Origin of the sequence: Sphingobium sp. TB-6 (assembly GCF_012927365.1) — a bacterium.
In the GTDB taxonomy this organism is placed as follows: domain Bacteria; phylum Pseudomonadota; class Alphaproteobacteria; order Sphingomonadales; family Sphingomonadaceae; genus Sphingobium.
On the sequence record NZ_JABBGL010000007.1, the window covers coordinates 1 to 226,354 of the forward strand.

Below are 226,354 nucleotides of genomic sequence, written 5' to 3' on the forward strand. Positions count from 1 at the left end.
CCGGCGGAAAACCACCAAAACTCGCCATCACTGCCGTCATGAGAAAGCTCATCGTCACCGCAAATGCCCTGCTCAAGGCAGATCGCATCTGGCGCAAATCACTCGCTTGACCATCACGGATACTCTATGGTCGCAGCAGGGTCAGCATGACCCGCAGGCCGGGGCCATTCTCCGCCAGCGTCACGCCGCCATGGTGCAGCCGCGCCACCGCTTCCACGAGCGACAGGCCCAACCCCGATCCGGGCTTGCCCCGCGCCGGGTCGAGCCGGCCGAAGCGTTTGAGCGCGGCGGCATGGCTTTCCGCCGGGATGCCGGGGCCGTTATCGGCCACGCAAATCAGCAAATGACCGTCCTCCAGCGCGGCGCTCAGGTCGATGCGGTCGCCGCCCTCCGCATAATGAAGCGCATTTTCGATGAGATTGGCGAGCGACTGGCTCACCAGTTCGCGATGGAGCGGAAAGACCAGCGATTCAGGCGCGGAAACGGTCAGCGCAAAGCCGCTATCCTCCACCAGCGGGCCATAGATTTCGCCCACGTCGCGCAGCAATTCCCCGACATGGGTGTCGCGCCGCTGATCGCCGCCAAAGCCCGCCTCGGTCCGGCTGATCAGCAGCGCCGTGGTCAGCATGGAGCGCAGCGTCTGCGCCTCATGATGCACCTTTTCCAACGCATCGAGCGCGATGTCGTCGCGCGTCTGGGCGCTGGCCTGTTCGACGACGGAGATCAGGCGCGTCACCGGCGACTTGAGGTCATGGGCCAACCCGTCGGTCATCATCCGGAGCTGCGTGACCAGCGTGTCGATCCGCTCCAGCATGGCGTTGATCGATGCCCCAAGCCGGTCGAAGGCGTCGCCGCTACCGTCTGTCGGCACCCGCCGGTCGAGCGCGCCCACCGCGACATCATTGGCGGTCTGCGCGATGTCGGACACTTGCCGCGCCAATATGCGGCCCAGCATGATGGCGATGCCCAGCGCCAGCACCAGGCTCATGATGAAGGCGACGCTCAGCGCCTCCTCATAGATGCGCGCCAGTTGCAGGCTGTTGGAAATGACCATGCCGGTCAGCAATTGCCCGCCGCCCTTCAGCTTCACGGGGATGACGCCGATCGGCTCCGGCTCGTCGCGGCCGATGCGGTAGAGCGATATGATCCGCCAGCGTCCGTCGGCGGACAGGCTGGCGGGCCAGGCGCCCAGATTGCCGCTGACCGGGCGCCCCGCCGCATCGGTCTGCAGCAGCACGGCGCGTTCCCCCTCCACACCGCGGAAGCGGCGCGCGATTTCGCTGCGCAGGGCCGCCGCGCCGCCGCTTCGATGGAGGGCGAGCAGGTCGTCGCGGGTATCCTCCACCGCCTGCTGGTCGGCGGCGACGACGGTGCGCTGGCTCGCCTGCTGGACGAACAGCAGCACGCCGCCCGTCACCAGGAACTGGCAGAGGAAGGCCAGGCCCACGAACCGCCCGATGGTCGAGCGGGCAAAGGCGAACCAGCGGCGGGAGGGGAGGTTTTTAGCGATTGCTCCTTGGGCTCCTAGCCATGACGTAACACTAATGGCAAACGATCCGCCCTAATTCTCCGGCCCCAGCCGATACCCCATGCCGCGCACCGTATGCAGCAGCGGCCTGGAACCACCGGCCTCGCCGCCTTCGTCCAGCTTGCGGCGCAGGCGGCTGACATGCACGTCGATGACGTTCGTACCCGGATCGAAATGATAATCCCACACCCCTTCCAGCAGCATGGTGCGCGTCACCACCTGATCGGGATGGCGCAGGAAGAATTCCAGCAGGCGGAACTCGCGCGGTTGCAGGTCGATGGTGCGCGATCCCCGCTTCACCCGGCGGGAGAGCAGGTCCATCTCCAGATCCTCATGGCGCAAATTGGTGACGACCGCGCTGCCGCTGCCACCCCGGCGCAGCAGCAACTGCACGCGGGCCAGTAACTCGGCAAAGGCGAAGGGTTTCACCAGATAATCGTCGGCGCCGTTGGTCAACCCTTCCACCCGGTCCTCCGGCGTGCCAAGCGCGGACAGGATGATGACCGGCGTCTCGATCCCCGCGGCGCGCAGCGCCTTCAGCATCGCCATGCCGTCCATCGCCGGCATCATCCGGTCGAGGATGATCGCGCCATAGCTGCCGTCGCTCGCCAGGAACAGGCCGTCGCGGCCATTGTCCGCCTGGTCGACGGTGAAGCCCGCCTCGCTCATGCCCTTGGCGACATAGGCGGCGGTGGCGGCGTCATCCTCCACCACCAATATCTTGTGGCTCATCGTCCCCCTTCCGGCCGGTCCAGCATCACCACGCGCATGTGATCCGCATGTTTCAGCCCCAACGCTATCCGTGGCTGGGGATGGTGTAACAGATAGGCGCTGGCCTGATCCAGCGAACTGATCGGCGTGCCGTTCAGGCTGACCACGCCGTCCCCGACGCTGATGCCCAGCCGTGCCGCCTGGCCATCGGTTTCCATGCTGGTGACGATGACGCCGGGATGACCGTCCGTCAGGGTCACGCCGGGCAGGGCGCGGGCCTTGGCCGCGGCCGCTTCGAAATGGCCGTCCGTGGCGCGGCGCAGGTGCAGGAAGAAGGCGCCGCTCATCAGCAGCGCGCACAGGGCAAGCCCGGCCAGCAGCAATCCGGTGGCGTTCCTGTCGATCGAGCGCTTTGCCATCCGCCTCACTCCCCCGTCTCGCAAGGGCCGGGGAAGGATGTCGGGAGTCCATCCTTCCCCGGATGTGCTGACGTCAGGACGATTTCGGCGCGGGCCTGGCCTTCATGGCGTGATGGGCGGCATGGGTCATGTGATGCGGCCGGTGATGCGCTGCCATCTTGCGATGATGGGAGATTTTGCGATGGGACGGGCGCATGGCGGCGTGGTGCATCATGTCGTGCGATGAGCCCATGCATTCGTCCGTCACGCTTTTCGAGCAGGGCGGATAGGATTTGGGCGCGCTGGGGGCAGGCTGTGCCATGGCGCCCGTGCCCAGGCCCAGCCCCAGGGCGACGAGAGGGAAGATCAGATATTTCATGGATCGTCTCCTTCACTTTCCGGCGGCATGACATCTGCCTTTCTGCCGCCGGATGAAGGATGATGCTCATGGGGAGCCAAGTCATGTTAAGCTTTGTTCATGCCCCGGACGGAACGGGCGCGACGGCGACCCGCCCGGTCCGCTCCAGCTTACCCCAGCCCACGACCCAGCCGCCAATGGCCGAGGCGATGGCCCGCACCACCACCCAATACATGATCTGGCGATAGACGAAGCGCTGCGCGACCAGCAGATGCGGCGGATAACCCACGTCGCGATTGTCGAGCGCATAGGCGACCCAGCCGCAGAGCACGTCGATGCTGGTGAAGGCCAGCCAGTAAAGCCCCATGGTCCACACGTCGTTGCTGGTCTGCGCCCAGCCATGCTGATGCACCCGGACGATGGTGCCGATGATCGAGGTGACGAGCGCCAGATCGATGAGGGGAGAGATGGCGGCGAACAATATCTGGAACAGCCAGGCTTGCGGCAAACCGACCAGAGCAAGCCCCGTGGGCCGCCGATCGCGCAGGATGCGGCGATGCTTCCACAGGCATTGCAGCGTGCCGAACGCCCAGCGATAGCGTTGCTTGGCGAGCGTCCTGAAGCTTTCGGGCGCTTCGGTCCAGGCGACGGCTTCGGGATCGTAGGTGACGCGCCAGCCTGCGCGCTGGATCGCGATGGTCAGATCCTGATCCTCCGCCAGCGTATTTTCGGGATAGCCGCCCACCGCGTCCAGCGCCGCCCGCCGCCACGCGCCGACCGCGCCCGGCACGACCGTCATGGCGTCGAATCCGGCCAGGGCGCGGCGCTCCAGATTCTGCGCGGTGATATATTCGACCGCCTGCCAGCGGGTGACGAGGTTGACCCGATTGCCGACCCGCGCATCGCCCGCGACAGCGCCGATGGCCGGATCAGCGAACCAGCGGGCAAGGCGGGTTATGGTCCACGGCTCGAACTGGGTATCGGCGTCGAGGGCGATGACGATCTCGCCCGTGGCCTCGCGCAAGGCCCGGTTGAGCGCCGCCGCCTTGCCGCCATTGGGGAGCGTCAGCAGCGTCACGCGGGGATCGCCGGCAAAGGCCTGCGCGACGATGGCGCTGGTCGCATCCTTCGATCCATCGTCCGCGACGATCAGTTGCAGCGCCGGATAGTCGCTGGCCAGCACGCGGCGGACCGAGGTTTCGATGACCCGCGCCTCATTATAGGCGGGGATGATGACCGAAACGGTCGGCTGATATTCCGGCGGCACAGGCCGTCCCCGCCGCGCCTGGAACCAGGCGAGCAGCGTCATCAGCACCGCCCGCGCCAGCCCCAGCGAGATCGCGACATAGAAAATCCAGCCAAGCAGCGCGGAAAGCGCCGCCAGAACCACGAACACGGCGACATCCACGCGCACCGCCAGCAGGTCGCTGGCCTTGACCAGCGGCATGGCGGCCTGCGCGGGAAGCCCGGCAAGCTGCGACACCGGCACGAAGCGATAACCCTCCGCCCTCAACTGCGCGATGATCCGGGGCAGCGCCTCCACCGTCTGCGACCGTTCGCCGCCGCCATCGTGCAGCAGGATGACATTTTCCGATCGGTCGGCGCTGTTCGAATGCACCTGATCGATCACCTGCCGCACGATCGCGTCGGTCCCGGGGCGCTGCCAGTCATTGGGATCGACGTGCAGGCCGACCACCGTATAACCCAGCTTCTGCGCCGCCAGCGCCGGTTCCAGTTCGTCCGCCGTGGTCGGCTCCGCATCCCCGAAATAGGGGGCGCGGAACAGCCGCATGCTGTGCCCGGTATAGGCCTGCACCAGCCGCTGCGTGGCGTTGAGCTGCAACCGGGTCGGCTCCTCGGACCAGGTGGCGAGGTTGGGGTGGTCGTAGGTGTGGTTGCCGATCTCATCCCCGTCCGCGACGATCCGTTGCAGCAGCCCCGGATGTTCCAGCGCATTTTCCCCGATCACGAAGAAGGTCGCGGGCGTATGCATCTGCTCCAGCACTTTCAGGATTTTCGGCGTCCAGTCCGCATCCGGCCCGTCGTCGAAGGTCAGCGCCAGCATCTTCGGATGCTGCGCGCCGGTGCGCTGTACCTGATAGGGCGTTGGCAGCGCATCATAGTTTTCATGCTCGATCGCCCCCTGCGGCCCGAAGGCGACGGCGCGATGGCCCTCCGTCGGCGTGGCGGTGATCCGCAATATCTCGCCCGCCCCCTCGACATCGGTGCTGAGCATACTCGTTACGATACTCAGGTTCGGGCGGCCGCCATTGCGCCAGGCGGTCAGGTCCGCCCAGATGCCGGGGTCTTCGCTGCCCAGCCGCCACAAGGCGACGCTCTGGATGCCGAGGCGCTTCAGCACCAGCAGTTCGTTCCAGCTCGCGGCGGCGTCCAGCATCCAGATCTGGTGGCGCTGCCCCGCCTCGTCATAGGCGAAGCCCGCATTGCCGCTGGCCGCGTCGTAAAGCGGGCGCGCATCGCTGTCATGCGCGGCGAGCCAGGCTTCGTCCAGCGATAGCGCATCGGCGGTGCTGCGGCCTTCGGCGCCATGCCAGTCATAGGCATAGCTGCCGAGCGCGACGATGATGTGATTGGCGCCGATCTCGTGCAAGGCGATCTCCGCCTGCCGCGCGAACCAGCCCTGCGCGGCGATCGGACCGGGCTCGCCGCCCTGCCAATGCTGGTCGTAATCCATCAGGATCACCCGGTCGGCCACGGCGGCGAAGCGGGCGAGCGGCCAGCCTTCCTCGCCGGCGGGCACGGTCAGCGCGATTTTCGTGCCATGGGGCATGGCGGCGCGCAGCATGTGGAGGAAGCGCAGATAGCCGGGCATGGCGCTGCCCGGCAGCGATTCGAAGTCCATGACCATGCCGGCCTCATGGCGGCGCGCGACATAAGCGCCGAGCTGCCGGGCGAGCGCCTGCGCGGCGGCGGGATCGCGCAGCAGTTGCGCCGCGCCCGCGCCGTCCCAGCTTTCCTTGCCGATATTCTGCACCATCGGCAGCACCTTGGGCGGACGGGGCATGGCGGCGATCATGCGGTCGAACGCCGGATCGGTCGCGACATGGATCGGCTTGCCGGGGCCGGGCACGGCGATCAGCGCGGGCACCACCCAGTCGAGCTGTCCGACATGGCGGCGCAGCGACGCAATGCTGCTTTCTTCGCCGGGAACGTAGAAGCCGACATTCAGCGGCCGGGCCTGGACCTGATGCTTGCCCCAATGCGGCAGCCATTTGGCGATGTCCCGGCGCAGGGTGGAGATGCCCGACAGGCGCGCCGCATGGGGCTGAGGAAGCGGCAGGGCGAGATCGCGCTCCGACGGCACGGCGACCAGCGTGGTGGCAAAGGCGATGGCGGCGAGCAGGATCGAAAGCAATCCGCCCGCCAGCAGGCGCCGCGCCCAAAGCCCCCTGCGGCCGGTGGGATCGAAGAAGATCGGTCTGCTCATGGTTCGCGCTGTCGCCCTGTTTTAGGGGTCCGCCTTTACGCGCCAGGCCTTGCCGGGCCGATGAGCCGTTCATGAAATATTGGTCATGATCGGGAGTGGGGGAGGATTTTATGTCCGCCCAATCAAGCTTTTCTACCCCCTCGATCAGCAAAGCTTGAAAGACAAATCTCTACCTGCAAACTAGATAAGAAGCCGTCTCGATTCGGCAGGGGAGAGGACAGATGGAATGGCGCTCGGCAATCGGTCGGCATTGGGGTCGCTGGAGCGACGCCATGAAGCGTGAATTGCTGCGGGAGCCGGACCGCGTCCTGATCGATCGCGGGCCTGACGCCGTCGCGCTCATGCAGGACAACGCCAGCGATAGGGCGGAGATTTTGGAACCGTCGCTCGATCTGCGGTGAAAATGCTCTAACGGGCTTGTCCTTCCCGACTCCGCTTCCGATATCGCGGCCATCGTCCGGACGGCTTTCGCGCCGCTCCATCCATGGATTTCAGGGAGATATTATGTCAGCCACCGCCCGCGCCGTGACCCGCGCCGTCGAACCGCTTTTCCTTGACCGCTGGTCGCCGCGCGCCTTCGATTCCTCCGTGATCCCGCAGGAGGATCTGGACACCATCTTCGACGCCACCCGTTGGGCGCCCTCCGCCTTCAACTATCAGCCCTGGCGCCTGCTCTACGCCACCCGCGACAGCGCCGACTGGAACCGCTTTCTGGGCGTGCTGCTGCCCTTCAACCAGAGCTGGGTGCAGAATGCCTCGGCGCTGGTCTACATCCTGTCCGACACGCTGATCGCCGCGCCGGGTTCGGAAGAGGCCAAGCCCTCGCACAGCCACAGCTTCGACGCGGGCGCGGCCTGGGCGCTGCTGGCGTTGCAGGCGACGCGGCTCGGCTATCACAGCCACGCCATGACCGGCGTCGATTTCGACAAGGCGCGGGTGGAACTGGGCGTGCCCGACCGTTTCCGCATCGAAGCCGCCGTCGCGATCGGCCGCATCGCGGACAAGGCGATCCTGCCCGAAGCGCTCCAGTCACGCGAAGCGCCGAGCGGCCGCAAGGATATCGCGGAGTTCGTCACGGCGGGCAATTTCCCGGCGTAAGGCGGGATAGAGTCGCTTAAATCTTATTTGCACACCGTGCTCCTGCGAAGGCAGGAGCCCAGTTCCAACGTCTGATCTGGGTTCCCGCCTCCGCAGGAACGCGGTGCTGCATGAAGCCCCCCCCCTCAAATCCGCGCCAGCGCCTCCGCCGTCGCGTCCATCGTCCCCGGCTCCTGATCGCCGGTCAGGGCGTAGGACATGTCGCCGCGCCGCCAATAGGCCACCGATTGCCTGCCCTCCCGCACCGCATCGGGATGTTCGGGCGCGGCGGTTTTTTCATGCACGGCGAAGATCGTCATCCTGTGCCCCGCATCGGTGCGCACCGCCATCAGCAGCGCGGGAGCCTTGTCGGTCGGGAATAGCTGGACGTCGGTGACATGCCAGTCGTCGGGCAGTTGCGGCATGGCGATGCGGGTGTTGAGCGCGACTTCCCGCGCATCGAAGCGGGGCGCTTCGATCTGCGAATTCATGTCGGCGCGCAGCATCGCGATCCGGTGCGAGGCGACCGCATAGCTGACATAGGCAGGCGGGCGTTCGAAGCCCACCATCCACACGGCAAAGGCCGCCGCCAGCCCCGATGTCGCCAGGCCCATCGGCATCATCCGGCGCCAGCGGCTTTTCGGCGGGTGCGCCAATCGTTCGGCCATTTCCGCCAGACCGGCAGGCACCGGCCGGCCGTCCTGCGTCAGCATGCAAAGCCCGCTGCGGACGCTGAGGTCGCCCATGACCCGGGCGGCAAGGTCGGGCTGATGCGAGAGATGGGTTTCGACGACGAAGCGCCGCTCCACATCCAGCTCGCCGTCGACATAGGCGTCAATCTCCTGATCGGTAATTTTCAGATCGGTTGGGCGATCAGTCATCGCTTCCTCCTATCAGCCGGAGGCCAGCTCCACCCGGCTGCCCCTGTTCCCTTTCTCTCAATGCCGCGCGCGCCCGCGCCAGCCGCGACATCACCGTGCCCACCGGCACGCCCAGGGTTTCCGCCGCCTGCTGGTAGCTGAAACCCTCTATCGCCGTCAGGTGCAGCACGGCGCGATGATGTTCGGACAAGGCGGCAAACTGCCGCGCAATCTGGACCAGCCGGGCATGTTCCTCCTGCCCCGGCTCCAGCCGGTCGACCAGCGTTTCGGCAAAGCGGCTGTTGCGCCGCGCCTCCGCCGCCTCGCGCCGCTTGGCGGAGAAGAAGACATTATGGACGATCGCGAGCAGCCAGCGGCGGCGGTTGCGGTCGGGCTGGAACGTCTCCTGCCGCTCGATGGCGCGGACGAGGGCGTCCTGCACCACATCGTCGGCCTCCTGATCGTCGCGGGTCAGCGACCGGGCATAGCGCCGCATCGCGGCCAGATCGTCCCTGATGTCTGAACCGTCGTCCATCATCCTGCTGTCATGCCGCCCAGGCCGCCGGGGTGGCAAGCGGCATGTGCAACGCCTCGGCATAGCTGCGCGCCACATCCTCCAGCACATCGTCCCAGGTGAAGCGCGCCGCCGCCTCGGCCGCCGCAGTGCCCAGCGCGGCGCGGCGATGCGGCTGGCGGACCAAACCGGCAACCGCCGCCGCATAGGCTCCGACATCCTTGGGCGGCACCAGCAGGCCGGTGCGCCCTTCGGTTATCAGGGCCGACGCGCTGGGCACATTGGCGGAGACGATGGCGAGGCCCGATGCCATCGCCTCCAGATTGACGTTGCCGAAGGCTTCCGTGACCGAGGGGTTGATGAGGATGTCGGCGCTGGCGACGGCGCGGCCCAAAGCCTCGCCCGACAAATGGCCCATGAAGGTGGCGTTGGGCAGCCGTTCGGCCAGCCAGCCCCGCGCCGGTCCCTCCCCGACGATCAAGGGCCGGACGGCCAGCCCCTGCGCCCGGACGGCGTCGATGGTTTCGGCAAAGATGCGCAGACCCTTTTCCAGCACCAGCCGGCCGAAGAACAGCGGCACCATATCCTCCGCATCATAGCCGAGGCTGGACCGCAAAGCCTGATCGCGCAGCGCCGGGCGGAAACAGGTGGGGTCGATGCCGCGCCCCCACAGGGCGACGCGCCCGGTTCCGAGCCGGGCCTCCATGTCCCGCGCGATCGGCCAGGTGGGACAGAGAATCCGGTCGCAATCGCCATAGAAGCGGTCGAGATAGCGCTCCACCGGCCCGCGCAGGAAGGACAGGCGGTAATAGTCGAGATAGGTTTCGAAGCGGGTGTGCAGGCTGGCGACCACCGGAATGCCTTGTGCGCGGGCATGTTTCTGCGCCTGCCGCCCCAGCAGGTCGGGGGCCGAGAGATGGACGATGTCGGGCGCGAACGCCTCAAAATCCTGCCGGGTGGCGGGAGGGAAACCCAGCGCGACGCGATATTCGGGACGGCCGGGAATGCTGATCGATCGGACGGAGCGCACATCGCCCACCGACTCGAACGCCTTGCGCGGCGCGGTGGGCGAATAGATGCGCACCTGCGCCCGCACGCGATGCAGCAGATAGGCGACCAGCCGGTTGAGCGCCTGATTGGCGCCATCGCGCACGCAATCATAATTGCCGGAAAACAGCGCGACACGCAGCGGACGGCCCAGCGCGCCCGTCAGCGCGAGGCGGGATTCGGGAAGGCGCATATGGTCGGCGCGAAGGTCGGCGGCGTTGTTCATGCCCGGTATACGCGGGGCGGGGGCGGTCTATTCCCTCCGGATGCGGGGCGTTTACAGGAAAATGACCGACGCTAGGCCGTAAACTCATGAATGTCGCGTTCGAGGCGCCAAAATGGCGAACATATCGGGCCGAAATGCGCGCCGCGAAGGTTGGACACCTTTGCAAGCGCATTTTGGTTCGAGATGGAAGCCATTTTGGCGTCCTGCAGATTTGACCAAAAAGGCCCATCCCGGCGTCGAGAGGGCTTGAAATATCGACATATTCCTGCGCCCTCTCTCCTTGTGCTGGGCCTTTTTGCCTCAAACCTCGAGCGCGACATTAATGAGTTTACGGCCTAGATTGAAGATGTGACTCGGCTCCGACCTCGCTTCATTCTGGCGCTCGCATTCCTGGCGGCGCTGCTCGCGGGCGCTGCCGCCTATTGCCGCTATCTCGGCTATCCGAACGGACGGGTCTTCACCGTCGTTCCGGCTACGACACCAGGGGAGGGCGGCACCGTAGCGGTCTTCTTCTCCGGCGATATGGGGTTCAATGCGGGCATGGGGCCAGTGATCGCCGGTCATATGGCGCAGGGCGGTCTGCCGGTGCTGGGCTTCAATTCTCTGACCGCCTTCGCCCGCCGCCAATCGCCGGAGGAAAGCGGCAAGCTGGTGGAGCAGGCGGCCCGCCGCGCCCTGGCCCTGCCCGGCGCGCGCAGGCTGGTGCTGGCCGGGCAATCCTTCGGCGCGAACATGCTGCTCGCCGGGCTGGAACGCCTGCCGCCTTCGCTGCGCGCCCGGATAGCCATGGTCGCGCTGATCGTGCCCGCCGACACCATGCTGTTCCGCGCAACGCCGGGCGGGGTGTTCGACTTTGGCGACGACGGCCCGGCCGCGCCCGCCGCCCATGCGCTCGACTGGGCGCCGGTGATCTGCATCCACGGTCTGGCGGAGAGCGGCAGCCTCTGCCCCGGCTGGCGCCAGTCCAATGTCCGCATCATCGGCTTGCCCGGCGGCCATTTCCTGCGCGACGACAGCGCGCTGGTGGCGGCAACCCTGCTCCGCGCCCTGCCAACCGCCCCGAACATTGCCAAAAGTTCAGACAGAGCAGAGCCTCCCGCAATCTGAAAGGGTCCAGAAGCGGTGATCGTTCCGGGGAAGGATGGGTCATATGGCGATGGGGAGGCTTTGGGCAGCGCTGGCGCTTCTGGCTACGGCCGCAAATGTGCCGGTCCCTCAGCCCGAAGGCCGACAACCCCAAGGATTGTGGCTCGGCCCGCATAATAATGTCGCCGTGCGCACCGGACCCTGCGGCGACCGGCTGTGCGGCTGGATCGTCTGGGCCGACCGCGAAGCGCAGGCCGATGCGCGCGACGGCGGCACAGCCCGGCTGGTCGGCACCGAATTGCTGGAAGACTATCGCGCCGAGGGCAAGGGACAATGGCGCGGCACCGTCTTCGTCCCCGATCTGGGCCGCCGCTTCAGTTCGCAGATCAGCCAGCTTTCGCCGGGCCAGTTGCGGGTCAAGGGCTGCATATTGGGCGGTCTGATCTGCAAGTCGCAGCTCTGGACCCGGATCGAGCGGTTGCCGGGGCAGTCATGATCGATTTTCGCCACGCCCGTCTCTGGTTGATACCCGGCCTGCTGGCGGGGGCGGGCTTGCTGCTGTCGACCGTCAACGTAATGAACCCGGCGCGGGCGGCGGCCGATCCTGTGCCCGGCGCGACGGGACCGATCGCGGAAAGCCGCTACAGCCTTCCGCCCATGGGGCTAATCGCAGTCTACCGGCCCGCGGGCGTGCCGAACGGAGTGGTGCTGGCGCTCTCAGGCAGCAATGGCTGGGACGATGACAGCGCCGACACCGCCCGCGCCCTGGCGGCGCGGGGCGCGCTGGTGGCGGGCATCTCCACCCCCTCCTTTCTGACGGCGTTGCAGGCTTCGCACCGCTGCATCAATCCCAATTACGGCATCATCGCCCTGGCTCGCGACCTGCAACACCGGCTGGCGCTGCCCATGTACAGCAAGCCGATCCTGATCGGCCGGGGCGAAGGGGCGGCGCTCGCCTATGCGACGCTCGCCGCCGGACCCAATGGCGCGTACAAGGCGGTGTTCTCGCAGGACTTCACGCCGCTTCTGGACGGTGGCCGGTCCTGGTGCCGGTCGGGCAGCCTGAAGGTCGCCGCCATCGCTCGTCCCCATCATGGCTTCGCCTTCGCCCCCAGCCGCCGACTCCCTTCGCCCTGGATCGCGCTGGCCGAAGCCCCGCGCCCCGCATTGCAGCGCTTCGTCGCCCGCACCGGCAGCGGCAGGCTGGTAACCGTCGCGAGGGGAGAGGGGGAGGTCGCGCTGCTCTCCCAGATTCGGCCTTTCCTCGCCGCGCCACCCGCCGATGCCGCGCTGCCCACCGGATTGCCGCTGAACATCGTCACCGACGCCGCCGCGCCGCGCACCGACATGATGGCGGTCATCTATTCGGGCGACGGCGGCTGGGTCGGGCTGGACAAGGATGTGGCGGGCCAGCTCGCCCAAGCGGGCATCCCCGTCGTCGGCGTGGACAGCCTGTCCTATTTCTGGAGCGAGCGCACGCCCCACGGCGCCGCCCGCGATCTCAGCGCCATCATCCGGGGCTATTCCCGCCATTGGCGGCGGCCCCGCGTCCTGCTGGTCGGCTACAGCTTCGGCGCGGATGTGCTGCCCTATATCGTCGGCGGCCTGCCCGCGCCCCAGCGCGCTCAGGTGCGGCGTCTCTCGCTGCTGGGCCTCAGCCCCAGCGCCGATTTCCAGTTTCACATGAGTAGCTGGCTGAACATGGATTCGAACCGCCAATATCCGACCATTCCCGCCATAGCGCGGCTGCGCGGCCTGCCCATGCTCTGCGTGCGCGGAACGCTGGAAAATGACAGCGCCTGCCCCTCCATCCCCCAAGGATTGGCGCAGATGGTGGTCGTGCCCGGCGGCCATCATTTCGACCGCAACGCCCCGCTGCTGGTGACTCATATGCTCAAGGGGCTGACGATATGATCCTGGTCGAACGGATCAAGGCCTGGAAAGCGCCGCTGACGGTCGCCGTCACGCTGGCAGTGGCGGCGCTGGGGCTGGTGACGCTGCACGGCCTGCTGGCGGAGGTGCGGCTGAAGGATATTCGCCATGCCGTGCACCTGATCGCGGGCTGGCGGCTGGCCGGGGCGCTGGCGCTGACGGCGGCGAGCTATGTCGCGCTCACCTTCTACGACTATGTCGCGCTGCGGATCGTCGGGCGGCCCTTGCCGTGGCGGACGGCGGCACTCGCCTCCTTCTGCAGTTACACGCTCAGCCATAATCTGGGCCTGTCGCTGCTGACCGGCGGGTCGGCGCGCTACCGCATCTACACCGCTGCTGGCCTTGAGGGCGGCGACATTGCGCGCATCATCGCCTCGGCGGGCCTGTCCTTCTGGGGCGGGGTGTTTGTGCTGGCGGGCGCACTGATGCTGGTCCATCCGGCGGATATCGGCATCATGGGATGGACGATCGGCATGCCGTTGCAAAGGCTGGCGGGCGGGGCGATCCTGATCCTGACGATGGCGGCGCTGTTCGTCCTTGGCCCCGGCCGCGCACCGCGCCTGTTCGGCTGGAGGCTGGCGTTGCCGACCAGGACGCAGGCGGCCGCCCAGATCGGCGTCGCCAGCATCGACCTCGCCGCCGCCAGCGCCGCGCTGTTCATCCTGGTGCCGGGCATCGCACCGGCGCTCTATCCCACGCTGTTCCTGGCCTATGCGCTGGCGATCATCGTCACTTTGGTCAGCCATGTGCCCGGAGGCCTCGGCATATTCGAGGCGGTGATCCTCGCCGCCCTGCCCGATGTGGACAGGCCCAGCCTGCTGGCGGCGCTGATCGCCTATCGCCTGATCTATTATCTGATCCCCTTGCTGCTGGGCGTCATCGCCATCGCCCTGCATGAAGGCAATAGCTGGCGCCATCCCGTCAGCCGGGTGCTGGATGGGGCACAGGCGGCTGCATCCGGCATGGCGCCGGTCATGCTGTCGCTGCTGGTGGCGGTGGGCGGCGTGATCCTGCTGATTTCCGGCGCCTTGCCCGCGATCCAGCACCGCATGCACATCGTCACCGACTGGCTGCCGCTGACCTTCGTAGAGGCGTCCCACTTCGCCGCGAGCATCATCGGCACGCTGCTGATCCTGCTGGCATCGGGCCTCTATCGCAGGCTCGACGCCGCCTTCTGGATGACCCGAGCGCTGCTGCTGGCGGGCGCGCTCTTCTCGCTGATCAAGGGACTGGACTATGAGGAAGCGAGCGCGCTGCTCCTCATCGCCGCGCTGCTGCAATGGACGCGGGGCGCCTTCTACCGCCGCACCAGCTTCACTGCCGAAGCGCTGACCCCCGCCTGGATCGCGACGCTGGCGGTGGCGGTCGGCCTGTCGATCTGGATCGGCTTTTTCGCCTATAAGCATGTCGATTATCAGAACGACATATGGTGGCATTTCGGCCCGCACGCCAACGCCGCCCGCTTCCTGCGCGCAGGCCTCGCGAGCGCGGTGCTGGCGGTCGGCGCCGCCTTCTGGCGCATGTTCCGCCCCGCGACCGCGCCCCTGCATGTCGACCGCCCCTCCACCGCCTTCAGCGCGGACGCTTTGGCGCTGGCTGAGCGGACCGACGCCTTCCTTGCGACCACCGGCGACAAGCTGTTCCTGACCTCCGACACTGGCCGGGCCTTCGTCATGTATCAGGTGCAGGGGCATAGCTGGATCGTCATGGGCGACCCTGTCGGAGACCGGACGGAATGGCCCGACCTGCTCTGGCAATTGCGCGAGATGGCGGATGCCGAACAGGGCCGCCTGCTGCTCTATCAACTGAGCCTCGACGCCCTGCCGCTGGCGATCGACCTGGGTTTCGCCATCGTCAAATATGGCGAGGAGGCCCGCGTCGACCTGCATCATTTCACGCTGGAGGGGCCGGACGCCAAGCCGCTGCGCTATGCCGAACGCCGCGCCATGCGCGAAGGCGCGATCTTTGAGATCGTGCCCGCGCCCGCCGTCCCGCCGTTGCTGGAGGAACTGGAGGCGATTTCCGACGAATGGCTCACCGCCAAGGGCCATGGCGAAAAGGCGTTCAGCGTCGGCCGCTTCGACCCGGCCTATATCGCGGCCTGCGATTGCGCCCTCGTCCGGCAGGATGGGCGCATCGTCGCCTTCGCCAATATCTGGGCGACCGCCAATCGCCGCGAGTTATCGGTCGACCTGATGCGCCATGCGACGCAAATGCCCTATGGCGCGATGGACTTCCTGTTCATCCGCCTGATGCAATGGGCGCGCAGCCAAGGCTATGACTGGTTCACCCTGGGCCTGGCCCCGCTTTCGGGCATAGAGGCGCGGCGTCTCTCGCCCTTCTGGGCCAAGGCGGGCGCCTTCTTCTTCCGCCATGGCGAGAGCTTCTACGGCTTTGAGGGGCTGCGCGCCTATAAGGACAAATATGCCCCCCGCTGGGAGCCGCGCTTCATCGCCGGGCCGCGCGGCATCTCCCTGTCCCGCGGGATGATCGACCTGCAAAAGCTGGTCGGCGGCGGACCGGGAAGCGCGGCGACACGGACAAGGCGGCGCAGGCCGGTTGCATCGCCTGCGGTGGGATTGAACGATGGGAACGACGCGTTGTCGGAGCCTCTGGCGTCGATGGGCGTGGGTTGAGATTTTCGGTGGAGCGAGCCGGAATTGAGCGACGCTAAAAGGGTGGATTGGCGACAGTCCGGTTCTGGGAGCCGAGTGCGAATTCCTGCCGAGATATGTCCAGCATCACGTCCTATGGCGTATCAGTCGCAGTTTTCATGATCTTAGGAAAGCTAAACCCCACGTAATCGATGATTCCTTGTTCTCGAACGGAAAGGGCAATTTGCATTTGCTTTTTACCATCGCGGGCGGCTTTTGCATCATTCAAAGAAAATTCACAGACTAAAATGAATTTATCAGGTTCAAGTTTAGTGATAAACTGGCATGATATTAAACGAATATCTCTGAATTCTGAATAGATAATCCGTGAACTATCCTTAATGCCTTTCAATCCTGATTGACTGGAAAAATCATTTTTACCATTTTTATAATTGATGGTTGATCTTTCATCGATATATTTTTCGATGCTTCCCCAGTTTTGCATCGTGAAATCATGGCTAAATCTCTTAGCGACGTCACAGTTGAGGACATCCATTCGATCACAGAACGAAGTCGATAAAAAGACCGGAGGCTTGGGTTGGGCGCGAACACACTCTACGGGAAGAACTGAAGCGGCCCCATATATCAACAGCCCTAGGTTGGCCCCGATTATTGCTTTGCCTCTATAAGCCATTCGAATAATCCTAAATCTCCAAACCGACATCTGCTTTCGGGGAATATGACTGTCAATCTGGATGGCCATTTCTGGTCGCCAGCAGCCATGCCCAAACCCCACCCCAAAAACGGTGAGGCCCGGTCCTGCTAGCGCAGGCCGAGCCTCATTCCCTCTCCAAACTGATGAACGGGATCAGCCGTCGTAATCGCCGCCGATATTCTGGTTGCGCGGCGGCGCGGCGGCGGTCAGGCGCAGAGCCTCCGCCGACTGGGCGATCGAACCGATTTCGTCCGGCGTATCGTCGTCGTCGATCTGCACCTTCTGCAGCGAAGCGACGAGCGAATCATGCAGATCGACCGGCAGGACGGTTTCCTCCGCGATCTCGCGCAGGGCGACGACGGGGTTTTTGTCGCGGTCGCGGTCCAGAGTCAGCTCTGCGCCGCCCGAAATCTCGCGGGCGCGCTGCGCGGCAAGCAGGACGAGGTCAAAACGGTTGGTAACCTTGTCGACGCAATCTTCGACGGTAACGCGGGCCAAACGGGCGCTCCTGAACCAAGAGAAATCGTGAAAGGCGCGCCTAACAGCGCCCGCATCAAGAGTCAATGAAAAGCCCATAAAGTCGTGGCCAGCCGCCCCAAATGCGGGCATGAACGGAGCATGGCAAGCATCGGGCAGGCAGAGCCGCGGCGTGGCGAGGAGCAGATCGGCCTGTCGCTGCACGCCAACCGCCTGCGCGTGATCGAGGCGGGACCGGCGCTGCGGCAGGCGCTGGTCGACCTGATCGACGGCGCGCATGAGAGCCTCAAGCTCTATTATTACATCTTCGCCGCGGACGGCAGCGGGCAGTTGATCCTCGACCGGCTGGTCGCGGCGCGGGCGCGGGGAGTGGCGGTCACGCTGATGATCGATGCCTTCGGATCGGGGGCCACGCCGCTCGCCTTTTTCGATCCGCTGGCGGCGGCGGGCGGGCATTTCGGCCGCTTCGGCGCGCGCCGCTCGATGCGCTATCTGATCCGCAATCATCAGAAACTGGCGATTGCCGACGACCGACGGCTGCTGATGGGCGGCTTCAATGTCGAGGACGGCTATTTCGGGATTCCGGCGGAGGATTGCTGGCACGACATCGGGCTGCTGGTGGAAGGGCCGCAGGTGCAGGCGATGGCGAGCTGGTATGGCCAGCTCTGGCGCTGGGTTTCGACGCGCAAGCAGCGTTTCCGCACGCTGCGCCGCATGGTGCGCAACTGGCACAGCCCCCTCCACAGCGTTGCGGGCGAGCCGATGCGCTGGGTGATCGGCGGCCCGACCCGGCGGCTCAGCCCCTGGGCGCAACTGGTGAAGCATGATCTGGAGCGGGCGCGGCGGCTCGACATGGTGGCGGCCTATTTTTCCCCGGGCCGGGGGATGCTGAAACGCCTCGCTTATGCGGCGCGGTGGAAGGGGTCGCGCCTGGTCCTGCCCTCCCGGTCCGACAATGGCGCCACCGTCGCGGCGGCGCGGCTGCTCTACGGCCCCCTGCTCAAGCGCGGGGTGGAGATATGGGAATATCAGCCCTGCAAGCTGCATATGAAGCTGATCGTGGTGGACGACGCGGTCTATATCGGCTCGGCCAATTTCGACATGCGCAGCCTGTTCCTCAACCTGGAGATCATGCTGCGGGTGGAGGATGCGGGCTTTGCTGAAGCGATGCGCGCCTTCATCGACCGGCGCGTCGAGCAAAGCCGGCAGATCACGCTGGCGACACACCGCGCCCAGCGCAGCCTGCCGACCCTGATCAAACAGTGGATCAGCTATTTCCTGGTCGGCGTGCTGGATTACACCGTGACCCGCCGCCTCAACTTCCGCAATCCGGACGCCGATTAGGGCGGGGGGAGTAAGCCGGTGGCGGAGCGGGAGTCCGCCTAACTAGCGTCCAGCCGCATCCGGATGCCTCCACAATAACGGCTAAAATAGGCGGATTTAGTGAAGGTCTGCCACTCCCCTTGTCCGAATGCGTCCCGTTGCGTTCCCATAAAACCACGCTATTATCGGGGAGCATTTTTGGGAACGCGATGCCGAGGCGCCATTAGGGCGATCTAAGGGCAGGTTCGGTTCCCTGACAGGGAGCCATAATGCCCAAGAAGCTCAGCAACGTGCTCACGCCCTTGGCGGTGAAGAATGCAAAGCCGGGTCGCCATGCCGATGGTGGCGGGCTGCATTTGCTGGTGAAGGAAAGCGGTGCCCGGTCATGGGTCTATCGCTTCATGCTCAACGGCAAGTCGCGCGACATTGGGCTTGGCGCGGCTGGACCGGACGGCATTTCCCTTGCCGATGCCCGCGATGCCCGCGACGCGCTGCGCCTCAAGGTCAAGGCGGGAACTGATCCCCTTGAGGAGCGCCAGCGGGAGGCCGCTGAGGCCCTTGCGGCGGCTCAGGCGGCGCAGGTCGCCGGAGTGACGTTCAAGGCCGTTGCGGAAACTTACATCGGCGCGAATGAGGGTAGCTGGCGCAATGACAAGCACCGGCAGCAATGGAAGAACACGCTGGCCACTTACGTCTATCCCGTGATCGGAGAATTGCCCGTTGCCGAGGTCGGGACTGCGCACGTCCTGCAAATCCTTGAGCCGATCTGGAAAGCCAAGGCCGAGACTGCCAGCCGCGTGCGGGGACGCATGGAAACGATCCTCGATGCCGCCAAGGCGCGGGGATACCGGGAGGGCGAAAATCCTGCCCGGTGGCGCGGCCATATAGCGCAAATCCTGCCTGCCCGGTCCCGGCTCACACGCGGCCACCACAAGGCCATGCCCTATGAAGCGATCCCGGTATTCGTCGCCGCGCTGCACAAGCGGGAGGCCATCGCGGCGCTGGCGCTGGAATTTACGATCTTGACCGCTGCCCGCACCGGGGAGGTGATCGGCGCGAAGTGGGATGAGGTCGATTTGGAGAGGGCAATCTGGACGATCCCTGCCAGCCGCATGAAGGCTGGCAAGGAACATCGCGTGCCCCTGTCGCCGCGCGCGGTGGAGATTTTGAAGTCCACGCAAGGGCTGCGCAAGGAATGGCTGTTCCCGGCAACCAAGGGTGGAAAAATATCCGGTATGGCGATGACCATGCTGCTTCGCCGGATGAAAGTTGACGTGACCGTGCACGGCTTCCGTTCGGGCTTCCGCGACTGGTCCGCCGAATGCACCGGCTATGCCCATGAGGTCGCGGAAATGGCCTTGGCGCACACTATCGAGAACAAGGTGGAGCGGGCCTATCGGCGCGGCGACCTGTTCGACAAGCGGCGGCGGCTCATGGACGATTGGGCCACCTATTGCGCCACGATCCCGGCGGCTGGAGTCAACGTCACGCCCATTCGCAAGGCTGAGGCCGGATAGAGTTTCACCGGGCATTCGGCCCGATGGAAACGGGCCAGCCGGGGAAGGTAGTAGCTCCCCCGCTGGCCCTAACCACAACCCGACTGCAAGGAGTCGAGAATATGGCTAGCAACCCCATAGGCCGAGAGGCCCAGCCCGTCACCCTGCCGGGCACGATACCGCCCATGCCAGCCGTGGCGCGCATCCTGTCACGGTATGATCGCGGTAAGCTGGCGGCATTTGTCACGGTGGCAATTGACTTGCTCGACGTGCTGGACGGCGATCCAGACCGGGAGGGCGAATGCAGCGAGGATGAAGTTTCGCGCTGCACTGACTTGGGCCGTCCGGTGCCCAGCGATGAGCCAGGATGCGACATTGCCGACGCCGGCGAGAATGCTTGGATTGAGTGGCACACAATGCGCGGGAGCCAGAAGCGCGGCCCGAATATCACACAAGCGCATGAGGATGCCGAGGACGACGATCCAGCCGGGCAATATGATGAGGATTGCTGGACAGGTCCGGCGATGCCCGACCGTGGCGCTGGCTGTCCGATCAGCGATCCCGGCGAATATGAGGATGGTTTCTGAGTGCGGCTGGCAAGCGGCCACCTGAAGCCATAGATTGCAGGCGGGGATAGGACGGCCATCCGATAAGCGCGCTTCCCACGCGCTTCCCCGCCTATCTTATGGGAACCGCTAGGGAGGCGGCATGGGCGAAAGGCCACATTTTCGAAAGCCGACCGAGGCTGAACATGCCGAAGCCGCGCGGCAAGCCCGGCAAGATCGGTATGCGCGCCAGCGTTCGGCTGGTGGACGGATCGCGGCGTTGGACAAGCTGCACGCTCAATTGGTCGATGATGCCCAGCTTTACGAAAGCGACGAGTTGCAGGACCAACGCGATGCGGTCGCACACGCATTGCTTGCGGTCGCGGACTTTTTGAAGGCTCAGGGCTTCGCCAACGCGACACTTGCGCCCTTGATGCGGCCCGTTGCCGCATTGGCGGAACGTGAGAACAATTCACTCGATCTCATGTTTGCTCAGCGGGCACGGGGCGGGAGGCCCAAGGCCACACTTGCCGACCACGAGCGCACCGGGATTCTCGCTGCACTGGCTGAGGGCTGGCTTCGCACTCATCCCGGCGATGATATGACGCAATCCGACAAACTCTCGGCGGCTGCGCGCAAGATGAAAGGCCGATGGTTTGGAACTGTCACACGGGCACAACTTGAAACTGCGCGAGAGCTAGTCAGCCAAGAGGCGAAAGATCATCCGGCCGCAAGCCACGCAACTATGGTCTATGGATGGTTTGTCAGAACGGCGGAAATGTTTGGCGCTGACAACGCATTCCCGATCATGGTCCGATTTTTCAATGATCAAAAAATGCCGTTCGGCGCGGGTGAAGGTGGAATCTTGAAAACCCCCCGTGTTTCTCCGACCGAGGATAGCTGACCCCCGTCCCATGAAGTCCGGCGCATACCCGCGCGGGCCAAATGGGACCGAAACCATGCAGTCCATCAAGCACGATCCCCCGAAGATCGGTTACAGCATTCGGGAAGCCTGCCGGGCGTCCAGCCTAGGTAGGACCACGCTCTACAATCACATTTCCGCTGGTCGCCTTCGCGCTGTTCGCGTCGGTGGCAGGACGATCATTCCAGCCGAGGCGCTGCACGCGCTCATCGCGGGGGAGGCTTGAGCCATGCCCCGGAAAAGCAAAACCCCGGCTGGCACCGGGGCTTCGCGCGATAGCTTTGCAGGCCTGTCGCTCCCTCTCTCTACCCCTCTCGCCATTCAGGCGCAATTCCTGATCGCAGCGCACCACGTCAGGCCCGAACTGGCCGCGATGGTCGCCGCGCTCGCATTCGGGGGAGGTGCCTATCATGGCTGATACCTTCCCCAGCTTCCCCGCTGCCGCACGCGCCTTGCTGGCCGTCGAATCCCTGTCCGAAAAAGAAGGGCAATTCTGCGGCGGCCTTGCCTTTCGCACTGCCCCGCTCAGCGACAAGCAGGCCAACTGGCTGCGCATCCTGCTTTCCCGGCATGGCCTTCCCGCACTGACTGAGGGAGGCGAGCATGTCTGATCGCTATCCCGACATTCCCGGCGCGAAAGGCCCGGACGGCACCAGCCAGGACGCTGCCGAGGCCATCGCGCCTTGCGTTTCCTACCTTCGCCGCGTCGCCATGCGGGCGCTGGACGGGCTGGGCGAGGCAACGGTGCTCGAAGCTGTCGCCTTTGCCGAGGTCGCCCGCGAAAGCCTGCAACCGCGTTTCTCGGAACTGCGAGCCATGGGCCTTGTCGAGCCGACCGGAGCGCGTCGCCGCAATCCGTCCGGCAAGGGCGCGGCAGTGCTTCGCCTGACCGAAAAAGGGAGGGCCGCACTGTGACCGATCCCGTTTCGGAATTTCTCGATGCCATGGGGGCGGCTGGCATCCGCCCCGTGGAGCCGATTGCCGACAAGCTCGCTTCCGGTGATCCCGTCCGCTTCCGCGCCGATGGCGACAAGCCCGGACGGCGCAACGGCTGGGCATGGCTGCACCTCGATGGCGTGCCCGCTGGCGTGTTCCGACATTACCGGCTGGGCGTGCGGACGGTATGGCGTGCGGGGAGCGATCCCCGTTCGCTGTCCCCAGCCGAACGGCGCGCGATCATGGCTCAGGCCCGTGAAAGCGAGGCCCGGCGCAAGGCGGAAACGCTGGCCAAGCAGGAAGCGGCGGCTGGCGTAGCCCGCGATCTGTGGCGCGCCGCTGGCAGAGCCGATCCCGCGCATGGGTATCTGGCGCGCAAGCGCCTGCCCGCTTTTGGCATCCGGCAGCATGGTGACGCCCTGCTTGTCCCGATGGTCGATGCCGGTTTCCGCCTGTGGAACGTCCAGCGGGTCTATCCCAATGGCCGAAAGCTGTTCCTGTCCGGCGGGCGCACCGAAGGCCTGTTCTGGTCGCACGGCGCGTTCGTGCAGGATGGCAGGCCATCGGCTGGGCCGCTGGTGATCGGGGAAGGCTTCGCCACCATGGCAGCGGTCCACCATGCGACCGGCCACGGCGTTGTCGCGGCCATGTCGGCGCGCAACCTCGAAACGGTCGCCTGCACCATGCGCAAGCTGTTCCCCAGCCGGACGCTGATCGTCGCGGCGGACGATGACCGTCACCTGTCGGAGAACATTGGCCTGCAAGCCGCTCAGAGGGCAGCAGAGTCCATCGGGGCGCTTTTGGCCACTCCGCTGCCTCTTGGGCCGGAAACGCGCTCAGAGGACTCAGGAACCGATTTTGCGGACATTCCGCCAGCCAAGGTCGCGGCCCGTATCGCTCAGGCGGGGAGTGCTGGCCATGCGTAACGCCACCGCTCCCATGGACTTTGCCGATATGGAACCGGATGACGTGGCCAGCCGCATTGCCGGTGCCACGCATACCGGCACGGCCATCCGCGCCACGCCTTACCGCTGGCCTGATCCCCGTTCGCTGCCGACGCGGCAATGGCTGCTTGGCCATTGGCTGCTGAGGGGCGAGGTTACGGCGATCATTGCGCCCGGCGGCACCGGCAAGAGCACGATTGGCACCGCGCTGGCGCTGTCGCTCGCATCCGGCCAACCGCTGCTTGGCAAGCCGCTCCCGCGCGGCCCGCAATCGGCATGGATCTACAACCTTGAGGATTCGCAGGACGAGCTGGACCGGCAAGTCTCCGCTGCCTGCTTGTTTCACGGCATAGTGCCGGACGACTGCCGAAACCGGCTTTGTGTCGATAGCGGGCTGGTCCAGCCGCTCTGCACCGCAACCGAGGATCGGGACGGCTTCGCCATTGCCGAGGGCGTGTTTGCTCAGGTCGCGGCGACGGTGCGGGACCGGGCAATCTCGGTCGTGATCGTGGACCCGTTCGTGTCCAGTCATACCGTGCGGGAAAGCTCGAATGAGGCAATCGACGCCATCGCCAAGCGGTGGAAGCGGCTGGCTCAGGAAACTGGCTGCGCGGTCGTGCTGGTGCACCATACCAAGAAGCTGGGCGGGCGCGAGGTAACGGCAGAGGATGGACGCGGCGCGGTCGCCTTGCGCGATGCTGCCCGCGTGGTGCTGCCGCTCAATGCCATGAGCCAGGCCGAGGCCGAGGAACTTGGCATTACCGATCCCGCGTTGCGCCGCTCGCTGGTGCGCGTCGATACCGGCAAAGCCAATCGCGCTCCCCCCGACGCGGCAACTTGGATCAAACTGGAAAGCCAGTGCCTCGATAACGGCGATGGCAGCGAACCTGCCGATTATGTCGGCGTCGCCTGCCTTTGGGAAAAGCCGGACGTGTTCCACGGACTGAGCACGTGGCACCTCTACCAAGTGCAATTGCGCGTCGCGGCTGGCCAATGGCGGGACAGTGCGCAGGCCAAGGATTGGGTCGGCCATGCCGTTGCTCAGGTCGCCGGGCTTTCCGTCGACAAGGACAAGGCCCGTATCAAGGCGATCCTCAAGACGTGGAAGCGTAACGGCGCGCTCAAGGTGGAAAACCTGCCCGACAAGAACGGCGATGAACGTCCTTTCGTCGTGGTCGGTGATCCCGTGGACCCGTCTCAGGTGAGTTACCCGCACTCTGAAAAGTGCGGTGCGGAAAGTGCGGAAAGTGCGGCTGGCGACCCGTGCTGAACCCGTCCGCACCTTCCGCACTTCCCTTATAGGGAGTGCAGGTGGTGCGGGTGCGGGTGAGTGGAGGTTTCAGGCCTAAATCAAAGGTGCGGATATGACGGCGAAGAATATCAAGACCAAACCGGCGCGGCGGACCAAGGCGCCCGGATCGAAGGCCCCCGCCAAGGGTAAGACGATTGAGATTGCAGTGCCGGAATCGGGCACGGCGGCGGAAGTCAAAAAGTCGATCGGGCAGTCGATTCCCGGCTGGGATGACTTGAGCGACGCGGAACAATCCGAGGTGGTGGAACTGACGCGGGCGCACCTCAAACAGCGCCAGCCGGTCAAGGTCACTCTTAACCCGAAGCCAGATGGCGGGAAGTCCATCGGCATAGCAGGGAAGTGCGAAACCCAAGGGCTGCTCAAGCTGCAAAAGACCTTCGCGGCGGTTTCCATGGACCCGGTGAACGCCCGCGCCAATGAACTGCTGAAATATCTTGGATCGGTCGGCGCTGACAATTCGGACCGATACAACGCGGCGTTGTCGTTCATCGAAAGCATGGAGCCGCGCGATCAGGCTGAGGCACTGTTGCTGGTGCAAATGTATGTCACGCATGACGCGGCGATCCGGGCGCTCAGCCAGCTAGGATCGGCGGAATGGGTGCCGACTGCGCAGATGTATGGCAACCTCGCCACAAAGCTGCTGCGCACCTCTCAGGGGCAAATGGAAACGCTGGCCCGGATGCGGCGCGGCGGGGAACAGGTTGTGCGCCATGTTCATGTCGATAATCGCGGCGGGCAGGCCGTCATTGCCGAGAACGTCCACACCGGGGGGAAGGGAAATGGAAAAATTGACGATCAATCCCATGCAACCGGAGCGGCTGGCATCGGCCCCGCGCTGCTTGGCGCGGACCCGTTCGGGAACGGAGTGCCAATCCCCAGCCGTGAAAGGGCGGAAGCGGTGCCGTATGCACGGGGGCACGAATCCGGGTGCGCCTGAGGGCAATAGCAACGCCCGGAAGCATGGCGGGCGCTCAGCCAGGGCGATGGCAGCGGCTCGATACCTGAGGGAGATTGCGCGGCTGGTGCGGGACGAAATAGGCTGAAGCTTGCCTGTCGGCTCTGATAGCATTGCGAACGATGCGCCTTTGAGTAAGTTGGCACAATGCAACCCGCATCGCTTTCAGCGTTCGCTCGCTTTTCGGAATGGCTTGGCGGCCACATGGTGGCAAGCGGTGCAATCGCAACAACTATCGCAATCATTTCAGTCCCATTGGGGTTTGCACATAGTGTGGCAATGTACGCCGGTGCTGGACTGATGTTCATAATCGCACAAATATTCATCATTCGATGGATGTTCGGCACGGGAATGCGATCGATTAAAGAACTGGGATTCGGATCGAACCGCCAAGCTATAAAATATGGGATACTTATGAGAGGCGTAGATAAGCGCCTTTCGAGCGTCGCGGTCTATGGCCTGATTGCTTCGCTGGTCATCGGCTGGGCTGGGCGAGGCGAGGTGGTATCAGGCGCTATGTTGCTCGCTTTCGCAACATTTGGCGCAGCCACACAAGCAATGCGGTTGAACCGTTTCTGGCCAGCAGATGCGCAATCGCCAGACGGCTGTCTGACTGGCAAGGCACCGTCACTTGGCGATCCCCGAAACCGCTAGCGAGGAGCGATTTAAGATGCGCTGGCTGGATGAGCAACGCGGGCTTTACCATGCACTGGGACCAGCCCGATACTGGACGATTATGGTGGGAACAGTCGTGTTCTGCATCGGCTTTGGCACGCTTGTCTGGTGGCTCTCTGAGAAGATTGGTTGGCCAGATGCCTATGGCTTTCAATGCCGAGGCAAGGGGTGCCTGTTCATCGAACTGTGGCATAGCCCCTCCCTGCTCCAAAACCCCAATGGCTACGCGCTGGCCCTATTCGTCGCGCTTTGGTTCATTCCAGCAACCACGGGGATTGCAGTGACGATTATTCTGGCACGCCGAACATTGATCCGGCGGCGCAACCGCATACGCCCGATGGAATAGGGCCAACCTCAACTTTGACTTGCCCGAAAGGCCCTGCTTTCCAGCAATTCGGTCACTTGGCCGTCGCCCGTCATTTTTGACTGAGAAGCTGCCACCTCTCGAAACCCGCACAAACCAGCCATTTTCTGCCGCGATTTGTCGCGTTCGGTGTGTAGTCGTTTCCAGCTTCCATGGCGGGCACCGGCATGGCCGGCCGAATGGCATTGCGGACGTTTGCCGCGCCCCTGTTGAGAAATGTTGAGGTGTGCGCCGATTGAGCGAATCCAGCCGCTGGCGTTCGCCTCAAGCGCAGCGCCTATCGGGGAGCGGTTATGGGAACCGACGCGCGATCTTGAAAAAATATCAATAAAATCAAGGGATGTTGGCGGAGCGGGAGGGATTCGAACCCTCGATACGCTTTTGACGTATACTCACTTTCCAGGCGAGCGCCTTCGACCACTCGGCCACCGCTCCGCATTGCACTGGAGGCGGCTCCCTATCGTGCGTCGGCGCGCTAGGCAAGGGGATGCTTTACTTTCCTTTCTCTCCCATGCTTGATTGCGCCATGCCGATCCGTTTCCTCGCTTTCCTGACCGCGCTTTTCCTGCCTGTTCCGGCCCTTGCCGCTCTTCCGGCGACCCCCTCCGCCATCGTCGCGCAGGCGCCTGCCACCGCATGGCGGACCATCGCGCCCGACACGCTGCTGATCATGACGCTGGAAGGGGGCAGGCGCGTGGTGATTCAACTCGCCCCGGATTTCGCGCCCGCCCATGCCGCCAATATCCGCGCGCTCGCCCGCGCCGGCTGGTGGGACGGCGAAAGCGTCTATCGCGTGCAGGACAATTATGTCGCCCAATGGGGCGATGTGACCGAGAAGAAAGCCCTTCCCGCCGGCATCGTCACGGACATCAAGCCGGATTATGTCCGCCCGCTCGCCGCACTCAAAACCGCCCCGGTGCCTTTGCCCTATCCGGACGCCTATGCCCCGCGCACGGGCTTTATCGACGGCTGGCCAGTGGCGATGGACAAGGCGTCGGCCTGGCTGCCCCATTGCTACGGCATGGTGGGCGTGGCGCGGAACCTGTCGCCCGATGCGGGGACGGGGGCTGAACTCTATGCCGTGATCGGCCAAGCCCCGCGCCAGCTCGACCGCAATATCGCCGTCGTCGGCCGGGTGATCCAGGGGATGAGCCTGCTCGCCAGCCTGCCGCGCGGATCGGGCGATCTGGGCTTCTACGCCGCGGGGGAAAAGCGCCTTCCCATCGTCTCCGTCCGTCTTGCCAGCGATCTGCCAGCCGCGCAGCAGCCGCATTATCAGGTCATGGACGTGACGTCGCAGAGCTTTGCCGACTACATCCGGCTGCGGGCGAACCGGAAGGATGATTTCTACGATCGTCCGGCGGGCGGGGTCGATCTCTGCAACGCGCCGGTGCCGGTGCGGCAGGCGCCCTGAGGCTCCGGTCGGTCAAAACGGGCAAATTGCCGGAACGATGCCTATCTAAAGGACATTACAGCTTCGCCGGCAAGGATGGAGAGGATGGTCATGATCGTAGGCACCGTCAGGGAGATCAAGAATCACGAATATCGCGTCGGCCTGACGCCGGAGAGCGTGCATGAACTGACCGCCCACGGCCATCGCGTGCTGGTGGAAAGCGGCGCGGGGGAGGGGATCGGCGCGCATGACCGCCTCTATGCCCGCGCCGGGGCGGAGATTGTGGACGATCCGGTCAGCATCTTCGCGGCGGCCGAGATGATCGTGAAGGTCAAGGAACCCCAGCCGGAGGAGCGCGCCCTGCTGCGCCCCGGCCAGATTCTCTACACCTATCTGCATCTGGCGCCCGATCCGGATCAGACGCGGGAGCTGATGGCGTCGGGCGCGATCGGCATCGCCTATGAAACGGTGACGGACGCCCATGGCGGCCTGCCGCTGCTCAAGCCCATGAGCCAGGTCGCCGGACGCATGGCGATCCAGGCCGGGGCGACCGCGCTGGAAAAGGCGCATGGCGGGCGGGGCGTGCTGCTGGGCGGGGTGCCGGGCGTCCTTCCGGCGAAGGTCGCGGTGATCGGCGGCGGCGTGGTCGGCTTCAACGCGGCGCAGATGGCGGCGGGCCTGGGCGCGGACGTCACCATTCTCGACCGTAGTCCGGAAGTGCTGGAGCGGCTGGGCATCCATTTCGAGGCGCGGGCGAAGACGCGCTTTTCCAACCGGGCCAATCTGGCGGAATGCGTCGAGGAGGCCGATCTGGTGATCGGCGCGGTGCTGATCCCCGGCGCCGCCGCGCCCAAGCTGGTGTCGGCGGATATGCTCAAGACCATGAAAAAGGGAGCGGTGCTAGTCGACGTCGCGATCGACCAGGGCGGCTGTTTCGAAACCAGCCATCCCACCACCCATGACGACCCCACCTATATCGTCGATGGCATCGTCCATTATTGCGTCGCCAACATGCCGGGCGCGGTGGCGCGGACCAGCACCTATGCGCTCAACAATGTGACCTTGCCCCACGCGTTGAAGATCGCGGACCTGGGGTGGAAGGAAGCGCTGCGGGCGGACCGGCATCTGCTGGACGGGCTGAATGTGTGGAACGGCCAGATCACCTACCAGGCCGTGGCGCAGGAGCTGGACCTGCCTTACACGCCGGCGGAAGAGGCTATTGGATAGAGGGCCGTGGCGGCAGGTTTGGTCAGTTCCAGCCATTGAGAGGCACGTGTTCCTGCGAAGGCAGGAACCCAGTTCCTACGGTGCGACGATCCACGAACGGCGGGACTGGGCTCCTGCCTTCGCAGGAGCACGGTGCACTTCAAGGAAAGCGACGCAAAAGCGGACCTTCCGCTTCCCACCCATCTCCGTTTCCTCCCCCCACTCTCCACAATATTGCTCCTCCCTTTGCGGGTTCCCCGGCTTCGTTCGTTTTGCGTGGATGTGGGGGCTGTTGATCGTCCCTGCCACGCACGTTCCGCCGAAGAGAGGCATGGGTTTCCAACATGGTCGATTGCACAGCTTCCGCCGCCTTGATCCATAGAGGCATCTTCCCCAACAGTGCCGCCTGCGCCATAGCGTCGGGGGAGCAGCGCTGATGCAGGGTGACATGATGACTTGGCTAGTACCCCTGGTCGCGATGCTGGGCGCGGGCCTGTTCGCCGGTTTCGCGGCGGGGATTTTCGGGATTGGCGGCGGCTTCGTGGTGGTGCCGGCGCTCTTCGTGGTGCTGCCGCTGCTGGGCGGCACGCATGATGCCATCGCCCATGTCGCCATCGGCACATCGGCGGCGACGATCATCGTGACGTCGATCCGCTCGCTGCTCGCCCATGCCAAGCGCGGCGCGGTGGAGTTCGAGGTGCTCAAGACATGGGCGCCGTGGATCATCCTGGGCGACGGCGCCGGTGTGCTGCTGGCCGGTCATGTGGACGGGCACATCCTGACCATGATCTTCGCGGTCGGCGTGTTCCTTATGTCGCTCAATTTCCTGCTGCCCAAGGTCGGCGGCAAGGTGATCAGCGACACCATGCCTTCTGGCATCGCGCGGGTCGGCATAGCCGGGGGCTTGGGCACCTTTTCCGCGCTGCTCGGCATTGGCGGCGGCACCATCGCCATCATGGTGATGACGCTATGCGGCCGCTCAATCCACCGCGCCATCGCCACCGCATCGGGCATCGGCACGCTGATCGCCATTCCCAGCGCCATCGGCTTCGCGCTGATCGGCCTCAAGGAAAGCGGCTTGCCCTGGGGATCGCTGGGCTATGTCAACATTCCCGCGACGCTGGCCATCGCCTCCATGTCGATCCTCACCGCGCCGCTGGGCGTGGCGGCGGCGCACAGCCTGCCCGCCGCACCGCTCAAGAAATTCTTCGGCGTCTATCTGGTCGTCATCGCCTTCGTCATGTTCCGCAACGCCATCAAGATGTGACTTCCTCCGACCGCCCGTGGCCCCTGCACAGGCCACGGGCGGATTTTATTCAAACTATTGATATTATTTGATTTAATGTCATTTTATGCGCTCCCCCGGTCGACGCTGGAGCGCATTTCATCCATTCTGCACATCCGTTCATGCACAAAATCCTCCTTTTCGGACGTTGACCCAGCAGAGTTCGCATCAGGAAGAGGAGAAGAGACATGAACCGCTCGATTGTCGCCAGCGCCCTTGCCATCCTCGCCATGGCGCCGGTTTCCGCGATGGCCGCGCCCTATGGCGCGATGAGCTATGAAGAAAGGCTCGCCGCCGCCGAGGACGACATGACCTTGCCCGCGCCGATTGCGGGTGTGCAGAATAAATATTGGTTCAACTATCGCACCGACCTGGCCGAAGCCCGCAAGGAGCTGGCCCACGACCTGCGCCACGCCACCGATGCGGAGGATGAGCGGGACGCCTGGGACGAATATCGCATCGAACTGGCCGATGCGCGCCATGATTATGTGAAGGAAATGCGCGAGAAAGGCTATCGCCCCGGCCAGGTGCGGGTCTATGGCTCCGGCCGCTAGCCGGACATGTCCCGCTTGCTAAGCCGCGTGCGGCTTGACATTTAGGGGTGGATGCGGGGCGAAAGCTATTCTTCCATCCGGCAAGCGCTTGCGCAGAACCCCGCGCAGGCGCTTGCGCTGTGCCTCGACCGGCTTGGGCAGGCCGCCGGGGATGCCGAAGCCCATCGCCTCGCCGCCCGCGCCCTGCGCGCCCTGAAGCGGGATGGGGAGGCGGAACGGCATGAATCCGCCGCGATCGACGCCGCCGCCACCGACCCGGCGCTCCAGCAGGCCGCCGTCGCCCTGCTCGACAACCGCCTGCATCTGGCCGAACCGATCCTGCGCGGGCGGCTCAAGGACAATCCCTTCGATGTCGCGGCGATCCGCATGCTGGCCGAACTGGCGGGCCGGATCGGGCGCAATGCCGATGCGGAAAAGCTGCTGCGCCGGGCGCTGGAACTGGCGCCCGCTTTCACCGCCGCCCGCGCCAATCTGGCGACCGCGCTGCACCGCCAGAACAAGACTGGGCAGGCGCTGGAGGAATTGGATCGGTTGCAGGACCAGTCCAACCCCGCCCACGCCAATCTGCGCGCCGCGGTACTGGGCCGGCTGGGCGATTTTGACGAAGCCATCGCGCTCTACGAGCAGATATTGGCTCAGGTGGCGGGCCAGCCGAAAATCTGGATGAGCTACGGCCATGCGCTCAAGACGGTGGGCCGCACGGCGGACAGCATCGCCGCCTACCGCCGCGCCACCGCGCTGCGCCCGGCTTTTGGCGAGGCGTGGTGGAGCATCGCCAATCTGAAGACGGCGGCCTTCGACGCCACCGACATCGCCGCCATGTCCAACGCGCTCAACGACGCGCATGCCAGCGCGGAGGACCGCTTCCACCTCCATTTCGCGCTGGGCAAGGCGTTAAGCGACCAGGGCGAGGCCGGCGCCGCCTTCACTCATTATGCCGAAGCGAACCGCCTGCGCCGCATCGCCCAACCCTATGAGGCGGCGCGCACCACCCGCGCAGTCGATGCGGCGGTCAGCCTGTTCACCCCGGATTTCTTCGCCACGCGGCAGGGCAGGGGCTGCGCCGCGCCCGACCCGATCTTCATCGTCGGTCTGCCCCGCGCCGGCTCCACGCTGATCGAGCAAATTCTCTCCAGCCACAGCCAGGTCGAAGGGACGATGGAACTGCCCGACCTGCCCGCGCTGGTCGCGGAACTGCGGCAGGAGGGCGATTGGCCCGCCATGCTGCGCGACCTCGACCCCGCCCGCCTCCGCGCCTTGGGGGATGCCTATATCGAGCGCACCCGCATCCAGCGGCGCGAAGGGCGGCCCTATTTCATCGACAAGCTGCCCAATAACTGGCTGCATGTCGGCCTTATCCACCTGATCCTGCCCCATGCGCGGATCATCGATGCGCGCCGCCACCCGCTTGATTGCGGCTATTCCAATTTCCGCCAGCATTTCGCGCGGGGGCAGGCGTTCAGCTACGACCTTGGCGACATCGGCCATTATTATGCCGACTATGTCCGGCTGATGGCGCATGTCGACGCCGTGCTGCCGGGGCGCGTCCACCGCGTCGTCCACGAACGGCTGCTCGACGATCCGGAAACGGAGGTGCGCGCCCTGCTCGCCGCGCTAGGTCTGCCGTTCGAGGAAGCCTGCCTGCACTTCCACCAGAACCGCCGCGCCGTGCGCACCGCCAGCAGCGAACAGGTCCGCCGCCCGATCAACCGCGATGGAGAGGGTCAATGGCGCGCCGTCGAAGCGCAGCTCCGGCCCCTGATCGCTGCCCTTGGCCCTGTGCTGGACAGCTATCCCGACGCGCCCTGACCGTGGCTTTCGGGTAACAATCGCCTGAAAAAGCGCATGATTGTCGGGACGCAACGATTTTCCATTGCGCGCTTCCGGCAGTTGATGACAATTTCCCGCAGAAACTCGTGCACCTGAGGGGAGGTAGCCGATGTCAGGTCGCTTACGCTTGATGGAGTTTTCGTCCGCATTGCTGGTGACCAGCGCGCTGGTCTTTCCGGCTCTCGCGCAGGAACCGGCGCAACAGGCCGCGCCGCCCGCCTACAGCGACGTGATCGTCGTCACCGCCCAGCGCCGCGAGGAACGGTTGCAGGATGTGCCGATCAGCATCAACGCGCTCGGCCAGGCCAAGCTGGAACAGGCCAATGCCAAGGCGCTGGACGATTATGCCAAGCTGCTGCCCAGCGTCTCCATCCAGTCCTTCGGCCCCAGCCAGGCGCAGGTCTTCTTCCGCGGCGTAGCCACCGGATCGGGCGGCCCGCCTCTGCATATCGGCCCGCTGCCGACCAGCAGCACCTATGTCGACGAAATCCCGGTCACGACCATCGGCGGCATGGTCGACGTCCATCTCTATGACGTCGCGCGGATCGAGGCGCTGGCCGGGCCGCAGGGCACGCTGTTCGGCGCCAGTTCGCTGTCGGGCACGCTGCGCATCATCACCAACCGTCCGGAACTGGGCAAGACGACCGGCAGCATCGACCTGCAAGTCAACAAGTTCAGCAAGGGCGATTTCGGCGGATCGGCGGAAGGCTATATCAACCTGCCGATCAGCGACAATGCCGCGCTGCGCGTCGTCGGCTTCTATGACCGGGCCGGCGGCTATATCGACAATATCCCCGGCACGCGCACCTTCACGCTGGACGATAACGACCCCAGCACCAACCTCACCGTCAACAACAACGCGCTGGTCGAAAACGACTATAACGACGTCGAAACCTGGGGCGGCCGCGCCGCGCTGCGCGTCGACCTGGACGACAATTGGACGGTCACGCCGCAATTTCTCTATCAGAGCCAGATCGCCCATGGCGGCTTCTTCTACGATCCGACCAAGGGCTATCTGAACGTCACCGACTATCTGCCCAGCCGCAACAAGGACCGCTGGTGGCAGGCTGCGTTGACCATCCAGGGCAAGCTCAGCGACTGGGACATCACCTATTCGGGCGGCTATTTCGAGCGCAAGGTCGATAATATAGCCGATTATTCCTATTATTCGGTCGCTTACGACAGCTACACCTATGTCGACGATAACGGCGTGACGCAGCCGGGCTTCACCACCTTTTTCCCGGACGCCAACGGCCATCCCATCGACCCGACGCAAACCGCGCACCAGTTCGACAAATATACCAAGCACACGCAGGAATTGCGCGTGAACTCGCCCACCGACAAGCCGTTCCGGCTGGCCGCGGGCATGTTCCTGCAAGTCCAGACCGACAAGATCGGGGCCGACTATCAGACGGTCGGCATCGGTTCGATCCCGACGCCGATCTGGCTCACTCCCTTCGGCACCAGCGACACCGTGTTCCTCACCCGCGTCAAGCGCAAGGACCGCGACTATGCGATGTTCACGCAGGGCGAATATGACATTGTGCCCAATGTCACGCTGATCGCGGGCGTTCGCGGCTATGTGGCCCACAACACCATCTACGGCTTTTCCGGCACCAACAGCGCCAGCAATCTCGATCCGGCCAATTGTTTCCCCACCAGCCTACCCGACGTCCCCTGCGCCAATGTGCACAAGAAGCAGGTGGAATCGGGCGTCATCTGGCGCGGCGGCATCAAATGGCAGGTGTCGAGCGACATCATGCTCTACGGCACCGTTTCGCGCGGCTACCGGCCGGGCGGCAACAACCGGCGGCCAGGGGTCAATCCGTTCAAATCGGACAAGCTCGACAATTTCGAACTGGGCTGGAAAAGCCGTTTCGGGCGCTTCACCTTCAACGGCGCCGCCTTCTACCAGAAATGGCGCGACCTCCAGTTCGGGCTGGTGCCGGTGGGTCAGAATGGCGTCACCAACACCTATAATGCCGGCAACGCGCGCATCTATGGCGTGGAGGGCGACCTGTCGGCCCGCTTCGGCGGCCTCAGCCTGTCGGCCAGCGCCACCTATGTCGACGCGCAGCTCACCAGCGATTTCTGCGAAGTCGATCCGGTGACGAAGAATATCGTCTGCAACCCCGGCGTCCCGCCCGCCGCGGCCAAGGGCACGCGCTTGCCGATTATGCCGCGCTTCAAGGGTTCGGCCACGGCGCGCTATGAATGGCCGCTCGGCGCGATGACGGCCTTCGTGCAGGGATCGGTGTCGCATCAGGGCGGCACGCGCACCTTCCTGACCGACGCGGACTATGCGGCGGTCGGGCCGACCAAACCCTTCACCACCGCCGATTTCTCGATCGGCACCCATTGGGATAGCTGGCGGATAGAGGCGTTCATCCAGAACGCCTTCAACAGCCATGGCGCGCTGGGCAAGAACACCATCTGCGCCACGGAAATCTGCGGCGCCTATGCCCGGACCTACCCGACCAAGCCGCAATTTTTCGGGCTGAAAGTGGGCTATGATTTCGAGTAGCAAATAGGTTCCGGTGCTCCTGCCTTCGCAGGAGCACGTGGTGCGAGCCTCTAAACCCGCTCCTCCTCCGGCATGACGTCCACCATCACCTGGACATTCTGCCCGGAGCCGCCCACGAACAGCCCATCCATCGGCGCGACGTCGGCATAGTCCCGCCCCATGGCGACGAACAAATGCCCGTCCCCGGTTATCACCCCATTGGTCGGATCGAAGCCGATCCACCCCCGCGTCGGCCCGCACCACAGCATCACCCAGGCGTGCATCGCGTCCGCGCCGACCAGCCGCGCCATGCCCGGCGGCGGATCGGTGCGCAAATAACCGCTCACATAGGCGGCAGGCAGCCCGAACCAGCGCAGCGCCGCCACCATCACATGGGCAAAGTCCTGACACACCCCATGGCGCGCCGCAAAGGCCTCCGCCACTGGCGTCGCCGCATCGGTCGCCCCGCTCACATAGGCGAACGCGCCCTTGATCCGCTGCGCCAGTTCCAGCGCCGCCCCCACAATCGGCCGCCCGGGCGCAAGCAAATCCCCCGCCCAAGCCCCGATCTCCGCCGCCAATGGCACACGCGGCGAGGCGTAGAGATAATGCGCCGGCCCCGCCGGCCCCATGTCCCGCGCCGCCAAAGCCGCCTCCGCCACCGCGCCGACGGTTGGATCATCCTCTTGCGGTTCGATGGGCGGGCCGCCCTGCACCCCGGCACGGAAGCTGCTTTCGATGCTGATCCGGCGCAACGGACTGTCGATCTCCAGCCGGGCGACATTCACCGGCCACGCCCCCGGTCGCGATTCGATGGAAGCGGGCGCGGGATCGACCGCCAGATGATAATCCGACGTCCACTGCCCCGGCCATGGCGCGGGCCGAAGCCGCAGGTTGAAGCGCGCCAACTGCACCGGCGCATCATAATGCACGATGGTCTGATGCCGGATGTGGTAGATCATGACAGCAGGCTGACGCCCTCATTCTTTTCCTTGCGCCGTTGCAGGAAATAGCGCTGCCCGATGGCATCCGAAAGACCGAGCAGCCGGCTCTCCGTGTCGGCCAGATCGGCCATGCCCAATGCATCCCCGGTCAGCGGCACCAACCGCGCCGCCAGCATCGCCGCCAGCCGCTGCGGTTCCTCCGGCATGCCGTCGCCATGCAGCGCGGGCAGCGCCGCGACATGCTCCGCCAACCTCTGCACCTGATAGACGATCGAGCGCGGATTTTGCGGTTCCAGCGCCACCAGATCGCGCACCGGCGCCAGCGCAGGCCCGGCGAGATAGCGGTTGCGATAGCTGATCTGGCTGTCGTTCAAATCCAGCAGCACGGTCAGATCATCCGCCGACGCCCAGTCGGCCCCGAACAGCATGGCCAGGCGGCAGCCGTTGATCGCCCGCTCCATCCGCCGCCCCATGTCGTGGAAACGCCACCCTTCGGTCCGCCCCATATTCTCCGCCGCCAACCCGGAAAGCGCCGAAATCCGCTCGATCATGCGGGAAGAGGCTTCCAGCAAAGTCTCCGTCACCCCGCCGTCGAAATCGGGCAGGGGCAGGCGCACCAGCCGCCAATAATCCACTGCCAGCCGGTCGCGCAGCCCTTCGCCAATCCCCGCCACCGCCGCCAGCAACGCCCGCACGCTGCCCGGCTGCACGCCGTCGCCCAACGCCTGCGCGCAAAGCGGCCCGACCGCCCCCGCCGCGTCGGGAATGGCCCCCCAAAGGGCAAGCTGCCCCATCAGCCGATCCATGGTGGGCGATCCGACGGCCGGTCCCAGATCGGCCTCGATCGACCCGCCGACGATCGACCGGATCACCCGCGCCGTCATCTCCGTGCGCTCGATATAGCGCCCTAGCCAATAGAGATTGTCCGCCGCCTTGGCGGGCAGCATCCCGCCCACGCGCCGGATCGCGGGCGCTGCGGCCACCGCCGACAGCCCGTCCTGCGGCACCGGCTTGCCGTCCAGCACGCACATGTCCGCTGACAGGTCGCCCTCGCCCATCAGCGCGGCGCGAATGTCGCCATGCGCCGCCAGCCGGGTGAAGGCGCCCGGCATGATCCGCCATTGCCCCAGCTCGTCCCGCGCCACGAACACGCGCAGGGTAAAGGGCAGGGGGGTCAGCTTTCCGTCCACGATCGCAGGCGTGGTCGACAGCCGCACCACCTCCTGTCCCACATAGTCCATCGGCCGCCGCGCCATGGCGTCGAGCAAGGCCGCCCGCTGCGCCGCATCCATGGCCGATCCGGGCAGGAAGCGCGTGCCCGTCAGCCCGGCCACATCGCGGTCGAAGGCCGATCCCACCACCAGCTCGTCCATCGCGTCCGCGACATGCGCCCGCTCCGCGCTCTGCCCGCACCACCAGGTCGCGATATTGGGCAGGATGAGGTCCGCCCCCAGCACCTCCCGCGCCAGCCCCGGCAGGAAGGCCGCCATGGCCCGCGATTCGATCACGCCCACGCCCGGCCAGTTGGCCAGCATCAGCCCGCCCTTCACGCAGGCGTCGAACAGGTCCGGCACGCCGATGCGCGATTCCGCGTCGAACGCCAGCGGATCGATGAAGCGGCTGTCCATCCAGCGCCACAGCCCATCGACCCGCTTCAATCCCTGGATCGTGCGCACGAACAATTGCCCGTCGGACACGATCAGATCCTCGCCCTCGACCAGCAACAGGCCCAGATAGCGCGCCAGATGCGCCTGCTCGGCATAGCTCTGGTTGAACCGTCCCGGCGACAGCAGGCCGATGCGCGGATCGCTCCGCTCGCAATCGGCCGCCAGCCCGCGCCGCAAATCGCTTAGAAAAGGCGCCAGCCGCCGCACATTGAGCGCGCCCAGCAAATCCCCGGTCGCCCGCGACAAGGCCAGCCGGTTCTCCAGCGCATAGCCCACGCCCACCGGCGTGCGCACCCGGTCCGCCAGCACGCGCCATTCGCCATCCGGCCCCCGCGCCAGATCGGCGGCGTAGAAATGGATGAAATGGCCATGGGGCGGCGGCGCGCCGGTCATCACCCGCCAATGATGCGGGCTGCCGGTGATGACGCTGGCGGGCAGCTTGCCGTCCCGGACCAGCGATTGCGTGCTGTATATGTCGCTGATGACGCGCTCCAGCAACTGCGCCCGCTGGACCAGGCCTTGCTCGATATGTGTCCATTCCTGCGCGCCGATCAGCAGCGGAACGGGGCTGAGCGGCCAGGGCCGTTCCTGCTGATCCCCGGTCAGGCGGAAGGCAAGCCCCAGATCGACCGCCTGCCGCTCGACATTGCCCGCCAGCACCGCCGGATCGCCCTGCGCCTGAACCGACAGCCGCTCCAGCATGGCCCGCCAATGGCCCGCCATCTCCTTGCTGGCTCCGGCGAACAGATCGCCCTTCGGCGCTCCCGCCAGATAGGTCTCGGCCCAGCCCGCCGCGTCTACAGGAAGGGCGTCCGCCATGCTCATGGATGCCGGAAACGCAGGTCCAGCGTCATCGGAAACTCGCTCGGAGCCTCGGCGGGCGGCATGTCGACCGGGCCGGGCGTATGGCCATGATCCTGGAACCGCGCCTTGCGCCGCGCCTCGGCCTCATAGGCGTTGATCGGCAGCGTGTCGTAATGGCGCCCGCCCGGATGCGCGACATGATAGACGCAGCCGCCCAGCGACCGCCCGCTCCAGCTATCCAGCACGTCGAAGGTCAGTGGCGCATTGACCGGCAGGGCCGGGTGCAGACAGGCCGCCGGCGCCCAGGCCTTATAACGCACGCCGCCCACCGCTTCGCCCGGCACGGCGGTCGGCGTCATCGGCACGCGCCGCCCGTTGCAGGCGACGACATGCCGCCCGGCGATCAGGCCCGTCGCCCGCACCTGCAACCGCTCGGTCGAGCTGTCGACATAGCGTACCGTGCCGCCGATCGCGCCCGTCTCGCCCAGCACGTTCCACGGCTCCAGCGCGTGGGCGATCTCCAGCCCGACGCCGCCCGCATCGACTGCGCCATGGATCGGGAAGCGGAACTGCTTCTGCGCCTCGAACCAGTTGGCATCGAAGTCGTACCCCGCCCCGCGCAGGTCGCCCAAAACCTCTAGAAAATCCGCCCAGACGAAATGCGGCAGCATGAAGCGGTCGTGCAGCGCCGTCCCCCAGCGCACCAGATTGCCCTGCTGCGGCTGGCGCCAGAACCACGCCGTCAGCGCCCGCAACAGCAATTGCTGCGCCAGACTCATCTTCGGCTCCGGCGGCATTTCAAAGCCGCGAAACTCCAACAAGCCCAGCCGCCCGGTCGGCCCATCGGGCGAGAACATCTTGTCGATGCAGATTTCGGTGCGGTGGGTATTGCCCGTCACATCGACCAGCAGATTGCGGAACAGCCGGTCGACGAGCCAGGGCGGCGGCGCATCACCCTCGCCCGGAGCAGGCACCTGCGCCAGCGCAATCTCCAGCTCATAAAGCCCGTCATGCCGCGCCTCATCGATGCGCGGCGCCTGACTGGTCGGCCCGATGCACAGCCCCGAAAACAGATAGGAGAGGGAAGGATGCCGCTGCCAGTACAGCACAAAGCTTTTCAGCAGATCGGGCCGCCGGATGAAGGGCGAGTCGATGAGGCTCGGCCCGCCCAGCACGATATGATTGCCGCCCCCGGTGCCCACGGATCGCCCGTCGACCATGAACTTGTCGGCGGTCAGATCGCAGGTCCGCGCCAGCGCATAGAGCCGCTCGGTGATCGCCACCGTCTCGTCCCAACTCGCGGCGGGCTGCACATTCACCTCGATCACGCCCGGATCGGGCGTGGCCTTGAGCACCTGCAATCGCGGGTCGGGCGGCGGCGCATAGCCCTCGATCCGCACCGGAATCCGCATCGCTTCCGTCGCGCCCTCGATTTCCGCCACCAGTTCCAGATAATCCTCCAGCGCCTCCACCGGCGGCAGGAAGATCGACAGGAAATGCCCGCGCGGCTCCACCGTCACGGCGGTGCGCACCGCCCCTTCGATATGGAACTGCTCGACCCGCTCCTGCGCGACAGTCCCGCCCGGCGCATCCGGCACCCGCTGCACCGGCTGGGCATGAACCTCATCCAGCGTGGCGCGGAAATCCGGCAAAGGTCCACGCGGCTCGCTCGGATCGCGGGGATGGATATAGGGAAAGGCCGCCTCCGGCACATGCGGCAGCGACCCCAGCGGCAAGCGATAGCCCAGCGCCGAATCCCCCGGCACCGCGAACAGCCTGCCACGCCGCAACTGCCATATCTCGCTCTGCCAACGCGGCGTCGGCACTTGGCTCTGCCAACGCTGCACCGGCAGCACGAAACCCACCGGCTGGTCCAGCCCCCGCTCGAACGCCCGCACCATTCTTGCGCGGGCTTCGGGATCGGAAATCTTGGGATCGTCGGGCGATGTGTTGACCGGCAGGTCCGCTTCCTTGACCGCCCAGACCGCCGGGTCTTCATAGACCGGCTGGATATGCTCGGACGTAAAGCCCATCGCGCCCGCCATATGCGCGATAAAGGCCTCGGCATCCTCTGCCGTCACCGCCCGCGCATCCTCAGCCGCCACCTCATCGGCGATCAGCCCGGCATCCCGCCAGATCGGCACCCCATCCTGCCGCCAATATACCGCATAGGCCCATCGCGGCAGGCTCTCGCCCGGATACCATTTGCCCTGCCCATGATGCAGCAGCCCGCCCGGCGCGAACGTCTCCCGCAGCCCCCGGATCAGCCGGTCGGCATAGCCCGCCTTGGTCGGCCCGACGGCATCGCCATTCCACTCGCCTTCGTCGCCGCCATTTTCCGCCACAAAAGTCGGCTCGCCCCCGGTGGTGAGGCGAACATCCTGCGCAGCCAAGTCGGCATCGACCTTCGCCCCCAGCGCCATCACCGCATCCCAGCGCGCATCGGTAAAGGGCTTGGTGATCCGCACCGCTTCGGCAATGCGGCTGACCCCCATGGAAAAGTGGAAATCCACCTCCGCCGGTTCGGCCATGCCGCTGATCGGCGCGGCGGATCGATAATGCGGCGTCGCGCAGAGCGGAATATGCCCTTCGCCCGCGAACATGCCCGACGTCGCATCCAGCGCCACCCAACCCGCGCCCGGCACATAGGCCTCCGCCCAGGCATGCAGGTCGACCACGTCCTGCGAAACCCCCTTCGGCCCCTCCAAAGGCTCGACATCCGCCACCAACTGGATCGAATAGCCCGACACGAAGCGCGCCGCAAAGCCCAGCCGCCGCAGCAATTGCACCAGCAGCCAGGCTGAATCCCGGCATGATCCGGTGCCGATCTCCAGCGTCTCCTCCGGCCCCTGCACGCCGGTTTCCATGCGGATCACATAGCCGACCCGTTGCTGAAGCTGCCGGTTCACCTCGACCAGAAAATCGATCGTCCGCCCCTCGAAACCCTGATGGCTCTCCACCAGCGCCTCGAACAGCGGCCCCTGATCCTCCAGCTCGAAATAGGCAGCAAGGTCGGTTTTCAGCTGTTCGTCATAGGCGAAGGGATACTCCTCCGCATAAGGTTCCACGAAGAAATCGAAGGGATTGATGATGTCGAGATCGGCCAGCAGGTCGACCTCGACCGAAAAATGGTCGACCGGATCGGGAAAGACGATCCGCGCCAGCCAATTGCCATGCGGGTCCTGCTGCCAGTTCAGGAAATGTCCGGAAGGCTCGATCTTCAACGCATAGTTGGGGATTTTCGTCCGGCTGTGCGGCGCGGGCCGCAATCGGATCACCTGCGGCCCAAGCCTGATCGGGCGGCTGTAGCGATAGGACGTCAGGTGGTGGAGCGCGGCCTTCAGCATGGAAGCGATGAAACGCCACCCCCTGCTGCAATGCAATATACAATCGTTTTGCGCCCAAAGATTCTGTCAGGGCAACAAATCCACCCGCTCCGCATCCGGCATCACCGCATCCAGCAGCAGCGAGCGATGGCACGCCGCCGCATCCCGCTCGAAACAGAGCACAGCCACCGGCTGCTCCTGCGCCATTTCAATCAGTTGCGCCGCCTGCACCATCGCCTCAGGCAGCGCCAATTGCCCTTCATAAATCTCCGCCAGCCGCTTGTGATCGCCCTTGCGCGCCGCCTCGCGCCCGGCGGCGGGCGTGCCCAGCGCCTTCAACCCCACATAGTCGATCCCCGCCTCCCGCAGCCCGGCGGCCAGGATATTCTTGGAAAAACCCGGCCGCCGCGACAAAGGCACCGCCCGCACATCGGCCAACAGGGTAACACCCGCCGTCTGCAACGCCGCGATCACCTCGTCCTGCGTCGCGCCCTCATAGCCGATGGTGAAGATTCGCATGCTCGGCAAGATACCGTGTTCCTGCGCGGGCAGGAACTGACTTAGTCTCCGTCCCCCTCAGCCCGCTCCATCATCTCCATGAAGTCCCGTGCCGCGTCCCGGTCGGCCGGGTCCGCGAACGCCTCGTCCAGATCGGGCGCATCGCCCAGCAGGAACATCAGCGACCAGAGCGCAAAGCGCCGCCGCCCATCAGTCTCCAGCCCGAAATCCACCCGCATATGCTCGATCCCGGCCGCCAGCGCGTCGGGCGTCAGCGCGTCCACGTCCCGCACCCCGAAATAGCGGTGCAACTGATCGTCGAAATTCATGGCACCGGCACCGTTTCAGGCAGACCCCAGTCGATCGACCCGCGCCCTTTCTCGTCCAGAAAGGCGTTGGCCTTCGAAAAATGCCCGCAGCCCAGAAAGCCGTTATGCGCTGAAAGGGGGGAGGGGTGCGCCGCCTTCAGCACCAGATGCCGCGTCCCGTCGACAAACTCCGCCTTGCGCTGCGCATAGGCGCCCCACAGCAGGAAGACCACCGGCTCGACCTTCTGGTTGACCAGCCGGATGATGGCGTCGGTAAACTGTTCCCAGCCGCGTTTCTGGTGGGATGCGGCCTTGCCCATCTCCACCGTCAGCACGCTGTTCAGCAGCAGCACGCCCTGACCCGCCCAATGCTCCAGAAAGCCGTGGCGCGGCGGGCGCAAACCCAGATCGCTCTGCAATTCCTTGTAGATATTGACCAGCGACGGCGGAGTCCGAACCCCCGGCTTCACCGAAAAGCACAGCCCATGCGCCTGCCCCTCGCCATGATAGGGGTCTTGCCCCAGCACCACCACCTTCACCTTGTCGAGCGGCGTCAGGTCCAGCGCCCGGAAATATTCGCTGCCCTTGGGAAAGACGCGCTTTCCCTGCGCCTTCTCCTCTTCCAGAAAGCGCTTCAGCCCCTGCATATAGGGGCTTGCGAATTCCCCGCGCAGCGGCGCGCGCCAGCTCTCGTCCAGCTTGATAGTGTCGCTCATGGCCCGGCGTGATGAACCGGGGCGTGAACCGATGTCAACGATCCTTCTTTCCCGCCCTTGCGCTGGACCGGCGAATCGGGAAAATAAGCAGGATGCTGCGCCTTCGTACCAAGCTGATCGCCTTCCTCGGGCTTTTCCTCGCCCCCTTGCCCACCGCCGACGCCTTCGGGCCGACGGCGAACCCGGTCGAACATAACGCGCAATCGCGTCTGATGGCCGAATTCGCCCGCTTCTCGACGCTGACCGACGGCACGGTCGGCATCGCCGTGCGCGACCTCGGCACCGGGGAGACGCTGGCTTATAATGGCGACACGCTGTTCCCGATGGCCAGCACCTACAAGGTGGCGGTCGCGGCCAAGATTCTCTCGCTGCTTGACGCGGGCAGCCTCAGCCTCGACGAACCGCTGCTTCGCCTCGGCCGTCCGCTGCCGGTGCGCACGCTGCTGGAAATGAGCCTGACCTTGAGCGACAATGAGGCGACCGACGCCCTCGTCGCCCGCGCAGGCGGTCCGCAGGCGGTGAACGATTGGGTCCATGCCGCCGGGATCAAGGGGCTGCGCGTCGACAGCAACACCCGCGACCTGCTTGCCCGCGCCAAGGTGGCCGGCGTGAGCTTCGGGGATGAAGCCGCCATGGAGTCGGGCCTTTCCGCCGCCCAGCGCGACGCGCGCGACATGCCCAATATCGGCTTCACCGCCGACCCCCGCGACACCGCCACGCCGCGCGCGATGGACGACCTGCTCGCCGCGATCCGCCTCGGCAAATTACTCAAACCCCAGACGACCGCGCTGATGCTGTCGATCATGGAACGCTGCAAGACCGGCAAGGCCCGGCTGCGCGCCATGCTGCCCCCCGGCACGCGCATCGCGCACAAGACCGGGACGCTGAACGGCCTTGGCAATGATACGGGCATCATCACCCTGCCGGACGGGCGGATATTCGTCATTTCGGTCTTTGTGATGAAGGACTATAAGGGGCATGAGATGCGCGACCGCATCATGGCCGAAGCGGCGCGGGCCGCTTATGATTATTTCCTGTTCGCCCCCGATCGGCACACGGCCTGACGCATCGATCTTAACTTCGATCACCTTTCCCGTTAGCCTGAAAGGCGATGGAGGAGGGGGAGTGCGATGGACGGCAAGGCTGCGTTCAGGGACTTCTGGCCCTATTATCTCCAGGAACATGCCCATGCGGGCACGCGGGCGATGCACTATGCGGGCACCAGCCTGGTCGTGCTGCTGCTCGCCGCGCTGCCCATCGCGGGAAGCTGGTGGATGGTTCCCGCGCTGCCGCTGGCGGGCTATGGCTTCGCCTGGGCAGGCCACAGCCTGATCGAACATAACCGCCCCGCGACCTTCCGCTATCCCCTCTGGTCGCTCCGCGCCGATTTCGTGATGTGGTTCCGTTTCATGACCGGCCGCATGGGCCGCGATCTCAAACGCGCGGGCGTCCGCCCCGACGGTTCGGTCGATCCCGCCCTGCGCCGCCAATTATAGTCCCTTGATCCTCGCCACGGCTCTGCCAAAAGGGCCGCAATGGCCCTCACCGCCCAATTCACCCGCCTCCCCGATCCCGCGATCCTCGCCGCCCGCTGGCAAGCGCTGGAGTCCCGCGCAACCCCCAGCTTCTTCCTCGGCTGGACGTGGACCGGCGCCTGGCTGGAAAGCTACGGCGTCCGCCCCGAACTCCTCGCCCTCACCGACCCGCAGGGACAGGACATCGCGCTCGCCTTGTTCGGCCACGCCATGCAGCCCCGCCTGCTCGGCCCCACCGCCACATTGTCGCTCAACCAGTCGGGCGATGCCGCCGCCGATCGCCCCTTCATCGAATATAACGGCCTGCTGATCGCGAAGGGCAGGGAAGGGGAGGCGACCGAAGCCGCCCTTCAAGCCCTCCAAAAACGCAAGGACTGGCGCACCCTCCGCTTCAGCGGCATCGCGCCCGGTTCGCCGCTTCTCGAAATCCCCGCCCGTCGCAAGACCCGCCTCGACCGCTCCCCCGTCTATCAGGTCGACCTCGAAGCCGTCCGCGCCTCCGATTATCTCGCGCTGCTCAGCGCCAACAGCCGCAGCCAGATTCGCCGCGCTATCAAGGATCATGACGGCGCGCTCCCCACCATCACCAAGGCCAGCGCCGCCGAGATCGAGCCATGGCTGGCGGAGATGCAGGCTCTCAACACCGGGCGCCACGCCGACAATGCCTGGGACGACCCGGCCTTTCGCCGCTTCGCCGCGACGCTCGCCACCCGCAGCGATAAGGTCGAACTGCTCCGCTTCACCGATAGGGAGGGAGTCGTGGGCCTGCTCCTCAACTTCCTCCACGACGGCACGGCGATGAACTACCAGTCCGCCTTCGCCGCCCCGCGCACCGCGAAGGACAAGCCCGGCCTGCTCTGCCACGCCGCCGCCGTCGGCCATTATGCAGCGCGCAACCTGAAACTCTACTCCCTGCTCGCCGGCAAGGATCGCTACAAGCAAAGCCTCGCCACCCGCGAGGAAGCACTGGAATGGTGGCAGATCGACCGCTTCAGCCCCCGCCTCGAGGCCGAAGCCATCCTCCGCAAAATCCTTAAGCGCCCAGCTTCCGCATGATCCGATAGGCGATCCGCCGCACCCCCTGCGCCTCCGGCCTCGCGCCGATCCGCGCCGTCGGCAACCTCCGCCGCCGCAATAGCGCGTTCAGGCTATGCAACTCGCCCTCGGCCACGCTCCGCTCCGACCGCCAGGTGACGGACAGGCTGACCGAGACGGACGGCCCGTTCTCCACGAAATGCGGCGCCTTCACCGGCACATGAAGGGCATCCCCAGGCAACAGAGTCACCGCCATGCCCCGGTCGCGAAACCCCTCCCGCCAGTCCAGATTGCGATGCCCGCCCGCATGGAAGGCCTCGCTCTGCACCGCCGGCACCAATTCCTCGTCGCCCGCCGGAAAGACCGTCATGGTCTTCTCCCCCCTGATCTGGAGCAGGATATTATGCTCCGGATCCATGTGGAACGGCGTCACGCTCCCCGGCGAGGACAGGAAGATAAAGGCTTCCCGGTGCAGCATCGGCCCGGTCTCCCGCTCCACCAGCACCGCCAGCTCGCCCAGCGCCCGGTCCAGCAAAGCGCCATAATCCGCATCCCGCTCGACATTCTTCAGCACCGCCCAACTGCCGTTGGTCTCGATCGTCCGGATCGTCTCGCCCAGGCTCAGCCCGTTGGAAGGCGTATCCTCCGCCCGCACGCCCAGCGGCAATTTGCCCAGATTATACTCCACGCAAGCGGCAGGCATCCGCTCCGCCAGCCCGGCCAAAGCCTCCAGCGTCAGCAGCTCATGCCCCACCAGCCCATGGCTCAATTGCGCCGCCCGATCAGGATAGGCCGCCGCAAAATCCGCCCGCGCCCCTTCCGAAAACACCGCGTTCATAGCTGCCCTCTCAATCCTGACCTTTCAGGCGCCGCCCCAGCGCCTCGACGCCATTGGCCAGCGCAAAGGCCGCACTTCGGCCCGCGCCGCGCAAGGCAATGCGATATTGGGTAATCGTCCGCCGCTCGGCCCACAGGCTGTCGATCATCGGATGATCCGCCGCCGCGCAGCTATCCATCCAGCCGATGCCGGGATCGCCCAGCACCGCATGCAGATTGGCGATCTCGATCAGCACCCCCGGCGAAAAGCGGCCCAAAGCCTCGTCGAATGCGATCTTGAAGGAAAAGGCGCCTTCGCCATGCCGGAAATTGACCAGCATCGCGATCGCCCGCCCATCCAGGTCCATGCGCAGAAAATGCAGCCGTCCGCTCTCGAACGCCGCCGCGCAGGCTGCGCGGAAGAAAGCCGCATCATCGACCTTGCAGGCCAATGCCGACCCTTCCGACCCCTTCCAGCCCGAAGCCTCCAGCGCCAGAAATTCGCCGCACCACGCCGCGAGTTCCGCCCCATCGGCCAGCAACCGGCTCTCGACCGTGCCCATATCCGCCAGCCGCTTCTGCAAGCGCCGCAATTCCTTGCGCTTCTTGGCGCGCACATTGGCTTCCCAATAGGCATCCGCGTCCATATCCGACCGCAACATCGCCCGGTCGTAGCGATGCACCTCGCGCCGCCCCCGCCGCTGCTCGACGCACAACGCCTCCAGCGCCGCCGCATTGGCGCCCGCCGCATCCAGCCCGCGCAGGTGCAGGAAGCCCGGCGCCCATGGCGCGTCGTCCAACTGCCCCAACAGGCTGCGCCAGGCCGCGATTTCCTCGCCCCGCCGAATCAGCGGCGCGCCGAAGAAAATATGGTCGTGCATCCAGTTGGTGACGCAGCTTACCGGCAATCGCCCATGCCGCGGCGCGACCACCACCGGCATCAGCCCGATCAGATCGCTGCCCCGCTGCGCTTCCAGCACCCGCACGATCCTGTCGCCCGCCAGATGATCCAGCGCCGCGCACAGCATTTCGGGCATGTAGAAGGCATTGGCCTCCGCCGCCTCGTCCGCCAGCGCGGCCCATCGCGCGCGCTGCACCGGGGCATAGGCGCGCGCATTCGCCAATGCGGGATGGGAAGCCATGTCCATGGCCCCGGCCTTAGCCGCCAATGATTAGGGAAAGGCTAATCCGGGTGGATCATGGCCATTTCCGGACATTTTCGAAGTTCGTCATCCCCGCGAAGGCGGGGATCCATCTCCTGACCTAACCGCTTGATGCAACGCTGGGAGATGGATTCCCGCCTTCGCGGGAATGACAAAACAGGAAGCGTCCGCCTTCCACCTTCCACCCATGACCGGCCCCAATATTCCCATCCCCAACCCCAACAATTTTAGGGACTGATACGCCCCTTATGGGGAAAGCCCTTTACATCCCCCACCGGAAAGTCTGTGAAGAACCGAGCCAAGCAAAGACAGGAACAACGCGGCATGACAATCCTCGTGACCGGCGCCGCCGGCTTCATCGGCATGGCCGTGGCGGACCGGCTGCTGGCGCAAGGGCGCGCCGTCTTCGGCATCGACAATATGAACGACTATTACCCCGTCTCGCTGAAGCGCGACCGGATCGCCGCCCTGCATGATCGCCATGGCGGCCTGTTCACCTTTGCCGAACTGGACTTTGCCGACATGGACGCGCTCCAGGCGGCGCTGCACGACCATCCCATCGACGCGATCATCCATCTCGGCGCCCAGGCGGGCGTGCGCTATTCGCTGATCAACCCGCACGCCTATGTCCGCTCCAACCTGGCGGGCCACGTCAACATGCTGGAAGTGGCGCGGGAACGGCGGGTGCGGCATCTGGTCTATGCCTCCTCCTCCTCCGTCTATGGCGGCAACGACACGCTGCCCTTCCGGGTCGAGGACCGCGCCGACCATCCCGTCTCGCTCTATGCCGCGACCAAGCGCGCCGACGAGCTGATGAGCGAGACCTACGCCCATCTCTTCCGCATTCCGATGACGGGCCTGCGCTTCTTCACCGTCTACGGCCCCTGGGGCCGCCCCGACATGGCGATGTGGATCTTCACCTCGAAAATCCTCGCGGGCGAGCCGATCCCGGTGTTCAACCATGGCCGGATGCAGCGCGACTTCACCTATATCGACGATATCGTCAGCGGCGTGATCGGCTGCCTGGACCATGCGCCGGAGGATGACGGCGCGCCCAAGGCGGGCGGCAGCCGCTCGCCCCACCGGCTCTACAATATCGGCAACAACCGCCCCGAAGAGCTGATGCACCTCATCGCCGTTCTGGAGGATGCCTGCGGCCGGAAGGCGGAAATCGACTTCCAGCCGATGCAGCCGGGCGATGTCCCCGCGACCTTCGCGGACATCAGCGCCATCGCGCAGGATATCGGCTTCGCGCCGGCCACCGGCATCGAAACCGGCGTGCCGCGTTTCGTCGACTGGTATCGCGCCTATCACGAATGAAGGTGGCGCGCCGCAAAAAGCAGCGCAAAACAGCCCCGGCGGCAAAAGGTTCCGCCATCGGCCGAACTTATTGAGCGATTGATCGCTTTTTGGTCCATTGTGGCGTTAATGGCGCGTAAATCTTCATTCGCACTTGCGAAATAGATTGCCAATTCTAAGGGAAGACGCCTATCCACATCAGCCGGGTGCCGGTTGGTTCCAACCGGTCGGGTCGCGGAACGAGGTAAGGGCGGAACACCGTGGGGCGGTGGTTCGTCGCCGCTATCGTAAGCTGGGAACCAGGCGTCAGTCTGGAAAAACCGGCGTCGATGGTGGAAAAAAGGGCTTACGCGTGTCGACAGTAACGAAGATCGTGCCATTCGGCTCAGGCGGGCGGATCGCGGAAACCGCGCGACGCACCTTGTCCATCGCGGCGGAGGGGCTGAACGCCCTTGAGGCGCAATTCACCGATCGGGAATTTTCGGCCAATTTCCTGCGGCTGATCGGCGTCATCATGAATGTCCGGGGCCGCGTGATCGTCACCGGCATGGGCAAGAGCGGCATCGTCGCGCGCAAGATGACGGCGACGCTGACCTCCACCGGCACGCCCGCCATCTTCCTGCACCCCGCCGACGCCGGTCATGGCGATCTGGGCATGGTGACGCCGGACGACGTGGTGCTGATGCTGTCCCATTCGGGCGAGTCCAACGAACTTGGCCCTATCATCCAATATTGCAAGCGCTTCGCCATCCCCCTGCTGGGCATGACCGCGCGGTCGCACAGCACGGTCGCGGCGGCATCGGACATCTGCATCCTGATGCCCAATGTGAAGGAAGCCTGCCCCAATTCGCTGGCGCCGACGACCTCCACCACGATCCAGATGGCCTTTGGCGACGCGCTGGCCATCGCGCTGATGGAAATGCGCGGTTTTTCGGCGGACGATTTCCACAAATTCCACCCCAATGGCCGGCTGGGCGCGCAACTCGTCAAGGTGCGCGAACTCATGGCCTCGGGCGGCGACGTGCCCCGCGTGGAGGAAGACGCCTCGCTGCTGGACGCGACCATCGAAATGACCCGCGCCCGTCTGGGCGGCACGGCTGTCGTCAACGGCAGGGGCGAACTGATCGGCGCCTTCACCGATGGCGACCTGCGCCGCACCGTCACCGGCACCCGCCATATGAACGAGCCGGTCGGCCGTCACATGACGGTGGAACCCGTTTCGGTCAGCCCGGAAGAACTGGCCTCCGAAGCCCTGCGGCTGATGCACGACCATAATATCACCCTCCTTTTCGTTTGCGAAAAGGATCGGCTGGTCGGCGCTGTCCATATGCACGACCTGCTCCACGCAGGCGTCGCCTGAGAGGCGCTCGTCACTCGCCCCAAGAGCAACCGTGCTCCTGCGAAGGCACTGGCGCGAGACAAGTGGCTTGCGACAGCCCGGTCCCGCCGCCTGACTGCTTTTCTTCACATGCCATTTCGCACAGCCCCTCAACGCCGCTCCACCTGAGATGACCTCTCCCACGCTCGTCGTCATTCCCGCGCGCGCAGGCTCCTCCCGCCTACCGCGCAAGCCCCTGCGCCTGATCGCAGGCCGCACGCTGCTGCACCGGACCATCGCCATGGCCCGCGCCGCAACCGCCGGTCTCCCTCACGCGAAACTGCTGGTCGCCACGGATGACGAGGAAATAGCCGCCCACGCCCGCGCCGCAGGCTGCGATGCCGCCATGACCGACAGCGCCATCGCCACCGGCTCCGGCCGCGCCCTCGCCGCTGCCCGCCAATGCGAGAACCAACCTCGCTTCATCGTCAACCTCCAGGGCGACAGCCCCTTTCAGCCCGAAGGCACGGTCCGGGCCGTCATCGCCGCGCTGGAATCCGGCGCCGATGTCGCCACTCCGGTCATCGCCCTCGACTGGCCCGCGCTCGACGCCCTGCGCGACCACAAGACGCGCTCGCCCTTCAGCGGCACCACCTGCGCCCGTGCCCCCGACGGCCGCGCCCTCTGGTTCTCCAAAACCATCATCCCGGCGATCCGGGACGAGCATGTCCTTCGGCAAAGCCGGGATCGGTCCCCGGTCTGGCGCCATGTCGGCCTCTACGGCTATACGCTCGACGCGCTGACCCGCTTCGAATCCACCCCGCCGACGACGCTCGAAAATCTCGAAGGCCTGGAACAACTCCGCCTGCTGGAACTCGGCATCCCCATCACCACCGTTCCGGTCAGCCCGCCCAGCTTCGACAGCTCCGGCATCGACACCGAAGCCGATATCGCCCGCGTCGAAGCCCTGATCGCCACCCACGGCGACCCGACGCCGCCACTAGTCCCGTAACATGCGCCGCATCTTCATCATCCGCCACGGCAACACTTTCGAAAGCAGCGCCGATGCCCGCCGCATCGGCGCAGGCACCGACATTCCGCTGGTCGAAAGCGGCCGCGCCCAGGCCGATCGCCTCGGCGCCTGGTTCGCGACGCAAAATCTCCTGATCCGCCGCCTCCACAGCAGCCCGCTCCTCCGCGCCCGGCAAACCGCCACCCGCATCGCCGCCGCCACCGGCCACCCCGTCGACGGCCCGCTGCCCTGGCTCAACGAAATCGATCATGGCCCCGACGAAGGCCGTCCCGAAGCGCAAGTCCTCGCCCGCCTCGGCGCGCAAGCTCTCACCGCCTGGGACGAGCAAGGCATCGCGCCCAAAGATTGGATCGTGGATGCCGAATCCCGCATCGCCGCCTGGAAAGACTGGTTCGCGCAAGCAGGGGAGGGCGCCGACCTCCTCGTCACCAGCAACGGCGCCGCCCGCTTTGCGCTCCTCGCGCTAGGCCTGCCGCTGGCGAACCTCAAACTCCGCACCGGCGCTTTCGGTGAACTGGCGATCGACGAAACGGGCCGCGCCCAGCTCATCCGCTGGGACGAACGCCCGCTCAATTCTTCCGCTGCGGCACCGTAAACGTCCCCGACACGCGCCCGCCGGAGCTGCCCGTCACACCCGAACCGCCACCCCCGGCAGCCCGCCCATCCACGGTAGAGCGCCCGCTGTTGAGGTCGATCACCAGCCGCCCGCCGGTCAGCCGGTTCGCCCCCTGCGTCAGCGACACATTGCCCAACATGGTGATCAGCCGGCTGTTGAGGTCGTAGATGGCGACATTGCCCTTCGCCGTCTCATTCCCCTTGGTCACGACGACATTGCCCGAAGCATCGATCCGGTCGATCTCAACCCCGTTGGTCCCGCCGCCCGGCTGGTTCCGGTAGGCCACCGTCATCCGCGCCGCATTCAGCGTCATGCCCGCCTGCGTCACCTCGACATGGCCGGACACGACGACGCGGTCGGCGCGGTCCTGCACCTCGATCCGGTCGGCGGTGAAGTTCACCGGCGCATTGCTGTCATGATTCTTCAGCACCTGCGCATCCGCCCCGACATACATCAGTCCGGCCGCACCCAGAACGCTCAAGGACACCAAAAGAAGGGGCTTTTTCATCACTTTCGCCCTTTGAGGCCATTTTGTTCGATACGCAAGCTCGCTCGCCCGTTCAGCGTCACCGTCCGCGCGCCCAGATCCGCTTCCAGATGGTCGCCGCTGAACGTGCCGATCGGTATCCGCCCGTCCACGCGCCCGGCGCTCTGCATCCGCCGCGTCTTGAGGTCGACGCCCACATCCCGCGTCGTCATCCTGTATCCGCCCTCAGACTCGAACTGCACCGGCCCGTCGATCGCGACCCGCTCCGTATCCATGTCGTACCGGCCCTTCTGCGCCCGCAACAAGGCCTGCCCATCGGACAGCAATATCCGCGCCGACATATCGTTCAGATCCACGATCGGCTCTCGCGAACTCTTCTGCACCGCAGAGCCTGCCCGCAGCGAAAAGGGCTGCCCCTTGCTGTCCTCCCCGCGATAGAGCGCCTCGGTCACGCGCATCCGCTCCTTCGCCACCTCGACCTTGTTCTTGTCGAGCACGAAGCTGACCTTGTCCCCGCCGGTAAAGGGCGCCGTCGCCAGCAACGCCGCCAGCACGCCCACCGCCGCCGGCAGCCAGTTCTTGAGCAGCCCGACCAGCCGGTCATGGCTCCCCCCCGGCCTAGCCCAATGGCGGCGCAGATTGCGTTGCTGATCGGCCTGAATCGACATGGAAACCCTTACATATGCGCGAAGATATCGATCTCCGGCCATCCTTCCAGGTCCAGCGCGGCCCGATGCGGCAGGAAATCGAAACAGGCCTGCGCCAGCTCCATCCGCCCTTCGCGCACCAGCCGCTTGTCCAGCTCCGCCTTCAACGCATGCAGATAGCGCACGTCGGACGCCGCATATTCCTTCTGCGCGTCGGACAGCACCGGCCCGCCCCAGTCGCTCGACTGCTGCACCTTGGACAGCTCCTGCCCCAGCAATTCGCGCACCAGTTCTTTCAGGCCATGGCGGTCGGTATAGGTCCGCACCAGCCGCGAGGCGATCTTGGTGCAATATACGGGCGCGGCCACCACGCCCAGATAATGTTTGAGCGCCGCAATATCGAACCGCCCGAAATGATAGAGCTTCAGCCGCTCCGGATCGGCCAGCACCGCGCGCAGATGGGGCGCGGCATAATCGCTGCCGGGGTTGAAGCGCACCAGATGCTCGTCCCCCTTGCCGTCGCTGATCTGCACCACGCACAGGCGGTCGCGGGGCGTGATCAGCCCCATGGTTTCGGTATCGACGGCGATCGGGCCGGGGGCAAGGACGCCCTCGGGCAGATCCTCTTCATGGAAATGGACGGTCATGATTCCCCTCTATGGCTAAAGCCGCCATATCGCAATCACCGCCTGCATGGGGGAACGAAAGGCGCCCAATCGGTCCCAAAATCGCCATTTCCGGCCCTTTGCCTGCCTCAAAAATCATTCGCGCTCCCCTGAAAAGTTGATATAGTGAGTCCCAAACCGCGTGCTAGCGGTGGATTCTGCATGTCATTCGCCCGACATGTTTGTCCGGTTTAGTCTGGGGCGAAGCGAAAGTGACCAACAGGGCATGAGTTTTGATAGAGGTCGCCGCGGCGGGCGCGGCAAGGACAAGCGCGACGGTTTCGGCGACGAAGGTTTCTATGAGGGTGGCCGCGGCGGCTTCGGCGGTGATCGCGGTGGCTTTGGCGGTGGCGGTTTCGGCGGTGATCGTTTTGGCGGCGGCGGCGGCGGTGGTGGCTTCGGCGGTGACCGCGGCGGCTTCGGCGGCGGCGGTGGTGGCCGCGGCGGCTTTGGCGGCGGTGGTGGCGGCTTCGGCGGTGGCGGCGGCGGTGGCCGCGGCATGCCTGCCCAGGTCGTCGGTGAAGGCACCGGCGTGGTCAAGTTCTTCAACGGCCAGAAGGGTTTCGGCTTCATCGTCCGTGACGATGGCGCGGAAGACGTATTCGTCCACATTAGCGCTGTCGAGCAGGCGGGCCTGACCGGCCTGGCCGAAGGTCAGCAGCTCGGCTTCACGCTGGTCGATCGCGGCGGCAAGGTGTCGGCAACCGACCTCAAGATCGAGGGCGAACCGCTCCCCGTCACCGATCGCGCGCCTCGCGAACCCCGCGCAGGCGGCTTCGGTGATCGTCCGGGCGGCGGCGATCGCGGCCCGCAGCGCCAGCTCACGGGTGAGCGCGCCAGCGGCACGGTCAAGTTCTTCAACGCCATGAAGGGCTTCGGCTTCATCCAGCGCGACGACGGCCAGCCCGACGCGTTCGTGCACATCAGCGCCGTAGAACGCGCCGGCATGAGCGCCTTGAATGAAGGTGATCGTCTCGATTTCGAACTCGAAGTCGACCGTCGCGGCAAGTACGCGGCCGTGAACCTTCAGTCGAAGGCCGACTGATAAACATCTGACCGCTTTCGCGGAGAGGATAGAAGGGGTCGCCTGCCCGGCGGCCCCTTTTTTCGTACTGGAACAAGATTTGTAAGCCGTATGTTTCACTTGGCGTTCCTGCGCCAAGAAGTTGTCCCGGTAGCTGTACGGCTTCCCGTTCTATTGGGGCCATCTGAGGGCTTAAATTACCCTTCTAAAGCGGCTGCCAAGGGTGGTTAGCGGAAAGTCAGCTTACCGATCAGCAAAGTCGATTTGGACGCTAGCGGGGATTAGCAGATATGGGTGTGTCCGTGGGCGAGGTTTTCAGCCATTGGTCGGCTGGGAGCCGAAATCGGACCGTCTGCTCAATCGTGGTAGAACTGACCGAGAATTTTCCTTTCTCTCGTAATATTTCACAGGTCTTTTCCTGCAATTGCTTGGGAGCATCGCTCTCAAGCACTTCGCAGTTCGAGGCATGGGAGTCTGCATCGATCGTTAATTTTACCCGTATGAAACCACTGTTCATTGGCGGCTCACTCTCGCCAGCAATGATCCGTGCCGAATTCGGTTCGGCACTATCCTTTTTGAGAAGGAAGTCACCGCCTACAGTCCGCAATCGATAGTCACCGTTCGCATTCTTAGGTAGGCTAATCTGGCTGACAGGACTTCCCATGGCATAAAGCCTGAGTTGCGCGGTGTCATTCTTCCAATTGAGAAACCGATACTCAAGGATCGGCTTGATAGGCAGTTCCACGGCTTGACGCTTAAAAATGGGGGTGTTCACATAATCAAACGTGCCGGTCATCGGCGAGAAGTGGTCCCATAGATAAGGGTTCATTCTCGTAGGGGCTATGGCTGCGCGTTTCGGACTATTGCGCAACAGACATATGTTCTCTCGTTTCCCGCCAACGACGCGCGGTAGAAAGCACCACATGTCCATTGGTGGCGTTTGACCGAAACCTATGTAGCCGCCCGACACGACAAATGAGCCAGCATAATAGCCTGGCGAACCTGCTGGTGCCTGAACCCCTCCCACCGTGAAACTGAAACCCTTTACATCCTCGGTAACGATGGCCGTATATCGATAGGCGTAAGGGATGGTCAGCAGAGTATCATCCGGGCCAATAGCACCGTTCGCAACAATCGGCTTTCCCTTCGCCTCAATAACATCAGAAAACTGGACGCCAGGAATTCCCACATTACGCTCGACCTCCGTTAGAGGGGGAGGCGAACCCGGAGGGGCAGGCTCCTGTTTTGTTGCAGCGATACTTGATGAAAAGTGGATTGTGACAGTTACGGCAATTGCCACAACAAATGAACGTGCCTCGATCATTCTACGCTTCCCCCATGTGGAGCCTGTTATAGCGCCAAATTCAAATAAGCTAATGTAATTTCTGGCAAAGGTGTTTTGATTTGCTCGGTCGACGGGGAATGTCCGCTTTTGAGAACGCTGATCGAAATCTCAAGCGACTTACATTGGTCGCTAGCAGCCAAAGCCTCCTCGTCATGCCGGGCTTGACCCGGCATCCCGCTTTCTTTTCCACGCGTCGTAGATGAGGAAGCGAGACCCCGGCTCAAGGCCGGGGTGACGTTGGTATGAACGCCTGCCTTTGGTCGGAACCTGCCATTTTGGAGTCAGCTATTCCCTCAAACCCGCCGAAACGGAAACGGCGCCACCGTCCGCTCATAGCCATGTAAATCCAGCGCCCGCGTCACCGGGGGCAGGGCTCGGTCGGGGCAGTTGCGCCGCTCGCACAGATGGCAGGTCGGCCCCACCTGCGTCGCCGCGCCTTTCTCCACATCGATCCCGTCGGCATGCACGATCCTTGGCCCATGCTTCGCCTCGCAACCGAGCGCGATCGCGGACCGCCCCCGCGCGCCGCCCTCCATTGGCAGACCGATGGTCAGACTGACGAAGCGCCGCCCATCCATCGTCTCGATCAGTTGCGGGCGCACCGCGTCCGGCTCCTGGCTTTCATGCGCGTCCCAGCGCGGGCAGGTGCCGCCCAGCCGCGCAAAAGGCCAGGCCTCGCCATCGAAGCGCTTGGAGACTTGTCCCGCCCGGTCCACCTTCGCCATGAAGAAGGGCACGCCCCGCGCGCCCGTCCGCCCCAGGCTGGTCAGGCGATGCGCCAGTTGCTCCATCGACACGCCGAAGCGCGCCCGCAACAGCGGCAGGTCGTGCCGGCTCTGCTCGGCCGCCTTGGCGAAGCGGTCATAGGGCATGATCAGCGCCGCCGCGGCATAGTTGGTCAGCGCGATCCCGGCGAGGCGGCGGCTGTCCTCGTCCGGCGGCCCCGCCCGCGTCACCTGGCTGCCGATCGCGTCCGCCAGTTCCTGCGCGCAAAGCTGATAGGCGACCGCGAACAGCCGCCCCGAAGAGGCCAGCCGCTCGCTCAGCAACAGCCGCCGCCGGTGCATGTCATAATGGCGCAGCGTCCCGGCAAGCACATCCTCCCGCACGATCTGCACCGCCATGCCATGGCGTTCCTTCAGCCGCGCCCTGATGCCCGCCTGCATGGCCGAGGGATCGTCCCCCAACTCCTCCGCCAGCGATTCCGCCGCGGCGTCCAGTTCGGCAAAATGATTGCCCGCCCGCGATATCGTCTCGCGCAGCCAGTCCAGCGGCGCATGCAGCGGCGCCGCGCTTCCCGGACCCGCCGCGACCTGCTCGGGCAGGCGGCGCAAGTCGCTCAAGGCGCGGTAGAACCGACCGATCGCCTCGCTGACCCCCGGATAATTTTCCGCGACCTCCAACACCTCGTCGCGGGCGATCCCGATGTCGCGCACCAGCGCATCGGACAGGATTTCCCCCAGTGCGCTGGCCGCGCCTTCCTGCGTGCTGGCGACGAAATCGCGGATATCGATGTCATAGACATTGGCCAGCCGCAGCAGCATCTGCGCGGTCAGCGGCCGCTGGTTGCGCTCCAGATGGTTCAGGTAACTGGGCGAAACCCCCAATTCCTCCGCCATCCGCGTCTGGTTCAGCCCCAGCTCCCGCCGCAACACGCGCAGCTTGGGGCCAAGATAGAGTTTCCGGTCGTCAGCCATATTGTCACTATGTCAAATAATGACAGTATGAACAAGTCACCTCATGACACCGCGCCACTAATCGCCCTTACCTTGTGGGGTCATTCATGGTTTCTGATGTCATCCCAACGGAAAGGAACCCCAGATGGAAACGACCGAAACACGCGAACCCACCCGTTCCCGCGCAGTTTTCTCGCAGGAAGATTTCGGCCTGATCCGCACCGCCATCGCCCATTATCTGCGCGAGGTTCAGGACAAGCCGGAATCCGTCAAATACGCCAATCTCTACCACCGCCTCGGCCGGGTGAGCTGATCGTTCCCAAAGGTTCAGGAGAGGAAGGGTGCGGTCGTCAATCGACCGCACCCTCTTCGTATCAGAACAGCCGGGTCAAGCCATAGAAAGCCGCCCCAATGACGGCGGCGGCGGGCAGGGTCACGACCCAGGCGACGATGATGCTCGACGCCACATTCCACCGCACCGCCGACAACCGCCGCGAAGCCCCCACGCCGACGATGGCGCCGGTGATCGTATGGGTGGTCGACACCGGCACGCCCAGATGCGTCGCCAGGAACAGCGTCATCGCCCCACCGGTCTCCGCGCAGAAACCCTGCGCCGGGGTCAGCCGTGTGATCTTCGACCCCATGGTGTGGACGATCTTCCACCCGCCCAACAGCGTGCCCATGCCCATCGCCGCCTGACAGCTCAGCACCACCCAGAAGGGCACGTGGAAATCGCCGGTCAGCATGCCCTGCGAATAGAGCAGCACGGCGATGATCCCCATGGTCTTCTGCGCGTCATTGCCGCCATGGCCGAGCGAATAGAGCGAAGCCGACACGAGCTGCAACTTGCGGAACACCCGGTCCGCGCCCTGCGGCGTGAAGCGGCGGAAGATCCAACTGATGATCAGCACCAGCAGCAATGCCAGCACCAGCCCGATGGCGGGCGACAGCACGATCGCCGCGCTGGTCTTGAACACCCCGCTCCACACCACGGCGGAGAGTCCCGCCTTGGCCGTCCCCGCGCCCAGCAACCCGCCGATCAGCGCATGGCTGCTGGAGGAAGGTATGCCCAGCCCCCAGGTGATCAGGTTCCACGCAATCGCCCCCATCAGCGCGCCGAAAATCACCTGCGGATCGATGATGCTGGCGTCGACAATGCCCTTGCCCACCGTCTCCGCCACATGCAGGCCGAAGAACAGGAAGGCGATGAAGTTGAAGAATGCCGCCCAGGCGACCGCATATTGCGGCTTCAGCACCCGCGTCGACACGATGGTCGCGATCGAATTGGCTGCGTCGTGCAGTCCGTTCAAAAAGTCGAACAGCAGCGCGACGCCGATCAGCGCGACCAGCAGCGGTAAAGCGATATGGGCTTCCATGATTTTGCTCTGGCCGGGTCAGGCGTGGTCGATGACCAGGCCGGAAATCTCATTGGCGACGTCCTCGAACCGGTCGGTCACCTTTTCCAGATGGCTGTAAATCTCGTTCCCGACGACGAAGTCCATCGGATTGCCCTGCCGCGCCTGGGCATAGAGCGCCTTGAGGCCCGTTTCATGCAATATGTCGGCGTGACCCTCCAGCTTCACCAGCCGCTCGGTCAGGTCATGCAGCCGCGCCGAATTGAGGTTCAGCGACCGCAGCAGCGGCATCGCCTCCGCCGTGATCCGCGCGCATTCGACGATCAGCGCGCTCATATCCTGCATCTGGGCGGGAAATTCCTTCACCTCGAACAGGGAGATCGCCTTGGCGGTCTTGTTCATCTGGTCGATGGCGTCATCCATCACCCCGATCAGGCCCGTGATGGCGCTGCGGTCGAACGGCGTCACGAAGATGCGGCGGACGTCCTGCAGCACTTCGCGGATGATGTCGTCCGCCTCATGCTCGCGGTCCGAAATCTCCTTGATATGGGCATCGATGTCCGGCCCGCCCTTGAGCAGCTTGGCGAGCGCATCGGCGCCGGCGACCAAGGTCACGGCATGATCCTCAAACTGCTCGAAAAAGCGCCCTTGCTTGGGCATCAGCGCGTGAAACCAGCGCAGCATTCCAGTCCTTTCGGTTTGCCATTCCCTGATCCGCAACAACGTCCGCACGAACAGGCCCGGGTCTTTCGGGGGTTCGCGAAAGGCTGCGATAATGGATTGCAGATCGGGTTCGTCGACGGCCTTTGCAGCTTCGGCCACGGGGAACCAACGCAGTTCCCGCTGCCCTTGTTCGGGCCATTGCGGCAACTGGCCGGTCACTGCAAGCGGGAAAACCTCGACCGTCGCCTCTTTGGTGTCGCCCCGCCGCCGCTTCTTGTCATAGCGATAGCGGCCGATCGGCGCGGGGCAGGCGATGCCGTGAATGCCCGCTTCTTCAAAGGCTTCCAGTTCGGCGGCGCGATGGCCGGCCATGCCCTTGATGCGATTGCCCTTGGGAATCACCCAGCGCCGCGTTTCGCGCGAGGTGATCAGAAGAATGCGCATCGACCCATCGGGATCGGTCGCATAGGGAAGGGCGGCGATCTGACGCATCAGCCGCCTTTATACGCCGCGAGGCGTGCATGACTTATGAATGGCCACCCCTGAATCACCGGCGCCTTGTAACAAAATCGTCACATTGCGCAATCGATCCGCTTGTCAGATCGACAGGCGGGCCGTCACCCGGATGTCGCGTCCCGCCAAGGGCGCGTAATCCTTGAGGAAACTGGCGGCTCGCCGCGCCTCGACATCGAAGATGTTGTTGGCGGACAGGGTGATGGTCGTCCGGTCATTGCCCTTGATGGGCTTGAAGGAAAGCGACGCATTGACCAGCGTGAAGCCGTCAGTCGGCGTCTCGGTGTCGGCAATGCGATCCTGCGCGAAACTATGTTCGACCTCGCCGCGCAGGTTCAGCCGATCGCCCTGCAATTCAACGCCCCCCAACAGGCGGAGCGGCGGAATCCGCGGAGCCGGGCCAGATCCCTTGATGGTGGCGCGGACATAGTCGGCCACCCCATCGAGATTGATGGCATAGCCGCCGATCTGCCCGACTTTCAGCGTGCCTTCCGCCTCGAAGCCGAGATAGCGGGCATTGGCCTGGAGGTTCTGATAGCAGGGGAAGTCGAGCGGTTCGCCGCCATTGACCGCCATGCAGACGCTGTCATCGGCCAGGGAATCATAGATATAGCCGTCGAACCAATTGTGATAGGCGGACAGCGAGATCGTATAGCCCTTGCCCTGGCCGCGTAGCGTGCCTTCAATGCCCCAGCTTTTTTCCGGCCCGAAATTGGGGTTGCCGAGCTCGAAGGCCTGTGTGCCCGCATGGTTGCCGCGCGCGAACAATTCCTCCGCCGATGGCGCGCGTTCGGTGCGGGACAGGTTCAGCCCGGCGCGCCAGCCGGGGATGATTTCCTGACTGATCCCCAGAGAACCGGACAGCGCGTCGAAGCTGCGATGATAGGTCGGGTTGAGCAGCGTTTCGTCGGCATCCGCGCCGACCCGCGTATGTTCGTAACGCCCGCCCAGTTCGACCCGCGTCGTGCCCAGGTCGAAGGACTGCAGCGTGAAGAATCCGAGCTGCTCGGTCTGGTTGCGCGGCAGGAATTTCTCTTCCCCCACGACATGGAAATTGCGGGCGAAGAACTGCGCGCCGATCGCGCCGTCCCAGCCGCCCCGCTTGGCTTGCACCAGTTCCAGCCGCGATTCGATCGACTGGTTGTAGAAGGTCGTGCCGACCGCGCCCGATTCCTCGATTTCCTGATGCTGGTAATCGGCAAAGCCCGCGCGCAGGCGGATGGATTCCAGGAAGCCGCCATTGACCGGCAGTTCTGCGCGCAGATCGGCGCGGTCCTGCTTCATGTGCAGCCGAACCTGCTCCGCCGTGCCACTGGGATCGAGCGAATAACGCACCGGCACGCCGTAGAAATTGTCGGTATGCGCGACCGAGAAGCCCAGATTCCCCCCGTCGGTGATCAGCGCCGCGCCGCCCGCCACTTCCCAGGTCCGCGCCGCGCTGTTGGGCAGCTTGCCGCGCAGACTGGCCAGCTCCTCAATCGCCGGATCGCTGCTGGCGGCGGCCTGTGCGCGTAGGGCGGGGGTCAGAATGTAATTGCCGGTATCGAGATCGCCGCTCTTCGAATAGCTGCCGTCGAAATGGACCACGATCTTGTCACCGATCGGTGCCTCGATCTCGCCCGATCCGGTGCGCTCATTGGCGGCGCTGCCATAGGTGGCGATGCCGTCGATATGGACCGGCTCGTCGGGCACGCGGCGCGGGATGCGGCTGTCGATCACATTGACCACGCCGCCAATGGCCGACGACCCGTAGAGCAGCGCTGCCGGTCCGCGCAGCACCTCGATCCGATCGGCGGTCAGCGGGTTGATCGCCACCGCATGGTCGACCGAGGTGTTCGACACGTCGAAACTGCCGATGCCGTCGGTCAGGATGCGGACGCGCTCGCCCTGGAAGCCGCGAAGGACGGGGCGGGAGGCGTTGGGGCCGAAGGAGGTCGCTGAAACGCCCGGTTGGTGGGCCAGCGTGTCGCCAATGGTGGGGCGCAGCGCGCGGGTCAGCGCTTCGCCCGAAACCACGGAGGTGCCCGACAATATGTCGCCCTGCCGTCGGGGGATGATGGCGGTAACGACGATGTCCGCTCGTTGATCATGATAGGCCTGTGGCGCGGTGTCGCTGGCGGCGTCTTGGGCAAATGCAGGAAAGGCGGCAGAAAGTGCGGATAGGGCGCAACCGGCACGCAACAGCGCGGAACGACACATTCGGTTCGTCATCCTTGAATCGGGAGGAGATGCGCTCTCCTATCTGAAATGATATAGCATATCAATACCGCTTCGGCGTATGAATAAGCATTGGCCGCGAAATCGCCTCATCCAGCCGCAAATAACAGTTAAAGAAAGAGAAATTCTGCCAGCGCGGCGGCGGCGGCAGGGCTTTGCGGACGGACGGCCTGCCGCACTTCTATGGCTGGCAGAGGGCGTTCGAGCGCAATCCGCCTGATCCCCGTCATCCGCCCCAGATCACGCGCCAGCGGGCCGAAGGCGGCGAAGCAACCGGCCCCTTCGCGCAGGATGGTCATGATGTCGAAGAGATTGTCGGTTTCCAGAACGGGATTGCCCAGCCGCACGCCGCCGCGCATTAGCGCCTCGTCGATGATCAGCCGCAAGCCGTTGCGCGGTTCCATGGCGAGCGTCGGCATGTCGGCCAGCTCCGCCATCGCCACGCTTTCGCTGCGGGCGAGTGGGTGGTCGACGCCGGCATAGAGGTTGATCTGCTCCGACCAGCCATAGCGGGAGGGCGGGTCTTCCGTTTCGCCCAAAGCGTAGAAATAGGCGATGTCGGCCTTGCCCCGATGCAGCGCCCATGCGGCTTCGTCGGCCAGATGGACCGTCAGGTCGAGCGTGATCGCGATATCGTCATTTGCCGCCTCGAAAGCTGCCAGAGCCTCCTGAAAATGGCCGAAGACCGGCGCGGGCGCGGCCAGGACGATGGTCTCCCGCGAGGGCGATGGGGGCGGGAGGGAAGCGCCGGACGGCGGTGGCGCGATGTCGTCGGCCTGATCGACTTGCCAATTGTCCGGCTGATCCTGCGACAGCAGGGTCATGGCCTGCGCCGTTTTCCGACCCGCCGCGGTGAGGCGGGCTTCTCCGGCCAGATCGTCGAACAGGCGGTAGCCCAGGCGCAGTTCCAGCGATGCCAAATCCCGCGCCACGTCATCAGGAGTGACGCCCAGATCGCGAGCGCATCGCGAAAGGCTGCCCGATGCCACCATCTGCGCGAATATGTCCAACTGGCGCAGGGAAGGCGTGGTCATGCCACCTGTTAGTGCAAATATCGCGTGGGGTTAAGGCGGATATTGGCCCCTTTTGTCACTTTGCCATATTGACGAACCCTGTCCGATGATGGCAGGGCGCTCAACCTGACGGGCGGGTATAGCTCAATGGTAGAGCACTAGCCTTCCAAGCTTGTGATGCGGGTTCGATCCCCGCTACCCGCTCCACCGTTAAAATACATTTCCTCATAGAGGCCCGTCCTTCTTATGGGCGACATCATCAATCTTCGGCAGGCCCGCAAGGCCAAGGCGCGTGCGGACAAGGACCGTCTGGCGCAGAGCAACCGCGCCAAATTCGGGCGCACAAAGGCCGAACGTCAGGCGCAGTCTTTGGAAGAAGAACGGAAGAACCGTCAGATCGAGGGCGCGCGTCTGGACAATAAGGACGATGATCCCAAGTAACCGTTCCTTATTTCCTATGGAAATGGAAAATATGCCGATCGCTGAATGTGTTTGATAAGGATGAACGGCTGCTAAGATTGGTCGCGTTCGGATCAACTCGTCGGCAGTTTCGCCCGATTGGTCTGGAATGGTGGCGGAGCATTGCGCTGAATCGTCAAGCTTGCGGGTTCAACCTGGGCTATGACTGGATACACTCGCTCAGTTCGCCCGGCCAGGGCCGCGATTGCCGCTGTTCTGGCCTTCAGTTCCCCCGCGCTGTTGGCGCAGACCGTCATACCGCCCCCCGACCCGGCGGTGGCGGTTCCCCAGGCCGAACCCGCGCCGCAGGCTGCCGCGCCTGCTCCGGTTTTCGCGCCGACACAGCCGATGGTCCAACCTACACCCCCGGTCGAGCAGCGTTTGGATGCCGCCATCGCGGCTTCCAAGGCTGAGAATGCTGAACCCGCACCGCCTGTCGCGGTGAAGCGTGCCGTGCCCAAGCCTGCGGTCAAGACGGTGGCGCGGACAGTTGAACCGGCTGCGCCTCGCGCCGAACCGCCGGTACAGCGTGCCGCATCCTCTCCGACACCGCCGCCGCCCGCCAAAACCGCGGCCCCGGCTGAACCAGCAGTGCCTGCGCCCCAGGCGCCCGTTCCACCGTCGGAAGCCGGGATCGATCCAGCGCTGTTATGGGCCTTGGGCGGCGGTTCTCTGCTGCTCGTCGGGCTGGCGGGCGCGGCGCTGTTGCGCGGGCGCAAGCGGCGCGTTGTGGAAGAGGAATGGGTGGAAGAGGTGAGGCAGCCTGCGCCGATGGAAGCCGTACCTGCGCCTGCTCCGGCCATGCCGCTGATGACTCCGCCCCCGGTGAGCGTCACCGCGCATAGTGAAGAGGATCGCACCCTTGAGGCGATGGTGGCAGCGCCGCCCAGCCCGGAGAACCCGTTCCGCACCCATGCGAAGCGGATGACTCGCGCGAGATTCCTGCTTGCCCAGCAACAGAAGCAAGCGGCAATCCAGTCGGCTCCGGTCACGGCCCCGGCCGATTCGCCCCGGCCGATGACGACGCCCGCGCAGACGGTCTATCGCTTCGGTTCCGACCGGAGGCGCGAAGGCGTCTTCAAGCCACGGACAAGCTGAGTCCGATCGACTTCTGTCGAAAAGGGGATGCCGGTTTCGATCGGCGTCCCCTTCGTCATGCTATAGTTCCGTCGATTCGGTTGCACTGGAACGTCCGGCCTGATACCGGCCCGCCGGTAATTGCATGGCCGCTCAGGCCCGCCTCAAGGAAAGTTGCCCATGTCCGACAAGATCAACCGCATCGTTCTTGCCTTCTCAGGTGGGCTGGATACCAGCGTGATCCTGAAATGGCTGCAACAGACCTACCAGTGCGAGGTGGTGACCTTCACCGCTGACCTCGGCCAGGGCGAGGAACTGGAGCCGGCGCGCGCCAAGGCGCAGCTCATGGGCGTCAAGGAAGAGCATATCTTCATCGACGACCTGCGCGAAGAGTTCGTGAAGGACTATGTCTTCCCGATGATGCGCTCCAACGCGCTTTATGAAGGGCTCTATCTGCTCGGCACGTCGATCGCCCGCCCGCTGATCGCCAAGCGCCAGATCGAGATCGCGAAAATGGTCGGTGCCGATGCGGTGTCGCATGGCGCGACCGGCAAGGGCAATGACCAGGTTCGCTTCGAACTGGGCTATTATGGCCTCGCGCCCGACATCAAGGTGATCGCTCCGTGGCGCGAATGGGATCTGACCAGCCGCACCAAGCTGATCGAATTCGCAGAAAAGCACCAGATTCCGATTCCCCGCGACAAGCGCGGCGAAAGCCCCTTTTCGACCGACGCGAACATGCTGCACACCAGCTCCGAGGGTAAGGTGCTCGAAGATCCGTGGGAGGAAACCCCGGACTATGTCTATTCGCGCACGGTCAATCCGGAGGATGCCCCCGACGCGCCCGAATATATCACCGTCGATTTCGAGCGTGGCGACGGCGTGGCGATCAACGGCGTCGGCATGTCGCCCGCGACCCTGCTGGAGACGCTGAACGACTATGGCCGCAAGCATGGCATCGGCCGTCTCGATCTGGTCGAGAACCGCTTCGTCGGCATGAAGTCGCGCGGCATGTACGAAACGCCGGGCGGCACCATCTATCATTTGGCCCATCGGGGGATCGAGCAACTGACGCTGGATCGCGGCGCCGCGCATCTCAAGGACGAGTTGGCGCCGCGCTATGCCGAACTCATCTATAACGGCTTCTGGTTCTCGCCGGAGCGCGAGATGTTGCAGGCCGCGATCGACCATAGCCAGGAAAAGGTGACCGGCACCGTTCGCCTGAAGCTCTACAAAGGCGGCGTCTATGTCGTCGGCCGCAAATCGCCCAACTCGCTCTATAGCGAAAAGGTCGTGACTTTCGAGGACGATGCCGGCGCCTATGACCAGCGCGACGCGGCGGGCTTCATCAAGCTCAACGCGCTTCGCTTGCGTTTGTTGGGACGCCGCGACCGCTGAAGAAAGTCCGTCACCCGATACAAATTGCGACATTTTATCGGGTGACGTGACAAATTTGCGGGACAAAACTCCCCGATAAGCGTTTTCATGGACGGCGAGGCGCCGTTCGTGACAGGCGTTTTGAAGGAAGACCCCAATGATCCGCAAATTCATGACCACGGTGGCTGTTGGTTCGCTGTTCGTTGGCGGGCTCGCCGCCACGCACCTAGCCTTCGCGCAGGATGACGGCCCCCACGCTGGTGGAGCGCGTGGCGGCGGCATGTTGATGATGGCCGATGCCAATAAGGACGGCGCCGTCACCAAGGCGGAACTGACCGCCGCGCTGGAAGCCCGCTTCGCCAGACTCGACGCGAACAAGGACGGGACGCTCGATCAGGCGGATCGCGACATCCTCCGTCAGCAACGGCTCGATGAACGTTTCGCCGCGCTGGATACCGACAAGAACGGCCAGATCAGCAAGGCGGAATTTGCCGCCGGGCATCAGGGCCACGATGGCATGCATGACCATATGGGCAAGCCCGATGGGCCGGACGGCCGGGGCCATCGCGGATGGGGACACGGCATGGGGGGCGGTCCGGGCGGCGAGATGAAGAAGGACGGCGCCATCACCAAGGCCGAGTTCATGGCCCGCCCGCTCGCCATGTTCGACAAGGCCGACGCCAATCATGACGGCAAGGTGACCGCCGACGAAATGAAGGCGGCGCGGCAGGCCTTCCGCGACGGCTGGCGCGACCGCAAGGGTCCGCCGTCACCGCCACCCGCGAACTAAGGGCAGGGGCGAAGGCGTTGATCGCACGCCTTCGCCCTTCCACCCCACACCAGCCATGACAAGAACTGGACCATGAGCGAACGACCCCATCTGCTGCTCGTCGACGACGAGCGTTCGATCCGCGAGCCGCTGGCGCAATATCTCGTCCGCAACGGCTTTCGCGTCACGGCTGTCGAAAATGCGGGGGAAGCGCGGATGCGCCTCAACGCCAATGCGATCGATCTGGTGATCCTGGACATCATGATGCCGGGCGAGGACGGGCTGTCGCTCTGCCGCCATATCCGTGAAACCAGTGAGATCCCGGTCATCCTGCTCACCGCGAAATCGGAAGAGACCGACCGCATCGTGGGCCTGGAAATGGGGGCGGACGATTATGTGCTGAAGCCCTTTTCCCCGCGCGAACTGGTCGCTCGCATCAAGGTGATCTTCCGCCGCGTCGCGACCGGCGGCCAGCGCGTCACGGCGCCTGATGGCGCCACCTATGCCTTTGCGGGCTGGCTGCTCAAGACGCAGGAACGCACGTTGGTCGACGGCGAGGGGGTGGCGCTGCCGCTCTCCACGGCGGAATATAATCTGATGCTGGCCTTCACGACGCGGCCCAATCAGGTGTTGAGCTGTGGATCGGCGCCGATGCGTAACCCTGCCCTTGCGCAGCACAACTATCTGAAATAACGTGCGAAATTGAGATAGTGCTGGGGTTCGAACCGGCGCCGATCGGGACCCCGGCGCCGTAGCATTTTTAGTTCACTTTCAGCGGCTTGGCCGAAATCTAAGCGGGTTCCGTCTCCAGGCCGATCCACAGCGTCGGGTCAAATGGTAGACCGGCCATCGACCTGAAATGCTCAATCTCGGTTTCGACACCCGACGGGCCATTTGCGTAGCAATTTTGTGTAACAGCCAACTCGACCATTTTTCGAGGTTTTGCGGAGAGTTGCGGGCGAACTGCATGCGCATTGTGTAGCAGTTTTGTGGAGCAGACGCGCGGAGAGGACCGTCTTTGCGACGATTCTCTAGCGTTTTCCGATGTCTGGAAAAGAATGGTGCCAGAAGAACACTCCCATCGGGCACCCAAGAGGCTGATTTTCCCTGCAAACCGGCAGTGGAAAATCACCGGCACCATCAATCGCACCAACACACCGTCTGGAAAAGGCTGGATGTCCCCGGACAGGGGTAAAATTATGCCGTGACAGCCGCTTAGTAGTAGCCATATGGCGGGCGAAAGGCGTGATCGTTATCGTCGCCGAACAGCTTATTTTTCTCGAAACGCTGCTCGAGGCCGTCAGCCGAAAGCGCAGCCTCGCGCGAGGCCAGTCGGCGCTCGGCCAACCCCACGAATTCGGCGCCGCGGCCGGTGCGCGTTGACATTTCCTCGCCTCACAAATTCGCCACCAGCCATCTCAACCGATTGAGCAAGATATCTCTTCGAGCACTACATCAAGTGCCTTCGCACTGCCGAAGCCAACGCGACAGGCTGCTCTGGCGAGCACCGCACCGCACCGCGTCCACCGGCGCACTTGCGATTAGAATATGAAAGGTGATTATACGCCAAGTCGCATAGAATGAGGAAATGCCATGGCGCGCCCGCGAGAATTCGACGCCGATAAGGCCCTTTATGCGGCGTTGCGCCTTTTTTGGGAGCGCGGGTTCGACGATACGTCGCTGGCGGAACTCGCAGATACGATGGGCATTGTGCGGCCCAGTTTGCAGGCCGCCTTCGGATCTAAAGAGGATTTGTATCGGCAGGCAATCGATCTTTACGGTCGGGAAGCGATGGCCTTCGTCGACGAAGCCGTCGGGAGCGATAGTGCCGCTGAGGTCTGCCGCCTGTATCTCAAGGGTTATTGCGATATCCTGAGCGATCCCGGGACGCCACCGGGATGCTTCATGATCAAGGGCTTGGTGTCGGCGGGCCGTGGTGCCGCCGTCGCGCGGCAGGAGGGCGTGAGCAGGCAGCAGAGCTATGAAGCCTTGCTTGAACAGCGGTTTCAGGGTGCTCAGCAGAGCGGAGATTTGAGCGAGGACATCGACGCGCGCGCGCTGGCGGAAACACTGACCGTTATCGCCAACGGCCTGGCCGTTCGTGCCGACATGGGGGCCACCCGCGCCGAACTCCATCGGCTGGCCGACTTTGTTCTTGCCAACCTTTTGATTCCAAGCGCGCAATGATTCTATGCCGACATGCATAAAACAGATTGACGGCCTGACATGTTGGATTCTATGCGACTTTGCATATTATCCTGCGGAGTTGTGCGATGTCGGAATCGATCAAAGTGGCGATCGTGTATCACAGTGCGTTCGGACACACTCGCCGTATCGCGGAAGCCGTGGCACGGGGAGCTGAAACGATCGAACGAACCATCGCGACACTGGTGGCGGTTGAGGACGTGGCCGATCATTGGGATCTTATGGATGCCGCGGATGCCATCATCATGGGCGGCCCCACGTATATGGGCAGCCTTTCGGCGCAGTTCAAAACCTTCATGGATGCAACGTCGCGTGTGCAATATGTGGAAAAGCGATGGGACGGTAAGATCGCCGCGGGTTTTACCAACGGCGGCTCCCGCGGGGGCGACAAGCAAAACTCACTTATCCAGCTTATGACGTTCGCAGCGCAACATCAGATGCACTGGGTGGGACTGGGTCTGAGCTATGGCAACAATCGCGCGAATACCAATGACGAAATTCTCAATCGCGATACCTACTCGATCGGTATGGCCGGCCAGTCGAACATCGACCAGGGCAGTGACGTGGCGCCGCCCCCATCCGACCTGCGCACCGCGGAATATCTGGGTCGGCATGTGGCTGATTTCACCCAGATCGTGGCGGCTGGCCGCAAGGCACTTAACCGGCCGACGCTTCCCGATGGACCGGGGGGTGCCGAAATCCATGATCCTGAACGGCGCGGCATTGACGAGATCGCCGTCTGACCGCAGCGCTTGGCCGCGTCAGCGCGAGAAATCGCGCAGCCGAGCGCCGCTGTGCGCCGCGATTTCCAATGCGGGAAGGTTGGTGAGAACGATCGCGCCGTTGCGGATTGACAGCCATCCTTGCTCCTGAAACCTTTGCAGCATCCGGTTTACGGTTTGCCGTGTCGTTCCTACCATTGCTGCCAGTTCGGATTGTGATAGCCGGGTCGACAGGGCAATGCCTTCCGTATTCGTCTCCCCGAAGGTCTGGGCAATGTCCGTAAGTCGCTGGGCCAGCCGGAAAGAGACTTCGTTGAGCGTCGCACCGGCAAAATGGTCGCTAAGCAATCGCATGTGCCGCGACAGCAGCTTCAACAGCGCGCTGTTGATTTCGAAATGAGTGAGCCGTAATCGGTCAATAGTCGTGCGATCTAACAATTGTAGCTCGACATCTTCGTGGGCGTCCGCCGTCTGCGGGCGCGGCTCGCCGTCGATGACACTGCTGGTACCAAAGCAATCGCCAGGCCCGAACAACTGGTAGAGCAAATCGCGCCCATCCTCACCCATCACCGACAGGCGGACGGAGCCTGAGACGATGCGGAACATTTCATGTCCTTCATCGCCCTGGGCGTAAATAAGCGCCCCTGCTTTCACGTGACGCCGACAGGCTGCGCCTAGCAGCGCGCGTGCGGTATCCTCGGGTAACCATTGAACGATATCAAAAGGAGCAAAACGCGGCGCCATGCGACAATGATCAACCACTTGGCAGAACTGGTCAAGCGAACGCGCTCAACCCTACGATGCTCCGGTCCAGCTCCCCCAGGCTGCGCGCGCCACTCAATACCATGCAACGTTCAACTTCATCACGAAGGAGCAAGATCGCGCGTTCAACGCCTTGGCTTCCCGCAGCCGCGAGGCCGTAGAGATAGGGGCGACCGATGGAACAGGCGTCCGCGCCCAGCGCGAGCGCTTTGACGATATGGGAACCGCGCCGGATGCCGCCATCGCAGATGATTTTCGCGCGTCCACCCAGCGCATCGGCAATCGGCGCGATCTGATCGATCGGCGCGGCGGCGGACTCAAGCTGCCTTCCGCCGTGGTTCGACACCATGATGATATCGGCACCGGCATCAACCGCGTTACGGGCATCGTCCGATCGCAAGATGCCCTTGATCGCAAGCGGGCCGTTCCAGCGCGCTGCGAGCCAATCCACGTCCTTCCAGGTCAATGAGCGATCGAACTGGCCGTTGACATATTCTTGCAGAGACGTTGTCCCCCCAGACATTGCAGTAACGCGGTGCGCGACGTTGACGAAATCGAATTTGCGACCGAATAATGCGGGGATCGACCACCGTGGCTTGGAGGCGAACCCAAGGAACCCTTGGGGTGTCAGCCGGGGCGGCAAGGTAAGCCCGTGCAGAAGATCGCGCTCCCGCTTGCCCGCCATGGGCGTATCCACCGTCAGCACCAGGCCATCGTAGCCTCCGGCACGCGCGCGCTCCACGAACTCCTCGGTTAGCCCGCGGTCTTTGAAAATATAGATTTGAAACAACTTCGGCGCCCGCATCGCGTGCCCGAACTCCTCTATTGTCGTCGTACCGAGAGTGGAGAGGCAATAGGGGATGCCAGAAGCGGATGCGGCTTGCGCGACCGCGAGCTCTGCATCGTGGTGGAAGAGGCGTGTCAAGCCGGTGGGAGAAAGGATCAGTGGAAACGGTATGCAATGTCCGAAGATTTCGGTTTCCGTGCTGACGGTGGATACGTCTGTGAGCATCCTGGGCAGCAGCTCGTACCGATCGAAGGCCGCGGTCGATCGGCGCAGCGCCACCTCGTCTTCCGCTCCGCCGTCGATGTAATCGAATATGGGGCGCGGCAACATACGGTGGGCGCCCCTCCGCAACGCTTCGATATTGTGCCAGCGATTTTCGCGCATAAAGGCTCCTCCCTGCGCAAGGTCTAAATCAAACGACACGAGGATGCTGTCATCCGGATGACAGCGCTCTTTTACGCAAAGCATTACGATGGTCCCAGGAGAGACCGAATGGACAAACATGCCCCCGTTTCGCTAGAAGACAAATGGGCTATCACGCGCGGCCGCATCCTGTTGAACGGGACGCAAGCGCTGGTCCGCGTCCTTTTGTCGCAGGCGTGGCTGGATCAGTGTGCCGGGCTTAGGACGGCCGGCTATATCAGCGGGTATCGCGGCTCGCCGCTCGGCAACGTGGACACCACGCTTTGGTCTGTCGGTAAACGCCTCGAACAGGCGGGTATCCGGTTTCAGCCTGGCGTCAACGAGGATTTGGCAGTCACCGCTATCGCGGGCACGCAGCAGATCGATCAGGTCCCCGGCGCGCGCTACGATGGGGTATATTCCGCGTGGTATGGTAAAGGCCCCGGGGTCGACCGATCCGGTGATGCCTTCAAGCACGGCAATTACGCGGGCGCCCATCGCAACGGCGGGGTCGTGCTTTTCTACGGCGACGATCACTCGGGCAAATCCTCCACCGTGGCGTACCAGAGCGAACAGGCGATCGCGGCGAACCTGATCCCGTCCTTCTATCCCGCGGATGTCGGCGAAATATTGCACTTTGGTTTGCTGGCTCTCGCATTGTCACGCCATTCGGGAACCTGGGCTGCGGTGAAATGCGTAACAGAAGTTGTGGAACAGACCGCGTCTGTCGACATCGATCTCGATACGTTCGCGCCGATTATGCCCGCGATCCCTGCTGTGCCGCCTGAAGGGCTGCACGCGAAGGTCCGACCGTTCAATCCGCTGCGTGCCGAACAGATCGTAGTGGAATACCGCTTGCCGTCGGTCATACCATTCGTGCGCGCGAACGGGATCGACCGCACGATATTTCGCGCGCCCGAGCCGCGCCTTGCGATCGTGAGTGCGGGCAAGAGTTACGGAGACGTGCGGCAGGCGCTGGCGCTGTTGGAAATCGACGAGGCGCGCGCGACGGCTCTGGGCATCTCGCTATTCAAAGTCGGTTGCATTTGGCCGCTTGATGCTGAAAGCATCGCCGCATTCGCGCGCGGGCACGACACGTTGCTGATTGTCGAGGAAAAGAGGAGCTTTATCGAGGCTCAGACGGCCTCGGCGCTGGTCAACGACCCAGCAGCGCCTCGCCTCATCGGCAAGGCGGACGAGGCGGGTGCTCCGTTGCTCTCGTCCGTCACGCCGCTACAACCCGAGGACATCGCGCGGGTCATTGCGGATCGCCTGAAACGGCTCGGGGTGGAATTCAATGCGCTCGCGCCGGGGCGCGGGGCGGCGCCCGCCGGGGGCAATACGCTGCCTACCTTGCGCACGCCCTATTTCTGTTCCGGATGCCCGCACAACCGATCGACGCGGATCCCCGATGGGAGCCTCTCGATGACCGGCATTGGCTGTCACACGATGGCGGCCTTCGCCACGCCCGAAAAAGCGTTGCTGCCGACGCAAATGGGCGGCGAGGGTCTTAACTGGACGGGGCTGGCACCTTTTACCGACACGCCGCACATGTTCCAGAACATGGGAGACGGCACCTATTACCATTCCGGCACGCTCGCGATCCGGGCCGCCGTCGCGTCCGGCGCCAACATGACCTACAAGATCCTCTATAACGACGCGGTGGCGATGACCGGGGGACAGCCGATCGATGGGCCAATATCGGTCGCGAAGATCGCGCACCAGGTGCTTCACGAAGGGGTGAAGCGGGTTGTCCTGCTCAGCGACAATCCCGATTTGCACCGGCGCGACCGCGCCATGCCCGCCGCCGTCGCAATCCATCACCGGGACGCGCTCGAGCGCATCCAGCGCGAATTGCGGGAGACGCAGGGCTGCACGGTCCTGATCTACGAGCAGACCTGTGCGGCGGAAAAACGCAGGCGCCGCAAACGCGGCGAGCTTCCCGATCCTCCCAAGCGCATGTTCATTGCGGAGGATGTCTGCGAAGGGTGCGGAGACTGCACCGTCCAGTCGAGCTGCATGAGCATCATGCCGAAGGAAACCGCGTTCGGCCGCAAGCGGACGATCGATCAGTCCAGCTGTAACAAGGATTATAGCTGCGCAGACGGCTTTTGTCCGTCGTTCATCACCGTGCGCGATGCCGAACCTGTTCGGCCCCGCGGCGCGGATATCGACGATACGCTGTTTGAGGGCCTGCCTGAGCCGCGCCGGGTCGAAGGATCCTGGAACATCATGGTTGCGGGCGTCGGCGGCACGGGCGTTATCACCGTCGGTGCGTTGATTGCCATGGCGGCGCATGTCGAGGGACGAGCCGTCTCGTTGTTCGACATGACCGGTCTCGCGCAAAAAAATGGGGCGGTCTTTAGCCACATACGGGTTGCCGCTACGTCCGGCGAAATACGCACGCAAAGACTCGGCCGCGGCGAGGCAGACCTTCTGATCGCTTTCGACCTGATCGCAGCGCTCTCGTCCGACGCAATCGCCACCTTGCGGCATGGCCACACACGCGTTCTTGCCAACAGCTTCGTGATGCCGACGGCCGCATTCCAGAGCGACCGCGATGCCCCGTCGGAGGCAGAAATCCTGATGGCGCGCCTCATCGCCAGCGCGGGCGAAGACCGTTGCATTCAGATCGATGCGGCCGCGCTGGCACGCCGCATCACCGGGGATACGATGGCGGCGAACCTCGTCCTGCTGGGCATGGCCGCCCAATCCGGCCTGCTGCCGGTATCGACCGTCGCGCTGGAACGCGCCATTATGCTGAACGGGGTTGCGGTAAAGGCCAACATCACGGCCATGCGCCTGGGCCGCGTGCTTGTCGCGGACGCAGCCCGCTTGGACCATCTCACGGCCGACCGGGCGGATCGCGCTGTGACTCCGCAGACGTTCGAAGACATTGTGACCCATCGTTCCGCGCATCTTTCGCGCTATCAGGACGACGTCCTTGCCAAACGGTATCGCGATAAAATGGCGGTCGTCCACGAAGCGGAGCAGCGGGCCGCCGCCCGGTCCGAGGCGCTCTCACGCGTGGTTGCGGTGAACTATGCGAGGCTTCTGGCGATCAAGGATGAATATGAGGTGGCGCGGATGCTGACGGATCCGGTGCTGCGGCGGAGCCTGTCAGAAACGTTCGGAGACGGCGCGCGACTGAGCTTCAACATGGCACCGCCGTTTTTACCTGGCCGGGCGGCGAACGGCCGACCACGCAAGCGGGAAATTCCCTGGTGGCTTGCTTTCCCGGCGCTACGACTGCTGGCCCAAATGCGGGGATTGCGCGGAACCGCGCTCGATATCTTCGGCAGCACTGCAGAGCGCCGACGAGAGCGCGCCTTGTTGCGGGATTACGAGGCGCTTGTCGATCGCACGGTCGCGCGTCTTTCCGCCGACAATCTTGCGGCAGCAACCAGGCTGCTGGACGAAGTCTCTGCGGTGCGGGGATATGGCCCCGTGAAGGACGAGGCCATGTCGCGGTATTTCGACAAAATTCGCGCCGACGAACGTCTTTTCAGTGACGGAGACGCGCTGGATCAGCCTGACGTGGCAGCTTTTGCGACGTAAAAAGCGACGGGAGCGGGAAACTTATGCCTGCTATCTGGCGCGGCACTGGCACAGTTCTCATTTCCGTCAATCATCGTCCTCAGGGACGTCGCAGTGCGTTTCGAATGCCGCCGTCGAGATGGTGACGACCTCATCAATCATTCGGTTGATCGTTTTCTCGTTCAGCCGGGGTGCTCCAAAGCGAAACGGGGCCAGCGCAGCAAGGCCCACCGTCAGGCTCAACATTTCATAGATACGGTTTCGCGACACATTGGGAAATAGCTTGGCGAGTGCATCGACATAGAGTTCGCGGACGGGCGCTATGCGATCCTGAAGCAGCGTGACGGCAATATCGGGCACAACGAGGTGCAAGCTAGCCACGATTCGTAAGTAGTTGTAACCCGTCTCACTTCCCGATTCCCGCAAGTGCGCCCCGAGATAAGCCGTCATCAGCGCGCGAATGTGATCATGCTGATTAAGATCAATGGGGATGTTGTGGAACCCGGAGATGCGGGTTGCTTGAATCCGCGACAACGCTTCTTCGAGAACCGCGCAATATAGCGATTCTTTCGAGCCAAAATAATAGTTTACGGTAGAATTATTGACGCCGACCTCGCGCTGGATCGCGCGTTGACTGGCGCCTTGGAACCCATGCTCCGCGAAGTGGCGCGCAGCGACTCGGATCAGCCGGTCTCTGATGTTCGATGTGTCATTCTCGTCCATTGGTTGCCGTAGTTGCGTTTCGATTTTCAATTCTGACATCCTGGTTTCATGCTGCAAAAGCGCCGGCAAGAAAAGGCAAAACACCTGCCAACCGCTCGAAACAGGAAACTCTCTCCGTCTCAGTGGCCGTCACCGTGACAAAAATGGCCTTGACACCGCACGCTCTTGAGATCATTCAACCGGTTGAAAGTGGGGCTTGGATAAATGAGCCCTCGAAATGGGGAGGATATATGATCCGGCTATTTTCTTCGGTAGGTGTGGCCGCGCTGGCGATCGGGGCCGCAACGGCGGCGAACGCGCAGGCTGCGGCCCCGGAATCCACGAGCTCGCAGACGGCGGCGCCCGTCGACAATTTGATCGGGGACATAGTCGTCACCGCTCAAAAGCGCTCGGAATCGCTGCAAAGAGTCCCTGTCGCGGTGACCGCCGTTACCGGAGCGGAGCTTGCGCGTAGCGGGATTACCGATCTGGCCGGTGTCACGGCGGTAGTTCCAAACCTTAATCTTGGGCAGCAACTGGGTGTCGCCAAGATAGCACTTCGCGGTATCGGGCTGGAAAACATCTCGGCAGGTGCCGAAGGTAGTATCGCTTTCCATGTCGATGGAGTGTTCATCTCACGCTCGATCGCGGCATTGTCGAGCTTCTATGATATCCAGCAGGTCGAAGTGCTGCGCGGCCCGCAGGGCACGCTTTACGGCCGGAACGCCACCGGCGGATCGATCAACATCACGACACGCAGCCCGACGCAGGATCTGAGCGGGTACGCACGAGTGACTGTGGGCAATTATGCGCGTGTCACGACCGAAGGCGCCATCAGCGGCGCGATCATTCCCGGTGTGCTTGCGGCACGAATCGCGTTTCAAACCCAGGACCACAACGGTTATGGCCGAAATATCGTCACGGGTACGCGAATCGATGATCAGAACACGCGCGGCTTTCGCGGTAGCCTGCTTTTCACGCCGTCCGATCGACTGACGGTTGATGTCAAGGCGGACTATTTTCGCGAAAGCGATCGTTCGGGCGCGTATCACTATTTCGGCGCGGGCGGGTTTGACCTTGCCGGCAATCCGGTTGTTCCCACAGGTTTGACGTCGGGCGGCACCGTTCCGGCCAACGTCCGCGACATTAGCAATGATAGCGACCCCAGCAATAATGTGAAGTTCTGGGGCGTGAGCGGTAAGATCAGCTACGAGCTGTCGGATTCGGTCCAGTTGAGCTCGCTCACGGCGTTCCGGCGGACGGATTACACCACGCTAGCGGATCTCGATTCCACGAGTGCGAAGCTGGCGCCGACCACCCAGTTCGAGCGGGATCGGCAGTTGAGCCAGGAATTCCAGCTTTCCGGAAAAGCGGACCGTTTAAACTGGCTCGTCGGCCTCTATTACTTTCATGAAAACGATGCCGGCGCGATCGATATTCCGTTTAACAATCACATCGTCGGGTTTCCTCTCCCGGGAACTTTCGTACAGGGGTTCTACGGCGGCGGCGTGATCAAGACCGACGCGCTCGCCGCGTTCGGCCAGGCGACCTACGAAGTGGTTGACAATCTGCGTCTAACGCTCGGCGCGCGCTACAGCACTGAAAAGAAGACCAACCAGGATCAGGTTCTTTTCGACTTCCTGACGCCTTACAATCCCGCGACGCGCGCGCCGTTCACGTTGCCTGAGCGGAGCAAGCGGTTCAAGTCATTCACGCCGCGCATCGCTCTAGACTATCAGGCCACGCCTGATGTGTTGGTGTATGGTTCCTGGTCGAAAGGCTTCAAATCCGGAACGTACAACCTCGGCACCGGTCAGGCGCCGGTCAACCCCGAAAAGGTCAGCGCGTTCGAGGCGGGTCTGAAGTCGACGTTGCTCGATCGCCGCCTGCGACTGAACCTCGCCGGATTCCACTACAAGTATAAGGATCTTCAGGTCGGTAAAGTTGTGCAGACGGTGTTGAATCTCGAAAATGCCGCAACGGCCAACATCTATGGTCTCGAGGCCGAGGTTCTGGCCAAAATCACGCCGCAGTTCGAAGTGACACTGAACGGCGCTTGGTTGCACGCGCGCTTCGACAATTACATCTCCTCCGATGCTGCGCGTCCGGCAGGCGACGGATCGGGTGTGCTCGATCCCACCACGCATTTGCCGGCGTTCAATCTGCACGGAAACAGGCTTTCGCAGTCGCCTGACTTCACCTTTTTCATTGCGCCGCAATATACAATTCCCACCGACGCGGGCAGTTTCGCCCTACGTGGCGAGTTGAGCTGGAGGGACAAGGTCTTTTTCACGCCGTTTAACGTAAATGCCACGAGCCAGGCAGCGAATGCGCGCGTCAACTTGTTCCTGAACTGGGAGTCCAATAACAGCAAGGTTACTGCATCGCTGTTCGTGAAGAACCTCACCAACAAGACCATTATCGGCAACTCCTACGTCAGCACCTCGCTCGTCGGCTTTCCGGTGAATGGCTATCTCGAGGAACCTCGCACTTGGGGTGCGACAGTCGGGTATAAGTTTTGAAGCCATGGTGCCGTGACCTGTCACGCAGGCCGGTCACGGCACCGCCGTCGCAGATTTCTGGCCCGCCCCCTTGGCAGCTTGGCCGCAGCCCGGCACGTCTGACCGGTATGAAATGAAAGCGAGGATGCCGATGGAAATGGCCAGCGATTTTCGCCAGCATTGGCGGACGCTCGCGGGCTGCACCATCGCCGCCTCCATCGGCACGTTCGGGCTGCATAGTTATACCAGTGGCGCTTTCGTGCCTGAACTCGCGAAGCATGCTGGCTTCACGCGCGGCGAGATGTCGCTTGCCACCCTGATCTTGTGCGCGACGATTGCCGTGAGCGCCCCGTTCGTCGGTGCCTTGATGGACCGCTATGGCGCCCTGAGGATCGTTAGCGTTGCTGTCGTGGGTGAAGCGGCGGCCTTTGCCTTGCTTGGTCTGATCCGGGCGAACTTTCCGTCCTATGCGTCGGGCATCTTCATTCTCGCGGTGTTGGGCGTCGGTACGACGCCGCCTGGCTTTGCCAGAATGGTGACTGCGCGCTTCGATCGATCGCGCGTGCTGGCGCTCGGCGTGCTGATCAGCGGTCTTTGTGTGGTCGCGATCGCCGGTCCGGTCTGGATGACGGCCGTGATCCAACATCTTGGTTGGCGAGGGGGCTATTTCGCGCTGGCCGGGCTTGTGCTTCTACTTGGAGGCGGCGGCGTGCTTCTGACTAGGAGCGACGGCACGATGCCGGAGGCGCAGGGCAACACAGATGAGTCCCAAAGCCGCGCCAGAGCGGGCGGCTACGCGCCGTTGCGGCGCCCGCTCTTCTGGATGATGCTTCTGGGCTTTGCCGCCCCGGCGGTGTTTTGTGGAGGATATATACTCCACTTGATCACGTTGCTGCGGGAGCGCGGTTTCAGCCGAGGCGAAGCAGCGCAGATCCAGGCGCTTATCGGCGTGGCCGTGCTGGCCGGGCGGTTGGGATCGGGGTGGGCCCTCGACCACTTCCCCGCGCAGCGCGTCGCCGCTTGCACAGCTTTCGTTTCCGGTCTGGCCTGCGCCTTATTGCTTCAATCCGACCCGGTGCTTTTGTGCATCGCTGCGCTAGGCATCGGCCTGACCATCGGCGCAGAACTGGACGTGATGGCCTATCTCCTTTCCCGGTATTTTGGCCTCGACAGCTTCGGACGACTGTACGCTTTGGCTTATGCCTGCCTGATCACGTCGGCGGGCGTCAGCCCGGTGCTGATCAATTGGATTGCCGATTTCGGCGGTGGATACGGCGCTGCGCTCATCACGTCGACAATCGGCACGATATCCGGAGCGGCCGTTCTGATGCTCTTGCCCAATCCGCCGGTGTCGGCGGCATGGGGCACGATCGCTGAGACTTCGTCTCGGCACCGCCTTGCCGACCCCGTGGACCCTGCCACGGTGGCGGAGACATGACATTGGGCGGCTCAGCCGGAAACATAAGAGTTGACCTGCTCATGCCGCTTGTCGGTCCAACTTCAGTTTTGAGGAGAGTTTGATGTCTGGCCAAAAGAAAACGCTGATCCGTGGTGCATCGATTGTCAGCATGGATTCGGCGATCGGCGATCTTCCGCGCGGTGATATCCTGATCGTCGATGATCGCATCGTCGAGGTCGCGCCATCGATTTCGGCCGACGACGCCGAAATCATCGATGCGACCGGCATGATCGCCAGTCCCGGCTTCGTCGATACCCACCGCCACGTCTGGCAGACGCAGCTGAAGGGCGTGGCGATCGACTGGAGCCTGTTCGACTATAGCTGTCTGATGCGGTCGATGTATTCGATCTGCTATGAAGCCGACGATGCCTATCTGGGCAACTATGTCGGCGCGCTCGATGCCATCAACGCCGGCATCACGTCGATCGTCGACCACAGCCATTTGCAGATCACGCCCGAGCATTCGGATGGGCTCGTCAAGGGACTGAAGGACGCCGGTATTCGCGGCGTGATGTGTTACGGTCTGTATCGCAACCCCAAGTACAAGCCGGGCGACACGCTCACAGTTGCGCAGGTGGTGGACGAAGTCTCCGGCCCGCTCGAAGAGTTTCACAAGGTCAATGCGACGCGTGTGCGGGACCAGCATTTTTCGTCAAACGACGGGCTGCTGCGGTTCGGGATCGCCGCGAGCGAGTTCGTCGTGTCGCCAGGTCCGGAGCCGGTGCTCGAGGAGATGGCGTGGGTACGGACGCTGGATCCCGCGCTCGTCAGCATTCACATCGGGTTCGGTGTGAACGAAGGGTTCCGCGTCGTTCCCCTGCTCCACGAACATGGCATGCTGGGCGATGACCTCCTCTTCGTTCACGGGGCGCACCTTACCGACTACGATCTGGCGCTGCTCAAGCAGCATGGCGGATGGCTGTCGACCACGCCCGAGACCGAATTGCAGATGGGCATGGGCTATCCCGTGCTGGAGCGCGTGGTGGAAAGCGGCAGCACGCCCTCGCTCGGCATCGACATCGCCTCGAACTTCGCGGGCGACATGTTCGCGCAGATGCGCCTGATGCTCCAGACCATGCGCTTCCGCCATTATGAGATCGCGAACGCGGGCCTCCCGGTCGCGTCACGCTATGCGGCGCGCAAGATGCTCGAATTCGCCACGCTCGGTGGTGCGCGGGTGATGGGGATGGACAGCTACACCGGCAGCATCACGCCCGGAAAGAAAGCCGATCTCCTTCTGACGCGGATGGACAGCGTCAATATGAGCCCCGTCATCGATCCCATCGCGGCGCTAGTCTTCTATGCCGATGCGGGCGACATCGATTCCGTCTGGGTCGATGGCGTGGCGCGCAAGCGGCACGGCAAGCTGACGGGGCTGGACTGGTCGGCCGTCCGCTCCAGCCTGGTGACCTCGCGGAACGGCATTTACGAGAAGTTCCGCAAGATTCCCGAGCAGCAGATCCGGGACTATTGGTCGCCCCTCTGGAAGATCGAAATGCCCGCCATCGAGCTTCCGCTTGCCACGGCGGGGGCATGACTGTGGCTCTCGATCATACGCATGACGCCGCAGCCAGGAGCTGGATCGAAGCCGCCAATGGGGAGGGGGCCGATTTTCCGATCCAGAACCTGCCGCTTGGCGTGTTCTCGACTGGGTCGGCAGGTCCGCGTTGCGGCGTGGCGATCGGCGATCAGATTCTGGATCTGAAGCTGGCCGCGGAGCGCGAGTTGATCGAAGGTCCAGCGGCCGCGACGCTGTCGGTTGAAAACCTCGATCGTCTGTTCGCGCTCGGGCGCCCAGCGATGCGTGCGCTTCGTCATGCCGTGTTCGCGCTGCTCCGTGAGGACAATGACCGGCGCGACGGCAGCCTGCTGCACCCGATGCGGGATTGCACCCTGCTCCTGCCGACGTCCGTTCGCAGCTTTACCGATTTCTACGTCGGCATTCATCATGCAATTCGTTGCGCGGACGTTCTTGGGCAAGGCGAGAACCCGCTTCCGCCCAATTATCACACAATGCCGCTTGGGTATAACGGGCGTGCATCCACCGTCCGCGTAAGCGGGGAAAATGTCCGTCGGCCGATCGGGATGCGCAAGCCCATCGGTCAGCCGCAGTCAAGCTTCGGTGCCTGCGAATGGCTCGATTTCGAACTGGAAATGGGATTCTACATCGGCCCCGGAAATCCCGTCGGCGAGCCGGTGGCGATCGATCAGGCAGAAGACCAGGTAGTCGGCTATTGCCTGCTCAACGACTGGTCGGCGCGCGACATCCAGTTGTTCGAGATGGCGCCGCTCGGGGCCTTTAATTCCAAGAGCCTCAGCACCTCGATTTCCCCCTGGGTCGTCACCGCCGACGCCCTGGAGCCGTTCCGGATCGCGCCGATGAAACGCCTGCCTGGCGCGGGGCCGGTCCCGGCCTATCTGGATGGGGCAGCGGATCAGGAATGCGGCGGCATCGACGTCACGCTAACCGCGACGCTGTCCACCGCCGCCATGCGCGCGGCGGGCGCACCGGCGGCCCATCTGCTCGAAACCGGATCGCGCTATCTTTATTGGACCTGCGCGCAGATGGTGGCGCAGCAGTCCGTCACAGGGTGCTGCCTGATGCCGGGAGACCTGATCGGCACGGGCACGATCTCCGGACCTGATCAGGCCAGTTACGCCAGCCTGTTCGAACTGTCGGTCGGAGGGCGGGAGCCGCTCGTTCTCCCCAACGGCGAACGGCGGATGTTCCTCGAGGATGGCGACGAGGTCAGCTTTACAGGCCGGTGCAGCCGTGACGGGTTTGTCCCGATCGGCTTCGGAGCCTGCTCCGCCCAGATCCTGCCGGCGCTCGCGTGAGGCGAGCGCGAAGGATTGTCACGCACCGCGCGGGCCACTTGCAGGAACGTAACTCTTTGATTCGATCGGATAACGCATGACCATCTACATCGTCAGCGCCATGGATAAACACGACGAGCGCCTCTATGCCGAATATGAGGCGGATGCCCACGCGACCTTCGCCGGGCATGACGATATCGAAATTCTGGCCATCTCCGATCACGTCCGCGCCATCGAGGGCGAGCCACCGGGACAACGTATGGTTCTGATCCGCGCTGCGGACGAGGCAGCGTTCGACCGCTGGTACCACTCGCCCGCGTACCAAGCCGCGAAAGCGAAGCGGCTTGCCGCCTCGCATGCCCGGTTCACGGTGATGTTGGACTAGCCAAGACTTCTTGGAGATATTTGTGACGCAAACGTATGAAAAAGGCATGTTTCAGCTCGCCAATGGCTGCTGGGCGTGGCTTCAGCCCGATGGTGGCTGGGGGTGGAGCAACGCCGGGTTGATCACCGACGGCGGCTGCTCGATGCTTGTCGACACCTTGTACGACCTAAAGATGACGCGCGAGATGCTTGCCCGGATGCGCGACACGACGCCTGCAGCTCGCACCATCGATATTCTTGTCAATTCGCACGCGGATGGTGACCACACCTTCGGAAATCAGCTCGTCAGCGGCGCCCGGATCATCGCGTCCGCCGCGACGGTCGATGAATTCTTCAAGGTGACGCCCGAGACACATCAGCGTATCATCGAAAACGCCGATTTCATGGGAGACGGCGCGAAATATGTCGCCGGGTTCATCCGCGACCATGGCTTCACGTTCAGCGACATCACACTGACGCCGCCGACTGAAAGCTACGACCGGGAAGCGATGGTCAAGGTGGGGGACAAGGACGTGCGCCTGATCAACGTCGGGCCGGCGCATACGGCTGGCGATACGCTGGTGCATTCCATCGCCGACCGCGTCGTCTATACCGGCGACATCCTGTTTCTCGGCGTGCATCCGGCGATCTGGGATGGCTCGCTGTCGCGCTGGGTGGAAGCCTGCGACGCGATCCTCGGGCTTGATGTGGATGTGATCGTTCCTGGTCACGGCCCTCTGACCGACAAGGCCGGAGTGGCTTTGTTCAAGACATATCTCCAGACCGTGGAGCACGAAACGCGCTTGCGCTTCGAGGCGGGCATGAGCGTCGAGCAAGCCGCCGCCGACATCCGCTTCGAGCCGCCGTTCGACGCGTGGATTGTCCCCGAGCGGATCGTCGGCAGCGTCAATTTCCTTTACCGGGAGTGGGGCAGCCCGCTTGCCGAAAACGATTACATGGAAGTGTTCGGCATGGTGGCGCGCTATGCGGACCGGCGGGCAAGATGCCTCGCCGGGCAGCACGTCGCAGGCTGCGGCCACGCGCACTGAACCGGGGACACAGGATTGTCAGCCACTCGCCGTAAGCAGCGATCCCTGCGGATCCCTGCCAGGCGCCAGCGCGGCCCAGCGATCCTCCTCACCCAGCAAGCTGCGGCGAAGGTAAGCGAGCGTCACGTCCTGGACCAGCCTTACGCGATCTGGATTTTCGTCGCTGGTCTCCACGACCTCATAGCCCGATATGCCGCCGAGCATATGTTCGCCGCCATGCAGCGTGAGAAGCGCCTTGCTGCCGGGCGACAGGTAGAAGGGATCGTAGAACCAGTCGGGACCACGCACGGTGAGCGGTGATCGATCGGCATCGCCCGCGACCATCAATGTCGGGCAATCCATGTGCGTGAACGCCGTGTCGAGGTACGGCGTGGCCCGTCGTCCAAGGTCGCTCAGGTCGCTGCCGCCCCGGCCGCCTGACGCCAGCAGGATGCCGCAGGCGACGCGGGTGTCGGACATATCCTCGTCCGCGTCTGACGCCGCCATGCGTGCGCCCGGCAGCATGCTGGTCATCTGCCCGCCGAACGAATGGCCGACGGCGGCGAGGCGGGTGATATCGGCGCGATCTGGCAGGCCGGGCACCTGGTGCATGATATCGGCCAGACGATCGATAACCGTTTTTGCGTCCGCGACCCGGATGCCAGATTGCCGGTCGCCGTGGATCATCCTCCGCCAGGCCGAGCCGCCGCGCATCAAGGTACGTGAGCTGCACGACCGCGAAACCGTGCGCTGCCCAATAGTCCGCAAGGGGCGCATAACCGTCCATCGAGGATCCGAATCCGTGCGAGAACAGCACGACCGGCAACCCCGTTCCCGCAACGGGCGCGGATATCCGAAGCTGAATGTCCTCACCACGGTTGCCGCCGGGAATCCGGATCGAGCGCACCGAAAGGATCGGCACTGGCGAGTCCATGTTGGCGTCGCGCGGAATCCACGGGCCGGGCATAGGCAACTCCTTGGCGGGCGACCGCCGACCCCTGCCATGACGCTGGCGGGCCGATGGTCTACATTGTAGACCAGCTCTAGTTATGGGATCGCGGGCGCGGCACAAGAACGCATATTTTGGAGACTAGGTCACATGGAGATGCCTTTGCGGCCGACTGTGCTGCCCGATTGCACCGGCGTCGGCGACGTCCTGTCACGCATCGGCGACAAATGGTCGGTGCAGATCATTGTCGTGCTGCATGACAGCGCGCAGCGCTTCAACGGCGTGAAGCGGGGCGTGCCCGGAATCTCGCAGCAGATGCTCACCCGCACGCTCAGGAACCTCGAACGGGATGGCCTGGTCGATCGCACTGTCCGCGCGAGCAAGCCGCCCCAGGTCGAATACGTGCTGACGCCGCTCGGGCGGTCCCTTGCCGGGCCCGTGCGCGCGCTTGCGGCCTGGGCGATCGAGCATCGCGCGGCGATATGCGACAGCCGAACGACGTTCGATGCGAGCGAGGACGAAAACGCGCATCGATAGCAGGCGCGGCGCTGGATGCCGGGCCTGCTTTTTCTCGTTACCGCGGATCGATGATGGTCGAGCCGATGGTCTGGCGGTTTTCCAAGGCGACATGCGCCTTGGCGGTTTCCGTAAGCGGGAAACGCTGACCGACCTTGATCTTGAGGACGCCCTTGGCGGCCAGATCGTACATGGCGGCGGCAGCCTTCAGCGCGACCTGGCGGTCGGTGTAATGCGTCGGCAGGATCGGGCGCGCCAGATACAAGGCCTTGGGCGCCAGGGTGTCGAAGATATCGTCGATCGAGACGCGGCCGGACGAGTGGCCGAAATTGACCATCAGGCCCCAGGTGCGCAGGCAATCGAGCGAGCCTTGGAACGTGTCCTTGCCGACGGAATCGTAAACGACGTCTACGCCCTTGCCGCCGGTGATCTCCTTCACGCGCTCGACGAAATTCTCGGTCTTGTTGTCGATGACGTAATCCGCCCCGCTTTCACGCGCGAGCGCGACCTTTTCTTCGGAGCTCACGGTCGCGATCACGGTGGCGCCGATATGCTTTGCCCATTGGACCGCGATCTGCCCGACGCCGCCCGCTGCGCCATGGAACAGGATCGTCTCGCCCGGCTGGAGCTTGTGCGTCATGTGGAAGAGATAATAGACCGTCATGCCCTTCAGCGTGATCGCGGCGGCCGTGTCGAAATCGACGCCATCGGGAATAGGAAACACGATCGAGGCGGCGACGTTCCGTTCTTCGGAGAAGGCGCCCGTGGCACCCATGTACGCGACGCGGGCACCGAGTTTGAATTCCGTGACGCCGGCGCCGACCTCCGTGACGACGCCCGCCGCTTCCTGTCCCAGCACGAAGGGCGTGGGAATATCGTAATGGCCCTCGCGGATCAGCACATCGACGAAGTTCAGGCCGATGGCTTCATGCCGCACCTTGATCTCGCCCGCGCCGGGCGGGGGCACATCCCAATCCTCCACCTGCATTTTGTCGGCGCCGCCGACTTCGTTCATCACGATCACTTTCGTCATTCACTTTTCCTTTCAGATGCCAGATCTTCATCCTTCGCCCGGACTGGTCGGGCGGAGCGAATGAGGGCCGGGGCGGCTGGGGAACCACGGGGTCGGTCAATGCTGGTGGTTGCTGTCCGAGCACCCGCAGGCCGCCACCGCCGGGTTGTCGGCGGCCATTTTCGCGACGAGACCGAAAATCTCGAGGAAGTCCGTCCGCGCGTCAGGGTTGCCCCATTCGCGGTAGAGGAAGTTGACGCTCCCGACCAAGCGCTCCGGCAGCAGCCAGTCGTCATAGGGCGGTGGAAAGGCGATGTCGGCCGCCGCCTGCTCCACCGACATGCCCGCCTCGAAACGCTTGCGTGTTTCCGTCTCCAGGATTTCGATGTAGCGCTTGAAGGTTCTTACCCCCTGCTTGTCCGTCACCGGGCCGTGTCCGGGCACGACCAGGTCCACGTCGAGGGACAGGATGTGATCGCAAGCGGCCGACCAGCCCTGGATCGACCCTTCCCAGATCGCCGGATGCACGCCGATGAACAGGATGTCTGCCGTGAAGACGACCCGATCCTGAACGCTGTGGACCAGCGTGTCGCCGGCGGTATGCGCCGGGCCGACATTGTAGAGAAGCACATCCTTGTCGCCCACCTTGAGGGCGTGGCGGCGATCGTATGTTTCCGTGGGCGGCGTGAACTCGACGCCGGTGAAATCAAAGCCATTGCCGCGAACGAAGCCCGCGACATACTTTGCACCTTCGCCCAGGACCTCGGCATTTTCGACCATGGCCTGCGCCTTGTCTGGTGTCAGCCCCGTGAATTCGCGCGCGGTCTCCTGCGAGGCAATGATGCGTGCGCCCCGCACAAGCTGGTTGCCGAAGGTGTGATCGGCGTCGGCGTGGGAGTTGACGAGGATGTCGATCGTCGCTGCGGAGGGCGACGCATCGCGCATGGCCGCAAGCATCTCGGCAGTCGATGCCAGATCAAAGAGCGTGTCGACCAATAGCGATTGTCCGCCGTCGACGATCAGGCCGGCGTTGGAAAAACCCCAGCCTCCATCGGGCTGTAGCCAAGCCCAACTGCCGCTGCCCAGATCCCTCAGCCCCTTACTATATTCCGCAGCCATATTCCTCTCCTACAGCATTATATCAATCGGTTGAATGACATGCCGACAGGCTTGTGCTCCGCCCGGACAAGCTACGATATTAGAGTTGACCTGCGGCAACGCACTTGACTCATAACACCACAATGTTCATCAATACAACCAACCGATTGAAAGAACTGGTTGGCTATCCGCTTTTTCCGGCGTTTCGGTTGCGAACGGTTCAATCCGCGGAACGTCCGCGCTTGAGGCCAAGGGTGAGAGGAAGGCTGAATGGAAATGCGTAGAACGCTAATTCGTGGCGCCGCCATCGTCTCCATGGATCTCGCCATCGGCGATCTGCCGCGTGGCGACATTCTGATCGAGGGAAACCGCATCGTTGGTGTTGCCCCAGTTATAGAAGTGGGGGATGCCGAGACCGTCGATGCCGAAGGAATGATCGCGAGCCCGGGCTTCGTCGATACACACCGGCACGTCTGGCAGACGCAGCTAAAGGGCGTGGCAATAGACTGGAGCCTGTTCGACTATATCTGCCTCATGCGAAGCATGTACTCCGTTTGCTACACGCCGGAAGATGCGTATCTTGGCAATTACTTCGGAACGCTCGACGCCATCAATGCCGGCGTCACTTCCATTGTCGATCATAGCCATTTACAGATCACGCCCGAACATTCCGATGCGTTGGCCAAGGGCATGCTGGATTCGGGGATTCGCGGCGTGTTCTGCTACGGCGCATATCGTAACCCGAAATACATGCCCGGAGATTTGCTAACCCCTGAGGCGATCATCAACGACATTGCCGGCCCGCTGGAGGATTTCCACCGGCGCAATGCTCCACGCGTGCGCGAGAAATATTTCCCGTCCAACGACGGTCTGGTCCGCTTCGGGATCGCCTCGAGCGAATTCCCGACCGCCGCGCTGGCCGAGCCGATGCTGGAGGAATTGGCCTGGGCGCGCACGCTCGATCCTGCCGTGATCAGCATGCACGCGGGCGTGGGCGTGAACGAGCATTTCCGGATGGTTCCGATCCTGCACGAGCACGGCCAGCTGGGCAACGATCTGCTGTTCGTGCACGGCGCGCACCTGACCGATGAGGACCTGGTCCTGTTGCGCGACCATGGCGGCTGGCTGTCGACGACGCCCGAGACCGAATTGCAGATGGGCATGGGCTATCCCGTGCTGGAGCGCGTAGCGGCGAGCGGCAGCACGCCCTCGCTCGGCATCGATATCGCATCGAACTTTGCGGGCGACATGTTCGCGCAGATGCGCCTGATGCTTCAGGCCATGCGCTTCCGCCATTTCGAGCATGCGAATGCCGGCCTGCCGGCGGCGTCGCGCTATGCCGCGCGCAAGATGCTCGAATTCGCGACCATCGGCGGCGCGACCGTGATGGGTCTGGAGACGATCACGGGGAGCCTGACGCCGGGCAAGCGCGCCGACATCATCCTGACCCGCACCGACAGCGTTCATATGAGCCCCGTATTCGATCCCGTCGCGGCGCTGGTCTTCTACGCGGATGCGGCGGACGTCGATTCCGTCTGGATTGACGGTATCGCTCGCAAGCGCGGCGGCAGGCTCGTCGGCGTCGACTGGCCTGCGGGCCACGCTGCCCTCTCGGCCTCGCGCGATGCGATCTACGCGAAGTTCGGCCAGATTTCGGAGCGCGAAATCCGTGCCACCTGGGCGCCGCTTTGGGGGCTCGAAACGCGGGCCATGGACCCGGCTGACGCATAGCCGGTCTAATCACGCATTTACGAATTCGCACAAAAACGGTAGTTTTCTGGAGGATTTATGGACTATACGCACGAAGCGGCACGCAGGAGCTGGGTCGCTTCGGCCAATGACGCGACGACTGACTTCCCGCTGCAAAACCTGCCGCTTGGAATTTTCCGTGTCGCCGACGGCCCGGCACGTTGCGGCGTGGCGATCGGCGACAAGGTATTCAATCTTTCCCGCGCCGCGCAGGACGACCTGCTGGATGGCACGTTCGCTTTTCTGGCTGCCGCCGAGAGTCTCGATCCCTTGTTCGCGATGGGGCGGCAGGCGCTGACCAGCCTACGGCACCAGGTTTTCGACCTGCTGGACAGTGGGAGCGCGACATTGCCGGGCGAGCGCAGAGAATCCTATCTCCACCCAATGACGGAATGCACGATGCTGCTCCCGGGCGGCATCCGCAGCTATACGGATTATGTCGCCAGCGTGCATCACATCGCGCGGTGCAGCCGCATCATGAGCCTGCCCAACGAAATCCCCATCAACTATAAATGGCAGCCGCTGGCTTATAACGGCCGCGCCTCGACCGTCCGCGTCAGCGGCCAGGCCGTCCGTCGTCCGTCCGGCAACAAGGGCCAGCTGGCGCCCGGCGCCACGCCCGAGTTCGGCCCCACCGACCAGCTCGACTTCGAGCTGGAGCTCGGCTTCTTCATCGGCGCGGGCAACCCGATCGGCGAGCCGGTTCCGGTCGCCAGGGCGAGCGAGCAAGTGGCCGGCTTCGTCCTGCTGAACGACTGGTCGGCGCGCGATCTGCAATTCTGGGAGTTCGCCCCGCTCGGGCCGAACATCTGCAAGAATTTCTGCACGTCGATTTCTCCGTGGGTGCTCACCCCCGATGCGCTCGAGCCATTCCGCTGTGCGCTGCCGCAGCGCTTGGCGGAGGATCCTCGCCCCGCATTCCTCGACGACGAGGCAGACATGGCGCGCGGCGGCTTCGACATCGCGATGACGGCGCTGCTGCAAACGGACGCCATGCGCCGAAACAGCGAAGAGGCGACTGCGATCATTTCGACCAATGCCAATCACTTCTATTGGTCGGTCGCGCAGATGATCGCGGCGCAGACGGTGACGGGCTGCGCGCAGGATCCTGGCGACCTGATCGGTGCGGGGACGGCATCCGGCCCGGAAGACGCGCAATCCGGATGTTTGCTGGAGCGGACATATGGTGGCGCCAACCCTATCCACTTGCCCAATGGAGAAACGCGTACCTATTTGCAGGGCGGTGACGTGGTGACGTTCCGCGGCCGCTGCGCGCGCGACGGATATCGCAGCATCGGCTTTGGAGAATGCGTCGGCCAGGTGATCGACTGATGCGGTTCCTGGAAAACATCCGATACCGCATGCCGGTGTCGTTCGGCCCGGCGCCCGGCCCGCGCCAGCAAGTGGGCGGCGCGCGCGTCGTCGATCCCATGGCGCGCGTGCAAGGCGTCTCGACCCGGTTCCTCACCGATGCCGACAAGCTGGAGGCGCTTCTGCCGCCGGGCATGAGCCTCGACGGGGAGCCGGTCGTCACGGTCGAATTGCTGTTCCTCACCGAGCTCGCCTGGCTGGCGGGGCGCGGGTACAACAGCCTGGGTGTGAAGTTTCCCGTCGTCTGCAAGGGCCGGACGGAGACGGTACGCGGCCCCTATCTCTCCGTCCTATGGGAGAACATGGCCGATCCGATGATCACCGGCCGAGAGGAGCTCGGATATGCCAAGCTCTATTGCGAAATCGATCAACCGGCGATCTCGAAAGACCGGCAGCGCTACGCCGCAAGCTGGCAGCGCCACCGCTTTTTCGAGATGGAGCTGACGGATATCGCGCCATCCAGCGATTTGCCGAACCGCGAAGGCGACGGCCTGTTGCACTACCGCTATGTCCCGGCGATCGGTCGGCCCGGGGTGGCGGATTTCGCCGGGCCGACGCTCTCGCCACCGTCCCCGCATGTCGAATTGCTCGATCACAAGACGGCGCAGGGCCAGCTCCGCTTCATACGTTCGTCCTTCGAAGAGCTGCCGACGCTGGTGCATATCGTGAATGCCCTGGCCGGTCTTCCGATCGTCGAATACCGCGGCGCCAGCATCACCGAATGGCGGCAGGACGCGGAGTTTGCAAACCAGCGCCTGGTGGATTGAAGCGTCGAACCTTTCCCGGACTTGCCATGAACTCCAGACCCATCGAAGGATTTTGAAATGACGCAAGCTTTTGCTGGCCTACAGTTGCAGTCGACCGTTTCCTCGGAAGGAGTTCTGACTCTGGATCTGGCCAAGGGCAATTGGGCAGATCCGGCCGCGGGCGAGATCATCGTCCGTATCGAAGCGTCACCGCTCAACCCGTCGGATCTCGCCAACGTCTTCGGTCCGGCGGATCTTTCGACGCTCGAAAGCGGAAAAACGGACGCTGGCCCGGTGCTGACCGCGCGCATTCCGGCCGGTGCGATGGGTGGGCTGGCAGCGCGTATCGGCCAGCCCCTGGTTGGCGGCAACGAGGGCGCCGGCACGGTGGTGGTGGCGGGATCTGGTGCTGAGCATTTACTTGGTAAGCTGGTGGGTACGTTCGGTGGCAGAATGTATGCCCAATATCGCAAGCTCCCGGTGGCCGACTGCATCCCCTTGCCGGAAGGCGCGACCGCGCAACAGGGCGCGGCGATGTTCATCAACCCGCTCACGGCGCTTTGCTTCGTGGAAACCATGAAGGCCGAAGGGCACAGCGCGATTGTGCATTTCGCGGCGGCGTCAAGCCTCGGGCAGATGCTCAATCGCATCTGCCTCAAAGACGGCGTTCCACTCGTCAACGTGGTCCGGTCCGCGGAGCAGGTGGCGCTCCTGCGTTCCGCAGGGGCCGAGCATGTCCTGAATTCGTCCGATCCGGATTTCATCTCCCAGCTCATCGATGCCGTGGAAGCGACCGGCGCGACGCTGGCGTTCGATCCGATCGGCGGCGGCCGCCAGGCCGCGCAGGTCCTCGACGCGATGGAGAAGGCCGCGCTGCGCAAGATGACTAGCTACGACCGTTATGGATCGGGCAAGTTCAAGCAGGTCTATATCTACGGCATGCTCGACAGCGCGCCCGTGGTGATTGACGGCTGGTTCGGTTATGCCTGGTCGGTCGGCGGGTGGCTGTTCTCCTATTCGCTCGCAAGACTCGGCGCCGATGGTGCGGCACGGCTGAAGCAGCGCATTGCGGACGAACTCACGACCACCTTCGCCAATTCCTATATTGACGAATTGACCTTCGAAACGATGCTCCAGCCCGATAACGTCCGCGCTTTCATGCGACGGTCGACCGGAGGAAAGTATCTCCTCCGCCCTCAGGGCTGATATCGTCGCCGTGATACGACAAGCTCGATGTCTGCAATCTTTCTTCCTCGCGCGATGCGGATCGGCGGCGGTGCGCTGAACGAACTGCCCGCCGCATTGGCGCAACTTGGGCTAAAGGCACCTGCAATCCTGACTGACGGGTTCCTGGGGAGCAATGGTGCGCTCGACCGGCTGTTGACGATCCTGGCCGACGCCGGGATCGATGCACGCGCTTATCGCGACGTTATCGCCGATCCTACGGTCGCTTCCGTGAACATGGCGGTCGATTTTGTCATCGGGGGCAGTCATGATTGCATTATTGGCTTTGGCGGCGGCAGCCCGATCGACACGGCAAAGGCAGTCACCGTCCTGGCCGCCCGAGGTGGCACCATGCGCGAGCGCAAGGCGCCGCATCAGGAAGACGAACCCGGTTTTCCCGTGATTGCGATCCCGACAACGGCAGGCACAGGCTCTGAAGCGACGCGGTTTACGATCATCACGGACAAGACGAACGACGAGAAAATGCTTTGTGCTGGTCTCGCCTATCTGCCCGTGCTAGCAATCGTCGATTACGAACTCACCCTAACGAAGCCGCTGCGCCTTACCGCGGATACCGGTCTCGATGCGCTCACGCATGCCGTCGAAGCGTATGTTTCCCGGCTTGCCAACCCTTTCTCAGACAGCATGGCGCTCGCCGCGATGGCAGCAATCTGGCCGAATCTGCGCCGCGTATGCGAGTATCCTGCTGATCGCCCCGCGCGCGAGGCGATGATGGTCGGCTCGCTGCAGGCTGGGATCGCTTTTTCCAATTCCTCCGTGGCATTGGTTCACGGTATGAGCCGGCCGCTTGGCGCGCATTTCCATATCGCGCACGGACTTTCAAACGTTATGCTCCTGCCCGTAGTGACGGCGTGGTCGGCACCTTCGGCGCTAGGTCGCTACGCAGATTGCGCGCGTGCGATGGGGCTGGCGGAAACGGGGGAAGGAGACCAGTCGACCGTGGCGTGTCTTGTCGAGGCACTGCGCGATGCTAACCGAGAGCTTTCAGTCCCGAGCCCCAGAACATACGGGATTGATGAAGCGCGCTGGATCGAACTCTTGCCGTTGATGGGGGGATAGGCGCTGGCTTCCGGCTCTCCCGGCAACAATCCCCGAATACCAGACCACGATGCGATCCAGTCGCTTTATCGCGAAGCGTGGGCCTGATCTTGGGCACTATAAAGGGCGAGAGCGAAGGGAATGAGGAAACCGCTCAATGGTGAGCACTAGAATCGTGACCGTTGCCAGCATGTTTGGCCGGTCGGTCACCGAAGAGATGTTTCGTCATGCCCCGTTTCTGAGATTCTTGCCGGTTTCTTTTGCCGCAGAGTCCACGCTTCCCCCCGGAATCGAAATCCTGCTGGCCATGCCTGTGAACTTTCAGCCCGGCCACAGGCAAAGTCCCCGACCGGTCGGATGGCCCTCCGGTTGCGCTGGGTTCATTTGCCCTCGTCCGGTCTGGACGGCTACCCTAGCTGGATGCTTGAGGATGTTATCGTCACGTGAGCGCCCAATGTTTCAGGCTCGTCGCTGGCGGAATATGCGCTCGCGGCCATCCTAACGGTGACGAAGAATCTTCCTGCGTTGTGGATTGATTCCGCAGAGCGTTGGCAGAGGCAGTGGGTTCCGATGGTAGCTGGTTCGGCGCTCGGCATCGTGGGCTTCGGAGATATCGGCCGCGAACTGACGTCGCGCGCTTTGGCTTTCGGAATGACTGTCAGCGTACTGCGCAAGTCTACTGATCCGTTGCCGGATGGTGTCCATCGTGCCGCCGATCTCGAAGAGTTGCTGGCGACATGCGACCATGTGGTCCTGGCGGCACCAGCGACCGAACAGACCAGGCACATGATCAATGCGGAGACGTTGGCCAAAGCAAAACCGGGCCTGCATCTGATCAATGTCGCTAGGGGTTCGTTGATCGACAATAAAGCGCTGCTTCGCGCTCTTGATGCGGGGAAAGTCGGTCATGCCACGCTGGACGTGACTGATCCCGAGCCGCTGCCCAAGGAGCATCGTTTCTACACCCACCCCAGAGTTCGGCTTTCGCCCCATACAGCAGCGGCGAGCATCGACATGATGAATAAACTCGCCAAGCAGTTTGTTGAAAACGTCAAACGTTTCAGCTGCGGCGAAGCTCCTAACGGCTTGGCCCTCGATTGATGAGCGACATCGAAACGTCGGCCTTCGTTCCAAATTACAACGTAGCTGAAGTCCGACTCTGGCCTCGACGACGCTTATGGGACAGCGGTGCCGGTGCCGGACATCTATTACTCAAATTCATACAGACAGGTCGCTCCCGCTCGAACTTGCGCGTTGAGACCCAGCGCCTCGGGAACGATATGGGCAAGATACCATTGCGTGGTAGCCAGCTTGGATCGCAGGAAAGGTGTCCGGCCATTGTCGGATGCACTTTGCGCTGCCGCCCTGTTCTGTCGCTCCATAAGCCAGGCGCAGACCATTACCGACGTCATCGTGAGAAAGGGCGCGCTGGCGGCCAGACGGTCGTAGATCGGCGCGGCGAGTAACCATTGGGCCAAGTCGGCAACCTTACTGGCCAGTCGGATCAAGCCCAGGTCCTGCGCTTCGGTTTGCACATCGGCGACGAGGGCTTTCATCGCTGCACCGTTATTTCCGGTTAGCTTGCGACCGACGAGATCCGCCGCCTGGATGCCAGTGATGCCCAGACGCGTGCGATCCATTTCCGCTGCCGACGCATAAAGCAGGGCGCGGATAGCCTCTGTTTGCGCGCGCATGCGGCGCACATGGGGATGCTCGATAATTGTCACAGGCGTGGGCGAGCCGCTGCTGACGCGTGCCGATTGCACCCGCTCGCGCGCATATGCAAACGCAGCCTGCGTCGCGCGTTCGGCTACCGACACGCCCTGAAGACCCACATTGATGCGGGCGTTGTTCATCATCGTGAACATGGCGCGCATGCCAGCCCCCTCCTCACCGATCAACCACCCCTGGCATTCGTCATGATCGCCATAGATCATCACACATGTAGGCGAGGCGTGAATTCCGAGTTTGTGTTCGATCGACGCGCAACGCAGATCGTTGCGGGTGCCGTCGGAAAGCACCTTGGGCACGAGAAACAAAGAAATGCCCTTGGTGCCCGTTGGGGCGCCGGGCGTGCGGGCGAGGACAAGGTGAATAATGTTATCGGTCAGGTCATGCTCACCGAAGGTGATAAAGATTTTGGTGCCCTTAATTCGCCAACCGCCGTCTCCGGCTGGCGTTGCGGTCGTGCGTAGCGCGCCTACGTCGCTTCCCGCCTGCGGTTCGGTCAGGTTCATGGTGCCCGGCCCATTCCCCTGAAACCTAGCTTCGGCAGGTAGACCTCCTGTTGCTCCGGCGATCCGTGGTGCACCAACGCCTCGATCACGCCGGCGGTTAGCATCGGACAAAGCGAGAGGGAAGGTTGGCGGCACCCAGGCTCTCCGAAACGGCCATGCCGAGCGCAGTCGGCAGGCCCTGCCCGCCAAACTCGTGCGGTGCAGTCAGCGTGCCCCACCCGCCATTAACATAGCTATGATATGCGTCGTGAAAGCCTCCCGGCATCGCAACTGAGCCATCCGACCATTGGGCACCCACCGTGTCGCCAAGCCGATTTAGCGGTGCCCATTTGCCTGCGGCCAGCGCGCCGGCACCTTCAAGAATGGCGTCGGTCATCTTGGCATCAGCCGTGCTGAACTGCTCGTGCGCGGCGAGCGCTGGGAACCCTGCGACGTGGTCAAGAACGAAGCGCTGTTCGGTAAGAGGTGGTTCAAACGTCATGGCAATCCCATAGCTATCAGAAAGGATGATCGGGTGCGTTGGGGTCAGGTGCGTTCCCAAATTGCCGACATTCCTTGGCCACCGCCAATGCACATGGTGGTCAGCGCCAGGCGGCCTCCGGTACGGTGAAGTTCGTGCACAGCCTTTGTGGTGATGATCGCGCCGGTGCCGCCGATCGGATGGCCGAGCGCAATGCCACTGCCGTTGGGATTGACCTTCGCCGAATCGAAGCCGAGCTCGCGTGCGACGGCGCAGGCCTGCGCAGCGAACGCCTCGTTCGCCTCGACTACATCGAGATCGTTCACCGAGAGGCCCGCGCGTGCCAATGCATTGTGCGTGGCCGGCACCGGGCCGATTCCCATATATGCGGGATCTACCCCGGCATAACCATAGGCAACCAGCCGGGCCAATGGGGTCAGACCATGAGCCCTTACCGCTTCTCCGCTGGCGAGGACTACCGCCGCCGCACCGTCGTTGATGCCGGAGGCATTGCCCGCCGTCACTGTGCCGTGCTCTTTCTGGAATGCTGGCCTGAGGCTAGTGAAATCTGACAGCTTCGCATCCCGGCGAACATACTCGTCGGTGTCGAAGTTGACCGTGCCTTTTCGGCCTTTGATCTCGACCGCCACAATCTGATCCTTGAAGCGGCCCTCCTCGATTGCGCGGGCTGCCCGAGTCTGGCTTTCGAGCGCCAGAGCATCCTGATCTTCCCGGCTTATGCCGTAGCGCTTGGCGACGTTTTCGGCGGTTACACCCATGTGGTATTGGTGAAAGGGATCGGACAGAGCGCCGGTCAACTCATCGATCAGAGCGGCGTCTCCCATACGCTGGCCCCAGCGCACCGCCGGCGCGAAGAAGGCAGCGCGGCTCATCACATCGACCCCGCCCGCCAGCGCGACGTCGCAATCGCCGGCAATGATGGTGTGGGCGGCCGAGATGATCGCCTGCAGGCCAGAAGCACATAGCCGGTTGACGGTGAACGCGGGCACTTCTTGCGGAACGCCAGCCGTGATGGCGGCGATGCGCGCGACATATGCGTCGCGCGGCTCGGTCTAGAGAACTGAACCAAGCGTGACGCGGCCGATTTGGCTGGGATCGATACCCGCCCGCTCGATCGCGGCGCGCGCCGGGACAGCGGCCAGTTCGCCTGGGCTTTGATCCTTGAGCGAGCCGCCATAGCTGCCAATGGCGGTATGAACGGCTGAAACGAGATAAACATCAACCAAGGTGCATTCTCCAAATCGGTTCGAATTAGATGTTGAGATCGGCGAAGCTTCCGCCGGTAGCGGCAAGCTTCGTCAACAGGGGAGCGGGGGTCCATGCCCAGCCATGGCGACCCGCAGTCAAGGTCGAGATGCGATCGAGCACTTGGGCGAGCCCCATGGCGTCGGCCTGAAAAAGCGGGCCACCGCGTTCGCGGGCAAAGCCATAACCAGTGAGCCACACCATATCGACATCGACCGGGCGATAAGCGATGCCCTCGCCGACGATCCGCGCGCCCTCATTGATCAGAGCAAGCAAGCACCGACTTACGATTTCCACGTCCCCGATTTCGCGGCGTTCGATGTCGATTTCCGCCGAGTAGGCGACGATCAGGTGATCAATCTCGGGGTCGATTTCCGGCGTTTGTCCGTCGGGATACCGATATATCCCTTTGCCCGTTTTCTGTCCGAAGCGGCCCAATTCGCAAATGCGGTCGATCACTCCGGAATAGGGTCGGTCGGGATGTTCGACAGCGCGGCGCTTACGGCTCGCCCAGCCGATATCCTGTCCGGCAAGGTCCATAGTACGACATGGCCCCATGGCAAAGCCCCAGCGCTCGAGTACCGAATCTATCTGCCGCGGGAGAGCACCTTCTTCGAGCAGAAAACAGACCTGACGCAGATACTCTTCAAACATGCGATTGCCGATGAAGCCATCGCACACTCCTGACGCAACGCCGACCTTGCCGATACGCTTTGCGAGCGACATGGCGGTGGCAAGGACTTCGGGGCGAGTATCGCGCCCTCGCACCACTTCCAGCAGCCGCATGATGTTAGCTGGCGAAAAGAAGTGTAGCCCCACCACTCGGCCCGGATCTGCAACCAGCCCCGCGATCGCGTCGAGGTCGAGTGTCGAGGTATTGCTCCCTAGGATAGTATTGGCGCGGGTTACGCGATCCAGCTCGGCAAAGACCTGCTGCTTGACGGCCATATCCTCGAACACCGCCTCGATCACGAGATCGGCGTCGCCCAGCGCCGATATGGCGTTGGTCGGCGTCAGCCTCGCGATTCGCGCGTCGGCGGTCTCGGTGGAAATGCGGCCCTTTTCGGCGTCGCGGCGGGTGGTCCGGCTGATTGTCGCGACCGCCTTGGCAAGACCGTCCTCACGCGGTTCAACAAGCGTAACTGGGAGATCGGCATTCAGCAGCGCGATGGCGATGCCTGTGCCCATTAGTCCGCCGCCCAGAACACCGACCTGTCTGATCGGCAAAGTCGCGGGCTTTGCAGGATTTCCCGGGATGCGCGCCACCTGCCGTTCGCCAAAAAAGGCATGGCGCATTGCGCGCGAGGTTTCGCTGGCGAGCAGCTCGGCAAACAGGGCCTTTTCCACCGCCAGACCCGGAACATAGTCGGGTGTGATGGCGGCCACGCAATCGCAAATGCGAGCCGGAGCGGCACTCAACGCATCGGGGCGCAGGCGCGCGCGAAGGGCCGCCACGGCCTCGGCGCCATCGGCGGGCGGCGGCAGCGCGCCGGTGCGGCGAAGCGCAGGCGTTGTCTGCGCCGCCAACGTTTGTGCGATATTCTCGATCCCATCATCCACGAGATGGTCAATCAGTCCTGCTACCAACGCAGTCTCGGCGGTTACGGGTTGGCCAGAGATCATCATGTCGAGCGCTCGGGCCGCGCCGGTCAGTCGCGGCAGGCGCTGGGTTCCACCCGCGCCGGGGAGCAAGCCAAGAGTGACTTCCGGCAGTCCGAGTCGCGCGGAGTGATCTGCCACGCGGAAATGACAGGCCAGTGCGAGTTCGAGTCCTCCGCCAATGCATGCGCCTGAAATGGCGGCAACAACCGGCTTGGTACAGGCCTCGACCCGATTGACTAGGTCCTGAAAACTTGGCTGGCCGCCCATGTCATCCAATGCGAACTCTCGAATGTCCGCCCCCCCAGAAAATAGACCTCCCGCGCCTCGGATGACGATCATCCGCACTGTTGCGTTGGCTTCCGCAGCCTCCAGCCCGGCCAGCAGCGCCTCCCGGACCGGCCGGCTAAGCGCGTTGACCGCGCCATTGTGCAAAACAATCTCGAGGACGTCGTCGCGCAAAGTCTGCCTTGTCACCTATTCCCCTCCGCAGTGCGTCCGCGACCACACTTCCGCTGGCTTGCAGAAGGCGACCGTCTCCATGTGTGGCTAACCGCCACGCGCTTGCCATCAACCTCCTGTCAGCGTTTGGCCACTGTATTTCAACTGGTTGAATGTGTGTATATGCCGATGTTGTCAAGGTAGCTGGCCCACTCTGCCGCAGATCAGGTGCTAATAAGCACTAACTACCAGTTTATGCTCTATTTTATCTCGCATAGCTTTAGCCGCTAAGGTCGTGGCTACACGATGATCGCAGAACGGTTTGACAACCAACCGATTGAATATAAAAAGGCCTCATTAGGAGGCGATAGCTATGCAAAAGGTTTATGCCGACGCTGAGGCGGCATTGTCAGGGGTCCTTCAGAGCGGCCTGTTGATCGCTGCCGGCGGCTTTGGGCAGTGTGGAATTCCGGAGCGACTCCTGGACGCGATCCTGGCTTCAGGTTTTAAAGATCTCACATTCGTATCCAATAACGCCGGCATCGATGGCGAGGGCATCGGTAAATTGCTGGCAACGAGGCAAGTCAAAAAAATGATTTGTTCCTACATAGGGGACAACAAAGAGTTCGAGCGGCAATATCTTGCAGGCGAACTGGAAGTGGACCTTTGTCCCCAGGGCACTCTTGCCGAAAAGCTGCGGGCTGGCGGCGCGGGCATACCCGGCTTTTACACTAAGACGGGAGTCGGTACCGTGGTTGCGGAAGGAAAAGAGATCAGGGAATTCGCCGGCGAGGAATATATCCTTGAGCACAGCATCGTAGCGGACGTGTCCCTCATCAAGGCTTGGAAAGCGGATGAGGCGGGTAACCTCATATTTCGAAAGACTGCGCGCAACTTCAACCACCCTGCTGCCACGGCTGGAAAATTGTGCATTGCAGAGGTTGAGGAAATTGTGCCGGTCGGAAACATCGATGGAGACGCAATTCACCTTCCCGGCATCTACGTGGATCGAATAATTCTCGGTGCTCCATATGACAAAAAGATCGAGCAGCGCACCGTACGGAAGAGGGAGCTTGCCGCATGAGCTGGACACGCGATGAAATGGCCGCGCGTGCGGCCCGGGAATTACAGGACGGTTTTTACGTAAATCTTGGCATCGGCATACCGACGTTGGTGGCGAACCATATTCCATCGGGGGTCCAGGTCACGCTTCAGTCGGAAAACGGGATGCTCGGCATCGGGCCGTTCCCATATGAAGGCGAAGAGGATGCGGATCTTATCAACGCCGGAAAGCAAACCGTGTCCGAACTCCCCGGCACCTCTTACTTTTCATCGGCTGACAGTTTCGCGATGATCCGTGGGGGGCATATCGACCTTGCCGTTTTGGGGGCGATGGAGGTCGCAGAAAACGGCGATATCGCCAACTGGACGGTCCCAGGCAAGATGGTAAAGGGCATGGGCGGCGCGATGGACCTTGTCGCTGGCGTCAAAAATATCATCGTCGTGATGGAGCATGTGTCGAAGAACGGCGCTCCGAAATTCACGCGCGCGTGCACGCTGCCGCTGACGGGAAAAAACGTCGTCAGCACGATTGTCACGGATCTCGCGTACTTTCGTCGTTCGGATCGGACATCTCCGTTCAAGTTAATCGAATGCGCGCCCGGCGTTTCTAAGGACGAAATTCGCAGTAAAACGACTGCGTATTTTGATTAATGTTTCCTCCCACTCGGCCTTGCGCAACTCTCCCGGCCGGACGAACAGGTGGGGTGACAGCCGCAAAGCGATCGCGGTGATTTCGTGACCCGTATAACCATCAATCGCGCGCAGAAGCGCGCCAGCCTCCTTCGGCGTCGTGATCGCGGCAAGATGCTGGACCTTCGGGGTGATGAGCGCGCCACGCAGGTCAGCGGCGACGTCGCGATCCGCCCGAGCGGTCGCGATTGCATAGCGGAACACCCGACTGAGTACGCTGCGCATCCGACGCGCACTTTCGTAGCGCCCGGTCGCCTCCACCTTGCGCAGGACGGCCAGGACTTCCTGCGGTGATATCTTCGAGACCGGAAGGTTGCCGATCATCGGATAGGCCATGCCGAGCAGCCATCGAATCTTGTCAAGCGTGATCGGCGCGCGGCCCTCCCGTTCATTCTTCGCCACCCATTCTTCTGCGATCGTCTTGAATGCGTTGTCCGCCGCCACTTTGCGCGCGAGGTTCTCGACCCTTTTCTCGGCGGTGGGATCGAGGCCGGCGGCGATCTGCTCCCGCGCCTTATCGCGCCGCTGGCGCGCCATGGCGATTCCCACTTCGGGCCAGGCGCCGAAATAGAGCGTCTTCTGCCGGCCAAGGTGCCGGTAGTTCATGCGCCAGAGTTTCGTGCCGTTTGTCTGGACGACGAGGTACAGCCCATCGGAGTCGGCCGCCTTGTAGGCCTTGTCTTTGGGTTTCGCGTTGGTGATCTGGATGTGATTCAGTGCCATGATGGTGCCAGCTCCAAAGGGCTTGCCGGCACCATCAAAAACACCATCATTTTGATGGTGCTGCCGATGGATTCGGGTGGATGAGCCCGGATTCCATTTGGCGATTTTCACTGAAAATATGCTGTAAAACCAGCCGCTTGCTGGACCTTCCCGGACGTTGCCGGAAAGGCCTCTGGTGCCCAGAAGAGGACTCGAACCTCCACGACCTTGCGATCGCCAGCACCTGAAGCTGGTGCGTCTACCAATTCCGCCATCTGGGCACGGGGTAGGAGCGCGCAACTAGCCGCTGGCCGGAGGGCTGTCAATCACGGCAGCCGCATTATTTTTATTTTTCTGGTTTCCCGGCCAAGAGCTTTTTACGGCCCTTTTTTCAGGCTCCTGCCGCTGAACTGGAGAATCGCATGGAACGCCCCGATGTCGCGCCGCCCGCCCTATATGCTCGCCCGGACGGGGTACGGCTTGCCTATCGCCATCGGCCTGGAACGGGGCCTATGATCGTCTTCCTGCCCGGCTATATGTCCGACATGGAAGGCGGCAAGGCGGTGGCGCTGGATGGCTGGGCGCAGGGTCAGGGCCGGGCGATGCTTCGGCTCGACTATGCCGGCAATGGCGCGAGCGAGGGCCGGTTCGAGGATGGCACGCTGGCGAGCTGGCGCGACGATGCGCTGCTGCTGATCGATTCGCTGACGCCGGGCCCGGTCGTGCTGGTCGGGTCTTCCATGGGCGGGTGGCTGGCGCTGCTGATCGCGCTGGCGCGGCCGGAGCGGGTCGTGGGGCTGGTCGGCATCGCGGCGGCGCCGGATTTCACGCAATGGGGCTTTACCGATTCGGACAAGGCGCTGCTGGCGACGGAGGGCCGGATCGTCGAGCCGACCTCCTATGGCGACGATCCCTATGTCACCACGCTTGCTTTCTGGGAATCCGGCCAATCGCTCCGGCTGCTGGAGGGGGAGATTGCGATCGATTGCCCGGTGCGGCTGTTGCATGGGCAGGACGATCCCGACGTTCCGTGGCAGACGGCGCTGCGCATCGCGGAGCGGCTGCGTTCATCCGATGTGCAGACGCTGCTGATTAAGGATGGCGACCATCGTCTTTCCCGTGACCCGGATATCGCCCTGTTGATCCGCACCGTCGCCAGCCTGTTGGACAGCCTCTGATGCCCTTTCTGCTCCCGCTGCTGCTGCTCGCCCCGCAGGCCTATGATCCGGAGATCGAGGCGGTGATGAACCGCAAGAGGAAGGAAAAGGCGGAAGCCGCGGCCTCCGCTTCGGCCGCCGCCCCTCCGGCGCGGGCGGCGGCGAGCGATGGCCGCATCCCGGTGCCGGACAAATATGCCGCGAAATTCCAGGCCTGCCTGGATCAGGCGATCGAGGCGCCGGACAAGGCCGTCGTCTTCGCGCAGCAATGGCGGATCGACGGCGGGAGCTTCTATGCGCGCAACTGCATGGGCTTTGCCTATGCCCGCGCCGAACGCTGGGCGCCCGCCATCGTCTCCTTCGAGCAGGGGGCCGACGAAGCCGAACGCAATGGAGAAATGGTGCAGAGCGGGCGGCTCTGGGCGCAGGCGGGCAATGCCGCGCTGGCGGGCGGGGATGCCGCCAAGGCACGCGACGATTTCGATGCGGCACTGGTGCGTGGTCTGCCCGACGGCGTGGAGAAGGGCGAGGTCCATCTGGACCGCGCCCGCGCGCTGGTGGCGCTGAACGATGCCAAGGGCGCCCGCGATTCACTCGACATCGCGCTGGAGCAGGTGCCGCAAGACCCGCTCGCCTGGCTGCTCTCGGCCACTTTGGCCCGCCGCTCGGGGGAACTGAAGCTGGCGCAGGCGCATGTTGCGCGGGCGGTGCAGCTTGCGCCCGACGATGCCTCGGTCGCGCTGGAGGAGGGCAATATCGCCATCCTCACCGATCAGGAGGACGTGGCCCGCTCCGCCTGGCAGCGCGCGGTGAAGCTGGCGGCACAGTCGCCTGCGGGGAAGGCGGCCGCCGACAATCTTTCCCGCTTGCCTGCGCCGAAACCCGCCAACTGATTGGCCGATACTGAAGCTTGGTCCTTTTAATTGAGGTAGAAATCGACGGTCGTGACGACGCGCACCTTCTTATAGGGCGTGTCGCTCGCCCCGTCGGCCTCGCCATCGCGGGCATCGATCGAGAAATAGCCCTGGGTCGCGCTCTTGATGCCACCGACGCTGGCGCCGCTGTCGTGGGCGAACTGTTCGGCGGCGGCGCGAGCGTCCTTGGTGGCGGCGGCGACCATTTGCGGCTTCACGTCATTGAGCCTGGTGAAGCTGTAGCGCATGCCCGACCCTTCCTGCAGCGTCACGCCGCGCCGGACCAGGTCGAACTGCTGGGCCACGGCGCGCTGGGCGCGGGCGATATCGGTCGTGCGCAGCAGCATGCGCTGGGTGATGGTGATCGTGTTGACGCCATTGTTGATATATTGATTGACCCCCGCGCCGGTCGCGGTCAGCGCGTCGGGCCGGAAGCCGAGGCTGGTGAAATAAGCGCGCAGTTCCTTCGTATTATTGTCGATCTGGGCGCGAACGGCAGGCAGGTCGAAGCCGGTGGCGGAATAGCTGATCGACCAGGTGGCGAGGTCGGCGGTCACATCCTTTTCCGCCAGCCCGCGCACGGTGACGGAGCGGTCCGCCGCCTTGGCCCGTTTCAGCCCGTCGCCCAGCAGATAGCCGCCGCTGACGATTCCCAGGGCCAGCAATCCCGCGCAGCCGAGCAACAGCTTGTCATGATAGGCCAGGTCCATGCATGCCTCCCTCTTCCTTCCATGCCCAACGCATCTTATCTTGGGGATGTTCCTAGGATTTCAGAGATGAACCGTTGCTTTATGGCGACGAATGGAGTGAGCAATTGCCCAAATATCTGCACACGATGATCCGCGTGACCGACGTTGACCGGACGGTCGCCTTTTTCCGGCTGCTGGGCCTGGAGGAACAAAAGCGCTTCGACAATGCGCAGGGGCGGTTCACCCTGGTCTTCCTCGCCGCGCCGGGGGATGAGGAGGCGCAGGTCGAACTGACCTATAATTGGCCAGCCGAGGACGGCACCCCGCCGGAGGCCTATGGCGGCGGCCGCAATTTCGGGCATCTCGCCTATCGGGTCGAGAATATCTATGAGACCTGCCAGCGGCTGATGGATGCGGGCGTCACCATCAACCGCCCGCCGCGCGACGGGCACATGGCCTTCGTGCGGACGCCGGACAATATTTCGATCGAAATCTTGCAGGACGGGCATCTGGAACCGGCCGAACCCTGGGCGTCCATGCCCAATAAGGGAGTCTGGTAAGGTCATGCTGGAAGTCGTCCGCATCCCCGTACTCAACGACAATTATGTCTGGCTGCTGCACGACGATGCCAGCGGGGAGACGGTGGCGGTCGATCCCGCCGTCGCGGAACCCGTGCTGGAGGTGGCAAGGCTGAGGGGCTGGACCATCGGCCAGATCTGGAACACGCACTGGCATGGCGATCATGTCGGCGGCAATGCGGCGATCGAAGCCGCGGCAGAGGCATGGGGCGGCTGCACCATCACCGGCCCGGCGGCCGAGGCTGAGAAGATCGGCACGCTCGACCGTGTGGTGGGGGAGGGCGACAGCGTCCGCATCGGCCATCATCAGGCCGCGGTGCTGGAGGTGCCTGCTCATACGGCCGGCCATATCGCCTATCATCTGGCGGACGATCATCTGCTGTTCGTGGGGGACACGCTGTTCGCCATGGGCTGTGGCCGGTTGTTCGAGGGGACGCCCGCTCAGATGTTCGCCAATATGCAGCGCTTCGCGGCCTTGCCGGACGATACGGCGGTCTATTGCGCGCATGAATATACGCAATCCAATGGCCGTTTCGCGTTGACGGTGGAGCCGGACAATGCGGCCTTGCGCGCCCGTATGGCGGAGGTCGACGCGGCGCGGGCGCGGGGCGAGGCCACGGTGCCGACCAGCATCGGGCAGGAGCGCGCGACCAATGTCTTCATGCGCGCCCGCAATGTCGCGCAACTGGCCGAACGGCGCGCGGCCAAGGATGCGGCGTGACGGTTTTCGCGCCGTTCCATCGTCTTGGAAGCGGGGACGAATGAGGAGAGGTGTCATGCGCTCTTGGATGTTGCGCTCCGGGCTATGTCTGGGGCCGCTGCTGCTGGCGGGCTGCTCCGGCAGCTATGAGCCGCCCAAGCTGACCGAAAAGCAGACCAGCGAATTGGAACGCGCTCTGGCCGGCAAGGTGGCGGGCGAAAAGACGAGCTGCGTCAATCGCGTATCGCAGGCCAATCTGACGGCGATCAGCAACAGCGTGCTGCTCTATCGGGTGAGCGGGCGGCTGGTCTATCGCAACGATCTGATCGGCAGTTGTTCCGGCCTGTCGCGGGGCGACACGCTGATCATCAAGACCTGGGGATCGCAATATTGCCGCGGCGACATGGCGACCAGCGCGGACCTGACGACGGGCATGGTGACGGGAAATTGCGCGCTGGGGGACTTCACGCCCTATCGATCGCCGGGCAAATAAGGCTCACCCCTTGTACAGCGCGTCCAGCCGTTCCTGATAGCGGGCGCGGATGACATGACGGCGGATCTTCATCGACGGCGTCATCTCGCTATTGTCGATGGTGAAGGGTTCGTCTGCCAGGATGAAGCGCCGCACCCGCTCGATCACGGACAGATCGTCATTCACCCGGTCGACCGCCCCGCGCAGCGCCGCCTGATAGGCCGGATCGTTGCCGATCCCGTCGACGCTGCATCCCTGCGCCTGCGCCCATTCCCGCGTCCATTCGGCATCGGGCACCAGCAGCCCCACCAGATGCGGACGGCGGTCGCCATAGACCATCGCCTGCCCGATCTCCGGCTGGAGCGTCAGTATCCCTTCCACCTTCTGGGGCGAGACATTGTCGCCCTTGTCGTTGACGATCAGATCCTTCTTGCGATCGGTGATGCGGATGCGGCCCTTGGCGTCGATCTCGCCAATGTCGCCGGTGTGCAGCCAGCCATTTTGCAGCGCCTTCTCCGTTTCCGCCGGATTGCGCCAATAGCCGTGCATCACCAGTTCGCCGCGCACGAGAATCTCGCCATCCTCCGCGATCCGTACTTCGACGCCGTCGAGTGGCGGGCCGACCGTATCCATCGCAATCCCGGCGCGGGGGCGGTTGCAACTGATCACCGGCCCGGCCTCGGTCTGGCCATAGCCCTGGAGCAGCGTCAGTCCCATCGCATCGAAGAACAGGCCGACATCGGGGTTGAGCGGGGCGCCGCCCGACACCAGCGCCTTCATCCGCCCGCCGAAGCGCGTCGCGATCTTGGGCTTGAGCGTGTGGGACAGCAGCGCCTTCATAGGCAGGTCGAGCAGCGATTTCTGTCCGCGCTGTTCCTTCGCCGCGATGCGCAGCGCCTGACCCAGCAGATAGGCGGGGAATTTGCCCTGCTTCTCGATCGACTTGATGATGCGGGTGCGCAGCACTTCGAACAGGCGGGGGACGACGACCATGATGGTCGGGCGCGTTTCCTCGATATTGCTGGCCAGCTTTTCCAGCCCCTCCGCATAATAGATCTGCCCCGCCAGCATGATCGGCATGAACTGGCCGCCGCTATGCTCATAGGCGTGGGAGAGGGGAAGGAAGGAGAGGAACACCTCCTCGCCCCATCCGAAATCCTCCTCCAGCAGCCGGCCTGCCCCCTCGATATTGCAGAGGATGGAGCCATGATGCTGCATCACCCCGCGAGGGGCGCCGCCCGTGCCGCTGGTGTAGATGATGCAGGCCAGATCGTCGCGCCCCGCCGTCTGGCTGGCGGCGCAGGCGTCGATGTCGGTGGGATAATGGGCGATCAGGTCGCTCCACACATGGCAGGCGACGCTGCCCTGCGCGCCCCGCAGCGGCTCCATGCCGATGACGAAGCTCGCCTGCGACCGCAGCACGGCGGGCATCAGATTCTGCGCCAGCTTCGCGGTGGAGACGATGACGGCGCGGGCGCCGCTGTCGGTCAGGATATGCTGGTGATCGCGCGTGGTGTTGGTGGTGTAGGTCGGCACCGTGACGCAGCCCGCCGCCATGATGGCGAGGTCCGCGATGCAGAATTCCGGCCGGTTCTCGCTGACCAGCATCACCGGGTCGCCCGGTTTCAACCCTTGCGCCTGCAACGCGCTGGCGAGCGAGGCGATGTCATGGGCGACCTCGGTCCAGCTCAGCGATTGCCATTGGCCCGCCACCTTGCGCCAGAGGAAGGGCGCGTCGCCCATCGCCCTGGCCCGGGCAAAGAACATGGTCACCAGATTGGGAAAACGCTCGATCGCCCTCAAAACGGCATCTCCTCACTCGCGGCGCGTCTCCGGCGCGCTTCTTCGCCCGATCGGCAGGCTATAACCGCGCCAAGCCGTAACGGCCATGATTTTTAGCGGATTTCCTGAGATTCGCTTTGGGGTGTGGGCGGATTGATTCAGGATGGAAATAGGGTGGATAGGGGACGGTCTGCCTAGCGCTGCTTTTCTTGAAGCACATCGTGCTCCTGCGAAGGCAGGAGCCCAGATCCTAAGGTGCGATGATCCACCAGGGGCAGAACTGGGTTCCTGCCTTCGCAGGAACACGGATTCGCTCAATGGCAGCTAGCGGCCATCTCCGTCGACCTATCCTAATCGAACAATCCATCCTGAACATTGGACGGCGGGTTCAGCCCCAGATGCTTCCAGCCGGGCCCATTCAGGCAGCGCCCCCGTGCGGTACGGGCGATCAGGCCGAGCTGGATGAGAAAAGGCTCGATCACTTCCTCGATCGTGTCGCGGGCTTCGGAAAGGCCCGCCGCCAGCGTTTCGACGCCCACCGGCCCGCCGCGGTAGATGTCCGCGATCATCATCAGATAGCGCCGGTCCATCAGGTCGAGGCCGAGATGGTCGACCTCCAGCCGGGTCAGCGCGGCGTCGGCCACCCTGGCGTCCACGGCTGGCGCCCCCGCCACATTGGCGAAATCGCGCACCCGCCGCAGCAGCCGCCCGGAAATGCGCGGCGTGCCCCGCGATCGCCGGGCGATCTCCACCGCGCCGTCGGAGGTGATGGCGAGGTCGAGCAGCCGCGCCGCACGCCGCACGACCAGTTCCAGCTCGTCGACGGTGTAGAATTGCAGCCGCACCGGAATGCCGAAGCGGTCGCGCAAGGGCGTCGTCAGCAGGCCTTGCCGCGTGGTCGCGCCGACCAGGGTGAAAGGCGGCAGGTCGATCCGCACCGAGCGGGCGGAGGGGCCTTCCCCGATCATCAGGTCGAGCGCCCGGTCCTCCATGGCGGGGTAGAGCACTTCCTCGACAGCCGGATTGAGCCGGTGAATCTCATCGACGAAGAGGACGTCGCCCTCGTCCAGATTGGTGAGCAGCGCGGCCAGATCGCCCGATTTGGCGATCACCGGACCGGATGTGGCGCGGAACCCCACACCCATTTCGCGGGCGACGATCTGCGCCAGCGTCGTCTTGCCCAGGCCGGGCGGGCCGAAGAAGAGCACATGGTCCAGCGCTTCGCCGCGCCCCTTGGCGGCCTCGATGAAGATGCGCAGATTTTCGCGCGCCGCCTGCTGGCCGATGAATTCGGCCAGCGACTTGGGGCGCAACGCGGCGTCGGCATCTTCGATGCGACGCGTGGAGGAGATCAGGCGGTCTTCGCTCATTTCGCCGCTTTCCTGAGAGCGAGGCGGACCAGAGCGTCAAGCGAGGCGTCTTCGCCCAGTTCCTCTTCGGCGGAGGCGACGGCGCTGCTGGCTTCGGCGGGCCTGAAGCCCAGATTCTGCAGCGCGGAGATTGCATCGGCGCCATGGCCGCCGGTCGGCACGACCGCAAATCCCCCGCCGACCGCGCCGGTGGGCATGGGCACTGCGCCGATCTTGTCCTTCAACTCATTGGCGATGCGCTGGGCGAGCTTGGGGCCGACGCCATTGGCCCGCGCGATCATCGCCTTGTCCCCGGTCGCCACGGCGCGATGCAATTCCGCCGGTTCGAGCGCGGAGAGGATGGCCAGCGCCACCCGCGAACCCACGCCCTGCACGCCGGTCAGCAGGCGGAACCAGTCGCGTTCCTCCGCCCGGGCGAAGCCGACGAGGCGGATCGCATCGGCCGACACCAGCATTTCGGTGTGGATCGTCACCGCCTCCCCCACCGGCCCCAGCGCGGCGAGCGTGCGGGAGGAGGCGCCGACCAGATAGCCGACCCCGCCCACATCGATGATGGCATGGTCCAGGCCGGTGCTGTCCAGCCGTCCCTTGAGTTTTGCGATCATGCGCCCCGCCCTTTGGTCATGATCTGTTCCTTACGGGCCTCTCCCGCGCCGCGCCAGTCAAAAGCGATGGGGGACGGCACCATTTGCGGACCCATGCGTAGAGCAGCGGCGGGGATATGCCAAAAGGAACCGTTTTTCATGTCGATGCAGGCGCCGCTGCTGGACCCCAAGGATTTCGAATATCCCGCGATCATGCTGTCGGGCATTGTCGATCACGGCATGTATCTGCATTTCCGCAACTGCCTGTCGTCGGCGCCGCAGCAGGGACTGGTGGTGGTGGAGATCGCCACCCTGGGCGGCGATCCGGAGATTGCGCGGATGATGGGGGAGGATATCCGCTTTCATTCCGACCTCTATCCAGACCGGCGGCTGGTGTTTCTGGGCAAGACGGCGGTCTATTCGGCGGGCGTGACCTTCATGGGCTTCTTCGCCGCGGAAAACCGCTATCTGGCGCGGGGAACGCGGCTGATGATCCATGAGCGGATCATCACGCGGGACATCCATCTGGAAGGACCGCTATCGACCTGCATCGCCTCGCTCAAGGCGACGCTGCATGAGATCGAGGCGTCGATCGCGATCCAGAATGAAGGCTTTGCGAACCTGATCCTGGGATCGCGGGTGTCGATGGAGGAGCTGCGGACGCGCGCGCCCGAAAACTGGTATCTGGAGGCGAATGAGGCGCAGGCGCTGGGGCTGATCGCGGCGGTGATATAAAGCGGCTTGTGCGGGGCGCCGATTATGCCTTTGATGCGCGGCATGATCCGGTCGCAAATCTTCCCCTGGCGTTATGGCATGTTCCTGACCCTGCTGGCGAGCATGGCGCCGTTCGGGTTCCTGCTGCCCTGGCATGAGGCGGTGATGGCGGGATTCGACGTCGCGGCGCTGGCGTTCATTCTGTCCGCATGGCCATTGTTCGACGCCGATCCGGATTCGATGCGGCGCAAGGCGGCGGACAATGACGCGAACCGGCAATTGATGCTGCTGCTGACCGCGATCGTTTCGGTGGTGATCCTGATCGCCGTGGGTGTCGCGGTCAGCCAGCATGGCGGGCCGAAGGGGCCAGTGATTGCGTTGCTGCTGGGGACGCTGGCGCTGGCCTGGCTGTTTTCCAACCTCGTCTATGCGATGCACTATGCGCATATCTTCTATCTGGCCGGCGAAAAGGGCGGGGATAGCGGCGGGCTGGATTTCCCCGATACGCGGGAGCCGGGCTATTGGGATTTCCTCTATTTCGCCTTCACGCTGGGGATGACGTTCCAGACGTCCGACGTGGCGGTGACGAATCGGGGGATGCGGCAGACGGCGCTGTTCCATTGTCTGGCGGCGTTCGTGTTCAACCTGGGGATATTGGCGTTCACGATCAATGTGCTCGGAGGGGGGTAATCGGGGGCACCGGAAGAGGGTTTTGGCCAATTGCTGACGCGTGATATCCGTTCGGGCTGAGCCCTTCGTCTGCCTGCCAAGGCAGGCGCTCAGGATAAACTTGCCTTCGGCAAGTCGAAGCCCTCAGCCGAGCGGAGCGAGGCTCCCATGCTTCGCCTTCGCTCAGCAGAGCCCTTCGACAAGCTCAGGGCAAACGGAAACGGAAGGTCCACCTTCCACCCCAATCCGGACCTTCGGGGGTTGTTTACCAATTTTCGCTAACGCGGCGGCATGAGCGACAATGCCGATCCCTGTCCGAAATCCGCCGTCAGCCACGGCGTCGGCATAGCCGGGCTGGTGGGATTGGGGCTTTGGACGCTGGTGGCGCGGCATTATGGGATGAATGGGCCGAATGCGGGCTTTGCCGCCGTGGCGGCCTGTGGCGTGCCGATGGTGCTGTGGTCGCTGCTGGTCGACAAGGTGCATCGGCGCGCATCGACCGGGATCGACTGGACCGCGCCGGCGCGGCCCTGGCGGTCGGTGCTGGACGTCAGCATCGTCAAGATCGCGGGATTGTGGGCGACATGGCTCGCCATCGCGGTCTTTTATTGCGTTGCCCGTTGGTATTGGAGCGGGGATTACCGCTTTTCCATGGATCTGTTCAGGGGGGCGGCGCCCTGGTTGCTGGCGGCGTCGGCGCCTTATGTGATCTGGCTGGACCGGCGGCTGGTCGAGCCCAAGGATGCGAGTTACGCCTTCGGCCAATGGGTGATCGGTGGGGCGGCGGGGGTGCCGGATCGCGTCGAGGTCGCCCATCATGCGCGGGCCTGGGCGGTGAAGGGCTTTTTCCTGGCCTTCATGCTGTCGATCGTGCCGGGCAATTTCGCCAGCGTGGTGGAATGGCGGATCGAGGACGCCTTCAGCCATCCGGTGGCTTTGGCCGGGTTCCTGATCGCAGTCATGTTCATGATCGACGTCTGTATGGCGACCGTGGGCTATTTGCTGACGTTGAAGCCGCTGGATTCGCATATCCGCACGGCCAATCCGCTGCTGGCCGGGTGGGTGGCGGCGCTGATCTGCTACCCCCCCTTCGTGCTGATGGGGAATGGCGGGCCGCTCGATTATCATGCGGGCGGGGCGGAGTGGGATGTCTGGACGCAGGGGCATGGCGTCTTGCAATGGATTCTGGGCGGATGGTTGGTGTTGCTGACCGCTGTCTATGCCTGGGCGACGGTGGCTTTCGGGTTGCGCTTTTCCAACCTGACGCATCGGGGGATTTTGACGCACGGCCCTTATCGCTGGACGCGGCATCCGGCCTATCTGTCGAAAAATCTCTTCTGGTGGTTTTCCGCGCTGCCGTTTCTGAGCGTGTCGGGAAGTTTGACCGATGTCGTGCGGAACTCGGCGCTGCTGGCGGTGACCAATGCGGTCTATTTTTGGCGCGCGAAGACCGAGGAGGCGCATCTGCGGGCGGATGCGGAGTATCGGGCCTATAGTGACTGGATGGAACGGAACGGCGCGGTGCCGCGGTTTTTTGCCTGGGTCGTGGGGCGGAAGGTTCGGCAGGGAGGCGGGGTTCAGCCTGCGGAGTGAGCGTTACGCAACACCCTCATTCATAAGGCGTTTTATCCTTCTCCCATCAAGGGAGAAGGATAAAATCGTCAGAAGCTTTCTTCGGCGTAGATTTTGCTGAGGTCGCCTTGCCATTCGCCATGATAGCGGGCGAGCAGGCGTTCGGCGTGGGTCTGGCCCGACGCCACGATCTCGTCCAGCGGGGCGAGATAGCCGGTTTCGTTGTCGCCTGAGGCATTGAGCCGGGCGCGGGCGGAAAGGCCGCTACGGGCGATGTTGAGGACTTCGCCTGCTATGTCGCGCAGCTTGCGCCCGCCTGCGACGGGGGCGTCGAGGGCCAGTTTCGGCACGGAATCGCGCAGAACCTGCCGTTCCTCCATGCTCCAGTCCTTGACCAGATCCCAGGCAGCGTCGAGCGCGCCTTCATCATAGAGCAGGCCGACCCACAAAGCGGGCAGCGCGCAGATGCGGTTCCAGGGGCCGCCGTCCGCGCCGCGCATTTCGAGGAAGCTCTTCATCCGCACTTCGGGGAAGGCGGTGGAGAGATGGTCTTCCCAATCCTTCTCCGTCGGCTTTTCGCCGGGAAGGACGGCCAGCTTGCCTTCAAGGAAATCGCGGAAGCTGTGGCCCGCGGCGTCGATATAGCCGCCGTCGCGATAGACGAAATACATCGGCACATCGAGCGCATAGTCGGCATAGCGTTCATAGCCGAAGCCGTCCTCGAACACGAAGGGCAGCATGCCGGTGCGGCCGGGGTCGGTGTCCGACCAGATATGGCTGCGGTAGGAGAGGAAGCCGTTGGGCCGCCCTTCCGTGAAGGGGGAGTTGGCGAACAGCGCGGTCGCCAGCGGCTGGAGGGCCAGGGAGACGCGGAACTTCTTCACCATGTCCGCCTCGCTGCCATAGTCGAGGTTGGTCTGGATGGTGCAGGTGCGCAGCATCATGTCGAGGCCCATCGACCCCACGCGCGGCATGTGGCGCAGCATGATGTCGTAGCGGCCCTTGGGCATGATGGGCAGCTCTTCGCGCGTCTTGTCCGGCCACATGCCCAGGCCCAGGAAACCCAGGCCCAGCATGTCGCCCACATATTTCACCTGTTCCAGATGGCGGCTGGTTTCCGCGCAGGTCTGGTGCAGATTTTCCAGCGGCGCGCCCGACAGTTCGAGCTGCCCCGCCGGTTCCAGGCTGATCGTGCCGTCGGTGCCGGAAAGGGCGATGATATTCTCGCCCTCGAACACCGGATTCCAGCCATAGCGGGTGAGCCCGATCAGCAGCGTGTGGATGCCGCCCCGCTCGTCATAGCTGGGGGCGTGATGATCCTTGCGGCTATAGACGAATTTCTCATGCTCGGTGCCGATGCGCCAGCGATCCTTGGGCTTGGCGCCCTTGGCGAAGGCCGCGATCAACTGGTCGCGGCTCTCGATGATGGGATCGTCGCCCCCTGAGTCTGTTCTGGTGCTCATGCCCCGCCTTAATCTATCCCCCGGTTGCGGCAAAGGCGCAACGTTCGGCGCTCAAATAGGCTGCGTTGATGACGGCTTCAATCCCATTGCGGAATGAAACCCGAAAGCAGGTCATTTCCAGTCGCCGTTTATCGTCATCCAGGCCGTGGTCGCGGCGATGGCGGCGGTTTCGGCGCGCAGGATGCGGGGGCCAAGCGAAACGGGCACGGATTTGGGGTGGGCGCGGATCGCATCGCGTTCGGCGGGGTCGAAGCCGCCTTCGGGGCCGATCAGGAAAGCGGCGGGGCCGGCATGGGCTTTCAGCGTATCCGCCAGCGGTTCGCCGCCGGTTTCGTCCGCGAAGAACAGCCAGCGGTCGCCGGGCCAATCCCTGAGCAGCGCGTCGAGCTTTGTCATTTCATGGAGGTCGGGGAGGGCGGTGCGCCCGCATTGTTCGGCGGCCTCGACCAGATGGGCGTGGAGGCGGTCGAGGTTCAGCTTGTCCACCACGGCGCGGCGGGTGAGCACGGGTTGCAGCCGCGCCACGCCCAGTTCGCAGGCCTTTTCCGCGATCAGGTCGATGCGGCCCTTCTTGATCGGCGCGCAGCAGAGCCAGAAATCAGGGACGGCTTCGGGTGGCCTGGTCTGGCTGATGACCTCCAGCACCAGGTCTCGTTTGCGGATGTCGCGGGCTTTCGCCGCCCATTCGCCCGAGCGGCCGTCGAACAGCAGGACGATATCGTCCGCCTTCACCCGCATCACGCTGATGAGATAATGGGCCGGATTGCCGTCGACCGGCACGGCGACGCCCTCGCCCAACGGGGTCTCTACGTGGAGGCGCGGGGCGCTTTGTGGCGGCCAGGCGGGGGTTGCGGTCATTTTGTCTCTTCCATTTGGGACGCGCTTGTCGGCGCGACGTTCTTCCCTAAAGAGAAGGGGAGGGCTTCGACAAGCTTTGGCCCGAACGGAGTTGGTGTGAATCAGACGATCGTCCCCGACAGCGAAGCGCGTGGTTTGGTTGCGCGCCTGCCCGATGTTCCGCGTGCTCTGGCCTTGCTGGCGCGGTTCGACCGGCCGATCGGCTGGTGGTTGCTGTTCTGGCCGGGCGCCTGGGCGGTGGCGTTGGCAGGGGAGGGCTGGGCGCATTGGCCGCTGATCCTGTGGTTGCTGCTGGGCAGCGTCGCCATGCGTGGGGCCGGATGCGTGTTCAACGATATCGTAGACCGCGATCTGGACCGTCAGGTGGCGCGGACGGCTTCGCGGCCTTTGGCGAGCGGGGCGGTGTCGCTGAAGACCGCCTGGGCCTGGCTGTCGGCGCTCTGTCTGGTCGGGCTGGTGGTGCTGCTGCAACTGCATCTTCATGCGCAGCTCGTGGCGCTTGGGTCGCTGGCGCTGGTGGCGGCCTATCCCTTCATGAAGCGGATTAGCGGATGGCCGCAAATATGGCTGGGGCTGGTCTTTTCCTGGGCCGCGCTGGTCGGGTGGACCGAGGTGGCGGGGACTCTCACCGTACCGGGACTATTGCTCTATGGCGGCTGCATCTTCTGGGTGGTGGGCTACGACACCATCTATGCGTTGCAGGACCGGGAGGATGACGCGCTGATCGGCATCGGATCGAGCGCCCTGTCGATGGGCAGCCATGTGCGGGGGGGGGTGACGCTTTGCTATGCGCTGGCCTTGGCGTTGTGGGGGAGTGCGATCTGGCAGGTCCGGCCGCAGGGGCTGGCGTTGCTGGCGCTGCTGCCGATGGCGGCGCATCTGGGCTGGCAGGTGGCGACTTTGAAGGAGGATGGCGTCGATCCCCTGGCGAAATTCCGGTCCAATCGCTTTGCCGGGCTGCTGATGTTCCTTGGCTGCCTGGTGGTAGGCAGCGCATGAGCGCCCCCCGGCCGGGAGAGGATTGCTGGCGCATCGAGCGCGCCTCGAAGGCGAGCGTGATCGTCGATGCGGATGCCTATTTCCGCCACGCCCGCGCGGCGATGATGAAGGCGAAGAAGCGGATCATGCTGATCGGCTGGGACTTCGACGCCGCGATCAGCCTGATTCGTGAGGATGAGGCGGCCGATGGCGCGCCCGTGGTCATCGGGGATTTCATAAGCTGGCTGGTGGAACGGACGCCGGAGCTGGAAATCTTCCTGCTGCGCTGGGACGTGGGGGCGATGAAGTCGATGGTGCGGCCGTCGAACCTGTTCACCACCGTCCGGTGGATGGCCAATTCGCGCATCACCGTGAAGCTGGACAGCCATCATCCGACGGCGGCTTCGCATCATCAGAAGATCGTGGTGATCGACGATTGCTTCGCCTTTTGTGGCGGGATCGACATGACGGCGGACCGCTGGGACACGCGGCATCACCGCGACGACGATCCGGGACGGCGGCATCCGGACGGGTCGGCCTATGGGCCGTGGCATGATGCGACGACGGCCTTGCAGGGGCCGGTCGCGGCGGCGCTGGGTGACCATGCGCGGGCGCGGTGGAAAGGCGCGGGCGGCGAGGAACTCGCGCCGGTCGAGGGCGTGGAGGATTGTTGGCCCGATGCGCTGCCGGTGCAGTTCGAGGATGTCGACGTCGCCATTTCCCGCTCCGCCCCGGAGATGGAGGATCAGGAGCCGCTCTTCGAGATCGAGCGGCTATATGTGAACCAGATCGCGTCGGCCCGACGATATATTTACGCGGAGAGTCAGTATTTCGCGTCCCGCCGTATTGCCGAGGCGATCGCGGCACGGCTGGGCGAGGAAGACGGGCCGGAAATCGTCATCGTGAACCCCGATCAGGCCGATGGCTGGCTGGAGCAGCAGGCGATGGACACGGCGCGAGCGCGGCTGTTCGAGGCGTTGAAGGCGCGGGATGCATATGGGCGCTTCCGGCTCTACCATCCTTTCACCGCGCGAGGGGAGCCGATCTATGTCCATGCCAAGGTGCTGATCGTCGATGATCGGGTGCTGCGGGTCGGGTCGTCCAATATGAACAACCGCTCGATGCGGCTGGATACCGAATGCGACGTGACGATCGATGCGGCGCTGCCGGCCAATGCGGGGCGGGAGGATGCGATCCGGGGGATTCGCGACGATCTTGTAGCCGAGCATCTGGATTTGCCGGTCGAGCGGGTGGCGGCGGTGATTGCCGAGCGCGGCTTGATTGCGGCGATCGAGCAGTTGCGGGACAAGGCGGGGCGGACCTTGCGGCCCTATGTGACGCCGGATCTGAGCGATGTACAGGCATGGCTGGCGGACAATGAGGTGCTGGACCCCGAGGGACCGGGCGAGATGTTGGAGCCGATTGCCGAGAGGGGATTATTCCGGCGGATGCGCGGATGGATGGAGCGCGGGTAAACCGGATAATGGTGGGTGCTCCTGCGAAGGCAGGAGCACGTAGCTTTACTCCGCCGCCAGCAGCGCCTCAGCCCCGCCCAAATTCACCGAGACGAGGCGGCTCACCCCTCGCTCCACCATCGTCACGCCGAACAGGCGGTGCATGCGGGCCATCGTCACCGCATTGTGGCTGACGATCAGATAGCGCGTGTCGGTCTGCCCCACCATCACGTCGAGCAGATCGCAGAAGCGCTCCACATTAGCGTCGTCCAGCGGGGCGTCGACTTCGTCCAGCACGCAGATCGGGGCGGGGTTCGTCAGGAACAGGCCGAAGATCAGCGCGACGGCGGTGAGCGCTTGTTCGCCGCCAGAGAGCAGGGTGAGCGCGGCCAGCTTCTTGCCCGGCGGCTGGGCCATGATCTCCAGCCCCGCTTCCAAGGGATCGTCGCTGTCGATCAGTTCCAGATGCGCTTGGCCGCCGTTGAAGAGGGTGGTGAAGAGGCGGCGGAAATGGCCGTCCACCGCCTCGAACGCGGCGAGCAGGCGCTGGCGGCCCTCGCGGTTCAAACTGCCGATGGAACCGCGCAGGCGGTTGATGGCCTGGCTCAGTTCCTCGCTTTCGGCGCGGCTGTTGGCCTGGGTCGCTTCCAGTTCCTCCAGTTCCTGCGCGGCGACGAGGTTGACCGGGCCGATGCGTTCGCGCTCGGTAACGAGGCGGTCATGCTCGGCCTGTTCGGTCTGTGCGATGCGGATGTCGGCGCTGGCGAAGCCCAATTTCTCCGGCAGGACCGGGGGTGGGCATTCGAAGCGTTCGCCCGAAAGGCGGTTGGTTTCGACGCGCTTTTCGTCAGCCGCTTCGGCGCGGGCGACGGCGGTGGCGCGGGCTTCGCGGCATCCGGCGAGGGTTTCGCCAGCTTGGGCGGCGCGCTGCTCGGCGGTGCGCAGGGCGGCTTCGGCTTCGCTTTCCTCGCGGCGGGCGGTGTCGGCGGCTTGGGTCAGTGCGTCGCCTTGTTCGCCAAGCGTCGCGATGGCGGCGGCGAGCTGGTCCGGCTGCTCCGCAATGTCGGCGCGTTCCTGGGCGATGGCCTCGTTACGGTCGACCATGGCGGCGATGCGCTTGGCGGCTTCGCCTGCGCGGGCGCGCCAGCCCTTGGCCTCGGCATCGGCGGCGGCCATGCGTTCGCGGTCGCTGGCCAGAGCGCGGTCGGCCAGCGCCTGGTCGGCCTGAAGCTGGCTGACGGCAAGGCGGGCCTTTTCGCTGGCCTGTTGCAGCGTGGTGGCGAGGGTGCGGGTTTCCTCTCCGTCCGGCATGGCGGCGCGGGCGACTTGTGCCTTGTCGTGTTCGGCTTCAGCGGCGTCGAGGTCGGCGCGGGCTTCGGCCAGCCGTTCCTCAATCGCTTCGCGGCGGCCGGATAGGCGTTCGAGCGCGGTCGCGGCTTCGTCGGCGGCGCGCAGGGCGGTGCGCAGGCGCTGGTCGGCATTGGAGAGTTGCGTACGGCCGGTGGCAAGGGTCTGGGCTGCTTCGCGCTCGCAGGCGGCGGCAGAGTCCTGCGCCATGCGGCCGGCATCGACCTCGGCCTCAATGGCGGGACGGGCGGCGGCGATGGCGTCGAGGCGGTTGATGCGAATCAGGCGCTCGGCGGCGGCTGCGCCGCCTTCGATGGCGAGATAGCCGTCCCAGCGGCGGAGCTGGCCGTCCTTGGTGACGATCCGTTGGCCTACGGCGAGGGGATGGCCTTCGTCACTGTCCGTGACCGCGACCTGCGCAAGGCGGCGGGCAAGTTCCGGCGGCGCGGTCACATGGGTGGACAGCGCCGTGCAGCCCGCGGGCAGTGCGGGATCGCTGTCGAGCGGGGCGGCGCCTGCCCAGCGGCGTTTGCCTGTGGTGGCGATAGGGGCTTCCAGATCGTCGCCCAGCGCGGCGGCCAGGGCGCGTTCATAGCCGGGGGCGGCTTTGAGCTGGTCGAGTGCGCGGCTGCGGTTGCCGGTGCCGCTTTCCACCGCCCGTTTTAGGGCAGAGGCTTCGCTGTCCAGCGCGGCGAGCCCGGCGCGGGCGGAGGCAAGCGCGGCTTCGGCGGTGGCGCGGGCTTCGGCGGCTTCGGCGCGAGTGGTTTCGGCGGTGCGGATCGCGGCTTCTGCTGCGTCACGGTCGGCGCCGGCTTGTTGTTGGGCGGTGAGTGCTTCGGTGCGCTTCTCTTCCAGCGGGGCGGCATCGGGTAGGGCGGCGGCCTCGGATTCGAGGCGCTGGGCTTCGCGGACCGCACGGTCCAGGCGGCCGCGCGCGGCGGCGAGGGCTGCGTCGGCAACGCGCAGTTCCGCCTGCTCGCCAGCCTGCTTGGCCATGGCTTTCGCCAGATCGAGTTCGGCGTCGCGGGCGGCGTCCTCGGCGCGGGCGATGCGGCCGGCGAAATCGGGGCGCATCGCTTCGGTTTCCGCGATGCGGCCTTTCAGCACGGTGATTTCGTCGGTGAGGCGGGCGATCGCTTCGGCCGCGTCATTGGCGAGCGTGCCTTCCCGCTCCCGGTCCTCTTCCAGACGGGCGGCCTGCTGGGCAAGGTCGTGGAGGCGGCGGACCACGCCGTCGCGTTCGGTGCGCAGGGCGGTAAGCTTGTGGCCCGCCTCGCTGGCGGCATCGCGGGCGGTCTGGGCGGCGGCGCGTTTTGCGGCAAGCGCTTCGACGGCGGCATTGGCGTGGACGGCGGCAGCCTGCTGGGCTTCCTGCGCGGCGGCGACGGCGGTTTCGGCCTGCTTCGCCTCGGCGCGAGCGGCATCGGCGCTGGCGGCTGCTTCGCGCCAACGGGCAAAAATCACCCGCGCTTCGGCAATGCGGATCTGTTCGGACAGGCGGATATAGCGCTCTGCCGCCTTGGCCTGACGGCGCAGGCTGTTGGCGCGGGCGTCCATGTCCGATAGGATTTCGTCCAGCCGCATGAGGTTGGCTTCGGCGGCGCGCAGCTTCTGCTCGGCATCCTTGCGGCGGACGTGGAGGCCGGAAATGCCCGCCGCTTCCTCCAGCATGGCGCGGCGTTCCTGCGGGCGGGCGGCGATGACGGCGGCGATGCGGCCCTGGCTGACCAGAGCTGGACTATGTGGCCCGGTGGCGGCATCCGCGAAGATCAGCGACACGTCCTTGGCGCGGACGTCGCGGCCATTGGCTCTGTAGGCGCTGCCCGCGCCGCGTTCGATGCGGCGGGTGACTTCCAACTCGCCGTCAGCCGCGACTTCGACCGCGTTGAACAGTTCGCCCTGTTCCTGGATGGTGAGCAACGAGACTTCAGCGAAATCGCGCTGGGGGCGGGTGGAGGTGCCCGCGAAGATCACATCCTCCATGCCGCCGCCGCGCATCGACTTGGCGCTGGATTCGCCCATGACCCAGCGGATCGCTTCGAGCAGGTTCGACTTGCCGCAGCCATTCGGCCCGACAATGCCGGTGAGGCCGGGTTCGATGCGCAGTTCCGTCGGGTCGACGAAGCTCTTGAAGCCGGAAAGTTTGAGGCGCCTTATCTGCATCGTGCAAGATCAGGGCAGCGCAAAGCCGCCCCGCGGCTGGCCCCTTTCGGGGCCAGCATGTTGCCCGTGATTTCCGAGCCGCCAGATGTTGCCATCTGGCTTGAAATCACTTTAGCGGAAACCCGCATCGATGATGTCAGCCCCCTCTTATTCAATCCCAAATCCCTGACTTAGAGTCCCGCTTCCTTGAGTTTGGTGCGCAGTGCTGGCCAGGCGGCGGTGTTTTCGACCATCACGCCGTTCAGGATGAAGGTCGGCGTGCCTTCGATCTTATATTGCTGGTTCGCCTCTTCCACGCCCTTGGCCAGCTTTTCGGCGGCGGCGGTGTCGGCCAGGCATTGCTTCGCCTGATCCTCAGCTATGCCGCGCTGCTTGGCGAAATCGACCAGGCCGACGGCGGCGGCCAACTGGCCGAAGCGCTGGGCCGGGGGCGCGCTCATCAGCGCCTTGTATTTTTCGTCGCCCAGCGCCTGCGCCTTTTCGAACATGGCGTTCTGGTTGCCGAAAAACTGTTCGGACAGCGGATAGAAGATGTCCTTGCCGCCGCAGCGTGCCAGCAGCGCCGTCGAAATGTCGATCGGGTCGCGCACATAATTGCGGAATTCGAAGCTCATCTTGCCGCTGTCGACGATCTGCTTGATCTCTTCGGCCGATTCAGCGGCGAAATCGCGGCAGTGCGAGCAGGTGTAGGAGCCATATTCGATCAGCTTCACCTTCGCATTGGGATTGCCCATGACGAAATGGCCTTCGGGCGTGGCGGCAATGGTTTCGGACCATTTGGTGCCTGCCGGCGCGGCGACGGCGGCGACCGGTTCGGCGGAGGTGGCGCTGCCCGCATCCTTCTTGCCGCAGGCGGCGATGGTCAGGCTAAGGGCGATGAGAGCAAGTCCGGAAAGGGCTTTCACGTTATTTTGGCTCCGTTTGTCGGGCGTTATCGTGCACGTTTAGATCAGGGCAATGCCGCCTGCAACCGCGTCCAGTCGGAACCGTGAACCAACGTGCCGTTCACCGTGAACGCGGGCGTGCCGGTGATCTGCACCTTGTTCCAGGCTTCGTCGGTCATGGCGAGGATCTGCTTCATCGACGCGGGATCGTTGATGCAGGCGTCGAGCTGTGCGGGCTTGTAGCCGCGCTTCGCCATCAGGGCGTAGAGTCCGGTCTTCTGGCCGATGTCGCGCAGGGCAGCCTTTTGTTCGGTCGGCTTGGTCGCGTCCTTTTCATAGGCCATCAGCTTTTCCATCCAGGCGTCCTGATTGGCGAACAGCGCTTCGTGATTGCCGAAGAAACGCTTCGGACCGCCGCAGCGGGCGAGCAGGGCGGCGGTCAGGTCATATCTGTCGCGCACGGCGTTGCGGACTTCGACGCTCATCTTGCCGCCCTTCACATAATTGGCCCGCAGCGGTTCGCTGGCCTCGCCCACGAAATGGGCGCAGTGGGAGCAGGTGTAGCTCACATATTCGACCAACTTGGTCGGCGCGGCGGGATTGCCCAGCACATGGCCGCCGATCGGGGACAGGACGATCTGATTCAGCCAATTGGCGGCGGGGGCAGCGATGAGGGTCGCGGGGATGGCGAGCAAAGTGAGCAACAGCAATCTGAGTTTCGTCATGCGGTGGTCCAGTGAAACGCCGCCCCTGTCACGGCTGAGGATGGATCGAATCGAGGTGCGATGTGCGCCGACGCGTCCCGGCACCTCGAACTCAGCTGATCTTGGGCAAACCATTGGAATTGGCAAGCCCCTGCGCCAACGATTCCAACACGGCGCGCAGTTCGGGATCGCCAATGTCGCGGAGCGAATCGCCCAGTTCCACCGGAATGGGCTTGAGGTTGCGCGGCGGCGGGCGGCGTTCCGGCTCGCGGGGCTGGGTCATGCCCTGCTTCATTGAGACCTTGGCGACGGCGGCATAGCCGAAGAAGCGGTTCACCCGGTCGATGATGTCGGGCAGCACATGCTGGATCATCGGCGCATGGCCGCTCATGACGGTGAGCTGCAACGTGCCCCCGGCTTTCTTGCCCGCCGGGAAGCGGATCGATTCGGGTTCGCTGATCCCGGCATAATGGAGCCCGACGATCTCCGCCCAGCGGGTAACGATGCTGGACTGGACGAAGCCGAATTTGCGGAAGGCGGCGGCGCCGATGGCGGGCATCAGGTCCGCGATCCGGCGCGGGGCGCCGATGCGCGGGCGTTCCTCCGCCTGTTCCTTGCGGCTTTTCATTTTGGGAGTCGCGGGGCGTTCCGTCATGCCTCGCTTAATGGCATAGGGGCGCCATGCGCGTCGAGGGTAACATCCAGAAAATAGCATCCGATTTGCTCGCCCATTATGACGTCCATGCGCGCAGGCTGCCCTGGCGCGCGGCGCCGGGGGCCAATGCCGCCGATCCCTATCGGGTGTGGCTGTCGGAGGTGATGCTCCAGCAGACGACGGTGGCGGCGGTCGGGCCTTATTTCGCGAAGTTCACGGATCGCTGGCCTGATGTGGCGGCCCTGGCGGCGGAGGAGGATGCCGAGGTCATGGCCGCCTGGGCGGGGCTGGGCTATTATGCCCGCGCCCGTAATCTGCTGGCCTGTGCGCGGGCGGTGGCGGGCGAGCATGGCGGGGTGTTTCCCGATACCGAGGACGGACTGCGCGCCCTGCCGGGCGTGGGGGCTTATACGGCGGCGGCGGTGGCGGCGATCGCCTTCGGGCGGCGCGCCGTGGTGGTCGACGCCAATGTCGAGCGGGTGGTGGCCCGGCTCTTTGCCATCGCGACGCCTCTGCCTGCGGCACGCCCGGAGATTCGGGCGGCGACCGACAGCATCACGCCCGATCTGCGCGCCGGGGACTTTGCGCAGGCGATGATGGATCTGGGCGCGACCATCTGTACGGCGCGCAATCCCGCTTGCGGGATTTGCCCCTTGCGGGAGGATTGCGCGGCTTTCCGGACCGCCGATCCTGCCGCTTTTCCGGTCAAGGCCGCGAAAAAGGCCAAGCCGCATCGGCTGGGCCATGGCTGGTGGATCGAGCGGCCGGACGGACATGTCTGGCTGGTGCGGCGGCCCGATAAGGGGATGTTGGGCGGCATGCGCGCGCTGCCTTCCTCCGAATGGAACGACGCGCCCGATGCCAGGCCGCCGCTATCCGCCCGCTGGCGGCAGGCGGCGGAGCCGGTGGCGCATGTTTTTACGCATTTCTCCCTCGCATTGACGGTCCACCATGCCCATGTCGGGCAGGACGTGACCCCACCCGGCGAGGGTGAATGGTGGCCGGTGGCCGAAATCGGGAAGGCGGGCCTGCCGACTCTTTTCGCCCGCGCCGCCGAAGTGGCGATGAAGGAGAGGATGGACGATGCACGGCTCTAATGCCCCGGAATCGCAGCTTGTGGCCTTTGGCGGGGGGCGGTTGGACCGGGTCGATCATATCCGCAGCAATCCTGCCCTGCTGGCGGAGGCCTTTGCCTCTCCGCTGGCCCGCCGTGTCGTGCTGGAGGGACTGGAGCCAGTGGTCGAGGGTGGCCATCTGGTGATGGAGCCGCTGCCCGACGATGCCTGGATCGAGCATCATGCGCTGCTGGGCGTGGATGAGCGGCAGCGGCCGATCTTCGCGGAGCTGCTCGCGGATGCGCCGGACAGCTTCTTCGCCACGCCGCGCAGCCGGGCATTGGCGGGCGAGGTGCCGGGACATGAGGTCGCCCTCTACGGCACGGCGCGCAGCCTGCTGGCCTGGCATGCGCGGCACCGCTTCTGTTCCGTGTGCGGGCAGCGCACCGCCCCGGTCAAGGCGGGCTGGTCGCGCCGCTGCGGTTCCTGCGAGGCCGAGCATTTTCCCCGCGTCGATCCGGTCGTCATCATGCTGGCCGAGCATCGCGGGCGGGTGTTGCTCGGGCGGCAGCATAGCTGGCCGGCGGGGCGCTATTCGGCGCTGGCCGGCTTCGTCGAGCCGGGCGAGACGCTGGAGGAAGCGGTCGTTCGCGAGATCAAGGAGGAGGCGGGCGTCGCCACCCATAAGGTGCGCTATGTGACCAGCCAGCCCTGGCCCTTCCCCTCCTCGCTGATGATCGCCTGCATGGCGCAGGCGGATGACGATGCGCTGAAGATCGACGAAAATGAGATCGAGCATGCCTTCTGGTGCGATGCGGAGGGGGTTCGGGCTGCGATGGCCGAAGAGGAAGGCGCGCCCTTCGTCGCGCCGCCGCCGATGGCGGTGGCCTGGCATTTGCTGAAGCACTGGCTGGATGGGCAGGTTGCCGACCGTGAGCCAAGCGCGTAAGGCCGCCCATTCGCCCTGCATGCCCCATTACAGGAAACGACACAGCCCATGCTCAGCCTAGAAGAAGCCCAGTCTCGCGCGCAGGATCTGGTGACGGCGGCGCGCCGGGCAGGTGCGGATGCGGCCGACGCCATCTATGCCTGCAACGCGTCGACCAATGTGTCGGTGCGGCTGGGCGCGCTGGAGGATGTGGAACGGTCGGAGGGCGAGGAAATCGGCCTGCGCGTGTTCATCGGCCGCCGCTCAGCGAGCATTTCGGCGTCGGACATGAATCCGGCGACGCTGGCGACTTTGGTCGACCGCTGCATCGCCATGGCGGGGCAGGCGCCGGAGGATCCCTATGCCGGGCTGGCTCCCGAAGACCGGTTGCTGAAGGAGGCGCTGCCCGCGCTGGACCTGGCCGATCCGTTCGAGCCGGAACCGGCGGACCTCAGGGCACGCGCCATGATCGCGGAGGAAGCGGCGCGTGCTGTGCCGGGCGTCACCAACAGCGAGGGCGGCGGCGCGGCGACCGGGCGGAGCCAGATGGCGCTCGCCACCAGCCATGGCTTTGCCGGAGCCTATGCGGGGACGAGTCATTCGACCTGGGCGAGCGTGCTGGCCGGGACCGGCGCCGACATGCAGCGCGACCATGCCAGCCACAGTGTCCGCCATATCGAGGATCTGGACGATGCCGATGCGGTCGGCACCCGGGCGGGGCATCGCGCGGTGGCGCGGCTCAATCCGGTGAAGGTGGGAAGCGGCGTGATGCCGGTGATTTTCGACCCGCGCATCGGCTCCAGCCTGGTCGGTCACTTGATCGGCGGCATGGTCGGCCCGGCGATCGCGCGGCGGTCCAGCTTCCTGCTGGACTCGTTGGGCGAGGCGCTGTTCGATTCGGGTGTCACGATCATCGACGATCCGCTGCGGCTGCGGGGTCTGCGTTCGCGGCCCTTCGACGGGGAAGGCCTTCCGGTCGAGCGTCGCGCGCTGATCGACAAGGGCGTGCTGACCGGCTGGCTGATGGACAGCGCCTCGGCGCGGCAGTTGGGGCTGGAGCCGACCGGCCATGCCAGCCGTGGCGGCAGCGGCGCGCCGGGCGCGGGCGTCACCAATGTGCATATGGAGCCGGGGACGGTTTCGCCCGGTGAACTCATGGCGGATGTGAAGCGTGGCCTCTACGTCACCGAACTGATCGGCATGGGCGTCAATGGCGTGACCGGCGATTACAGCCGGGGCGCGGCGGGCTTCCTGATCGAAAATGGCGTGGTGGGTCAGGCCGTGTCGGAAATCACCATCGCCAGCAATTTGAAGGCCATGTTCCGGGCGCTGGTGCCGGCCGATGACCTGGTCTTCCGCTATGGCATGAACGTGCCGACGATCCGCATCGACGGGATGACCGTTGCCGGCGGCTGACATCCCCTTGCGCGATGTGGTTGCCGTCGTTTCGGATGCGGCGGACCGTGCCCTGACGCTCTGGGCGGGCGGGGAGACGCGCGTGCGCCAGTGGGAGAAGGTTCCCGGCCATCCAGTGTGCGAAGCCGATCTGGAACTGGACGCGATGCTGCGCGAGCGGCTCTATGCGATCGATCCGTCGGCGGGTTGGCTGTCGGAGGAGACGGCGGATACCGTGCACCGGCTCGACCTGCCCCGCGTCTGGGTGGTCGATCCGATCGACGGCACGCGTGACTATCTGCGCGGGCGGCCTGGCTGGGCGGTGTCGGTGGCGCTGGTGGAGCATGGTGCGGTGCGCTTCGGCATATTGGCGGCGCCTGCCCGCAATGAGCTGTGGATCGCGCAGGCGGGCGCGGGGGCGACCCGCAACGGGCGTATCTTGCAAGCGGGCTCGCGTGCCCTGCTGCCGGGTTCACGCGTACCCGCCGATCAGCTTCCCCGCTATGACCGCGATCTCGTCACCGTCGACAAGCCCAACAGCATCGCGCTGCGCATGGCGATGGTCGCGGCGGACGAGGCCGATCTGGTCGCGACGGTTCGCTGGGGCAATGAATGGGATGTCGCCGCTGCGGCGTTGATCGCTGAGGAGGCGGGGGCGATCGTCACCGATGCGCTCAGCAATCCCTTTTCCTTCAACCGGCCGCAGCCCACCGCCTTTGGGTTGTTATGCGCCGCGCCGGGGATTCATGCCGCGGCGGCGGAGCGCCTGGCGCCGCGTGCGCGGGAGATATTGGGGCGGGGCTAGGGGTTAGGTCTGCCAAGCGATACGTGCTCCTGCGAAGGCAGGAGCCCAGATCAGACGGTGGAACTGGGCTCCTGCCTTCGCAGGAGCACGATACGCTTCACGGAAAGCAGCGCGAAGCAGACCGTCCACCCTCCACCTATCAAGGCGTGCAGCGGCGTACCGTCTCGGGTGGCAGGATTTCGCTCAGCCGCTGGCGCACAACCCCGGCCCAGATGCGGTATCCGGCCGGGTTCATATGCACCCCGTCGGGCCGGTAATTGTCGCCCAGCTTCCCGTCCTTCAGCAGCGGCGTGGTGATGTCGGCATAATAGGTCAGCGGAATCCGGTCGATCAGCCTTTGCGCCGCCGCGTTGAACAATAGCTGGTTGCGGAAGATCGAACGGCGCGTGGGGCTAGGCTTCATCGACAGCACCAGGACCGGCACGTCGCCCATCATCCGGTTGCGCAGATCGAGGAAGTAGGCGAGGTCGCGGATGACGGTTCGGACCGCGATGCCGTTGGCGATGTCGTTTTCGCCGGCATAGAGGATGATCGCCGCCGGCTTGTGGTCGTCCGCGGTATTGGCGAAGCGGGGCAGGATTTCAGCGAAGGTCGCATTGTCGATGCCCCGGTTATGCGCCAACCATGGCGCCATGTCCTGGTTGAGGCTGGTCCAGCGGTGCATGGACGAACTGCCCACGAACCAGAGCGAGCAGGCGCTTTGTCGCGGGTCGTCGTTCGGCAGCGTCGCTCGCGCATCGCGGTAATGGCCGGCCGCCAGCCAGCCGCCGAAGATCAGGCAGAAGACGAGAACCGCCAACCCGATCTTGGCAAAAGGCGAGGCGTCGAGGCGTTGCAGCAGCGGCGTCTTCATCGAAAGATATATGTAGAGTTTTTTTTCGGCTGCAAAGCCATATTCGTTTCTTTTTCTTAACGATGTCGCAACCCTATCAACGTTAATGTTCCGACCGGGGCGCTAGGGCAAAATTACGTGGGCAAGAATCCGTCGATCGACCTGCTGAAAGGCGTGCTGATCCTGCTCGTCATGGGCGGGCATGTGATGGAGCTGACCGGCGGCCATGATCTGGCGCTGTGGGTCGGATCTGGTTTCCGCATGCCCTTGATGGTCGGCATTTCCGGCTATTTGCTCAACGTCACCCGCACCCGTGCCGATTCCACCCAGCTTCTCATGTCCCGCTACGGCCGGCGGATGCTGCTGCCCTGGGCCTTTGCCGGGCTGGTCTATATGGTTGCCAGCGGAGAGGCGCTGCACTGGACCACGCCTTTCGACCTGATGTTCCGGCCGCCCTTCCACCTCTGGTATGTGCCGACGCTGTTCTTCCTGATCATGTTGACGCGGCTGTTGCCCTTCTCGCCGCTGGTCCTGCTGGCCATCGGCACGCCGGTCAGCCTGGCCGTCATGTACAGCTTCGGCCTCAATCACGGTCCGATCGGGCACAGCCTGTTGTCGATCGACAGCCGGTTCCTGCGCTATCCGGTCTATTTCTTCTTCGGCATGCTGATGGCGGAGCGGCGCGTTTCGCGACGTTATCTGCCGATTGCCGGGGCCGTCGCGCTGCTTGGCATCCTGTGGTGGTCGGGGCTTTACGATGCCGACGATGAGCTGGCTTTCGTGCCGGCGCGGCTGCTGATGTGCCTCGGCCTGATCGCGCTGTTGCCGATGCTGTCGGTGCTGCGGCTGGACTTTGCCCCAGTCAATGCGATCGGGCGCGACAGTCTGTTCTTCTATCTCTGGCACCCGTTGGTCATGGGCGTGGTCATCATGACTGGAGTGGGAGCGGTGGCGACGCTGGCGCTGTCGATCCTGCTGCTGGCATTAGGCAACCGCCTTGCGGCGTCGGGGACGCTGCTGCCGCTGCTGTTCGGCAGCGTGCCGCAGGGGCGCACCGTGCGGACCACGCCCGCAAAAGCGCCCTTACCGGCCTGACTGTTCAGATTTTGCCATATTTGGCTTCGAACCCGGCGACGTCGCCGGCGGCGAGATATTTCGCCTGGTCGATCCACTGGTCGCGCACCGGACGGCCCTTGAAATTGCCTAGCTTGGCGTCGATTACGGCGATGTCGGTATCGTTCCAGCCCGCGATCTGCGCATATCGGGTGACGCCCAGCTCGATCAGCAGCGTGTTGAGCTTGGGGCCGATGCCCTTCAGCTTCAGTAGGTCGTCCGCATCGCCGGACGGCGTGGTGACGGCGGGCGATGTCGGGATCGGCTCCGGCGCGGGCGTCGGTTGAGCCGGGGCAGCGGCGATGGGTTCGGGCGCCACCGGCTCGACCGGTGCGGAGACGGACGGAGCGGCGACCGGCGCGGCAGGCTTCTTCGCCTCTACAGCGACGGGAGGCTCGCTCGGCCTGTTGCGCCCGGACAGCAGGAAGACGATGCCGATAAGGACCAGCAGCGCGATCAGCAGCCACAGGCCATAGTCCATGAAAAATTCTTGCATCGCTCGTCCCTCCCTGTCCAACTTTGCTTTATTTAAGAGCGCTTGAGTGCGCGCTGCAAGGGATCAGTGCGAGGCATCCTCCCGCGCGACTTCCCGCCAGCCAATATCGCGGCGGCAAAAGCCGGTCGGGAAGCCGATGGCGTCGACCGCCTTATAGGCCGCCTCCTGTGCTGCCTTCACCGTGTCGCCGGTCGCGGTGACGTTCAACACGCGGCCGCCATTGGCGATGATCGTGCCGTCCTTGTCCGCCGTGCCCGCGTGGAAAACACGCGCGCCGGTGGCTTCCGCCGCGTCGATGCCGGTTATCGCGCCGCCATTTTCCGGGGTGCCGGGATAGCCGTTCGCGGCCATGACGATGGTCAGCGCGGTGCGGTCCGCCAGTTGCACCGGCCCCTGACCGGCCAGCCGGCCTTCCGCCACCGCCAGCAGCAATTCCCCCAGATCGCCGTCGAAGCGCATCATCAGCACCTGGCATTCGGGATCACCGAAGCGGGCATTATATTCGATCAGCTTTGGCCCTTCGTCGGTCAGCATCAACCCGGCATAAAGAACGCCGCTATAGGGCGTGCCTTCGGCAGTGAGCGTTTCCACCGTGGGGCGGATGATCTTCTCGATCACTTCCGCTTCCAGTTCCGGGGTCAGCACGCGGGCGGGACTATAGGCGCCCATGCCGCCGGTATTGGGGCCGGTGTCGCCATCGCCCACGCGCTTGTGGTCCTGCGCCGATCCGAAGGGCAGGATCGCGCTGCCGTCGGTCAGGGCGAAGAAGCTCGCTTCCTCGCCGGTCATGAACTCCTCCAGCACCACTTCCTCGCCCGCCGCGCCGAACGCGCCGGAGAACATGGAGTCGAGCGCCTCCAAGGCTTCTTCGCGGCTTTCCGCGATGATCACGCCCTTGCCCGCCGCCAGGCCGTCCGCCTTGATCACCACCGGCAGCGCGAAATCGTCGAGCGCGGCGATCGCGCCATCCTTGCTGGTGACGCGCTCATAGGCGGCGGTGGGGATGTTGGCGCGCTTGCACAGATCCTTGGTGAAGCCCTTCGAGCCTTCGAGCTGCGCCGCCTTCTTGCCGGGACCGAAGACCGGATAGCCCTTCACCCGCAGATTGTCGGCCAGCCCGTCGACCAGCGGCGCTTCGGGGCCGATCACCACCAGGCCGATGCTGTGGCGCAGGCAGAAATCGACCACGGCGCGATGATCCGTGGCATCGAGGTCGACCAATGTCGCATGCTGGGCTATGCCGGGGTTGCCCGGCGCGGCATAAAGGGTGGTAAGGGTAGGCGATTGCGCCAGCTTCCACGCCAGCGCATGTTCGCGGCCGCCGCCGCCCAACAGAAGGATGTTCATTTCGCCCATGTCCCCGGAAGATGAAGCTGGTTTCGATGTCTCGGGGCGCCTGTTAGCCGAGGAACGCGCAGGGGACAACGCGCCGCCGCTGTCGGTGAGCGAATTGTCGTCCCTGTTGAAGCGCGCGGTCGAGGACCGTTTCGGCCATGTCCGCCTGCGCGGCGAGATTTCCGGGTTCAAGCGGGCGGGGTCTGGGCACATCTATCTGTGCCTGAAGGACGACAATGCCGTGATCGACGGCGTGATGTGGAAGGGCGGCGCGGCCCGCCTGCCCTTCGCGCCGCAGGACGGGGTGGAGGTAATCGCCACCGGCAAGCTCACCACTTATCCCGGCCGCTCCAAATATCAGATCGTGATCGAGCGGATGGAACTGGCGGGCGAAGGCGCGCTGATGGCGCTGCTCGAGAAGCTCAAGCAGAAGCTGGCGGCGGAGGGGCTGTTCGACCGGGATCGCAAGCGCCGCCTGCCCTTCATGCCACGCGTCATCGGTGTCGTGACCTCGCCCACCGGGGCCGTGATCCGGGACATATTGCATCGGTTGGAGGATCGCTGCCCGACGCAGGTGCTGCTCTGGCCGGTGCTGGTCCAGGGGCAGGGCGCCGCCGAGCAGGTGGCGCGGGCGGTGCGCGGCTTTAGCGACATGCAGCCCGGCGGGCTTTTGCCGCGTCCCGATCTGGTGATCGTGGCGCGTGGCGGCGGCTCCATCGAGGATCTGTGGAGCTTCAATGAGGAGATCGTCGTCCGGGCGGTGGCCGAATGCTCGATCCCGATCATCTCCGCCGTGGGGCATGAAACGGACACGACGCTGTGCGACTATGCCGCCGACGTGCGGGCGCCCACGCCCACGGCTGCGGCGGAAATGGCGGTGCCGGTCCGGGCCGAACTGCTGGCGATGCTGACCGAGCAGGGGCTGCGCATGGATCGCGCCGTGCGGCGGGGCGCCGCGCAGGCGCGGGAACGGCTGGAAATGCAGGCGCGGCTGATGCCGACGCCGGATATGCTGCTCAGCCCCCAGCGGCAGAAACTGGACCAGATGTCGGATGGTCTGGTGAGCGGGTTGCGACATCGCGTTGCCGATGCCCGTGCCCATCTGGGGCAGGCGGGCGGGGCATTGCGGCCTGCCTTGCTGCGTCAATATGTCAGCCGCGCGGCCGAGCGCGTCGACCGGCTGCGGCTGCGCCCGGATTATCTGACGCGGGTCTATCAGGACCGGGCGACGACATTCGACCGGGTTTCGCGCCTGTTCACATCGGTCAATCCGGACCTGCCGTTGCAGCGCGGCTTTGCGCGGGTGATGGCGGGCGACCGGCTGGTGAAATCGGTGGCGGAGGCCCAGGCTGCGGGGGCCGTCAGCCTGCACTTCCGCGACGGCGCGGTGGGCGCGAGCATCGAAGGCGGCGCGCCTCTTGAGAAGCCGTCCGCCGAGGCTATATCGACTCCGTCCCGCGCGCCGCGCAAGCCGCGTGAGGGCAAGGGAACGGACCAGCAGGATCTGTTTTCCTGATGACGCCATTGCGCAAGAAAGGCCGAGTGACCCCATGCTGATGTCCAACCGCGATCGCCCGGCCCGGCTGCACTATATGGCCTACAGCTTCCGCATCCTGCAGGCGGGCGACCATGTCGTCTGCGCCGTCAGCGGGCGAAAGATCTCGCTGGAGGATTTGCGCTACTGGAGCATCGCCCGGCAGGAACCCTATGCCAGCGCCGAAATCTCCGCCCAGGCCGAATTGAAGGCGCGTGGCCTGTAAAATGTCGGGGTCGTAAATGAAGAGTTGGATTGCCGCCGCTGCGCTGGCGATGGCCGGCGTGACGGCTGCGTCTTTCGCAGCGCCGCCCGCCGCGGAACTGCTGTTGACCGGCGTGCCCATTCAGGGCGGCACCTTGCTGGGGACGGCGCCCAAGGGGACGGTCGAACTGCGCTTCAACGGCCAATTGGTCCCCGTCGATGCCGATGGCCGCTTCCTGATCGCCTTCGACCGCGATGCCGTGCCGCAGGCCCGGCTCACAGGGCGTCTGGTCGATGGCACGCTGCTGGACCGCGCCCTCGCCGTCGCGCCCCGCGACTGGCGGATCGAGCAGGTCGACGCACCACTGCGCCCGACGAAAGATACGGAAGCCTTCCTCGCCCTGCGCAAGCCGGAACTGGAGCAGATCGCCGCCGCCCGCGACATGACGACGGACGCCAGGGGCTGGCGCCAGCGGTTCATCTGGCCGCGCATCGGCCGCGTCTCCGGCCTGTTCGGGTCGCAGCGCGTCTATCAGGGGCAGCCGGGCGCCTATCATAGCGGTGTCGACGTTGCGGGCGCCACGGGCGATCCTGTCGTCGCCCCGGCCGACGGCGTGGTGATCCTGGCCGCCGATCACCCCTTCACGCTGGAGGGTAATCTGTTGATGATCGACCATGGCCATGGCCTCAACAGCGCCTTCCTGCATCTCTCGCGGATCGACGTGATTCCCGGGCAACATGTGATTCAGGGACAGCGCATCGGCGCGATCGGAGCCACCGGCAGGGCCACTGGACCGCATCTTCATTGGGGAATGAAGTGGAATGACGCGCGGATCGATCCGCTTTTGCTCGCCGGACCCATGCCGCCGAACTGACGTAATATTTCACGGAACTATAATTTTATTCGTGTGTTTTCGCGCACCGAAATGCGAAAGTTTTTCCCGGAAACTCGGGCCTGCAACAATGTTGTTATACGGCTGTTCAATCGCCATTTTGTGCGATTGTGGCATATTTACTACAGTTTCCGCCAAATGCGATTTCCGACCCCAGAGCCTGCTTTACACTCATAAAACGACTGCGCAGAGTAACCCGCAGTACGTGTGAAGAGGGTTTGCTGTCGGGCTCTTTTCGCTCTCTTCACGCGTCAAAAAAGCGCGCGGTGCAGTCCGCGAACCTCCAGAGCAAGGGACTGGATAGTGAAGACCATAACCAAGATCGGGCTGCGCGGTGGCGCGGCTCTTCAGGCGTTGACTCTCGTCGGCGCGGGCCTCGCGGCATTCTCCGCACCCGCTTTCGCCCAGGATGCAGCGCAGGGCGCCAATTCGGATGCAGGCGATGTCATCGTCGTCACCGGGTCCATCATCCGCCGTACCGATGCCGAAACGCCTTCGCCGGTCACAACCGTTTCGGTCGAAAATCTCGACAAGCGCGGCATCAGCACGGTTCAGGAAGGTCTGCAGCGGATTGCCGCTAATAATGGCCCGGCGCTGACCAACAGTTTCTCGGCCAATGGCGCGTTCGCCGCCGGTGCTTCGGCTGTGTCGCTGCGCGGCCTGTCGACCAACTCGACGCTGGTTCTGTTCGACGGCATGCGCGCCGCTTATTATCCGCTTTCGGATGACGGCACGCGCAACTTCGTCGATCTGAACACCATCCCGGACGATATCGTCGACCATATCGAAGTGGTCCGTGACGGCGCCTCTTCCGTCTATGGCGCGGACGCCATTGCGGGCGTGGTCAACGTCATCACCAAGAAGAATTTCAAGGGCATTTCGGGTCGCGTCGAAAGCGGCATTTCCAGCCGTGGCGATGGCCAGCAATATCGCCTGTCGATGACCGCCGGCACCGGCGATCTCGATGACAATGGCTATAATGCTTATGTCAGCGGCTTCTACTATAACAGCAAGCAACTGAAGAACGACCAGCGCCGCTATCCCTACAATACCGACGACTATCGCAACATCTGCCATGACGGCGTCTGCGGTCCGAACAATATCGTTGACGGTCTGGACGGCGACGGCGCCTATCCAGGCTTCAGCCCGGTTGTGACCAACACCGGCAGCACCTTGTTCGTGCGTCGGGCCGATGCCCTGACCGGCACGCAGAGCGGCCGCTATCAGTTGCTTAACCCGGCCGTTGCCTGTCAGCGCGGCAGCCTCTACAATCTGACGGGTGCCGAACTGGCTGATCCGGCCAACGCCGCCGCCCCGACCACCGTATGTCAGGAAGACCTGACCAAGAATTACGGCGTCATCAACCCGGATATCGAGCGTTACGGCCTGTCGGCCCGTTTCACCGCCCGCGTCGGTGATTCGAGCGAAGCCTATGCCGAGTTCAACTTCCTGACCACCAAGGTCGCCTATGACGGCCTGCCCAGCACGCTTCGTGCGAACGCGCCAGCGCCCTTCTACTTCCCGCGCTACAGCACCTCGGGCAACGTCGCTTATTATGGCAACAACAACATCCTGCAATTGCCGGTCTATGTCTGCCCGCGCGGAACGACCGTCGCCTGCACGGCTGCCAATGGCACGCTGAACCCGAACAACCCGTTTGCGGCCGCAGGCCAGAAGGCGGCGTTGATCGGCCGTCTGCCCAACTCGATCGAGCATGATGAATCGCGTACCCGCGCCTATCGCGGTGCGCTCGGCATCAAGGGCCCGATCAACGACAAGTGGAGCTATCAGGTCGACGCGACCGCGATGCACATGGATCTGCGCCGCAAGTCGGACGGCTATGTCTACATCCAGCACCTGCTGGACGTGATCGCGGATGGCAGCTTCAACTTCCTGAATCCTAACGCCAACAGCCAGGCGAGCATGGATTATCTGATGCCGACGGCAATCGCCAATTCGACGTCGGACATGGTTCAGGTTCAGGGTGCGGTCCAGGGCGAACTGTTCGACCTGCCGGGCGGCCCGCTGCAGTTCGCCGCGGGCGTGTCGTTCCGCTATGAAGCGATCGACTCTCCGTCGATCAACTCCGATATCAATGGCGGCACGGAGCGCTATTATCGTTTGAACGGTTTCGCCGTGAAGGGTGATCGCCGGGTCTATTCGGCCTTTGCGGAACTTACGGCTCCCATCATCGACCAGGTCGAAGTCGATGCGTCGGGCCGGTATGACCGTTATTCGGGTGGTCTCGACAATTTCTCGCCGAAGATCGGCGTGAAGGTGAAGCCGATCAAGGAAGTGCTGCTGCGCGGCACCTTCTCGAAGGGCTTCCGCGTTCCGAGCTTCGGTGAAGCGAATGCGACCTTCCCGACGACGGGCTTCGTCACCAACAACCAGAGCCTGTTCAACGACACCTATCTGGCGCAATATGGCTGCACGGTCGCGACCTTCAGCTCGTGCCCGCAATATATCCGCAGCGGCAGCTATGGCGCGACCTCGCTCGCCAATCCGGAGCTGAAGGCGGAAAAGTCGCGCAGCTTCACGGCCGGTATCCTGGTCGAGCCGATGCGGGGCGTGTCCTTCTCGGTCGACTATTACAACATCAAGAAGACGGGCGCGATCACCACGGCCGACAACACCCCGGCGTTGCAGGCCTATTATGCGGGTCTGCCGATCCCGGCAGGCTTCAACGTCATCGAAGACGTGCCCATCGCGCCGGGCGATCCGCGCCAGCCGCGCGTTGCCTTTGTCCAGTCGGGCTTCATCAACGCCAACACCATCAAGTCGGAAGGCCTGGACTTCGAAGCCAATATCGATCTGCCGGTCGCCGAGGGCATCCGTTGGAACAGCTCGCTGCAAGCCAGCTACATCCTGCGTCTGGAAACCGAATTTCCCGACGGTTCGGTGGAACGCTATGACGGCACGCTCGGCAACTTCAACCTGACCGCCGGTTCGGGCACGCCCAAGTGGCGCGGCACCTGGACCAACACGCTTGACTTTGGCGGTTTCGCGCTCAGCGGTACGGCCAACTTCTTCGGCGGTTACGACACGTCGGCGATGGACCAGGGCACCGGCTACAAGGATTGCGGCCTGAACGACGGCTCGCTGCCTTGCCGGGTGAAGGACTACATCACCTTCGATCTCAATGCGCAGGTCAAGGTGACGGACCGCTTCACCTTCTACGCCAACATGCTGAACGTGTTCGACAAGCTGCCTCCGATCGACACGATCACCTATGGCGCCCATGCCTACAACCCGGTTCAGGGTGGCGAAGGCATATTGGGCCGCTATTTCCGCATCGGCGCGAAGTTCAACTACTGATCTTCCCCGTCCTTCGGACAGAAAAGAAGGGGCGCTTCCATCGGGAAGCGCCCCTTTTTCTTGGTTCGGCGAAAGAAGATCAGCCGATGCTGAGCTTCAACGCACCATCGCCTTCATCGACGCGAACGGTCGAACCATCCGGCACCTCGCCGCGCAGGATGAGGTCGGCCAGCGGGTCTTGCAGATAGCGCTGCACCGCGCGCTTGAGCGGCCTTGCGCCATAGACCGGATCATAACCGACCCGCCCCAGCCACGCCCGCGCGCCATCGGTCAGGTCGAGCGTCACCTTGCGATCCTTCAGCAGCTTGCCGATGCGCGCGACCTGGATGTCCACGATCGGCGCCATGTGGGCGGCGCCCAGGCGGTGAAACAGGATCACTTCGTCCAGGCGGTTCAGGAATTCCGGCCGGAAATGCGCCCGGACGATGTCCATCACCTGATCCTCGACCTTCTCGACCGGCTCGTCGTCGGCCAGGCTGGCGATGAACTGGCTGCCCAGATTCGACGTCAGTACGATGATCGTGTTGGTGAAGTCCACCGTCCGACCCTGGCCATCGGTCAGGCGGCCGTCGTCCAGCACCTGCAGCAGCACGTTGAACACATCGCTGTGCGCCTTTTCGACCTCGTCGAACAGGACGACCTGATAGGGACGGCGGCGCACGGCTTCGGTGAGCACGCCGCCTTCCTCATAGCCGACATAGCCCGGAGGTGCGCCGATCAGCCGGGCGACGCTGTGCTTCTCCATGAACTCGCTCATGTCGATGCGCACCATCGCGCTGTCGTCGTCGAACAGGAAGCCCGCGAGCGCCTTGGTCAGTTCCGTCTTGCCGACGCCTGTCGGGCCAAGGAAGAGGAATGAACCCAAGGGCCGGTTCGGATCCTGCAATCCCGCACGGCTGCGGCGCACTGCGGTAGCGACGGCCTTCACCGCATCGGCCTGACCGATGACGCGCTTGGCCAGTTCCGCTTCCATGGCGAGCAGCTTTTCGCGCTCGCCTTCCAGCATCCTGTCGACGGGGATGCCGGTCCAGCGGGAGACGACCGAGGCGATATCCTCGCTCGTCACTTCTTCGCGCAGCATCGCGCCCTGGGTGACATTCTGCGCTTCGGCCAGCTTGCGCTCCAGTTCGGGGATGCGGCCATAGGCCAGCTCCCCCGCCTTGGCGAGATCACCGGCACGCTGCGCCTGCTCCAGTTCGACGCGGGCGGCGTCCAACTGTTCCTTGAGCTTGCTTTCGCCCGCAATTTTGTCCTTCTCCGCCTGCCAGCGCTGGGTGAGTTCGGCCGACTGCTGTTCGAGGTTGGCGAGGTCTTCCTCCAGCGCGGCGAGACGGTCCGCCGAGGCCTTGTCGGTCTCCTTCCTGAGCGCTTCCCGCTCGATCTTGAGCTGGATGATGCGGCGGTCGAGCGTCTCGATCTCCTCGGGCTTGCTCTCCACCTCCATGCGCAGGCGGCTGGCGGCTTCGTCCATCAGGTCGATGGCCTTGTCGGGCAGGAAGCGGTCGGTGATGTAGCGGTTGGAGAGCGTCGCCGCCGACACGATCGCGCCGTCGGTGATCCGCACGCCATGGTGCAACTCATATTTCTCCTTGAGGCCGCGCAGGATGGAGATGGTGTCCTCCACCGTCGGCTCGCCCACGAAGACGGGCTGGAAGCGCCGCTGGAGCGCGGCGTCTTTCTCGACATATTTGCGATATTCGTCGAGCGTGGTCGCGCCGATGCAGTGCAGTTCGCCGCGCGCCAGAGCGGGTTTGAGCAGATTGCCCGCGTCCATCGCGCCCTCGGACTTTCCCGCGCCGATCAGCGTGTGCATCTCGTCGATGAAGAGGACGATCTGGCCTTCCGCGCCCTTCACCTCGTCCAGCACGCCTTTGAGGCGCTCCTCGAACTCGCCGCGATATTTGGCGCCCGCGATCAGGCTGCCCATGTCGAGCGCCATCAGCGTGCGGTCCTTCAGCGTATCGGGCACGTCGCCATTGGCGATGCGCAGCGCCAGACCCTCGGCAATGGCGGTCTTGCCCACACCGGGGTCGCCGATGAGGACGGGGTTGTTCTTGGTGCGGCGGGCAAGGATCTGGATGGTCCGCCGGATTTCCTCGTCGCGGCCGATCACCGGGTCGAGCTTGCCCATGCGCGCCGCTTCGGTCAGGTCGCGGGCGAATTTCTTGAGCGCGTCATAGCGATCTTCCGCGCCCGCCGTGTCGGCGGTGCGGCCGCCGCGCAGATTGTTGATCGCGGCGTTGAGCGCTTCGGCCTTCACGCCCGCAGAGCTGAGCGCCTTGCCCGCCGCCGTGGTGGTGGCGAGCGTCAGCGCCAGCAGCAACCGCTCGACCGTGACGAAGCTGTCGCCCGCCTTGGTCGCCACCTGCTCTGCACTGTCCAGCACGCGCACGGCGTCATTGTCCAGGCCGGGCGTCTGCTGCGCGCCGCTGCCGGACACGGACGGCACCTTGGCCAGCGCCGCGTCGGTTTCGCGCAGCGCCACGCCGGCATCGCCGCCTGCCGCTTTGATCAGGCCGGACGCCATGCCCTGCTGGTCCTCCAGCAGCGCCTTCAACAGATGCTCCGGGCTGATGCGCTGATGGCTCATCCGGATCGCGACAGTCTGCGCCGACTGGAGAAAGCCCTTGGCGCGGTCAGTGAATTTTTCGAGGTTCATCAGAGTCCTCTTTCTGGAATTTGGCCCTTCGTGAAGCTGGCCCCGATGTAATGTTGCATAAAAGCAACACAAGATGCCCTACGCAAATATCCTTAGGGCGCTTTCGGCCTCTCCACGTTCGCCCTGAGCGAAGTCGAAGGGCAAGGCTGAGCTTGTCGAAGCCTTCGCTATGCTCAGGTCAGGGCTTCGACTTCGCTCAGCCCGAACGGGGGAGGGATTATTCCGTTTCTATGGCTTCACCGCCTTGAGCGCATCCGGTGCAAAGGCGTTCCCGAAGAAATCGCCCTTATACCAGCGCGGCGCCTCCTGTTCATCGGCAATCTCGCGGGCGATGGCATAGTTCACCTTGGCGAATTTGGCGGCGGCTTCCCAATGGAAGGGCAGGCTCATCTGGTCGGAAGGCTGGTGATAGTCGGTCTTGAGGAAATGCTCGAAGGCCTCCTTCCCCGGTCCGGCGAACCCGGTCATCAGGAACACCGCAGGCACCCCCTCCTGCACGAAGCGATAATGGTCGGATCGGGTGAACAGCCCCTCGGCGGGCAGCGGATCGGGCGAGAGCGAAACACCCTCCGCTCTGGCTGCCTTGGCGACGATGGGACCGAGGGTCGAATGTTCGGCGCCGAACGCCACCACATCCTGAAAATCATAGGTCAGGATCGGCATGTCGAGATTGACCACGCCGACCAGTCTGGCGCCCGCTGGCAATACCGGGTTTTTGGCCAGATATTGCGAGCCGAGCAGCCCGTCCTCCTCCGCCGTCACCGCCGCGAACAGGATGGAGCGTTTCGGCCGCTCGCCGCTTTCCGCAAAGGCCTTCGCCACCGCCAGCATGGTCGCCACGCCCGAGGCATTGTCCATCGCGCCATTATAGACCTTGTCCGGCCCCTTGGCGTCTTCCTTGACCCCCAGATGGTCGAGATGCGCCATCAGCAGCACATATTCATGGGCAAGCGCCGGGTCGGAGCCGGGCAGCACCGCCAGCACATTGCGGCTGGGCGCCGTCTCGACGGAGCTGGCGCGGTCGATGCGGATGCTTTGCTTGAGCGCGAAGCCCTTGGGCCGCGCGCCCTTCTTTTCGGCCTGCGCGCGGATCATGGCGAGGCTCTTGCCCGATCCGGCCAGCAGCGCCTCGGCGGCGGCCCCGGTCACGGTGCCGGTGCCGCGAATGGCAGGGGTGCGGACATAGGGCTGACCAGACTTGTCGATCCAGCTCACCATCGGGCTCTGCGCCCGTTCACGCAGCTTGTCCCAGGGCGTGCGGGCCAGCATGCTGGCGCTGGGAATGGTGATAAGGCCGATGGCGCCGGCCTGTTGCGCGGCCAATGACTTTTCGGCGGCCAGATGCGCGCCGATCTCGCTCGGCATGCCGACAGGGGAACCCGAAAGCGCGACCGCGAACTTGCCCTTAAGGTCTAGGCCCGCATAGTCGTTGATCTTCTCGCGATCGGATTTCAGGCCATAGCCGACGAACACCGCCTGCGCTTCGATGCTTTGCCGCGGTTCGCGGCCGAAGGCGCCGATTGCGACATCATCGCCATTGGCGAAGCGCCTGCCGCCGATGGTGAGCGAGGGGGTGGACGCCTTGTCGAGCCGTGCGACGGCGAGGGTCACCGGCTGATACCAGCTATTCGGCAAGGCCTGTTGCAGACCCAGCGTCTCGAACCGCGCGGCGACATAGCGGGCGGCGATGTCATAGCCGCGCGTGCCGGCATCGCGCCCTTCCAGCAGGTCGTCGGCCAGAAAGCCGATATCGGCGCGGATGGCTTCTCCGGTGATGGCGGGTGCGGCTTGGGCGGAGGCGAGGCTGGGGGTGGCGAGCGTAAGGGCGAGGGAGGAAGCGAAAGCGAAGGAGCGCAGGCGCATCGGGTGCGGAACCTCTCTTTATGGTTGGAAGGGGAGCCTAACGCGCTGGTTTCGCCTGTCCAGCCGCCTCTTCTGCCCACATGCGTATTGCGCGTCTAAAACGCCTCGCTATGCTGCCGGCCAATCCATTGACCATCATGAGGCGCCCATGACTCTTTCCCCTTTTTCTCGCCGGGTAGCCCTGATGCTCGGCCTGTCTTCGCTTGCCCTCATGCCGACGGCGCAGGCGCTGGCGGCGCCCAAGGCCGCCAGCGTGGCCGCGCCCGCGCCGCTTTCCAGCCTGGTGGCGGCGGTGGACATTCCCTATGAGGAATTCACGCTGAAAAACGGCCTGCGCGTCATCGTCCATAGCGACCGCAAGGCTCCGGTGGTCGGGGTGTCGATCTGGTATCATGTCGGCTCGCGTTTCGAACCCGTGGGCAAGACCGGGTTCGCCCATCTGTTCGAGCATCTCATGTTCTACGGCTCTGAAAATGCCGACGGGCCGTTTTTCGGACGGCTGGAGGATATCGGCGCGACCGACTGGAACGGGACGACCTGGTTCGACCGCACCAATTATTTCGAGACGGTGCCGACCGGCGCGCTCGACCGGGCGTTGTTCCTGGAATCGGACCGCATGGGACATCTGCTGGGCGCCGTCACCCAGACCAAGCTCGATGCGCAGCGCAGCGTTGTGCAGAATGAAAAGCGCATGGGCGAGAATGAGCCCTATGGCCTGGTCGAATATGCGCAACTCGCCGCGATGCTGCCGGAGGGGCACCCCTATCGCCACTCGACCATCGGTTCGATGGCGGATTTGAACGCGGCGAGCCTTGCCGACGTGCAGAACTGGTTCAAGACGCATTATGGCCCGAATAACGCCGTGCTGGTGCTAGCGGGCGACATCGACGTGCCGACCGCCAAGGCCAAGGTCGAAAAATGGTTCGGCAACATTCCCGCCGGCCCCGCGCCCAAGGATGTGGATGCGACGGTGCCGACGCTTGGGCAAGATGTCGAGAAGGTGATGCACGACAATGTCGCCGCGACCCGGCTCTACCGCAACTGGATCGTGCCGGGGGTGAATTCGGACGATCTGACGCCGCTCAATCTGGCGATGGCGGTGTTCGGCGGCCTCAGCTCCTCGCGGCTCGACAATATTCTGGTGCGGGATGAGAAGGTGGCGGTTGGCGTCAAGGCCAGCATCCAGCCGTTTGAGAAGCTTTCGCTCGCGGAGATTACCGTGGACGTGAAGCCGGGACAGGATCCGGTGGCCGTCGGCAAGCGGCTTGACCAGCTTCTGGCCGACTATCTCGCCAAGGGTCCGTCCGCCGACGAGGTGCAGCGCGCCGCGACGCAGCAGCTTTCGGGGACCATCGGCGGACTGGAGAAGGTCGGAGGCTTCAGCGGCAAGGCGGTGACGCTGGCCGAGGGCGCCGTCTATTCCAACGATCCGGCCAAATATAAGAAGGACTTGGCCGCCGCCGCCGCCGCCACGCCGCAATCGGTGAGCGAGGCTGCGCGCAAATGGCTGGGAAGGCCTGTGTTCCGCCTGACCGTGGCGCCGGGCGAACGTTCGGCGGAGGATAATGCGCTGGCGGGCAACGCGACCCATCATCCGGCCTATTTCCGCGATCCGAAGAAACCCGCTCCGGTCGCGGCGACCCCGCCGCCGCCAACGAAGATCGCGGAACCGGGGATCGAGCCGGTCAAGGATCTGGAGTTCCCGGCGGTCGAGCATGCGACCTTGAAGAACGGCATTCCCATCGTCTTCGCGCGCCGGGCGACGGTGCCGGTGGTGCGGGTTTCTGTCTCCTTCGACGCGGGCAACGCCGCCGATGACAAGGCGAAGCTGGGCACGGCGGGTCTGACCACGGCGCTGCTGGACGAAGGCACGACCACCCGCAGTTCGGTGCAGATCGCGGAGGAGCAGGAGCGGCTGGGCGCCTCGATCAGCGCGGGCAATGGCATGGATGCCACCAATGTCGGCCTTTATGCGCTGAAGCCCAATCTGGACGCGTCGCTCGGCCTGCTGGCCGATGTGATCCGCAACCCGGCCTTCGCGCCGACCGAGGTGGAGCGTCTGCGCGGGCAGGTACTCACCCGGATCGCGGCGGAAAAGACCGAGCCGATGCCGATCGCGCAGCGCCTGCTGCCGCCGTTGCTCTATGGGCAGGCGCATCCCTATGGCATCCCCTTCACAGGCTCCGGCACGGAAAGCGGGGTCAAGGCGGTGACGCGGGCCGATCTGGTCGCCTTCCATGACAAATGGCTGCGGCCCGACAATGCGACCATCTTCGTGACCGGCGATACCACGCTGGCCGATGTGATGCCGCTGCTGGAAAAGCGCTTCGGGGACTGGAAAGCGCCCAAGGTCGCCAAGGGCGCCAAGCTTTTCCGCATGGACCGCATGATGCGCCCGTCGCGCATCATCCTGGTCGACAAGCCGCAAAGCCCGCAGTCGATGATCCTCGCCGGCCTGCTCACCAACAAGGCAGGCACAGACAATCCGGTGACGCTGCTGACCGCCAATGAAGTGCTGGGCGGCAGTTCCACCTCCCGCCTGATCATGGACCTGCGCGAGAGCAAGGGCTGGGCCTATTATGCGGGCAGCGCGCTGCCCGGCGTCAAGGAGACGATCCCGCTGCTGGTCTATGCCCCGGTGCAGACCGACAAGACCGGCGAGTCCATCGTCGCCGCGCGCAAGGACATCAGCGATTTCCTGACGGCCAAGGGCACGACCGAGGCGGAACGCAACCAGACGATCAATAGCCAGATCCTGTCGCTCCCGGGCAGCTTCGAAACCTCGTCCGACCTGCTGGGGGCGATGATGCGCAACCGGATGCTGGGACGGCCGGACGACTATTATGCCAGCCTGCCGGGTGTCTATCGGGCGATGACGGCGACCGACCTCGATAAGGCGGCGCGGGAGGCGATCAATCCCGACCGGCTGATCTGGGTGGTCGTGGGCGATGCGAAACTGGTGAAACCACAGCTTGACGCGGTTGGCCTTCCCGTCGAGATGGGCACATTGGCCGACTGACGATTACGTAAAGGAGAAGTGCTATGGCAGCAGTGGACGGTGCCTATGATTGCGTGGCGAAGACCCCGATGGGCGACCAGAATGGCGTGCTGACCGTCATCAGCGCGGGCGAAAGCTTTCACGGCACCTTTGCGGGGATGATGGGCTCGCTCGACGTGGCTGAAGGCAAGGTAGAAGGCAACAAGCTGAGCTGGAAGATGAACATGACCATCCCCATGCCGATGACGCTGGAATGCGAGGCTGAGGTGAGCGGGGACAGCATCACCGGCACGATGCAGCTTGGGGCTTTCGGCGCAGCGGGCTTTTCGGGCACGCGCCGGGGCTGAGGATCACATTTGCCCATCTTCGTCATTCCCGCCTTCGCGGGAATGACGGTTGGGTAATGGGGCTGGAGGCAGGAAAATCTCCGGCCTTTTTCGTAACTTGGGGAAATGCAGTATCAAATTGCAACGACTCTCTTGACGAAAGACATTAGTTAGCTATCTAAGAAAAATGTCTCGATCGGAGTTGAAGCGCGTCTTGGCGCATAAAATGCCCCAGGTGGCGCGTCAGTGGCGGCAATTGGCCGATCTGGCGCTGGCCGAATTCGGCGTCTCGAACAGCGCGGGCTGGTGCCTGATCTATCTCGACCGGCTGGGACCGGACATTCGGCAGGCCGACCTGGCCGAGGAACTGGGCATCACCCAACCCTCGCTGGTGCGGACGCTGGACCAGTTGCAGGCGGCGGGACTTGTCGAGCGCGTGCCCAATCCGGATGATCGGCGCTCGAACCGAGTCGCCTTCATGCCGGAGGGTCAGGAACTGGTAGGGCAGATCGAAGCCAAGTTGGGGAATTTGCGGCGCGAGTTGCTGGATGGCGTGCCCGACGCCGCGATCGAGATCATCGTCAACCTGCTGAGCCTGCTGGAACGGCGCATGGCCGAGCGGCGGGGGCAGTCGTGATGAGTGGCCTGATGTGGGGTGGCTTGGCATGCGAGCGTTGAGATGAACGCCTTTGGCGAGCGCATCGGCGGGCCCGCCGCGCTCTTTTCCCTGAAATGCTTCGCGGCGGCGATGCTGGCGCTCTATGTCGCGCTCAGCATCGGGCTGGAGCGGCCCTATTGGGCGTTCTTGACCAGCTATATCGTCGCCCAGCCGTTGGCCGGCGCGGTGATTTCCAAGGCGGTGTTTCGCGTCATCGGCACGTTGACCGGCGCGATCTTTTCTGTCGCCATCGTGCCGCCGCTGGTCAATGCGCCCGAACTGCTGTCGCTCGCCATGGCGCTGTGGATGGCGGCCTGCGTGTTCGTGTCGCTGCTCGACCGCACGCCGCGATCCTATATGTTCGTGCTGGCGGGCTATAGCGCCTGCCTGATCGTCTTTCCCGATGTCGACACGCCGCAGACCATCTTCACCGTGGCGACGCTGCGCGTGCAGGAAATCACCATCGGCATATTGTGCGGCAGCCTGATCCACGGCGTGGTTTTCCCCGGCTCCATCACCAATTTGCTGCTGGCGCGGGTGGAGGCGATGCTGCGCGATGCGGAGCGCTGGTCGCATGACGCCATTGCGCTGGAGCCGGTCGAAGGGTTGGAGCAGGAGCGCCGCCGCCTGGCGCAGGACATTACCGAGTTGCACCAGATGTCGGTGCACCTGCCCTTCGACATCAGCCGCCTAGCGCCCCGCGTGCGGACGGTTCGGGCGATGCAGGACCAGCTTTCCCTGCTGCTGCCGCTGGGCGCGGCGGTGGAGGACCGGCTGGCGATGCTGAAGGCGGCAAGCGGCGGAAAGGTGCCGCATGAGGTCGCAAGCCTGATAGCCGATGCGCGGGCCTGGATCGTGAATCCCGGCGAAGATATCGCCGCCCGCACCGCTGCGGCGGACGCGCTGATCGCTCACTGCGCCGCGCTGGAGCCGGCGGCGCGGGCGGAGATGGACTGGGCCGACATGATGCGCCTCAGCCTGTTTGCGCGACTGTCCGCCCTGATCGCGGCGCATCGCGATTGCCGCGATCTTTACGACCAGATGGTGACGCACAGGCGCGAGGCGGTCAGCCCCCGCGTCGGTGAATTGCTGGAGGGGCGGCGCAACCGTGAATTGCACAAGGATTATGCCGGGGCGGCGCGTGGGGCCTTCGGCGCCTTCATCACCGTGGCCGTGGGTTGCGCGCTATGGATCGGCAGCGGTTGGAGGGACGGCGGCAGCGCGGTGATGCTGGCGGGCGTGTTCCTCTCTCTGTTCGCGGCATCCGACAATCCGCTGGCGCCGCTCAAGGGCTTCATGATCGGCACTATCGCCGCCTCGCTGCTGGGGGCGATCTATGGCTATGTACTCATGCCGCGTCTGGACGGGTTCGCCATGCTGGCGGCGGCCTATGCGCCGATGCTGCTGCTGCTGGGGACGATGATGGCGTCGCCCCGTTGGGCCGGAATCGCGCTGCCCACGTTGCTGGGGCTGGGCAGTCCGGTGCTGCTGTCGGATCGGTACAGGGATGCCTTTGCCAGCTATGCCAACGGCACGGTGGCGCAGTTGGTCGGCCTCTGGTTCGCGATCATCATGACCGGGCTGTTGCAGTCGGCAGGCGTCGAACGGGCGATCCGGCGCACGGTGCGCGCGGGGTGGAACGATATCGCCAACCGCGCCACGCTGATGACGCCGCCCGATGTGCGCGGCTGGATCAACCGGATGCTGGACCGCATCGCCCTGCTCGCACCCCGTCTGGCGGCAACGCGGTCCGAGAGCGGGCAGCCGCTTTACGATGCGCTGCGCGACCTGCGGACGGGTGTCGCCATTGGCGAATTGCGGCAGTTGCGGCTGGACCTGCCCGCCGACGAAGCGGCGCCGCTGGCGGATGTGCTGACAGGCGTCAGCACGCATTATCGCGAGTTGGACCCGGATGCGCCCATGCCTGCCCGGTCCGCCCTGCTGGTCGATATCGACCAGGCGATCAGCGATCTGGCGCGCAATCCCAGCGCTCCGATCAGGCGGGAAGCCATACTCGGGCTGGTCAGCCTGCGCCGCAACCTGTTCCCTGAGAGCGAAGGCTATCGGAGAGTCGCCGCATGACCGGAGAAATCGCCCTGGGCGGCGTCTATGTGCCGACCCTTTTGTTGCTGGCGCTGGTCGCGCTGATCCTGAGCTGGGGCGTGACCCGGCTGATCGGCGCCTTCGGCCTTTATCGCTTTCTCGCCTATCGGGCGGCGGTCGACCTCAGCATTTTCGTGCTGATGCTGGGCGCGCTCGCCATTCTCGTTCCCACCCTTGGAATCCGCCTATGAACCGCCTTACTGCCAAGCTGATCAGGAGCACCGCCACCATCGTCATCGTCATCATTGCCGTGCTGGTGGCGGTGTGGATGTGGAACCATTATGAGCGCAGCCCCTGGACACGCGACGGGCGGGTGCGCGCCGATGTGGTACGGGTGACGCCCGATATCGGCGGCCTCGTCACCTCTGTCGCGGTGCATGACAATCAGGCGGTGACGGCGGGCGACCTGCTGTTCGTGATCGACCGGCCGCGCTATGCGCTGGCGCTGGAGCAGGCCGAGGCGCGGATCGCCAGCGCCAAGGCGACATTGGGCCAGGCGCGGCGGGAGGCGACACGCGACGTCGCGCTGGGCGACCTCGTCGCGAAGGAAGCGCATGAGCAGAATGTCGCGCGGGTGGCGACGGCGGAGGCTGCGCTGGCCGAGGCGATGAGCGCCCGGGACGCCGCTGCGCTCAACCTGAAGCGCACGCAGGTGGTGGCGTCGGTCAATGGTGTGGTCACGAATCTTGACCTGCATCCGGGCGATTTCGTCGCGGCGGGGCAGCAGGCCATGGCGCTGGTCGACCGCGACAGCCTGCGCGTCGAGGGCTATTTCGAGGAAACCAAGCTGCCGCTCGTATGCATCGGCGCGCCGGTGACGGTAAGGCTGATGGGCGAGGCGGAGGACCTGCATGGCCGGGTCGACAGCATCGCCTATGGCATCAATGATTCGAGCCGGAGCGACAGCGGCAATTTGCTGCCGACGGTCGAGCCTACCTTTTCCTGGGTGCGGCTGGCCCAGCGCATTCCGGTGCGGGTGAAACTGACCAAAGTGCCTGCGGAGGTGAAGCTGATTGCCGGGCGCACCGCCACGGTGACGATCGAACCGGCGAGGAAGGGCGCGAAGCCGGGGGCTTGCCACCATGCGTAAGAGGGGCTGGACGCCCTTGCTGGCTTTGGCGCTGGCGGCCTGCGCGACGGCGGGACCGGATTACCGGCCGCCGGAACAATCGGCCGCGACGGCTCCGGGTGCGCAGGGCGCCTTCCTGTCGGCGCAGGGGGCGGGTTTCAGCAATGCCGAGCTGCCCGACCATTGGTGGCGGCTCTATGATGATCCCAGGCTGGACGCGCTGGTCGAGCAGGCCCTGTCAGCCAATACCGACCTACGCGTGGCCGACGCGAATTTGATCGCGGCGGAAGCCGTGCTGCGCGAGGCGGAGGCGGGGCGGACGATCGGCACGGCGATCAGCGGCGGTGTGTCGCTGGCGCGGCCTTCGGGCACGGGCGAGAGCTTGCCGGGCGTGGTCGGCTATGATCTGGGCCTCGGCGCCTCCTATCCGCTCGATCTGAACGGTCGGATCAAGCGCGCGATCGAGGCGAGCACCGCCGATCTGGAAACGGTCGTGGCAGCGCGCGACTATGTGCGCGTCAGCGTCGCGGCGGCGACGGCCAAGGCCTATGCGCAGGTCTGCGCGGCCAATTATTCGCTGGCCGTCAACCGCCGGGTGGTCGCCTTGCAGCGCGAGACGCTCAATGCCACGCAGCGATTGTTCAAGGGCGGACGCGGCACGGCGTTCGACGTCAGCCGGGCGCGGGCGGCCGTCGATGCCAGCGAGGCGAGCCTGCCCGCTTTCGAGGCGCAGCGACAGAGCGGGTTGTACCTGCTGGCGACGCTGCTGGGGCGGGCGCCGGCGGATTATCCGAAGGAAGTGGAGGGTTGCGCATCCTTGCCGGTGCTGCATGCGCCGCTGCCGGTGGGCGACGGCGCGGCGCTGATCCGGCGGCGGCCCGATATCAGGCAGGTGGAACGAGAGATCGCCGCCGATACCGCCCGCGTCGGGGTGGCGACGGCGGACCTTTATCCGCAGATCAGCATCGGCGGATCGCTGGGGCTGGGCGGGCCGCTGAAAAGCTTCGGTTCGGGGACGAGCTTTGGCATGAGTCTGGGGCCGCTGCTAAGCTGGAGCTTCCCCAACCGGCCAGTGGTGAAGGCGCGGATCGCGCAGGCCGATGCGCAGGTGCAGGCTGATCTGGCGCGCTTCGACGGGACGGTGCTGGAGGCTTTGCGGCAGACGGAGACGGCGCTGGAAAGCTACCGCCGCCATGCCGAGCAGGCGGCTGCGCTCGACCGGGCGCGGGACAGCGCGGGGGTGTCGGCGGGGCAGGCTGGCAAGCTATTCCGCTTCGGGCGCGGGGATTTCCTGTCCTTGCTGGACGCGCAGCGGTCGCTGGCGGGTGCGGAGGCGTCGGCTGCGGCGGCGCGGGTGCAACTGGTGCAGGATCAGATCGCGATCTTCCTGGCGCTTGGGGGCGGGTGGTCGCGGAAGGATGACGGCGCTCGTTAGGCAGTCCGCTTCACCAAGGCGGGCGGCAAGCAAAAGTCTTCCCCCGGCCTGAGAATCTGTCGGCGGGAAAAGAAAAGACCCGCCGGCCGAACGACCGGCGGGTCATGAAGCACAGGTGCGACCCAAAAGCTTCAGATGATCAATATTGGACGGTGACCGTCACTGCGCGGCGGTTCTGCGCCCAGGCCGTTTCGTCCGATCCCAGCGCGGCAGGGCGTTCCTTGCCATAGCTGACGGTGGTGATGCGGCCGGCGTCGATGCCGAGCGATGCGAGATAATTCTTCGCCGCATTGGCGCGGCGCTCACCCAGCGCGATATTGTAATCGCGGGTGCCGCGCTCGTCGCAATGCCCTTCGATGGTCACGCGGACATTGGGGTTCTGTTGCAGCCAGGCGGCCTGGCTTTGCAGGATTTGCTGGTCCTGCGCGTCGACATCATATTGGTCGGTGCCGAACAGGATGCGGTCCGACGATACCGAGGCGACGAAATCCTCCTGGCTGCCCTTGACCGGGCCAGAGGGCGCGGTCGGGCCCGTGGAAGCCGATGTGTCGCCACCGGGTGCGGGCGGCAATTCTTTCGGCGGCTTCTTGGAGCAGGCGGCAAGAGCCACGATGGCGGTCGCCACCAGCAAGGTGCGGGAAAGTTTCATCGGGTTGCTCCTCAACATTTTCTAAAAGTCGTTACGCAGTCGGGACGATTCGGTTCCGATCATGATGCAGATTAAGGCAGTAGCGGACCCCAGGCCGGGTCGGAGCCGCTCAAGGGCGTGGGTATCCGCCGCTCGTTCACGCCGGTCAGGTCGACCTGCCACACCTGGCTGTTGCCGTCGCGGCCCGGCGTGGTGCGGAAAAATTGCAGCACGCGGCCATTGGGCGACCAGCTCGGTTGCTCGTCCTGCCAGCCATTGGTCAGGATGCGCTCATTGTCGCCCGTGGGCGTCATCACCGCGATCTTGAATTCGCCCGAAATCTTGGTGAAGGCGATCAGGTCGCCGCGGGGGCTCCATTCGGGCGTCGCATAGCGGCCGCCGCCATGGCTGATCCGGCGCTGGCCCGAACCGTCGGCGTTCATGACATAGACCTGCTGGCTGCCGGAACGGTCGCTTTCGAACACGATCTGGCGGCCGTCGGGCGAATAGCTGCCGCCGACATCGATGCCCGGCGCCGTGGTCAGGCGCACTGGTGCGCCGCCGGTGGCGGAGACGCGATAGACGTCGGTATTGCCCGCGATCGCCATGGAGAAGAGGATGTTGCGTCCGTCGGGCGACCAGCGCGGCGCGAAGGTCGGGTTGTTGCTCTCCGTCACCAGCCGCTGCCGTCCGGTGCCGATGTCGTAAATGTAGATGCGCACCCGGTTGTTCAGGTAGCTCACATAGACGATCGACTTGTAATCGGGCGCGAAGCGCGGGGTCAGCGCGATCGACTGGCCATTGGTGATGAAGCGGTGGTTGGCGCCGTCCGAATCCATGATGGCGAGGCGCTTGGTGCGGTTCCCCTTGGGGCCGCTTTCCGCGATATAGGCGATGCGGCTGTCGAAGAAGGGGCTTTCGCCCGACAGCCGCGCATAGATGGCGTCGGCGCATTTATGCGCGGCCCGGCGCCAGTCGCGGGGGGCGACGACATAGCCCTGCCGCGTCAATTCCTGCTTCAGCGCCACGTCGTAGAGATAGCAGCCGACGGTGATGTCCGCCTCGCCGCCCGTGGTGCGCACGAAACCCTGCACCAGCGCCTGATAGGCGCCCCATTTGTCATAGGCGGGACTGGTGACTTCGGGAAAGGCGATGGTCGGGATGCCGTTGGGGCCGGAGGGATCGAACAGGCCCGACCCCTTGAGGTCGGCGGCGATCACTTCCGCGATCTTGCGGCCCAGTTCGGTCGAGCCGCCTGCGGGCGTCGAGACTTCCGCCTGCGCGGGCAGCGCGGGGACGACGATCTTGAGGTTGGAGGAGGATTCGTCCGTCACGTCGACGCTGAGCTGTGCCGAAACGGCGGGCGCGAACGCCAGCAGCAGCGCCCCCAGCGTGGCCCCAAATGCGGCCCGAGCCTTTCCGGTCATGAAGGGTGGCGTCATTGCGATAGCCTCTTGTCGAAGGAGATGCGGAGGGATTTCCAGCCATCATAAAGATCGGGCGGCAGCTTGAAAGGCGCGGCGAGGCGGATCGCCTTTACCGCCAGTTCCTGATGCAGCGTCACCTGCGCGCGGTTGCTGGCGGTGATGCCGGTCGTGTTCACGACCTGCGGCTGGCCCGCCAGTGATCCGTCGCGGGAAAGCTGCACGTCGACGAAGGTGCGGAGCTGCTCGATGTCCGCGCCGCTCGGGGATTTCCAATAGGGCTTGAGCTGACGGCGGATTTCCGCGTCCAGCGCGGCCTTCTGCGCCGGACCCATGGCGGCGGCGGGCGGCGGCGCGGGCTTGCGCGGGGCGTCGTCCTCCGCATTGATGCCCTTGAGGAAATCCTTGCCCAGCAGCGATCCCTTGGGCTTGTCCGCCTTGCCCTGCCCTGAGGCGCGGTTGGGGGAGTCGGGCTTCGGCTTGGCCGCTGGCTTTTGCGATGCCTTGGCGGGCGCGGCGGCAGCGGGCTTTGGCTTTTCGGGCGCGGGTTTCGGCTTGGGCTTGGCTGCGGGCACGTCCTTCTTCGGCGGCGCGGGCGTGGGTTTGGGTGGCGCAGGCTTCGCCACCGGCTTGGGTGGCGCGGGCGGCGCCGGGGTTGGTTCGGGCTGGGGTGCTGGTTCCGGCGCGGGCGCGGGTGAGGCATCCTCGGTCGGGCCTTGTTCCGGCGCGACGCTGGGCGGCGGCGGCTGGGTCGAGACCTGCGGTGCCATGGATTTCAGCGCGACCTCATCCACCAGGCTGACGTCCATCGGCGGCGAATTGAGCTTCAAGGGGTTGGGTGTAGCCAGAAAACCGGACGAGAGCAGGCCGAACAGCAGGACATGTCCCGCCGTCGCCACGCCAAGGCCGATTTTCTCCGCGCGATCCATGGGCAAGACCTATGGCCCCTATTCTGAACCGCTGCTGACAGCGGACCCTTGCTCCGTGCCGGTGCTGACCAGTGCGACCTTGTTCAGGCCTGCACGGTTCAACTCGCCCATGACCAGCATCACCCGGCCATAGTCCAGCCCCTTGTCGGCGCGCAGGAAGATCTGCGGCGGCTGCGCCTTGCCGGCGTTCGCGGACATGATCTCGGCCAGGCGGCCGGGCAGTTCGGCATCGCTGATCTGCGTGTCATCGATGAAGACGCCGCCGTCACGGTCGATCGACACCACGGTGGGCTTCTGGTCCTGATCCAGCCCCTTGGCGCGGGTTTCGGGCAGGTTCACCGGTACGCCGGTCACCAGCAGCGGCGCGGTCACCATGAAGATGATCAGCAGCACCAGCATGACGTCGACCAGCGGCGTGACGTTGATGTCCGCCATCGGCGCGCGATGACGGCCACGGCGACCGGATGGAGGACCGGACATGGCCATTATAACCGCCCCTCCGTCATCCCAGCGGAAGCTGGGATCTCGTGCCTCAAGCGCCGCCCTATCCGGCCTGAGATCCCAGCTTCCGCTGGGATGACGGTGTTGAAGGACAACATCGTCACCGCTGCGCCTCCAACTCGCGGCTGAGCGTCGAATAGAAATTGTCGGCAAAGCGCGTCAGCCCGGCCTCCATCCGGTTGATGCCATGGCTGAACCGATTATAGGCGATCACCGCCGGGATCGCCGCGAACAGGCCGATGGCGGTGGCGAACAATGCCTCCGCAATGCCCGGCGCCACGACCGCGAGGCTGCTGTTCTGTTCCGCCGCGATGGAGGTGAAGGCGCGCATGATGCCCCAGACGGTGCCGAATAGACCGACGAACGGCGCGACCGATCCGATGGTGGCCAGGATGTTCAGCCGATCCGACAGCCGGTCGACCTCCGCGCCGATGGTGCTGGTCATGGCGGTGGACAGGCGGTCGCGCGTTCCGTCGCGGTCGATCACCTTCTGCGCGGTCGAGCGGCGCCATTCGGTGACGCCTGCGGCCATCACCTTGGCGGCGGGAAATTCGGACTTGCCGCGCGCTTCGTAGAAGCGGTCGATATCCTCCGCCTTCCAGAAATCGCGTTCGAAGGCGGCGCTCTGCCTGCTGGCCTTGCGCAGCGTGAAGCTGAAGCCGATGATCATCGCCCAGGTCCAGATGCTGGCCAGCAGCAGGCCCAGCATCACCACCTTCACGACGATGTCGGCCTGAAGGAACAGGGCCAGCGGCGAAATGGTGGCGGCTTGCGCGGCGGTGCCGACAGCAAGGCCAACGTCGGGCATCGAAAGGCTCATGGGTTGATGTCTTCCCCTCTCATCAAACGGCTGAAAATGTCGATCCAGGGCTTGGGTTGCCGGCGCGGGCGGCCCTGGGGCGTCAGAAAGGCGACGGAAACCGTGCCTTGCGTCAGTAATTCCTCATCGCGCATGACCGTCTGATGAATGGAACATGAAGCCGCGCCGACCTTCGTCACGCGGCTCACCACCATCAGGACGTCGTCCAGCCGCGCGGGGCGGCGATAGTGGAGTTGCAGGTCGGTGACGGCATAGACGCCCTCTCCCCCCTCCAGATTGCCGCGCTGGTCGATCCCGGCGATGCGCAGCATGTCCGACCGCGCCCGCTCCATATAGCGCAGATAATTGGCGTGATAGACGAGGCCGGACAAATCCGTATCCTCGAAATAGACGCGCAATGGAAAATGATGCACGGCGGCGATGAACCTTCCGGTCGCCGGCGCGGGCAGCAGGTCTGAAACGGACATGCCGGGGCTTTTAACCATCAAGCAGGCGCGGCGCAAAGCCGGAAATGACCGAAAGAAAAGCGCTCCGCCGACCGTCCAGGGCTTTCCGTCCGCTTTCGCCCGGCCCGGAAGCTCTGGCGGCCCGCCTGTCATGGCGCTACGGGGGCTGGCGACGAGCGATTTTAGTGCAGGAGGGTTTCGGGAATGACGGATATTCGGACAGTGGGCGTGATCGGCGCGGGTCAGATGGGCGCGGGCATCGCGCAGGTGGCGGCGCAGGCGGGCTATGAAGTGATCCTGTCCGATGTTGACCTGCCCCGCGCGCAAAAGGGCCGCGACGGCATCATCCGCCAGTTCGCCAAAGCGGTGGAAAAGGGCAAGCTGGCGCAGATTGACGCCGACGCCGCCATCGCCCGGATCACGCCGGTGGGCGAAGTCGCGCCGCTTGCGGCTTGCCAATTGGTGATCGAAGCCGCGACCGAGCGCGAGGAGATCAAGCGCGCCATCTTCGCCAATGTCGGCGCATTGCTGGCGGACGATGCGATATTGGCGTCGAACACCTCCTCCATTCCGATCACGCGGCTGGCGCAGGCAGCGCCGGATGCGGGCCGCTTCGTGGGCGTGCATTTCTTCAATCCCGTGCCGGTGATGGCGTTGGTCGAGGTTATCCGCGGACTTGCCACCAGCGCTGAAACCGTGGCGGCGGTGGAGCGCTTCGCCGCGAGCCTGGGCAAGCAGGTGGTCCATGCCTTCGACGCGCCGGGCTTCGTGGTGAACCGCATCCTTTTGCCGATGCTCAACGAAGCGATCTTCGCGCTGGGCGAGGGCGTGGGCAGCGTGGTCGATATCGACAAGGGCGTGATGCTGGGCCTCAACCATCCGATGGGGCCGCTGACGCTGGCGGATTTCATCGGTCTCGATACCTGTCTGGAGATCTGCAAGGTGCTTCAGAACACGACCGGCGACCCGAAATATCGCCCTGCACCGCTGTTGGTGAAATATGTCGAGGCTGGCTGGCTGGGCCGCAAGACGGGCAAGGGCTTCTATGACTATTCCGGCGCGGAACCTGTGCCGACGCGGTAGAAGATTGAGTGCTCCTGCGAAGGCAGGAGCCCAGTCCCGCCATCTGAACTGGGCTCCTGCCTTCGCAGGAGCACGTTTTCCCTACCCCGCGCTCAACCCATGCTTCTTCATGCAATGGCGAAGCTGGTCATAGGTCAGCCCCAATCCCTTCGCCGTCGCACGTTGATTATAACGGAAACGCTCCAGCGCCGCCCGCACGATCGCCGCCTCATGCGCATCCACGGCGGATTTGAGGTCGGTGATCGCGTCATGACCGTTCGCTACGGCAGCCGGTGAGCCCATGGGCGCAGCTTCGACCACCGCCTTCCCGGACATCAACGGCTTGGGCTTCCAGGGCGAGGCGAAGGGATCGAACACGATCGCCGCGATCGGCCGGGTCGGGTCGTTCCAGCGATAGACGGCCCGCTCCACCACATTGCGCAATTCGCGCACATTGCCGGGCCAGTCATGCGCTTCCAGCTCGGCCATGCAGGCGGCGGAAAAGCCGGGCCATTGCGGCCAGGCGATCTCCGCCGCCATGCGCCGTCCGAAATGATCGGCCAGCACCGGGACATCCCCCTCCCGCCCTCGCAGCGGGGGCAAGGTGATCACCTCGAAACTCAGCCGGTCCAGCAGATCGGGCCGGAACCGCCCGGCATCGGCGGCGGCTGGCAAATCCTCATTGGTCGCCGCCACGATCCGCACATCCACGGTCAGCGGCTTCGATGCCCCGATCCGCGTGACCTCCCCATATTCGATCACGCGCAGCAGCCGTTCCTGCGCCGCCATGGACAGCGTGCCCAGCTCGTCCAGGAACAGCGTGCCGCCATCGGCTTCCTCGAACCGCCCGGCCCGTGTCCGCGCCGCGCCGGTGAAGGCGCCCTGCTCATGCCCGAACAGTTCCGCCTCGATCAGCGTTTCGGGCAGCGCCGCGCAGTTCATGATGATCAGCGGCCCGTCCCAGCGCGGCGACAGGCGGTGGAGGCGCTCGGCAATCAGTTCCTTGCCGGTGCCGCGCTCCCCGATCACCAGGATCGGCCGGTTGAGTTCCGCCGCCCGCCCGGCCTGCTCGACCGCATCCAGAAAGGCCAGCGACTGGCCGACGAACTGGGTATTTTTCTCCATGCCCCAACTTATGGTGAAATTTCCCACCTTTCGGCAAGAGCTATTCTTGGACAACCGTAAAAAACGGCGCAACTCCGCCATTTCCGAAAATTGGCACGCCTTCTGCAAAGTCGGAAAGCGAAGCCGCTGACCCATCAAGCGGCACGTCAATGAAGGCCAAGGTTCAGGAGTTTACCATGGAAAAGCAAAGCAACAGCGTTCGCGAAATCGGCCAGTTCCTGTCCGTCGTCATCGCCTCCGTCCTGTTCGGATCGACCCTGATCCTTTCGGCGGTCGGCCCGGCGCGCGCCAGCGAAGTCCCGATGCTCGCGACCCATGATTGCCCCGCGGCGCTGCGTTATCTGGCGTAAGGCCGCACCCAAACAAGTCGTACCAGGAGTGAAGTTCAAATGGGTATTTTCTCCCGCACCCGCGACATCATCGCCGCCAATGTCACCGACCTGCTCGACAAGGCGGAAGACCCGGCGAAGATGATCCGCATGATCATCCTCGAAATGGAGGAGACGCTGGTCGAGGTGCGCGCCTCCGCCGCCCGCACCATCGCCGACCAGAAGGAAATGCGGCGCCATATCGCCAAGCTTCAGGGCTTGCAGGATAGCTGGACGGAAAAGGCCCAGCTCGCGCTCAGCAAGGATCGCGAGGATCTTGCCAAGGCCGCGCTGGTCGAAAAGCAGAAGGCGGCCGACATGGCGGAACAGCTTTCCCACGAGATCGAGGTGCTGGACGAAGCGCTGCGTGCCTCGGAAGAGGATATCGCCAAGCTCCAGGCCAAGCTGCGCGAGGCCCGCGCCCGTCAGAACAGCCTTGTGACCCGGATGGAAAGCGCCCAGAATCGGCTGCGCGTCCGCGAAGCCTATGCCGGTGAAAAAGTGAATGACGCCTTCGCCCGCTTCGACATGCTGGAGCGCCGCGTGGACATGGCCGAAGGCCGCGCCGACGCCGTAACTTTGGGCCAGCAGCCCAAGACGCTGGAAGAAGAGATTGCCGAGCTGAAGGCGTCCGACAAGGTCGATGCCGAACTCGCCGCGCTCAAGGCCAGCATGCAAAAGGGAGAGTGACGCATGGAGGACGTGTTCCTGCCCATCATGATCTGCGGCATGCTGTTCATCGGCATGCCCTGGCTGATCTTCCACTATGTCACCAAGTGGAAGCAGGCGCCCAAGATCACCGATGAGGACGAGAAGCTGCTGGACGATCTTCACCTGCTCGCCCGGCGGCTGGAGGAGCGGTTGCAGACGGTCGAACGGATCGTCGCCGCCGACAATCCCGATTTCCGTCCCGCCCGTCCGTCGCAAGACGATGGCTATGAATTCGACCGCCAAAATCCCGACAGGAGGAATTGAGATGGCTGCCCGTCGTACCAAATTCTATCTCGACAAGCAGAATGGCAAGTGGATGGGCGTGTGCGCCGGCATTGCCGACTATACGGGGATCGACGTGCTGTGGGTCCGGGTCGGCGCGGTGCTGGTGACGCTGATGGGAGCCTTTCCCTGGACGCTGATCGCTTATTTCGTCGTCGCCTATTTTGCCGAGAACAAGCCGCTGGGCCTTTATGCGGACCGGGATGACGAGAAATTCTGGCAGGGCGTGCGCACCAACCCGGCGCGCTCCACCCGCGATGTGCGGTCCAAGTTCCGCGACATCGACCGGCGCCTGGCCGACATCGAAACCTATTATACCAGCCGCAACACGCGCCTGGCCGATGAGATCGACAGCCTGCGTTGAGCGGCAAAGGGGACGCCGTTCATCGAACCGATAGCGGCGCCGGTCGAAACCAGGCTGCGTGACTTCATGAAAACGAAAAGCTGAAGGCGCCGCATCGGTTGCCGCACAGCTTGCCGCCTTGGGCGCGCCGAAGCGGAGCAAGGGAGACAGACAGATGAATCCGTTCGAAATGGTCGTCGCCATCGTCGCGATCACCGCCATCGCCAGCGTCGTCCGCGCCAAATATGGCGTCGTGCGCCGGCACAAGGGCGAAGACTTCGTGTCTCGCGGCCCCGATCCGGAAGCGGAACGGCTGCAGGCGGAGGTGAAGGCGCTCAAGGATCGCGTCGCCGTGCTGGAACGGCTGGCGACCGACGGCTCCACCGCGCTGGAGCGGGAATTCGACAAGCTCAGGGACCGCGACTGACGCGGCCTGAAGGAAACATGCCTTAGGGAGGACAATATGCAGGACCCCCTTATCACTCTGACATTGGCGGTGGCGGGTTTGTCGGGACTCGTCATCGTCGCCATGACCACCCTGCGGGGCTGGAACGGCTGGCTGGATCTCAAGCGCGCGGAACTGGCGCGGCGGACGGATGAAACCGCGCCGCCATCGGCCGCCACGCGGATCGAGGTGGCGGACCTCAAGGAACGCATCCGCAAGCTGGAAGCCATTGCCGCGGGCGTGGACCTCTAATGCTTCGAAGGAGGAAAAGCGGCTTTCTTCCGCCGCTTTTCCTCCTATATGGCGGCTATGACCGATCACGCCGTCCTTGCCGATCTTTACGAGGAATATGAATTTCTCGATGCCGACGACCGCTATCGGCTGCTGATCGATCTTGGCCGGGCTCTGGAACCCATGCCCGACGCACTCAAGACCGATGCGACGCTGGTCAGGGGCTGTTCGGCGGCGGTGTGGGTCTATCCCACGGTGCTGGACGCCGATTCCGCCGATGGGGGCCGGCTCCATTTCCTGGCGGACAGCAATGCGGCGATCACCAAGGGGATTATCGCGCTGGTGCTGCTGACGGTGCAGGACCGGGCGCCCGCCGCGATCGCCGCGACCGACATCGAATCTGCGCTTTCGCCCTTCGATCTTCGCAACCAGCTCAGCTCCAACCGGACGCAGGGTATTCCCAACATGATCGCGCTGATCCGGGAAACCGCCTCGCGCTATAGCTGAACCGAGGGAAACCGGGCCCGGCTGATGCGTTCTCCTCCCGTAATGACGACGGGATAGGAGAGAAAAGATGCGCACCCTCTGGGCACTGGCCGCCGTGGGACTGGTCGCTGCCTGCTCCTCGCCGGAGGACAAGGCGCCGACCCAGCGCGACCAGATCGGGCAGGTCTGGAAATATGAGAGCGGCGAGCATGGAAAGGTCAAGGTCGCCTATATCGGCAGCGCCAACACGGTCCAGACCATGACGGCGGCGGACACTTTTTCCGTCCTGCTGGTCCAGCCGATGGAAAAGGGAGAGGCGGACGTCACCGTCAAGCTGGTCGGCGCGCCTTTTACCTGCGACCTGTCCGATTGCAGCGTCACGGCCACCACGGATGACGGCAAGACGCATGAATGGAAGGGACGGATGACGGATAATAAGGACGGCATCGAAGTCCTGCCCGCAGCCGGAGCCTATGGCGCGATCAAGGACAGTAAGACGATCAAAGTGAATCTGGTGGTGGGACCGAAGGACAAGAGCTTCCCCTTCCAGTTCAATGTCGCCGGGCTGGATTTGAAGGGGTGAAGCATTGCCGTGTTCCTGCCTTCGCAGGAACATGACCCGCCAAGACGCTTCACTCCTGTAACGACACACCCGGACTGCGCGGATCGGCGCCGCCGACCCAATGGCCGTCCGCTCTCCGCTCCGCCGCATTGGCCTTCAGGCCGAAGCGGTTGATCGATACCTTGTGCCCCAGCTTCTCCAGCGGCGCCTTCATCGCCTCCAGCGACGTGCCCTGTTCCAGCACTAGCCCGTCCTTGTCGAAGAATTCGAACCCCAGCGCGATCGAATCCTGCGCGGACAGCCCCCAGTCGAAATGCGCGATCAGCGCCTTTGCGACCTGCATGATGATGGTCTTTCCCCCCGCCGCGCCGACGGTGAAGATGGGCGTCCCCGCCGCGTCATAGACGATGGTGGGCGACATGGACGACAGCGGTCGCTTGCCCGGCTCGACCCGGTTGGCGACGGGTGCGCCGTCCTTTTCGGGCGTGAAGCTGAAATCGGTCAGCTCATTGTTCAGGATCACGCCATTGGCCACAAGCTGGCTGCCGAAGAAGCTTTCGATGGTGGAGGTCCAGGCGGCGATATCGCCATTGCGGTCCACCGCGACGAAATGGCTGGTGCCCGATTCCGGCTGGGGCAGGGCGGCGGTGCGCTTCCCCGCGCCAGGCGGCGTGCCGGGGCGATAGTCATTGAGCGCCTTGCCCATGGAAATCAGCGCCGATCTCTGCTTCAGATAGGCGGGATCGATCAACCCGGCGATCGGCACCGACACGAACTCGGGATCGCCCAGATAAGTGTCGCGATCGGCATAAGCGAGTTGCATTGCCTCCCCGATCACATGCCAGGACCGGGGATCGTCCTTGCCCCATTGCGCCAACGGGAATCGCTCGACCATGCCCAGCACCTGCAAAACGGTGATCCCGCCCGCCGAAGCCGGACCCATGCCGCAGACCGTATAGATGCGATAAGGACCACAAACCGGCTTGCGTGGCTTGGCCTGATAGCCAGCGAGGTCGGCCTCCGTCATCGGCACCGGGTTTTTGGGCGCGTTGCTGACCGTTTCGGCAATCGCCCTGGCATTGTCACCCAGATAGAAGGCGTCCGGCCCCTCCGCCGCGATTCGCCTGAACAATGCGGCGAGCGGCGGGTTCTTGAGGATCGTCCCCATCGGCGCGGGCTTGCCGTCGATCCAGAAATATTTCTGGATTTCGGGAAAGTCCGCCCAGACCGGCGCCACCGCCTTCATCGCCGTGTCGAGCCGCTGGCGCAGTTCGAACCCCTGTTCGGCAAAGCGGATGGCGGGCTGGAACAGGTCGGCCCAGGGCAGCTTGCCCCATTTGCGATGCGCGTCCCAGGCCAGCCGCAAATTGCCGGGCACCCCGACGGAATAGCCGCCCGGCCATGCTTGGCGGAAGGGCAGGGGTTGGCCGTCCGCCCCCATGAAACGGTCGGGCCGCGCTGCCGCCGGGGCGGTTTCGCGCCCGTCGATCGATTCCAGCACGCCGGTCCGCCCGTCATGATGCATCAGGAAGCCGCCGCCGCCGATGCCGCTATTATGCGGTTCGACGACATTGAGCGTCAGCATCATGGCGATGGCGGCGTCGGTGGCGCTGCCGCCCCTGCGCAATATTTCCTGCCCGGCCTCGGCGGCGCGGGGATCGGCGGCGGAGACGGTGACGTTGACCGAAACCGGCTCCCGCGCCGCGAGCGGGGCAGGAACGAGGGCATAAAGAGCGAAGGGAGCCAGCAGGCCGAAAAGGCGAGAAGTCATGTCCGGCACCCTAATCGCTGCGTTGCGGTCTGCAACCCATATGACGGATCAGGCGTTGATACCCACTATCTCGCTGATATTCCTGACCCCGTCACGCGCCATCAGCGCTTTCAGGCCCGCATTGATCCGCTTGGCGAGATAAGGCCCCTCATAGACCAGGGCGCTGTAGAGCTGGATCAGGCTCGCCCCGGCGCGGATGCGGGCATAGGCCTGCTCCGCATTGGCGATGCCCCCCACGCCGATCAGCGGCAGGCGCGTGCCTAGCGCCCGGCGGAAGTCGCGCAGTTTTTGCAGCGCCAGATCGTGCAGCGGCGCGCCCGACAGGCCGCCCGCCTCGCCAGCCTGCGCGGACCGCAGCGAAGGCCGGGAAATGGTGGTGTTGGAAACGATCAGCGCGTCGATCCGGTGGTCGAGACAGGCGGCGGCGATATCCTCGACATCGGCTGGTTCCAGATCGGGGGCGACCTTCAGGAAAATGGGAGTGCGATTCGATCCCCGCGCCGCCATGACCGCGCCCAGCAACTGGTCCAGCGCGGCCCGATCCTGCAAGGCGCGCAGCCCCGGCGTATTGGGGGAGGAGATGTTGACCGTCAGATAATCGGCCAGCGGCGCCATGCAGATCACGCCCGTGGCATAATCCGCGATTCGGTCGGCGGCATCCTTGTTGGCGCCGATATTGATGCCGATGACCGGACCGCCTGGCCGCTTGCGCTTCGCGATCCGCTCCGCCGCCGCCGCCTGGCCGCCATTGTTGAAGCCCATGCGGTTGATCACCGCCCGATCCTCGACCAGCCGGAACAGCCGGGGCAGCGGATTGCCCGGCTGCGGCAGCGGTGTCAGCGTCCCCAGTTCGGCAAAGCCGAAGCCCAGCCCGTGCATCTTGTGCGCGACCAGCCCTTCCTTGTCATAACCCGCCGCCAGACCCACCGGATTGGGAAAGGCGATGCCCGCCACCGTCTGCGCCAGCATCGAATCGGGTTCCAGCGCGGGAGGCACCGGCATCAGGCGCAGCAATTTGATGGACAGATGATGGGCGCGCTCGGCTTCCAGCGCGAAAAACAGGGGGCGGATCAGGCTGTAGGACATGGCGGCGCTATGCCAGCGCGGAAGGCCGGCGTCGAGTCGCTGTTGCAACGCGGCAACAGTGGGGAAGGATCGTCATTTCTTAACAAGATTCATTGGGATTCGTCCCGTTTTGGTCCGGCTAATGTCCGATCCATCCAATAAAATTTCCCCGATTCGGACGTAAGAGAGTCCTGCGACCCGAAGGCTCTAGGCCATTTGGCTGACGAGACCTTTTCCTGACCCGGCGGTGAAAACTGCCGGGTCATTTTTATGAGACGTCCCGTTCCATCGTCTCCGGACAGGACGGAAAGTGATATTCCGTTAAGCATAGCCCTTGCACCTTGGCGGCGATGGCGCATATTGCGTGCTGGGGTGAGATATGGGGTCGCATAACAGCGAAGCGCCCGGGGGGGCGCCAAATATCACGGCAAAAGATGGTCAGGCGCCATTGTCCTATACCGTCGATGCGGCGCAAGGACCGGTGCGTTTGCGCTACTTCGCGCTGCCCGAACAACTCAACGCCTATTTCGGCTCGCTTTATATCTTTACCGAAACGGCCGATCATTATTCCGATGTGACCCGCGCCGACGTGCCGCAACTTCGCTTCATGCTGGAAAATAGCGGCGACTATCATTTTCACGACGGAAAGATCGCGCCGACCCCTGAAGTCTGCCTGTTGGGTCCGACCCTGGGCGCGACCCGGTTCGAATTGAACGGCCCCGGCCGGGTGGTCGGCATTTCCCTGCTTCCGGCGGGATGGATCGCGCTGCATGGGGGCGATGCCAGTGCCCTGACCGATCGGGTAAAGGATATGGGGCATCTTCCGGGATATCGGGATCTGCTGGAAAAGCTGCGCGCCGCCGCCGATGCGGAGGCGATGGCGGCGCTTTGCTGGTCCTTCCTGGCGGAAAGGCTGGTCCCGCTGCCCGAATCGACATGGCGGCTGCTGGAGGCGGTGGACGGCTGGCTGATGGGGGAAGGCTCCCCGCGGATCGAGACCTTGGCCGATATCACCGGCCTGTCGCCGCGCCAGCTCGCCCGGCTCACCAACAAATATTATGGCTGCCCGCCCAAGCTGCTGGCGCGGAAATATCGCGCGCTCCGGTGCAGCGCGCGGATCGCGCTCGACCATGAAAGCTGGCAGGCGCTGTGCGATGACGGGCGCTTCTACGACCAGTCGCATTTCATTCGGGAGATCAAGCATTTCATCGGCCTGACCCCGCATCAGTTGCAGACTGAACCGAGCGCCGTGGCGCAGCTCACCTTGCTGCGCCGGTCGCTGGGCGGAGACGTGGCTGTGATCAACCGTTTCAGCTAGCGCCCTCACCCAAGCAAAAATGCCTTGATTCCGTCCGCTGGCGGGACCACATGCCAATCGGATTGATTCGATCCGATTTGAGAATGGTTCGCAAGACGCAGGTCATGAGGCTTTCGAGTTTCGCAGATTATGCCGTGGTGCTGATGTCGGCCGCCGCTCGCCATTGCGGTGCGGCGAAGATGAACGCGACCACGCTGAGCGCCGAAACCGGCATTCCGCTGCCCACCGCGCAGAAGCTGGTGAGCCGTCTTTCTGCCGCCGGCCTGCTCGAATCGAGCCGGGGCACCGGCGGCGGCGTGCGTCTCAGCCGTCCTCCCGCCGCGATCACGCTGGCCGATGTGGTGGAGGCGGTGGAAGGCCCCATCGCCATGACCGCCTGCGCGGACCATGGCGCGCATGACTGCTCGCTGGAGCAGGACTGCCGCGTGCGCCCGCATATGAACGTCGCGAACAATGCGATCCGATCGGCTTTGGCCCGGGTGACGATCGCCAGCCTTACCAGAGAAATGGCATGACCGAAGAAGCAACCACTGTTCGCAATCTCGAAGCGCATGAGGCCGCCGATCGCGCCTCCACCTACGAGCATGGCTGGTCCTCGGCCATCGAGCAGGACTTCGCGCCCAAGGGGCTGAACGAAGATACGGTCCGCTTCATTTCGGCCAAGAAGAAGGAACCGGAATGGCTGCTGGCATGGCGGCTGAAGGCCTTTGCCCTATGGCAGACGATGGACCCGCCGGAGTGGGCCAAGCTCAACATCCCGCCGATCGACTATCAGGACGCCTATTATTACGCCGAGCCGAAGAAGAAGGCGGAGCTGAATTCGCTGGATGAGGTCGATCCTGAGATATTGGCGACCTATCAGAAGCTGGGCATTCCTATTGCCGAGCAGGAAGTGCTGGCTGGCGTCAAGGGCAGCCGCAAGGTCGCGGTCGACGCGGTGTTCGACAGCGTCTCGGTCGCCACCACCTTCCGCAAGGAGCTGGAGGAGGCGGGCGTCATCTTCCGCTCGATCAGTGAGGCGGTGCGCGAATATCCCGATCTGGTGAAGAAGTGGCTGGGCAAGGTCGTGCCGATGCACGACAATTATTTCGCGACCTTGAATTGCGCGGTCTTTTCCGACGGCACCTTCGTCTACATTCCCAAGGGTGTGCGCTGCCCGATGGAACTCAGCACCTATTTCCGCATCAACGCGGAAAATACGGGGCAGTTTGAACGCACTTTGATCGTTGCGGACGAGGGGGCGTATGTCTCCTATCTCGAAGGCTGCACCGCGCCGATGCGCGACGAGAATCAGCTCCACGCCGCCGTGGTCGAACTGGTCGCGCTGGACGATGCGGAGATCAAATATTCCACCGTCCAGAACTGGTATCCCGGCGATGAGAACGGCAAGGGCGGCATCTATAATTTCGTGACCAAGCGGGCGCTCTGCCAGGGCCGCAACAGCAAGGTCAGCTGGACCCAGGTGGAAACCGGCTCGGCCATCACCTGGAAATATCCAAGCTGCGTGCTGAACGGCGAGAACAGCGTGGGCGAGTTCTACTCGGTGGCGCTGACCAACAACATGCAGCAGGCCGACACCGGCACCAAGATGATCCACAATGGTAAGGGCAGCCGCTCGACCATCGTGTCCAAGGGTATTTCGGCGGGGCGGTCGAACAACACCTATCGCGGCCTGGTGCGCGTGGCGCCGGGCGCGGAGGGCGTGCGCAACTTCACCCAGTGCGACAGCCTGCTGCTGGGCGACCTGTGCGGCGCGCATACCGTGCCCTATATCGAAGTGCGCAATCCCTCCGCCCAGATCGAGCATGAGGCGACCACCAGCAAGATCAGCGACGACCAGCTTTTCTACGCGATGCAGCGCGGGCTGGATCAGGAAAGCGCGGTCTCGCTGATCGTGAACGGCTTTGCCAAGGAAGTGCTGCAACAGCTCCCGATGGAGTTTGCCGTCGAGGCGCAGAAGCTGCTGGGCATTTCGCTGGAAGGGTCGGTCGGTTGAGGGAGTTGACGCCTCTCGATCAGGCAAAGCGCTTGGGCTCCCCTCCCCTTCAGGGGAGGGGCCGGGGGTGGGGGCTGTCGACTGGACGCCTCGCTCAGTTAGCGGCTTTCGCTCGCGAAATGCGCCGCGAACCGACCGAACCGGAAAAGCGCCTCTGGTCAAAGCTGTCCCGCTCACAACTCGGCGGTTACAAATTCCGCCGCCAGACCGTGATCGGTCCGTTCATTGCGGATTTCCTCTGCCCGCAAAAAGCGCTGATCGTCGAAGTCGATGGCGATACGCATAGCGTGGAATCGAACAAGGCGCGTGATGAGGCGTTGAATGCAATGGGCTACAGCATCATTCGCATCGCCAACCATGACGTGAGGCAGAATATCGAAGGGGTTTGCGCCGCGATCCTTGGCGCGCTCCAACAGGCGCCGGATCGTTGGGCGAGCCCCCACCCCAACCCCTCCCCTGAAGGGGAGGGGCTTTCCCACTCTCAAGGACAATCACGTTGAGCGACGAAGACGATATTCAGGATGCCCTCGCCGATTTTGCGGAGGATGTCGGCAATGGCCAGGCATGGACCGCCGCGATCCGCATCCTGACCGAGGATTATGAGCTGGAAGAGGGCGAGCTTGCCGCCCGCGCCGCCAAGGATTTTGGTGATCTCGACGCCTATCAGGCCGAATGCCGCGCCGCGCTGGAGCAGGGCGATGTCGCCTTCACCGAGAAGCTGCGCAGCGACAAGACCTTCCACAAGGCCAAGGCGCCCAATCTCGCCCGCATGGGTCCGGTGACCGAATTCGTGACCGGCCTGCTGGAAAAGGGCGCGCCCGAAGCCGGCGCCGACTGGTGGCCCTATATGCCGATCAAGCGCCACATCGACACGCTGTTCCCGGCGCCGGGCGATGTGCGGGACATGGCTTTCTGGACCGCGCGGACGCTCCAGCGCGCGCAGAGTCGTTGATTTTTTGGGGTGTGAATGATGCTGACGATCGATAATCTCTCGAACGAAATCGACGGCAAGGCGATCCTGAAAGGACTGTCGCTCTCCATCAAGGCGGGCGAAATCCATGCGATCATGGGGCCGAATGGCGCGGGCAAGTCGACGCTGGCCTATACGCTGGGCGGCCGTCCGAACTATGACGTGACCGGTGGCACCGCGACCTTCGAAGGGCAAGACCTGTTCGAGCTGGAGCCGCATGAGCGTGCCGCCGCAGGGCTGTTCCTGGGCTTCCAATATCCGGTCGAGATTCCGGGCGTCTCCAACCTGCAATTTCTGCGCGAGAGCCTCAATTCGCAGCGCCGCGCGCGGGGCGAGAAGGAACTGAACGGCGGCGAATTCATCAAGCTCGCCAAGGAAAAGGCCGCCCTGCTCGGCCTCGACATGGAGATGCTGAAGCGTCCGGTGAATGTCGGCTTTTCGGGCGGCGAGAAGAAGCGCGCCGAAATGGTGCAGATGGGCATTCTCGACCCCAGGCTGGCGATATTGGACGAGACCGACTCCGGCCTCGACATCGACGCGCTCAAGATCGTGGGCGCGGGCATCAACGCCATCATGCGCAAGCCCGACAAGGCGGTGCTGCTCATCACCCACTATCAGCGCCTGCTCGACTATGTGAAGCCGGACTTCGTCCATGTGCTTGCCGGCGGTCGGATCGTGAAGTCGGGCGGCCCCGAACTGGCGCTGGAGTTGGAGCGCGAGGGTTATGCGGAGGTGGTGGCCGCGTGACCACGCTCACCCTTCCCACGCGCAAGGCTGAAGAATGGCGCTACAGCGATCTCGACGCGCTGGCCGCCATCTGGCCGACGCCCGCGCCGACGCGCATCTATGTGGCCGCTGGGGAAACGGCGCGCCATCATCTGTTGCAGGACGCGGCCGAAGGCGCGGCGGCGGTGCATGACTATGTCATCACCATCGCCGACGGCGCGCGCTGTGATTTCCATGTCCTCAACATCGGCGGTAAATTCGGTCGCGCGACCTTCACCGTCACGCTGGGAAGCAACGCGCATTTCGAGCTGAACGGCGCGATCATCGGTGGCGGCGACCAGACTCTGGAGATCATCACCGCCGTCACCCATGCGAAGCCGGACTCGACCAGCGGCCAGACCATCCGCTCAATCTTGGGCCAGCACGCTACCGGCAGCTATCTGGGCAGCATCAATGTCGCCCGCGACGCGCAGCGCACCGACGCCTTCCAGTCGGTCAAGGCGATGCTGCTCGACCGCACCGCTACGGCCAATGCCAAGCCGGAGCTGGAAATCTACGCCGACGACGTGAAATGCGCCCATGGCGCGACCGTGGGCGAGCTGGACCGCCAAGCGCTCTTCTACATGGCCTCGCGCGGCATGGACCCGGCGACGGCCAAGACGCTGCTCTTGAAAGCCTTTGTCGCGGGCGTGTTCGATGATGTCGCCGACGAAGCGGTCAAGGACAGGCTCGAAGCCGCCGCGATCGCCAAGCTGGAGACGCTGGTATGACCGATCTGGCTCAAGCGTTGCGCTTGCGGGATGATTTCCCCGGCGTCGGCAGCTGGCACTATCTCGACAGCGCCGCCACCGCGCAGAAGCCCAACGCTGTAATCGACGCCATCGCCCGCGCCTATGGCCCGGACTATGCGACAGTCCATCGCGGCGTCTATGAGCGCTCGGCCAATATGACGCTTGCCTATGAGGCGGCGCGCCGCAAGGTCGCGAACTTCATCGGAGCGGCGTCGGACAGCGAGATTGTCTACGTCCGCGGCGCGACCGAGGGCATCAACCTCGTCGCCCAAAGCTGGGCGGGTACGCAGCTTGAAAGCGGCGACCGCATCCTGCTCTCGATGCTGGAGCATCACAGCAATATCGTCCCCTGGCAGATCGTGGCCGAAAGGCAAGGCGCGCAGATCGACGTCGTGCCGCTCACGGCGGACGGCAAGATCGATCTCGACGCCATGCAGGCGATGATCACGCCGCAACACAAGCTGGTCGCGTTGGCCCATGTGTCGAACGTGCTGGGCAGCGTCCTCGATGTGCGCCGCGCCGCCGACATTGCCCACAGCGTTGGCGCGAAGATCCTGATTGACGGCTGCCAGGCCGTCCCGCGCCTTGCCGTCGATGTGCAGGCGTTGGACTGCGATTTCTACGTCTTTTCCGCGCACAAGCTCTACGGTCCTACCGGCATCGGCGCGCTCTGGGCGCGCAAGGATCTGCTCGACGCCATGCCGCCCTATCAGGGCGGCGGATCGATGATCGACAAGGTGACGTTCGAGAAAACCACCTACGCGCCCGCGCCGACCCGGTTCGAGGCGGGGACGCCGCATATCACCGGCGTCGTCGGCCTGTCGGCGGCGATCGATTATGTGCAGGCCATCGGCCTTGACGCGATCCACGCCCATGAATGCGCGCTGGTCGCCAAGGCGCGGGTGGCGCTGGAAAGCCTCAACAGCGTGCGCGTCTTCGGGCCGGAGGATTCGGCGGGCATCCTCTCCTTCGAGGTTGAGGGGGTGCATCCGCATGATGTCGGCACCATATTGGACGAAACGGGCGTGGCGATCCGGGCGGGGCATCATTGCGCGCAGCCGCTGATGCGTCATCTCGGCGTCGAGGCTACGGCACGGGCCAGCTTCGGCATCTACAGCGACGAAAGCGATGTGGATGCGCTGGTCAAAGGCATAGAACGAGTGAGGAAAATCTTCGGATGAGCGAAGAGCGGAAGATATTGATGGAAGAGGTCGAGGCGGTGAACACCCCGCCCAAGGCGCGTGTCGAGGAAGCTTCTGATTCTGGCCAGCGCCAGCGCGACTATCTCGACGGATTCCTGAGCGCCAAGCCCATTGAAACGCCCAAGGGCGAGCCGGGCGGCAGCCTTTACGATGCGATCATCGATGCGCTCAAGGAAATCTACGACCCGGAAATCCCGGTCAATATCTATGATCTGGGCTTGGTCTACGGCGTCGACGTCACGGAGGACGGCCATGCCGTCGTCACCATGACGCTGACCACGCCGCATTGCCCGGTGGCCGAATCCATGCCGGGCGAAGTCGAACTGCGCGTCGGCGCGGTGCCGGGCGTGGGCGATGCGCAGGTGAACCTCGTCTGGGATCCGCCATGGGATCCGCAGAAAATGTCGGACGAAGCCAAGCTCGAACTGGGAATGCTCTGATGACCCCTACTCCCAATGGCGACACCAAAATCCGCGCTCGCCCCGCCGCCGTCATCCTGACGCCCGCCGCCGAGCAGCGCATCGCTGACCTGATGGCCGATGCCCCCGAAGACGCGATCGGCGTCAAGCTCTCCACCCCGCGCCGCGGCTGCTCGGGCCTTGCCTATTCGGTCGATTATGTGAGCGAGGAAGCCAGGTTCGACGAGAAGATCGAAACCCCCGGCGGCACCTTCTACATCGACGGCGCGTCGGTGCTCTATCTGGTTGGATCGACCATGGACTGGGTGGAAGACGACTTCACCGCCGGTTTCGTCTTCAACAACCCCAATGCCAAGGGCAGCTGCGGCTGCGGCGAGAGCTTCACGGTCTGAGGATAGCTGTTTATGCCCCATATGCTGATCCTGGGGCTGGGCTATACCGCATCGCGTCTTGCTGCCCGCTTGCGCGCCGATGGCTGGCACGTCACCGGCGTCCGCCGCACCGCCGATGCCGACGCGCTCGCCTTCGATGACGAAAGCGCCGTCCGTGCGGCCATCGCGCAGGCCACCCACATCCTCTCCTCCGTCCCGCCCGAGGGTGACGCCGATCCTGTCTTGACCCGCTACGGCGCCGCCATCGCCGCCGCGCCCGCGATCTGGACCGGCTATCTCTCCTCCACCGGCGTCTATGGCGATGCGGCGGGCGCATGGGTGGATGAAGCCACCCCGCTGCGCCTGGGCCGCCGCGCCGCCCGGGCGCAGGCCGATGCCGGTTGGGGCGCGCTTCGCCCCGATCTGCGCCGTTTCCGCCTGCCCGGCATTTACGGCCCCGGACGTTCGGTGCTCGACCGCGTGCGGGAAGGGCGGGCGCATCGCATCGACCTGCCCGATCAGGTCTTCAGCCGCGCCCATGTCGATGACATCGTCGCGGGCATCATCGCCTCGCTCCACCAGGGGTCGCCCGGCATCTACAATCTTTCGGACGACCTGCCCTGTGCGCAGAACCGGCTGATCGAAACGGCCTGCGCCATGCTGGGCCTGCCGGTTCCGCCGCTATTGACGCTGGAGGAAGCCCAGCTCACGCCCATGGCGCAATCCTTTTATGCCGAAAACCGCCGCGTCGCGAACGGGCGGGCCAAGCGCCTGCTGGGCTGGTCCCCCCGCTATCCGACCTATCGCGAAGGGCTGCCCGCCTGCCTTTGACTCGGCCCGTCGCAAGGACAGGTCATTGCTAACGCCTTCTTAACCATGCTGGCCCGATGACGGTCCTGTCAGCTTTGCATGGGACTTGAGTCAGATGGACCGCTTCGATCACGCCTTCACTGCCCTGGGCCAGCGCATCAACGGCCTGACCCTGCCCGAACGCGCCACGTCCGCGCCAGTCCCGCTCGCCAGCCTGATCGACAAGGTCAACGCCGCCAAGCGGTTCTATCAGCCAGGCGTCCGCCGCTAGGCCTGTTTCGTCCGTAGAGCGATGACCATCCCGATGATGGCGAGCAAAGCGCCCGCACCCGCCAGCGCCGTCCAGCGATAACCCTCGACCAGCGTGGAGATCAGCATGGCGATCACCGGGATCAGCACGCTGCTATAGGCCGCGCGCCCCGCACCCATCCTCTGGATCAGCCGGAAATAAAGCGGGAAGGTCACGACCGACCCCGCCAGTCCCAGCCAGCCTATCCCCAGCACATAGCCGATTCGCGGTTCGAAAACCGGCGGCCCGGTGGTGATCCATGCAAACAGCGCATCCACCGCCGCGCCGATCAGCATCGCCCAGGCCAGCACCGCCACCATCGGCAGCCGCCGGGCAATCTCCATCCCCTGCATCACATTGGCGGCCGAAGCGCTTAGCAGCCCGGCGACCGAGAAAGCGGTGCCCAGCAGTACCATGTCCGGCCTGACGCTCGCCGCTTCATGCGCCAGCATCAGCGCGATGCCCGTCACCGCCACCACCGATCCGGCGACAAAGGCCCGGCTCACCGGCTGGCGGAAGAAGAGGAAGGCAAGGATGCTGTTTGGGATCAGCAGCATCGCATAGACCACCGCCACCACGCCGGATGTCAGATAATGCTCGGCGCGATAGACGAAATTGAAGTTCATCACGAACTGCGCCACGCCCAGCAACCCGGCGAAGACCAGCCCCTTGCCGCCGATATTGAGCGGCACGCGCCGCACCCTGGCGAAGATCGCCATGGCCACCCCGGCCAGCAGGAAGCGATAGCAGACCGACCAGCTCGCGGGGACATTGCCGATCTGGTCGCGGATCACGATCCAGGTGGAACTCCAGATCAGCGTGACCAGGATGAAGGGCAAGGCGACGCCCTTGCCCTCGCTCATCCCTTCAGGGCTCCGAGCGCATCGGCCAAAGGCTTCACGCTCGCGGCATCCTGCGACCAGTTGGTGACGAGCCGCGCCGCATCCTCGCCCCAGTCGTAGAAATCGAAGCCCTGGGCACGCAACTGCGCCCTTTCGGCGGAGGTGAGCCGCACGAACAGTTCATTGGCCTCGACCGGATGCATCAGTCGTCCGGCCGCGCCTTCCGCCAAAGCCTGCGCCGCCGCATTGGCCGCGTGCGCATTGCGGAGCCAGAGATCGCCCTCGACCATCGCCAGCAACTGCGCGGCCAGATAGCGTCCCTTGGAAAAGAGATGCCCCGCCCGTTTGCGCCAGCGCGCCGCCTCGGCCGCACGCGCTGGCGCCTGATCTCCGAAAAAGACCAAAGCCTCCCCGATCATCCCGCCATTCTTGACGCAGCCGAAGGAGAGTATGTCGACCCCCGCCCGCCAGGTTACATCGCCCGGATGGCAACCCAGATGCGCCACCGCATTGGCGAAGCGCGCTCCGTCCATATGGAAGCCCAACCCATGCTCATGCGCCACCGCGCTCAGCGCCGCCACCTCATCGGGCGTATAGGCCAGCCCATATTCGGTCGCCTGCGTGATGCTGATCGCCCGCGCCGGCACCTGATGCACATCGGGCCGGATCGCCTTCAACCGTTCGGTCACTGCCTCGGGCGACAATTTGGCGCCCTCGCCTGGCAAGGCCATCAGGGTCGCGCCATGGGTGTAGAAACCGGGGGCGCCGCATTCGTCGACGACGATATGCGCTTCCTCATGGCACAGCACCCCGCCATAGGGCGGACAGAGGCAGGCCAGCGCGATGCTGTTCGCCGCCGTGCCGGTCGCGATCCACAGCGCCACCGCTTCCGTGTCGAACAGCGCGGAAAAGGCACCGTTCAGCCGCCCGCTCCAGGCATCGCCGTCATAGCCATGGTCGGCGTGGTCGGCCGCCGCGATGGCCGCCATCACCTCCGGGCAGACCGGCGTCGCATTGTCGGAAAAAAAGTGCATGGCCCAGCGATAGCCGCGCCACGCCCCAGCGCCAAGATGCCACCCTGATCGGATCGGCTATGGGCAGCTATATGGGTCAGTAATATTGACCGATTGTTTCGCGCCGCCATCTGTGACATAGGCGGCCCGTCCAACCCAAAGGAGCTTTCATCATGGACGTCCAGCAGACATCGCGCTTCACCGTCACCCGCAGCAGCAAGGCTGTATCGGCTGACCAGCGCGCGGTATTGCTGGCGGACCCCGGTTTCGGAAAACTCTTCACCGACCATATGGTCACGATTCGCTATACCGAGGGGCAGGGCTGGCACAGCCACAGCATCGGCCCGCGCGAACCGTTCCAGCTCGATCCCGCCTGCGCCGTGCTGCACTATGCGCAGGAAATCTTCGAAGGGATGAAGGCCTATCGCCTGGAGGATGGCAGCATCGCCATGTTCCGGCCGGAGGAAAATGCCCGCCGTTTCGCTGAATCGGCCGAGCGCATGGCCATGCCGGTCCTGCCCGAAGACCTGTTCATGGAAGCAGTCGAGGAACTGGTGAAGATCGACGCCGACTGGATTCCGGGCGGCGAGGGCAGCCTGTACCTGCGCCCCTTCATGTTCGCGAGCGAGACCTTCCTGGGCGTGCGCCCGGCGAACGAATATATTTTCTGCGTCATCGCCTCGCCCGCCGGCGCCTATTTCAAGGGCGGCAAGAAGGCGGTCACGCTTTGGGTGTCGGAGCATTTCACCCGCGCGGCGCGTGGCGGCACCGGCGCCGCCAAATGCGGCGGCAACTATGCCGCTTCGCTGGTCGCGCAGAAGGAGGCGATCGGCCACGGCTGCGATCAGGTCGTGTTCCTCGATGCCGCCGAGAACAAGTGGGTCGAGGAATTGGGCGGCATGAACGTCTTCTTCGTGATGGATGACGGATCGATCGTCACCCCGCCGCTTTCCGGCACGATCCTGCCGGGCATCACCCGCAACAGCATCATTTCGCTCGCCCGCGCCAAGGGGCATGACGTGCGCGAGGAACTATATAGTTTCGCCCAGTGGAGGGCCGACGCCGCCAGCGGCAAGCTGCGCGAAGCCTTCGCCTGCGGCACGGCGGCGGTCGTGACCGCGATCGGCACGGTGAAGAGCGTCGATGGCGCCTTCACCATCGGCAATGGCGACGGCGGCATCGTCACCGAAGCGCTGCGCGCCGACCTCACCGGCATCCAGCGCGGCACGGTGGCCGATCCGGCGAACTGGGTGCGCAAGCTTTAAAAAATGAGATCGTGCTCCTGCGCAGGCAGGAGCACGGAGTAACTGGTCGCTTCCCAATCCCGTCCCAACCGCCTAGAACCGCCCTCATGCAACGCTTCGACGTCGTCATTTTGGGTGGTGGCCTGGTCGGCCTGACCCTTGGCATCGCGCTTTCCGGCCATGGCGTGCGCTGCGCCGTGATCGATCCGGCCAATCCGGTGGAGACCACCGCCGCCGGTTTCGACGGGCGGGTTTCGGCCATCAGCTCCACCAGTTTCGCCATGCTGTCGGCCATAGGCGTGGCAGACCATCTGGAAGGCAAGGGTTGCCCAATCGATCGCATCTGGGTCAGCGACGGTCTGGAACCGGGCGCGCTCGACTTCGCGCCGGATGCGGATGACGGCGTGATGGGGATCATGTTCCCCAATCGCGACCTGCGCGTCGCCCTGGCGCAGACGGGGAGCAAGGCGGAAAATCTCACCCGCTTCCAGCCCGACCGGGCACTGCATGTCGAGCGCAATGCCGACGGCGTGACGCTGACCCTCGCCAGCGGCGAAACCATTCACGGCGCGCTGCTGGTCGCGGCTGAGGGGCGCAACAGCCCGACCCGCGAGGCTGCGGGCATCCGCACCACGCGCTGGAACTACAAGCATGTCGCGATGGTGACCGCCATCGATCATGAAGTGCCGCACGCCAACACGGCTTATGAGATATTCTATCCCGGCGGCCCTTTCGCGCTGCTGCCGATGCTGCCGGGCACCCGCTCCGCCATCGTCTGGACGGTGCCCACGGAACAGGCTCCGGCCATGCTCAAACTCTCCGAACGCGCCTGGCTGGCGGAGGCGCAGAAGCGAATGGGCGGCTTCCTGGGTGAAATCTCGCTGGCCGGGCCGCGCTCCAGCTATCCGCTCGGTTTCCACCATGCGGCGCGGATCACCGACACGCGCCTGGCCCTCGTCGGGGATAGCGCCCATGCGATCCACCCGATTGCAGGGCAGGGTCTCAACCTCGGCTTCCGCGATGTCGCCGCGCTGGTGGAGGTTCTGGTGGAGGGCATGCGGCTCGGCCTCGATCCGGGCGATGCGCAATTGCTGACGCGCTATCAGCGCTGGCGGGGTCTTGACGCGATGATGACCAGCGTGGCGATGGACGGGCTGGTCCGGCTGTTCGATGTGCCGGGGCGCATTCCCTCGCTTGTCCGCCGTGCGGGACTGGCGACGGTGCAGCGCACGTCCCTGCTCAAGAACCGCTTCATGGCCGAAGCGCGGGGAAAATCCGGCGCGCTGCCGCGGCTGCTGACGGGCGAGATGGTTTAGGTCTTAGGCTGTTTTCGGCCATTTGCCGTCACCAAGCGATATGTGCTCCTGCGACGGCAGGAGTCCAGTTCCTACGGTGCGATGATCCACAGAGGGCGGGACTGGACTCCTGCCTTCGCAGGAGCACGGTGTACTTCAAGGAAAGCAGCGCGAAGCAGACCGTCCACCCTCCACCCTTCCAGGCACCGATCAAATCATCCGCCGCAGCACATTGTCTTTCAGGATGAAATGATGCCGCAGCGCCGCCAGCACATGCACGATGATCAACGCCGCCCAGGCAAAGCCCATAATCTCATGCGTCTCGCCTGAAATCCCGACGATCGCATCGCCCTTCGACACGGCGAATTTGGGCACGTCGAACAGGAAGAACCAGTTCAGGGGCCGATCCCCGGCGGAGGACATGATCCATCCGGTCAGCGGCATGACCAGCATGAACGCGTAAAAGGCGAAATGCGTGACATGCGCGGCACCCTTTTCCCAGGCCGGCATTGCGGCGGGTAGCGGCGGCGCCTTGTGCATGAACCGCCACAGGATGCGCAGAACCGTCAGGGCCAACACGGTCAGCCCGATCGACTTGTGGACGGGCATCACCTTCCACTCCTTGGGCAGCGCATCATGCGCGAAGCCCAGGAAGAGATTGAAGATAATGAGGATCGCCAGGATCCAGTGCAGCGCGCGGGCAACGGAGCTGTAGCGATCCATCAAATACTCCTGCTTGATTTCTTACCCCTGACGATTGGCGACCAGATTATCCACAACCGAGGGATCGGCAAGTGTACTAATGTCCCCCAGCGCCTGGGGCGAGACCTCCCCTTCCGCGATCTTGCGCAGGATGCGGCGCATGATCTTGCCGGAACGCGTCTTGGGCAGGCCCGGCGCGAATTGGATCACGTCGGGCGTGGCGATCGGCCCGATCTCGCTGCGGACCCAGGCGACCAGCGCCTTGCGCAGTTCGTCGGTCGCTTCCTCGCCGCTGTTGAGCGTCACATAGGCGTAGATGCCCTGACCCTTGATATCGTGCGGGAAGCCGACCACCGCCGCCTCGGCCACCGCCTCATGCAGCACCAGCGCGCTTTCGACCTCGGCCGTGCCCATGCGATGGCCCGACACGTTGATCACGTCATCGACGCGCCCGGTGATCCAATAATAGCCGTCCGCGTCCCGCCGCGCCCCGTCCCCGGTCGTATATTTGCCGGGGAAGGTGGTGAAATAGGTCTGGAAGAAACGCTCATGATCGCCCCAGACGGTGCGCATCTGCCCCGGCCAGCTCTGCGCGATGACGAGATTGCCTTCGGTCGCCCCTTCCAGCACTTTGCCCTCGGCATCGACGATCTGCGGCACCACGCCGGGCATGGGGAAGGTCGCGGAACCGGGCTTCAGATCGGTCGCGCCGGGCATCGGCGCGATCATCGCGGCGCCGGTTTCGGTCTGCCACCAGGTGTCGATAATCGGGCAGCGATCCTCGCCCACGACATGATGATACCAGCGCCAGGCTTCGGGATTGATCGGCTCGCCCACCGTGCCCAGCAGGCGCAGCGACTTGCGGCTCGTGCGGGTCACGAAATCATCCCCCTCCTTCATCAGCGCGCGCAGCGCCGTGGGGGCGGTGAAGATGGTCTGCACCTGATGCCGGTCGACCACTTCCCAGATGCGGCTGGGCGTCGGATAGTTCGGCACACCCTCATACATCAGTGTCGTCGCCCCGTTCGCCAGCGGGCCATAGACGATATAGCTATGCCCCGTGACCCAGCCGATATCCGCCGCGCACCAGTAGATGTCGCCGGGCCGGTAATCGAAGCACAGCTCATGCGTCAGGCTGGCCCAGAGCAGATAGCCGCCGGTCGTGTGCAGCACGCCCTTGGGCTTGCCCGTCGAACCCGAAGTGTAGAGGATGAACAGCGGGTCTTCCGCCTGCATCGGCTCGGCGGGGCAGTCGGCGGAAACCTTGGCCGCTTCCTCATGCAGCCACAGGTCGCGGCCTTCCTCCATGGCGATGGCGCCGCCGGTCGCCTTGACGACGATCACTGTGCGGACGCTGGTGCATAGCTTCAACGCCGCGTCGACATTGGCCTTGAGCGGCACTTGTCTGCCCGCGCGACGTCCCTCATCGGCGGTGATCACCAGCGTCGAATCGCAATCGGTGATCCGCCCCGCCAGCGCCTCGGGCGAGAAACCGCCAAAGACCACCGAGTGGATCGCCCCGATCCGCGCGCAGGCGAGCAGGGCGAAGGCAGCCTCCGGGATCATCGGCATATAGACGGTGATCCGGTCGCCCTTCTTCGCGCCCGCGCCCTTCAGCACATTGGCGAAGCGGCAGACCTCCTCATGCACCTCAGCATAGGTGAAGCGGCGCGGTTCTTCCTCCGGCGCATCCGGTTCCCAGATGATCGCGGTCTGATCTCCCCTTGCCGTCAGATGCCGGTCGATGCAGTTGGCGCTGACGTTCAGTACGCCGTCGGCAAACCATTTCACCCCGAAATCGGCCTCGTGGAAGCTGCTCTCATCGGCTTTCGTGGGAAAATTCTCCCAATCGAGCCGCCTGGCCTGTTCCAGCCAATAGGCGTCGGCATCCCCGATCGACCGCGCATAATCCGCCGCGCGCCCATCCCGGTCGAGAAGCGCGGAGGCCGCCCATTCTGCTGGGACCGGGAAAAAATCGTCAGACATGCGGCATCCTTTCCTTTGCGAAATCCTCGCTTATGGCCCCTCCTAGAGCCAAGGCGCGATGGCCGGAAGACAGGATCGTTCTCCTTCCGCCACAGTTTCCACCATTATCGGCCGGGAATTAAGCAGGATCATGCCATTTGCCGCTTTTCGCATGGGCTTGCTGGGCCTAACAGGAAGGGAATATGTGGCAACTTTTCCAATTTCCGCTCTGTCCATTCTCGCGCAAGGTTCGTCTGCTGCTCGGTGAAAAGGGCGTGGGCTACGATCTCGTGCGCGAATCGCCCTGGGAGGGGCGCGACGAATTTCTCGACCTCAACCCCGCCGGCACGACGCCGGTGATGGTGGACGAGGAAAAGGGCATCACCCTGATCGACAGCCAGGCGATCTGCGAATATTTCGAGGAAACGGTCGAAAAATTCCCGCTCATCTCCGGCACGGCGGCGGGGCGGGCCGAAGTGCGTCGGCTGACCGCCTTTTTCGACCAGAATTTCTACGGCGATGTCGTCGGCCCATTGCTGCACGAGCGGATGAAGAAGCGGCTGATCGAGCGCGCCCCGCCTGACGCCCGCGTGCTGCGCGAGGCGATGAAGCGCGCCAATGTCCATATGGATTATATGGACTATCTGCTCGATCACCGAAGCTGGATGGCGGGTCCGACGCTCAGCCTGGCGGATATCGCCGCCGCCGCGCATCTGTCGGTGGCCGATTATCTGGGCGGCATCGACTGGGCCGGGCATGAGACGGTGAAGCGCTGGTATGCGGGTTTCAAGTCGCGCCCGTCCTTCCGCCCGCTGCTCTCCGAGCGGATGGAGGTGATCACCCCGCCGCCGCATTATGAAAAGCCGGATTTCTGAAGCAGGCATTCCCCTCCCGCAGGCGGGAGGGGTCAGGGGTGGGCGCGAGCGCAGCGAGCTTCAGGCCTGGCAGTTGAAACCGCCGCTGATGCTAGCCCGCCCCCCGGCCCCCTCCCGCTCGCGGGTGGGGAGGTGCAATCCCTAATCCAGCTCCGCCGCCAGATACACCCGGTTGCGCCCATGCTCCTTGGCCAGATACAGCGCCCGGTCCGCCGCCTTCAACGCGGCGCGGGGGTCTTCATAGGCCAGCACATTGGCGACGCCGGCGGAAAAGCTCACCCGTTCCATCCGTTCGCCATTGGCCCGGTTGACGAGGCTGCGGGTGGACAGATCCTGCCGCACGCTGTCCACTGCCTCGCAGGCTTCGGCCGCCGTCTTGCCGCGGAACAGCATGACGAATTCCTCCCCACCATGGCGCGCGACATGGCATTGATCGTTGCTCGCCTTGGACAGCAGGCCCGCCACGAATTTCAGCACCCGATCGCCGGTATCATGGCCATGGGCATCGTTGATCAGCTTGAAATGGTCGATGTCGCAAAAGGCCACCGCGAGCGGCTCCCCCTGATTCTGCGCCACTTTCAGTTCGTCGCGCAGCACCGCTTCAAAGGCGCGGCGATTGGGCAGGCCGGTCAGATGGTCATGCTCGGCCGCGCGGCGCGCGCTTTCCAGATTGGATTTCAGGAGCTGCGTCTGCTTCTGGTTGTTGCGTAGCTGGCTTTCGACCTGCCGGGTCTTTTCGACCATCGATCGGGTCAGCGCCACCAGGCGCGCCAGCACCGGCTGATTATCGGCACCGGCGGACAGGCCTTTCACCTCTTCCTGCAGCGCGGCGCCATAATCCTTGGCCGAATTGCGCGATTCGGTCATCAGGCCAGTGAATTGCGACAGATTTTCCTCGACCTTGTCAAGCATCGAGGCAAGCGCTTCAGGCGTCACCTCATCATTGCGCTGTTCGGCGGCGACATTTTCGACCCAGCCGTTGGTGATCTTGCCGCGTTCGGCCAGCACGGCCTTCACGGCCTTTTCCACGCCGATATGCGATCCGGTCAGATAGTCATGGGCCACGCCGAAATTGAGCGGCGTCAGGTCCAGGTCATGGGCGAAAAGGAAGTCGCCAATATCCTCGTACAGCTTGCGCCGCCGGGTGATTTCCCGGTTGGCCGCGCTGCCCGCCCGGGCGCGCTGCGCCTCCTCCGGCTCGTCCATGTCCTCGTCAGCAGCCTTGCCCGAAAAGCCGCGGGCCCAGCGGGCCAGCCGGTCGGTCAGACCATGTTGCGCGTTTGCGGAAGATGATGCCCCAGTCATGTCCGCTATAACGACGGGGGATAAACAAGGTTAAGGACACGCCAAGCGAAAATCGGCAAGGCGTTGATCGACATCGATTATATATCCGCGCCGATCAGCCAGTCGCGGAAGATCCGCACGGCCCGGGTCTGCAACGCGCGGGGGCGGCAGACGAAATAATAGCGATAGGGGCTCTCGACCCGGTTCTCCGGAAACAGCCTTGCCAGCCGGGGATCCTGCGCTTCATTATAATGGCTGGCATGCATCACCGCGACGCCCAGCCCCTGGGCGGCGGCCTCCAGCATCAACTGGCCGGAATCATAATTGTCGATCGCCAGCGGCTGCAGGTCGGGCAGGTTGACCGCCTCCTTCCACGCCTCGAACGCCAGCGCCATGTCGCGGTGCAGCAACACCGTATGATTGGCCAGCTCCTGCGGGGATGTCAGCGCGTTCGGCGCCTCCAGCATGGCCTTGCGTCCGATCAGATAGACCTCGTCATGGTCCAGCTCATGGGCATAGAGCGCCGGGTCGATGTCCTTCGCCAGCACGATCGCGGCGTCCAGCCCTTCGCCCAGCCGGGCGACGGCATAGGGGGTGGTTTCGATATCGATATGGAGCTGCGGATGGCGTTGCCGCAGCGCGCCCAGATGCGGGAACAGCCGCTGCGTCGCAAACAGCGGCATGACCGCGAGCCTGAGGCGTAACTGGTTGCCGCCGCTCTGGATATTCTCCAGCGCCTGGCTCAATGAATCCAGCGTCGGAGCTATGTCGTCCAGCAATCTTTGCCCGTCGGCGTTGATTTCCAGCGCCTGATGCTTGCGGTCGAACAGGGGGCGGCCGATGAACCGCTCCAGCGCCTGAACCCGGCGGCTCAGCGCCGGAGTCGAGAGCGCAAGCTCCTCCGCTGCCGCCTTGACCGAACCAAGGCGGGCGACCTGAACAAAGGCCTCCAGGGCCGTAAGAGGCGGCAATCTACGCATAAACCGTCATGTTCATTCGGCCGATCCGCTGCGACGCGTCATTGCTTCTTCTCAAACGGCGCGCAAACCGGCTCTCAAGCATCCTCAATCCAAAGACTGGGCCACTGAGCAGGAAAAAAGGGCGGTTGGCAAGATGCAAAAAATGCAACTCCTCGATTCTTTTCGCACTTGCGAAAATACATCCCGCACTGCACATAGGAAAGGCCTTTCAGGCATCCTCTCCTATAAACTTTACGGGCTGGCCTTCGGGCCGGCCCTTTTTTTATTCCTTCCGGGGTTCCTTATGGCCCCTTTTCCTCGGCCGCGACGTTCCCTATCTCGTTACGCAGCGACAAGAACGGGGAAGCCGACGTGGCCGAAGAAGAAACCGCAGGACGCAGGATACAGGTGGCCAACGCCCGGCCGGAAGATGCGGGGCGCGGGCTTGCGCGCCTGCCGGTGGCGGTGATGGCGGAACTCCATCTGGCCGAAGGCGATGTGATCGAGATCGCGGGCAAGCGCTCCACCCCCGCGCGGGTGGTGCGGCCCTATAAGGAGGATGAGGGGCTTGACGTCCTGCGCCTCGACGGGCTTCAGCGCGCGAATGCCGGGGTCGGATCGGGCGACTTCGTCCTGATCAGCAAGGTCGAACCACGCCCTGCCCAGCGCGTCGTCTTCGCGCCTGCACAAAATAATTTGCGGTTGCAGGGCAATCCCGAAGCGTTGAAGCGGGTTTTCTTCCAACGGCCGCTCGCCTCCGGCGATATCGTCGCCACGGCGGGACAGCAACAGGTTCCGCCCGGCGACATGCCGCCCCAATTGCGCCAGATGCTGGCCGCGCCCGCCTACGCCCTGCAGGAAATCCGGCTGGTGGTGGTGTCGACGGTGCCCAAGGGCTTCGTGATGCTCGACGCCGACACCGAAGTCGAACTGCGCGCCGAATATGAGGAGCCGCGCGAATCCCGCCGCGCCGACGTCACCTATGACGATGTCGGCGGCATGGCGGAGGCGATCGACCAGTTGCGCGAGATGGTGGAGCTGCCGCTGCGCTATCCCGAACTGTTCGAGCGGCTGGGAGTCGATCCGCCCAAGGGCGTTCTGCTCCACGGCCCGCCGGGAACCGGCAAGACCCGGCTCGCCCGCGCCGTCGCCAATGAATCGGAAGCGGAATTCTTCCTGATCAACGGCCCGGAGATCATGGGTTCGGCCTATGGCGAGTCGGAAAAGCAGCTCCGCGAGATTTTCGAGGCCGCCGCCAAGGCTGTGCCGTCGATTCTCTTCATCGACGAGATCGATTCGATCGCGCCCAAGCGGGGCAATGTGACCGGCGAGACGGAAAAGCGCCTCGTCGCGCAATTGCTGACGCTGATGGACGGGCTGGAGCCGCGCACCAACCTGGTCGTCATCGCCGCGACCAACCGGCCCGAGGCGATTGACGAGGCGCTGCGCCGTCCCGGCCGGTTCGACCGCGAAATCATCGTAGGCGTTCCGGACGAGCGCGGGCGGCGGGAAATATTGGGCATCCACACCCGCGGCATGCCGTTGGGCGACAAGGTCGACCTCAGCGAACTCGCCCGCATGACCTATGGCTTTGTCGGCGCTGACCTCGCCGCGCTCACCCGCGAGGCGGCGATCGAGACGGTGCGCCGTTTCATGCCGCGCCTCAATCTGGAGGAAGGGACGATCCCGCCCGATGTGCTGGAGGAACTCTCCGTCACGCGGGAGGATTTCATGGCGGCGATCAAGCGCGTCCAGCCCTCCGCCATGCGCGAGGTGATGGTGCAGGCGCCGAACATCGGCTGGGCCGATATCGGCGGGCTGGACGATGCGCAGATGCGCCTCAAGGAAGGGGTGGAACTGCCGCTCAAGGATCCGGACGCCTTCCGCCGGATCGGTATCCGCCCGGCCAAGGGTTTCCTGCTCTATGGCCCGCCCGGCACCGGCAAGACGCTGCTGGCGAAGGCGGTGGCGCGGGAAGCGCAGGCCAATTTCATCGCGACCAAATCGTCCGACCTGCTGAGCAAATGGTATGGGGAGAGCGAACAGCAGATCGCCCGCCTCTTCGCCCGCGCAAGGCAGGTGGCGCCGACGGTCATCTTCATCGACGAACTGGACAGCCTGGTCCCCGCGCGGGGCGGCGGCCTGGGCGAACCACAAGTGACGGAGCGGGTGGTGAACACCATCCTGGCCGAGATGGACGGGCTGGAGGAGCTGCAATCGGTGGTCGTCATCGGCGCGACCAACCGGCCGACGCTGATCGATCCGGCGCTGCTGCGGCCAGGGCGGTTCGATGAACTGATCTATGTCCCCGTGCCGGATCGGGCCGGGCGCAGGCGCATCCTGTCCATTCATACCGGCAAGATGCCGCTGGCGCAGGACGTTGATCTTGATGTGCTGGCCGAGCGCACCGAACGCTTCACCGGCGCCGATCTGGAGGATCTGGTTCGCCGGGCGGGGCTGGTCGCGCTGCGCCAGTCGCTCTCGGTGGACAAGGTGACGCAGGCCCATTTCGAAGCGGCGCTGGAGGACACCCGTGCCTCCGTCACGCCCGAAATGGAGCGTGAATATGAGCAGATCCAGGCCACGCTCAAGCAAAGCGTGATGCAGGTCGATCCCATCGGCTTTGTCGCGCCCGGCATGTTGCGCCCCCGCAACCGGGACTGACTCGATCATCGGGCGGGGGAGGGGAAATCCCTTTACCCGCCCATGCTTTTACCCCTTCCGCCGTGAAGGCGCTTGCATGCCGGTGCGATTTTTGCGAGTCGGTCAGGTCAAGGCAGACAGGCGAGAATGAATGGCCTCCATTTCTTTGAAGAAGAAAAATCGGGTCTTTCCCGGAAAGCAATCCTCCACCTTCCTGGGTCAATGGAGCATGTTCCTCCGGCAGTTCATCAAGCATCCAGGCATGATCGGGTCGGTCATTCCCTCTTCCCAGATGCTGGTCGACAGCATGCTGGAGGGCGTGGACTGGCAGCGGACCCGGCTGTTCGTGGAATTCGGGCCGGGCGTCGGCACGTTCACGCGCCCCATTCTCGACAGGCTGCATCCGGACGCGACCCTGCTCGCGATCGACCTCAATCTCGATTTCGTCGCTTATCTGGAGGCGGAGATCGATGATCCCCGGCTGCGCATCGTCCATGGTTCTGCCGCCGATGTCCGCCGCTTCATCAAGGAAGCGGGCTATGCCCAGGCGGATTACGTGCTGTCCGGCATCCCTTTCTCGACCTTGCCAGAAGGCGTGGGCGAGGCGATCTGCGCCGAAACCCGGTCGGTGTTGAAGGCTGGGGGGGCTTTCATGGTCTATCAATATTCCGGCTATGTGCGCCGCCTGCTCTCCCCCCTGTTCGAAGAGATTCGGGAACGGGTCGAATGGCGCAATATCCCGCCCTGCCGGATGTTCACCGCCATGGAGCAGGAGATTCTGGCCCAGGCGGCCTGATCGATCCGCTTTAATATTGAATTTGCGGCATTTTGAGCGAATTTTTCGGCTTGGCTTGGTCTATACCCTGTTTTGGGTATGCGCTGGCCTGACCTGATCGCTAGGCGTGCGAAATAGGCAGTTCCTTCTGCCTGCTGACAGCCGGGCCATTTTGCGACCCATGGTCCGGCTGTCGGCTTTGGCCCTGCCGCATCCGCAACGGTGGTTTCGCTTTGGCCCGCTTTCATGATAAGGCCCGGCGCGAAACACGGCGAGATATTTCATGAACGACCTTACCCAGACCCCCGAAATGCTGATCGCGACCATGGGCGCGCGCGCGCGCGCTGCGGCAGCGGTCCTTTCCGCCGCGAGCGATGCGCAGAAGATCGACGCATTGCGCCGCGCCGCGCAGGCGCTGCGGGATCAGGCGCCGCAGATCATCGCCGCCAATGCTCGCGACATGGAAAATGCCGCCGCCAACGGCCTTTCGCCCGCCATGCTCGACCGGCTCCGGCTGGACGAGGATCGCGTTCTCGCGACGGCGGCGGGCGTTGATCAGGTCGCCACTTTGGTCAATCCGCTGGGCAGCGTGATCGACAAGCAGGTTCGCCCTAACGGCATGGAGTTGAGCCGCGTCCGCGTGCCGCTGGGCGTGATCGGCATCATCTACGAAAGCCGCCCCAATGTGACCGCCGACGCCGCCGCGCTCTGCCTGCGCGCCGGCAACGCCGTGATCCTGCGCGGCGGCAGCGAGGCGAAGGAAAGCAACCGCGCCATCCACGCGGCCATGGCCGAAGGGATCGCCGCTGCCGGCCTGCCCGCCGACGCGGTGCAACTGGTCCCCACCACGGACCGCGCCGCCGTGGGCGCGCTGCTCAAGGCCGCCGAGTTCATCGACCTGATCGTCCCGCGTGGCGGCAAGAGCCTGGTCGCCCGCGTGCAGGAAGAGGCGCGCGTGCCCGTGCTCGCGCATCTCGACGGCATCAACCACAGCTATGTCGACGGTGCCGCCGATCCGGACATGGCGCAAAAGCTGGTGGTGAACGCCAAGATGCGCCGCACCGGCATTTGCGGCGCGACCGAGACAGTGCTGATCGACAAGGCCTATCCTCAGGCGCCCGCCATCGTGAAGGCGCTGCTCGACGCCAAATGCGAAGTGCGCGGCGATGAAGCTGTGCAGGCGATGGACAGCCGCGTGATCGCCGCGTCGGATGAGGATTGGGATACGGAATATCTCGACGCCATCGTCTCGGTCCGGGTCGTGGATGGGCTGGACGAGGCGCTCGCCCATATCGCTGCCCATGCCAGCCACCACACCGACGCGATCATCACCGAGGACGCGACCAAAGCCGAGCGCTTCCTGAACGCCGTCGACAGCGCGATCGTGATGTGGAACGCCTCCACCCAGTTTGCGGACGGCGGCGAGTTCGGGCTGGGCGCGGAGATCGGCATTTCGACCGGGCGCCTCCACGCTCGCGGTCCGGTCGCTCTGGAAGGTCTGACGACCTATAAATGGCTGGTGCGCGGAACGGGCCAGACCCGGCCGTAAATCCGCCAATCTCTTCCCCGTTCGCCCTGAGCTTGTCGAAGGGCAAGGCTGAGCGAAGTCGAAGCCTTCGCTGCGCTCAGGCAAGGGCTTCGACTTCGCTCAGCCCGAACGGGTAGGGGTGTTTTACCCCTTCACCACTCCATCGATCGCCTTCAGCTTCTCCAGCAACGGTCCGACCCATTCGACCGGCAGCATCACCGGCCCATCCGAAGGCGCGCTGTCCGGATCGTCATGCGCCTCGGCAAAGACCGCCGCGATCCCCGCCGCGATAGCGCTCCGCGCCAGCACCGGCGCAAATTCGCGCTGCCCGCCCGAGGCTGAACCCAGCCCGCCCGGCTGCTGCACCGAATGGGTAGCGTCGAACACCACCGGATAGCCGGTCTGCGCCATCACCGGCAGCGACCGCATGTCGCTAACCAGCGTGTTGTAGCCGAAACTCGCCCCGCGCTCGGTCAGCAGGATACGCTCATTGCCGGTCGAGGCGACCTTCTGCGCCACCGCCGCCATGTCCCAGGGCGCGAGGAATTGCCCCTTCTTCACATTGACGACCGCGCCGGTCTTTCCCGCCGCCAGCAGCAGGTCAGTCTGGCGGCACAGAAAGGCGGGGATTTGCAAGATATCCACAGCCTGAGCCGCCGCCTCGACCTGCCCCGCCTCATGCACATCGGTCAGCACCGGACAGCCGAAGCTGGCCCTCACCTCCGCCAGAATTGCCAGCCCCGCATCGATCCCGACGCCTCGCTGTCCTGACACTGAGGTCCGGTTCGCCTTGTCGAACGACGATTTGAACACGAACGGCACGCCCGCTTTCGCGGCGATGCCCGATAGTCTTTCCGCCATCATCATCGCATGATCGCGGCTCTCGATCTGACAGGGGCCGGAAATCAGGACGAAGGGCAAGTCGTTGCCGACCATCACCGGCCCAATGGAAACATGCTTTGTCATGCCGCTCACTTCGGCGCTTTGGCGAAGCGGCGCAAGAGCTGCCCCCGCCACAGCCCCTTGCCGGGGTGATAATTCCAGCAAAACCAGCCGAAGACCAGACAAGCGAGCAACGACGGCAGCGCCATCGGATCGCCTTCCCCCTTCATGTGCCGGTAGAAGGCGAAGTCCGCCCGCCACCGGTCCCGCTCGCTGCCGCCACCATTGATGCCATAGGCATTGTCATGGCGCCGACAGCCGATGTTTCGGTTGTATTTGCGGTGGTCTATGAAATAGCAGTAGTCGCGTTCGGGTGTCGTCATGGCCCGATGTGGAACAGGGGCCATGGAAAAGTTCAAGCGTAAACTCTTCTACCTTGGCGGTTTCGATCCGCGCGGGGTGCGTTTCTATCACCAGATGTATCGCGAGCAGGCGGAAAATTACGCGCGCCTGTCGGGCGAACAGGTGGAGGTCAGCGCCCGCCGTTCCGGCCCGGCCTCGTCCGCCCTCTGGACCGTCACCAACCACAGCGCCGGGGTCGAGACCGACTATGAATTCCTCCGCTGGGAGGATTTGGTCGGCAAGGTCTGGATTCGCAATCCGCTGCTGCTGGCATGGCGCTCCATCGCCACCTACAGCGCCCATGCCCGGCACATGCAGTTCCTGCGCATGCGCAAGCTGCGTCCGGGGCCCGTCATCACCATCCTCTACCCGCCGCTGCTGGCGGTGCTGATCCCGCTCGCCCTCGCGCTGCTTCCCGCTTTGCTGCTGACGCTGCTGCTGCCCTTCTGGGCCGCCGCGCTCATCAGCATCGGCATCAGCGTGGCTCTGTCGGGCCGCCTGCTCAACAAGCTGATCGTGCCCTGGCTGCTGCGCTTCATGTATTATAACCATTCGGTCGCCGCCGACGGCCCCGGCGCGGAGATGGACGAGCGCCTCGACCAGTTCGCCACCCGCATTGTCGAGGAAATGGACGGCTCCCATGACGAGGTGATCTTTGCCTCCCACAGCAACGGCACCATCTATGCGATGAGCGTCCTGCGCCGCATCCTCGAACTGCGCGGGGACAGGCCGCTGCCCGACAATTTCACCGTCCTGACGCTGGGGCAGGTCGTCCCCGTCATCGCGCTCCGCAAGGACGCAAGCTGGTATCATGCCGATCTGAAAGCGCTGGACGACAAGCCTTTCCGCCTGGTCGACTTCTCCGCCCCGCCGGACGGCGCGGCCTATTATGACGTGCACCCGATCCGCCTTGTCTCAGACCGGTGCGCCGCCCGCGTGGACCTTCTCTCGCCGCGCTTCCACCTCTTCTATGATCCGGAAAATTATCACAGCGGCTGGTCGAACAAATATGAGGCGCATTTCGACTATCTGCGCGTGGGCGACCGCCTCTCGCCGGTCGACTATGTCAGCCTCACCGCCGGCCGCCGGACCATCGACGAAGCGATAGCGCAGTTCAGGACGATCAAGTGACGCAGCCCTTCACGCCGCCTTATCCAGAGCCGCCCCGCACCAAGCGCGGCCTGATGAAGCGCTTCCTGCGCGGCTGGCATAGTTGGATTCATGTGTTGTTCGAAAAGAGCTACACGATGAAGCTGGGCGAAATCCGCATGCCCGGCCAGACCATGTACATCGCCAATGAACTGCCGCTGGTGGACCAGATATTGCGGGGCGGCACGGCCTATCCCAAGCATCGCGAGCTGGTGCGCAACCTCTCGCCGCTGATCGGCAATTCGGTCTTTTCCGCCAATGGCGAGGATTGGGAAAGCCAGCGCGCCATGGTGAACCCGGCCTTCGCCCACACCGCGCTCAACCGTTCGATGCCGCTGATGGTCGCGGCCGCCGATGACCTGCTCGCTCGCCTGGGCGAGGCGGACCGCAGCAAGCCGGTCGATATCGACCCGATGATGACCCATGTCGCGGCCGACATCATCTTCCGCACGCTCTTTTCCGAAGCGCTGGACGAGCGGCGCTCCAACATCATCCACACCGCCTTCGGCAAGTTCCAGCGCCTCGCCCACAGCGCCTCGATGCTGCGCCTCTACGGCTTCCCTGCGCGCTGGTTCGAGAAGCGGTCGCTGACCCCGGCAAAGGCGATCCACGATGTCTTCCGCCCCATCGTCGAAGCGCGCTACGCGGGCTTCCACCAGCGTGGCGAGGCTCCCCACAAGGACATCCTTCAGTCGCTGATCGAGGCGAAGCATCCGGAAACCGGCGAACCCTTCACCTTGCAGCAGGTGATGGATCAGGTCTCGACCGTCTTCCTCGCAGGCCATGAAACCTCGGCCAGCACCATGACCTGGGCGCTCTACATGCTGGCCGAATGCGCCCATATTCAGACCGCCGCCCGCGCCGAGGTGACGGAAATCGCCGGAACCGTCCCGCTCGATGCCGCCATGCTCAAGGATATGGGCGCGATCCGCAACATCTTCCGCGAAACGCTGCGCCTCTATCCGCCGGTCGCCTTTTTCCCCCGCGAAGTCACCTGCCCGATGCCGATGCGCGACAAGCAGTTGGAGGAAGGCGCGATGCTGGTCGTCGCCCCCTGGCTCACTCAGCGCAACAAGGATAATTGGGCCTGCCCCCACAGCTTCGACCCCGCTCGCTTCGAAGACCCCGCCAATGCGGAGATGGTGAAGCAGGCCTGGTTCCCCTTCGGCCGCGGCCCCCGCGTCTGCGTCGGCGCCGGTTTCGCCCAGCAGGAGGTGATGACGGTGATCGCCACCGTGGTGCGCCGCTATCGCTTGTCGGTGCCGCAAGGGTTCAAGCCGGAGCCGATCAGCCGCCTGACGATCCGGCCGAGGACGGGCATGCAGCTGATGTTCGAGCTAGTGTCCTGAATGGGGGCAGAGCGGGCCTCACGATTGTTCATAACCGCAATTAGCCAAAAAGCACTGATGCCCTCAGCACTGTTTTTCCAATTTCCCTGATTTCCAACCGAAAAGAAAACGCCGCCACCTGGCCGGTTGAACCGGCGAGGCAGCGGCGTTTTGCATTATCGAGTGTCCGTTTATTGACCGAAAGTGCGCTGCCACCAGCCGCGGCGCGGCGTGCCGTCTTCATTTTCACCTTCGTCACCGGCCTCGCCATTCACCGTAACCGCTTCGGCGGTTTCCGCGGGGGAGGCGGCTTCGACGGGCGCCTGGATAGCCGGTGCGGCCTCTGCGGCAGCGGTTTCCTCGACCACCGGATCGGCCTTCTTGCGGCGAGTGCGCTTGGGTTTGGCAGGCGCCTCTTCGGCAACCGGAGCAGGTTCGGCAGCAACGGCTTCCTCAGCGACCGGCTCCACCTTCTTGCGACGGGTGCGCTTGGGCTTGGCAGGCGCCTCTTCGGCAACCGGCTCCTCCCGCACGACTTCCACCGGAGCTTCGACCGCTTCGGCTTCGGCGGCAGGCGCAGCAGCTTCCTTCGCCTTGCGCGCACGCGGACGGCGGCGGGTCTTGGGCGCTTCCTCCTCGGCAGGCGCTTCGGGAGCCGTTTCCACTACCGGTTCCGGAGCGGCCTCAGCCTCGACGGACTCCTCACTGGCGGCCGAACCTTCGCTCAACCCTTCCTCGCCTGCCTCACGACGGCGCCGTCCACCCCGACGGCCGCGGCGGCCGCGGCGACGGCCTTCGCCCTCACCCTCGACAGCGGCTTCGACCGGTGCAGCTTCGGCTTCGGCTTCACCCTCGACTTCCTCTGCCTCGTCGGAAATGTCGGCGTCCTCGCCAGCATCGCCTTCAGCCGCAGGCTCGGCGCGATGCTCATCGCGCTGCCCGCCCCGGCGGCGACGGCGACGACGGCGGCGACGGCCACCCTCGCGATCCTCGCCACGGTCGCCATGCTCCTCATGCGCGGCTTCGACTTCCTCGACCTCTTCCTCGTCCAGTTCCTCGACGATTTCGAGATCATCCTCTTCCTCGATTATCGGCGTATAGTCGACCACGCGCTCTGGACGCGGCCCGCTGGCCTCGACCGACATGCGCGCGCCCTCGACCTCGCCATCGGGCAGGATCGCGATGCGCACGCCATAGCGCTGCTCGATCTCGTCCAGTTCGCGGCGCTTGTTGTTGAGGACGTAGAAAGCCGCTTCCTGGCTGGCGCGCAGGGTGATCAGGCTGCCGCGACCACGCGCCGCTTCCTCTTCCAGCATGCGAAGCGCCGACAGACCCGCCGACGAGGCCGTCCGCACCAGCCCCGTGCCTTCGCAATGCGGGCACTGGCGGGTCGACGCTTCAAGCACGCCGGTGCGCAGACGCTGGCGGCTCATTTCCATCAGGCCGAAGCCCGAGATGCGGCCGACCTGGATGCGGGCGCGATCGTCCTTCAGCGCCTCCTTCATCGCCTTCTCGACCTTGCGGATGTTGGAGTTCATCTCCATGTCGATGAAGTCGATGACGACCAGGCCCGCCATGTCGCGCAGGCGGAGCTGCCGGGCAATCTCGCGGGCGGCTTCCAGATTGGTGGCGACGGCGGTCTGCTCGATGCCATGCTCGCGGGTCGACCGGCCCGAGTTGATGTCGATCGACACCAGCGCCTCGGTCGGGTTGATGACCAGATAGCCGCCGGATTTGAGCTGTACGACCGGATTGTACATCCCGGCGAGCTGATCCTCGACGCTGGCGCGCTGGAACAGCGAGATCGGATCGGCATATTGCTTCACCCGGCGCGCATGGCTGGGCATCAGCAGCTTCATGAAATCCTTGGCGGCCTTATAGCCATATTCGCCCTCGACGATGACCTCTTCAATATCCTTGTTGTAGATATCGCGGATCGCCCGCTTGATGAGGTCGCTGTCATTGTGGATCAGCGCGGGGGCGTCAGATTTCAGTGTGTTTTCGCGGATCTCGTCCCACAGGCGGGCAAGATAGTCGAAGTCGCGCTTGATCTCCGGCTTGGTGCGCTGGAGACCGGCGGTGCGGACGATGCAGCCCATGGTGGAGGGCAGCGCCATTTCCGCGATGATCGACTTCAGGCGCTTGCGGTCGGCAGCGTTGCTGATCTTGCGCGAAATCCCGCCGCCATGGCTGGTGTTCGGCATCAGCACGCAATAACGGCCCGCGAGCGACAAATAGGTGGTCAGCGCCGCGCCCTTGTTGCCGCGCTCTTCCTTGACGACCTGCACCAGCAGCACCTGGCGGCGCTTGATGACGTCCTGAATCTTGTAGCGGCGGCGCAGCGCCATGCGCTTGCGGCGCAGCTCGTCGGCGGCCTCGTCGCCCTTGCCGCGACGGCCACGGCCATTGCGGCCGCCCTCGGCGCCTTCGCTGGCCGCAGCTTCGCCTTCATGATCTTCATCGTCATGATGATGGGTGGCCTCGACGACTTCCAGGCCACCGTCGGACGCGCCGCCATGTTCCTCATCATCATCGAAATCGGCGCGCAGCGCGGCCTCTTCCTCGGCATGCTCGCGTTCCTCGCGCAGCAGCGCTTCGCGGTCCTCCCGGGGGATCTGATAATAGTCGGGATGGATTTCGCTGAAAGCGAGGAAACCATGGCGATTGCCGCCATAATCGACGAAGGCCGCCTGGAGCGAAGGCTCTACACGAGTAACCTTGGCGAGATAGATATTGCCCTTGAGCTGCTTGTGCTCGGCCGATTCGAAGTCGAATTCCTCGATCCGGTTACCTTTGACGACCGCGACCCGGGTCTCTTCCCGGTGGCGCGCATCGATCAGCATACGCATTGTCATTTATGAATCTCCGGCGTTGGCGGCCAGCGGCGCTGGGCCGGGCTGCCACGCGATAGTAAGGGGACGGCGCGAGTTGCTGCATCGTCCGGTTTTGAAGGAAAAAACGCGTGTCTGCTGCCGGGGCAGGGCCGGACCATGTGCCGGACACCACCAACCACGCCGCATCGCCCGGAACCGGGGCCAGCGTGGATTGGAAATCATGCCTCATGCAGCGTCAACCTGTTCGTGCATCCGTGCCGGGCGTTGTCGCCCGCCGGTGCCATCGTGAATATCCCCGAAAGGACTGCCGCCGAATATGGCGCGTCTTTTGGGAATGTGAATGGGTAGCAGTCAAAATGGCAAGGAGCAACGGCCACTCGAAATATTGTTTCGCGGCTTGCGCTTCCGGCGGAACTTCGCCCGGCAGTCTATCGCGATCATGGTGAAGATGGGGTTAACCTTGCCGTTTCGATGCGCGAAAAGCGGCTATGCTTCATATCGCCGGGATAGCGCCGGGACGATCGGTGGACGGGCGTCATGAAATTCGGCTGGACGGCCAAGGCCCGTACGTTGCACAAGCGGCGCATGTTCCAAAGTCTTGCGCTCGCAAGCATGATCCTCTCCGGCGCGCCGCTTTCCGCCGTCATCCCCGATGGCGGCCGGGCGGGCATGCGCTTTGACGCGCCCGCGCATATGGCCTCGCGCCCGGCCAGGCGTCTCCACAGCATCACCGTGCCGATCCCGCCTGTGGCGCGCGGCCTGTCGCTGCCGCCGGTGGAGGGGCCGCGCGACGCGTCCCGCCCGCTGGTGGTGATCGACGCCGGCCATGGCGGCCATGATCCAGGCGCGGTCAACCGCGAAAATGGCGAGCGGGAGAAGGATGTGACGCTCGCCATCGCGCAGGCGGTACGCGACCAACTGCTGAAGTCAGGCCGCGTCCGCGTGGCGCTGACCCGCAACGCTGACCGTTTCCTGGTACTTCAGGAGCGCTATGGCATTGCGCGCAAGCTGAACGCGGACCTGTTCATTTCCATCCACGCCGATTCGGCGGACAATGACACGGCGCGGGGCGCGACCGTCTATACCCTGTCCGAGACCGCCTCCGACCGCGAAGCCGCCCGCCTTGCCGCGCGCGAGAACAAGGCCGACTTTCTGAACGGCGTTAACCTCGGTGGCCAGTCGAACGATGTTTCCTCGATCCTGATCGACCTGACGCAGCGGGAATCGATGAACATTTCGGTGAGCTTCGCCCGGCTGCTCCAACGCGAGGCCGCGCCCTATGTCCCGTTCCGCAGCGCGGCGCATCGCTTCGCCTCGCTGATGGTGCTCAAAGCTCCGGATACCCCGTCGGTGCTGTTCGAAACGGGCTATATTTCCAATACGGCCGATGCGGCTTTCCTGGCGTCGAAGGAAGGTCAGGCGAATATCGCCAAGGGCGTCGCCCGCGCGATCGAAGTGCATTTCGCCCGCAAACTGACGATGCGCGGGGATGGGGCGGGCGGCTGAGAACGTCCGGACCGGCCGACATTCCGTTCAAAGCATTCCACTCTGGCGCTTCACCCATTTTGACCGTACAGCCTCGACCATCATGGAAGAGGCTCGCCCCAAAAACGCCGCATCGTCCTTCATCCATCGCCTGCGTAGCGGCGCGAGCGGACTTCGGGAAAGGCTCGCACCCCATTGGGACAAGCGCTGGTTCCGCTGGATCGCGGTTGGCCTTGGCGGCCTCATCCTCGCTTATGCGCTTTTCTGGCTGATCTTCGCGCGCGGCTTGCCCGATGCGGCGACGCTGCTGGAATATGAGCCGCCGCTGCCGACAATCGTGCGGGACACCGACGGCCAACCCGTCCACAGCTATGCCCGCGAACGCCGCGTCCAACTGCAATATAGCGATTATCCACCGCTGCTGATCCGCGCCTATCTGTCGGCGGAGGACAAGACCTTCTTCGAACATCATGGCGTCGACATTCCCGGCTTCTTCGGCGCGGTGTTCGACTATGCGACCAAGATCGGCTCGGGCCAGCGCGCCCGTGGCGGCTCCACCATCACCCAGCAGGTGGCGAAGAACCTGCTGATCGGTGACGAATATTCCCCCACGCGCAAGGTGAAGGAAATGATCCTCGCCTATCGCATGGAGGGGGTGCTGACCAAGCAGCAGATCCTCGAACTCTATCTCAACCAGATATTCCTCGGCCGCAACGCCTATGGCGTGCAGGCGGCTGCGCGCGCCTATTTCGACAAGGATGTGGGCGACCTCAAGCTGCATGAAATGGCCTATCTGGCGATCCTGCCCAAAGGTCCGGCCAATTATCGCCCGGAAAGCCCCACCGGCCATGAACGCGCACTGGAGCGCCGCAACTGGGCGCTTGGCGAAATGGTCAAGAATGGCTGGATCACCCAGGCCCAGCGCGATGAGGCGCAGGCCCAGCCGCTCGGCACCGTGGCTGCCCATGGCTCCAGCTTCGATGCCCGCGCAGGCGGCTATTATATGGAGGAAGTGCGCCGCCGCCTGATCCAGCAATTCGGGGAAAAGGCATCGGACGGTCCGAACAGCGTCTATGCCGGCGGCCTCTGGGTGCGCAGCCCCTATGACCCGAAGATTCAGGATCTGACGACCACGGCGCTGCGCAATGGCCTGCTGCGCTTCGATGCGGGCAAGGGCTGGTCCGGGCCGATCGGCAGGATCGACATGGATCGCGGCTGGCATCGTGAACTGGCGGCAAGCTATATCGACGTCGACTATGCCGGATGGCGCGTCGCCGTGATCGTCAGCCGGAACAGCGGCGCCGCGCAGATCGGCTTTTCCGACGGATCGACGGGCACGCTGTCCGCCGATGCGGCGCAATTGCCCTATCGCAAGAGCGGCGGCCCGGCCTTCGCGGCGATGAAGCCCGGCGACCTGATCGTGGTGGCGCGCAACGGCTCGTCATGGGCACTGCGCAACGTGCCCGAAGTCTCCGGCGGCATGGTGGTGGAGGAAACCCATTCGGGCCGCGTCCGCGCCATGCAGGGCGGCTTCGACAACCGCCTCTCCTCCTACAACCGCGCCACCCAGGCGATGCGCCAGCCCGGATCGACCATCAAGCCCTTCGTCTATGCCGCCGCGCTGGACAATGGCATGACCCCGGCCTCGATCATCGTCGACGGACCGCTCTGCGTCTATCAGGGCGCGGGCCTTGGCCAGAAATGCTTCCGCAACTTCACCGGCGGCAGCGCCGGGCCGCAGACCATGCGCTGGGGCGTCGAGCAGTCGCGCAACCTGATGACCGTGCGCGCCGCCAGCCAGACCGGCATGGACCGCGTCGTGCGCACCATCAAGGCGATGGGGATCGGTGATTACCAGCCCTATCTCTCCTTTGCGTTGGGCGCGGGCGAAACCACGGTCGAGCGGATAGTGAACGCCTATGCCATGCTCGCCAATCAGGGGCGGCAGCTTAGCCCCAAGCTGATGGACTATGTGCAGGACCGGCGCGGCAAGGTGATCTGGCCGCTGCGCTGGCGCGCCTGTGACGGCTGCAACATGGCCAATTGGGACGGCAAGTCCATGCCCCGCTTCGGTTTCGAGGGGCGGCAGGTGATGAACCCGATGACCGCCTATCAGGTCGTGCACATTGCCGAGGGCGTGATCCAGCGCGGCACGGCCACCGTGCTGGCGGACCTGAAACGCCCGCTGTTCGGCAAGACCGGCACCACCAACGGCCCGACCAACGTCTGGTTCGTCGGCGGATCGCCGGACATCGTGGCGGGCGTCTATATCGGCTATGACCAGCCGAGGAGCCTGGGCGGCTGGGCGCAGGGCGGCCGCGTCGCCGCGCCGATCTGGAAAGCGGCGATGACGCCGGTGCTGGAGGCGATGCCCAAGACCCCGTTCATCGCCCCGGCGGGCATCCGCATGGTCACGATCGACCGCCGCTCGGGCAAGCGCGTCTATGGCGTCTGGCCGACCGACGAGCCCAAGCCCGCCGTGATCTGGGAAGCGTTCAAGCCCGAATCCGAACCCCGCCGATCGATCCGCAAGGAAGAGGTGGCCGCGCAAGACAAGGCCGCCGCCCGCATCGAAGCGACGGTCCAGCGCCACCAGCGCACCGACAGCGACTTCCTGCAGGATCAGGGCGGGATTTACTAAATTCTCCCTGCGCGAAGCGTCGGGAGGATTTGAGCTCTTCCCCCGCAAGGATTGAATCTTCCCAAACTCTCCGCGCTCGGATAGGGCCGGGCGCATGATGCGTTTCCTGCACGAACAGGAAACATGCGAATGTCTGGAGACCTCCCATGCGCGCCGAAGCGCAGCAATATATAGACCGCATCGACGCCGCGCTGGACCTGCTGCGCCGCTTCCTCGACTGGGACCGCGCCCTTCGCCGCCTCGACGAACTGAACGCCCGCGTCGAGGACCCGACGCTTTGGGACAATCAGAAACAGGCGCAGGAAGTGATGCGGGAGCGCACAAGGCTCGACGCCGCGATCGGCGCGACCCGCGCCATCGACAGCGAAAAGACCGACACCGCGGAACTTATCGACATGGCCGATGCCGAAGGCGATGAGGATATGGTGGCCGAAGCCATCGCCTCGCTGAAGGCGCTGGCCGATCGCGCCGACGAGGACAAGATCAAGGCGTTGCTCGCTGGCGAGGCCGATGCCAGCGACACCTATCTGGAAATCCACGCGGGCGCGGGCGGCACGGAAAGCCAGGATTGGGCGGAAATGCTCAGCCGCATGTACCGCCGCTGGGCCGAACGGCGCGGCTATAAGGTCGAGCTGGTCGACTATCAGGCGGGCGACCAGGCGGGCATCAAGTCCGCCACCTTCCTGTTCAAGGGCGAGAATGCCTATGGCTATGCGAAGACGGAAAGCGGCGTGCATCGCCTGGTCCGCATCAGCCCCTATGACAGCTCGGCCCGCCGCCACACCAGCTTCTCGTCGGTCTGGGTCTATCCGGTGATCGACGACGATATCGATATCGAGGTGAAGGAAAGCGACCTCAAGATCGACACCTACCGCGCCAGCGGCGCAGGCGGTCAGCACGTCAACACTACGGACTCGGCGGTCCGCATCACTCACGTGCCGTCGGGCATCATCGTCGCCAGCCAGAACGACCGTTCGCAGCACAAGAACCGCGCAACGGCCATGAACATGCTGAAGGCGCGCCTCTATGAAGCGGAACTGCGCCGTCGCGAGGAAGCGGCATCGACCGACTATCAGGCCAAGACCGAGATCGGCTGGGGCCACCAGATCCGCTCCTATGTGCTTCAGCCCTATCAGCTCGTGAAGGATTTGCGCACCGGCGTCACCTCCACCGCGCCCGACGATGTGTTGGACGGCGCGCTCGATCCCTTCATGGCGGCCGCGCTCAGCCAGAAGGTGACCGGAGAGAAGGTCGACGTGGAGGATGTCGACTGATGAAGCGCCTGCCGGCGGCCGGGGCTGGAGCGCTCGCGGCGCTGGCGGGCTGCTTGGCTTTGCTGGCGGGCTGCGGCCCATTCTCGTCGGACAAGAATAGCGATCGCCCGGCCGCCGCCCGCGCCTTTCCGCGCGCCGACCGCCCGGTGGCGCCGATCGTCTCCACCCGCTGGTCGAGCGAGGAAGCCCGCGACCGGGTGAACGAAGCCGAAGACATCATGAACCGCGCCGGCATCCGTTCCGGCATGACGGTGGCGGACATTGGCGCGGGCGAGGGCTATTACACCGTGCGCCTCGCGAAAAGGGTGGGCGACAGGGGCCGCGTCCTGGCCGAAGACATCATGCCCGAGGTGATCGACGCCTTGAGCCGCCGCATCACGCGGGAGGACTGGCGCAATGTCAGCGTCCGGCTGGGCGCGCCGGAGAACCCCAGGCTGCCTGAAAACAGCTTCGACCGCATCCTCATGGTCCATATGTATCATGAGATTGCCGAACCCTACGCCTTTCTGTGGAACCTCAGTCCAGCGCTCAAGCCGGGTGGCGAGCTGATCGTGGTGGACGCCGATCGTCCGACCGACCAGCACGGCACGCCGCCGCGCCTGCTGGCCTGCGAATTGGCGGCCATGGGCTTCCGTCTGGAGGAACTGATTCCCAAGCCGACGGCGGGCGGCTATTTCGCCCGGTTCAAGCGCATTGCCGCACGGCCCGAACCATCCTCCATCGTCCCCTGCGCCTTGCGGTCCTGATCCGTTACGGCCGGCTAACGCTTTCCTTTGCGCATATTATGGTTAATGGGCGGCCAACCATGATTCGATGGACGCTTTTGACCATTTTATGATCATATGCCTTGGGGGGAGGGCAGGATATGGCTGACCTGACTGGCGCCGCCGGGCAGCGGCGGCACGATCCGCGCCACAAGATGTTCGGACCCGTCGCCTTGCGTTTCGGCGGCACGGCGGCCCGGGCGCATTTTCTGGACCTGTCCTGCTCGGGCGCGTTGGCCCATTGCGAAACGCCGCCCAGGACCGGCACCTATCTCATCGTCGAGGCGCTGGGCATGCAGGCGAGCGGCCGGGTCATGTGGTCCAATGGCAAGCGTTTCGGCATTCAGTTCAACCAGCCCTTGACCCAGCATGCCTTGACCGTGTGGATCGAAGGCGCCTGAATAGCCGTTCCTTCATCCCTTCTGCCGCCACTTCCGAAATAGCGATACGCCCAGCAGTCCGCCGCCGACCAGCGCTGCGATCGCTCCGCCCGCGCTCGCCAGCGCCCAGGCGCCGGCAGCCAGCAAGCCAGTCAGGAAATCGACGATGATCAGCGTAAGGTGAATCATTACGCTAGGAAGACGTTATTCCTGCCCAAGTTCCTTCGCCTCCTGATATTTCAGCTCCAGGAAGCGGTTCTGCACCGCCAGCTTGTCGAGATCGCCGCTCGCCAGCGTCTCGCTCATCCGGGCGATTTCCGCGTCGATGACGCCAAGTCCGTCGATCAACTGCTTTTCCGGGACGCGGCCATTGCGCTCCTCGCGCCGCAGCGGTTCGGGGATGGATTGATAGCCGGTGACGAGTTCAGGCAGATGATCGGCCAGCAATTTGCGGATTTCCTGCGCCGCCGGATCCTGCTCGCCCAGCCTTTCAAGTTGCGGCGACAGGGTCTCCAGCTTCACGCCGATGCTGTCGACTAGGGTGACGGCGGGGGCGGGCAGGGCTTTGCGCTGATTTTCCAGCCAAATCTCGGTCTGGAGCGGCAGGGCGGTGAGCGCGGTCTCCGCCAGCGCCTCTGTCCTGACGCGCTTTTCTCCCGGCAGCGCCGCGATCAGGAGCACCGCCGCCAGCATGACGCCCAGCGCGATCATGACCCCGCTTGTCCCGATCGGCGCCACAAAGCCCGCCACCGCGCTGCCGATCAGCACCGCGATCACTGCCCAGAAGGCATATTTGACCTTGCGCATCAGCGCGGCATTGCGCCTTTGCCGCGCACGTGCCGACAGGCTCTGCCCGCGCTCGCTATGGCGGCGGAGCACCGCTTCGGCATCGGCCAGGACGCGTTCGGACCGGCTCATCCTGTCAGGCCTCGATCGAACTCAGCAACGGATTGTCGACGCGTGCCTGTTGCGCGGCCTGCGCCTGTCCCTCGGCGCGGGCGATATAGCCCTTGGATTTCTCGACCTCGTTCGACAGCGTGGACACCGTTGTCTTCATATTCTCCAGCGCCTTCAGCTTGAACGTGTCGATACTGTCCATCGTATCGTAGATATTCTGGAAGGCGCGTTGCAGCGTCTCGATCGGGATGGTGCTGGACGCCGCCTGTTCATGGATCTGCGCAGTCTGGGTCTTCAGCATCTCGCCGGTCGAATCGATCATGTTCGCGGTCGTCGTGTTGAGCGCGGTGATCTGTTCCAGCACCAGGCGCTGCCCGACCAGCGCCTGCGCCACGGTGACGGCGGTGCGCAGCGCGGCGACAGTGGTGGTGCCGGCGCGGTCCACGCCCTTCACCAGTTCGACATTGTTCTTCTTGACGAGGTCCAGCGCCAGATAGCCCTGCACCGTCACCGCCATCTGCGTCAGCAGGTCCTGCGTGCGCTGGCGGATGTAGAAAAGCGCGCTCTCGCGGATCGCCTTGGCCTTGGCCGGGTCCGCTGAATCCAGCTCCAGCGCCTTCGCCTCCAGCCGGGCGTCCAGCGTCTTGGAGATATGGATCATCTGCTCCAGACGGCCCATGGTCTGCCACATATTCTGCCGCTCGACATCGATGGCGGCATTGTCCTTGATCAGCACGTCCTTGCCGCTGGCCAGGCTGCCCAGGATCGAATTGATGTGGCTCTGCGCGCTTTTATAGCTGTCGAAATAATCGCGCATCCGGTTGCCGAAGGGGATCAGGCCGAACAGCTTCTTGGGCGCGGTCAGGCTGCCGCGCTTGCCGGGATCGAGATCCTCGATGGTTCGGCGCAGTTCGGCCAGATCGACGCCGACCTTGTTGTCGCTGTCCATGGCGCGCACCGGGCGGTCGAGAAAACGGTTGGAATGTCCCGCAGCCTCCGCGATTTCCTTGCGCCCCATATTGGTGAGCTGGTCGACGCGCTGCCCGAATTCGGGCGAATTGGCGTCCTGCGCGACCAGATCGTCGATGAAGGCATCGACCTTCTCGTCCAGCTTCGACCTTTTCTCGTCTTCCAAGGGCACCAGCCCCGCCGCTTTTTCGGGCGCGATCGGCGGCACCGGATCGGGCGGAGTGAGGTTCAGCGTGTCAGCGGTGGCGGTCGGCGCGGTCGAAGCCATGTCATCTCCCAGGGGCCATCAAGCGTTTGCACTGTTATATGTATATAGAACAGTCCGGCTGCAAGCCTGTGCCGCACGCTAAAGGCCTGCCCCCGCCATTGCAATCGCTCCTGCCCTACCCGCAAAGCTTGCCGCAGCGCGTCATTTCCTGTAGGGGCGCGCCCGATAGTCCTGGACAGGCGTGGTGCCCGCCGGGAAACCTTAAATCCCAAAGGCAAGACATGTCCCTGCGTAATATCGCGATCATCGCGCACGTCGACCATGGCAAGACCACGCTCGTCGACCAGCTTTTCCGCCAGTCCGGCACCTTCCGCGACAATCAGCGCGTCGAGGAACGCGCGATGGACTCGAACGACCTCGAAAAGGAACGGGGCATCACCATCCTGGCGAAGCCGACCTCGGTCGAGTGGAACGGAATCCGCATCAACATCGTCGACACGCCCGGCCACGCCGACTTCGGCGGCGAGGTGGAGCGCATCCTCTCCATGGTCGACGGCGTGATCCTGCTGGTCGACTCGTCGGAGGGCGCGATGCCGCAGACCAAGTTCGTGACTGGCAAGGCGCTGGCGTTGGGCCTGCGCCCGATCGTCGTCGTCAACAAGGTCGACCGCCCCGACGAGCGCATCCAGGAAGTGCTGGACGAAGTGTTCGACCTGTTCGTGACGCTGGACGCCACTGACGAGCAGCTCGATTTCCCGGTCCTCTATGCCTCGGGCCGCAACGGCTATGCCAGCGATAACCCCAGCCGCCGCGAGGGCACGCTGGAGCCGATGTTCCAGAAGATCGTCGATCATGTGCCGCCGCCGTCGCTGGATCAGGACGCGCCGTTCAGCTTCCTCGTGACGCTGCTCGATCGCGACAATTTCCTCGGCCGCATCCTGACCGGCCGCGTCCAGTCGGGCACGGTCAAGGTCAACCAGCCGATCCACGCGCTCGACATGGACGGCAATGTGATCGAAACCGGCCGCGCGTCGAAGATCATGTCCTTCCGCGGCCTGGATCGCGTTCCGGTGGATGAGGCGAAGGCGGGCGACATCATCTCGCTCGCCGGTCTGACCGTCGCGACCGTGGCCAACACCATCTGCGACACCTCGGTCAGCGTGCCGATCAAGGCGCAGCCGATCGATCCGCCGACCCTGTCGATGCGCTTTGCGGTGAACGATTCGCCGATGGCGGGCCGCGAAGGCAGCAAGGTGACGAGCCGCATGATCCGCGACCGTCTGGCCCGCGAAGCCGAATCGAACGTCGCCATCAAGGTGACGGAGAGCGACGACAAGGACAGCTTCGAAGTCGCCGGCCGTGGCGAATTGCAGCTGGGCGTGCTCATCGAAACCATGCGCCGCGAAGGCTTTGAACTCGGCATCTCGCGCCCCCGCGTGCTGTTCGGGGAGGATGAGAACGGCAACAGGACCGAGCCTTATGAAATCGTCGTCATCGACGTGGACGATGAATTTTCCGGCACGGTCGTCGACAAGATGAACATCCGCAAGGCCGAGATGACCGACATGCGTCCTTCGGGCGGCGGCAAGACCCGCATCACCTTCTCCGCGCCGTCGCGCGGCCTGATCGGCTATCATGGCGAATTCCTGTCCGACACGCGCGGCACCGGCATCATGAACCGCCTGTTCGAGAAATATGGCCCCCACAAGGGCAAGATCGAAGGCCGCAAGAACGGCGTGCTGATCTCCAACGGCGCGGGTGAGGCCAATGCCTATGCGCTCGGCCCGCTGGAAGAGCGCGGTATCCTGATGGTCGGCGTGGGCGAGGCGCTCTACGAAGGCATGATCATCGGTGAAAACGCCAAGCCGGAAGACCTGGAAGTCAACCCGATGAAGTCGAAGGCGCTGACCAACTTCCGCGCCAGCGGCAAGGATGACAGCATCCGCCTGACCCCGCCGCGCAAGCTGACGCTGGAGCAGGCCATCGCCTATATCGATGACGATGAAATGGTCGAAGTGACGCCCAAGAACATCCGCCTGCGCAAGCGCTATCTCGACCCGAACGAGCGCAAGCGCATGTCGCGGGCCAAAGCTGCCGCCTGATTGAGTTTTGAGAGGAAAAAAAGGGGCCGGTGTCGCGAGACGCCGGCCCCTTTTGCTTTGGGATGGTCCGGAAGGGCCATTTGCGGATGTTGATAATATCGTCATCCCAGCGAAAGCTGGGATCTCTTGAGGCTAGGTCGTGCGCTATCGCCTAAGATCCCGGCTTTCGCCGGGATGACGGAAATGATGTTCGCCTTCCACCCAAACATCCCTCAAACCTATTTGCACCCTCGTAAAGCTGCTGGCCTCCCCGCTGCGCCCTCTTTATGGTCGCGCCGTCTGCTCTTCCGCGAAAGCTTTTCATGCATCTTCTCATTGGCCTAGCCGGCATCGCGCTGATCCTTGCCATTGCCTTCGCCTTGTCCTCCGACCGCCGCGCCGTCCGGCCGCGGGTCGTGGGCGCGGCATTCCTGTTGCAGGCAGGCATCGCCCTGCTGGTGCTTTATGTGCCTGCCGGACGTGCGGTGATCGCGGGCATGTCGCATGGCGTGTCGAATCTGCTCGGCTATGCGCAGGCGGGGACGGATTTCATCTTCGGCCCGCTCGCCAAGCCGGAAATCGGCGGGGCCAGCTTCGCCATCGCCGCGCTGCCGGTGATCATCTTCTTCGCCAGCCTGGTGTCGATCCTCTATTATCTGGGCATCATGCAGCAGATCGTCCGCTGGGTCGGCGGCGCGATCGAGAAGGTGACGGGCGTGTCCAAGGTCGAAAGCCTGTGCGCCGCCGCCAATATCTTCGTCGGCCAGAGCGAGAGCCCGCTCGTCATCCGCCCCTATCTGGCGGGCCTCACCCCGCCGCAGCTCTTCGCCGTCATGACCAGCGGGATGGCGGGCGTGGCGGGCACCATCCTGGCGGCCTATGCCTCCATGGGGATCAAGATCGACTATCTGCTTGCCGCGAGCTTCATGTCCGCGCCCGGCGGTCTGCTGATGGCGAAGATCATGATGCCCGACGAGCCGGAACGCGAACCGGAACTGCCCTTGGGCGACCATCCCGACATCGCCCTGCCCGAAACACGCATCAGCGGCGCCGGTCCCGCCGCGCTGCTGCCCGAAGCGACGCCCGGCGAGCCGATGCCGCCCGCGACCCATGACGAGGAAAAGCCCGCCAATCTGATCATGGCGGCGGCGCAGGGCGCGCAGACCGGCGTGAAGCTGGCCGTCGCGGTCGGTGCCATGGTACTGGCCTTCGTGGCGCTGGTGGCGCTGGCCAATGGCATATTGGGCGGGATCGGCGGCTGGTTCGGCTATTCGAACCTCAGCTTCCAGCAACTGCTCGGCTATGTGTTTTCGCCGGTCATGTATCTGCTCAACATCCCCTGGAACGAAGCGCAGATCGCGGGCGGCCTGTTCGGTACCAAGGTCGTGCTGAACGAGTTCGTCGCCTATATCAATCTGGGCCAGGTGCAGGGCGCGCTGTCGCCCGCGACCATCGCCATCGTCACCTTCGCGCTTTGCGGCTTCGCCAATTTCAGCTCGATCGCGATCCAGATGGCCGTCACCGGCAATCTCGCGCCCAACCAGCGGCCAGTGATCGCGCGGCTGGGGTTGAAGGCGCTGGTGGCGGGCAGCCTCGCCAATCTCATGAGCGCGGCGCTGGCGGGCCTGATGCTCAGCCTGCGCTGATCGTTCCGATTCTATAACGAAAGTTCTACCCGCTGCCGGTAGAATCGGTTATGGTTAACCCATGGGGGCGAAACGCATATTCGGGCTGGCAGTCATGCTGTCGGCGGTCATGGGAATGGCGCCGGCCATCGCGCAGGCGCCAAAGCCCGGCACATTGGAAAGCTATAAGGACTGGACCATCGGCTGCGACAATCGCAACCGGTGCGAGGCCGTGTCGCTGTTGCCCGAGGGCGGCGATTGGCCCGATACGCCGGTCATGCTGGGCATCAGCCGGGATGCCGGTGCAACTACCGATCCCGAAATCTGGGTCAGCCGCGACGCCAAGGGGCGCGAGACGCTGGACTTCCTGATCGATGGCCGCAAGATCGCCAGCGCGGCGAGCGTGGATGGCGAAGCCAGCGTGCAGGGGCCGCAGGCGTCCGCGCTGGCCATCGCCATGGCGAAGGGCGGGGGCATGGAAATCCGCTCCGGCGCCAAGCGGATCGATCGGCCATCGCTGGCCGGGTCCGCCGCCGCGCTGCGCTATATGGATGCGAAACAGGGTCGGGCAGGAACGGTGGCGGCTCTGGTTGCGACCGGCCCGCTCGCCCGCAGCGCCGTGCGCCCCGCGCCTGCCATCCCGTCGATCCGGCGCGTCGCCGTGCCCGGCGGCGCGGAACCGCCTGCGCTCTGGCGCGAGGAATTGACCTCGCTTGGCACATTCACCGGCTGCGCCGATGAGATGAAGGACGCATCCTCTCCCCCCGATCTGTATCGCCTCTCGAAGACGGAGACGCTGGTATTGGTGCCCTGCGGCGCTGGAGCCTATAATTTCACGTCCGCCCCGGTGATCGCCACCGGCATAGCGGGGCGCCGGATCTTCCGCTTCGCCAGTTTCGATTATCAGCCGGGCTGGAGCGAGGATGCCGGCCATCCGATGCTGGTCAATGCAAGCTGGGCGCCGGAGACGTCCACCCTACAAAGCTATGCCAAGGGCCGGGGCTTGGGCGATTGCGGCGGCAGCGAATCCTATGTGTGGGACGGAACGCGTTTCCGTTTGGTCGAGGCTAGCGCCATGGGAGAATGCCGTGGCGCCTGGCACTGGATCACCACCTGGTCCGCGAAGGTCACCGAATAGGACCGCGAGCTGTGATCCTTTCTCATGTCTGGGCGAGGATCAGCGAAAACAGCCCGTCCGCATCGCTCCATTCTCGCACCGGCTCCCATCCGCCTGCGCGCAGCAGCAGCCTTTCGTCGCGTGCGCCATATTTATGGCTGCTTTCGGTATGGATCGTCTCGCCCGCCGCCATGCGGAAACATTGTCCCGCGACGTGGAAGTGCAAGGGCCGCACCGCCTCCAGATGCATTTCGATCCGCGCCTTGTCATCGTTCCAGACGGCGCGATGGACGAAGCCATCCAGCGGCAGGTCACCCTCCAGCTCGCGATTGATGCGGGCGATCAGGTTGAGGTTGAACGCCGCCGTCACCCCGGCCGCATCGTCATAGGCGGCGACCAGCAGATCGCGGTCCTTGATCCGGTCCATGCCGATCAGCAGCATCGACTCTTCCCCCAACAGCCGCCGCATCGCCCGAAGCAGGTCGACCGCCGCATCGGGTTCCATATTGCCGATGGTCGATCCGGGGAAAAAGCCGAGGCGCGGCAAGCCATCGATCGCGGCGGGCAAGGCCAGTTCGCCGTTGAAATCGCCCACCACCGGCAACACGGGCAGACCGGGAAAGGCCGATGCCAGTTCGGCGCTCGCAGCGCGAAGAAAATCGCCGCTGATGTCGATCGGCACATAGGCGGCGGGGTCGACGGCGCGCAGCAGATGCGGGGTCTTGCGCGAACTGCCCGCGCCGAATTCCACCACTGCCCGGCCGGTGCCGATGGCTTGGGCGAAATCCGGGCCATGCCGTTCCAGCAGCGCGGTTTCGGTGCGCGTCGGATAATATTCGGGCAGGTCGGTGATCGCCTCGAACAGTTCCGACCCGCGCCGGTCGTAGAACCAGATGGGCGGCGTCGCCTTGGGGTGGCGCGACAGCCCCTCGATAATGTCCCTCCGAAAAGCCGGATCGGGCGCGCGCAGCGGCAGCGTAGCGTCCTTAGTCAGCAGCATCGCCTCACAAATCCTTTGCCAGCCGCAGCCCGGTGAACTGCCAGCGTTGATGGGGGTAGAAGAAATTGCGGTAACTCGCCCGCATATGGCCGCGTGGGGTGGCACAACTGCCGCCCTTCAGCACGAACTGGCCCGACATGAACTTGCCATTATATTCGCCCACGGCGCCTTCCGCCGCCCGAAAGCCGGGATGCGGGCGAAAGGCGCTGCCGGTCCATTCCCACACATCGCCGTACATTTGGGTCAGCGCCGATCCGCCCTCCGGCGCGCGGGGGCGGGGGCAGGCGGGGCCGTCCAACTGGTTGCCGCTGGTCGGCGCGACGTTCAGCGCGGCGCTTTCCCATTCCGCCTCGGTCGGTAATCGCGCACCGGCCCAGCTCGCATAGGCGTCCGCCTCATACAGGCTGATATGGCTGACGGGCGCGGCGGGATTGACCGGCTTGCGGCCATCCAGCCCGAAGCGCGTCCAGCCCTGATCGCCGCGCCGCCAGTAAAGCGGCGCGTCTATCCCCTCGGCCCGGACCCAGGCCCAGCCATCCGATAGCCAGTGGGCGGGATCGTCATAGGCTCCATCCTCGATGAAGTTGATCCATTCGCCGTTGGTGATAAGCCGGTGCGCCAGGGCGTGCGGGTGGAGCACCGTCTTGTGACGGGGCGTTTCGCAATCGAAGGCGAAATCGCTCTTGCCGTCGTCACCGATCTCGACCAGCCCCTGCCGCCCCTCTATCCAGTGCAGCGGGCCGGGGACCGGCGCAGGCAGCGCATTGGGCGCGTCGAACAATGCGGGCTCCAGCGGATTGAGCGACAGCAGATGCTGCATGTCGGTCAGCAGCAATTCCTGATGCTGCTGCTCATGGTGGAGGCCCAGCAGCACCAGCGCCTGCGCATCGGGCATCAGCATCGGCAGGGCGGTGATCAGCGCCTTGTCGACATGCGCGCGATAGGCGCGGATTTCCTTGAGTGTCGGCCGGGTCAGCACGCCCCGCATCGGCCGGGCATGGCGCGGCCCCTCGGCCTCATAATAGCTGTTGAAGAGATAGGCGTAATGCGGGTCGAAGGGCTTGTAGCCCGCCATATGATCGCGCAGGACGAAGCTTTCGAAGAACCAGCTTACATGCGCCAGATGCCATTTGGCGGGCGATGCGTCGGGCATGGACTGGACGGTCGCATCGGCGTCGGACAGCGGCGCGGCCAGCGCTTCGCTCAGCGCCCTGACCTCGCGATAGCGGGTGATAAGATCGATCTGGCTCGGTGCTGTCCGGCTTCTGGCCATGCATGCCCCTCCGATACGGTTGCGCCGCTCTCGCGGGACAATCGCATGAAGGGGCGGTTAGGTTCCGACCGGGGTGCGTGGATATTGGGGAGGGCTAGGATTGGCCAATGCAAGCCATTGAGCGCATCCGTGTTCCTGCGAAGGCAGGAACCCAGTTCCGCCGTTTGTGGATCATCGCACCGTAGGGAACTGGGCTCCTGCCTTCGCAGGAGCACGATGCGCTTCAAGAAAAAGCGCTAAGCAGACCGTCCGCTTCCACCCAAGCCGGCCCCACCCCCGAATGTGACCCAAATCCCCTAACTATAAACGGAAGCAGAGGGCTTTTCGGCCCGCCGGATCTGATCGCGCCCGGACCGCTTGGCGCGGTGGAGCGCTTCGTCGGCCTGGTCGATCGCCGCCGTCACCGGGCCGCCGCGCCAGGCGCAAAGCCCGGCAGAAAAGGTGATCGGCTGGCCGTTTACCGCGCCGACCGGCTCCTGCCGCATCCGTTCCGCGATGCGGGCCAGCGACCAGCTCGCCTCATCCTCGATCGCGTCCTGATAGAAGATGGCGAATTCCTGGCCTCCCCAGCGGGCGACGATGTCGATGCGGCGGGTCTGCGACGACAGGCGCGTGGCGAAGTCCGCCAACAGGCGATCGCCGGCATCATGGCCCAGTTGGCCGTTGACCTGCTCGAAATGGTCGATGTCGATGATCGCGATGCATCCCCGGCGCCTGGCGAGCGGCAGCGCGTCGAGCTGCGCCAGGAAGCCGCGCTGGTTGGCGATGCCCGTCAGGGCATCCTCATGCGCGGCGATGTTCAGTTCGTCGACCTGTTCCTGCGTCATTACGGCCGCCCGGCGCATTCCGGAAAAGAGTCTGGAGATGATGTCGCTGATTTCAGGCAGGGCCAGCGCGCTTCGTTTCCTTACGGGTTCTTCCACCATCCCTTCCCGCTCATGGATCGGGTCCAGCAAGGCGCCGATGCCCAGCAATGCTCCTGCGGCGGCCGCCAAGGTGGCGAGCATCAGGATGATGAACTCCGCCCATGCGAACCGCCCCGTTGCCGCGCCCCAGCCGATATAGGCCAGCAGTGGCAGGTGCGTGGTGGCGAAGCAGAGCGCGAAGAGCCGGAACCGCAGGGCGCGGGGAAAGAGGAAGGAAGTTGCGAGGTAGAACTGCATCCCTGGACCCTGTCGTTGAAATCGAGGCCCAAAATTGGTGCGGCGTGTAAAGGGGGAATGAAGGAACAGGGTTAATGCCTGTTCCATGGACGAATCGTGCCCTTCAAGAGTCGAATGGTCAGCGGGAGGCGCCCGGCACCCATTTTACGTCGCCCGCGCCATTGCCGTTGAGGCGCCGGGCCAGCACGAACAGCAGGTCGGACAGCCGGTTGAGATAGGCCAGCGCCTGGGGATTGAGCGCCACCTCTGCTGCGGCGGCGGTCGCGCTCCGTTCCGCGCGTCGGGTGACGGCGCGGGCGAGGTGCACTGCTGCGGCGGCTGCCGATCCGCCCGGCAGGATGAAGCTGTCCAGTGGCGCCAGTTCGGCGTTCATAGCATCGATCTGCTTTTCCAGCCGCTCGACCTGGGACGCGACGATGCGCAGCGCCCAGGGCTCATCCTCCCCTTCGGGAATGGGTGTGGCGAGGTCGGCGCCCAGATCGAACAGATCGTTCTGGATGGTGGTCAGCCAGCCAGCATCCGGCGCGGCGCCGATCGCGACGATGGCAAGGCCGATGGCGCTGTTCGCCTCATCGACGTCGCCCACCGCCTGCATGCGCGGGGCATGTTTGGGCAGGCGCGATCCGTCGACAAGGCCGGTGGTGCCCGTATCGCCGGTACGGGTGTATATCTTGTTGAGCTTCACCATGACCGGCCAACCCCCGTCAACCGTTGCCCTTCATCAGCAGCAGGATGGCAACGATGATCACGGCCACCGCCTGGAACAGGATGCGGTTCATCATCATCCTGTTCTGCTTGAGGCTGGATTGGCTTGGCCCGCCCTCGGGCGAGTTCAACTGTTCCTTGCTTGCCTGCAGAAAGGCGACGATCCCCCGGATCAGCGCGAACAGGGTGGCGCCCATGGCCAGGATCAGGGCGATGACGAGAAGGGTGTTCATGTCATGAATCTAGGCTGTCGCCAGAGAAATGCCAATCGGAAAGCGCATATGGCGAAGGTCGTCGGCCAGACGCCGTGGATCGGCGCCTTGCGCCCGCAGATCGGCCAGCGCGATCGACCCGTCGCGCTTGGCCAACCGCCTGCCGTCCGGCCCCAATAGCAAGGGATGGTGGATATAGGCGGGTGAGGGCAGGTCGAGCAGTGCCTGAATCAGCCGGTGAATATCCGTCGCGTCCCGCAGATCGTCGCCGCGCAGCACATGGGTCACGCCCATCGCCGCATCGTCCAGCGTGCAGGACAGGTGGTAGCTGGCGGGGGCATCCTTGCGCGCCAGCACGACGTCGCCTGCCGCGATCGGTCTGGCTCCGATCACCTGCGCCTGTAACCCATCTTCCAGCGGAAAGGGCAGCGCGTTCCAGCTCACAGACCCCACTCGTTCCACTGCCTGCGCCATATCGATCCGCCACGCATGCGGCTCGCCCGCCGCGATCCGCCGCGCCCGTTCCCCCTCGGCTAACCCTCTGCACGTCCCCGGATAGACCGGCCCTTCCGGTCCATGCGGCGCCATGGCGCTTGCCGCGATATCGGCGCGGGTGCAGAAGCAGGGATAGAGCAATCCCATCGCCTCCAGCCGCCGCAACGCCGCTTCATAATGGTCCAGACGCGCCGACTGAAAGACGATCTCGCCGTCCCATGCGACGCCCAGCCAGTGCAGATCCTCGACGATCCCGGCGACATGTTCCGGCCGGCTGCGGGTGCCGTCGATATCCTCGATCCGGAGGCGGAATGATCCGCCTTGCGCGCGGGCCATGTCCATGGCCAGCAATGCCGACCAGGCGTGTCCGACATGCAACCTACCGGTTGGGCTCGGTGCGAAGCGAGTCACCATATACTGTGGTCTGGGGGATTGAATCATACTGGCCCTTGACGGGATGGGGTCGTTAATGCTGTCATGCTCCCGTCACGTTTCTGGTCAATCAGAGCGGAGGCAAAGGGGGTTGAAGGGTAATATATGTACCATCCCGACCTGATACGACATCCGGAAAACTGTCCGGCCCTGGTCTTGAATGCAGACTACACGCCGTTAAGCTATTATCCGTTGAGCCTCTGGCCTTGGCAAACCGCTATCAAGGCGGTTTTTTTGGATCGGGTGGACATCGTCGCCAGCTATGAGCGGCAGGTGCACAGCCCCAGCATCCAGATGCAGATTCCCTCGGTGATCGCGCTGAAGCAATATGTGAAGCCGTCGGAACATCCCGCCTTCACCCGGTTCAACCTGTTCCTGCGCGACAAGTTCGCCTGCCAATATTGCGGTTCGCAAAGCGACCTGACCTTCGACCATGTCATACCGCGCCGCGCCGGCGGGCGCACGACCTGGGAAAATGTCGCCACGGCCTGCTCCCCCTGCAACCTCAAGAAAGGCGGCCGCACGCCCAAGGAAGCGCATATGCAATTGCACGTGACGCCGATCCGCCCGACAAGCTGGCAATTGCAGGAGCATGGCCGCGCCTTCCCGCCCAATTATCTGCACGAAAGCTGGCACGACTGGCTTTATTGGGATGTGGAACTGCTGGCGTGACAATCCCCCTTCCTTGAAAGGGAAGGGAGATGGCCGTTTTCACGACATTGCCGGAATCCAGTCCAGATCCATATCCTTGTGCCGGTTGGTATAGTGGCCGATCTCCTCCAGCCGCGCCATGTCGAGCAGGGTGATCCGACCATTGGCCCGCCCGATCAGCCCTTCCTGCTCCATCTGCCGGATCATCCGGTTCACATGGACGGAGGTGAGGCCGATCGCGTCGCCAATCTCCTCCTGCGTCAGTTTGAGGTCGAAGCTGTCGACGATGCCGTCGTCCGTCACGCGCAATCGATCGAAAATATCGAGCAGGAAGGACGCGACCCGCGCCTTGGCCGAGGTCCGCCCCAATGAGGCGAGCCGGTCCGTCAGCGCGACGCGCTCCGCATTGGACAGCAGGAACAGCAGCGCCGCGACCCGCGGATATTCCTCCAGCAGACGCCGCAAGGCATGTTTGTCGAACGGACAGATGATCGCATCGGACAGGGCCACCAGCGATTCCGGCGCCTTGCTGTAGATGGTGCTGGCCGACCCGATGAAATCGCCCGGAAAATAGACGCGCAATATCTGTCGGCTGCCGTCGGGCAGGATGACGAAGCTCATCACCCGTCCTTCGCGCAGGACGAACAGTTCCGTGACCGTATCATTGACCCGCTGGATCATCGCGCCGCGCTTTACCTTGCGGGGATTTTCCTCAAGCCGGGCAAGCGCTTTCTTTTCTGCATCGGACAGAGGCACATGCTTCGCCAACCTGTCCGCGAAACAACTTGTTGCCACCAAAAACACCTTTTTGCTTACATTGTCGTTACGATGGCAAAACGCCCCACGCGTCTTTTGGCTGCATTTCCGCAAGTTGCACTAAACTCGATCAATAATGCGCGGGCGAACGCACAAATGTTTCATGGCGGCGTCACAAAGAGGCGCGGCGCGCGCAATGTCGAGCCGACCCGCCTTGCGAAAAACGCAATTAACGGTAAGAACCCAGCGATGGACCGCATTCACATTCGCGGCGGCAAAGCGCTCAATGGCCGCCTTCCCATTTCCGGCGCGAAAAACGCCGCTCTGACGCTGCTTCCTTGCGCCTTGCTGACCGACGAGCCGGTGACCCTGCGCAACCTGCCGCGCCTGGCCGATGTCGACAGCTTCGGCCATCTGCTCAACCAGCTAGGCGCGTCGACCATGATCGAAGGCGCCCGGCCGGAGGATTTCGGCCGCGTCATGACGCTGCGCGCAGGCCGCGTCACCTCGACCGAAGCGCCCTATGACATCGTGCGCAAGATGCGCGCGTCGATCCTGGTGCTTGGCCCCCTGCTCGCCCGCGCGGGCGAGGCGCGGGTGTCGCTGCCGGGCGGCTGCGCCATCGGCAACCGCCCGATCGATCTGCACCTGAAGGCGTTGGAAGCCTTTGGCGCGATCATCGAGATCAATGCCGGCTATGTCCGCGCCAGCGCGCCCGATGGCGGCCTGCCCGGCGGCATCTACACCTTCCCGGTGGTGTCGGTCGGCGCGACCGAAAATGCGGTGATGGCGGCGGTGCTGGCCAAGGGCACCTGCATCCTGGAAAATGCGGCGCGGGAGCCGGAGATCGTCGATCTCTGCAAGCTGCTGATCGCCATGGGCGCCGATATAGAGGGCGTCGGTTCCGACAAGCTGATCATCCACGGCCGCGACCGGCTGCATGGCGCAACCTACAGCGTCATGCCCGACCGGATCGAGGCGGGCAGCTATGCCTGCGCCGCCGCGATCACCGGCGGTTCGCTGGAACTGGCGGGCGCCTGCGCCGACGACATGCACGCCATCCTCGCCGCGCTGCGCGACGCGGGTGTCCATGTCGAGGAATTGAAGGACGGCATCAAGGTGTCGGCGGACGGCAGGCTGCGCCCGCTCACCATCTCGACCGCGCCTTTCCCGGCCTTCCCGACCGACATGCAGGCGCAGTTCATGGCGATGCTGACGCTGGCGGACGGCGCGTCGGTGCTGACCGAGACGATCTTTGAGAACCGCTACATGCACGTGCCCGAACTGGCGCGCATGGGCGCGGACATAGGCGTCAATGGCCGCACGGCGGTGGTGCGCGGCGTAGACCGGCTGGTCGGCGCGCCTGTCATGGCGACCGACCTGCGCGCCTCGATGAGCCTCATCCTGGCGGGATTGGCCGCGGAGGGAGAGACCCAGGTTAACCGCGTCTATCATCTCGATCGGGGCTATGAACGGCTGGAGGAGAAGCTCTCCGCCGTCGGCGCCGACATAGAGCGCGTCAGCGATGGCTGAAGGGCGCGGGCTCGAGACGGATCGCGCGGCGCTGCTGGCGCGCTACGATCTCGATACCGGTGGCTTTGCCACGCTCGATCAGATTACCGCCTTCGCCGCCGCGCTCTGCGAAACGCCGATCGCGCTCGTCAGCATCGTCGAGGAAGACCGTCAGCGCTTCCTCGCCCGCTCCGGCCTCGATGCGGAGGAAACGCCGCGCGACATTTCCTTTTGCGCCCACGCCATGTTGGGGGAGGCGATCTTCGTGGTGCCCGACGCCACGCTGGACCCGCATTTTGCCGATAACCCCCTGGTTACGGACGCGCCCTTCATCCGTTTCTATGCCGGAGCGCCGCTGATCGACAGCGAAGGCGCGTCTCTCGGCGCGCTCTGCGTCATCGATGATCAGCCGCGCGCGGACCTTACCGATCTCCAGCGGCAGGGTCTGACCCTGCTCGCCCGGCAGGTGATGGTGGAACTGGAGGGGCGCCGCCGCGACCGCGACGTCATTGCCCAGCAGGAAAGGGATGCGCAGGCGGTGGCCGAAAGCGACCGCATGTTCCGCACCCTGGCCGACACCATGCCGCAAATGGTCTGGTCGGCTCTGCCCGATGGCTATAATGATTATTTCAACGCCCGCTGGTACGAATTTACCGGCGTCGCGCAGGGCGCCACCGATGGCGAGGGATGGAGCGCCATCTTCCATCCGGAGGATCAGCCGCGGGCCTGGGAACGTTGGCGCCACAGCCTTGCAACCGGCGACCCCTATGAGATCGAATATCGCATGCGGCACCACGGCGGCGACTATCGCTGGACGCTGGGCCGCGCGCTGCCGATCCGGGATGCGGAAGGGACGATCATCCGCTGGATCGGCACCTGCACCGACATCAACGACCAGATCGCGATGGTGGAGGAGCGGGAGGTCATCGCCCATGAGCTGTCCCACCGCATCAAGAACATCTTTTCGGTGATTTCCGGTCTGATCGGCCTGTCGGCGCGCGAGCATCCCGAAATCCGTGCCGCCGCCGACGATCTGCGCGACCGCATCATGGCGCTGGGCCGCGCCCATGATTTCGTGCGGCCCCATGGCCCCCATTCCCAGCCGGATCATGGCGAGGGTCTGCTCTGGGGCATATTGGAGCAGATTTTCGCGCCCTATCGCGATGCGATGGGCCCGCGCATCCGGTTTTCGGGCGACAATCCGCCGGTCGACGACCGTTCCGCCACGCCGCTGGCGCTGTTGTTCCATGAACTGGCGACCAACGCCGCCAAATATGGCGCGCTGTCGGTGCCTGAGGGCCGGGTCACGATAGAGGTGAAGGGCGAGGACCGGGATATCCGCATCGACTGGCGGGAGGAGGGCGGTCCACCTGCCGTCCCCGCGACCAGCGAAGGTTTTGGCAGCCGGCTGATGCAACTTAGCATCGAACGGCAATTGGGGGGACGCATGATGCGCGACTGGCGGCCCGAAGGCCTGCGCCTCAGCCTCTGGATTCCAGTGCGGTCCATGAGCCGGACGACGGCAGGAAAGGCGTAAAGCCCACAATTTCAGCGGCTTCCAGCTTTGGCTGGTCGGTCGCGGCCAGGTGCAGCGTCTCAGCGATGCTGTGCGCCCGGAACGGCTTGGTGATGACGCCCAGCGCGGCGGCGGACGCCGCGCCGATCTGCGCGGGATTGGCCGTCACATAGATGACGCGGATGCCATATTGGCTGGCCAGTTCGACGCCGATGCCCGGTCCCGTCGGCCCATCGCGCAGATTGAGGTCGACCAGCGCGATGTCGCAATCATCGGCGGCGTCGAGCGCAGCCTGACGGTCAGCCGCGATCGCGCCGACCGTGAAGCCCGCATCCTCGACGATATGTTCGATTTCCAGCGCGACGAAAATCTCGTCTTCTACGATCAGAACCTTTTTGCTCATCCCAAAGCCCACGCAACTGGAGGCAATAAATGCGCAAAGGGCGAGCCGGTTCCCGCAGGTGCGAAAAACTTTTACCCGCTATTTTCCGGCACGCTGCTCCAGAGCGTCTCGAAATCGGTCCCCCGCATCAGCAGGACAGAGGCCGGATAACCCGCCTCGCCAGCCTTGCGCGCTGTCGCCGTGGCGTTTTCCACAGCGGCTTCGCATGTCGCGAACGGACCATAATAGCGGTTGTCGAGATTGATCTTCCACACGCCCTCATGTTCCAGGACGATGTAGCGGGCATGGGGCAGAGACACCTACAAAACCTCCATATTATAATGGTGCCAGGCCATGATCGCCGCCGCGCCGCGATGCGGGCGCCAGCGCTCGGCCAGGTCGCGCGTCAGCTTCTCGCTGGGCCGTTCGGGCAAGCCCAATATCCGCCCAATCTCGATCTGCACGGCCAGGTCGCCCGCGGGCCAGATGTCCGGTCGCCCTTCCGCGAACAACAGGTAGATTTCCGCCGACCAGCGTCCGATCCCCTTGATCCGCACCAATTGGGCGATGGCTTCTTCATCGTCGGCGGGCAGCTTGTGCAGGTCGATGCCGCCGTCCATCACCAATTCGGCCAGGCTGCGGGCATAGCCTTGCTTCTGCCGCGACAGGCCGCAGGCGCGCAAGGCATCGAAGTCGCGGGCGAGCAGCGCGTCCGGCGCGCAGCCCTCGCCCAGTTCCGCCTCCAGCTTGCGCCAGACCGCCGCCGCCGCCGCGACGCTCACCTGCTGGCCGACGATGGTGCGCAGCAATGTTTCATAGCCCGGCTCGCGGACACGGGGCAGGGGATAGCCGACCCGGCCGATCGCGGCGGCGAAACCGGGCTCCATCGCGGCGATATTATCCAGGCCGATCCGCAATTGTTCTGCTGTGCTCACCATAGAATTGCAGTCCGGCCCTTGATTTCCCGCTGCCCGTCCGACATGAGCGGCGGGAAAAAATTTTGAGGGACCTGGGTACATGGCGAAACTGATTGTGGTCAACCGTTCGGGCGAAGAACAGGCGGTGGAGGCACAGAGCGGCCTTTCCGTGATGGAAATCATCCGCGACAACGGCTTTGACGAACTGCTGGCTCTGTGCGGCGGCTGCTGCTCCTGCGCGACCTGCCACGTCTATGTCGACCCGGCCTTTGCCGACAGCCTGCCGGCGGTCAGCGAAGATGAGAACGACCTGCTCGACAGCTCCGACCATCGCAACGGGACGAGCCGCCTGTCCTGCCAGCTCACCTTCAGCGATTCGCTGGACGGCCTGCGCATCACCATCGCGCCGGAAGATTGATTGAGCGCCGCCCGCCGCGCTAAGGCTTGAACCTTAGCGTGGCGGCGGGCGCCTCGCTGGTCAGCGGCGTTACTTTCCAGACGATCCGCTTGCCCTGCGGCACATTCTGGGCGCCGTCTTCCTGATTCTGGCTGACGATTTCGGTATTGGTGGTGAGGGTGAAGGTGCCGTCCAGCGCCTTGGCCGCGTCCTCGCCCGAGCTGCTGCCACCCATCGGGTTCTGGCTCTTGTCATAGCCGTTGGAATAGCCGGGCGCCTTCATCCGCGCCCGATCCTCTCCGCGCAGTTCCACCGCGACGAAAGGCAGCACGATCTGTGCGTCGCTGTTGAAGGGGAAGAGGAAGGCGTGGGTCAGCTTGCCGCTGATCGCATAGTCGATCTCGAACTTGTGATTGCCCATGTAGCGGGCTGACCGAAAGCCCTTTTCCTTCGAAAGCGCCGCCGCGATCGCCTGCATCTGCTGCTCGTCGCTCTTGTCGTTCCCGCTTTTGCTGTCGGGGCCGTCGAACCGCTCCTCTGCCTTGCCCTGTTCCTTGGGCTGGAGGGCAGTGCGCAGCGTGCTCTGCTGCTCCTTGGGCGCAGCGTCGTCGATCGGATCGTCGCCTGAGGGCATCGAACCGAGACCCTTGCCCATATCGGTCGCCAATATCTCGCCCTTATAGGTGAAGCTGAAGCTCCGGTCGGCGCGGATGTCGAGCGTCGATTCGAACTTGCCAGGCGTCACCAGGCAGGCAGAGAGCAGCAGACAGGCCGCCAAAGCTGTGGCAGCGCGCAGAAAAGCGGCCATGTCAAACCCCCTGTCGTTCAGCCTTTATGCGTTTACCGGCTGGCAGCCGCATAAAGGGCGATCGCCGCGGCATTGGAAACATTGAGGCTTTCCATGCGCGGGCTGATCGGCAGTTTAGCCAAAATGTCGCAATGCGCCATGCTGTTGTGGCGCAACCCTTCGCCCTCGGCCCCCAGCACCAGCGCGACCCGCGACGTGCCGATGGCCTCGCCCAGCGTCTGATCCGCTTCGCCATCCAGCCCGATGCGCCAGTAACCGGCTTCCGCAATCTCATCGAGCGCGCGGGCCAGGTTCACCACCCGCACCCAGGGCACGATTTCCAGCGCCCCCGAAGCGGACCGCGCCAGCACCCCTGATTCGGGCGGCGCATGCCGGTCCTGCGTCACGATGCACAGCGCATCGAACGCCGCCGCCGACCGCAGGATCGCGCCGACATTATGCGGGTCCGTCACCTGATCCAGCACCAGCACGGGGCGCCCATAACCCGGTCCGTCGTCCTGCCCCGCCTCCAGCGCGTCGCCCAGCCAGACATCGTCCAGCGGCTCGACCTCGGCCACGATGCCCTGATGCGGCGCGTCCGACGGCACCATGCGGCCAAGGTCCGCCACATCGGCATAGACGATGGGCAAGACCGGCGGCAGGTCGAGCGCATTCAGCGCCTCCCGCGTCCCCCAGATCTTGCGCACGATCCGGTCCGGATTGGCGAGCGCGGCGATGACGGCATGCCGTCCATAAAAGCGGGGAAAGGTCCCTTTGGACTTTCCGGTGCGATTTCCTCTTTTCATGACGCGCTCTTTTCACATTGCACCATTGACAGGCAAGTCTCCATTCGCCATTGGAGCGCCCTCCAGCCGATCGGGGCATTCTTCGACACGGTTAGGCGACTGGACAGGTGGCCGAGTGGTTAAAGGCAGCAGACTGTAAATCTGCCCGGGTTTCCCGTACGCTGGTTCGAATCCAGCCCTGTCCACCATCGCCAGGTTTCAGGCTGATATTGATCGGCCTTACGGCTCAGCCCACCGCTCCGCCAGTTGCTTTCCTGCATGCGCTGACGGGACAAGTGCGGTTCATCCGACATCTGCTACACTCCCCTCGATGACCATCGATCGCCGCGCCGTTCTGACCGCCGCCCTAGCCGGCTTTCTCACTCTTCCGCTTCCCCGCCGCGCTTTCGCCGCGAGCGAGGTGGAGCGCGTGGACGAGCTGATCGCGCGCATGACGATAGAGGAAAAGGCGGGCCAGATGACCTGTCTGGCCGACAGTTTCCGCCCCTATAATCCGCCCAATCCGCAGGTTGGCATCCAGAATGAAAAGGATCTAGCCGACGAAATCCGCAAGGGCCGTGTCGGCTGCCTGTTCAACGGCATCGGCGTAGCTGGCGCCCGCCGCGCCCAGGACATCGCGCTCAAGCAAAGCCGCTTGCGGATTCCGCTGCTGTTCGCGGGCGATGTGATCCATGGCATCAAGACGATCTTCCCGGTGACTTTGGGCGAATCGGCCAGTTTCGATCCTTCGCTGGCCGAACGCACCGCCCGCGCCATGGCGGTCGAGGCCACCGCATCGGGGCTGCACCTGACCTTCGCGCCGATGGTCGATGTCGCCCGCGATCAACGCTGGGGGCGCGTGGTCGAAGGGGCGGGGGAGGATGTCTATCTTGGCGGCCTGTTCGCCGCCGCGCGGGTGCGCGGTTTTCAGGGGCGCGATCTGCGCCGCGACGACAGTCTGCTTGCCTGCCCCAAGCATTTCGCCGCCTATGGCGCTGTTTCAGGCGGCCTGGAATATGGCAGCGTCGACATCAGCGACGAGACCTTGCGCGAAACCCATCTTCCGCCCTTCGGCGCGGCCTTCGCGGCGGGGGCGCTCACCACCATGGCGGCCTTCAGCGAGATCAACGGCGTGCCCGCCACCGCCGACCGCGATCTCCTGACCGACACGCTGCGGGGCGAGATGAAGTTCCGGGGCTTCGTCTTTTCCGACTATACGGCTGACGAGGAACTCATCGCCCACGGCTATGCGGAGGATGAGCGCGACGCCACCCGCCTTGCCATTCTCGCGGGCGTCGACATGTCGATGCAGAGCGGCCTTTATATCCGCCACATCCCCGATCTGGTGAAAAGCGGCGCCGTGCCGATGGAGACGGTCGACGTCGCCGTGCGCCGCATCCTTTATGTGAAGACCGCCATCGGCCTGTTCGAAAATCCGTACCGCTCGCTGAACGAGGAGGTGGAAAAGACCCGCATCTTCACCCCGGCCCATCGCGCATTGGCCCGCGAAGCCGCTACCCGTTCGATCGTGCTGCTGCAAAATAGCGGTGTCCTCCCGCTTGATCCGGCCAAGGGGCAGAGCATCGCCCTGATCGGCCCCTTTGGCGAGGACAAGGCGAACATCTACGGCCCCTGGGCCTTTTACGGCGACAAGGGCAAGGGCGTCGACATCGCCACCGGCCTGCGCGCCGCCATGCCGGACCCCGGCAAATTGCTGATCGCGCCGGGCAGCGGCATCCTGACCCCGATCGACGGCGGCGTGGCCACGGCGGTGGAAACCGCCAGGGCGGCCGACATCGTCATTCTCGCCTTGGGGGAATCGCAGGACATGTCGGGCGAAGCGCAATCGCGCACCGCCATCGAAATCCCCGTCGTGCAACAGGCGCTGGCCAATGCCGTCGCCGCCACCGGCAAGCCCGTGGTCGTCCTCCTGCGCCATGGCCGCGCGCTGGCGCTGCATGATGGCGTCGCCAATGCGCAGGCGATCCTGGCTACATGGTTTCTCGGCTCCGAATCCGGCCACGCCATTGCCGACATCCTCTTCGGCAAGGAAAATCCGTCGGCCAAGCTGCCGGTCAGCTTCCCGTGGGAATCGGGGCAGGAGCCTTTCTTCTACGATCGCAAATCGACTGGCCGCCCGGTGATCGACAACCGCACCGAATATCGCTCGCGCTACGCCACCACCGACAACAGCGCGCGCTATCCCTTCGGCCATGGCCTCAGTTACAGCGATTTCGTGCTGGAGGATCTGAAGCTCTCCGACAGCGCGCTGCGCTGGGACCGTGCCATCGAAGTGACGGCGCGCCTCACCAACAAAGGCACCCGCAAGGGCAGCGAGGTCGTGCAGCTGTATATCCGCGACCGGGTGGCCAGCCGCACCCGCCCGATCCGCGAGTTGAAGCGCATCGAGCGCGTCACTCTGGGGGCAGGAGAAAGCAGGACGGTCCGCTTCTCCCTCTCCCGCACAGACCTCCAATTTGTGGGCGCGGGGAACAGGATCATCGCGGAGCCGGGCGCGTTCGACCTGTGGGTCGGCCAGTCGAGCGCCGGGGGATTGAGGGGGACGTTCACCCTCTATGCGGAGGGGTAGGGATAATCGGAGGGCGCTCAAAATCCTGTCCTACACCGCCAAACCCATGCCATAACCCCGATGGCTCTTTCCCACCGTCAACCCTTTGCGCTCCGCGCCGTCCGGGCGCCGTCCGTACGCCATTTCGCAAAAATTCTCCTGTTGCGAAATCAACGCCACCCGTCCGCATCCACGCAAATGCGTTCCCCACAACGCTGTGTACTTCGCAAGCGCATGGCTGACTGTAAAACTCCATCCCAGCGCCTTCACCACGTGGCGCGGCTCTGCTAGAGGGCGCGGCCATGCTTACCCTGAACGGCATCACCGTGCGCCTTGGCGGCCGCACCATCCTCGACCGCGCCAGCGCCTCGCTGCCGCCGCGCAGCCGCGTGGGCCTGATCGGCCGCAACGGCGCGGGCAAATCGACGCTGATGAAGGTGATGATCGGCCAGCTCGACCCCGACGAGGGCAGTTGCGACATGCCCCGCGACACGCGCCTTGGCTATATCGCGCAGGAGGCGCCCTCCGGCACCGCCACGCCTTTCGACACTGTGTTGGCCGCCGACAAGGAACGCGCAGCCCTGATGGCGGAGGCGGAGCATACCGAAGACCCCGACCGCCTCGGCCATATCTACGAACGCCTGAACGCCATCGACGCCTATACCGCGCCCGCCCGCGCAGCGCGCATCCTCGTCGGCCTCGGCTTTGACGAGGAAATGCAGGGCCGTCCGCTCGACAGCTATTCGGGCGGCTGGAAGATGCGCGTGGCGCTGGCCTCGCTGCTTTTTTCCAACCCCGAACTGCTGCTGCTCGACGAACCGTCGAACCATCTCGACCTTGAAGCGACGCTCTGGCTGGAAAATTTCCTGAAGGCCTATCGCGGCACCGTGGTCGTCATCAGCCATGAGCGCGATCTGCTCAATAATGTGGTCGACTATATCCTCCATCTGGAGGGCGGAAAGATCATGCTCTACCCCGGCGGCTACGACGCTTTCGAGCGTCAGCGCGCCGAACGGCTCGCCCAGCAGGAAGCCGCCCGCGCCAAGCAGCAGGCGGAACGGGAGAAGTTGCAGGACTATGTCGCCCGCAACTCGGCCCGCGCCTCGACCGCGAAACAGGCGCAATCGCGCGCCAAGGCGCTGGCGAGGATGCAGCCCATCGCCGCCGCCATCGAAGACCCGACGCTGCATTTCGGTTTCCCCAGCCCGCCCGAACTGCGCCCGCCGCTGATCACCATGGACATGGCGGCGGTCGGCTATAACGACACGCCGGTCCTGCGCCGGGTGAACCTGCGCATCGATCCCGACGATCGGCTGGCGCTGCTCGGCCGCAACGGCAATGGCAAGACCACGCTCGCTCGCCTGATCGCCGCGCAGCTAAAGCCGATGGAAGGCGCGATGAACGCCTCGGCCAAGATGAATGTCGGCTATTTCACCCAATATCAGGTGGAAGAACTCGATATCACTGACACGCCGCTCGAACATATGAGCCGCGTGATGAAGGGCGCGACTCCCGCCGCCGTCCGCGCCCAGCTCGGCCGCTTCGGCTTCACCGGCGAGCGCGCCACGCAGAAGGTCGGCTCCATGTCAGGCGGGGAGAGGGCGCGGCTGGCGCTGGCGCTCATCACCCGCGACGCGCCCCATCTGCTGATCCTCGACGAGCCGACCAACCACCTCGACGTCGACAGTCGCGAGGCGCTGGTGCAGGCGCTCAACGACTATTCGGGCGCGGTGGTGATCGTTTCCCACGACCGCCACATGATCGAGCTGGTGGCCGATC

The 226,354-nt window shown here is 64.4% G+C and carries 209 protein-coding genes, 4 tRNA genes and 3 pseudogenes (1 of these 216 cut by a window edge); 128 read left to right on the forward strand and 88 right to left on the reverse strand.

The features are described 5' to 3' along the window. Positions 1-124: 124 nt before the first annotated feature. The 5 genes from HHL26_RS11175 to HHL26_RS11195 all read right to left on the reverse strand — a co-directional run bounded on the left by HHL26_RS11175 (position 125) and on the right by HHL26_RS11195 (position 6,443). Positions 125-1,417: a HAMP domain-containing sensor histidine kinase gene (locus HHL26_RS11175; protein WP_066561358.1), complete on the reverse strand. Its 1,293-nt coding sequence runs from the start codon at positions 1,415-1,417 to the stop codon at positions 125-127. A 144-nt stretch (positions 1,418-1,561) separates the two neighbouring features. Next, positions 1,562-2,260 (reverse strand): response regulator transcription factor, encoded by a 699-nt coding sequence (locus HHL26_RS11180; protein WP_066554316.1) that lies wholly within the window; start codon positions 2,258-2,260, stop codon positions 1,562-1,564. Further along, positions 2,257-2,658 (reverse strand): PDZ domain-containing protein, encoded by a 402-nt coding sequence (locus tag HHL26_RS11185; RefSeq protein ID WP_066554317.1) that lies wholly within the window; start codon positions 2,656-2,658, stop codon positions 2,257-2,259. The genes HHL26_RS11180 and HHL26_RS11185 overlap by 4 nt, the downstream gene beginning before the upstream one ends. A gap of 73 nt (positions 2,659-2,731) precedes the next feature. After that, positions 2,732-3,016: a hypothetical protein gene (locus tag HHL26_RS11190; protein ID WP_066554319.1), complete on the reverse strand. Its 285-nt coding sequence runs from the start codon at positions 3,014-3,016 to the stop codon at positions 2,732-2,734. Between the two features lie 97 nt (positions 3,017-3,113). Continuing rightward, the gene (locus tag HHL26_RS11195) at positions 3,114-6,443 is read right to left on the reverse strand and encodes a glycosyltransferase (protein WP_066554325.1); all 3,330 of its coding nucleotides are present in this window, start codon (positions 6,441-6,443) and stop codon (positions 3,114-3,116) included. A 221-nt stretch (positions 6,444-6,664) separates the two neighbouring features. Between HHL26_RS11195 and HHL26_RS11200 the strand changes: the two genes are divergently transcribed. Beyond that, positions 6,665-6,844 (forward strand): hypothetical protein, encoded by a 180-nt coding sequence (locus tag HHL26_RS11200; protein WP_066554327.1) that lies wholly within the window; start codon positions 6,665-6,667, stop codon positions 6,842-6,844. A 103-nt stretch (positions 6,845-6,947) separates the two neighbouring features. After that, positions 6,948-7,541 carry a nitroreductase family protein gene (locus HHL26_RS11205; RefSeq protein ID WP_066554329.1) on the forward strand — a complete coding sequence of 198 codons (594 nt, stop codon included), beginning with the start codon at positions 6,948-6,950 and terminating at the stop codon, positions 7,539-7,541. Between the two features lie 125 nt (positions 7,542-7,666). Here the strand turns inward: HHL26_RS11205 and HHL26_RS11210 are convergent, their stop codons facing one another. The 3 genes from HHL26_RS11210 to HHL26_RS11220 are packed head-to-tail and all read right to left on the reverse strand — an operon-like array spanning position 7,667 to position 10,134. Further along, the gene (locus HHL26_RS11210) at positions 7,667-8,401 is read right to left on the reverse strand and encodes an anti-sigma factor (RefSeq protein WP_066554337.1); all 735 of its coding nucleotides are present in this window, start codon (positions 8,399-8,401) and stop codon (positions 7,667-7,669) included. Next, positions 8,394-8,915, reverse strand: coding sequence for a sigma-70 family RNA polymerase sigma factor (locus HHL26_RS11215; RefSeq protein ID WP_066561363.1), 522 nt, complete (start codon positions 8,913-8,915; stop codon positions 8,394-8,396). Before HHL26_RS11215 ends, HHL26_RS11210 begins: the two co-directional genes overlap by 8 nt. Before the next feature lie 10 nt (positions 8,916-8,925). Further along, a complete protein-coding gene (locus tag HHL26_RS11220) occupies positions 8,926-10,134 on the reverse strand; it encodes a glycosyltransferase family 1 protein (protein ID WP_066561365.1) in 1,209 nt (402 codons plus the stop codon). Between the two features lie 381 nt (positions 10,135-10,515). On the opposite strand from HHL26_RS11220, the gene HHL26_RS11225 reads away from it, so the two are divergent. From HHL26_RS11225 to mprF, 4 genes are read left to right on the forward strand one after another with little or no spacing between them, the layout of a single operon-like run. Continuing rightward, positions 10,516-11,274, forward strand: coding sequence for a virulence factor (locus HHL26_RS11225; RefSeq protein ID WP_237229948.1), 759 nt, complete (start codon positions 10,516-10,518; stop codon positions 11,272-11,274). Between the two features lie 43 nt (positions 11,275-11,317). Next, positions 11,318-11,749, forward strand: a complete 432-nt coding sequence (locus HHL26_RS11230) for a DUF2147 domain-containing protein (RefSeq protein ID WP_066554341.1) — start codon at positions 11,318-11,320, stop codon at positions 11,747-11,749. Then, entirely contained in the window at positions 11,746-13,167 is a 1,422-nt protein-coding gene (locus tag HHL26_RS11235) for an AcvB/VirJ family lysyl-phosphatidylglycerol hydrolase (RefSeq protein ID WP_066554344.1), read from the forward strand. The genes HHL26_RS11230 and HHL26_RS11235 overlap by 4 nt, the downstream gene beginning before the upstream one ends. Further along, positions 13,164-15,821 carry a bifunctional lysylphosphatidylglycerol flippase/synthetase MprF gene (mprF, locus tag HHL26_RS11240; protein ID WP_237229949.1) on the forward strand — a complete coding sequence of 886 codons (2,658 nt, stop codon included), beginning with the start codon at positions 13,164-13,166 and terminating at the stop codon, positions 15,819-15,821. The genes HHL26_RS11235 and mprF overlap by 4 nt, the downstream gene beginning before the upstream one ends. Positions 15,822-15,933: 112 nt before the next feature. On the opposite strand, the gene HHL26_RS11245 is transcribed toward mprF, so the two are convergent. Further along, positions 15,934-16,542, reverse strand: a complete 609-nt coding sequence (locus tag HHL26_RS11245; RefSeq protein WP_140404649.1) for a hypothetical protein — start codon at positions 16,540-16,542, stop codon at positions 15,934-15,936. 105 nt (positions 16,543-16,647) lie between these two features. Next, positions 16,648-16,992 carry a DNA-directed RNA polymerase subunit omega gene (rpoZ, locus tag HHL26_RS11250; RefSeq protein WP_007688625.1) on the reverse strand — a complete coding sequence of 115 codons (345 nt, stop codon included), beginning with the start codon at positions 16,990-16,992 and terminating at the stop codon, positions 16,648-16,650. A 120-nt stretch (positions 16,993-17,112) separates the two neighbouring features. On the opposite strand from rpoZ, the gene HHL26_RS11255 reads away from it, so the two are divergent. From HHL26_RS11255 to HHL26_RS11315, 13 genes are all read left to right on the forward strand, one after another. After that, positions 17,113-18,315, forward strand: a complete 1,203-nt coding sequence (locus HHL26_RS11255; RefSeq protein WP_066554347.1) for a cardiolipin synthase B — start codon at positions 17,113-17,115, stop codon at positions 18,313-18,315. Positions 18,316-18,563: 248 nt separating this feature from the next. Then, positions 18,564-19,811, forward strand: coding sequence for a site-specific integrase (locus HHL26_RS11260; RefSeq protein ID WP_169576103.1), 1,248 nt, complete (start codon positions 18,564-18,566; stop codon positions 19,809-19,811). A gap of 101 nt (positions 19,812-19,912) precedes the next feature. Then, entirely contained in the window at positions 19,913-20,377 is a 465-nt protein-coding gene (locus HHL26_RS11265; RefSeq protein ID WP_169576104.1) for a hypothetical protein, read from the forward strand. Positions 20,378-20,498: 121 nt separating this feature from the next. Further along, a complete protein-coding gene (locus HHL26_RS11270) occupies positions 20,499-21,239 on the forward strand; it encodes a hypothetical protein (protein WP_169576105.1) in 741 nt (246 codons plus the stop codon). 55 nt (positions 21,240-21,294) lie between these two features. After that, a complete protein-coding gene (locus tag HHL26_RS11275; protein WP_153002600.1) occupies positions 21,295-21,483 on the forward strand; it encodes a helix-turn-helix domain-containing protein in 189 nt (62 codons plus the stop codon). Positions 21,484-21,486: 3 nt separating this feature from the next. Then, positions 21,487-21,675, forward strand: a complete 189-nt coding sequence (locus HHL26_RS11280) for a hypothetical protein (RefSeq protein ID WP_169576106.1) — start codon at positions 21,487-21,489, stop codon at positions 21,673-21,675. After that, positions 21,668-21,868: a hypothetical protein gene (locus HHL26_RS11285; protein WP_169576107.1), complete on the forward strand. Its 201-nt coding sequence runs from the start codon at positions 21,668-21,670 to the stop codon at positions 21,866-21,868. The genes HHL26_RS11280 and HHL26_RS11285 overlap by 8 nt, the downstream gene beginning before the upstream one ends. Beyond that, complete coding sequence (locus HHL26_RS11290) at positions 21,861-22,172, forward strand: hypothetical protein (RefSeq protein ID WP_169576108.1); 312 nt, start codon at positions 21,861-21,863, stop codon at positions 22,170-22,172. Before HHL26_RS11285 ends, HHL26_RS11290 begins: the two co-directional genes overlap by 8 nt. After that, positions 22,169-23,119, forward strand: coding sequence for a toprim domain-containing protein (locus HHL26_RS24590; protein WP_169576109.1), 951 nt, complete (start codon positions 22,169-22,171; stop codon positions 23,117-23,119). Before HHL26_RS11290 ends, HHL26_RS24590 begins: the two co-directional genes overlap by 4 nt. Next, positions 23,112-24,407: an AAA family ATPase gene (locus tag HHL26_RS11300; RefSeq protein WP_169576110.1), complete on the forward strand. Its 1,296-nt coding sequence runs from the start codon at positions 23,112-23,114 to the stop codon at positions 24,405-24,407. Before HHL26_RS24590 ends, HHL26_RS11300 begins: the two co-directional genes overlap by 8 nt. Before the next feature lie 94 nt (positions 24,408-24,501). Next, complete coding sequence (locus HHL26_RS11305) at positions 24,502-25,386, forward strand: hypothetical protein (RefSeq protein WP_169576111.1); 885 nt, start codon at positions 24,502-24,504, stop codon at positions 25,384-25,386. A gap of 165 nt (positions 25,387-25,551) precedes the next feature. Next, the gene (locus HHL26_RS11310) at positions 25,552-26,058 is read left to right on the forward strand and encodes a hypothetical protein (RefSeq protein ID WP_169576112.1); all 507 of its coding nucleotides are present in this window, start codon (positions 25,552-25,554) and stop codon (positions 26,056-26,058) included. A gap of 16 nt (positions 26,059-26,074) precedes the next feature. Next, on the forward strand, positions 26,075-26,425 hold the full coding sequence (locus HHL26_RS11315; protein WP_169576113.1) for a hypothetical protein: 351 nt from the start codon (positions 26,075-26,077) through the stop codon (positions 26,423-26,425). A gap of 362 nt (positions 26,426-26,787) precedes the next feature. Here HHL26_RS11315 and HHL26_RS11320 read toward each other — a convergent pair. Beyond that, a tRNA-Ser gene (locus tag HHL26_RS11320) sits at positions 26,788-26,878 on the reverse strand. 52 nt (positions 26,879-26,930) lie between these two features. Between HHL26_RS11320 and HHL26_RS11325 the strand changes: the two genes are divergently transcribed. The 6 genes from HHL26_RS11325 (at position 26,931) to HHL26_RS11350 (ending at position 35,235) form a co-directional block, all read left to right on the forward strand. Next, positions 26,931-27,857, forward strand: a complete 927-nt coding sequence (locus HHL26_RS11325; protein WP_066554522.1) for a peptidylprolyl isomerase — start codon at positions 26,931-26,933, stop codon at positions 27,855-27,857. 90 nt (positions 27,858-27,947) lie between these two features. Continuing rightward, positions 27,948-29,063, forward strand: a complete 1,116-nt coding sequence (gene ald, locus HHL26_RS11330; protein ID WP_066561385.1) for an alanine dehydrogenase — start codon at positions 27,948-27,950, stop codon at positions 29,061-29,063. Between the two features lie 415 nt (positions 29,064-29,478). After that, positions 29,479-30,309 (forward strand): sulfite exporter TauE/SafE family protein, encoded by an 831-nt coding sequence (locus HHL26_RS11335; protein WP_066554529.1) that lies wholly within the window; start codon positions 29,479-29,481, stop codon positions 30,307-30,309. A 206-nt stretch (positions 30,310-30,515) separates the two neighbouring features. Continuing rightward, positions 30,516-30,881, forward strand: coding sequence for a hypothetical protein (locus tag HHL26_RS11340; protein WP_066554530.1), 366 nt, complete (start codon positions 30,516-30,518; stop codon positions 30,879-30,881). A gap of 51 nt (positions 30,882-30,932) precedes the next feature. Next, the gene (locus HHL26_RS11345; RefSeq protein WP_066554531.1) at positions 30,933-32,690 is read left to right on the forward strand and encodes a sulfotransferase; all 1,758 of its coding nucleotides are present in this window, start codon (positions 30,933-30,935) and stop codon (positions 32,688-32,690) included. Between the two features lie 130 nt (positions 32,691-32,820). After that, positions 32,821-35,235: a TonB-dependent receptor gene (locus tag HHL26_RS11350; RefSeq protein ID WP_066554538.1), complete on the forward strand. Its 2,415-nt coding sequence runs from the start codon at positions 32,821-32,823 to the stop codon at positions 35,233-35,235. 50 nt (positions 35,236-35,285) lie between these two features. Here the strand turns inward: HHL26_RS11350 and HHL26_RS11355 are convergent, their stop codons facing one another. From HHL26_RS11355 to ung, 6 genes are all read right to left on the reverse strand, one after another. Then, entirely contained in the window at positions 35,286-36,176 is an 891-nt protein-coding gene (locus HHL26_RS11355) for a transglutaminase family protein (RefSeq protein WP_066554543.1), read from the reverse strand. Next, positions 36,173-38,650: a circularly permuted type 2 ATP-grasp protein gene (locus tag HHL26_RS11360; RefSeq protein WP_066554545.1), complete on the reverse strand. Its 2,478-nt coding sequence runs from the start codon at positions 38,648-38,650 to the stop codon at positions 36,173-36,175. Before HHL26_RS11360 ends, HHL26_RS11355 begins: the two co-directional genes overlap by 4 nt. Further along, positions 38,647-41,976, reverse strand: a complete 3,330-nt coding sequence (locus HHL26_RS11365; protein ID WP_169576114.1) for a transglutaminase family protein — start codon at positions 41,974-41,976, stop codon at positions 38,647-38,649. The genes HHL26_RS11360 and HHL26_RS11365 overlap by 4 nt, the downstream gene beginning before the upstream one ends. Positions 41,977-42,042: 66 nt before the next feature. Further along, positions 42,043-42,474: a DUF488 domain-containing protein gene (locus tag HHL26_RS11370; protein ID WP_066554550.1), complete on the reverse strand. Its 432-nt coding sequence runs from the start codon at positions 42,472-42,474 to the stop codon at positions 42,043-42,045. A 41-nt stretch (positions 42,475-42,515) separates the two neighbouring features. Further along, entirely contained in the window at positions 42,516-42,782 is a 267-nt protein-coding gene (locus tag HHL26_RS11375; protein WP_066554552.1) for a hypothetical protein, read from the reverse strand. Continuing rightward, a complete protein-coding gene (gene ung, locus HHL26_RS11380; protein WP_066554554.1) occupies positions 42,779-43,477 on the reverse strand; it encodes a uracil-DNA glycosylase in 699 nt (232 codons plus the stop codon). The genes HHL26_RS11375 and ung overlap by 4 nt, the downstream gene beginning before the upstream one ends. 92 nt (positions 43,478-43,569) lie before the next feature. On the opposite strand from ung, the gene HHL26_RS11385 reads away from it, so the two are divergent. From HHL26_RS11385 to HHL26_RS11395, 3 genes are all read left to right on the forward strand, one after another. Further along, a complete protein-coding gene (locus tag HHL26_RS11385; protein WP_066554555.1) occupies positions 43,570-44,541 on the forward strand; it encodes a serine hydrolase in 972 nt (323 codons plus the stop codon). 66 nt (positions 44,542-44,607) lie between these two features. Further along, positions 44,608-44,973, forward strand: a complete 366-nt coding sequence (locus HHL26_RS11390) for a DUF962 domain-containing protein (RefSeq protein WP_066554557.1) — start codon at positions 44,608-44,610, stop codon at positions 44,971-44,973. 39 nt (positions 44,974-45,012) lie between these two features. After that, positions 45,013-46,068, forward strand: coding sequence for a GNAT family N-acetyltransferase (locus HHL26_RS11395; protein WP_169576115.1), 1,056 nt, complete (start codon positions 45,013-45,015; stop codon positions 46,066-46,068). Here the strand turns inward: HHL26_RS11395 and HHL26_RS11400 are convergent. Next, on the reverse strand, positions 46,046-46,885 hold the full coding sequence (locus tag HHL26_RS11400) for a cupin-like domain-containing protein (RefSeq protein WP_066554562.1): 840 nt from the start codon (positions 46,883-46,885) through the stop codon (positions 46,046-46,048). The genes HHL26_RS11395 and HHL26_RS11400 overlap by 23 nt on opposite strands. Positions 46,886-46,895: 10 nt before the next feature. Next, positions 46,896-48,011 carry a GNAT family N-acetyltransferase gene (locus tag HHL26_RS11405; RefSeq protein WP_066554564.1) on the reverse strand — a complete coding sequence of 372 codons (1,116 nt, stop codon included), beginning with the start codon at positions 48,009-48,011 and terminating at the stop codon, positions 46,896-46,898. A 339-nt stretch (positions 48,012-48,350) separates the two neighbouring features. Between HHL26_RS11405 and HHL26_RS11410 the strand changes: the two genes are divergently transcribed. The 4 genes from HHL26_RS11410 (at position 48,351) to HHL26_RS11425 (ending at position 52,271) form a co-directional block, all read left to right on the forward strand. Further along, the gene (locus HHL26_RS11410) at positions 48,351-49,346 is read left to right on the forward strand and encodes an NAD-dependent epimerase/dehydratase family protein (RefSeq protein ID WP_066561387.1); all 996 of its coding nucleotides are present in this window, start codon (positions 48,351-48,353) and stop codon (positions 49,344-49,346) included. A 331-nt stretch (positions 49,347-49,677) separates the two neighbouring features. Then, the gene (locus HHL26_RS11415; RefSeq protein WP_066554567.1) at positions 49,678-50,685 is read left to right on the forward strand and encodes a KpsF/GutQ family sugar-phosphate isomerase; all 1,008 of its coding nucleotides are present in this window, start codon (positions 49,678-49,680) and stop codon (positions 50,683-50,685) included. Positions 50,686-50,833: 148 nt separating this feature from the next. Then, a complete protein-coding gene (gene kdsB / locus HHL26_RS11420; protein ID WP_066554570.1) occupies positions 50,834-51,655 on the forward strand; it encodes a 3-deoxy-manno-octulosonate cytidylyltransferase in 822 nt (273 codons plus the stop codon). A gap of 1 nt (position 51,656) precedes the next feature. Beyond that, positions 51,657-52,271 (forward strand): histidine phosphatase family protein, encoded by a 615-nt coding sequence (locus HHL26_RS11425; RefSeq protein WP_066554573.1) that lies wholly within the window; start codon positions 51,657-51,659, stop codon positions 52,269-52,271. Here HHL26_RS11425 and HHL26_RS11430 read toward each other — a convergent pair. The 3 genes from HHL26_RS11430 to HHL26_RS11440 are packed head-to-tail and all read right to left on the reverse strand — an operon-like array spanning position 52,246 to position 54,073. Beyond that, positions 52,246-52,800, reverse strand: coding sequence for an LptA/OstA family protein (locus HHL26_RS11430; RefSeq protein ID WP_066554578.1), 555 nt, complete (start codon positions 52,798-52,800; stop codon positions 52,246-52,248). The genes HHL26_RS11425 and HHL26_RS11430 overlap by 26 nt on opposite strands. Then, positions 52,800-53,447, reverse strand: coding sequence for an LPS export ABC transporter periplasmic protein LptC (locus HHL26_RS11435; protein ID WP_066554580.1), 648 nt, complete (start codon positions 53,445-53,447; stop codon positions 52,800-52,802). Before HHL26_RS11435 ends, HHL26_RS11430 begins: the two co-directional genes overlap by 1 nt. A gap of 8 nt (positions 53,448-53,455) precedes the next feature. Further along, entirely contained in the window at positions 53,456-54,073 is a 618-nt protein-coding gene (locus HHL26_RS11440; protein ID WP_066554583.1) for a ribonuclease D, read from the reverse strand. Between the two features lie 244 nt (positions 54,074-54,317). On the opposite strand from HHL26_RS11440, the gene HHL26_RS24495 reads away from it, so the two are divergent. Continuing rightward, positions 54,318-55,136 (forward strand): cold-shock protein, encoded by an 819-nt coding sequence (locus HHL26_RS24495; RefSeq protein ID WP_066554585.1) that lies wholly within the window; start codon positions 54,318-54,320, stop codon positions 55,134-55,136. 250 nt (positions 55,137-55,386) lie between these two features. Here the strand turns inward: HHL26_RS24495 and HHL26_RS11450 are convergent, their stop codons facing one another. Continuing rightward, positions 55,387-56,439, reverse strand: coding sequence for a hypothetical protein (locus HHL26_RS11450; RefSeq protein WP_169576116.1), 1,053 nt, complete (start codon positions 56,437-56,439; stop codon positions 55,387-55,389). 314 nt (positions 56,440-56,753) lie between these two features. Continuing rightward, complete coding sequence (locus HHL26_RS11455; RefSeq protein WP_066554588.1) at positions 56,754-58,157, reverse strand: XRE family transcriptional regulator; 1,404 nt, start codon at positions 58,155-58,157, stop codon at positions 56,754-56,756. Positions 58,158-58,281: 124 nt separating this feature from the next. Between HHL26_RS11455 and HHL26_RS11460 the strand changes: the two genes are divergently transcribed. Further along, positions 58,282-58,449, forward strand: coding sequence for a hypothetical protein (locus HHL26_RS11460; protein ID WP_169576117.1), 168 nt, complete (start codon positions 58,282-58,284; stop codon positions 58,447-58,449). Between the two features lie 61 nt (positions 58,450-58,510). Here the strand turns inward: HHL26_RS11460 and HHL26_RS11465 are convergent, their stop codons facing one another. The 4 genes from HHL26_RS11465 to HHL26_RS11480 all read right to left on the reverse strand — a co-directional run bounded on the left by HHL26_RS11465 (position 58,511) and on the right by HHL26_RS11480 (position 63,918). After that, the gene (locus HHL26_RS11465; RefSeq protein ID WP_066554590.1) at positions 58,511-59,512 is read right to left on the reverse strand and encodes an inorganic phosphate transporter; all 1,002 of its coding nucleotides are present in this window, start codon (positions 59,510-59,512) and stop codon (positions 58,511-58,513) included. 18 nt (positions 59,513-59,530) lie between these two features. Further along, entirely contained in the window at positions 59,531-60,646 is a 1,116-nt protein-coding gene (locus HHL26_RS11470) for a DUF47 family protein (RefSeq protein WP_066554592.1), read from the reverse strand. 105 nt (positions 60,647-60,751) lie between these two features. Then, positions 60,752-62,866, reverse strand: coding sequence for a TonB-dependent receptor (locus tag HHL26_RS11475; RefSeq protein ID WP_066554595.1), 2,115 nt, complete (start codon positions 62,864-62,866; stop codon positions 60,752-60,754). A 128-nt stretch (positions 62,867-62,994) separates the two neighbouring features. Continuing rightward, a complete protein-coding gene (locus HHL26_RS11480; RefSeq protein ID WP_066554598.1) occupies positions 62,995-63,918 on the reverse strand; it encodes a LysR family transcriptional regulator in 924 nt (307 codons plus the stop codon). Between the two features lie 112 nt (positions 63,919-64,030). On the opposite strand from HHL26_RS11480, the gene HHL26_RS11485 reads away from it, so the two are divergent. The 6 genes and pseudogenes from HHL26_RS11485 to HHL26_RS11510 all read left to right on the forward strand — a co-directional run. Beyond that, positions 64,031-64,104 (forward strand) — tRNA-Gly (locus tag HHL26_RS11485). A gap of 39 nt (positions 64,105-64,143) precedes the next feature. Further along, positions 64,144-64,338, forward strand: coding sequence for a DUF4169 family protein (locus HHL26_RS11490; RefSeq protein WP_066554600.1), 195 nt, complete (start codon positions 64,144-64,146; stop codon positions 64,336-64,338). Positions 64,339-64,518: 180 nt separating this feature from the next. Then, positions 64,519-65,454 (forward strand): hypothetical protein, encoded by a 936-nt coding sequence (locus tag HHL26_RS11495; RefSeq protein WP_145907202.1) that lies wholly within the window; start codon positions 64,519-64,521, stop codon positions 65,452-65,454. 159 nt (positions 65,455-65,613) lie between these two features. Next, positions 65,614-66,831 (forward strand): argininosuccinate synthase, encoded by a 1,218-nt coding sequence (locus HHL26_RS11500; RefSeq protein WP_066554604.1) that lies wholly within the window; start codon positions 65,614-65,616, stop codon positions 66,829-66,831. Between the two features lie 136 nt (positions 66,832-66,967). Next, positions 66,968-67,600: an EF-hand domain-containing protein gene (locus HHL26_RS11505; protein WP_066554607.1), complete on the forward strand. Its 633-nt coding sequence runs from the start codon at positions 66,968-66,970 to the stop codon at positions 67,598-67,600. Positions 67,601-67,672: 72 nt separating this feature from the next. Then, positions 67,673-68,215 (forward strand): annotated as a pseudogene (locus HHL26_RS11510) (response regulator transcription factor); the annotation flags it as partial. 579 nt (positions 68,216-68,794) lie between these two features. On the opposite strand, the gene HHL26_RS11515 reads toward HHL26_RS11510, so the two are convergent. Beyond that, positions 68,795-68,965 carry a hypothetical protein gene (locus HHL26_RS11515; protein ID WP_237229867.1) on the reverse strand — a complete coding sequence of 57 codons (171 nt, stop codon included), beginning with the start codon at positions 68,963-68,965 and terminating at the stop codon, positions 68,795-68,797. Between the two features lie 207 nt (positions 68,966-69,172). Here HHL26_RS11515 and HHL26_RS11520 point away from each other — a divergent pair, with 207 nt between their 5' ends. Both HHL26_RS11520 and HHL26_RS11525 read left to right on the forward strand, forming a co-directional pair. Beyond that, complete coding sequence (locus HHL26_RS11520) at positions 69,173-69,766, forward strand: TetR/AcrR family transcriptional regulator (RefSeq protein ID WP_066553042.1); 594 nt, start codon at positions 69,173-69,175, stop codon at positions 69,764-69,766. 86 nt (positions 69,767-69,852) lie between these two features. Then, the gene (locus tag HHL26_RS11525; RefSeq protein WP_082748341.1) at positions 69,853-70,527 is read left to right on the forward strand and encodes a flavodoxin family protein; all 675 of its coding nucleotides are present in this window, start codon (positions 69,853-69,855) and stop codon (positions 70,525-70,527) included. 18 nt (positions 70,528-70,545) lie between these two features. On the opposite strand, the gene HHL26_RS11530 is transcribed toward HHL26_RS11525, so the two are convergent. Both HHL26_RS11530 and HHL26_RS11535 read right to left on the reverse strand, forming a co-directional pair. Continuing rightward, on the reverse strand, positions 70,546-71,250 hold the full coding sequence (locus HHL26_RS11530; protein ID WP_066553049.1) for a Crp/Fnr family transcriptional regulator: 705 nt from the start codon (positions 71,248-71,250) through the stop codon (positions 70,546-70,548). Positions 71,251-71,281: 31 nt separating this feature from the next. Further along, positions 71,282-72,439 carry an alpha-hydroxy acid oxidase gene (locus tag HHL26_RS11535; protein ID WP_066553052.1) on the reverse strand — a complete coding sequence of 386 codons (1,158 nt, stop codon included), beginning with the start codon at positions 72,437-72,439 and terminating at the stop codon, positions 71,282-71,284. 108 nt (positions 72,440-72,547) lie between these two features. Here HHL26_RS11535 and HHL26_RS11540 point away from each other — a divergent pair, with 108 nt between their 5' ends. Continuing rightward, positions 72,548-76,015, forward strand: a complete 3,468-nt coding sequence (locus HHL26_RS11540) for an indolepyruvate ferredoxin oxidoreductase family protein (protein WP_082748345.1) — start codon at positions 72,548-72,550, stop codon at positions 76,013-76,015. A 66-nt stretch (positions 76,016-76,081) separates the two neighbouring features. Here the strand turns inward: HHL26_RS11540 and HHL26_RS11545 are convergent, their stop codons facing one another. Then, positions 76,082-76,747, reverse strand: a complete 666-nt coding sequence (locus HHL26_RS11545; protein WP_158511716.1) for a TetR/AcrR family transcriptional regulator — start codon at positions 76,745-76,747, stop codon at positions 76,082-76,084. Positions 76,748-76,947: 200 nt separating this feature from the next. Here HHL26_RS11545 and HHL26_RS11550 point away from each other — a divergent pair, with 200 nt between their 5' ends. The 6 genes from HHL26_RS11550 (at position 76,948) to HHL26_RS11575 (ending at position 84,885) form a co-directional block, all read left to right on the forward strand. Further along, positions 76,948-79,218, forward strand: a complete 2,271-nt coding sequence (locus HHL26_RS11550) for a TonB-dependent receptor (protein ID WP_066553057.1) — start codon at positions 76,948-76,950, stop codon at positions 79,216-79,218. A gap of 124 nt (positions 79,219-79,342) precedes the next feature. After that, positions 79,343-80,635 (forward strand): MFS transporter, encoded by a 1,293-nt coding sequence (locus tag HHL26_RS11555; protein ID WP_169576118.1) that lies wholly within the window; start codon positions 79,343-79,345, stop codon positions 80,633-80,635. 82 nt (positions 80,636-80,717) lie between these two features. Then, positions 80,718-82,193 (forward strand): amidohydrolase family protein, encoded by a 1,476-nt coding sequence (locus HHL26_RS11560; protein ID WP_066553061.1) that lies wholly within the window; start codon positions 80,718-80,720, stop codon positions 82,191-82,193. Next, positions 82,190-83,494, forward strand: a complete 1,305-nt coding sequence (fahA, locus tag HHL26_RS11565; RefSeq protein ID WP_066553063.1) for a fumarylacetoacetase — start codon at positions 82,190-82,192, stop codon at positions 83,492-83,494. The genes HHL26_RS11560 and fahA (HHL26_RS11565) overlap by 4 nt, the downstream gene beginning before the upstream one ends. Positions 83,495-83,570: 76 nt before the next feature. Then, the gene (locus tag HHL26_RS11570) at positions 83,571-83,858 is read left to right on the forward strand and encodes a DUF1330 domain-containing protein (RefSeq protein WP_066553067.1); all 288 of its coding nucleotides are present in this window, start codon (positions 83,571-83,573) and stop codon (positions 83,856-83,858) included. Between the two features lie 46 nt (positions 83,859-83,904). Beyond that, entirely contained in the window at positions 83,905-84,885 is a 981-nt protein-coding gene (locus HHL26_RS11575; RefSeq protein WP_066553070.1) for an MBL fold metallo-hydrolase, read from the forward strand. Between the two features lie 18 nt (positions 84,886-84,903). Here HHL26_RS11575 and HHL26_RS11580 read toward each other — a convergent pair whose 3' ends face one another. Continuing rightward, entirely contained in the window at positions 84,904-85,551 is a 648-nt protein-coding gene (locus HHL26_RS11580) for a hypothetical protein (RefSeq protein WP_197672741.1), read from the reverse strand. Positions 85,552-85,963: 412 nt separating this feature from the next. On the opposite strand from HHL26_RS11580, the gene HHL26_RS11585 reads away from it, so the two are divergent. Next, positions 85,964-86,350, forward strand: coding sequence for a helix-turn-helix domain-containing protein (locus tag HHL26_RS11585; RefSeq protein WP_066553071.1), 387 nt, complete (start codon positions 85,964-85,966; stop codon positions 86,348-86,350). A gap of 37 nt (positions 86,351-86,387) precedes the next feature. Here HHL26_RS11585 and HHL26_RS11590 read toward each other — a convergent pair whose 3' ends face one another. Together HHL26_RS11590 and HHL26_RS11595 are read right to left on the reverse strand one after the other, a co-directional pair. Beyond that, entirely contained in the window at positions 86,388-87,362 is a 975-nt protein-coding gene (locus tag HHL26_RS11590; RefSeq protein ID WP_066553072.1) for a quinone oxidoreductase, read from the reverse strand. A 96-nt stretch (positions 87,363-87,458) separates the two neighbouring features. Continuing rightward, complete coding sequence (locus tag HHL26_RS11595; RefSeq protein WP_066553073.1) at positions 87,459-88,460, reverse strand: MBL fold metallo-hydrolase; 1,002 nt, start codon at positions 88,458-88,460, stop codon at positions 87,459-87,461. A gap of 255 nt (positions 88,461-88,715) precedes the next feature. Here HHL26_RS11595 and HHL26_RS11600 point away from each other — a divergent pair, with 255 nt between their 5' ends. From HHL26_RS11600 to HHL26_RS11625, 6 genes are all read left to right on the forward strand, one after another. After that, positions 88,716-90,170, forward strand: coding sequence for an amidohydrolase family protein (locus HHL26_RS11600; protein WP_066561225.1), 1,455 nt, complete (start codon positions 88,716-88,718; stop codon positions 90,168-90,170). A gap of 57 nt (positions 90,171-90,227) precedes the next feature. Further along, positions 90,228-91,520, forward strand: a complete 1,293-nt coding sequence (gene fahA, locus HHL26_RS11605) for a fumarylacetoacetase (RefSeq protein ID WP_066553075.1) — start codon at positions 90,228-90,230, stop codon at positions 91,518-91,520. Continuing rightward, positions 91,520-92,326, forward strand: a complete 807-nt coding sequence (locus HHL26_RS11610) for an acetoacetate decarboxylase family protein (RefSeq protein ID WP_066553082.1) — start codon at positions 91,520-91,522, stop codon at positions 92,324-92,326. The genes fahA (HHL26_RS11605) and HHL26_RS11610 overlap by 1 nt, the downstream gene beginning before the upstream one ends. A 57-nt stretch (positions 92,327-92,383) precedes the next feature. After that, the gene (locus HHL26_RS11615; protein WP_066553084.1) at positions 92,384-93,511 is read left to right on the forward strand and encodes a zinc-binding dehydrogenase; all 1,128 of its coding nucleotides are present in this window, start codon (positions 92,384-92,386) and stop codon (positions 93,509-93,511) included. 27 nt (positions 93,512-93,538) lie between these two features. Continuing rightward, the gene (locus tag HHL26_RS11620) at positions 93,539-94,609 is read left to right on the forward strand and encodes an iron-containing alcohol dehydrogenase (RefSeq protein WP_237229869.1); all 1,071 of its coding nucleotides are present in this window, start codon (positions 93,539-93,541) and stop codon (positions 94,607-94,609) included. Between the two features lie 474 nt (positions 94,610-95,083). Continuing rightward, positions 95,084-95,689 (forward strand): NAD(P)-dependent oxidoreductase, encoded by a 606-nt coding sequence (locus HHL26_RS11625; protein WP_335339804.1) that lies wholly within the window; start codon positions 95,084-95,086, stop codon positions 95,687-95,689. 107 nt (positions 95,690-95,796) lie between these two features. Here the strand turns inward: HHL26_RS11625 and HHL26_RS11630 are convergent. The 3 genes and pseudogenes from HHL26_RS11630 to HHL26_RS11640 form a co-directional block, all read right to left on the reverse strand. After that, positions 95,797-97,306 (reverse strand): annotated as a pseudogene (locus tag HHL26_RS11630) (acyl-CoA dehydrogenase). Positions 97,307-97,350: 44 nt separating this feature from the next. Beyond that, positions 97,351-98,532, reverse strand: a pseudogene (gene bktB, locus HHL26_RS11635) (beta-ketothiolase BktB). A gap of 25 nt (positions 98,533-98,557) precedes the next feature. Further along, positions 98,558-100,627: a 3-hydroxyacyl-CoA dehydrogenase NAD-binding domain-containing protein gene (locus HHL26_RS11640; protein WP_066553089.1), complete on the reverse strand. Its 2,070-nt coding sequence runs from the start codon at positions 100,625-100,627 to the stop codon at positions 98,558-98,560. Between the two features lie 337 nt (positions 100,628-100,964). On the opposite strand from HHL26_RS11640, the gene HHL26_RS11645 reads away from it, so the two are divergent. Both HHL26_RS11645 and HHL26_RS11650 read left to right on the forward strand, forming a co-directional pair. Further along, positions 100,965-101,675 carry a CoA transferase subunit A gene (locus HHL26_RS11645; protein WP_066553092.1) on the forward strand — a complete coding sequence of 237 codons (711 nt, stop codon included), beginning with the start codon at positions 100,965-100,967 and terminating at the stop codon, positions 101,673-101,675. Next, entirely contained in the window at positions 101,672-102,304 is a 633-nt protein-coding gene (locus HHL26_RS11650; RefSeq protein ID WP_066553095.1) for a CoA transferase subunit B, read from the forward strand. Before HHL26_RS11645 ends, HHL26_RS11650 begins: the two co-directional genes overlap by 4 nt. On the opposite strand, the gene HHL26_RS11655 is transcribed toward HHL26_RS11650, so the two are convergent. Then, a complete protein-coding gene (locus HHL26_RS11655; protein WP_335339765.1) occupies positions 102,236-103,177 on the reverse strand; it encodes an integrase arm-type DNA-binding domain-containing protein in 942 nt (313 codons plus the stop codon). The two genes, HHL26_RS11650 and HHL26_RS11655, sit on opposite strands and share 69 nt — an antisense overlap. A 62-nt stretch (positions 103,178-103,239) precedes the next feature. Further along, a tRNA-Leu gene (locus HHL26_RS11660) sits at positions 103,240-103,326 on the reverse strand. A gap of 141 nt (positions 103,327-103,467) precedes the next feature. On the opposite strand from HHL26_RS11660, the gene HHL26_RS11665 reads away from it, so the two are divergent. Next, complete coding sequence (locus tag HHL26_RS11665) at positions 103,468-104,223, forward strand: alpha/beta hydrolase (protein WP_066553097.1); 756 nt, start codon at positions 103,468-103,470, stop codon at positions 104,221-104,223. Then, complete coding sequence (locus HHL26_RS11670; RefSeq protein WP_066553100.1) at positions 104,223-105,095, forward strand: tetratricopeptide repeat protein; 873 nt, start codon at positions 104,223-104,225, stop codon at positions 105,093-105,095. Before HHL26_RS11665 ends, HHL26_RS11670 begins: the two co-directional genes overlap by 1 nt. Before the next feature lie 26 nt (positions 105,096-105,121). Here HHL26_RS11670 and HHL26_RS11675 read toward each other — a convergent pair whose 3' ends face one another. Next, positions 105,122-105,826, reverse strand: a complete 705-nt coding sequence (locus HHL26_RS11675) for an SIMPL domain-containing protein (RefSeq protein ID WP_066553103.1) — start codon at positions 105,824-105,826, stop codon at positions 105,122-105,124. A 104-nt stretch (positions 105,827-105,930) separates the two neighbouring features. Here HHL26_RS11675 and HHL26_RS11680 point away from each other — a divergent pair, with 104 nt between their 5' ends. From HHL26_RS11680 to HHL26_RS11690, 3 genes are read left to right on the forward strand one after another with little or no spacing between them, the layout of a single operon-like run. Further along, positions 105,931-106,365 carry a VOC family protein gene (locus HHL26_RS11680; RefSeq protein ID WP_066561228.1) on the forward strand — a complete coding sequence of 145 codons (435 nt, stop codon included), beginning with the start codon at positions 105,931-105,933 and terminating at the stop codon, positions 106,363-106,365. 4 nt (positions 106,366-106,369) lie between these two features. Further along, positions 106,370-107,104 carry a hydroxyacylglutathione hydrolase gene (gloB, locus tag HHL26_RS11685; protein WP_066553106.1) on the forward strand — a complete coding sequence of 245 codons (735 nt, stop codon included), beginning with the start codon at positions 106,370-106,372 and terminating at the stop codon, positions 107,102-107,104. A 55-nt stretch (positions 107,105-107,159) separates the two neighbouring features. Then, positions 107,160-107,576 (forward strand): hypothetical protein, encoded by a 417-nt coding sequence (locus tag HHL26_RS11690; RefSeq protein ID WP_066553109.1) that lies wholly within the window; start codon positions 107,160-107,162, stop codon positions 107,574-107,576. 3 nt (positions 107,577-107,579) lie between these two features. Here the strand turns inward: HHL26_RS11690 and HHL26_RS11695 are convergent, their stop codons facing one another. The 3 genes from HHL26_RS11695 to ruvA all read right to left on the reverse strand — a co-directional run bounded on the left by HHL26_RS11695 (position 107,580) and on the right by ruvA (position 111,312). Continuing rightward, on the reverse strand, positions 107,580-109,358 hold the full coding sequence (locus tag HHL26_RS11695) for an AMP-dependent synthetase/ligase (RefSeq protein WP_197672742.1): 1,779 nt from the start codon (positions 109,356-109,358) through the stop codon (positions 107,580-107,582). A gap of 329 nt (positions 109,359-109,687) precedes the next feature. Beyond that, the gene (gene ruvB, locus HHL26_RS11700) at positions 109,688-110,707 is read right to left on the reverse strand and encodes a Holliday junction branch migration DNA helicase RuvB (RefSeq protein ID WP_066553112.1); all 1,020 of its coding nucleotides are present in this window, start codon (positions 110,705-110,707) and stop codon (positions 109,688-109,690) included. Further along, on the reverse strand, positions 110,704-111,312 hold the full coding sequence (gene ruvA / locus HHL26_RS11705; RefSeq protein WP_066553114.1) for a Holliday junction branch migration protein RuvA: 609 nt from the start codon (positions 111,310-111,312) through the stop codon (positions 110,704-110,706). Before ruvA ends, ruvB begins: the two co-directional genes overlap by 4 nt. Before the next feature lie 138 nt (positions 111,313-111,450). Here ruvA and HHL26_RS11710 point away from each other — a divergent pair, with 138 nt between their 5' ends. The 3 genes from HHL26_RS11710 (at position 111,451) to HHL26_RS11720 (ending at position 114,267) form a co-directional block, all read left to right on the forward strand. Then, complete coding sequence (locus tag HHL26_RS11710) at positions 111,451-112,026, forward strand: peptidase S14 (RefSeq protein ID WP_066553115.1); 576 nt, start codon at positions 111,451-111,453, stop codon at positions 112,024-112,026. Between the two features lie 42 nt (positions 112,027-112,068). After that, complete coding sequence (locus HHL26_RS11715; RefSeq protein WP_066561234.1) at positions 112,069-112,695, forward strand: DUF1345 domain-containing protein; 627 nt, start codon at positions 112,069-112,071, stop codon at positions 112,693-112,695. A 270-nt stretch (positions 112,696-112,965) separates the two neighbouring features. Continuing rightward, positions 112,966-114,267 (forward strand): isoprenylcysteine carboxylmethyltransferase family protein, encoded by a 1,302-nt coding sequence (locus HHL26_RS11720; protein ID WP_066553122.1) that lies wholly within the window; start codon positions 112,966-112,968, stop codon positions 114,265-114,267. 68 nt (positions 114,268-114,335) lie between these two features. Here the strand turns inward: HHL26_RS11720 and HHL26_RS11725 are convergent, their stop codons facing one another. Together HHL26_RS11725 and HHL26_RS11730 are read right to left on the reverse strand one after the other, a co-directional pair. Continuing rightward, positions 114,336-115,709, reverse strand: a complete 1,374-nt coding sequence (locus HHL26_RS11725) for a glutamate--cysteine ligase (RefSeq protein WP_169576119.1) — start codon at positions 115,707-115,709, stop codon at positions 114,336-114,338. Positions 115,710-115,820: 111 nt separating this feature from the next. Further along, on the reverse strand, positions 115,821-116,567 hold the full coding sequence (locus HHL26_RS11730; RefSeq protein ID WP_066553126.1) for a 16S rRNA (uracil(1498)-N(3))-methyltransferase: 747 nt from the start codon (positions 116,565-116,567) through the stop codon (positions 115,821-115,823). Between the two features lie 96 nt (positions 116,568-116,663). Here HHL26_RS11730 and ubiA point away from each other — a divergent pair, with 96 nt between their 5' ends. Together ubiA and HHL26_RS11740 are read left to right on the forward strand one after the other, a co-directional pair. Next, entirely contained in the window at positions 116,664-117,566 is a 903-nt protein-coding gene (gene ubiA, locus HHL26_RS11735; RefSeq protein WP_066553129.1) for a 4-hydroxybenzoate octaprenyltransferase, read from the forward strand. Beyond that, positions 117,563-119,020, forward strand: a complete 1,458-nt coding sequence (locus HHL26_RS11740; protein WP_066553132.1) for a phospholipase D-like domain-containing protein — start codon at positions 117,563-117,565, stop codon at positions 119,018-119,020. Before ubiA ends, HHL26_RS11740 begins: the two co-directional genes overlap by 4 nt. A 45-nt stretch (positions 119,021-119,065) precedes the next feature. Here HHL26_RS11740 and smc read toward each other — a convergent pair whose 3' ends face one another. From smc to HHL26_RS11760, 4 genes are all read right to left on the reverse strand, one after another. Next, on the reverse strand, positions 119,066-122,509 hold the full coding sequence (gene smc, locus HHL26_RS11745; protein WP_066553135.1) for a chromosome segregation protein SMC: 3,444 nt from the start codon (positions 122,507-122,509) through the stop codon (positions 119,066-119,068). Positions 122,510-122,679: 170 nt separating this feature from the next. After that, on the reverse strand, positions 122,680-123,414 hold the full coding sequence (locus tag HHL26_RS11750) for a thioredoxin domain-containing protein (RefSeq protein ID WP_066553137.1): 735 nt from the start codon (positions 123,412-123,414) through the stop codon (positions 122,680-122,682). A 44-nt stretch (positions 123,415-123,458) separates the two neighbouring features. Then, complete coding sequence (locus HHL26_RS11755) at positions 123,459-124,118, reverse strand: thioredoxin domain-containing protein (RefSeq protein WP_066553139.1); 660 nt, start codon at positions 124,116-124,118, stop codon at positions 123,459-123,461. Between the two features lie 91 nt (positions 124,119-124,209). Further along, on the reverse strand, positions 124,210-124,752 hold the full coding sequence (locus HHL26_RS11760) for a DUF721 domain-containing protein (RefSeq protein ID WP_066553145.1): 543 nt from the start codon (positions 124,750-124,752) through the stop codon (positions 124,210-124,212). A 26-nt stretch (positions 124,753-124,778) separates the two neighbouring features. Here HHL26_RS11760 and HHL26_RS11765 point away from each other — a divergent pair, with 26 nt between their 5' ends. Genes HHL26_RS11765 through HHL26_RS11780 form a run of 4 tightly spaced genes read left to right on the forward strand, consistent with a single transcriptional unit; the run spans position 124,779 to position 128,935 of the window. Continuing rightward, positions 124,779-125,849: an A/G-specific adenine glycosylase gene (locus HHL26_RS11765; protein ID WP_066553147.1), complete on the forward strand. Its 1,071-nt coding sequence runs from the start codon at positions 124,779-124,781 to the stop codon at positions 125,847-125,849. Beyond that, positions 125,836-126,756, forward strand: coding sequence for an NAD(+) diphosphatase (nudC, locus tag HHL26_RS11770; RefSeq protein ID WP_066553150.1), 921 nt, complete (start codon positions 125,836-125,838; stop codon positions 126,754-126,756). The genes HHL26_RS11765 and nudC overlap by 14 nt, the downstream gene beginning before the upstream one ends. 48 nt (positions 126,757-126,804) lie before the next feature. After that, the gene (locus HHL26_RS11775) at positions 126,805-128,151 is read left to right on the forward strand and encodes a TldD/PmbA family protein (protein WP_066553152.1); all 1,347 of its coding nucleotides are present in this window, start codon (positions 126,805-126,807) and stop codon (positions 128,149-128,151) included. Beyond that, positions 128,138-128,935, forward strand: a complete 798-nt coding sequence (locus tag HHL26_RS11780) for an inositol monophosphatase family protein (protein ID WP_066553155.1) — start codon at positions 128,138-128,140, stop codon at positions 128,933-128,935. The genes HHL26_RS11775 and HHL26_RS11780 overlap by 14 nt, the downstream gene beginning before the upstream one ends. Before the next feature lie 139 nt (positions 128,936-129,074). On the opposite strand, the gene HHL26_RS11785 is transcribed toward HHL26_RS11780, so the two are convergent. Further along, positions 129,075-129,788: a GDSL-type esterase/lipase family protein gene (locus HHL26_RS11785; protein WP_066553157.1), complete on the reverse strand. Its 714-nt coding sequence runs from the start codon at positions 129,786-129,788 to the stop codon at positions 129,075-129,077. A 117-nt stretch (positions 129,789-129,905) separates the two neighbouring features. Between HHL26_RS11785 and HHL26_RS11790 the strand changes: the two genes are divergently transcribed. Beyond that, positions 129,906-130,862 (forward strand): acyltransferase, encoded by a 957-nt coding sequence (locus HHL26_RS11790; RefSeq protein ID WP_066553160.1) that lies wholly within the window; start codon positions 129,906-129,908, stop codon positions 130,860-130,862. Between the two features lie 4 nt (positions 130,863-130,866). On the opposite strand, the gene HHL26_RS11795 is transcribed toward HHL26_RS11790, so the two are convergent. Together HHL26_RS11795 and purD are read right to left on the reverse strand one after the other, a co-directional pair. Continuing rightward, the gene (locus HHL26_RS11795) at positions 130,867-131,376 is read right to left on the reverse strand and encodes a hypothetical protein (protein WP_066553162.1); all 510 of its coding nucleotides are present in this window, start codon (positions 131,374-131,376) and stop codon (positions 130,867-130,869) included. A 63-nt stretch (positions 131,377-131,439) separates the two neighbouring features. Beyond that, positions 131,440-132,723, reverse strand: coding sequence for a phosphoribosylamine--glycine ligase (gene purD, locus HHL26_RS11800; protein WP_066561237.1), 1,284 nt, complete (start codon positions 132,721-132,723; stop codon positions 131,440-131,442). 7 nt (positions 132,724-132,730) lie between these two features. Between purD and xseA the strand changes: the two genes are divergently transcribed. The 4 genes from xseA (at position 132,731) to HHL26_RS11820 (ending at position 138,660) form a co-directional block, all read left to right on the forward strand. Beyond that, positions 132,731-134,227: an exodeoxyribonuclease VII large subunit gene (xseA, locus tag HHL26_RS11805; RefSeq protein WP_066553165.1), complete on the forward strand. Its 1,497-nt coding sequence runs from the start codon at positions 132,731-132,733 to the stop codon at positions 134,225-134,227. 34 nt (positions 134,228-134,261) lie between these two features. After that, positions 134,262-134,471, forward strand: a complete 210-nt coding sequence (locus HHL26_RS11810; protein WP_066553168.1) for a DUF2093 domain-containing protein — start codon at positions 134,262-134,264, stop codon at positions 134,469-134,471. Positions 134,472-134,487: 16 nt separating this feature from the next. Then, a complete protein-coding gene (locus HHL26_RS11815; protein ID WP_066553173.1) occupies positions 134,488-135,324 on the forward strand; it encodes a M23 family metallopeptidase in 837 nt (278 codons plus the stop codon). A 321-nt stretch (positions 135,325-135,645) separates the two neighbouring features. Continuing rightward, the gene (locus HHL26_RS11820) at positions 135,646-138,660 is read left to right on the forward strand and encodes a TonB-dependent receptor (RefSeq protein WP_066553175.1); all 3,015 of its coding nucleotides are present in this window, start codon (positions 135,646-135,648) and stop codon (positions 138,658-138,660) included. Positions 138,661-138,739: 79 nt separating this feature from the next. Here HHL26_RS11820 and clpB read toward each other — a convergent pair whose 3' ends face one another. Beyond that, positions 138,740-141,319: an ATP-dependent chaperone ClpB gene (gene clpB, locus HHL26_RS11825; RefSeq protein ID WP_066553184.1), complete on the reverse strand. Its 2,580-nt coding sequence runs from the start codon at positions 141,317-141,319 to the stop codon at positions 138,740-138,742. Between the two features lie 228 nt (positions 141,320-141,547). Next, positions 141,548-143,182 (reverse strand): M28 family metallopeptidase, encoded by a 1,635-nt coding sequence (locus HHL26_RS11830; protein ID WP_066553187.1) that lies wholly within the window; start codon positions 143,180-143,182, stop codon positions 141,548-141,550. 148 nt (positions 143,183-143,330) lie between these two features. Here HHL26_RS11830 and HHL26_RS11835 point away from each other — a divergent pair, with 148 nt between their 5' ends. The 7 genes from HHL26_RS11835 (at position 143,331) to HHL26_RS11865 (ending at position 151,771) form a co-directional block, all read left to right on the forward strand. Beyond that, positions 143,331-146,201, forward strand: a complete 2,871-nt coding sequence (locus HHL26_RS11835) for a pitrilysin family protein (protein WP_066553189.1) — start codon at positions 143,331-143,333, stop codon at positions 146,199-146,201. 23 nt (positions 146,202-146,224) lie between these two features. Beyond that, positions 146,225-146,527 (forward strand): hypothetical protein, encoded by a 303-nt coding sequence (locus HHL26_RS11840; RefSeq protein WP_066553190.1) that lies wholly within the window; start codon positions 146,225-146,227, stop codon positions 146,525-146,527. A 166-nt stretch (positions 146,528-146,693) separates the two neighbouring features. Further along, positions 146,694-147,143: a MarR family transcriptional regulator gene (locus HHL26_RS11845; protein WP_066553191.1), complete on the forward strand. Its 450-nt coding sequence runs from the start codon at positions 146,694-146,696 to the stop codon at positions 147,141-147,143. Positions 147,144-147,185: 42 nt separating this feature from the next. Next, entirely contained in the window at positions 147,186-149,246 is a 2,061-nt protein-coding gene (locus tag HHL26_RS11850) for an FUSC family protein (protein ID WP_169576120.1), read from the forward strand. Next, the gene (locus HHL26_RS11855) at positions 149,243-149,458 is read left to right on the forward strand and encodes a DUF1656 domain-containing protein (protein WP_020817535.1); all 216 of its coding nucleotides are present in this window, start codon (positions 149,243-149,245) and stop codon (positions 149,456-149,458) included. Before HHL26_RS11850 ends, HHL26_RS11855 begins: the two co-directional genes overlap by 4 nt. Then, on the forward strand, positions 149,455-150,357 hold the full coding sequence (locus HHL26_RS11860; protein ID WP_066553193.1) for an efflux RND transporter periplasmic adaptor subunit: 903 nt from the start codon (positions 149,455-149,457) through the stop codon (positions 150,355-150,357). The genes HHL26_RS11855 and HHL26_RS11860 overlap by 4 nt, the downstream gene beginning before the upstream one ends. Next, positions 150,350-151,771 (forward strand): efflux transporter outer membrane subunit, encoded by a 1,422-nt coding sequence (locus HHL26_RS11865; protein ID WP_066553201.1) that lies wholly within the window; start codon positions 150,350-150,352, stop codon positions 151,769-151,771. Before HHL26_RS11860 ends, HHL26_RS11865 begins: the two co-directional genes overlap by 8 nt. 139 nt (positions 151,772-151,910) lie before the next feature. Here HHL26_RS11865 and pal read toward each other — a convergent pair whose 3' ends face one another. The 6 genes from pal to ybgC form a co-directional block, all read right to left on the reverse strand. Continuing rightward, positions 151,911-152,420 carry a peptidoglycan-associated lipoprotein Pal gene (pal, locus tag HHL26_RS11870; RefSeq protein ID WP_066553204.1) on the reverse strand — a complete coding sequence of 170 codons (510 nt, stop codon included), beginning with the start codon at positions 152,418-152,420 and terminating at the stop codon, positions 151,911-151,913. 71 nt (positions 152,421-152,491) lie between these two features. Then, positions 152,492-153,826, reverse strand: a complete 1,335-nt coding sequence (tolB, locus tag HHL26_RS11875; protein WP_237229871.1) for a Tol-Pal system beta propeller repeat protein TolB — start codon at positions 153,824-153,826, stop codon at positions 152,492-152,494. Between the two features lie 11 nt (positions 153,827-153,837). Then, positions 153,838-154,752 (reverse strand): TonB C-terminal domain-containing protein, encoded by a 915-nt coding sequence (locus tag HHL26_RS11880; RefSeq protein WP_066553211.1) that lies wholly within the window; start codon positions 154,750-154,752, stop codon positions 153,838-153,840. An 18-nt stretch (positions 154,753-154,770) separates the two neighbouring features. After that, positions 154,771-155,238 carry a protein TolR gene (gene tolR / locus HHL26_RS11885; RefSeq protein ID WP_066553219.1) on the reverse strand — a complete coding sequence of 156 codons (468 nt, stop codon included), beginning with the start codon at positions 155,236-155,238 and terminating at the stop codon, positions 154,771-154,773. Between the two features lie 115 nt (positions 155,239-155,353). After that, positions 155,354-156,073: a protein TolQ gene (gene tolQ / locus HHL26_RS11890; RefSeq protein ID WP_066553221.1), complete on the reverse strand. Its 720-nt coding sequence runs from the start codon at positions 156,071-156,073 to the stop codon at positions 155,354-155,356. Continuing rightward, positions 156,070-156,540, reverse strand: coding sequence for a tol-pal system-associated acyl-CoA thioesterase (gene ybgC, locus HHL26_RS11895; protein WP_066561246.1), 471 nt, complete (start codon positions 156,538-156,540; stop codon positions 156,070-156,072). The genes tolQ and ybgC overlap by 4 nt, the downstream gene beginning before the upstream one ends. Before the next feature lie 183 nt (positions 156,541-156,723). On the opposite strand from ybgC, the gene HHL26_RS11900 reads away from it, so the two are divergent. Further along, the gene (locus tag HHL26_RS11900; RefSeq protein ID WP_066553223.1) at positions 156,724-157,602 is read left to right on the forward strand and encodes a 3-hydroxybutyryl-CoA dehydrogenase; all 879 of its coding nucleotides are present in this window, start codon (positions 156,724-156,726) and stop codon (positions 157,600-157,602) included. An 81-nt stretch (positions 157,603-157,683) separates the two neighbouring features. On the opposite strand, the gene pspF is transcribed toward HHL26_RS11900, so the two are convergent. Next, on the reverse strand, positions 157,684-158,706 hold the full coding sequence (gene pspF / locus HHL26_RS11905) for a phage shock protein operon transcriptional activator (protein ID WP_066553225.1): 1,023 nt from the start codon (positions 158,704-158,706) through the stop codon (positions 157,684-157,686). 176 nt (positions 158,707-158,882) lie between these two features. Here pspF and HHL26_RS11910 point away from each other — a divergent pair, with 176 nt between their 5' ends. From HHL26_RS11910 to HHL26_RS11945, 8 genes are all read left to right on the forward strand, one after another. After that, on the forward strand, positions 158,883-159,056 hold the full coding sequence (locus HHL26_RS11910) for a hypothetical protein (protein WP_169576121.1): 174 nt from the start codon (positions 158,883-158,885) through the stop codon (positions 159,054-159,056). A gap of 39 nt (positions 159,057-159,095) precedes the next feature. Continuing rightward, on the forward strand, positions 159,096-159,764 hold the full coding sequence (gene pspA / locus HHL26_RS11915) for a phage shock protein PspA (protein ID WP_066562067.1): 669 nt from the start codon (positions 159,096-159,098) through the stop codon (positions 159,762-159,764). A gap of 3 nt (positions 159,765-159,767) precedes the next feature. Beyond that, on the forward strand, positions 159,768-160,049 hold the full coding sequence (gene pspB / locus HHL26_RS11920; RefSeq protein WP_066560788.1) for an envelope stress response membrane protein PspB: 282 nt from the start codon (positions 159,768-159,770) through the stop codon (positions 160,047-160,049). Position 160,050: 1 nt separating this feature from the next. Then, positions 160,051-160,431 (forward strand): envelope stress response membrane protein PspC, encoded by a 381-nt coding sequence (gene pspC / locus HHL26_RS11925; protein ID WP_066560785.1) that lies wholly within the window; start codon positions 160,051-160,053, stop codon positions 160,429-160,431. Between the two features lie 154 nt (positions 160,432-160,585). Continuing rightward, positions 160,586-160,837: a hypothetical protein gene (locus tag HHL26_RS11930; protein WP_066560782.1), complete on the forward strand. Its 252-nt coding sequence runs from the start codon at positions 160,586-160,588 to the stop codon at positions 160,835-160,837. A gap of 36 nt (positions 160,838-160,873) precedes the next feature. Further along, positions 160,874-161,107, forward strand: a complete 234-nt coding sequence (locus HHL26_RS11935; protein ID WP_066560779.1) for a hypothetical protein — start codon at positions 160,874-160,876, stop codon at positions 161,105-161,107. Positions 161,108-161,164: 57 nt separating this feature from the next. After that, entirely contained in the window at positions 161,165-161,593 is a 429-nt protein-coding gene (locus HHL26_RS11940) for a SufE family protein (protein WP_066560776.1), read from the forward strand. Between the two features lie 67 nt (positions 161,594-161,660). Beyond that, positions 161,661-162,155 carry a hypothetical protein gene (locus HHL26_RS11945; RefSeq protein ID WP_066560774.1) on the forward strand — a complete coding sequence of 165 codons (495 nt, stop codon included), beginning with the start codon at positions 161,661-161,663 and terminating at the stop codon, positions 162,153-162,155. A 49-nt stretch (positions 162,156-162,204) separates the two neighbouring features. Here HHL26_RS11945 and ggt read toward each other — a convergent pair whose 3' ends face one another. Together ggt and HHL26_RS11955 are read right to left on the reverse strand one after the other, a co-directional pair. After that, positions 162,205-163,905, reverse strand: a complete 1,701-nt coding sequence (gene ggt / locus HHL26_RS11950; protein WP_066560771.1) for a gamma-glutamyltransferase — start codon at positions 163,903-163,905, stop codon at positions 162,205-162,207. Between the two features lie 48 nt (positions 163,906-163,953). Continuing rightward, on the reverse strand, positions 163,954-164,991 hold the full coding sequence (locus tag HHL26_RS11955) for a quinone-dependent dihydroorotate dehydrogenase (protein ID WP_066562066.1): 1,038 nt from the start codon (positions 164,989-164,991) through the stop codon (positions 163,954-163,956). A 466-nt stretch (positions 164,992-165,457) separates the two neighbouring features. On the opposite strand from HHL26_RS11955, the gene HHL26_RS11960 reads away from it, so the two are divergent. The 12 genes from HHL26_RS11960 to HHL26_RS12015 all read left to right on the forward strand — a co-directional run bounded on the left by HHL26_RS11960 (position 165,458) and on the right by HHL26_RS12015 (position 173,844). Next, the gene (locus tag HHL26_RS11960) at positions 165,458-166,288 is read left to right on the forward strand and encodes a helix-turn-helix domain-containing protein (RefSeq protein WP_082748951.1); all 831 of its coding nucleotides are present in this window, start codon (positions 165,458-165,460) and stop codon (positions 166,286-166,288) included. 104 nt (positions 166,289-166,392) lie between these two features. Next, positions 166,393-166,803, forward strand: a complete 411-nt coding sequence (locus HHL26_RS11965; protein ID WP_066562065.1) for an Rrf2 family transcriptional regulator — start codon at positions 166,393-166,395, stop codon at positions 166,801-166,803. Beyond that, a complete protein-coding gene (gene sufB / locus HHL26_RS11970; protein ID WP_066560766.1) occupies positions 166,800-168,284 on the forward strand; it encodes a Fe-S cluster assembly protein SufB in 1,485 nt (494 codons plus the stop codon). The genes HHL26_RS11965 and sufB overlap by 4 nt, the downstream gene beginning before the upstream one ends. Positions 168,285-168,316: 32 nt before the next feature. Beyond that, positions 168,317-168,784: an endonuclease domain-containing protein gene (locus HHL26_RS11975; RefSeq protein ID WP_257721802.1), complete on the forward strand. Its 468-nt coding sequence runs from the start codon at positions 168,317-168,319 to the stop codon at positions 168,782-168,784. Next, positions 168,781-169,236, forward strand: coding sequence for a hypothetical protein (locus HHL26_RS11980; RefSeq protein ID WP_066560757.1), 456 nt, complete (start codon positions 168,781-168,783; stop codon positions 169,234-169,236). Before HHL26_RS11975 ends, HHL26_RS11980 begins: the two co-directional genes overlap by 4 nt. Before the next feature lie 18 nt (positions 169,237-169,254). After that, positions 169,255-170,001 carry a Fe-S cluster assembly ATPase SufC gene (gene sufC / locus HHL26_RS11985; protein ID WP_066562063.1) on the forward strand — a complete coding sequence of 249 codons (747 nt, stop codon included), beginning with the start codon at positions 169,255-169,257 and terminating at the stop codon, positions 169,999-170,001. Then, positions 169,998-170,750, forward strand: coding sequence for a SufD family Fe-S cluster assembly protein (locus HHL26_RS11990; RefSeq protein ID WP_066560754.1), 753 nt, complete (start codon positions 169,998-170,000; stop codon positions 170,748-170,750). The genes sufC and HHL26_RS11990 overlap by 4 nt, the downstream gene beginning before the upstream one ends. Continuing rightward, positions 170,747-171,952: a cysteine desulfurase gene (locus tag HHL26_RS11995; RefSeq protein WP_066560751.1), complete on the forward strand. Its 1,206-nt coding sequence runs from the start codon at positions 170,747-170,749 to the stop codon at positions 171,950-171,952. The genes HHL26_RS11990 and HHL26_RS11995 overlap by 4 nt, the downstream gene beginning before the upstream one ends. Next, positions 171,949-172,413: an SUF system Fe-S cluster assembly protein gene (locus HHL26_RS12000; protein WP_066560748.1), complete on the forward strand. Its 465-nt coding sequence runs from the start codon at positions 171,949-171,951 to the stop codon at positions 172,411-172,413. The genes HHL26_RS11995 and HHL26_RS12000 overlap by 4 nt, the downstream gene beginning before the upstream one ends. Next, positions 172,413-172,784, forward strand: a complete 372-nt coding sequence (locus HHL26_RS12005; protein WP_066560745.1) for an iron-sulfur cluster assembly accessory protein — start codon at positions 172,413-172,415, stop codon at positions 172,782-172,784. Before HHL26_RS12000 ends, HHL26_RS12005 begins: the two co-directional genes overlap by 1 nt. 12 nt (positions 172,785-172,796) lie before the next feature. Then, positions 172,797-173,594 (forward strand): NAD(P)-dependent oxidoreductase, encoded by a 798-nt coding sequence (locus HHL26_RS12010; RefSeq protein ID WP_066560742.1) that lies wholly within the window; start codon positions 172,797-172,799, stop codon positions 173,592-173,594. 94 nt (positions 173,595-173,688) lie between these two features. After that, positions 173,689-173,844, forward strand: coding sequence for a hypothetical protein (locus tag HHL26_RS12015; protein WP_169576122.1), 156 nt, complete (start codon positions 173,689-173,691; stop codon positions 173,842-173,844). Here HHL26_RS12015 and HHL26_RS12020 read toward each other — a convergent pair. Both HHL26_RS12020 and HHL26_RS12025 read right to left on the reverse strand, forming a co-directional pair. Continuing rightward, on the reverse strand, positions 173,841-174,725 hold the full coding sequence (locus HHL26_RS12020) for an EamA family transporter (protein WP_066560735.1): 885 nt from the start codon (positions 174,723-174,725) through the stop codon (positions 173,841-173,843). The two genes, HHL26_RS12015 and HHL26_RS12020, sit on opposite strands and share 4 nt — an antisense overlap. After that, positions 174,722-175,738, reverse strand: coding sequence for a beta-eliminating lyase-related protein (locus HHL26_RS12025; protein WP_066560727.1), 1,017 nt, complete (start codon positions 175,736-175,738; stop codon positions 174,722-174,724). Before HHL26_RS12025 ends, HHL26_RS12020 begins: the two co-directional genes overlap by 4 nt. A gap of 152 nt (positions 175,739-175,890) precedes the next feature. On the opposite strand from HHL26_RS12025, the gene HHL26_RS12030 reads away from it, so the two are divergent. Together HHL26_RS12030 and HHL26_RS12035 are read left to right on the forward strand one after the other, a co-directional pair. Beyond that, on the forward strand, positions 175,891-176,982 hold the full coding sequence (locus tag HHL26_RS12030) for a branched-chain amino acid aminotransferase (RefSeq protein ID WP_066560724.1): 1,092 nt from the start codon (positions 175,891-175,893) through the stop codon (positions 176,980-176,982). A gap of 86 nt (positions 176,983-177,068) precedes the next feature. Next, positions 177,069-178,277, forward strand: a complete 1,209-nt coding sequence (locus HHL26_RS12035) for a UbiH/UbiF/VisC/COQ6 family ubiquinone biosynthesis hydroxylase (RefSeq protein ID WP_066560721.1) — start codon at positions 177,069-177,071, stop codon at positions 178,275-178,277. Positions 178,278-178,466: 189 nt separating this feature from the next. Here the strand turns inward: HHL26_RS12035 and HHL26_RS12040 are convergent, their stop codons facing one another. Both HHL26_RS12040 and acs read right to left on the reverse strand, forming a co-directional pair. Next, positions 178,467-178,979 carry a cytochrome b gene (locus tag HHL26_RS12040; RefSeq protein WP_066560714.1) on the reverse strand — a complete coding sequence of 171 codons (513 nt, stop codon included), beginning with the start codon at positions 178,977-178,979 and terminating at the stop codon, positions 178,467-178,469. A 21-nt stretch (positions 178,980-179,000) separates the two neighbouring features. Then, positions 179,001-180,944, reverse strand: a complete 1,944-nt coding sequence (gene acs, locus HHL26_RS12045) for an acetate--CoA ligase (RefSeq protein WP_066560712.1) — start codon at positions 180,942-180,944, stop codon at positions 179,001-179,003. A gap of 182 nt (positions 180,945-181,126) precedes the next feature. Between acs and HHL26_RS12050 the strand changes: the two genes are divergently transcribed. Beyond that, positions 181,127-181,798, forward strand: coding sequence for a glutathione S-transferase family protein (locus HHL26_RS12050; RefSeq protein WP_066560711.1), 672 nt, complete (start codon positions 181,127-181,129; stop codon positions 181,796-181,798). Between the two features lie 141 nt (positions 181,799-181,939). Here HHL26_RS12050 and HHL26_RS12055 read toward each other — a convergent pair whose 3' ends face one another. Beyond that, positions 181,940-183,103, reverse strand: coding sequence for a GGDEF domain-containing protein (locus tag HHL26_RS12055; RefSeq protein WP_066560710.1), 1,164 nt, complete (start codon positions 183,101-183,103; stop codon positions 181,940-181,942). A gap of 77 nt (positions 183,104-183,180) precedes the next feature. Further along, positions 183,181-184,062: a LysR substrate-binding domain-containing protein gene (locus HHL26_RS12060; protein ID WP_066560703.1), complete on the reverse strand. Its 882-nt coding sequence runs from the start codon at positions 184,060-184,062 to the stop codon at positions 183,181-183,183. 351 nt (positions 184,063-184,413) lie between these two features. Here HHL26_RS12060 and HHL26_RS12065 point away from each other — a divergent pair, with 351 nt between their 5' ends. From HHL26_RS12065 to HHL26_RS12075, 3 genes are all read left to right on the forward strand, one after another. Further along, a complete protein-coding gene (locus HHL26_RS12065; RefSeq protein ID WP_082748727.1) occupies positions 184,414-186,705 on the forward strand; it encodes a CDC48 family AAA ATPase in 2,292 nt (763 codons plus the stop codon). A 130-nt stretch (positions 186,706-186,835) separates the two neighbouring features. Beyond that, positions 186,836-187,480: a methyltransferase domain-containing protein gene (locus tag HHL26_RS12070; protein WP_066560700.1), complete on the forward strand. Its 645-nt coding sequence runs from the start codon at positions 186,836-186,838 to the stop codon at positions 187,478-187,480. A gap of 262 nt (positions 187,481-187,742) precedes the next feature. Further along, on the forward strand, positions 187,743-189,008 hold the full coding sequence (locus HHL26_RS12075; RefSeq protein WP_066560693.1) for a glutamate-5-semialdehyde dehydrogenase: 1,266 nt from the start codon (positions 187,743-187,745) through the stop codon (positions 189,006-189,008). Between the two features lie 123 nt (positions 189,009-189,131). Here the strand turns inward: HHL26_RS12075 and kdsA are convergent, their stop codons facing one another. Both kdsA and HHL26_RS12085 read right to left on the reverse strand, forming a co-directional pair. After that, positions 189,132-189,953, reverse strand: a complete 822-nt coding sequence (kdsA, locus tag HHL26_RS12080) for a 3-deoxy-8-phosphooctulonate synthase (RefSeq protein ID WP_066560691.1) — start codon at positions 189,951-189,953, stop codon at positions 189,132-189,134. Positions 189,954-189,958: 5 nt separating this feature from the next. After that, on the reverse strand, positions 189,959-190,252 hold the full coding sequence (locus HHL26_RS12085) for a hypothetical protein (RefSeq protein ID WP_066560688.1): 294 nt from the start codon (positions 190,250-190,252) through the stop codon (positions 189,959-189,961). A 22-nt stretch (positions 190,253-190,274) separates the two neighbouring features. Between HHL26_RS12085 and HHL26_RS12090 the strand changes: the two genes are divergently transcribed. After that, the gene (locus HHL26_RS12090; RefSeq protein WP_066560687.1) at positions 190,275-191,402 is read left to right on the forward strand and encodes a hypothetical protein; all 1,128 of its coding nucleotides are present in this window, start codon (positions 190,275-190,277) and stop codon (positions 191,400-191,402) included. Beyond that, positions 191,399-192,769, forward strand: coding sequence for a cytochrome P450 (locus HHL26_RS12095; RefSeq protein WP_066560686.1), 1,371 nt, complete (start codon positions 191,399-191,401; stop codon positions 192,767-192,769). Before HHL26_RS12090 ends, HHL26_RS12095 begins: the two co-directional genes overlap by 4 nt. A 170-nt stretch (positions 192,770-192,939) precedes the next feature. Here the strand turns inward: HHL26_RS12095 and HHL26_RS12100 are convergent, their stop codons facing one another. Continuing rightward, the gene (locus tag HHL26_RS12100) at positions 192,940-195,603 is read right to left on the reverse strand and encodes a ribonuclease E/G (protein WP_237229851.1); all 2,664 of its coding nucleotides are present in this window, start codon (positions 195,601-195,603) and stop codon (positions 192,940-192,942) included. Between the two features lie 516 nt (positions 195,604-196,119). On the opposite strand from HHL26_RS12100, the gene HHL26_RS12105 reads away from it, so the two are divergent. The 5 genes from HHL26_RS12105 to HHL26_RS12125 all read left to right on the forward strand — a co-directional run bounded on the left by HHL26_RS12105 (position 196,120) and on the right by HHL26_RS12125 (position 202,147). Continuing rightward, the gene (locus tag HHL26_RS12105) at positions 196,120-197,088 is read left to right on the forward strand and encodes an N-acetylmuramoyl-L-alanine amidase (RefSeq protein WP_066560676.1); all 969 of its coding nucleotides are present in this window, start codon (positions 196,120-196,122) and stop codon (positions 197,086-197,088) included. An 82-nt stretch (positions 197,089-197,170) separates the two neighbouring features. Then, the gene (locus tag HHL26_RS12110; protein ID WP_066562061.1) at positions 197,171-199,708 is read left to right on the forward strand and encodes a transglycosylase domain-containing protein; all 2,538 of its coding nucleotides are present in this window, start codon (positions 197,171-197,173) and stop codon (positions 199,706-199,708) included. 146 nt (positions 199,709-199,854) lie between these two features. Beyond that, a complete protein-coding gene (gene prfB / locus HHL26_RS12115; protein WP_066560674.1) occupies positions 199,855-200,982 on the forward strand; it encodes a peptide chain release factor 2 in 1,128 nt (375 codons plus the stop codon). Next, complete coding sequence (locus tag HHL26_RS12120) at positions 200,982-201,728, forward strand: methyltransferase domain-containing protein (RefSeq protein ID WP_066560673.1); 747 nt, start codon at positions 200,982-200,984, stop codon at positions 201,726-201,728. The genes prfB and HHL26_RS12120 overlap by 1 nt, the downstream gene beginning before the upstream one ends. 119 nt (positions 201,729-201,847) lie before the next feature. Then, on the forward strand, positions 201,848-202,147 hold the full coding sequence (locus tag HHL26_RS12125) for a PilZ domain-containing protein (protein WP_066560671.1): 300 nt from the start codon (positions 201,848-201,850) through the stop codon (positions 202,145-202,147). 12 nt (positions 202,148-202,159) lie between these two features. On the opposite strand, the gene HHL26_RS12130 is transcribed toward HHL26_RS12125, so the two are convergent. The 3 genes from HHL26_RS12130 to HHL26_RS12140 are packed head-to-tail and all read right to left on the reverse strand — an operon-like array spanning position 202,160 to position 204,260. Continuing rightward, a complete protein-coding gene (locus HHL26_RS12130) occupies positions 202,160-202,315 on the reverse strand; it encodes a hypothetical protein (protein ID WP_169576123.1) in 156 nt (51 codons plus the stop codon). Between the two features lie 15 nt (positions 202,316-202,330). Continuing rightward, entirely contained in the window at positions 202,331-203,044 is a 714-nt protein-coding gene (locus HHL26_RS12135) for a hypothetical protein (protein ID WP_066560669.1), read from the reverse strand. A 4-nt stretch (positions 203,045-203,048) separates the two neighbouring features. Next, entirely contained in the window at positions 203,049-204,260 is a 1,212-nt protein-coding gene (locus tag HHL26_RS12140; protein ID WP_066560667.1) for a toxic anion resistance protein, read from the reverse strand. 221 nt (positions 204,261-204,481) lie between these two features. On the opposite strand from HHL26_RS12140, the gene typA reads away from it, so the two are divergent. From typA to HHL26_RS12155, 3 genes are all read left to right on the forward strand, one after another. Beyond that, complete coding sequence (gene typA, locus HHL26_RS12145) at positions 204,482-206,302, forward strand: translational GTPase TypA (protein ID WP_066560665.1); 1,821 nt, start codon at positions 204,482-204,484, stop codon at positions 206,300-206,302. Between the two features lie 302 nt (positions 206,303-206,604). Then, positions 206,605-207,927 (forward strand): NupC/NupG family nucleoside CNT transporter, encoded by a 1,323-nt coding sequence (locus HHL26_RS12150; protein WP_066560663.1) that lies wholly within the window; start codon positions 206,605-206,607, stop codon positions 207,925-207,927. A gap of 61 nt (positions 207,928-207,988) precedes the next feature. Further along, positions 207,989-209,044 (forward strand): DUF1176 domain-containing protein, encoded by a 1,056-nt coding sequence (locus HHL26_RS12155; RefSeq protein WP_066560656.1) that lies wholly within the window; start codon positions 207,989-207,991, stop codon positions 209,042-209,044. 22 nt (positions 209,045-209,066) lie between these two features. Here HHL26_RS12155 and egtD read toward each other — a convergent pair whose 3' ends face one another. From egtD to gluQRS, 6 genes are all read right to left on the reverse strand, one after another. After that, positions 209,067-210,023 carry an L-histidine N(alpha)-methyltransferase gene (gene egtD / locus HHL26_RS12160; RefSeq protein WP_066560654.1) on the reverse strand — a complete coding sequence of 319 codons (957 nt, stop codon included), beginning with the start codon at positions 210,021-210,023 and terminating at the stop codon, positions 209,067-209,069. Positions 210,024-210,027: 4 nt separating this feature from the next. Further along, positions 210,028-211,296: an ergothioneine biosynthesis protein EgtB gene (gene egtB, locus HHL26_RS12165; protein ID WP_066560653.1), complete on the reverse strand. Its 1,269-nt coding sequence runs from the start codon at positions 211,294-211,296 to the stop codon at positions 210,028-210,030. Between the two features lie 296 nt (positions 211,297-211,592). Further along, positions 211,593-212,459, reverse strand: a complete 867-nt coding sequence (locus HHL26_RS12170) for a GGDEF domain-containing protein (RefSeq protein WP_066560652.1) — start codon at positions 212,457-212,459, stop codon at positions 211,593-211,595. A 118-nt stretch (positions 212,460-212,577) separates the two neighbouring features. After that, positions 212,578-213,147, reverse strand: a complete 570-nt coding sequence (locus tag HHL26_RS12175; RefSeq protein ID WP_066560646.1) for a cob(I)yrinic acid a,c-diamide adenosyltransferase — start codon at positions 213,145-213,147, stop codon at positions 212,578-212,580. Between the two features lie 16 nt (positions 213,148-213,163). Beyond that, a complete protein-coding gene (locus tag HHL26_RS12180; RefSeq protein ID WP_066560645.1) occupies positions 213,164-213,397 on the reverse strand; it encodes a twin transmembrane helix small protein in 234 nt (77 codons plus the stop codon). A gap of 9 nt (positions 213,398-213,406) precedes the next feature. Beyond that, positions 213,407-214,285: a tRNA glutamyl-Q(34) synthetase GluQRS gene (gluQRS, locus tag HHL26_RS12185; protein ID WP_237229850.1), complete on the reverse strand. Its 879-nt coding sequence runs from the start codon at positions 214,283-214,285 to the stop codon at positions 213,407-213,409. A gap of 123 nt (positions 214,286-214,408) precedes the next feature. Here gluQRS and HHL26_RS12190 point away from each other — a divergent pair, with 123 nt between their 5' ends. Further along, positions 214,409-214,975, forward strand: a complete 567-nt coding sequence (locus HHL26_RS12190; protein ID WP_066560643.1) for an HNH endonuclease — start codon at positions 214,409-214,411, stop codon at positions 214,973-214,975. Positions 214,976-215,014: 39 nt separating this feature from the next. Here HHL26_RS12190 and HHL26_RS12195 read toward each other — a convergent pair whose 3' ends face one another. Then, positions 215,015-215,752: a Crp/Fnr family transcriptional regulator gene (locus HHL26_RS12195; protein WP_066562060.1), complete on the reverse strand. Its 738-nt coding sequence runs from the start codon at positions 215,750-215,752 to the stop codon at positions 215,015-215,017. A 207-nt stretch (positions 215,753-215,959) separates the two neighbouring features. Here HHL26_RS12195 and murA point away from each other — a divergent pair, with 207 nt between their 5' ends. Beyond that, a complete protein-coding gene (gene murA, locus HHL26_RS12200; RefSeq protein WP_066562055.1) occupies positions 215,960-217,243 on the forward strand; it encodes a UDP-N-acetylglucosamine 1-carboxyvinyltransferase in 1,284 nt (427 codons plus the stop codon). Continuing rightward, positions 217,236-218,759, forward strand: a complete 1,524-nt coding sequence (locus tag HHL26_RS12205) for a PAS domain-containing protein (protein WP_066560641.1) — start codon at positions 217,236-217,238, stop codon at positions 218,757-218,759. The genes murA and HHL26_RS12205 overlap by 8 nt, the downstream gene beginning before the upstream one ends. Here the strand turns inward: HHL26_RS12205 and HHL26_RS12210 are convergent. From HHL26_RS12210 to HHL26_RS12220, 3 genes are all read right to left on the reverse strand, one after another. Continuing rightward, complete coding sequence (locus HHL26_RS12210) at positions 218,704-219,141, reverse strand: response regulator (RefSeq protein ID WP_066560639.1); 438 nt, start codon at positions 219,139-219,141, stop codon at positions 218,704-218,706. The genes HHL26_RS12205 and HHL26_RS12210 overlap by 56 nt on opposite strands. A gap of 71 nt (positions 219,142-219,212) precedes the next feature. Continuing rightward, complete coding sequence (locus tag HHL26_RS12215) at positions 219,213-219,440, reverse strand: hypothetical protein (protein WP_066560636.1); 228 nt, start codon at positions 219,438-219,440, stop codon at positions 219,213-219,215. Then, the gene (locus tag HHL26_RS12220) at positions 219,441-220,058 is read right to left on the reverse strand and encodes a DNA-3-methyladenine glycosylase (RefSeq protein ID WP_066560629.1); all 618 of its coding nucleotides are present in this window, start codon (positions 220,056-220,058) and stop codon (positions 219,441-219,443) included. It abuts the gene before it with no gap. Between the two features lie 79 nt (positions 220,059-220,137). On the opposite strand from HHL26_RS12220, the gene HHL26_RS12225 reads away from it, so the two are divergent. After that, complete coding sequence (locus tag HHL26_RS12225) at positions 220,138-220,455, forward strand: 2Fe-2S iron-sulfur cluster-binding protein (RefSeq protein ID WP_066560627.1); 318 nt, start codon at positions 220,138-220,140, stop codon at positions 220,453-220,455. Between the two features lie 19 nt (positions 220,456-220,474). On the opposite strand, the gene HHL26_RS12230 is transcribed toward HHL26_RS12225, so the two are convergent. Together HHL26_RS12230 and HHL26_RS12235 are read right to left on the reverse strand one after the other, a co-directional pair. Next, positions 220,475-221,242: a hypothetical protein gene (locus HHL26_RS12230; protein WP_066560625.1), complete on the reverse strand. Its 768-nt coding sequence runs from the start codon at positions 221,240-221,242 to the stop codon at positions 220,475-220,477. A gap of 32 nt (positions 221,243-221,274) precedes the next feature. Further along, positions 221,275-222,027 carry an RNA methyltransferase gene (locus HHL26_RS12235; RefSeq protein WP_066560622.1) on the reverse strand — a complete coding sequence of 251 codons (753 nt, stop codon included), beginning with the start codon at positions 222,025-222,027 and terminating at the stop codon, positions 221,275-221,277. 101 nt (positions 222,028-222,128) lie between these two features. Between HHL26_RS12235 and HHL26_RS12240 the strand changes: the two genes are divergently transcribed. From HHL26_RS12240 to HHL26_RS12250, 3 genes are all read left to right on the forward strand, one after another. After that, positions 222,129-222,215, forward strand: a tRNA-Tyr gene (locus HHL26_RS12240). 122 nt (positions 222,216-222,337) lie between these two features. After that, the gene (locus HHL26_RS12245; protein ID WP_066560604.1) at positions 222,338-224,596 is read left to right on the forward strand and encodes a glycoside hydrolase family 3 N-terminal domain-containing protein; all 2,259 of its coding nucleotides are present in this window, start codon (positions 222,338-222,340) and stop codon (positions 224,594-224,596) included. 281 nt (positions 224,597-224,877) lie between these two features. Beyond that, a protein-coding gene (locus tag HHL26_RS12250; protein ID WP_066560601.1) for an ABC-F family ATP-binding cassette domain-containing protein crosses the window boundary here: on the forward strand, positions 224,878-226,354 show its 5' portion. Its footprint extends 398 nt past the window's final position; 1,477 of the gene's 1,875 nt are visible here — the first part of the coding sequence; it begins with the start codon at positions 224,878-224,880; the stop codon falls past the right edge of the window.

Bases quoted from the DNA above. Each gene is read 5' to 3' on its own strand.
- HHL26_RS11180 (WP_066554316.1), bottom strand. From the start codon at position 2,260: ATGAGCCACAAGATATTGGTGGTGGAGGATGACGCCGCCACCGCCGCC.
- HHL26_RS11185 (WP_066554317.1), bottom strand. From the start codon at position 2,658: ATGGCAAAGCGCTCGATCGACAGGAACGCCACCGGATTGCTGCTGGCC.
- HHL26_RS11190 (WP_066554319.1), bottom strand. From the start codon at position 3,016: ATGAAATATCTGATCTTCCCTCTCGTCGCCCTGGGGCTGGGCCTGGGC.
- HHL26_RS11195 (WP_066554325.1), bottom strand. From the start codon at position 6,443: ATGAGCAGACCGATCTTCTTCGATCCCACCGGCCGCAGGGGGCTTTGG.
- HHL26_RS11200 (WP_066554327.1), top strand. From the start codon at position 6,665: ATGGAATGGCGCTCGGCAATCGGTCGGCATTGGGGTCGCTGGAGCGAC.
- HHL26_RS11205 (WP_066554329.1), top strand. From the start codon at position 6,948: ATGTCAGCCACCGCCCGCGCCGTGACCCGCGCCGTCGAACCGCTTTTC.
- HHL26_RS11210 (WP_066554337.1), bottom strand. From the start codon at position 8,401: ATGACTGATCGCCCAACCGATCTGAAAATTACCGATCAGGAGATTGAC.
- HHL26_RS11215 (WP_066561363.1), bottom strand. From the start codon at position 8,915: ATGGACGACGGTTCAGACATCAGGGACGATCTGGCCGCGATGCGGCGC.
- HHL26_RS11220 (WP_066561365.1), bottom strand. From the start codon at position 10,134: ATGCGCCTTCCCGAATCCCGCCTCGCGCTGACGGGCGCGCTGGGCCGT.
- HHL26_RS11230 (WP_066554341.1), top strand. From the start codon at position 11,318: ATGGCGATGGGGAGGCTTTGGGCAGCGCTGGCGCTTCTGGCTACGGCC.
- HHL26_RS11235 (WP_066554344.1), top strand. From the start codon at position 11,746: ATGATCGATTTTCGCCACGCCCGTCTCTGGTTGATACCCGGCCTGCTG.
- mprF (WP_237229949.1), top strand. From the start codon at position 13,164: ATGATCCTGGTCGAACGGATCAAGGCCTGGAAAGCGCCGCTGACGGTC.
- HHL26_RS11245 (WP_140404649.1), bottom strand. From the start codon at position 16,542: ATGGCCATCCAGATTGACAGTCATATTCCCCGAAAGCAGATGTCGGTT.
- HHL26_RS11255 (WP_066554347.1), top strand. From the start codon at position 17,113: ATGGCAAGCATCGGGCAGGCAGAGCCGCGGCGTGGCGAGGAGCAGATC.
- HHL26_RS11260 (WP_169576103.1), top strand. From the start codon at position 18,564: ATGCCCAAGAAGCTCAGCAACGTGCTCACGCCCTTGGCGGTGAAGAAT.
- HHL26_RS11265 (WP_169576104.1), top strand. From the start codon at position 19,913: ATGGCTAGCAACCCCATAGGCCGAGAGGCCCAGCCCGTCACCCTGCCG.
- HHL26_RS11270 (WP_169576105.1), top strand. From the start codon at position 20,499: ATGGGCGAAAGGCCACATTTTCGAAAGCCGACCGAGGCTGAACATGCC.
- HHL26_RS11275 (WP_153002600.1), top strand. From the start codon at position 21,295: ATGCAGTCCATCAAGCACGATCCCCCGAAGATCGGTTACAGCATTCGG.
- HHL26_RS11280 (WP_169576106.1), top strand. From the start codon at position 21,487: ATGCCCCGGAAAAGCAAAACCCCGGCTGGCACCGGGGCTTCGCGCGAT.
- HHL26_RS11285 (WP_169576107.1), top strand. From the start codon at position 21,668: ATGGCTGATACCTTCCCCAGCTTCCCCGCTGCCGCACGCGCCTTGCTG.
- HHL26_RS11290 (WP_169576108.1), top strand. From the start codon at position 21,861: ATGTCTGATCGCTATCCCGACATTCCCGGCGCGAAAGGCCCGGACGGC.
- HHL26_RS11300 (WP_169576110.1), top strand. From the start codon at position 23,112: ATGCGTAACGCCACCGCTCCCATGGACTTTGCCGATATGGAACCGGAT.
- HHL26_RS11305 (WP_169576111.1), top strand. From the start codon at position 24,502: ATGACGGCGAAGAATATCAAGACCAAACCGGCGCGGCGGACCAAGGCG.
- HHL26_RS11310 (WP_169576112.1), top strand. From the start codon at position 25,552: ATGCAACCCGCATCGCTTTCAGCGTTCGCTCGCTTTTCGGAATGGCTT.
- HHL26_RS11315 (WP_169576113.1), top strand. From the start codon at position 26,075: ATGCGCTGGCTGGATGAGCAACGCGGGCTTTACCATGCACTGGGACCA.
- HHL26_RS11325 (WP_066554522.1), top strand. From the start codon at position 26,931: ATGCTTTACTTTCCTTTCTCTCCCATGCTTGATTGCGCCATGCCGATC.
- ald (WP_066561385.1), top strand. From the start codon at position 27,948: ATGATCGTAGGCACCGTCAGGGAGATCAAGAATCACGAATATCGCGTC.
- HHL26_RS11335 (WP_066554529.1), top strand. From the start codon at position 29,479: ATGCAGGGTGACATGATGACTTGGCTAGTACCCCTGGTCGCGATGCTG.
- HHL26_RS11340 (WP_066554530.1), top strand. From the start codon at position 30,516: ATGAACCGCTCGATTGTCGCCAGCGCCCTTGCCATCCTCGCCATGGCG.
- HHL26_RS11345 (WP_066554531.1), top strand. From the start codon at position 30,933: ATGCGGGGCGAAAGCTATTCTTCCATCCGGCAAGCGCTTGCGCAGAAC.
- HHL26_RS11350 (WP_066554538.1), top strand. From the start codon at position 32,821: ATGTCAGGTCGCTTACGCTTGATGGAGTTTTCGTCCGCATTGCTGGTG.
- HHL26_RS11355 (WP_066554543.1), bottom strand. From the start codon at position 36,176: ATGATCTACCACATCCGGCATCAGACCATCGTGCATTATGATGCGCCG.
- HHL26_RS11360 (WP_066554545.1), bottom strand. From the start codon at position 38,650: ATGAGCATGGCGGACGCCCTTCCTGTAGACGCGGCGGGCTGGGCCGAG.
- HHL26_RS11365 (WP_169576114.1), bottom strand. From the start codon at position 41,976: ATGCTGAAGGCCGCGCTCCACCACCTGACGTCCTATCGCTACAGCCGC.
- HHL26_RS11370 (WP_066554550.1), bottom strand. From the start codon at position 42,474: ATGCGAATCTTCACCATCGGCTATGAGGGCGCGACGCAGGACGAGGTG.
- HHL26_RS11375 (WP_066554552.1), bottom strand. From the start codon at position 42,782: ATGAATTTCGACGATCAGTTGCACCGCTATTTCGGGGTGCGGGACGTG.
- ung (WP_066554554.1), bottom strand. From the start codon at position 43,477: ATGAGCGACACTATCAAGCTGGACGAGAGCTGGCGCGCGCCGCTGCGC.
- HHL26_RS11385 (WP_066554555.1), top strand. From the start codon at position 43,570: ATGCTGCGCCTTCGTACCAAGCTGATCGCCTTCCTCGGGCTTTTCCTC.
- HHL26_RS11390 (WP_066554557.1), top strand. From the start codon at position 44,608: ATGGACGGCAAGGCTGCGTTCAGGGACTTCTGGCCCTATTATCTCCAG.
- HHL26_RS11395 (WP_169576115.1), top strand. From the start codon at position 45,013: ATGGCCCTCACCGCCCAATTCACCCGCCTCCCCGATCCCGCGATCCTC.
- HHL26_RS11400 (WP_066554562.1), bottom strand. From the start codon at position 46,885: ATGAACGCGGTGTTTTCGGAAGGGGCGCGGGCGGATTTTGCGGCGGCC.
- HHL26_RS11405 (WP_066554564.1), bottom strand. From the start codon at position 48,011: ATGGACATGGCTTCCCATCCCGCATTGGCGAATGCGCGCGCCTATGCC.
- HHL26_RS11410 (WP_066561387.1), top strand. From the start codon at position 48,351: ATGACAATCCTCGTGACCGGCGCCGCCGGCTTCATCGGCATGGCCGTG.
- kdsB (WP_066554570.1), top strand. From the start codon at position 50,834: ATGACCTCTCCCACGCTCGTCGTCATTCCCGCGCGCGCAGGCTCCTCC.
- HHL26_RS11425 (WP_066554573.1), top strand. From the start codon at position 51,657: ATGCGCCGCATCTTCATCATCCGCCACGGCAACACTTTCGAAAGCAGC.
- HHL26_RS11430 (WP_066554578.1), bottom strand. From the start codon at position 52,800: ATGAAAAAGCCCCTTCTTTTGGTGTCCTTGAGCGTTCTGGGTGCGGCC.
- HHL26_RS11435 (WP_066554580.1), bottom strand. From the start codon at position 53,447: ATGTCGATTCAGGCCGATCAGCAACGCAATCTGCGCCGCCATTGGGCT.
- HHL26_RS11440 (WP_066554583.1), bottom strand. From the start codon at position 54,073: ATGACCGTCCATTTCCATGAAGAGGATCTGCCCGAGGGCGTCCTTGCC.
- HHL26_RS24495 (WP_066554585.1), top strand. From the start codon at position 54,318: ATGAGTTTTGATAGAGGTCGCCGCGGCGGGCGCGGCAAGGACAAGCGC.
- HHL26_RS11450 (WP_169576116.1), bottom strand. From the start codon at position 56,439: ATGATCGAGGCACGTTCATTTGTTGTGGCAATTGCCGTAACTGTCACA.
- HHL26_RS11455 (WP_066554588.1), bottom strand. From the start codon at position 58,157: ATGGCTGACGACCGGAAACTCTATCTTGGCCCCAAGCTGCGCGTGTTG.
- HHL26_RS11460 (WP_169576117.1), top strand. From the start codon at position 58,282: ATGGAAACGACCGAAACACGCGAACCCACCCGTTCCCGCGCAGTTTTC.
- HHL26_RS11465 (WP_066554590.1), bottom strand. From the start codon at position 59,512: ATGGAAGCCCATATCGCTTTACCGCTGCTGGTCGCGCTGATCGGCGTC.
- HHL26_RS11470 (WP_066554592.1), bottom strand. From the start codon at position 60,646: ATGCGTCAGATCGCCGCCCTTCCCTATGCGACCGATCCCGATGGGTCG.
- HHL26_RS11475 (WP_066554595.1), bottom strand. From the start codon at position 62,866: ATGTGTCGTTCCGCGCTGTTGCGTGCCGGTTGCGCCCTATCCGCACTT.
- HHL26_RS11480 (WP_066554598.1), bottom strand. From the start codon at position 63,918: ATGACCACGCCTTCCCTGCGCCAGTTGGACATATTCGCGCAGATGGTG.
- HHL26_RS11490 (WP_066554600.1), top strand. From the start codon at position 64,144: ATGGGCGACATCATCAATCTTCGGCAGGCCCGCAAGGCCAAGGCGCGT.
- HHL26_RS11495 (WP_145907202.1), top strand. From the start codon at position 64,519: ATGACTGGATACACTCGCTCAGTTCGCCCGGCCAGGGCCGCGATTGCC.
- HHL26_RS11500 (WP_066554604.1), top strand. From the start codon at position 65,614: ATGTCCGACAAGATCAACCGCATCGTTCTTGCCTTCTCAGGTGGGCTG.
- HHL26_RS11505 (WP_066554607.1), top strand. From the start codon at position 66,968: ATGATCCGCAAATTCATGACCACGGTGGCTGTTGGTTCGCTGTTCGTT.
- HHL26_RS11515 (WP_237229867.1), bottom strand. From the start codon at position 68,965: ATGTCAACGCGCACCGGCCGCGGCGCCGAATTCGTGGGGTTGGCCGAG.
- HHL26_RS11520 (WP_066553042.1), top strand. From the start codon at position 69,173: ATGGCGCGCCCGCGAGAATTCGACGCCGATAAGGCCCTTTATGCGGCG.
- HHL26_RS11525 (WP_082748341.1), top strand. From the start codon at position 69,853: ATGTCGGAATCGATCAAAGTGGCGATCGTGTATCACAGTGCGTTCGGA.
- HHL26_RS11530 (WP_066553049.1), bottom strand. From the start codon at position 71,250: ATGGCGCCGCGTTTTGCTCCTTTTGATATCGTTCAATGGTTACCCGAG.
- HHL26_RS11535 (WP_066553052.1), bottom strand. From the start codon at position 72,439: ATGCGCGAAAATCGCTGGCACAATATCGAAGCGTTGCGGAGGGGCGCC.
- HHL26_RS11540 (WP_082748345.1), top strand. From the start codon at position 72,548: ATGGACAAACATGCCCCCGTTTCGCTAGAAGACAAATGGGCTATCACG.
- HHL26_RS11550 (WP_066553057.1), top strand. From the start codon at position 76,948: ATGATCCGGCTATTTTCTTCGGTAGGTGTGGCCGCGCTGGCGATCGGG.
- HHL26_RS11555 (WP_169576118.1), top strand. From the start codon at position 79,343: ATGCCGATGGAAATGGCCAGCGATTTTCGCCAGCATTGGCGGACGCTC.
- HHL26_RS11560 (WP_066553061.1), top strand. From the start codon at position 80,718: ATGTCTGGCCAAAAGAAAACGCTGATCCGTGGTGCATCGATTGTCAGC.
- fahA (WP_066553063.1), top strand. From the start codon at position 82,190: ATGACTGTGGCTCTCGATCATACGCATGACGCCGCAGCCAGGAGCTGG.
- HHL26_RS11570 (WP_066553067.1), top strand. From the start codon at position 83,571: ATGACCATCTACATCGTCAGCGCCATGGATAAACACGACGAGCGCCTC.
- HHL26_RS11575 (WP_066553070.1), top strand. From the start codon at position 83,905: ATGTTTCAGCTCGCCAATGGCTGCTGGGCGTGGCTTCAGCCCGATGGT.
- HHL26_RS11580 (WP_197672741.1), bottom strand. From the start codon at position 85,551: ATGATCCACGGCGACCGGCAATCTGGCATCCGGGTCGCGGACGCAAAA.
- HHL26_RS11585 (WP_066553071.1), top strand. From the start codon at position 85,964: ATGGAGATGCCTTTGCGGCCGACTGTGCTGCCCGATTGCACCGGCGTC.
- HHL26_RS11590 (WP_066553072.1), bottom strand. From the start codon at position 87,362: ATGACGAAAGTGATCGTGATGAACGAAGTCGGCGGCGCCGACAAAATG.
- HHL26_RS11595 (WP_066553073.1), bottom strand. From the start codon at position 88,460: ATGGCTGCGGAATATAGTAAGGGGCTGAGGGATCTGGGCAGCGGCAGT.
- HHL26_RS11600 (WP_066561225.1), top strand. From the start codon at position 88,716: ATGCGTAGAACGCTAATTCGTGGCGCCGCCATCGTCTCCATGGATCTC.
- fahA (WP_066553075.1), top strand. From the start codon at position 90,228: ATGGACTATACGCACGAAGCGGCACGCAGGAGCTGGGTCGCTTCGGCC.
- HHL26_RS11610 (WP_066553082.1), top strand. From the start codon at position 91,520: ATGCGGTTCCTGGAAAACATCCGATACCGCATGCCGGTGTCGTTCGGC.
- HHL26_RS11615 (WP_066553084.1), top strand. From the start codon at position 92,384: ATGACGCAAGCTTTTGCTGGCCTACAGTTGCAGTCGACCGTTTCCTCG.
- HHL26_RS11620 (WP_237229869.1), top strand. From the start codon at position 93,539: ATGTCTGCAATCTTTCTTCCTCGCGCGATGCGGATCGGCGGCGGTGCG.
- HHL26_RS11645 (WP_066553092.1), top strand. From the start codon at position 100,965: ATGCAAAAGGTTTATGCCGACGCTGAGGCGGCATTGTCAGGGGTCCTT.
- HHL26_RS11650 (WP_066553095.1), top strand. From the start codon at position 101,672: ATGAGCTGGACACGCGATGAAATGGCCGCGCGTGCGGCCCGGGAATTA.
- HHL26_RS11665 (WP_066553097.1), top strand. From the start codon at position 103,468: ATGGAACGCCCCGATGTCGCGCCGCCCGCCCTATATGCTCGCCCGGAC.
- HHL26_RS11670 (WP_066553100.1), top strand. From the start codon at position 104,223: ATGCCCTTTCTGCTCCCGCTGCTGCTGCTCGCCCCGCAGGCCTATGAT.
- HHL26_RS11675 (WP_066553103.1), bottom strand. From the start codon at position 105,826: ATGGACCTGGCCTATCATGACAAGCTGTTGCTCGGCTGCGCGGGATTG.
- gloB (WP_066553106.1), top strand. From the start codon at position 106,370: ATGCTGGAAGTCGTCCGCATCCCCGTACTCAACGACAATTATGTCTGG.
- HHL26_RS11690 (WP_066553109.1), top strand. From the start codon at position 107,160: ATGCGCTCTTGGATGTTGCGCTCCGGGCTATGTCTGGGGCCGCTGCTG.
- ruvB (WP_066553112.1), bottom strand. From the start codon at position 110,707: ATGAGCGAAGACCGCCTGATCTCCTCCACGCGTCGCATCGAAGATGCC.
- ruvA (WP_066553114.1), bottom strand. From the start codon at position 111,312: ATGATCGCAAAACTCAAGGGACGGCTGGACAGCACCGGCCTGGACCAT.
- HHL26_RS11710 (WP_066553115.1), top strand. From the start codon at position 111,451: ATGTCGATGCAGGCGCCGCTGCTGGACCCCAAGGATTTCGAATATCCC.
- HHL26_RS11715 (WP_066561234.1), top strand. From the start codon at position 112,069: ATGATCCGGTCGCAAATCTTCCCCTGGCGTTATGGCATGTTCCTGACC.
- HHL26_RS11720 (WP_066553122.1), top strand. From the start codon at position 112,966: ATGAGCGACAATGCCGATCCCTGTCCGAAATCCGCCGTCAGCCACGGC.
- HHL26_RS11725 (WP_169576119.1), bottom strand. From the start codon at position 115,709: ATGAGCACCAGAACAGACTCAGGGGGCGACGATCCCATCATCGAGAGC.
- HHL26_RS11730 (WP_066553126.1), bottom strand. From the start codon at position 116,567: ATGACCGCAACCCCCGCCTGGCCGCCACAAAGCGCCCCGCGCCTCCAC.
- HHL26_RS11740 (WP_066553132.1), top strand. From the start codon at position 117,563: ATGAGCGCCCCCCGGCCGGGAGAGGATTGCTGGCGCATCGAGCGCGCC.
- smc (WP_066553135.1), bottom strand. From the start codon at position 122,509: ATGCAGATAAGGCGCCTCAAACTTTCCGGCTTCAAGAGCTTCGTCGAC.
- HHL26_RS11755 (WP_066553139.1), bottom strand. From the start codon at position 124,118: ATGACGAAACTCAGATTGCTGTTGCTCACTTTGCTCGCCATCCCCGCG.
- HHL26_RS11760 (WP_066553145.1), bottom strand. From the start codon at position 124,752: ATGACGGAACGCCCCGCGACTCCCAAAATGAAAAGCCGCAAGGAACAG.
- HHL26_RS11765 (WP_066553147.1), top strand. From the start codon at position 124,779: ATGCGCGTCGAGGGTAACATCCAGAAAATAGCATCCGATTTGCTCGCC.
- nudC (WP_066553150.1), top strand. From the start codon at position 125,836: ATGCACGGCTCTAATGCCCCGGAATCGCAGCTTGTGGCCTTTGGCGGG.
- HHL26_RS11775 (WP_066553152.1), top strand. From the start codon at position 126,805: ATGCTCAGCCTAGAAGAAGCCCAGTCTCGCGCGCAGGATCTGGTGACG.
- HHL26_RS11785 (WP_066553157.1), bottom strand. From the start codon at position 129,788: ATGAAGACGCCGCTGCTGCAACGCCTCGACGCCTCGCCTTTTGCCAAG.
- HHL26_RS11795 (WP_066553162.1), bottom strand. From the start codon at position 131,376: ATGCAAGAATTTTTCATGGACTATGGCCTGTGGCTGCTGATCGCGCTG.
- purD (WP_066561237.1), bottom strand. From the start codon at position 132,723: ATGAACATCCTTCTGTTGGGCGGCGGCGGCCGCGAACATGCGCTGGCG.
- xseA (WP_066553165.1), top strand. From the start codon at position 132,731: ATGTCCCCGGAAGATGAAGCTGGTTTCGATGTCTCGGGGCGCCTGTTA.
- HHL26_RS11810 (WP_066553168.1), top strand. From the start codon at position 134,262: ATGCTGATGTCCAACCGCGATCGCCCGGCCCGGCTGCACTATATGGCC.
- HHL26_RS11815 (WP_066553173.1), top strand. From the start codon at position 134,488: ATGAAGAGTTGGATTGCCGCCGCTGCGCTGGCGATGGCCGGCGTGACG.
- clpB (WP_066553184.1), bottom strand. From the start codon at position 141,319: ATGAACCTCGAAAAATTCACTGACCGCGCCAAGGGCTTTCTCCAGTCG.
- HHL26_RS11830 (WP_066553187.1), bottom strand. From the start codon at position 143,182: ATGCGCCTGCGCTCCTTCGCTTTCGCTTCCTCCCTCGCCCTTACGCTC.
- HHL26_RS11835 (WP_066553189.1), top strand. From the start codon at position 143,331: ATGACTCTTTCCCCTTTTTCTCGCCGGGTAGCCCTGATGCTCGGCCTG.
- HHL26_RS11840 (WP_066553190.1), top strand. From the start codon at position 146,225: ATGGCAGCAGTGGACGGTGCCTATGATTGCGTGGCGAAGACCCCGATG.
- HHL26_RS11845 (WP_066553191.1), top strand. From the start codon at position 146,694: ATGTCTCGATCGGAGTTGAAGCGCGTCTTGGCGCATAAAATGCCCCAG.
- HHL26_RS11850 (WP_169576120.1), top strand. From the start codon at position 147,186: ATGAACGCCTTTGGCGAGCGCATCGGCGGGCCCGCCGCGCTCTTTTCC.
- HHL26_RS11855 (WP_020817535.1), top strand. From the start codon at position 149,243: ATGACCGGAGAAATCGCCCTGGGCGGCGTCTATGTGCCGACCCTTTTG.
- HHL26_RS11860 (WP_066553193.1), top strand. From the start codon at position 149,455: ATGAACCGCCTTACTGCCAAGCTGATCAGGAGCACCGCCACCATCGTC.
- HHL26_RS11865 (WP_066553201.1), top strand. From the start codon at position 150,350: ATGCGTAAGAGGGGCTGGACGCCCTTGCTGGCTTTGGCGCTGGCGGCC.
- pal (WP_066553204.1), bottom strand. From the start codon at position 152,420: ATGAAACTTTCCCGCACCTTGCTGGTGGCGACCGCCATCGTGGCTCTT.
- tolB (WP_237229871.1), bottom strand. From the start codon at position 153,826: ATGACCGGAAAGGCTCGGGCCGCATTTGGGGCCACGCTGGGGGCGCTG.
- HHL26_RS11880 (WP_066553211.1), bottom strand. From the start codon at position 154,752: ATGGATCGCGCGGAGAAAATCGGCCTTGGCGTGGCGACGGCGGGACAT.
- tolR (WP_066553219.1), bottom strand. From the start codon at position 155,238: ATGGCCATGTCCGGTCCTCCATCCGGTCGCCGTGGCCGTCATCGCGCG.
- tolQ (WP_066553221.1), bottom strand. From the start codon at position 156,073: ATGAGCCTTTCGATGCCCGACGTTGGCCTTGCTGTCGGCACCGCCGCG.
- ybgC (WP_066561246.1), bottom strand. From the start codon at position 156,540: ATGTCCGTTTCAGACCTGCTGCCCGCGCCGGCGACCGGAAGGTTCATC.
- HHL26_RS11900 (WP_066553223.1), top strand. From the start codon at position 156,724: ATGACGGATATTCGGACAGTGGGCGTGATCGGCGCGGGTCAGATGGGC.
- pspF (WP_066553225.1), bottom strand. From the start codon at position 158,706: ATGGAGAAAAATACCCAGTTCGTCGGCCAGTCGCTGGCCTTTCTGGAT.
- HHL26_RS11910 (WP_169576121.1), top strand. From the start codon at position 158,883: ATGGAAAAGCAAAGCAACAGCGTTCGCGAAATCGGCCAGTTCCTGTCC.
- pspA (WP_066562067.1), top strand. From the start codon at position 159,096: ATGGGTATTTTCTCCCGCACCCGCGACATCATCGCCGCCAATGTCACC.
- pspB (WP_066560788.1), top strand. From the start codon at position 159,768: ATGGAGGACGTGTTCCTGCCCATCATGATCTGCGGCATGCTGTTCATC.
- pspC (WP_066560785.1), top strand. From the start codon at position 160,051: ATGGCTGCCCGTCGTACCAAATTCTATCTCGACAAGCAGAATGGCAAG.
- HHL26_RS11930 (WP_066560782.1), top strand. From the start codon at position 160,586: ATGAATCCGTTCGAAATGGTCGTCGCCATCGTCGCGATCACCGCCATC.
- HHL26_RS11935 (WP_066560779.1), top strand. From the start codon at position 160,874: ATGCAGGACCCCCTTATCACTCTGACATTGGCGGTGGCGGGTTTGTCG.
- HHL26_RS11940 (WP_066560776.1), top strand. From the start codon at position 161,165: ATGACCGATCACGCCGTCCTTGCCGATCTTTACGAGGAATATGAATTT.
- HHL26_RS11945 (WP_066560774.1), top strand. From the start codon at position 161,661: ATGCGCACCCTCTGGGCACTGGCCGCCGTGGGACTGGTCGCTGCCTGC.
- ggt (WP_066560771.1), bottom strand. From the start codon at position 163,905: ATGACTTCTCGCCTTTTCGGCCTGCTGGCTCCCTTCGCTCTTTATGCC.
- HHL26_RS11955 (WP_066562066.1), bottom strand. From the start codon at position 164,991: ATGTCCTACAGCCTGATCCGCCCCCTGTTTTTCGCGCTGGAAGCCGAG.
- HHL26_RS11965 (WP_066562065.1), top strand. From the start codon at position 166,393: ATGAGGCTTTCGAGTTTCGCAGATTATGCCGTGGTGCTGATGTCGGCC.
- sufB (WP_066560766.1), top strand. From the start codon at position 166,800: ATGACCGAAGAAGCAACCACTGTTCGCAATCTCGAAGCGCATGAGGCC.
- sufC (WP_066562063.1), top strand. From the start codon at position 169,255: ATGCTGACGATCGATAATCTCTCGAACGAAATCGACGGCAAGGCGATC.
- HHL26_RS11995 (WP_066560751.1), top strand. From the start codon at position 170,747: ATGACCGATCTGGCTCAAGCGTTGCGCTTGCGGGATGATTTCCCCGGC.
- HHL26_RS12000 (WP_066560748.1), top strand. From the start codon at position 171,949: ATGAGCGAAGAGCGGAAGATATTGATGGAAGAGGTCGAGGCGGTGAAC.
- HHL26_RS12005 (WP_066560745.1), top strand. From the start codon at position 172,413: ATGACCCCTACTCCCAATGGCGACACCAAAATCCGCGCTCGCCCCGCC.
- HHL26_RS12010 (WP_066560742.1), top strand. From the start codon at position 172,797: ATGCCCCATATGCTGATCCTGGGGCTGGGCTATACCGCATCGCGTCTT.
- HHL26_RS12015 (WP_169576122.1), top strand. From the start codon at position 173,689: ATGGACCGCTTCGATCACGCCTTCACTGCCCTGGGCCAGCGCATCAAC.
- HHL26_RS12020 (WP_066560735.1), bottom strand. From the start codon at position 174,725: ATGAGCGAGGGCAAGGGCGTCGCCTTGCCCTTCATCCTGGTCACGCTG.
- HHL26_RS12025 (WP_066560727.1), bottom strand. From the start codon at position 175,738: ATGCACTTTTTTTCCGACAATGCGACGCCGGTCTGCCCGGAGGTGATG.
- HHL26_RS12030 (WP_066560724.1), top strand. From the start codon at position 175,891: ATGGACGTCCAGCAGACATCGCGCTTCACCGTCACCCGCAGCAGCAAG.
- HHL26_RS12035 (WP_066560721.1), top strand. From the start codon at position 177,069: ATGCAACGCTTCGACGTCGTCATTTTGGGTGGTGGCCTGGTCGGCCTG.
- HHL26_RS12040 (WP_066560714.1), bottom strand. From the start codon at position 178,979: ATGGATCGCTACAGCTCCGTTGCCCGCGCGCTGCACTGGATCCTGGCG.
- acs (WP_066560712.1), bottom strand. From the start codon at position 180,944: ATGTCTGACGATTTTTTCCCGGTCCCAGCAGAATGGGCGGCCTCCGCG.
- HHL26_RS12050 (WP_066560711.1), top strand. From the start codon at position 181,127: ATGTGGCAACTTTTCCAATTTCCGCTCTGTCCATTCTCGCGCAAGGTT.
- HHL26_RS12055 (WP_066560710.1), bottom strand. From the start codon at position 183,103: ATGACTGGGGCATCATCTTCCGCAAACGCGCAACATGGTCTGACCGAC.
- HHL26_RS12060 (WP_066560703.1), bottom strand. From the start codon at position 184,062: ATGCGTAGATTGCCGCCTCTTACGGCCCTGGAGGCCTTTGTTCAGGTC.
- HHL26_RS12070 (WP_066560700.1), top strand. From the start codon at position 186,836: ATGGCCTCCATTTCTTTGAAGAAGAAAAATCGGGTCTTTCCCGGAAAG.
- HHL26_RS12075 (WP_066560693.1), top strand. From the start codon at position 187,743: ATGAACGACCTTACCCAGACCCCCGAAATGCTGATCGCGACCATGGGC.
- kdsA (WP_066560691.1), bottom strand. From the start codon at position 189,953: ATGACAAAGCATGTTTCCATTGGGCCGGTGATGGTCGGCAACGACTTG.
- HHL26_RS12085 (WP_066560688.1), bottom strand. From the start codon at position 190,252: ATGACGACACCCGAACGCGACTACTGCTATTTCATAGACCACCGCAAA.
- HHL26_RS12090 (WP_066560687.1), top strand. From the start codon at position 190,275: ATGGAAAAGTTCAAGCGTAAACTCTTCTACCTTGGCGGTTTCGATCCG.
- HHL26_RS12100 (WP_237229851.1), bottom strand. From the start codon at position 195,603: ATGACAATGCGTATGCTGATCGATGCGCGCCACCGGGAAGAGACCCGG.
- HHL26_RS12105 (WP_066560676.1), top strand. From the start codon at position 196,120: ATGAAATTCGGCTGGACGGCCAAGGCCCGTACGTTGCACAAGCGGCGC.
- HHL26_RS12110 (WP_066562061.1), top strand. From the start codon at position 197,171: ATGGAAGAGGCTCGCCCCAAAAACGCCGCATCGTCCTTCATCCATCGC.
- prfB (WP_066560674.1), top strand. From the start codon at position 199,855: ATGCGCGCCGAAGCGCAGCAATATATAGACCGCATCGACGCCGCGCTG.
- HHL26_RS12120 (WP_066560673.1), top strand. From the start codon at position 200,982: ATGAAGCGCCTGCCGGCGGCCGGGGCTGGAGCGCTCGCGGCGCTGGCG.
- HHL26_RS12125 (WP_066560671.1), top strand. From the start codon at position 201,848: ATGGCTGACCTGACTGGCGCCGCCGGGCAGCGGCGGCACGATCCGCGC.
- HHL26_RS12130 (WP_169576123.1), bottom strand. From the start codon at position 202,315: ATGATTCACCTTACGCTGATCATCGTCGATTTCCTGACTGGCTTGCTG.
- HHL26_RS12135 (WP_066560669.1), bottom strand. From the start codon at position 203,044: ATGAGCCGGTCCGAACGCGTCCTGGCCGATGCCGAAGCGGTGCTCCGC.
- HHL26_RS12140 (WP_066560667.1), bottom strand. From the start codon at position 204,260: ATGGCTTCGACCGCGCCGACCGCCACCGCTGACACGCTGAACCTCACT.
- typA (WP_066560665.1), top strand. From the start codon at position 204,482: ATGTCCCTGCGTAATATCGCGATCATCGCGCACGTCGACCATGGCAAG.
- HHL26_RS12150 (WP_066560663.1), top strand. From the start codon at position 206,605: ATGCATCTTCTCATTGGCCTAGCCGGCATCGCGCTGATCCTTGCCATT.
- HHL26_RS12155 (WP_066560656.1), top strand. From the start codon at position 207,989: ATGGGGGCGAAACGCATATTCGGGCTGGCAGTCATGCTGTCGGCGGTC.
- egtD (WP_066560654.1), bottom strand. From the start codon at position 210,023: ATGCTGCTGACTAAGGACGCTACGCTGCCGCTGCGCGCGCCCGATCCG.
- egtB (WP_066560653.1), bottom strand. From the start codon at position 211,296: ATGGCCAGAAGCCGGACAGCACCGAGCCAGATCGATCTTATCACCCGC.
- HHL26_RS12170 (WP_066560652.1), bottom strand. From the start codon at position 212,459: ATGCAGTTCTACCTCGCAACTTCCTTCCTCTTTCCCCGCGCCCTGCGG.
- HHL26_RS12175 (WP_066560646.1), bottom strand. From the start codon at position 213,147: ATGGTGAAGCTCAACAAGATATACACCCGTACCGGCGATACGGGCACC.
- HHL26_RS12180 (WP_066560645.1), bottom strand. From the start codon at position 213,397: ATGAACACCCTTCTCGTCATCGCCCTGATCCTGGCCATGGGCGCCACC.
- gluQRS (WP_237229850.1), bottom strand. From the start codon at position 214,285: ATGGTGACTCGCTTCGCACCGAGCCCAACCGGTAGGTTGCATGTCGGA.
- HHL26_RS12190 (WP_066560643.1), top strand. From the start codon at position 214,409: ATGTACCATCCCGACCTGATACGACATCCGGAAAACTGTCCGGCCCTG.
- murA (WP_066562055.1), top strand. From the start codon at position 215,960: ATGGACCGCATTCACATTCGCGGCGGCAAAGCGCTCAATGGCCGCCTT.
- HHL26_RS12205 (WP_066560641.1), top strand. From the start codon at position 217,236: ATGGCTGAAGGGCGCGGGCTCGAGACGGATCGCGCGGCGCTGCTGGCG.
- HHL26_RS12210 (WP_066560639.1), bottom strand. From the start codon at position 219,141: ATGAGCAAAAAGGTTCTGATCGTAGAAGACGAGATTTTCGTCGCGCTG.
- HHL26_RS12220 (WP_066560629.1), bottom strand. From the start codon at position 220,058: ATGGTGAGCACAGCAGAACAATTGCGGATCGGCCTGGATAATATCGCC.
- HHL26_RS12225 (WP_066560627.1), top strand. From the start codon at position 220,138: ATGGCGAAACTGATTGTGGTCAACCGTTCGGGCGAAGAACAGGCGGTG.
- HHL26_RS12230 (WP_066560625.1), bottom strand. From the start codon at position 221,242: ATGGCCGCTTTTCTGCGCGCTGCCACAGCTTTGGCGGCCTGTCTGCTG.
- HHL26_RS12235 (WP_066560622.1), bottom strand. From the start codon at position 222,027: ATGAAAAGAGGAAATCGCACCGGAAAGTCCAAAGGGACCTTTCCCCGC.
- HHL26_RS12245 (WP_066560604.1), top strand. From the start codon at position 222,338: ATGACCATCGATCGCCGCGCCGTTCTGACCGCCGCCCTAGCCGGCTTT.